We start from the raw sequence: 228383 nt of genomic DNA, 5'->3' as shown, positions 1-228383 counted from the left end.
TGTGCTCCAGGCCGGTTCCTCGAGCAAGACGGACCCGGCCTCGGGCGAGTTCGGTTATTTCGGCAAGATCGGAACTTCCATGGCCACGCCGCACGTCTCCGCAGTGGCGGCCCTGGTCCAGGGCGCGCGCGCGCAGGCGGGTCGGGTTCCGTTGACACCCTCGGAAATGGAGAGCCTGCTGCTCAGGACCGCGCGCCCGTTTCCCGCGCGGATACCGGCGACAACGCCCATCGGGATCGGTCTGCTGGATGCGCGTGCCGCGCTGGATGAGGCGCTGAAGCCTGCGTGCGTGGACTGCGGACCGCAGGCCAGCCCGGTGCGGAACCGGGTGCCGGTGACCGGCATGAATGGCGGTGCCGGCAGTCAGTGGCTGTACCGCTTCGAGGCGGCGCCCGGGCGGTTGATCAGCATCATGAGTTACGGTGGGCAGGGCGATGTTTCGGTATACGCGGGCTTCGACCGGGTGCCGACCGCTAGCGCGCACCAGTACGGTTCGCGGCGTCCCGGCACGGTCGAAACCATCCGTATCGCGCCCGCCGAAGCCCGCGCGGGGACCTACTACGTCCTCGTGGTGGGTGAAACCCCTTTCAGCGGAGTCAACCTGCAGGTCCGCCAGTAACCCGCCCCGAAGGATTGCCGTCGTCGGTTCCCGGTCACGCGGGCGACTCCGGTCGATGGTAGACATTGGTAAAGTGGACGCCTGCAACGGGAGTGCGACGTGAACGCCCTGATTGAATCCCAGACCACCGAAGTCGGCGCCGAGGAGCGGATGGTCGAAGCGCTGCTGTCGCGTGGAAAGCTCAAGGAGCCCGATCTGGCGCGGGCGCGGCGGGTGCAGGAGGAAACCGGCGGCAGCCTGTTGTCGCTGCTGTCGCGGCTGGGGCTGGTGTCCGAGCGCGATCATGCCGAGACGGCCGCCGACGTACTGGGCCTGTCGCTGGTCAGCGCCAAGGAACTGCCCGAACTGCCGCCCGAGGCAACGCCGTTGTCGGTGCGCTTCCTCAAGCAGTTCCATGTCTGCCCGGTGGGCGAGGACGAGGCCGGCGTGGATCTGCTGGTGGCCGATCCGCAGGACGGTTACCCGGTCGAAGCCGTGCAACTGGCGACCGGCAAGGCGGTGCGCCAGCGGGTGGCGTTGCGTTCGGAGATCGATGATCTGATCGAGCGTTACTTCGGCCAGGGACGCAGCGCGATGGGCGCCATCGTGGAGAACGCCGACGGCGAGACCGCCGGCGACCTGGACGACGTCGAACACCTGCGCGACCTGGCGTCCGAGGCGCCGGTGATCCGCCTGGTCAACCTGATCATCCAGCGTGCGGTGGAACTGCGCGCTTCGGACGTGCACATCGAGCCGTTCGAGAACCGGCTGAAGGTCCGCTATCGCGTGGACGGCGTGCTGGAGGAGGCCGAGAGTCCGCCCGCCAACCTCACTGCCGCCGTGATCAGCCGCATCAAGATCATGGCCAAGCTCAACATCGCCGAACGCCGGCTGCCGCAGGACGGCCGCATCATGCTGCGCGTGCAGGGCAAGGAACTGGATCTGCGCGTCAGCACCGTGCCCACGGCGCACGGCGAGAGCGTGGTCATGCGTTTGCTGGATCGCGAGACCGTGGTGTTCGATTTCAAGCGCCTGGGCTTCACCGACGCGTTCCTGCCGCAGTTCCAGAAGGTGCTGGAGCAGCCGCATGGCATCCTGCTGGTGACCGGGCCGACGGGTTCGGGCAAGACCACCACGCTGTACACCGCGCTGAGCAAACTCAACACCAGCGACGTCAAGATCATCACCGTCGAGGATCCGGTCGAATACCAGATCGAGGGCATCAACCAGATCCAGGCCAAGCCGCAGATCGGGCTGGATTTCTCGCATGCGCTGCGCAGCATCGTCCGCCAGGATCCGGACATCATCATGATCGGCGAAATGCGCGATCTGGAAACCGCGCGCATCGCCATCCAGTCCGCGCTGACCGGCCACCTGGTGCTGTCCACGCTGCACACCAACAACGCCGCCGGCGGCATCACCCGCATGCTCGACATGGGGGTGGAGGATTATCTGCTCACCTCCACGATCAACGGCATCCTCGCCCAGCGCCTGGTGCGCCGGCTGGAGCCGACCCACGCCGAGCCGTACCGCGCCTCGCCCGAGGAGATCGAGAAGTTCGGCCTGCGCCGCTTCCAGCCGGAAGGCGACATCGTCCTGTACCGCCCGCGTCCGTCGGCCGTCGCGCCGACCGGCTACCTGGGCCGGACCACGATCATCGAATTCCTGGTGATGAACGACGAACTGCGGCGTGCGGTGATGCGCCACGCCGGCATGGGCGAGATCGAGGAGATCGCGCGGGCGGGCGGCATGCAGACCATGTACGAGGACGGCATCGCCAAGGCGCTGGCCGGGCAGACCACGATCGAGGAAGTCCTGCGGGTCACCGAGGAAGCCTGAGGGCCGACGACGGGCAGGGTGTCCGCGGCGCCCGGCGATGGAATGGCCGGATGGGGCAGGGTCGCCATGCCGCGCGTTCCTGGACGAATCCGGGTCGCCTGACATCCCTAGCTTCGAGCGAACGACGTTTCGCTGCACTGCGGCTTTCCCGCAGGCGGACGGGAGGCAATACTCCGGGGACTGAAAACGTTTTCAGTGGACCGTTCCTGGAGGAGTCGTGGCGCGCACCGTTTTCCGCCGGCTGGCCGGCGCCCTGCTGTTTTCACTGGCCGCGGCGGCCCAGGCGACCGGGTCGTCCCCGGCACCCGAGGGGAGGAAGACCTATGCCAATCCGATCGACATCGATTACCGCTACAACTTCGAACAGTTGAACCAGGAGATCTCCTATCGCACCGGCGCCGATCCGGTGGTGGTCCGGCATGGCGATGCCTACTACCTGTTCCAGACCCTGGCCGACGGCTACTGGCGCTCGACCGATCTGGTGGATTGGCGTTTCATCGAACCCAGTCGTTGGCCCTTCGACAGCATGGTCGCGCCGGCGGCGATTTCCGATGGCGACCGCCTGCTGCTGATGCGCTCGATGTTCGGCCCCGGCGCGGTGCTGGTCAGCCGTGACCCGGAACATGGCGTTTTCGACTTCTTCACCCGCCGGACGCCGGAGCTTCCCAACGCGGTGCGTCCCGGCATGGATCAGTTCATGCAACCCTGGCGCGTCGGTGACCCGCAACCCACCGAGGTTCCGCCTGGACCGTGGGATCCGTCGTTCTTCAAGGACGACGATGGCCGCTGGTACCTGTACTGGGGATCTTCCGATACGTTTCCGCTCTATGGCATCGAGCTCGACATGGATCGCGGCATGCGCTACATCGGCAAGCCACGCGCGCTGATCCTGCTGGATCCGAAGCGGCATGGCTGGGAGCGTTTCGGCCAGGACCATCGCGAGGAGAACAGCCCCACCTACATCGAGGGCGCGTGGATGAACAAGGTCGGCGGCCGCTACTACCTGCAATACGGCGCGCCCGGCACCGAATACAACGCCTACGCGACCGGCGTCTACGTCGGCGACGGTCCGCTGGGACCGTTCGAGTACGCGCCCTACAACCCGGTGGGCTACAAGCCCGGCGGGTTCGTGCATGGCGCCGGACACGGCTCCACCTTCCAGGATGCGCATGGCAACTGGTGGAACACCGGGACGCCCTGGATTGGCTACAACTGGACCTTCGAGCGGCGGATCGCGATGTTCCCCGCAGCGTTCGGCGCAGACGGGCAGATGTCCGTGTCCACGCGCTTCGGCGACTTCCCCCACTATGTGCCGGATGCCGCCAACGCCGATCCGGAAAGCCTGTTCACCGGCTGGATGCTGTTGTCCTACCGCAAGCGCGCCAGCGCGTCGTCGGTGCACAAGGATTTCGCCGCGGCCAACGCCACCGACGAGAATCCGCGTACGTTCTGGGTTGCCGCGGACAATGCGGCCGGACAGACGCTGAGCGTGGATCTGGGCGGCGAGCGCAGCGTGCGCGCGGTGCAGGTCAACTTCGCCGACTACCAGTCCGGACTCTATGGCGATTCGGATGACATCTATACCGAGTTCCGCCTGGAGTACTCGCTCGACGGCCGCCACTGGCAGCCACTGGCCGCCACCGACGGACCGCGCCGGGATCGGCCCAACGCCTACCTGCCCCTGGCCGCGCCGGTGCGCGCGCGGCACGTGCGCTACGTGCATGGCCACGTCGGCGCCGCGCACCTGGCGATCAGCGATTTGCGGGTGTTCGGCAATGCAGACGGAAAATCCCCCGCGACCCCGCAACGCGTGCAGGCCAGGCGCGACGCCGATCCGCGCCAGGTGACCGTGCAATGGCATCCGGTGACCGGTGCGGTGGGCTACAACGTGCGCTGGGGAGTCGCGCCGGATCGCCTGCATTCCACCTACCAGGTGTTCGCGGATCAGCCGACACGGCTGGAGGTCCGGGCACTGAACGCGGGCGTTTCCTATCACGTCGCGGTCGAGGCATTCGATGAGAACGGGGTCTCTTCCCTGAGCGAAACGGTTCCGATCCCGTAGCGCGGAAATCCTGCGCGCGTATGCTTAGGGGCTCGGACGCCAAGGAAGCCCCTGCCGATGCCCCTGTACCGCTACAAGGCCCTGAACCCGCGCGGCGAATTGCTGGAAGGCCAGATGGAGGCCACCAGCGACGCCGAAGTGGCGACGCGCCTGCAGGAGCAGGGGCATCTGCCGGTCGAGGCGCGCCTGGCGGCCGACGTCCGCGGGGGCACCTCGCTGCGCGGACTGCTGCGCCAGCAGCCGCTGGCCGGGGATCGCCTGGTCCAGTTCACCCAACAGCTGGCGACCCTGCTGGGCGCCGGGCAGCCGCTGGATCGGGCATTGTCGATCCTGCTGGACATGCCGGAAGAAGGGCGCGCGCGCGACATCATCGCCGACGTGCGCGACGCGGTCCGCGGCGGCGCGCCGTTGTCGGTGGCGCTGGAACGCCAGCATGGCGTGTTCAGCCGGCTCTACATCAACATGGTCCGCGCCGGCGAAGCCGGTGGCAGCCTGCAGGACACCCTGGCCCGGCTGGCCGACTACCTGGAACGCAGCCGCAACCTGCGCGGTCGCGTGATCAACGCGTTGATCTATCCGGCCATCCTGGTGGTGGTGGTCGGGTTCGCGCTGCTGTTCCTGCTGGGCTACGTGGTGCCGCAGTTCTCGCAGATGTACGAGAGTCTGGACGTCGAGCTGTCCTGGTTCACCCGCGGGGTGATGGCGACGGGTGCGTTCGTGCAGCAGGCCTGGTTCGTGCTGATTGCCGTGCCCGCCGTGCTGCTGCTCTGGTTCGACCGCAAGCGCCGGGATCCGGCGTTCCGTGATCGTTTCGATCGCTGGATCCTCGAACGGAGACTGGTCGGCCCGCTGGTGGCACGGCTGGAGACCGCCCGCCTGGCGCGCACCCTCGGTACCCTGCTGCGCAACGGCGTGCCGCTGCTGGCCGCGCTGGGCATCTCCCGCAACGTGCTGTTCAACCGGGCGCTGTGGGCGGACGTGGACGCCGCCGCCGACCAGGTCAAGAACGGCCACGGGCTCGCCGCCTCACTGGGCAAGGGCAAGCGGTTCCCGCGCCTGGCGCTGCAGATGATCCAGGTGGGCGAGGAATCCGGCGCGCTGGACAGCATGCTGCTCAAGACCGCCGATACCTTCGAGCAGGAAACCGGGCAGGCCATGGAACGACTGCTGGCGCTGCTGGTCCCAGTCATCACCCTGGTGCTGGCGCTGGTCGTGGGCCTGGTCATATTGGCGGTGCTGTTGCCGTTGTATGGTCTGACCAACGCCATCGGCTGAGCCCGGTTGGCCGAACAACCGGTTCAGGCACCATCCACCAGACTTTTTCCCCTCACTTCATCAACGCATACAACAGGAATACACCGATGCGCCAGCCCTTCCGAACCCGTTCCGGCCCCCGCTTCCGTTCGCCGGCCTCACAGTCCGGCTTCAGCCTGCTGGAAATCATCATCGTGCTGATCCTGATCGGCGGGATCATGGCGCTGGTCGGCAGCCGCCTGCTGGGCGGCGCCGATCGCGGCAAGGCCAATCTCGCCAAGACCCAGATCCAGACCCTGGCCGGCAAGGTCGAGAACTACCAGCTCGACACCGGCAGCCTGCCGTCGCGGCTGGACGATCTGGTAACGGCGCCGACCAATGCGGCGGGCTGGCTGGGGCCCTACGCCAAGCCGGCGGAACTGAAGGACCCGTGGGGCCATGTGATCGAATATCGGGCGCCGGGCGAATCCCAGCCGTTCGATCTGATGAGTTACGGCAAGGACGGCAAACCCGGCGGCGAGAGCTACGACGCCGACATCCGGTTCCAGTAAGCCGGATACGGCGCGATGCGCGGCCTTCGCACTTCCTTCCGAGCGCCGCGTGATGCCCGCGGCGTTTCGCTGTTGGAAATGCTGCTGGTGGTGATGCTGATCGCCATCGCCGGCACGCTGGCGGCGATGGTGCTGACCGGTGGACTGGACGGCATGCGCCTGCGTTCGGAGGCGCGCGAAATCGCCGCGCAGTTGCGCTACACGCGTGCGCAGGCGATGGCGACCGGCAAACCGCAGCGTTTCGTCATCGATCCGGAAAATCGCCGCTGGCAGGCCCCCAACCGGCATCGCGGCACGGTGCCGGCGTCGCTGGGCATCGCCTTTGTCGGCGCGCGCCAGGTCCAGCCCAAGCCGGGCGTGGGCGCGATCATGTTCTTCCATGACGGCGGTTCCAGCGGTGGCCAGATCCGGCTGAGCAGCGGCCAGGCCGTTTGGCGCATCGACGTGGCCTGGCTGACCGGCGAAGTGCAGGTGGTCCGCGGGGGCGGCGGCACATGAGGCGTCCGCATGGTTTCACCCTGCTGGAGGTGATCGTGGCGTTCGCGCTGATGGCGCTCGCGCTGACGCTGCTGCTGGGTTCCCTGTCCGGCGCCACCCGTCAGATCCGCGCGGCCGACGACGCGACCCGCGCCTCGCTGCACACCCAGTCGCTGCTGGCGCAGATCGGCGTGGGCGAGTTCCTGCAGCCGGGCCGCCGCGAGGGCGAGTTCGAGAACGGCCGCTATCGCTGGGAACTGGAGATCGCGCCGTATGACGATCCGATCAAGGCACTGACGCCGATTCGGGATCCTTCGGCGCCGGAACTGCTGCGCCTGCGCCTGATCACCCGCTGGGGCGACGAGCCACGGCAACGGATCGTATGGGACACGCTGCGGCTGGTGCCGCCGGATCCCAATCGCAGCCGGAGCGTGCCGTGAGCCGCCGCGCGCATGGATTCACCCTGCTGGAGATGCTGCTGGCGCTGGTGCTGCTGGCGGCGGGACTCGCGCTGGCCTTCGCCACGGTGCGCGCATCGACCACGATGGTCGAGCGCGGCGAGATTCGCGCGCAGCAGAACGAACGCGCGCGTGCGGTGGAAGGTTTCCTGCGCCAGCGCATCGGCACCGCGTTGCCGGTGGTGTTCGCCACCGATCCGGCCACGTTCCGGCAGTCGCGTTTCCTTGGCGAGCCGAGGCGCATCCGCTTCGTCGCGGATCTGCCCAACTATCTCGGTCGGGGCGGACCGCACCTGTACGACCTGACCTTCGACGAACGGGGACGCCTGATGGCACGGTTCGCGGTCGTGCAGGCCGGCCAGGCGGTGGAGACGCCGGACCCCATCGCCCCCGAGCTGATGGCCGACGGCCTGCGCAACGCGCGTTTCCGCTATCGCGGCCTGGACGAGAAGGGGCAGCCCGGCCCGTGGCAGGAAGCCTGGCGCACCGCGGAAATCCTGCCCTTGCAGGTGGCGGTGGAGGTGGAAACCGAGGCCGGCGCGCGCTGGCCGGAACTGATCGTCACCCTGGTGCACAGCGAGGGCGGCGCAGGGGGCGGCGCGCAGCCGCCGGGAGGCCTGTGATGCGCGAACGCGGCGCGGCGCTGTTGCTGGTGCTGTGGCTGACCGCCTTGCTGGCGGCGCTGATCGGCGCGTTCGCGGTGACCGCGCGGATGGAATCGCTGCAGGGCCAGGTTGCGCGGGACGGCACCGTCGCCCGCGAACTGGCCCGTGCCGGCATCGACTACGCGTTGGTGCGGATTGCCGATCAGCAGCCGCAGACCCGCTGGATGCCGGATGGACGTGGCTACGACTGGATGTTTTCCGGCAGCCGCCTGCGGATCAATGCGATCGACGAAAGCGGCAAGGTCGATCTGAACCAGGCCGACATCCGCCTGCTGGAACAACTGCTGCGGGTGCGCGGCGTGCCGGAGGAAACCGCACCGCAGCTGGCCGCCGCGATCCTCGACTGGCGCGATGCCGATTCGCTCGGACAGCCGCGCGGTGGCGCCGAGGATCCGGATTACGCCGCGGCCGGCCTGGAATACGGCGCCAAGGACGCGCCGTTCGAGAGCGTGGCCGAACTGCAGCAGGTCCTGGGCATGACGTCCGAGTACTACGAGCGGCTGGCGCCCTACCTGACCCTGTACTCCGGCCGCACCTTGCCGGATGCCAATTACGCGCCCGGACCGGTGCTGGTCGCGATGGGCCTGGACGCCGAACGGATCCTCACCCAGCGTGCATTGCCCTCCGACCAGGCCGGGGCCCAACTCGCCGGCGGCGGAAGCGGCACGTATAGTATCGAGAGCCACGCGACGCTTCGCGATGGACGGGAAGCGACGCTGCGCGCGGTGATACGGGCCGGCGGTGGTCCCGTGCCGGGGATGGCATACACCGTTTTGCGCTGGGAAGAAGGAACTGCACCGCCATGAGCACGATCCGCGACAGCATGGACAGCCTGCGCGCGCGCCTGTTGCCGGGAGCCGGTGGGCTGCTCGGATGGTGGGGCAGGGCGCTGGCCAGTTGGTTGCCGCACCGCTGGCGCTCGCTGCTGGGGCTTACCCAGGATCGCCTGCTGCTCGGCCAGCAGGACGATCAAGTGGTGCTGGCGTGGCAGAGCACGGAAGGCGTGCGTGAGCTGGCCAGCCTGCCGTTGCCGCTGGAAGCCGGCGATCTCGATGGCTTGCTCGGCAAGCGCATGGCCGGACTGCCACGCTGGCTGCTGCTGCCGGCCGACGCGGTGCTGCGGCGGACGCTGGTGTTGCCCGCGGCGGCGGCGGACAGGCTGCGCGACGTGGTGCGATTCGAGATCGATCGGCAGACCCCTTTCGGCGCGGACGATGTCTGCTATGACGCCAGTCTGCGTCAGCGGCGTGAAGATGGGCAGCTCGATGTCGATCTGGTAGTGATTCCGCGGCAGCGCTTCGGTGCTGTCCTGGCACCGCTCGGAGGGCTGGCTGACGAACTCGGTGGCGTTGATGTATCCGGTACCGACGGGCGGCCGCTCGGGGTGAACCTGCTGGCACCCGTTGACCGCCGGGTGCGGCAGGCGCCAATGCGTGGCTGGCATCTGGCCCTGGGCTCGCTCTCAATAGCGGCGGTGTTGTTTTCCGCCTGGACCGTATTGCAGAACCGACGCGAAGCGGCGGACCGGTTCGAGGCCTCATTGCGCACGCGCACCGAGCAGGCGCGAAAAGTGGCGGGCCAGCGACAGCAGTTGATTGACTTGGTCGAAGGCATGAACGCCCTGGAGAGGGCACGCGCACAGCGGCCGACCGCGGTCGAGGTGCTGGACGAGGTCAGCCGGCGCCTGCCGGACAGCACGTACCTAGAAAAGATGTCGATCGAAGGTGATCGGTTGATTCTCATCGGCTTGAGTTCAGAAGCTTCCTCGCTGGTTGCCAAGCTACAGGGCTCCGCACTGTGGCGTTCTCCCGCCTTGAGCGGCGCGCTGCAGCCGGACCAGACGCGGCGCCGTGATCGGTTCACATTGACTGCTCAACTCGTGAGCGCGACGGCGCCCCCCGCACCCACCACGGGAGGGTCGAATGGCGACCGTGCCGACTAGTCGCGACCGATGGCTCGCGCTGGGCCTGTTAGCGGCAGTCCTCCTATTGGGATACATGGTCCTGGTCCATCCCTGGTGGACGCAGCCGATGCTCGAGGTGGATCAACGCATCCAGGCGTTGCGTGAGCGCGAACTTCGTGTGCGCACGCAGTTGCAACAGGCACCGGAGGTGGAGAAGCAATTGGCGGCCGCACTGGCCCAGCAGGCACAACGGCCAGGTTTCCTCGAAGAGGCCAGCATGGAACTGGCCACCGCCGGTCTGGTTCAGCGACTGGAGGGCGTGGTCAAGGAGGCCAGCCCGGGCAACCGCAGCTGCGGAATCGCCAACCAGTCACCGCTGCCTCAGGCTACCGGCGAGCGCTTCACTCGGGTGGTGGTGCAGGTCCGCCTGCGTTGCGGTACTCCGGAACTGCTGGTGGTGCTGCATGCGCTGGAGTCTGGCAGCCCGCGCTTGTTCGTCGACAATTTGGGCATTCTTTCGAGCAGTTACGCCTATATGGCCCCAGAAGGTGGAACGGGAGGCCTCGATGTTACTTTCGAACTGTACGGCTACCTGAAGCCGGGCGTGGTAGCAGCTGCTTCGCCAGCCGTGCCCGCCGCGGTAGCGCTGCCGCAGGCGCCGGAGAATGGCGATGTCCATTGAATCGACGGGACCGCGCACGTTGCTGCTGGCCGCAGTGACCGGCTGGACGGTGCTGGTTGCCATCTTGGCTCAGGCAGGGTTGGGTAGCCGCATTACTCCGCTGGCGGACGACCCGGCCGGTGCGGCGCGGTTGCCGGCACTGCCGAAGACTTCGCCACAGGGGATGGGAGTGCTTGGGCAGTACACTGAGTTCACTCAGCGCCCCCCCTTTTATGAAAGCCGACGCCCACAGCCGTTCTACCTGACGGGGGACGCGGACGCGCAGCCCTCTGGTTTCGATTACGTGTTGACCAGCGTGTTGATGACGCCAGGACTGCACATGGCCATTCTCCAACCCAGTCAGGGCGGTGAGGGAATCCGGATCAAGCAGGGTGAGGCGGCGAATGCTGCTCCCCAATGGAAGCTGGTGGATCTGCAGCCGCGTGCGGCGGTGTTCGAAGGACCTGAAGGACGTCGTACGCTGGAATTGAGGGTGTTTGACGGCACTGGCGGCCAGCCGCCGAGCGTATCGGGCACACCGCCACCGGTTCCCGTGCCGGTGCCTGTGGGACCGCCCACGGGAGGCAATGCCCCCGCGCAACCCATCGCCGGCGGTGTGCCTGCGGTTCCGCCAGCCAAGCCGGCACAGCCGCAAGAACCGGCCGAGCAACCGGCGATGACAACCGAACAGCAAATGGAAGCGATTCGTAAACGCATCGAGGCGCGACGCGCGCAGATGCGCCAGCAGCAAAAGGGCGATGAAGCGTACCCGCCCGCATATACCCCAAATCCGAATCAGTAGAGTGCCGGCATGAAGTCACGCCTATTCCTGTTCTCCGTTTGCCTGGGCCTGCTGGCGGGTTGCGCCACCGCGCCCACGCCGGACGTCCGGCGCGCCGGAGAGACCCCGGCCACCCCGGGTACCGCCCAGACCTCGCCACTGGCTGAAACCGAGGAACCCGAAAGCGGTCCCCGCCCGGTCATCCGCCGCGGCAGCGGCCAGATGATCAACCGCGGCGCGGCGGCGGCGCCGATGCCGTCGCTGGGCGGCGCCAGTTCGGGTTCGGCCAGTTTCAACTTCGAAGGCGAATCCGTGCACGCGGTGGTCAAGGCCATCCTTGGCGACATGCTCGGCCAGAACTACGTGATCGCGCCCGGCGTGCAGGGCACGGTCACCCTGGGCACGCCCAAGCCGGTGTCGCCAGCGCAGGCGATGACCCTGCTGGAACAGGTGCTGGCGCAGAACAACGCGCGCATGGTCTACAGCGACGGCCGCTACAACATCATGCCGGCCGAGCAGGCGATGGTCGGCACGGTCGCCCCGCGCACCGGCGGCGCCGCCAACGCGCGCGGCTACGAGGTGCGGGTGGTGCCGCTGCGCTTCATCGGCGCCACCGAGATGAAGAAGGTGCTGGAGCCCTATGCGCGCCCCAACGCCATCGTCAACATCGACACCACCCGCAACCTGATCACCCTGGCCGGTACGCGTACGGAGCTGGAGAACTACCTGCGCACGGTCGAGGTGTTCGATGTCGACTGGCTCTCGGGCATGTCGGTGGGCGTGTTCCCGCTGGAAACCGGGCAAGCCACCAAGGTGGTCGCGGATCTGGAAAAGGTGTTCGGCGAAACCAGCAAGACCCCGAGCGCCGGCATGTTCCGCTTCATGCCCCTGGAAGGCGCCAACGCCGTGCTGGTGATCACCCCGCAGCCAGCCTACCTGGATCAGATCCAGCAGTGGCTGGAACGCATCGACAGCGCGGGCGAGGGCGCGCGGCTGTATTCGTACGAACTGAAGTACATCAAGGCCAAGGACCTGGCGCAGCGGCTGGCGGAGGTGTTCGGTTCCGGCAGCGGAAACCGCGGCGATACCACCGGCGGCAACGGCAATGCCTCGCTGATGCCGGGAACGGATCCGGTCCAGATCAACGATGGTGGCCTGGACGACCGCAATAGCAGCGTTGATTTCGGCGGTACCGGAGGGACGGGTGGCAGTACCGGCGGCACCCTGGGCGGAGGCAACCTGAGTCTGGGGCCGCGGTCCGATGGCAACGCCAGCCTGACCCTGCAAATCGACGGTGACCGCGTAGGTGTCGCGGCGGTGGAGGAAACCAATACGTTGCTGGTGCGTTCCAGTGCGAGCGCATGGAAATCGATCAGGGAAGTCGTCGAACGACTCGACGTCATGCCCATGCAGGTCCACATCGAAGCGCAGGTTGCGGAAGTCAAGTTGACAGGCAAGCTGAGCTATGGCGTTTCCTGGTTCTTCGAGAACGCAGTGACCCAGGAGACCGACCCGGCTCTTCCCAGTGCCCTGGGACGTCGCATCTGGGGTTCCATCAGTGGCAGCATTCGTCCGGATACCGGTATCGGCTGGACGTTCCTCGGTAACAACGCGGCCGCCATCATCAGCGCGCTTGATCAGGCCACGGATGTGCAATTGCTCCAGACGCCATCCCTGTTGATCCGCAATAACGCGGAAGCCACCCTGAATGTCGGTACCCGGATTCCGATCGATTCCGTCACGATCGATAACGGCCAGAACACGAATACCTATTCGCAGGTGCAGTACCTGGATACCGGTACGCTGCTGAAGGTTCGTCCGCGCATTGCGCGGGACGGCATGGTGTTCCTCGACATCGTCCAGGAACTGAGCGTGCCCGGCTCCCGCCCGGCCACCTGCGGTGGTACCACCGGCCGCTCATGCAACGTCGACATCGACACGCGCAGGATGAAGACCGAAGCCGCAGTCCGTAGCGGGGATACCATCATGCTGGCCGGCCTGATCAGCGACAGCCTCGACAAGGGCTCTTCGGGCATACCGGGCCTGAGCAAGATTCCGGTGCTTGGCGCCTTGTTTGGCTCGCAGCGTCAGAACCGCAACCGTCAGGAAGTCATCATTCTGTTGACCCCGACCATCATCCGCGATCCGCAGGAAGCGAGAGATCTGACCGACGAGTACGGCCAGCGCTTCCGGGCGATGAAGCCGTTGAACCAGCCCGACAATAAGTGAGCGCAGCCGCAGCCGCCCTGCCCATCATCCTGCTGCCGATAGGCGCGGACGACGACGCGCTGGACGCCTGCCTGGGTTCGCTGGACGCGGGCACGCCCGACGGCACGCGGATCTGGCTCGCCGACGACGGCCAAGCCGGTCCGCGCGGACTGGCCATCGTCGAGCGCTGGCTGCAGCGCACCCGTTTGCAGGCGGACTACACGCGGCGCCCGCGCCCGGTCGGCGAGGTCGCGCATCTGGACGAAATGCTGCGGGCCTGTGGTGATGCGGACGTGGTGGTCCTCGCGCCGGATGCGCAGCCACTGCCGGGTTGGCTGCAGCAGCTGGCCGCCTGCCTGGCGCGCGATGCTTCCATCGCCACCGCCACGCCCTGGTGCAATGCGGGCGAGGCCGCCGCGTGGCCGCGTCTCGGTGAGATCTCGGCCCCACCCGCTGATTTCGAGCGTACCGCGCATGCCTGCGCGGCGATGCCTCCGATGCATCCGGAACTTCCCGCGGGCGTCGCCCACGCCGTCGCCATCCGCGGCAGCGCCCGCAAGCGGGCCGGGGGACTGGATGCCAGCAGTTATGCGTCCTGGTACGCCGCGCTGATCGATCTTTCATTGCGTCTTTCCGGCCTCGGCTGGCGCAACGCGCTGTGCGAAACCGCCTTCGTGGCGCGGGGGGGCGAAGGCTTGCCCGCCGACGGTGACATGGACACGATCAACGCGCGCTGGCCGGCCTGGCATGCGCGGCTCGCGAATTTCCTGATGGAAGACCCCGTGCGCACGCTGCGCGAGCAACTGACATCGCTTTACCTGGAGGCCGGCGCGCCGGAACCGCAACGTGAACTCTTCGATTGATTCGCGCGCCATCGCCGCGATCGTCGTCACCCACGAAAGCGCCAGCACCATCGACGACTGCCTGCAGCGCCTTCGCGATGCGGTGGACGTGGCGGAAATCCGGGTGGTGGACAATGCATCCAGCGACGACACCGTGAGCGTGGTCCAGCGCCACGCGCTGGCGGATCCGCGCGTACGCTTCGTCGCCAACCCGGACAATCCGGGCTTCTCGGTCGGCTGCAACCAGGGCGCGGACGATTCGGCATCGCCCTGGCTGGCGTTCGTGAATCCGGATCTGCAGGTGTTGCCGGATACCCTGGCCCGATTGCGCGATCTGGCGGCCGCCACCGGTGGGGAAGCGTTGCTGGGTGCGGATCTGGTGGACGAAGCAGGGATTCGAGACACCGCCGCGCGTCGCCGCGATCCGGATTTCGCCGCGATGCTGACCGCGCCGGGCGCCGCCTCGCGATTGGGTGTGGAGGTGGACGATGCGCAGGCGCTGCAACCGCTGGAAGCACTCTCCGGCGCGCTGATGGTGATGCCGCGTTCGCTGTTCCGCCGGCTTGGCGGGTTCGACGAGGGCTATCGGTTGCACGCGGAGGATCTCGATCTGTGCCGGCGCGCGCGTATGGCCGGCGCGTTGGTGGCCGTGGCCAACCGCGTGCGCGTGGTGCATATCCGCGGTGTCTCCAGTCGCGCGCGGCCGTTCTTCGTGGAGTGGCACAAGCATCGGGGCCTGTGGCGGTATTTCAGCAAGTTCGAGGCCAGCCAGCGTGGCCTGGGAGTGCGCATCGGAGTATTCGGTGCGATCTGGGCGCATTTCGCGACGGTGGCGCTGCGGTTGCTGTTCCGTCGTCGCTGACCCCGCCGGGGCCTGTCGTCGCGGCGGCGGACACGGCGCATGCGCCTGGAGCGCGTGGAGTATGCTGACAGCGCTCCCGCACGGCCCGGCCCGATGATCATCACCTCGCTGCTCGATACCGATCTCTACAAGTTCACGATGATGCAGGCGGTCCTGCATCACTATCCGGCCGCGCAGGTGCAGTACCGCTTCAAGTGCCGCACGCCGGGCGTCCCGCTGGCGGACCATCTCGATGAGATTTCCGCGGAAATCGATGCGTTGTGCACGCTGCGCTTCCGGACCGATGAACTCGATTATCTGCGCGGGCTGCGTTTCATCAAGTCGGATTTCGCCGATTTCCTCGGCCTGTTCCACCTGGATCGCAAATACATCCGGTTGCGGGTCTCACCGACGATTCCCGGGGAAATCGAACTCGACATCGTCGGTCCCTGGCTTCACACCATCCTGTTCGAGGTGCCGCTGCTGGCGATCATCAACGAGGTCTGGTTCCGCCATGCGGGCGTCGCCGACGTCGCGGAAGGCGAACGCCGGCTGGATGCCAAGATCGCGCGTCTGCGCGAAGGCGGCGAGGATTGCGTCATTGCCGACTACGGCACCCGGCGCCGTTACTCGCGGGATTGGCATGCGCGCGTGCTGCCGATTCTCAAGGCTGGGCTGGGGGCGCAATTCGTCGGCACCAGCAATGTGTACTTCGCGCGCGAATACGGCATGACCCCGCTGGGCACGATGGCGCACGAATGGCTGCAGGCATTCCAGGCACTGGGTCCGCGCCTGCGCGATTCGCAGGCGGTGGCTTTCGATATCTGGGCCAAGGAATATCGCGGCGATCTGGGGATCGCGTTGTCGGACGTGGTGGGCCTGAAGGCGTTCCTGCGCGATTTCGATCTGTACTTCTGCAAACTGTTCGACGGCATGCGCCACGATTCGGGCGAGCCGCTCCAGTGGGGCGAGGAAATCCTCGCGCACCTTGAAAGGATGCGCATAGATCCGCGCACCAAGACGCTGGTTTTCAGCGATGGCCTGGACGTCGAGAAAGTGCTGCGGCTTTACGAGCGCTTCCGTGGCCGCTGCCGGCTGGCGTTCGGCATCGGTACCAACCTGACCAACGATCTGGGGCCGACACCCTTGCAGATTGTCATCAAGATGATCCGCTGCAACGGCCAGCCGGTCGCCAAGCTGAGCGATTCGCCCGGCAAGAGCATGTGCGAGGACGAAGGCTACGTGCGTTATCTGCGGCAGGTGTTTGAACTGCCGGACGTGGAGGAAACGACATGATTCATCCCATCCTGAAAATGGGTGACCCGCGGCTGTTGAAGATTGCCAACCCGGTGGAACGGTTCGATACCCCGGAACTGCACGCACTGATCGCCGACATGTTCCAGACCATGGCTGCGGCCAGCGGCGTCGGCCTGGCCGCGCCGCAGATCGGCGTGGACCTGCAACTGGTCATCTTCGGCTTTGACAACAGCGATCGCTATCCGGATGCGCCGCCGGTGCCGCGCACCATCCTGCTCAATCCCGTCATAGAACCGCTGTCCGACGAAATGGAGGATGGCTGGGAAGGTTGCCTGTCGGTGCCGGGCCTGCGCGGCGTGGTGCCGCGCCATCGCGCGATTCGCTATCGCGGTTTTGATCCACAGGGCCATCCCATTGATCGCGAGGCCGAAGGCTTCCACGCGCGGGTGGTGCAGCACGAGTGCGACCACCTGATTGGCCGGCTGTATCCCTCGCGCATCCGCGACTTCAGCCAGTTCGGCTATACCGAGATCCTGTTCCCCGGTTTGCAAGGCGACGACTGAAGCAAGGGGGCCGGGATATCCGCCAAAGGCTCGCGCCGGGATGGCGCTCCTACACCGCGAAGGTAAAACCCAGGGTAGGAGCGGCCTCCGGCCGCGAGCTCTTCCGCCGGTTTCCGCAAAACAACATCGTCACCCTACGCCAACGCGTAGCGCAGGATGAACAACCCGGCCACCAGCCACACCGCCGGATGCACTTCGCGCCAGCGGCCGGTGCCGAGCTTGAGCGCTGCGTAGGCGATGAAGCCGAACGCCAGGCCGTTGGCGATGGAGTAGGTGAACGGCATCGCCAGCGCGCACAGCGCGGCCGGCACCGATTCGGTCAGATCGCTCCAGTCCACGTCGACCAGTTCGCGCAGCATCAGGCCGGCCACGTAGAGCAGCGCGGGCGCGGTTGCGTAGCCTGGGACCATCGCCGCCAGCGGCGAGAACAGCAGGGCTACCAGGAACAGCAGCGCCACCACCAACGCGGTCAGGCCGGTGCGTCCGCCGACCTGCACGCCGGATGCGCTTTCGGCATAGGCGGTGGTGCTGCTGGTGCCCAGCAGCGAACCGGCGATGATGGCGCCGCTGTCGGCGAGCAGGGCGCGGCCGAAACGCTTCTGCCCATCCGGCAGTTTCAGCAGGCCGGCGCGTCCGGCCACGCCGTAGAGCGTGCCGGTCGCGTCGAACACTTCCACCAGCACGAACACCAGCACCACCTGCAACAGCACGGCGATCGGCGTGCCGTCGTCGCGATGCAGCAGGCCGGGCAGATCCAGTTGCAGCCAGGTCGGCGCCAGGCTGGGCGGCGCCGCGACGATGCCCTGGTAATCGACATGGCCGAGCAGTCCGGCGAACGCCGTCACCACCAGGATGCCGATCAGGATCGCGCCGCGCACGCCACGTGCTTCCAGCACCGCGATCAGCAGGAAGCCGCCCAGCGCCAGCAGCGGTTCGTGCGAATGCAGCGTTCCCAATGCGACCAGCGTGTCCGGATTGCCAACGATGACCTGCGATTTCTGCAGCGCGATGATCGCCAGGAACAGGCCGATGCCGGCGACGATCGCCGCGCGCAGCGACGGCGGGATGCCGGCGACCAGCCAGGCGCGTACGCCGGTGAGGCTGAGCAGCAGGAACACCAGGCCGGAGATGAACACCGCCGCCAGCGCCTGCTCCCAAGGCAGGCCGGCCGTACCGACCACCGTGAAGGCGAAGAACGCGTTCAGGCCCATGCCCGGCGCCATGCCGACCGGGAAGTTCGCGGCGAACGCCATGATCAGCGATCCGAGCGCGGCCGCCAGGCAGGTGGCGACGAACACCGCGCCCGCATCCATGCCGGTGGTCGAGAGGATCTCCGGATTGACGAAGACGATGTAGGACATCGTCAGGAAGGTGGTGGCGCCGGCCAGCAGTTCGGTGCGGACGCTGGTGCCGTGCTCGCTCAGGCGGAACAGGCGATCGATGGACATGGGGCTACCTCTTCATCCGGGGGCAGGGTACCGCAGCGCGTGCCGCGACGGATGCCCGGCGAGTTGGGATAAAAAAGAATGGGCCGGATTCGGGGGAATCCGGCCCTTCGGGATTTATTGCCGGTGGACGATGGATCCCCGCTTTCGCGGGGATGGCGGTTCGGCAAAGCCGTGGCCGTTGCCGGCCACGGGCCGAATCGTCACTTCAGTGCCTTGAAGCGCAGGCGATGCGGCTGCGCGCCTTCGGCGCCGAGGCGGCGCTTCTTGTCTTCCTCGTACTCGCGGTAGTTGCCCTGGAAGAATTCCACGTGCGAGTCGCCCTCGAAGGCGAGGATGTGAGTGGCGATGCGATCCAGGAACCAGCGATCGTGCGAGATCACGAAGGTGTTGCCGGGGAATTCCAGCAACGCGTCTTCCAGCGCGCGCAGGGTTTCGATGTCCAGATCGTTGGACGGTTCGTCGAGCAGCAGCACGTTGCCGCCCTGCAGCAGGGTCTTGGCCATGTGCAGGCGGCCGCGCTCACCACCGGACAGCGAACCGACCAGCTTCTGCTGGTCCTGGCCCTTGAAGTTGAAGCGGCCGATGTAGGCGCGCGACTGGATTTCCACGCCGTTGATGTTGAGGATGTCCAGGCCGCCGGAGACTTCCTGGAACACGTTGTGGTTGCCTTCCAGCTTGTCGCGGCTCTGGTCGACGTAGGCCAGCTTGACGGTCGGGCCGATGTTGATGGTGCCGGAGTCGGGCTTCTCCTGTCCGGTGATCATCTTGAACAGGGTCGACTTGCCGGCGCCGTTCGGGCCGATGATGCCGACGATGGCGCCGGCCGGGACCAGGAAGCTCAGGTCGTCGATCAGCAGGCGGTCGCCGAACTTCTTGGAGACGTTCTTGAACTCGATGACGCTGTTGCCCAGGCGCTCGCCCGGCGGGATGAAGATTTCGTTGGTCTCGTTGCGCTTCTGGTAGTCGACCGACTGCAGTTCATCCAGGCGGGCCAGGCGCGCCTTGCCCTTGGAGCGGCCGCCCTTGGCGTTCTGGCGCGACCATTCCAGTTCCTTGGCGATCGCCTTCTGGCGCGCCTTTTCCTGGTTCTCTTCTTGCTTCAGGCGCTCTTCCTTTTGCACCAGCCAGTCGGTGTAGTTGCCCTTCCACGGAATGCCGCGGCCACGATCGAGTTCCAGGATCCACTCGGCCGCGTTGTCGAGGAAGTAGCGATCATGGGTGACCGCCACCACGGTGCCGGTGTAGCGGGCCAGGAACTGTTCCAGCCATTCCACCGACTCGGCGTCCAGGTGGTTGGTCGGTTCGTCGAGCAGCAGCATGTCCGGCTTCTGCAGCAACAGACGGCACAGCGCGACGCGGCGCTTCTCGCCGCCGGACAGCTTGCCGACGATGGCGTCCCACGGCGGCAGGCGCAGCGCGTCGGCGGCCACTTCCAGCTGCTGCTCCAGCATGTGCGCGTCACCGGCGGCGAGAATCGCTTCCAGGCGCTGCTGCTCGGCGGCCAGCTTGTCGAAGTCGGCGCCTTCCTCGGCGTAGGCGGCATACACCGCGTCCAGCGCGGCCTGCGCCTGCAGCACTTCGCCGACGCCTTCCTCGACCGCTTCGCGCACGGTCTTGTTCGGATCCAGTTCCGGTTCCTGCGCCAGGTAGCCGACCTTGATGCCCGGTTGCGGACGCGCTTCGCCCTGGAAGTCGGTGTCCACGCCGGCCATGATCTTCAGCACGGTGGACTTGCCGGCACCGTTGAGGCCCAGCAGGCCGATCTTGGCGCCTGGGAAGAACGACAGCGAGATGTCCTTGATGATCTGGCGCTTGGGAGGAACGATCTTGCTTACACCGTTCATGGTGTAGATGTATTGCGACATGGGGCTCTCCGGAACCGGGACGCGCCGAGCCCGGCCGGATGGCCTGGGACAGGGCGGGAAGACGGGGATTATCCCGCAGGGTGGGGGCGCGTTGCCAGCGCGGAAGGGGCCGGCCGGGCTTTCCCCGCCGGCCGTTCAGGCCGGGAACGGCTGGAGCCGGCGGCGCGGAAACGGCCGGGGCCGGCTCAGATCCAGATGATCAGGGCCACCACCAGCGCCACGCCCAGGTACTTGAGCGTGTAGTACAGGCCCTTGCTGCGCTCGCGCAGGGCCTTGCTCTTCAGGCGCAGGGCGTAGAAGTACTTGAAGGCCCGGTTGAAGCCGCCGGTCTTGTCGCCTTCCTGGTTGGGCGAGGCGCCCGCGGCAATCAGGTTGCGGGCGACGAAGCGGTTCAGCGCCGCCGCCCAGCGGTACTTCATCGGCCGCTCGATGTCGCAGAACAGGATGATCCGGTTGCCGGCGCTGTCGTTGCGGGCGCTGTGGATGTAGGTCTCGTCGAACATGGTCCATTCGCCGTCGCGCCAGCTGTAGCGCTGGCCATCCACGTCGATGAAGCAGGCATCGTCGTTGGGGGTTTCCAGGCCCAGGTGCAGGCGCAGCGAGCCGGCGTAGGGGTCGCGATGCGGCCGCAGCTCGCTGCCCGGCGGCAGCTCGGTGAACATGGCGGCCTTCACCCCCGGCAGCTCGCGCAGCAGGGCGGTGGTGGCCGGGCACAGCTCGGCGGCGGACGGATGGGCGTCGTCGTACCACTTCAGGTAGAAGCGCTTCCAGCCGCGCCGGAAGAACGAGTTGAAGCCGACGTCGGTATAGCCGTCGGCGGCCTTGATCTGCTGCATTTCACGCAGGTGCCGGGCCTCGGCGCGGATTTCCTGCCAGCGGGCGCGCAGCGGCGCCAACTCGGGAAAATGCTTGTCCGGGTCCAGGAACGGGGTGGTCGGCACCCGCGAGCAGGCGTACATCAGCACGTTGATGGGCGCCATGAAGGTCGAGTGGTCCAGCAGCTGCCGGCCCAGGCGATGACGCACGCGTCCGCGGAAGTGCACGTAGACGGCGCAAGCGACGAACAGGAAGACGAGAACCCATTTCACGGTCGGGGGCATCCAGTGGGGAGGGGACCGGCTGGCGGAGGGGCTGGCGGGTCGGGCGGCGGGGTCGCGGTCGGGCGAATCCGCCCATTGTCGGGCAGAACGGGCCTGGTGGCACCTGTCCGAGTTGGCCGCCATACGCCCGTGGGCTAATATTTCAAGTCTTATCCCGACCGCCTGAACGCCGGTCCGCCGGTTCGGCCTGGTCTCATCTTTCCTTCAGCTTCCCCTTGCGAGGCCCCGCGAATGTTCCCCAGCACCACCCGTATTGCCGGATTCGATGACGAACTCGCCCAGGCCATCGCCGCCGAGGCCCGTCGCCAGGAGGACCACGTCGAGCTGATCGCCAGCGAGAACTACGCCAGCCCGCGGGTGATGGAAGCCCAGGGCAGCGTGCTGACCAACAAGTACGCCGAAGGCTATCCGGGCAAGCGCTACTACGGCGGCTGCGAGTACGTCGACATCGCCGAACAGCTGGCGATCGACCGGGTCAAGCAGTTGTTCGGCGCCGACTACGCCAACGTGCAGCCGCATTCCGGCTCGCAGGCCAACCAGGCGGTCTATTTCGCGCTGCTGCAGCCGGGCGACACCATCCTGGGCATGTCGCTGGCGCATGGCGGCCACCTGACCCACGGCGCCAAGGTCAATGCCTCGGGCAAGCTGTTCAACGCCGTGCAGTACGGCGTCAACGACCAGGGCCTGATCGACTACGACGAAGTCGAGAAGCTGGCGCTGGAGCACAAGCCGAAGATGGTGGTGGCCGGTTTCTCCGCCTATTCGCAGGTGATCGACTGGGCGCGCTTCCGCGCCATCGCCGACAAGATCGGCGCCTACCTGTTCGTGGACATGGCGCACGTGGCTGGCCTGGTCGCCGCCGGCGTGTATCCGAACCCGCTGCCGCACGCCCACGTGGTCACCTCGACCACCCACAAGACCCTGCGCGGTCCGCGTGGCGGCATCATCCTGGCCAAGGGCGCCGGCGAGGACATCGAGAAGAAACTGCAGAGCATCGTGTTCCCGGGCATCCAGGGCGGTCCGCTGATGCACGTCATCGCCGCCAAGGCGGTGGCGTTCAAGGAAGCGCTGGAGCCGGAATTCACCACCTACCAGCAGCAGGTGGTGAAGAACGCGCAGGCGATGGCCGCGACCATCATCCAGCGCGGCTACAAGATCGTCTCCGGCGGCACCCAGAACCACCTGATGCTGGTCGACATGATCGGCAAGGGCATCACCGGCAAGGCCGCCGAGGAAGCGCTGGGCAAGGCGCACATCACCGTCAACAAGAACGCCGTGCCCAACGACCCGCAGAAACCCTTCGTCACCTCGGGCCTGCGCATCGGCACCCCGGCGGTGACCACCCGCGGCTACAAGGAAGCCGACTGCGTGGCCCTGGCCAACTGGATCTGCGACGTGCTGGACGCGCCCGGCGACGACAAGGTCATCGCCGGCGTGCGCGAGAACGTCACCCTGCAGTGCCGGCAGTTCCCGGTCTACGGCTGATCGGCTGACCACCGCCGCCATCGCCACGATGGCGGCGCTGCTGGTCCGGCGGCGCCGTGGCGGCGCGGGTTTTTCCGCCGTCCCGTCGGGCTCGCCGCCCGCGGGCCCGGGCGGATCGTGACCGGGAGCGGCAGCGGCAGTACACTCAGGCGTTCGGGTGGAGTTCCCGCCCATTGCCGCCGCTCCCCGCGGCGGAAAGCCTCAGAGCCGATGCACTGCCCCTTCTGCCAGCACACCGACACCCGCGTCATCGATTCGCGCGTCTCCGAAGACGGCGCGACGATTCGCCGTCGGCGCGAATGCGAGGCTTGCGGCGAGCGCTTCAGCACGCTGGAGAACATCGAAATCAAACTGCCCGCGGTCATCAAGAGCGATGGCCGCCGGGATGCGTTCGACGCGCGCAAGCTGCGCGCCGGCTTCGATCGCGCGCTGCAGAAGCGCCCGGTCTCGGAAGAACAGATCGAGGCGGCGGTGCGCGCGGTGGTGCACAGCATCCGCATGAGCGGCGAGCGTGAGATTCCCTCGCGGCGGATCGGCGAGTTCGTGATGAACGAACTGCGCAAGCTGGACCACGTGGGTTATGTCCGCTTCGCCTCGGTCTACCGCAGCTTCGAGGACGTGGCCGACTTCCGCGAGGAAATCGAGAAGCTCGAGCGCGATCTGCCGGCCGGTGCCGGCCAGCTTTCGCTGCTGGGCGGTGAAGTCGTGCCCTTCGACAAGAACCTCGACAAGCACAAGAAGCGCTGAGCCATGCGCATCGAATGGATTGGGTGCCACCCGCAGCACGTGGCCGTGCTGGCGCGCTGGCATCACGCCGAGTGGGGGGCGCTGTACGACGATTGGACCCTGCCGGCGGCGACCGCCGAACTGGAAGACCACACCCGTCGCGCATCCCTGCCGACCACGCTGGTGCTGCTGGATGGCGACACCCTGCTGGGTTCGGTCAGCCTGCTGATGGAAGACGCGCCGGAACTGCAGGATCGCGGCAGCCCCTGGCTGGCCAGCCTGTTCGTGTCGCCGGAAGCGCGCGGACGCGGGGGCGGCAGGCACCTGGTGGAGGCGGCCGTGGCGCATGCGGCGGCGCAGGGGGTGGAACGGTTGCGCCTGTTCACGCTCTGGCACGAGGACTTCTATTCCGGGCTCGGCTGGGAACTGGAGGAACGTGCGCAACTGCACGGCGTGCCGATCAGCATCATGGGCATCGTCCCGGCGCGCCACGTGGCGGAGTCGCCGCCGCCTTCCCTGCCGTATCCACTCCAAACCACGGGAACCCGGGCATGACCGATACCGCCGCCTTCACCGCCACCGATCACGCGCTGATGGCGCAGGCCCTGCGCCTGGCCGAGCGCGGCGCCTACACCACGCGACCCAATCCGATGGTGGGCTGCGTGCTCGCGAAGGACGGCGAAGTGGTGGGCGAGGGCTGGCACCAGCGCGCCGGCGAGCCGCATGCCGAAGTGCTCGCCCTGCAGGTGGCCGGCGAGCGCGCCAGGGACGCGACCGCCTACGTGACCCTGGAACCGTGCGCACACACCGGTCGCACCGGTCCCTGCGCGGATGCGCTGATCGCGGCGGGCGTCACCCGCGTCGTCGCGGCGATGCGGGATCCGTTCCCGCAGGTCGACGGAGCGGGCTTCGACAAGCTGCGCGCCGCCGGCATCACCGTGCAGTCCGGTTTGCTGGAGGCGCAGGCGCGCCAGCTCAATCGCGGCTTCCTGTCGCGCGTCGAGCGCGGCCGGCCGTTCGTGCGGGTCAAGCTGGCGACCAGCCTGGACGGACGCACCGCGATGGCCAACGGCGATTCCAAATGGATCAGCGGTGATGCCTCGCGCCTGGACGTGCAGCGTTGGCGCGCGCGCGCCGGCGCCATCCTGACCGGCGCCGGCACCGTGCTGGCCGACGATCCCTCGCTGACCGTGCGGCTGGAGGACGACACCCCGTTCGTGCCGCCGCTGCGGGTGGTGCTGGATCCGGGACTGGCGACCATCGCGCGCGGGCGGGTGCGCGAAGGCGACGCGCCCACCCTGTACATCCATACCGCCGACGCCAAGCCGCCGCGCGAAATCGCCGCGCAGCGCGCGGTGGCGCCGGCCGATGGCAGCAACTTCGATCTGCGCGCGGTGCTGGAGCTGCTGGCCGCGCGTGGCGTCAATGAGGTCCAGGTCGAAGCGGGCGCGACCCTGGCCGGGGCGTTCATCGCCGCCGGCCTGGCCGACGAAGTCCTGCTCTACGTCGCGCCAGTGCTGCTGGGCGACCAGGCCCGGCCGCTGTTCGCCGGCCTGGGCATCCAGAGCATGGCCGAGCGCGCGCGACTTAAGATTGTCGACGCGCGCGCGATTGGCGAGGATCAGCGCCTCCTCCTGCAACCCGTGCCCGCCACCTGAGCCAGCCCCCGACCATGGCCGCCTTCAAGGATCATTTCTCGGCGCTCGCCGACACCTACGCCAGTTCGCGGCCGACCTACCCCGACACGCTGTACGACGCGATCGGCGCGGTGGTGCCGGCCAGCGCGCGGGTATGGGAGCCGGGCTGCGGCAGCGGCCAGGCGACCCGAGGCCTGGCCGCGCACTTCGCCCACGTCCACGCCACCGATCCCAGCGCGGCCCAGATCGCGCGCCACTGGGCGCAGCGCGAGCCGATCGGCAACGTGACCGTCGCGGTCGAACTGGCCGAAACGCCCTCGCTCGCCGATGCCAGCGTCGAGCTGATCGCGGTGGCGCAGGCGCTGCACTGGTTCGACCGGCGGGCGTTCTTCGCCAGTTGCGAGCGGGTGCTGGCGCCGGGCGGCGTGCTGGCCGCCTGGACGTACCAGGACATCGTGTTCTCCGACGATCTCGCCGACGTGGCCGAGGCGGTGCGCGACGACATCGATCCGTACTGGCCGCCGGAGCGCAACGACGTGGACGTCGGCTACACCGGCTACGACTGGCCGTTCGAGGCGATGCCGGCACCGGCCGACCTCTGGCTGACCGCGGACTGGACCCTGCCGCAACTGCTGGGCTACTTCGCCAGCCTGTCCGCGACGGCGTGCTTTCAGGCCGCCACCGGCCGCGACGCCATCGAAATCCACGGCCCCGAACTGGCCGCCGCCTGGGGCGATCCGCAGCGCGTGCGGCGGATGCGCTGGCCGCTGGTCCTGCACCTGCGACGCAAGCCCGCCTGAATCCGGCCTCGCGTCGTTGCGGCCGGCGCGACACAGCGTCCGGCCGGGCGCGGCGGACGGCGGTGCTACAATGCGCGGGCCGGTTCGCCGGCAACCAAGACGTCTTCAGGGCGGGGCGAAACTCCCCACCGGCGGTAGGTGCGCAAGCACGAGCCCGCGAGCGCCTCCGGCCACGCCGGAGGGTCAGCAGACCCGGTCCAATGCCGGGGCCGACGGTCACAGTCCGGATGAAAGAAGACGGCAACGCGGGCACCGCGAGGTGTGCGATGGCCTGCGCCTGCCTCAATGCCTTGGGGCGTTTTTCGCTTTTTTCATTCCCGCGAGAAACGTTCATGCTCCCAGTATTCCCTGTTGTTGTTCCCGTCCCGGCCGCGCGCGCGGAGGTGCCCTGATGTTCACTGGCATCATCGAGGGCGTGGGCGCGCTGGCCGCGTCCGAAATCCGTGGCGGTGACGTCCGCCTGACCATCCAGGCCGGAACCCTGCCGTTCGACCACGTGCAGCCCGGCGAAAGCATCGCGGTCAACGGCGTCTGCCTGACCGTGATCGATTTCGACGCCGGCTCGTTCCAGGCCGATGCCTCCAACGAGACCCTGGCGTTGACCACCCTGGGCCGGCTCAAGCCCGGCGCGCCGGTCAACCTTGAGCGGGCGATGCGTCCGACCGATCGCCTCGGCGGCCATCTGGTCAGCGGGCACGTCGACGGCATGGGCCAGGTGCTGGACATCCGCGAGGACGCGCGCGCGCAGCGCTGGCGCTTCGCCGCGCCGTCCGCGCTGCTGCGCTACATCGCCAAGAAGGGATCGATCTGCGTCGACGGCGTCAGCCTGACCGTCAACGAGGTCGACGACGCCGGCTTCGAGGTCGCGCTGATCCCGCATACGGTTTCGCACACCGCCTTCGCGCAGACGCGGGTGGGCGATGCGGTGAACCTGGAAATCGATCTGGTCGCGCGTTACGTCGAGCGCCTGCTCGGCGCGCGCGACATGGAGGCGCAGGCATGAGCTTCGCCACCGTCCCCGAACTGCTGGAAGAAATCCGCAACGGCCGCATGGTGGTCATCGTCGATGACGAGGACCGCGAGAACGAGGGCGACCTGATCATGGCGGCCGAGCTGGTCAAGCCGTCGGACATCAATTTCATGGTCACCCATGCGCGCGGCCTGGTCTGCCTGTCGCTGACCCGCGAGCGCTGCCGGCAGCTGGGGCTGCCGCCGATGGTCCAGGACAACACCTCGCCGCACCACACCAACTTCACCGTCAGCATCGAGGCGGCCGAAGGCGTCACCACCGGCATCTCAGCCTACGACCGCGCGCATACCGTGCGCACCGCCGTGCGTCCGGATGCCAAGCCGCAGGATCTGGCCCAGCCGGGCCACATCTTTCCGCTGGCATCGCAACCCGGCGGCGTGCTCAATCGCGCCGGCCATACCGAAGCGGCCAGCGATCTCGCGCTGATGGCCGGGCTGGAACCGGCAGGCGTGCTGGTGGAGGTCCTCAATCCCGACGGCAGCATGGCCCGTCGCCCGGAACTGGAAGCCTTCGCGCGCGAGCACGGCCTGAAGATGGGTTCGATCGAGGAGCTGATCCGCTACCGGCTCAGCACCGAACACACGGTCGAGCGCGTGGACGAGCGCGATATCCAGACCGAGCACGGTCCTTTCCGCCTGTTCACCTATCGGGATCGGTTGAGCCACGGCCTGCACTTCGCGCTGCTGCGCGGCACTGCCGTGGCTGACGTGCCCACGCTGGTGCGCGTGCACATGCAGAACCCGCTCGCCGACGCCCTGCATTGGCGCCGCGCCGATTTCGGCCCGGCCATCGGCGACGTGCTGCGCCGGATCGCCGCCGAGGAGCGCGGCGCGCTGGTGCTGCTGGGCGACGCGGCGACCCCGGACGCGCTGCTGGATCGCATACGGGAGTGTCCGGAGGCTCCGGCCAGCCGGGCCGGCGCGTTGGCCGAATGGCGCCGCAACGGCGCCGGCAGCCAGATCCTGGCCGATCTGGGGCTGGGTCGCCTGCGCGTGCTCGGCACGCCGCGCCGCCAGGTCGGCCTGGCGGGTTTCGGCCTGGACGTGGTCGAGTACGTCGAACCCTGACGCCCGCGACCCGGCCGGCCCCGGCGTGCGGGGCCGGCCCTGCTAAACTTCCCAACCCCCAAGGAAATCCGCCCATGGCCCACTACGAAGGCGATCTGCGCGCCCCCGAAGGCGCCCGCTTCGCGATCATCGCCAGCCGCTGGAACGCACGCATCACCGACGTGCTGGTGGCCGGCGCGCGCGAAAGCCTGGCCGGCAACGGCGTGGGCGAGGAAGCCATCGACGTCATCCGCGTGCCCGGCGCCTGGGAAATCCCGGTGGCCGCCGCGCGCGTAGCCGCGGGCAGCGGGCATGCCGCGATCATCGCGCTGGGCTGCGTGATCCGCGGCGACACCCGCCATTACGAGCATGTCGCCGACAGCTGCGCCGAGGGCCTGATGCGGGTGCAACTGGATTTCGGCGTGCCGGTGCTCAACGGCGTGCTGGCGGTCGAGCGCATCGAGGATGCCGAGGCGCGCGCCGGCGGCAGCCATGGCAACAAGGGCGAGGAGGTCGCGCTCGCGGCCGTCGAGATGGCGCAACTGCTGGAACAGTTGCCGTAACCACATTCAGGCTGGAGAACCCGTGAGCCGACAGTACCGAAAAGATGGCGTCGATCCCGTGACCCGCGCGCGTGCGCGCCGTCGCGCCCTGCAGGCGCTGTACGCGTGGCAGCTGTCCGGTGGCGAGGTCGGGCAGGTGATCGCCCAGTTCGCGCACGAGCAGGCGCACGAGATCGCCGATCTCGAATATTTCGAGGATCTGGTGCGCGGCGTGGTGAAGCATCGCGCGCAGCTGGACGAGGCGCTGGCGCCGTACCTGGACCGCACGGTGGAGGAGGTCGACCCGATCGAGCGCGCGGTGCTGCGCATCGCCGCCTACGAACTGCTGCACCGCCTCGACGTGCCGTACCGGGTGGTCCTGAACGAGGCCATCGAAACGGCCAAGCGTTTCGGCGCCGAGCACGGCCATACCTACGTCAACGGCGTGCTGGATCACGCCGCGGTCGCATGGCGTCCGGCCGAGACTTCGGCGAAGGCGCGCTGAGTCCGACGCGATGCGGAGCGGATCCGCATCCCGAAATCCCCGCCCCATGGACACCGGCGAATTCGATCTGATTGCCCACATCCGCGCGCGCGCCGGCCAGCGCGCGGACGTGGTGCTGGGCATCGGCGACGACGCCGCGTTGCTGCAAGCGCCCGCCGGCCGGCAACTGGTCGTCACCGCCGACACGCTCAACGCGGGCGTGCACTTTCCCGAAGCCACCGCGCCGCGGGACATCGGCTGGAAATCGCTGGCGGTGAACCTGTCGGATCTGGCCGCGATGGGCGCGGAACCGGCCTGGTGCACGCTGTCGCTGTCGCTGCCGGCAAGCGATCCGGCATGGCTGGACGCGTTTCTCGATGGCTTCCTGGCGCTGGCACGGCGGCATGGCGTTGCGCTGATCGGCGGCGATACCACCCGCGGTCCGCTGGCGATCGCGGTGACCGCGATCGGCACGGTCGAACCCGGTCGCGCGCTGCGGCGCGATGGCGCCAGGGTCGGCGATGACGTCTGGGTCAGCGGCACGCTCGGCGACGCGGCGGCCGCGCTGCATCTGTTGCCCACGCCGCCCGCCGACCTGCGCGAGCGCCTGGATCGTCCAGTGCCGCGAGTGGAACTGGGCCGCCGCCTCGCCGGTCTCGCGCATGCCGCGCTGGATGTTTCCGATGGCCTGCTCGCCGATCTGGGCCATATCTGTCGCGCCAGCGGCGTGGGTGCGGAGGTGGAACTGGGTCGCCTGCCGGCTTCCGCCACGCTGCGTGCGTATCCGCCATCGGAGCGCTTCGCGTGGCAGGCAACCGGCGGCGACGACTACGAACTCTGCTTCACCGCCCCGGCCTCCGCCCGGAACGCATTGGCCGAACTCGGCGTGTCGCTCGCCCTGCCGTTGACGCGCATCGGCCGCGTCGTGGACGGCGCGGGCGTGCTGGCCCTCGACGCCGAAGGGCGTCCCTGGCAACCGCCACGAGCCGGCTACACCCACTTCTGAACCAACACGCGTAGAGCGGAGCTCGCTCCGCTGCTTTTCCGACACCACACACCGCCGAGCAAGCTCGGCGCTACAGATCCGGTTCCGCAGCCTCCAGCAAGGCAGGCAATTCGGCGGCGCCGAGGGTCACCGGACGCACCTGCGCGTTGAGCGCTTCATTGCGCTCAAGCGGCAGGTTGTCGTCCATGCGACTGCCGGGCGGCAGCAGTGGGAAATCCAGGCGCAGGTCCGCCGCGCGTGCGCCGTGGCCGGCCATCTCGCGATACAGCGCCGCCGTCACGATCAACGATGCGCGCAACGAAGGATGCAGACTGTCGTCGGTGAACAGGACGACGTCGCGATGTTCCTGCTGGTAGGCGCGCAGGCGATGGCCGGCGAACACCGGCACGGCCTGCGTCACGCGCGCGGCCTGGCGCAATCCGCGATCCAGATTGTCCTGCCAGGTCGCATCCGGTCCCCAGGTTCCCAGCAGCAGCACCCGCGCGCCGGCCTTTTCCGCCAGATCGGCGAACTGCCGGTGCGCACGCAGGCTGTTGCGGCAGACATCCTCCTCCTTCTGCGCGGGACTGGCGGCGCAGGCCAGCACACCGCCGCGTTCCTGCAGCACGACCACGTCCCAATGGCTCCCTTGCAACGCTTTCGCCACGGCGCCGCGCTTCCAGTGCTGCGCCAGCTCGGCCCCGGGCATCACGTAGGTTTCGGTTTCGATCAGCGGGCCATCAGCCTGCGCACGCGCCAGGCTGCGCAATAGGCCGGGCAGGTTGTTGACGTAGATCAGGCTGTTGCCGACCAGAAGGACCCGCAGGGTGGGGCGCTCTGTCGGCGCGTTGGCGGGAGACTGCGCGGCGGCGTGGGCGATGCTCGCGCCCGCCAGCACAAGCAGCAGCCCCAGGCGCTTCACGGCGGCAGCACCTTGCCCGGGTTGAGGATGCCGTCCGGATCCAGCGCGCGCTTGACCGCGTGCATCGCCGCCAGCGTCGCGGGCGTGAAGGCCTGCGGCATGAAATCTCGCTTGGCCACGCCGATGCCGTGTTCGCCGGACAGGGTGCCGCCGAGCGACAGGGTCAGTTCGAACAGGCGCGGAAGCGCCAAGCGCGCGCGCGCGGTCTGGGCCGGGTCCTGCGGGTCATAGAGGATGTTGACGTGCAGGTTGCCATTGCCGGCATGGCCGAACGCGACGATGGGCAGGTCGAATTCCGCCGCCATCCTCTCGACTCCACCGACCAGATCCGGGATGCGGGAAACAGGCACGACGACGTCTTCGTTGATCTTGCCGTCGGCGATCGTGCGCAATGCCGGCGAGAGCGATTTGCGCGCCGCCCACAGGCGTTCGCGCGCGATTTCATCCGGCGCTTCGTCAAGCGCGATCAGTCCGTCGCCCGCGGCCGCGGTGGCAACGGCCTCGAGTGCGTGCGGGAGGGTTTCGCGTTCGCCATCGACCTCGATCATCAGCAGTGCGCCAGCGTCGGGAATGTCGGCGCCGCCGACCTCGCGCGCCAGCCGGATACAGGCCCGATCCATGAACTCCAGCATCGCCGGCGCGACCGGCTGCGCCATCACCCGCGATACCGCCGCCGCGGCCTGGGTGACGTCGTGATAGAGCGCGCGCAGGCTGGCGCGGCGCGGTGGCCTGGGCAACAGGCGCAGGGTGGCCTCCACGATCAGCCCCAGCGTGCCCTCGCTGCCGACCAGCAGATGGGTGAGGTCGTACCCGGTCGCGTCCTTGGTGGTGACGCTGCCGCAGGCGATCAGATCGCCGGTGCCGGTCACCGCCTGCAGGCCCAGCACGTTGTCGCGGCTGGTGCCGTACTTCACCGCGTGCGGGCCACCGGCGTTGCAGGCGAGGTTGCCGCCGATGGTGGAAACGTCGGCGCTGGCCGGATCCGGGGCCCAGAACAAGCCATGCGGCGCCAGCGCGGCTTGCAGTTCGCCGTTCAGCACGCCGGGCTCCACCACCGCATAGCGATCACCGGCCTCGATGCGCAGGATCCGGTTCATCCGTTCGAACGACACCGCCACGCCACCGGCATATGGAATCGCCGCACCGGTACTACTGGTGCCACTGCCGCGGGCCACGATCGGTACGCCGTATTCGCGGCACGCCCGCACGATCGCCTGGACCTGTTCACGGGTGCGCGGCAGGGCGACCGCGTCGGCGAGGGCGAAACGGCGCGAATTGTCTTCGCCGTAGCGGCGGCGGGCGTCGGCGTCGGTCAGCCAGCCATCGCCGAGCAATTCGCCTAGCGCGGTATCCAGTGAGGCGGGAAGGGAGGGATTCACCCGCCCATTCTAAGGGAGCGGGCCGGCGTGGGATTCAGGCATCGTCGGCGCGGAAGGCGTCCGCGATCCAGTCCAGCCGCGGGGAATCCGGATCGCCGCGGGCATCGACCACGTCGAAACGGCAGGGCAGGTCGGCATAGCGGGGATGGGCGGCGAGAAACCGCGAGGCGGCATGGATCAACCGGCGACGCTTGCCGGCATCGATCGAGCCGGCGCCGCCGCCGAATGCATCCGAACGGCGATGGCGCACCTCGACGAACACCAGCACCGCCTCGCCGCGGCGTTCATCGCACATCACCAGATCCAGTTCACCGCCGCGGTAGTTCACGTTCGCGGCCAGCGGACGCAGGCCGGCGCGGATCAGGAACCCGCGTGCGGCCAGCTCGATCCGCGCACCCTGTGCGCGGCGATCAACCGCCATCGGCGATGGGAACCACCGCGCCGCTGCGGAAGGTCGACCAGGCCGGCGAGCGCAGCACGTTGCCGAAGCCGTCCAGGCGCAGGACGCCGGTGGCGCCACGCAGGCCCTCGTTGGTGTCGTTGGTCAGCTTCTCCAGATACGCGGTCAGCAGCCAGGCGTCGTAGCCGAACGCGAACAGGCGCGCGGCCGGACCGCGCGCGGTCGCCAGGCGTTCGCCGGTCACGCTGGCCGGCGGCAGGCCGGGCACGCCGCGGGTGGTCCAGGCTTCGGCCGGGAACACGATGCCGTCCAGCGCCACGTCATCCAGTACCTTGCCGGTGCCGGACAGCAGCTGCGAGGTGGCCACCCGGCTCTTGCCGCCGAGGCCGGCAAGCGCCAGTTGCGGCGCCAGCACGCGCGCGGTCGCGCCCTTCACCGCCAGGAACACCGCATCCACATTGGCCTGCGCGGCCGAGGCCAGCGCCGCCGACAGATCGCCGGGCGTGTCGCCGACACTGAGGTTGGCCGCGACCTTGCCGCCGCGCTCGCTGAAGCGTTCGGCGAACGCCTGCGCCGCGCGCCGGCCGTTGTCGTCGGCGCCACCGATCACCAGCACGTTGCGGCGCTCGCGCTCGAGCAGGTACTCGGCGGCCATGATGCCGTCGTCTTCCGGGGTCAGCGAGAAGCCGGCCATGCCATTCGGCGGCGGCACGTTGCCGCGGTTGAGCACCAGCGTGGGCACCTTGAGCGCGGGCTCGCGGAACAGCGCGCTGACCTCGTCGCGGCCGAGCGGGCCGATCACGAAATCGGCGCCGGCGGCGACCGCGCGGCCGTAGGCGGCAATCGCGCCACCGGCGGTGCCGCTGGTGTCGAAGAACTCCACTTCCGGCCGGCGCCGGCTCTCGCCGTAATAGCCGGCCATCAGGCCGTCGCGGACCGGCTGCGCGGCGGTGGCCAGATCGCCGGACAGCGGCAGCAGCACGGCCAGCTTCACCGGCGGACGGTAGCCGTCGCGCTCGGCCGGCGGACGGTTGCCGAATTGCCATTGGTCGCGATCGAACGGACGGGGCAGCGGCAGGCCGCGCCGCAGCAGGGCGCGACCGGCGAACTTGTACAGCGGATCGCCGGCCGGCAGGGCGGCGGCGTCGCGCGCCAGGGTGGTGTCGTCCAGGCCGGACAGCAGCCGATCGATCTCGCGCGCGTTGTCGGCGCGGGCCTGGCCGGTGAGGACCGCATCCTGCCGCGCCAGCTCCGCGGCACGGGCGATGGCGGCGGAGGCCTGTCCCTTCGGCGTGGTCGGGCCGCTGACCTGGGTGGTGGCGCAACCGGCGAACAGCACGGCCAGCAGCAGCGGGGCGAGAATCCTTGCGAAGCGCATTTCCATAGGCATCGGCGGCGACAGGACGGAGGAACCGGCTACGATTCTACCCCTGCCGAAGGATCCCCACTGAATGCCCGCCGGAACCCTGTTCATCGTCGCCACGCCCATCGGCAACCTGGCCGATCTGTCGCCCCGGGCGCTGGAGACCCTCCGCCAGGTCGCCGCCATCTGCGCCGAGGACACCCGCCGCAGCGGCCAGCTGCTGGCGCATTTCGGCATCGAGCGGCCGCTGGTTGCCCTGCACGAACACAACGAGGACGCACTGGCCCAGCGCATCGTGGCGCGCCTGCAGGCAGGTGAATCGCTGGCGCTGGTCAGCGACGCCGGCACGCCGCTGGTCAGTGATCCCGGCTATCGCGTGGTGCGCGCGGCGCGCGCGGCCGGAATCCCGGTCAGTCCAGTGCCCGGCGCCTGCGCGGCGATCGCCGCGCTGAGCGTGGCCGGATTGCCGAGCGATCGCTTCGTGTTCGAGGGATTCCTGCCCGCCAAGGCGTCGGCGCGCCGGGATCATCTCGCGCAACTGGCCGGCGAAACCCGCACGCTGGTGTTCTACGAGTCCTCCCATCGCATCGCCGAGTCGTTGGCGGACATGCGCGCGGCGTTCGGCGACGATCGCCCGGCGGTATTGGCCCGCGAGCTGACCAAACTGTTCGAGACCGTGCTGGACGGCAACCTGGCCGATCTGCAGCGGAAGGTCGACACCGACGACAACCAGCGCAAGGGCGAGTTCGTGGTCATCGTGCAGGGCGCCGGCGAGGACGCCGATGCGCAGATCGCCGAGGGACGCCGCGTCTATGCGCTGCTCAACGCGCACCTGCCGCCGTCGGCGGCCGCCAAGCTGGCGGCGGAAATCACCGGCGCGCCGCGCAAGGCGCTGTACGGACAGAAGGACTGAGGAGACTCCGGCGGGGAGCGTCGTCCTGTGGTCGCCGGGAAACTGCTAACGTGCGTGCGACTTCCGGGGAAGCCGCCATGATCAGGATCCGATCCGCGTTCGCGACGCTGGTGTTCTGCCTTGCCCCATGGACGGCGCACGCGGCCGAGCCGGCTCCCCCGAAGCAACACTTCGTCGACATGGAACAGGGCCAGCGCCTGCGGCTGGATATGTTCGAACCGCAGACCGGATCCGCGCCACGCCCGGCCATCGTGCTGTTCCATGGCGGGGGCTGGTCCGTGGGCGAGGCGTCCTGGATCCATCCCACCGCGCGCCTGCTGGCGGAGCAGGGCATGGTCGCCATCTCGGTGGAGTACCGGCTCTCGGATCAGAAGACGGTCACGCCATTCGACGCGGTGGCGGATGCGCGCGCGGCCATCCGCTGGGTCCGCGCCAACGCCGCGGAGCTGGGGGTGGATCCGGCACGGGTGGCGGCGGGCGGCATTTCAGCGGGCGGCCATCTGGCGGCATCGACGGCCGTGTTCGACGAGCCGGGAGGCGCATCGATGTCCGCGCGCCCGGATCTGCTGGTGCTGTGGTCACCCGCCGTGGCGGTGGCAAACGATGGTTGGTTCACCCGGCTCAGCGGCGGCCCCGCGCAGGCGGCGGCGCTGTCGCCGGATCGGCATGTCCGCGCCGGGCTGCCACCGGCGATCCTGCTGCAGGGGGCGGAGGACAGCGTAACGCCGGCTGCGGGCGCGACCCGCTTCTGCGATCGCATGCGGCAGGCGGGAAACGTCTGCGAGCTGGTGATCTACCCGGCTGTGGGGCACTTGTTCACCCGCAACCTGCAGCAGCAGGAGGAGCCCGACTACAAGGCGATCGACATGGCGATCGACGCCGACGCCGACCGCAAGGCGATCGCGTTCCTGCAACAGCACGGGTTCATCACCAAACCGCGCGCGCCATGAGACAATGCGCGCGGCGGAGCCGGCCAGACAGTCGCGTCATGCGCAAGCATGCCGAGGAAAGTCCGGGCTCCACAGGGCACGGTGCCAGGTAACGCCTGGGCGGCGCGAGCTGACGGAAAGTGCAACAGAAAGATACCGCCGAACGGCTCTCCGGAGTGCGTGGCAAGGGTGAAATGGTGCGGTAAGAGCGCACCGCGAGTCCGGCAACGGACCGGCACGGCAAACCCCACCGGGAGCAAGACCAAATAGGGAGGCTATGCCGCGGCCCGCGGTGCCTCCGGGTAGGTTGCTTGAGCGTAGCGGTGACGCTGCGCCTAGAGGAATGACTGTCCAAGACAGAACCCGGCTTATCGGCCGGCTCCGCCTCATGTTTACTGGGCTTGTGCCCAGTAAACCCCAAAGTTCGCTGCGCGAACTTCGGGCCCCGATGCGCACTTCCATACCCCCGTCGTTCGCGCCGCTGGCGCGAACTCGCCCCCTGACTCAGGGGGCTTGTGCTTTCGGACAGGTCGAGCCGCGTGACGCGTTTGTCGTGCCAGTAAACCCCAAAGTTCGCTGCGCGAACTTCGGGCCCCGATGCGCACTTCCATACCCCCGTCGTTCGCGCCGCTGGCGCGAACTCGCCCACTGACTCAGGGGGCTTTTGCTTTCGGACAGGTCGAGCCGCGTGACGGGTTTGTCGTGCCAGTAAACCCCAAAGTTCGCTGCGCGAACTTCGGGCCCCGATGCGCACTTCCATACCCCCGTCGTTCGCGCTGCTGGCGCGAACTCGCCCCCTGACTCAGGGGGCTTGTCTTTCGGATGGATCAGGCTTGCGTGCTCGTGAGCGGGTTTGGCGCCATTGCGTAGAGCGGAGCTTGCTCCGCTGCTCCTTGGGCGGCCGGATGCGGCATCCCCCTTACGGCGGCATCCGGTTGGAGAGGGTGGTTTCGCCCAGCAGGTGGCCGTCGGGGCCGAAGCGGCGCTCGCTGATCCAGCCGTGGCCCTGGTGGTCGATGGCGATGAGGGTGCTGGCCCGGGTGCCATAGATCGGGTTGCGGATGAAGGCGGCCGACAGCAGACGTTCGCGTTCCAGGCCGACGCCGGTGTCGGGCAGTTCCGGGTCGGGGGCGAGGTGTTCGTCGGCCAGGCCGCGCCAGAGCAGGTCCACGTCCTCCGTCTCGCGTGACACCCAGTCGGACATCACCTGCATCAGCCGCAGGGTCTTGGGCCAGGGCTCGTCGAGGTCGCCGTTGGATAGTCCGTGCACGCCGTCGGCCAGGAGCATTCGACGTGGATGCGGGTAGTTGCTGACGTATTCGCAGACGTTGGCATCGGCAACCAGCAGATTGAAAGGGGCATAGGCGTCTGCCGCCGACCCGGTCGCGCCCGCGTATGCGGACGCGGACAGGCCGCTGCCGAGGAAATCCGCAGCCAGCGCGCCCCGCGACGGGGCCTGCGGGACGACGATGCGGGGATCCCGGACGTTGGTCACCACCGTCATCCGCCCCGAGAGGTCCAACCCCGCCCAGGTGCCGCCGGAGCGCAGATCGCGTCCGGCCAGCACCTCCGGCCGGTCGGACCAGCGCGCCAGGGCGGCGGTCGGACGCTCGTGCGCCTCGTCGCGGTTGCCGGCCATGACCAGGCGCCAGCGGGGATGGATGTTCCAGGCGATGGCGAGCAGGCACATGCCCGCATTCTGGCCCCTTGCGCGCCTCGCCGTCAGCAGTCGCAATCCACGGCGAGACTGAGATCACGTCGTGCTCACGTCGGTGAATCTGACCCGAATCTCAAAATCTGAGACGAAACAGCAACTTGTGGATAAGGCTTGAACAAGTCTCTGAAGTTTGCTGCAAGCCCTTGATACATCAAGCGATTTTTTGTCGATCTGCCTGTTGACAACCCTGTGCGCGGTGCTAATGTGGGCATCCGAGGGAAAACCGGGTTTTTAGTGGGTTTTCGTGGTTCAATTACCGCCTTCGTGCGGACGGGCAAGGGCAGGATTCGTGTTTCAGGGTGAGACCGCCATCACGGTTGACGACAAGGGACGGCTAGCGGTGCCCACCGCTTACCGCGACCTCGTCGCGCGCGAGTGCGGCAACCGGCTGGTCATCACCTACAACCCGTTCGAGGCCGGCAGCCTGTACCTGTACCCCGAACACGAATGGCAGCGGGTCAGGGACGAGGTCAGCAAGCTGCCGAGCACCCAGCGCGCCCACCGCAGCCTGCAGCTGAAGCTGATCGGCGCCGCCTCGGTGGTGGAACTCGATGGCAATGGCCGCATCAGCATCCCGGCGAGCCACCGCAGCGCGGTCGGCATCGAGAAGAAAGCGGTGCTGCTGGGCATGGGCGACAAGTTCGAATTGTGGAGCGAGCAGGCACACCACGCGCAGATCCGCCAGACCATCGGCGACGAGGATCTCAGCGCGCACATGCTCGAGTTGCGCTTGTGAGGACCGGTGACGGCACGCGGCAGTCCGCGCAGGCCGGTCACCTTTCAGCGCTGCACTTGCCGGTGTTGTACACGCAGGTCATGGAAGGGCTGCAGGTGAAACGGGACGGGACGTATCTGGACGGCACGTTCGGGCGTGGAGGACACGCGCGCGGAGTGCTGGAACGACTGGGGCCGGGAGGTCGGCTGCTGCTGATGGACAAGGATCCCGAAGCGATCGCGCACGCCGAACATACGTTCGCGGACGATGCGCGCGTCGCGATCCGCCGCGGCAGCTTCGCCGGCATGGCGGAGTGGGACGCCACCGCCGCCGGCCTGGACGGCGTGCTGCTGGATCTCGGGGTCTCGTCGCCGCAGTTGGACGTGGCCGAGCGCGGTTTCAGTTTCGGCAAGGATGGCCCGCTGGACATGCGCATGGATCCCGAATCCGGCGAGAGTGCCGCGGCGTGGCTGGCTCGCGCCGACGAACGCGAGATCGCGGATGTGCTGTGGACCTACGGCGAGGAACGCATGAGCCGCCGGATCGCCCGCGCGATCGTAGCGCGCCGCGCGTCGCAGCCGTTCGTCCGCACCGCGGACCTGGCCGAGGTCATCGCCTCGGCGATGCCGCGCGGCAAGCAGGACATCCATCCGGCCACCCGCAGCTTCCAGGCCATCCGCATCCATATCAATCGCGAGCTGGCCGACCTGGAAGCCGGCCTCGACGCCGCGCTGGCGCGCCTGAAAACCGGCGGACGGCTGGCCGTGATCAGCTTCCATTCGCTGGAAGACCGCATCGTCAAGCGGTTCATCGCCGCGCACGCCAAGGCGCCGCCGGCCAACCGCCGGTTGCCGGTGCAGGAAGAATTCGTGCCGACCCTGCGGATGATCGGCGATGCCCAGAAGGGCACGGCCGAGGAAATCGCCGGTAATCCGCGCGCCCGCAGCGCGGTGCTGCGCGTGGCCGAGAAACTGGAGGCCGCCGCATGATGCGCTTCCTGATCGCGGTGCTGCTGGTGGCGAACGTGGCTTCGGCCATCGGCGTGATCTACGCGCGCCACCGCCATCGCCAGCTGTTCGTCGAACTTTCGCGGCTGGAACGCTCGCGCGACGAACTGAACGTCGAATTCGGCCGGCTCCAGCTGGAGCAGGCCACGGTGGCCGAGAGCACCCGCATCGACCAGATCGCGCGCGTGCGGCTGGGCATGAAGTTCCCCGAGACCAACGATGTCGTGGTGGTGCGCCCGTGAACTCGCGCAGCACGCCGCCGCTGAAGAACCGCAACCGCGCCCGCTTCAACCTGCGCGGACGGCTGGCGCTGGTCATCGGTGCGCTGGGCCTGTGCTCGGTGAGCCTGATCGGACGCGCTGCCTACGTGCAGCTGATCAACAACGACTTCTACCAGCGCCAGGGCGACTCGCGCTTCCTGCGCGAGATTCCGATCCCGACCTCGCGCGGCATGATCACCGATCGCAACGGCGAACCGGTGGCGGTGTCCTCGCCGGTGGAATCGGTGTGGGCCAATCCGCGCGAACTGTTGAAGACGCCGGATCGCCTGCCGGAGCTGGCGCAGGCGCTGGGCGTGCCGCTGGAGCACCTGACCAACCGCCTGTCGCAGCGTGCCGACAAGGAGTTCGTCTACCTCAAGCGCCGGATCAATCCGGACGAGGCGCACCGCATCCTGGCGCACAAGATTCCCGGCGTGTTCTCGCAGCGCGAGTTCCGTCGTTTCTACCCGCAGGGTGAGGCGATGGCGCACGTGCTGGGCTTCACCAACATCGACGATCGCGGCCAGGAAGGACTGGAGCTGGCGTTCGACGAATGGCTGCGCGGCAAGCCCGGCGCCAAGAAGGTGATCCGCGACAACCGCGGCCGCATCGTCGAGAACGTCGATCTGGTGCGTTCGGCGGAGCCGGGCAAGGACCTGACCCTCAGCATCGATCGCCGCATCCAGTTCCTGGCGTTCCGCGAACTGCGCAACGCGCTGATCGAACACCAGGCCAGCAGCGGCTCGATGGTGATCATGGACGTGACCACCGGTGAAGTGGTGGCGATGGTGAGCCTGCCGACCTACAACCCCAACGCGGTCGGCCAGGCCGGCGCCGAGACGCGCCGCAACCGCGCGGTGACCGACATCGTCGAACCCGGTTCGACGATGAAGCCGATCACCGTCTCGGCCGCGCTGAAGGCGGGTGCGGTGACGCCGTCCACCCTGATCAACACCTCGCCGGGCTACATGTCGCTGGGCCGCTACACCATCCGCGACGTGCCCCGCAACAACGGCGTACTGACGGTCACCGGCATCATCACCAAGAGTTCCAACATCGGCTCGGTGAAGCTGGCCGAGAAGCTGCCCAACGACTATTTCTATTCGGTGGTGCGCAGCTTCGGCTACGGCAGCGCGCCCGGCAGCGGTTTCCCCGGCGAAGGCGTCGGCATCCTCGCGCCACCGGCGCGCTGGAACGGCCTGCAGAAAGCCACCATGTCCTATGGCTACGGCCTGTCGGTGACGCCGCTGCAGATCGCGCGCGCCTACGCGGCGCTGGGCAACGGCGGCCGGCTGGTGACCCCGACCTTCGTCAAGGGCGAACACCACGAAGCGCCGCAGGTGCTGGATCCGGCCATCGCCCGCGAGGTCGTGGGCATGATGGAAACCGTGGTCACCCAGGGCGGCGCCAAGCGCGCCGGCGTGCTGGGCTATCGCGTCGCCGGCAAGACCGGCACCGCGCGCCTGGCCTCGGGCGGCGGCTACGCGCGTGGCCGCTATGCCTCGCTGTTCGCCGGCCTGGTGCCGGCGAGCAATCCGCGTTTCGCCGCGGTGGTGGTGATCAGCGACTCGCAGGAAGGCGGTTACTACGGCGGCCTGGTCGCCGCGCCGGTCTTCCACAACGTCATGGATGGCGCGCTGCGCCTGATGGACGTGCCGCCGGACGACATCGAGACCTGGCTGGCCGTGCAGGCCAAGGCCGAGGCGAAGCTGGGCGGCAACAAGCCGGCGGCGCCCGCGGCGATGCCCGCCAGCCTGGACGATGCCACCGACATGACCGATTCGCCCACCTTCGACGCTCCCGCGCCGGTGGCCGTGCAGGGCACGGGAGGCGTGCGATGAGGCGCATGATGGCACTGGCCGAACTGCTGCCCGACGTGGACGTGCCGCGCGACATCGTGGTGCGCGGACTGGTCCAGGACAGCCGCACGATCGAGCCGGGCGACGCCTTCGTGGCGATCGCCGGTTTCGGCGCTCACGGGCTCAACTTCGTCGAGCAGGCCCGGCAGAAGGGCGCCAGCGCGATCCTGTACGAACCCCCGGCACCGCCCGGCATGGACGTACCGCGCGACGCCATCGCCGTGCCCGGCCTGCGCGCGCGCATGGGCGCGATGGCCGATCGCTTCCACGCCTTCCCCTCGCGCGACATGAAGCTGGTCGGCGTCACCGGCACCAATGGCAAGACCTCCACGGTGCAGTTGCTGGCGCAGGCCTGGCATATCCGTGGCACCCGCTGCGGCAGCATCGGTACGCTGGGCGCGGGCATGTACGGCGAAGTCGTGCCGACCGGCTTCACCACTCCGCTGGTGCTGCAGATGCATGCGCTGCTGGCGCAGCTGCGCGATGCCGGCGCCAAGGCGGTGGCGATGGAAGTCAGCTCGCACGCGCTGGATCAGGGACGCGTGGACGGCGTGCACTTCGATGTCGGCGTGTTCACCAACCTCACCCGCGATCACCTCGATTACCACGGCGACATGGCGACCTACGGCGCGGCCAAGGCGCGCCTGTTCGCCTGGCCCGAGCTCAAGGCGGCGGTGATCAACCTCGACGACGAGTACGGCCGCGTGCTGTATCCGCATCTGCCCGGCGCGGTGCAGGGCGTGGGCGTCAGCTCGCGCGGACAGGAGTCGGCCACCCTGCGCGCGGACGCATTGCGTCTGGACGCCAGCGGCATCGCGTTCGATCTGGCCACGGGCGGCGAATCCCATCCGGTGCAGTCGCGCCTGCTCGGCCGTTTCAACGTGGACAACCTGCTGGCGGTGGCCGGCGTGCTGTACGCGCTGGGCGAGGCGCCGCAGGAAATCGCCCGCACCCTGTCGCGACTGCAGCCGATTCATGGGCGCATGAACCGCCTCGGCGGCAACGTCGACGAACAGGGCCGCCGGCTGCCGTTGATCGTGATCGACTATGCGCATACGCCCGACGCGCTGGAACAGGCCCTGTCCAGCCTGCGCGACCACGCCGGGGGCCGGCTGATCTGCGTATTCGGCTGCGGTGGCGAGCGCGATGCGGGCAAGCGTCCGCAGATGGCCGCGGCCGCCGAACGGTTGGCGGACCGCGTGTTCGTCACCGACGACAACCCCCGGGGCGAGGACGGCGACCGCATCGTCGCCGACATCGTGGCCGGGTTCACCCGGCCGGACGCCGTCACCGTGCTGCGTGATCGCCGCCTGGCGATCGAACGCGCGGTCGGCGAGGCCGGCGAGAACGACATCGTGCTGATCGCCGGCAAGGGCCATGAGCCGTACCAGGAAATCAATGGCGTGAAGCATCCGTTCGACGACACCGCGGTGGCCCGCCAGGCATTGGAGGCGCGCGCATGAAGCGGCTGCCGCTCTCGCTGCTCGCGCACTGGGCCGGTGGCGAACTCCACGGCGACGATGCCGTGGTGGACGCGATGACCCAGGACACCCGCGCCCTGCAGCCGGGCAGCCTGTACGTGGCCCTGCGCGGCGAGCGCTTCGACGGACACGACTTCGCCTACGACGCGGCCATGCGTGGCGCCGCCGCGGTGCTGGTGGAGCACACCGTCAACGTCGATCTGCCGCAGATCGTGGTGCCCGACAGCCAGCTCGCATTGGCCCGGATTGCCGCGGGCATCCACCAGGATCAGTCCGGGCGCGTGGTCGCCATCACCGGCAGCAACGGCAAGACCTCCGTCAAGACGCTGGTGGTCGCGATCCTGCAGCGCGCCGGCGTGACCTATTTCAACCCGGGCAACCGCAACAACGAGATCGGCTTGCCGCTGGCGGTCATCGACGCACCGGACGACGCCGACTTCGCGGTCTACGAAATGGGCGCCGGCCAGCCGGGCGACATCGCCTACCTGACCGACATCGTCGCGCCCGACGTGGCGCTGGTGAACAACGTCGCCGCCGCCCACCTGGAGCGGATGGGATCACTGCTGGGCGTGGCCGAGACCAAGGGCGCGATCTACGACGCCCTGCCGGCGTCCGGCACCGCGGTGATCAACGCCGATGACGCGTTCGCCGAATACTTCGCCGAGCGGGTCGCCGATCGCCGGATCCTGCGCTTCGGCCTGGAGGCCAGCGCCGACGTGACGGCGCGCGATATCCGCGCCGGTGCGACCGGTTCGGGTTTCACGCTGGTCGCGCCGCAGGGCGAAGTGGCGGTTGAGCTGCACCTGCCCGGACGCCACAACGTGCTCAATGCGCTGGCCGCCGCCTCGCTGGCGCTGGCCTGCGACGTGTCGCTGGCGACGATTGCCGAGGGCCTGGGCGCGGCGCAGCCGGTCGCGGGCCGCCAGGTCGCGCGCACGCTGGGCAACGGCGCGGTGCTGATCGACGACAGCTACAACGCCAACCCGGGTTCGCTGGCCGCCGCCATCGATGCGCTGGCCGCCGGCGATGGCGAAGCCTGGCTGGTGCTGGGCGACATGCGCGAACTCGGCGCCGACGCCGAGGCGCTGCACGCCGATGCCGGCCGCCGCGCGCGCACCGCCGGCATCCGCCGTCTCTACACATTGGGTCCGCTCAGCCAGCACGCCGCGCAGGCGTTCGGCGAGGGCGCCCTGCATTTTGAAACACACAAGACCCTGGCCGAAGCGCTGCGCGCCGATCTGCATGCCGGTGTGCGCTGCCTGGTGAAGGGTTCGCGCGGCAGCGCCATGGACAAGATCGTCACGGCGCTGCTGGCCGAAGGGGAGGGGAAATCGCATGTTGCTTGAGCTCGCACGCTGGCTGCAGAGCCTGGAGAATTTCTTCGGGCTGTTCGGCTACCTGACCTTCCGCGGCATCCTTGCCGCGTTGACGGCGTTGTTCCTGTCGCTGTGGTGGGGACCGGCGGTGATCCGCCGCCTGGCGCAGTTCAAGGGCGGCCAGCCGATCCGCCAGGATGGTCCGCAGACGCATTTCTCCAAGGCCGGCACGCCGACCATGGGTGGCGGCCTGATCCTGATGACCGTGCTGGCGGCGGTGCTGCTGTGGGGCGACCTGCGCAACAAGTACGTGTGGACGGTGGTGCTGGTGATGCTGGCGTTTGGCGCCATCGGCTGGTACGACGACTGGATCAAGATCGTCAAGCGCGATCCCAACGGCCTGAAGTCGCGCTGGAAATACCTGCTGCAGTCGATTTTCGGCCTGGCCGCGGGTCTTTACCTGTACCTGTACGCCGACGTGCCGGCGGCCACGACCTTCTACGTGCCGTTCTTCAAGTCGATCGCGCTGCCGCTGGCCGGCATCGGCTTCGTCGCCATCGCCTATTTCTGGATCGTCGGCTTCTCCAACGCGGTCAACCTGACCGACGGCCTGGACGGGCTGGCGATCATGCCGACCGTGCTGGTCGCCTGCGCGCTGGGCATCTTCGCCTACGCCTCGGGCAACGCGGTGTTCTCCAACTACCTGCAGATTCCGCAGGTGCCGGGCGCCGGTGAACTGGTGATCATCTGCGCCGCCATCGCCGGCGCGGGCCTGGGCTTCCTGTGGTTCAACACCTACCCGGCGATGGTGTTCATGGGCGACATCGGCGCGCTGGCGCTGGGCGCCGTGCTGGGCACCATCGCGGTGATCGTGCGCCAGGAACTGGTGCTGGTGATCATGGGCGGCATCTTCGTCATCGAAACGCTCTCGGTGATGATCCAGGTCGCCTCGTTCAAGCTGACCGGCAAGCGTGTGTTCCGGATGGCGCCGATCCACCACCACTTCGAACTGAAGGGATGGCCGGAGCCGCGCGTGATCGTGCGCTTCTGGATCATCTCGGTGGTGCTGGTCCTGGTCGGACTGGCCACGTTGAAGGTGCGCTGATGAACGACCGCGCCCGCCAGGCGACACGACTGGAGGCCATCGGTGGCCGCTATGACCCGTGGCTGCTGGGCGCGGCGCTGGCGCTCGCCTCGCTGGGCGTGGTGATGGTCGCGTCGAGCTCGATCTCGCAGACCGCCACGCCGTTCTACTACCTGGTGCGCCACCTGATGTTCCTGGCCGGCGGCCTGGGCCTGGCGATCTGGGCGATGCGCACCGAACTGAAGACCGTCGAGCACTACAACCAGCTGCTGCTGCTGGGCTGCGTCGGCCTGCTGCTGCTGGTGTTCGTGCCCGGACTGGGCGTGAGCGTGAAGGGTGCGCACCGCTGGATCAACCTGGGCGTGTCCAACTTCCAGGTGGTCGAGGCGGTCAAGGTGTTCTTCATCGTCTGGCTGGCCAGCTACCTGGTGCGGTTCCGCGACGAGGTCAACGCGACCTGGATCGCGATGCTCAAGCCGCTGGGCGTGGTGGTGGTGCTGGTCGCGCTGCTGCTGATGCAGCCGGACTTCGGTTCGTCCTCGCTGCTGCTGGCGATCACCGCCGGCATGCTGGTGCTGGGCGGCGTCAACATGCCGCGCATGTTCGGCCCGGTGCTGGTCGGCTTGCCGGTGCTGGCCGTGATCGCCATCGCCGAACCCTATCGCATGCGCCGCCTGACCTCGTTCGCCGATCCGTGGGCGGATCCGTTCGGCTCCGGCTACCAGCTGACCAATGCGCTGATGGCGATCGGCCGAGGCGAATGGTCCGGCATCGGCCTGGGTGGTTCGGTGCTGAAGCTGAACTACCTGCCGGAAGTGCACACCGACTTCATCTTCTCCGTCATCGGCGAGGAACTCGGCTTCGCCGGCATCTGCCTGGTCATCGGCCTGTACGCGCTGCTGGTGGGCCGCGCGTTCTGGGTGGGCCTGCGCTGCGTCGAGATGCGCCGCCACTTCGCCGGCTACTGCGCGTTCGGCATCGCCCTGTGGATCGGCCTGCAGAGCTTCGTTTCGATGGGCGTGAACCTGGGCCTGCTGCCGACCAAGGGACTGACCCTGCCGCTGATCTCCTCCGGCGGCTCCAGCGTGCTGATGACCTGCGCCGCGATGGGCCTGCTGCTGCGGGTGTCCTACGAACTGGATCGCGCCCAGCGGCAGGTCGCGCTGCGCGGCGAATTGCAGGCGGGCGCGGAACCGGCACCGGCCGCGTCCGACACTCCGGCGACCGCGCCGTCCGCGACTGCGCCCGCGACGACGCCCGCGCCCGCGGCCGTGCGCGGCACCAGCCGCCTGCGCCAGCGCATCGAACCCATTTTCGGGAGGACCGCATGACCGCGTCGGTCCAGCCCGTGATGATCCTCGCCGGCGGTACCGGCGGGCATATCTTCCCCGCGCTGGCGGTGGCGAAGGTATTGCGCGCGCGTGGCGTGCCGGTGACCTGGCTGGGCGCCGACGGCGCGATGGAAACCCGGCTGGTGCCGCCGCACGGCATTCCGCTGGATACGCTTCCGATCTCCGCCCTGCGCGGCAAGGGCAAGCTGGCGCTGCTGGGCGCCCCGCTGCGCGTGGGTCGTGCGATTGCCGGCGCAATGGGCCTGCTGCGCGCGCGCCGTCCGCGCGCGGTGGTCAGCTTCGGCGGTTTCGCCGCCGGTCCCGGCGGCATGGCCGCGCGGCTGTCCGGCAAGCCCCTGCTGGTGCACGAACAGAATCGCGCGCCCGGTTTCACCAATCGCGTGCTGGCGCGCTTCTCGCGCCGCGTGCTGACCGGTTTCCCGGGCAGCTTCGCCCACGGCGAGGAATACGTCGGCAATCCGGTGCGCGAAGAGATCGCCGCGATCGCGCCGCCCGCGCAGCGCATGGGCGGGCGCGAAGGCCCGCTGCGCGTGCTGGTGCTCGGCGGCAGCCAGGGCGCGCGTGCGCTCAACCAGTCGGTGCCGCGCGCGGTGGCGATGCTGGGCGCGGAAATGCCGGTCGAGATTCGCCACCAGTGCGGCGAGAAGCTGCGCGAGGAAGCGGTCAAGGCCTATGCCGATGCCGGCGTGCCGGCCAGCGTGGAGGCTTTCATCACCGACATGGCCGCCGCGTACGGCTGGGCCGATCTGGTGGTATGTCGCGCCGGCGCATCCACCCTGGCCGAGGTCTGCGCGGTGGGCGTGGGCAGCGTGCTGGTGCCGTTCCCGCAGGCGGTGGACGACCACCAGACCCGCAACGCCGAATTCCTGGTCGAGCGCGACGCCGCGATCCTGCTGAAGCAGGACGCCTACCTGGCCGAGCGCCTGCATGGCGTGCTGAGCGATCTCGCCCAGCACCCGGACAAACGAAAAGCCATGGCCGAGGCCGCGCGCGGCCTGGCCAAGACCGATGCGGCCGACCGCATCGCCGACATCATTCTGGAGGAAAGCCGTGATTCGTGATTGGGCAATGGAGATTCGCAACAGCAACGCCACCGGCACAGGCCGGCGGCGCGAGCAAGCGTGCACGAATCCCCAATCCCGAATCGCCAATCCCGGCCCGGGAGGCGCCGCATGATGGCCGCCGCACGCGAACGCCGCCTGCAGCACACCGGCAACCTGGCGCGCGAATTCCGTCGCGTCCACTTCGTGGGCATCGGCGGTTCCGGCATGAGCGGCATCGCCGAGGTGCTGTGCACGCTGGGCTATGAAGTCTCCGGTTCGGACAACGCCGACAATGCGGCGACCCGCCGGCTGGCCTCGCTGGGCGCGCGGGTGATGCGCGGCCACAACGCCTCCAACGTGCTCGGCACCGACTGCGTGGTCGTGTCCAGCGCGATCAAGCACGACAATCCGGAACTGATGGAAGCGCGTTCGCAGCGCATCCCGATCGTGCCGCGCGCGGCGATGTTGGCGGAACTGATGCGTTTTCGCCGTGGCATCGCGGTGGCCGGCACCCACGGCAAGACCACCACCACCAGCCTGACCGCGGCGGTGCTGAGTGAAGGCGGGCTGGATCCGACCTTCGTCATCGGCGGCCAATTGCTGGCCGCCGGCGCCAACGCCAAGCTGGGCGATGGCCAGTGGTTGGTGGCCGAGGCCGACGAGAGCGATGGCAGCTTCCTGCGCCTGAACCCGCTCATCTCGATCGTCACCAACATCGACGCCGATCACCTGGAGAACTACGGCAACGATTTCGAACGGGTCAAGGCCGCGTTCGCGGAATTCCTCCAGCGCCTGCCGTTCTACGGCCTGGCGGTGCTGTGCATCGACGACGCCGAAGTGGCCGCGCTGGCCGCGGAGACGCCGCGCCACGTGATGACCTACGGCTTCGCCGACAACGCCGACGTGCGCGCCGAGGACGTGGAGCAGGAAGCCGGGCGCATGCGTTTCACCCTGCGCCTGCCCGAGGACGTCAGCATCCCGGTGACGCTGGCCCTGCCGGGTCGCCACAACGTGCAGAACGCGCTGGCCGCCGCCGCCGTTGGCTGGCAGCTCGGCGTGTCGCCGGAGAACATCGCCGCCGCGCTGGAGAAGTTCGCCGGCATCGGGCGCCGCTTCAACGACCTGGGCGAAGTCGCCACCGCCGCCGGCGCGCGCGTGCGCCTGGTGGACGACTACGGCCATCACCCGAAGGAACTGGCCGCGGTGTTCGCCGCGGCACGCGGCGGCTGGCCGGACAAGCGCCTGGTGGTCGCGTTCCAGCCGCACCGCTACAGCCGTACCCGGGACCAGTTCGATGCATTCGCCGCGGTGCTGTCGGAAGCCGACGCGCTGGTGCTGAGCGAGGTGTATCCGGCCGGCGAGGCGCCGATTGCCGGTGCCGACGCCAAGTCGCTGGCGCGCGCCATCCGCGCGCGCGGCCGCAACGAGCCGGTGGTGGTCAGCCAGGTCGCCGATCTGATTGACGTGCTGCCGGACGTGCTGCGTGACGGCGATCTGCTGTTGTTGATGGGCGCCGGCGACATCGGCCACATCTCCCAGCAGATCGCGGCGCACGGTTTCGTGGACCCCAACGGCGCGAAGGCGCAACAACACTCATGAGCAAGTTTTCGTTCCCGCCACCGCGCGTCACCGACCCGGCCCGTTTCGGCCGCGTCGCCGTGCTGCTGGGTGGTACTTCCAGCGAAGCCGAGGTTTCGCGCGACTCCGGCCGCAACGTGCTGGACGCGCTGCGCGCGCGCGGCATCGACGCCACCGCCGTGGATGGCATTCCCGCCCTGGCCGAGGCGCTGGTGCAGCGCCGCTTCGATCGCGTCTTCAACATCCTGCACGGCCACAAGGGTGGCGGCGAGGACGGCGTGGTGCAGGGGCTGATGGAAGCCTTCGGCATGCCGTACACCGGTTCGCCGGTGCTCGGCTCGGCCCTGAGCATGGACAAGGTGCGCACCAAGCAGGTCTGGCTGTCGCTGGGCCTGCCGACGCCGCGCTACGTGCGCCTGCTGAAGGGCGACGACGTGCACGCCGCGGCCCGCGAGCTGGGCCTGCCGGTGATCGTCAAGCCGGCCAACGAGGGTTCCAGCGTGGGTGTGACCCGGGTGTTCCAGGACAGCGATCTGGATGCCGCCGTGGAGCTGGCCATCCGCTACGACGGCGAACTGCTGATGGAGCAGCTGATCGAAGGTGACGAACTGACCGTGGGCATCCTTGGCGGGGTCGCGCTGCCGTCGATCCGGATCGTGCCCAAGGGGCAGTGGTACGACTACCACGCCAAGTACGTGGCCGAGGACACCCAATACCTGTGCCCCGGCCTGGAGGGCGACGACGAGAGCGAGATCCGGCGCATCGCGCTGGCCGCGTTCCAGGCGGCCGGTTGCCGCGGCTGGGGCCGCGTCGACGTGATGCGCGATCGCGCCAGCGGCCGCTTCTACCTGCTGGAAGTGAACACCGCGCCGGGCATGACCAGTCATTCGCTGGTGCCCAAGGCGGCGGGGCAGGCTGGCCTTGATTTCCAGGAACTGTGCTGGCGCATCCTGGAACAGACGCTGCCGGAGGTGGTCGGCTGATGAACGCCGTGCTGCGCATCCTCGCCTGGCTGCTGGCCGTCGCGCTCGTCGCGTTGCCGGTGGTCGCGGTGGTCAACGGCTGGATCGGCGCCGATCGCTGGCCGCTGACCCGGCTGCGCGTGCACGGCGAGTTCGAGCGCGTGGATCCGGCGCAGCTGCGCGCGGTGGTGCTGCCGTATGCCCAGCGCGGGTTCTTCGCGGTGCGGTTGCAGGAAGCGCAGGACGCGGTGGAACAGCTGCCCTGGGTCGAGCGCGCGGAAGTGCGCAAGCGCTGGCCCGACGTGATGGAGATCAGCATCGTCGAGCACCGGCCGTTCGCGCGCTGGGGCAAGGATCGCCTGCTGTCCGAGCACGGTCGCCTGTTCCCGACGCCGAAGGCCCTGCAGGACCTGAAACTGCCGCAGCTTGGCGGGCCGGATTCGCAGGTCAGGGAAGTGGTGTCGCTGTACAACGAAGCCCGCCAGTTGTTCGCGCCGCTCGGCCTGAACGTGGAAACGCTGACCATGGATCGGCGTGGCAGCTGGACCCTCACCCTGGGCAACGGCACCGAAGTGGTGATTGGACGCGCCGACGCCCGTCCGCGCCTGAGCCGCTTCGTGCGCATGCTCCCGCAGATCCTCGCCCGCCAGGGCCAACCGCTGCTGCGCGCCGACCTGCGTTACACCAATGGTTTCGCGCTCAGCTGGGGCGCCGTGAAGCCGGGATTGGAGATTGGTGATTCGGGATCACGCGTAGCCAATCCGCCCTTGGCGGTGCGCCGACGCGCCGGGTCGCTTTTCGCTTTCTCCAATCCCCAATCCCCAATATCAAATCTCGGTTTTCCAACATGAATCGCAAGGGCGACAAATCGCTGATCGTCGGTCTCGACATCGGCACCTCCAAGGTCACCGCACTGGTGGGCGAGTACGCCCCCGGCAATCCGATCGAGGTGATCGGCATCGGCTCGCACGAATCGCGCGGGCTGAAGCGGGGCGTGGTGGTCGACATCGAATCGACCGTGCAGTCGATCCAGCGCGCGGTCGAGGAAGCCGAGCTGATGGCCGGCTGCGAGATCCGCTCGGTCTACGCCTCGATCTCCGGCAACCACGTGCAGTGCCGCAACTCGCCCGGCATCGTGCCGATCCGCGACGGCGAGGTGACCTGGGGTGATCTGGACCGCGTGCTGGAAGCGGCCAAGGCCGTCGCCATCCCGGCCGACCAGAAAATCCTCCACGCCATCCCGCGCGAGTACAAGCTGGACAACTCGCAGGAAGGCATCCGCAATCCTGTGGGCATGACCGGCGTGCGCCTGGAAGTGGACGCGCACCTGGTGTTCTGCGCACAGTCGGCCGCCGCCAACATCAGCAAGTGCGTGCAGCGCTGCGGCCTGCAAATCGACGACCTGATCTTCTCGTCGCTGGCGTCCAGCGTCGCCGTGCTGACCAGCGACGAGCGCGAACTCGGCGTGGTGCTGGTCGACCTGGGTGCGGGCACCACCGACCTGGCGGTGTTCATGCAGGGCGCGATCTGCCACACCGCCTCGCTGCCGATCGCCGGCGACCAGGTCACCAACGACATCGCGCACATGCTGCGCACGCCGACCCCGGAAGCCGAGCAGATCAAGGTGCGCTATGCCTGCGCGCTGGCCCAACTGGCCACCGCCGAGGAAAGCATCCAGGTGCCCAGCGTGGGCGATCGCCCGCCGCGCCGCCTGCCGCGCCATTCGCTGGCGCAGGCGGTGCAGCAGCGCTACGAGGAAATCTTCGAGATGGTCCAGGCCGAACTGCGCCGCTCCGGCTTCGAGGAGCGCGTGCGCGCGGGCATGGTCCTGACCGGCGGTGCTTCCAAGATGGAAGGCGTGGTCGAACTGGCCGAGGAAATGCTGCAGATGCCGGTGCGCGTGGGCATCCCCCAGCACGTCACCGGCCTGGGCGAAGTCGTCGGCAACCCGGTCCACGCCACCGGCGTCGGCCTGCTGCTGATGGGCAGCCAGATCGAACACCCGCGGCGGCCGTCACTGCCCACGGGCAAGGCCGGCAGCTGGTTCAAGAAGATCCAGAACTGGTATCGCGGTGAGTTCTGAAGACCGGGATTCGGGAATCGGGTTTCGGGATTCGCAAAAGCGACTAAGAGCAAAGAGCGGAAAGGCGGAAAGAAAGCGGCAGGTGAGGACGGTTTGCAGTAGCGATACGAACAAGCGCAAGGGCGCAAGTGTTCGCGGGTCTGGGCAGGGCGAAGGGAAACGGAAGGCACGCTTTTCCGAATCCCCAATCCCGGCAACAAGCGGCAGGTAGAGACGAATTGCGGTAGCGCGGTACGCAACAACCACTAAAACACAACAACTCGCTGGTAGAGGACGACGGTCAAAGGGACGCGGAAGGCAGCTTCTCCGAATCCCCAATCCCGAATCCCCAATCCCAGCTCAAAGAGGACAACGGACATGGCACATTTTGAACTGGTTGAAAAGATGGCTCCGAATGCGGTGATCAAGGTCATTGGCGTGGGCGGCGGCGGCGGCAACGCGGTGGCGCACATGGTCAACGGCAGCGTGGACGGCGTGGAATTCATCACCGCCAACACCGATTCGCAGGCGATCAAGAACTGCGGCGCCAAGCTGCAGCTGCAACTCGGCGGCAACGTCACCAAGGGCCTGGGCGCGGGCGCGAATCCGGAAGTCGGCCGCCAGGCCGCGCTCGAAGATCGCGAGCGCATCATCGAGGCGCTGGACGGCGCCGACATGGTGTTCATCACCGCCGGCATGGGCGGCGGCACCGGCACCGGCGCCGCGCCGGTGGTGGCGCAGCTGGCCAAGGAGATGGGCATCCTGACCGTGGCCGTGGTCACCAAGCCGTTCCCGTTCGAAGGCCGTCGCCGCATGCAGGTGGCGCTGAAGGGCATCGAGGAACTGAGCCACCACTGCGACTCGCTGATCACCATCCCGAACGAAAAGCTGATCACCGTGCTGGGCCGCAACGCGACCATGATCCAGGCGTTCCGCGCCGCCAACGACGTGCTGCTCGGCGCCGTGCAGGGCATCGCCGACCTGATCGTGCGTCCGGGCCTGATCAACGTCGACTTCGCCGACGTGCGCACCGTGATGAGCGAAATGGGTCTGGCGATGATGGGCACCGGCCACGCCCGCGGCGATGACCGCGCGCAGGCTGCCGCCGAGAGCGCCATCCAGAACCCGCTGCTGGACGACGTCAACCTGTCCGGCGCCAACGGCATCCTGGTCAACATCACCGCCGGTCCGGACTTCACCATGGCCGAGTTCGACGAAGTCGGCCGCACCATCGAAGGCTTCGCCTCCGAGGACGCGACCGTGGTGGTCGGCACCGTGCTGGATCCGGACATGCAGGACGAGGTCCGGGTGACCGTGGTCGCCACCGGCCTGAACCGCGCCGTCGCCCGCCAGCCGGTCGGCCGTGGCCTGGACCGCGAGCCGGTGCGCGCGCCGATCAAGCTGGTCCGCGACGCGACCACCGGTCTGCCGGCGTTCGACGCGATGGCCAATGTCGATCCGGTGGCCGATGCCGTCGGCGGCCTGGGCCTGCGCCGTGGTTCGGCGGCTCCGGCGAGCGCGCCGGCCGCGTCGTCCGCCCCGGCGGCGGCCGACCTGCCCGCGGACTACCTGGACATCCCGGCGTTCCTGCGCCGGCAGGCGGACTGACCTCCGCCTCCTGAAACACCCTCCCGCCGGTCCGGGGGAGGGCGCGGTACCGCCATGTCCCTTCGCTGCCGGGCCTGCCCGGCCCGGCAGCCCTTTCCGTCCCCGTCGGGAAATCGGACAGGTTCGCGCGGTATTGTTTCAGCCGTGGGACAAAGCAATTCTTCCGTTAAGATTCAGCTAATTGCGTGCTATTCTCGCCGCTCTTGGTCAGCACCTTCACCTCGGTCCCCCTCCGATGGCCCAGCAACGCACCCTCAAGAACGTGATCCGCGCCACCGGCGTGGGCCTGCACAGCGGCGAAAAGGTCTACATGACGCTGCGTCCGGCCCCGGTGAACACCGGCGTCGTGTTCCGGCGCGTGGATCTGGAGCCGGTGGTGGAAATGCCGGCCAGCGCCGAACTGGTCACCGAGACCACGCTGTGCACGGGCCTGAGCTGCGACGGCGCCAAGGTGCAGACGGTCGAACACCTGATGTCCGCGCTGGCGGGTCTGGGCGTGGACAACGTCTACGTCGAGCTGTCCTCGGCCGAACTGCCGATCATGGACGGTTCCGCCGGTCCCTTCGTGTTCCTGCTGCAGTCCGCCGGCATCGCCGAGCAGAATGCGCCCAAGCGCTTCATCCGCATCAAGTCGCCGGTGGAAGTCACCGAGGGCGACAAGGTGGCGCGCTTCGATCCCTACGAGGGCTTCCGGGTGGGCTTCACGGTCAAGTTCGATCACCCGATGATTCCGGCCTCGCAGTCGCGCGCCGAAGTCGAGTTCTCCACCGGCGCCTACATCAAGGAAGTCGCGCGCGCGCGCACCTTCGGCTTCATGCGCGACCTGGAGTACATGCGCGAGCGCAACCTGGGCCTGGGCGGTTCGATGGACAACGCCATCGTGCTGGACGAGTTCCGGGTCCTCAACGACGACGGCCTGCGCTACGCCGACGAATTCGTCCGCCACAAGATCCTCGACGCCATCGGCGATCTCTATCTCGCCGGCCGCCCGATCCTGGGCGCCTACGAGGGCTACAAGTCCGGGCACGCCCTGAACAACAAGCTGGTGCGGGCCCTGCTGGCCCAGCCGGAGGCGTGGGAAGAGGTCACTTTCGAGGATGCCCGCCATCCTTCGCCGGTGCTGTACGGCACCCCCGCCACCGCGGCGGCCTGAGTCCCACCCAACCCCTCCGACCGCTTTCCGGTGAAACCGTATTCGAAAGGATGCGGCGTCGCCGCATTGTCGTTTGTGTGATTCAGGTCAAATTTCGGGCCTGAATTTAACTAATTATTAACTTTCAACTAACGACCCGGGTCGCCATGCCCGGTACCATGCCTTGCCTTCGCGTCGCGGGCTAGCGCTTCCGCCCGCCGCGCCGGTTGTCAGGAGCAGTACCTCCTCCGGCGGAGTCCGGAGATTCCAAGGATGCCAGGACAGCCGCCAGCGCCTTGCGTGAGGCTTCCGGAACAGGTGGTGCCGTTGTTTCTGCCCGAAGATTCGGGTGGAGCGGGGCGGTTGTTGTTTTGACGGTCACCTCGGTCACCGTCAGTCCGACGGATCGGGCGGCATCAAGCAGTTCGACGGAGGCGAGCCGGAGTTTGGCGCGCCACACGGGGGAGTCGACGATAAAAACGAGCCGTTCGCCGGCCACATTCGCCAAACGGCAATGGGGAGCCAGGGCGGGCGGGAGACAGGGGCGAAGTTGCTGTTCAAGGGCGTCGAGCCAGAGGGCACGACGCACCGGGTCGGCGGCAGCATCCGTCAGCGCGGCCTGGAGGGCCGGTTGCGGAGTGCTTGCGCCACGCGGCTTGGACTTCGAATCAGACATCGGTATCTATGGCTTTTCAAAACATCGTAAACAATTCGCGCGCCTGGTTGGCCAATCATCTCGCCGGCCCCGCCTACAAGGCGCGCAGTCTGGTCCACGCAAGACCGCTCACCACCGCCGCCTGTCTGCTCGCCGTTGGCCTGGTCGCCGGCCTGGCCGGACGCAGCGCGATGGGCATGGCCCAGGTCTCGCTCCTGCAGGCCAAGACCGAGCGCCAGGACGCCGAACTCGAGCAGGTCCGCCGCGGCGCCCAGCAGGAAATCAACGCCATGGCCGCGCGCCTGGGCGAACTGCAGGCGCAGGCCAACCGCCTCAACGCGCTGGGCGACCGCCTGACCCGCATGGGGCAGTTGCAGGACGGCGAGTTCGATTTCGAGGAGCCGGTGGGCGTCGGCGGCAACGATGCCGTCTACGACATGTCGCCGTCCGAACTGGACAAGGGCGTCAGCCAGCTCGAACGCCAGTTCGCCGCCTCCGGCCAGCAGCTGTCGGTGCTCGAAGCGCTGCTGTTCAACCGTGAGCTGGACAAGAACGCGACCCCGTCGCGCATGCCCATCGCCAACAGCTACATCACCTCCGGTTTCGGTGGCCGCGCCGATCCGTTCGGCGGCGGTGGCCAGTACCACAAGGGCATCGACTTCAAGGCCAGCGTGGGCGACCCGGTGCTGGCCGTGGCCGACGGCGTGGTCAGCTTCGCCGGCATCAAGGGCGGCTACGGCAACGTGGTCGACGTTGATCACGGCAACGGCTACGTCACCCGTTACGCGCACAACTCCCGCCTGGTGGTGAAGTCCGGCGACCTGGTGCGGGTCGGCCAGGAAGTGGCCAAGGCCGGTTCCACCGGCCGCTCGACCGGCGCCCATGTGCACTTCGAAGTCTGGGAAAACGGCCGTGTGGTCAACCCGCGCAAGTTCCTCGGCGACGGTCCCACCCCGGTCGGCAAGATCAAGCGGGGCTGAGCTTCGGGAGGGGCTTCCGGCAGGGTTGATTCCCCCGGGGGCGCCCCAAGCTACAATACGGTGTTGCCAGACAGGGCGCAGTGCGCCCTGTTTCGTTTTGGGGTCCCGCTCGCCGGCCTGTTCGCGACGGCCCCGACGCTCATTTCCAACCGGTTCCTTACATGATCAACAACTTGCTTACCCGTGTCTTTGGCAGCCGCAACGAACGCCTGCTGAAGCAGCTCCAGCGCAGCGTCGGCAAAATCAATGCCCTGGAACCGGAGATGGAGAAGCTCTCCGACGACGAGCTCAAGGCCAAGACCCCTGAATTCCAGAAGCGCGTCGCCGACGGCGAGTCGCTGGACAAGATCCTGCCCGAAGCGTTCGCCGTCTGCCGTGAAGCCAGCCGCCGCGTGCTGGGCATGCGCCACTACGACGTGCAGCTGATCGGCGGCATGGTGCTGCACCTGGGCAAGATCGCGGAAATGCGCACCGGTGAAGGCAAGACCCTGGTCGCGACCCTGCCGGTCTACCTCAACGCGCTGGAAGGCAAGGGCGTGCACGTGGTGACCGTCAACGACTACCTGGCCCGCCGCGACTCGGCCTGGATGGGCCGCCTGTACAACTGGCTGGGCCTGTCGGTCGGCGTGGTCTACCCGGGCATGCCGCACAGCGACAAGCATTCGGCGTATGCCGCCGACATCACCTACGGCACCAACAACGAATTCGGTTTTGACTACCTGCGCGACAACATGGCGATGGCCAAGGAGGACCGCTTCCAGCGCGGCCTGCACTACGCCATCGTCGACGAAGTCGACTCCATCCTGATCGACGAGGCGCGCACCCCGCTGATCATCTCCGGTCCGGCCGACGAATCCCCCGAGCTGTACCTGCGCGTCAACCAGATCGTGCCGAAGCTGGTCAAGCAGGAAAGCGAGGAAGGCGAGGGCGATTTCTGGGTCGACGAGAAGGGCAAGCAGGTCCACCTGTCCGAGGCAGGCATGGAGCACGCCGAGGCGCTGCTGCTGCAGGCCGGCATCCTGAAGGACGAGGAAGACAGCCTGTACGGCGCCAACAACCTCACCGTGGTGCACCACCTCAACGCCGCGCTGCGCGCGCACGCGATCTACCAGCGTGACGTGGACTACATCGTGCGCGACGGTGAAGTGGTGATCGTCGACGAGTTCACCGGCCGCACCCTGCCGGGTCGCCGCTGGTCCGACGGCCTGCACCAGGCGGTGGAAGCGAAGGAAGGCGTGCCGGTCCAGCGCGAGAACCAGACGCTGGCCAGCATCACCTTCCAGAACCTGTTCCGCATGTACAAGAAGCTGTCCGGCATGACCGGTACGGCGGACACCGAAGCCTACGAATTCCAGAGCATCTACGGCCTGGAAGTGATCGTGATCCCGACCCACCGCCCGACCGTGCGCAAGGATTCGCCCGACCAGGTGTTCCTCAACCGCAAGGGCAAGTTCAACGCGGTGCTGGCCGACATCCAGGACTGCTACCAGCGCGGCCAGCCGGTGCTGGTCGGCACGACCTCGATCGAAACCTCCGAGATGCTGTCGGAGTTCCTGACCAAGTCCGGCGTCCCGCACGAAGTGCTCAACGCCAAGCAGCACGAGCGCGAAGCGCACATCGTCGCGCAGGCGGGTCGTTCCGGCGCGGTCACCATCGCCACCAACATGGCCGGCCGCGGTACCGACATCGTGCTGGGCGGTTCGCTGGAAGTGGAACTGGAGCAACTGCCGGAAGACGCCACCGACGCCGATCGCCAGCGGGTCAAGGCCGAATGGCAGCAGCGCCACGAAGCGGTCAAGGCCGCCGGCGGCCTGCACATCATCGGCACCGAGCGCCACGAATCCCGCCGCATCGACAACCAGCTGCGTGGCCGTTCCGGCCGCCAGGGCGATCCGGGTTCGTCCCGCTTCTACCTGTCGCTGGAAGACAACCTGATGCGCATCTTCGCCTCGGACTGGGTCCAGAAGGCGATGAAGCTGATCGGCATGAAGGAAGACGACGTGATCGAGGATCGCCTCGTCAGCCGCCAGATCGAAAAGGCCCAGCGCAAGGTCGAGGCGCACAACTTCGACATCCGCAAGAACCTGCTGGATTTCGACGACGTCAACAACGACCAGCGCAAGGTCATCTATTCCCAGCGCGACGAACTGCTGGAAGCCGATTCGGTGAAGGACAACATCGACGGTATCCGCGGCGACGTTGTCGCCGAGACGGTGGGCCGCTTCGTGCCGCCGAACTCGGTGGACGATCAGTGGGATCTGGCCGGCCTGCAGCGCGAGCTGGAAGAGGAAATGGCGCTGGCCCTGCCGGTCACCGCCTGGCCGAAGGAAGCCGAGGAACTGGACGCCGAAGCGATCGAGCAGCGCGTGCAGGACGCGATGAACCGCCACTTCGACGAGAAGGAAACGGTCATCGGCGGCGAGACCATGCGCGCGCTGGAAAAGCACATCATGCTGACCGTGCTGGACAAGAACTGGAAGGAACACCTGGCGCGCATGGATTACCTGCGGCAGGGCATCCACCTGCGCGGCTACGCGCAGAAGCAGCCGAAGCAGGAGTACAAGAAGGAAGCCTTCGAGCTGTTCTCGGACATGCTGGAGCGGGTCAAGCGCGAAGTCGTGACCCTGCTGGCGCGCGTGCGCATCCGCACCGAGGAGGAAGTGGCGGCGCTGGAAGCGCAGGAGCGCGCGATGGCCGAAGCGCAGGCCCGGCAGATGCAGTTCCAGCACGCCGATGCCGGCGGCTACAGCGCCGACGAGGAAGCCGAGCAGGCCCAGGCCGCGCAGGCCGGCCGCCCGGTGGCGATGCCGGCCGACGCCGGTCCCAAGGTCGGCCGCAACGATCCCTGCCCCTGCGGCAGCGGCAAGAAGTTCAAGCACTGCCACGGCCAGTTGGCCTGATACGACGGCAGTCGGTGAAGAAAAGCAGGCGCCTCGAGGCGCCTGTTTTTTTGGGGGGTGTCGGGGTTGCCCCCATCCGCCTTCGGCACCTTCCCCCGCGTGCGGGGGAAGGGGGCAGGGGCAGATCGCGAGTGGGGAGTCGGGGAGAGGCGGGTCGGCAGGTATCGTTGGCTTCCGGCTTCCGGCTTCCGGCTTCCGGCTTCCTCCCGACTCCCGACTCCCGCGACCGCTGGCCGCTGGCGCTCCCGAGTGAAGTCTCCCCGCCCCCGAAGTCGTCCCAACCCCTCCTTCCCCCGCCTGCGGGGGAAGGTGCCGAAGGCGGATGGGGGCAAGCCCTGAATCCGTGACCCACCGCATTTGCATTTGCGCGGAAATACCCGGCAAGCTTCGGCCATGTCCTCCGAACCTCTGCGATCCATCCACGTCGTGGCCGGCGTCATCAGCGACGCCCGCGGCCGCATCCTGCTGGCCCGCCGCACCGAGGGCCGTGATCTGGCCGGCCGCTGGGAGTTTCCCGGCGGCAAGCGCGAGGCCGGCGAAACCGAGGCCGAGGCGCTGATTCGCGAACTGCAGGAAGAACTCGGCATCACCGCCGAAATCGGCGAACCCATCATCAACGTGCCCCAGCAGTACCCCGACAAACGCCTGCGCCTGGACGTGCGCCGGGTACTGTCCTGGAAGGGCAATCCGCGCGGACACGAGGGACAGGCGCTGGCCTGGGTGGCGCCGGAGAAACTCCCGCGCTACGTGATGCCGCCGGCCGACCGCCCGGTGGTGGCGGCGCTGCTGCACCCGGATCGCTACCTGGTCACCCCGTCGCCGGCGGACGTCGACGACGAGACCTGGCTCGGCGCGTTGCAACGGGCGCTGGAGTCGGGCGTCCGCCGCCTGCAACTGAGGATGCCCGGGGTTGATGCGGAACGCCGTCGCCGACTGGCGCGCGCGGCGGTGGAGGCCAGTCAGCGGGCCGGCGTCGAGGTGCTGATCAATTCCGACATCGGCCTGGCACGCGAGCTGGGCGCGGGCGTGCACCTGCGCGCGGCGCAACTGCCGGAACTGTCGGTGCGGCCGCTGCCCGATGCGCAGCCGGTCGCCGCGTCCTGCCATACCGGCGAGGAACTGCGCCGTGCCGAGGACCTGGGCTGCGATTTCGCGGCGCTGGGCAGCGTGCGGGAAACGGCCAGCCATCCGGGCGGCAGCGTGCTGGGCTGGGAGGGATTCGCGCGCCTTCGCGAAGCGGTGTCGCTGCCGATCTACGCCATCGGCGGCCTGCAGCCGGACCATATCCTGGAAGCCCGCCAGCATGGCGCGCAGGGAATCGCCGCCATCCGCGGACTCTGGGCCGACTGAAGAAGTATCGGGGCGCGCTCGGCGCCGGCTCTAGGCAGATTCGCCGACGGCGGCGGCCAGGCGGCGGTAGCGGGCATCCAGTTCCGCCACCGCGGCCTCCAGGCGGTCGATATGACCGTCGTTGACCACGATGTCGTCGGCCAGCGCCAGACGCTGGTCGCGATGCGCCTGTGCGTCCAGCATGCGTTCGGCCAGCGCGGCATCGATGCCGTCGCGCTGCATCAGGCGCGCCTTCTGTACCGTGCGCGGCACGTCGACCACCAGGATGCGGGAAAGCCAGGGATAGGCGGCGCGGCCGCCGCCTTCAGTCAATAGCGGAATGGTGGCGATGGCGTAGGGACTCTCCGCCGCCTGGCAGAGCGCCTGCAGGCGTTGGCGGATGCGTGGGTGGAGGATGCCTTCGAGCACCCGGCGCTCGCTTTCGTTGCCGAACACGCGTGCGCGCAGGACCGCGCGATCCAGCCGGCCATCGGCCTGCAACACTTCCGTACCGAACCGGGCCGCGACTTCGGCCAGCGCGGGCTGGCCCGGCTCGACGATTTCCCGCGCCACCCGGTCGGCATCGGCGATGCCCACGCCGCGCGCGGCGAAGGCCCGCTCCAGCGCGCTTTTCCCGGACGCCACACCGCCGGTCAGTCCGATCACGTATTCGCTCATGCGCCCATTATTGGCCGGAACCGCCACGTTGTAGAGCGGAGCATGCTCCGCTGTCGTCGCCCCCAGCCGAGCAAGCTCGGCTCTACACGCTGCGCCCTTCCCCCGCCTGCGGGGGAAGGTGCCCGAAGGGCGGATGGGGGCAAGCGGGAAGGTCAGACTCAATCGCCCAGCCGAGCAAGCTCGGCTCTACACGCTGCGCCCTTCCCCCGCTTGCGGGGGAAGGTGCCCGAAGGGCGGATGGGGGCAAGCGGGAAAGTCAGACTCGAACACCCAGCCGAGCAAGCTCGGCTCTACACGCTGCGTCCTTCCCCCGCCTGCGGGGGAAGGTGCCCGAAGGGCGGATGGGGGCCAGCAGGAAGATCAGACTCGAACGCCCAGCCGAGCAAGCTCGGCTCTACATGAGCGTCCTTCCCCCGCGCGCGGGGGAAGGTGCCCGAAGGGCGGATGGGGGCCAAGCGCGAAATCAGGCCGAACCGATCCAGCCGAGCAAGCTCGGCTCTACCGGAAGCCGGCGAAACGCAGATAGGCGTCGATCAGATCCTGGCCCCAGAAAAACACCACCCAGCCGGCGATGGCCAGATAGGGACCAAACGGAATGGGCGTGGCGCGGTCGCGGCCCTTCGCCGCCAGCCAGACCGAACCGATGATGGCGCCCACCAGCGAGGACAGCAGGATGGTGGGCAGGACGCCCTTCAGGCCAACCCAGGCGCCGATGGCCGCCAGCAGCTTGAAATCACCATGGCCCATGCCTTCCTTGCCGGTCAGCTGCTTGAACAGCCACCACACCGACCACAGCGACACGTAGCCGGCAATCGCGCCCAGCACCGCCGCCTTGGGCACCATGTAGAGGTTTTCCAGGCTGGCGATCAGGCCCAGCCACATCAGCGGCAGGGTCAGTTGATCGGGCAGCAAGCGGGTACGCAGGTCGATGCCCGACAGCGCCACCAGGAAGCAGCTCAGCAACGAGGCCCCGAATCCCTGCCAGCCAAAGCCGAAGCGCCACACCGACGCGACCACCAGCAGGGCGGTGAGCAGTTCCACCAGCGGATACTGCACGGAAATCGGCGCCTTGCAGTGGCGGCACTTGCCGCGCAGGGCGAGCCAGCTGATCAGCGGGATGTTCTCGAACCAGGCCAGCTTGTGCTTGCAGTGCGGGCAGTGCGAACTCTCGACCACGATGCCGGGTGGCGGCGGGTCGTAGATTTCCGGTTCCTCGAGGATCTCGCGCGCATCGCGCCGCCATTGCCAGTCCAGCTTGCGCGGCAGGCGCAGGATGACCACGTTGAGGAAGCTGCCCACCAGCAGGCCCAGGCCGGCCGCGACCGGAAAGCCGAGGCCGGGATGTTGATCGAGGAATGCCACGAATTATCCGACCGTCATCGCCAGCTTGAAGATGGGCAGGTACATGCCGATCACCATGCCGCCGACCAGGACGCCGATGACCACCATGATGAAGGGCTCGATGAGGCTGGAGAGGGCATCGACGGCATTGTTCACTTCCTGCTCGTAATACTCGGCCACCTTGAACAGCATGGTGTCCAGCGCGCCGGCCTCCTCGCCGATGGCGGTCATCTGCACCACCATGTGCGGGAACAGCGCGGTCTGCTTCATCGCCATGTTCAACGGGTAGCCCACGGCCACGTCGTCGCGCATGCGGTGCACGGCCTTCTCGTAGACCGTATTGCCGGTGGCGCCGGCCACGGTGTCCAGCGCCTCGACCAGCGGCACGCCGGCCTTGAAGGTGACCGCGGTGGTGCGGGCGAAACGCGCCACCGAGGAATTGTGCATGATCTGGCCGACCACCGGCACCTTCAGGATCATGCGGTCGACGAAGTGCTGGAAGGCCGGGGACCGCTTGAAGCTGAAGACCGTCACCACGATGCCGATAACCGCGATCAGCAGCAACGCCCACCACCAGGCCACCATGAAGCGGGACGCGGCGACGATCAGCTTGGTGAAGGCGGGCAGATCCGCGCCGAAGCTCTTGAAGGTCTCCTCGAACTGCGGCACCACGAACACCAGCAGGATGGCGCTGACCAGGATCGCCACCGCGATCACCATGGCCGGGTAGAACAGCGCCTTCTTGATCTTGCCCTTCAGCGCTTCCAGGTTTTCCTTGTAGCTGGCGATGGTGTCCAGCACCGTCTCCAGCACGCCGGCGCCTTCGCCGGCCCGGACCAGGTTGCGGTAGAGCTCGTCGAACTGGACCGGGTGCCTGGAGATCGCCTCGGTCATCGAGGAGCCGCCCTCGATGTCCGCTCGCACCTGATCCACCATCTTCTTCATGCGCGGGTTCTTCTGCCCGCCCGCGATGATGTCCAGCGAGGTCACGATCGGCACGCCGGACTTCATCATGGTCGCCATCTGGCGGCTGAAGAAGGCGATTTCCTTCGGGCTGATGGCCCGTCCCGCGGCGCCGAACAGCGGCTTGGGCTTGACCTTGACCACGTTGGGGGTGATGCCCTGCTTGCGCAGTTCGGCGCGCAGCATGTTGGCGTTCTTGGACGCCTGCTCGCCCTTCATCTTGACGCCGCGCTTGTCCACGCCTTCCCAGACGAACAGGCTGAGCGGGTTTTCGCGCGGGCCCGCGGACGTGATGGCGGTCTTCTTGGCAGCGGATCGGCTGATGGACATCGGCATTTCCCCGTCCGGTTTCCCCGACCGGACTTCATTCCGCATGGTAGCGGTTTACGGCCGGAAGGGAACTCCCCCGGCCTGTGACGCGGGGCAGGGTTTGGGATCCTGCCCCGCCGGGCGCGTGGAAAGCGGCGGAGGTCGGGCCACCCGCGCGGGTCAGTCCTTGGTGACGCGGTTGATCTCGGCCAGGCTGGTCACGCCGTTGCGGACCTTCATCAGCGCCGACTGGCGCAGGTCCCGCACCCCCGCCTGCTGGGCGGCTTCGGCGATCTGCAGGGCGTTGCCGCCTTCCAGCACGATGGTGGCGATTTCTTCGCTCATCGGCATCACCTGGTAGATGCCGGTGCGGCCCTTGTAGCCGCCGGTGCATTCGTCGCAGCCGACCGCGTCGTAGAGGGTGAAACCGGCGCCGATCTCCTCCTCGCTGAAGCCTTCGGCCACCAGGGCATGGTGCGGCAGTTCCACCGGCACCTTGCACCGCGAGCACAGCCGGCGGGCCAGGCGCTGAGCGATGACCAGGGTCACCGAGCTGGTGATGTTGTAGGGCGCGATGCCCATGTTCATCAGGCGGGCGATGGTCTGCGGCGCGTCGTTGGTGTGCAGGGTGGACAGCACCATGTGGCCGGTCTGGGCCGCCTTGATGGCGATCTCGGCGGTTTCCAGATCGCGGATTTCGCCGACCATGATGATGTCCGGATCCTGGCGCAGGAAGCTGCGCAGGGCGGCGGCGAAGGTCATGCCGCGCTTGGTGTTCTGCTGCACCTGGTTGACGCCCGGCAGGCGGATTTCCACCGGGTCCTCGACCGTGGAGATGTTGCGGATCTCGTCGTTCAGGATGCCCAGCGCGGTGTACAGCGACACCGTCTTGCCCGAGCCGGTCGGGCCGGTGACCAGCACCATGCCGTAGGGCTTGTGGATGGCGTCTTCGAACAGCTTCTGCTGATCCTTCTCGTAGCCCAGCTTGTCGATGCCCAGCTTGGCCGCGCTGCCGTCCAGGATACGCAGTACCACCTTCTCGCCGAACAGGGTGGGCAGGGTACTGACGCGGAAGTCGATCTGCTTGGTCTTGCTGAGGTTGAGCTTGATGCGGCCGTCCTGCGGCACGCGCTTTTCGGCGATGTCCAGTTGCGCCATCACCTTCAGGCGGGCGGCGATGCGCTGGCTCAGCTTGACCGGCGCCTTGGCCACCTGCTTGAGGATGCCGTCGATGCGCAGGCGTACCCGGTAGTCGGTTTCGTAGGGCTCGAAGTGGATGTCGGAGGCGCCGCGCTTGATGGCGTCAACCAGCACCTTGTTGACGAACTTGACCACCGGGGTGTCGTCGCCCTTGGCATCGACGCCGCTGTCGGCACCGGCCAGTTCGTCGTCGTTGCCGACCTCCAGGTTGTCCAGGCCCTCGTCGTCGTCGCCGCCGAAGGCGCCGGAGAGATTGCTGTTGGCGTTGATCCACTGGTCCAGCGCCCGCCGCAGCGAATCGTCGTCGACCAGGATCGGCTCCACCACCAGGTTGGTGTGGAACTTGATCTCGTCCAGCGCATGCATCTTGTTGGTGGGGTCGGAGACCCCCACGAACAGCTTGCTGCCGCGCTTGAACAGCGGCAGCACCTGGTGCTTCTGCAGCAGTTCCTCGCTGACCAGCTTGACCGCGTTGTGGACCGGGTCGAAGCTGGCCACGTCCAGCAGCGGCATGCCGAACTCGATGGCGTTGGCCGCCGCCATCTGCGAGGCGGTGACCAGTTTCTTCTCGATGATCCACTGGGCCAGCGGCAGCCGGGCCTCGGTGGCGCTGGCCATCGCGGCGCGGGCCGCGCCTTCCTCCAGCGCGCCATCCTGGACGAGGCGGCGGGCGATACCGGTGATGCCTACCAGGTTTGCGGTGTTGACGACGGCGCTCATGTGCAGGGTTCCCGTGGTGACAAGGGGGCGCCGCAAGAAGCGGGCCAGCACGAACTTTACCGCAAGCGCCTCCGCATACGCGTGGCCGGACCTCCGGCCCGGAACGACCTGCGTCACAAGCTGACGCGATACGGCAATGGCGTGAGGGCGAGACCTGCCAGTCCCGAATGTGATTGAAGTAAGCTGGGCAGGGGAAAACAGACTGGGGCGGTAATGAGGATCAGCGTCGTATTGCCGGCCAAGAACGAGGCGGGGGGACTTCCGCGGACGCTCGAACGGTTGCGCGAGACGCTGCCGGAAGCCGAAGTCATCGTGGTGGACGACGGATCCACGGACCAGACCGCCAGCCTGGCAGCCGCCCTAGGGGCCCGCGTGCTGACCTCGCCCTATTCGATGGGCAATGGCGCGGCCATCAAGCGCGGCGCGCGGGTGGCCACCGGCGACGTCATCGTGTTCATGGATGCCGATGGCCAGCACGATCCCGCCGATGCCCGTCGCCTGCTGGAGAAACTGGGCGAGGGTTACGACATGGTGGTCGGAGCCAGGAACTGGGAGGGCCAGGCGGGGGTCAGCCGTGGCTTGGCCAATACCTTCTACAACTGGTTGGCCAGCCGGATGACCGGTTTCCAGGTCAAAGACCTGACCTCCGGGTTCCGGGCCGTACGCGCGGACAGGTTCCGGGAATTCCTGCACCTGCTGCCCAACGGATTTTCCTATCCGACCACCAGCACGATGGCTTTTTTCCGCAGTGCCTACGCCGTGGCCTATGTGCCCATCCCGGTGGCGCGTCGCATCGGGACCAGCCACATCCGTCCCATAAAGGACGGCATCCGGTTCCTGCTGATCATCTTCAAGATCGCGACCCTGTATTCGCCGCTCAAGCTTTTCGTACCGACGGCGGCGCTGTTCTTCCTCACAGGGCTGTTCTATTACCTTTTCACCTACCTGACGGTCGGCCGGTTCACCAACATGAGCATGCTGCTGTTCAGCGCATCGGTCATCATTTTCCTGATCGGATTGATCTCCGAGCAGATCACGGCACTCACTTTCCGTCGCGAGTCATAACGCGAAAGGCAGCATGCGGATGTCAGATGAACTCCCTTTCATTGTCTTCGGAGCGCCTTCCATAGGGGAGGACGAAATCGAGGAGGTTGTTGCTTGCATGCGTTCGGGCTGGCTGGGAACAGGGCCGCGCGTCGCCAGGCTGGAGAGAGAATTCGCCGACTACAAGGGCGTCGGCGCCCGCGCGGTTGCGGCAGTGAACTCCTGCACGGCGGCACTGCATGTCAGCATGGTGGCCTCCGGGCTGGAGAAGGGCGCGGAGGTCATCACCACGCCCATGACCTTCTGCGCCAGCGTCAACGCGATCATCCATGCGGGCATGAAGCCGGTATTGGCGGATGTGGATCCTGCGACCCAGTGCATATCCCCGGAAGCCATCGACGCCGCCATCACTCCGCGCACCCAGGCGATCCTTCCGGTGCATTTCGCAGGCCGCCCCTGTGAAATGGATCGCATCATGCAGATCGCCAGGAAACATGGCCTGCTGGTCATCGAGGATTGCGCGCACGCCATCGAGACGGAATTCCATGGGCAAAAGGCCGGGACGTTCGGTGATTTCGGGTGTTTCAGCTTTTATGTCACCAAGAACGTCACGACCGGCGAAGGCGGCATGATCGTGGGCAGGGACGAAGAGTTGGTGGCCCGTGCCCGGGTGCTCGCGCTGCATGGAATGAGCAAGGATGCATGGCATCGCTTCGGCGACAAGGGATATCGGCATTACCAAGTGGTCGATACCGGCTTCAAGTACAACATGATGGACATACAGGCTGCCATCGGTATTCACCAGCTCGCCCGTGTCGAGGCCAACTGGAAAAGAAGAGAGCAGATCTGGGACGCTTACATGTCCGCGTTCAAGGATCTTCCCGTTATCCTGCCGTCCGCAATCGCACCCGATACCCGGCATGGCTATCACCTTTTCACGATGATGATCGAAGAGGCCCGTTGCGGCCTGTCGAGGGATGAGTTTCTGGACAGGATGAATGCGGCGAGGATTGGTACCGGCGTGCATTACCTGTCCATCGCGGAACATCCCGTGTACCAGGAATTGTTCGGCTGGCGGCCGGAAGCGTGGCCCAACGCCCACGCGATCGGTCAGACGACCGTCAGTCTCCCGCTGTCGGCGGCACTCACCGAAGGCGACCTGGATCGAATCGTGACCACGACCTCGGGAATGCTCGCGAACTAGCGCCCGTTCGGCAGGACCTTGCGGAGGTTCCGGGCGATCCAGCGGCTCTTCACTTTGGGAAGCCGGCTGCCATAGATGGGAATGACCATTTTGCCGCGCACGCCACGCGCCAGCGCCCGGAGGGTCTCCATCCGGGGACTGTCACCGGTGGCCAGGCTGAGGAACATGCGCTCGGGTTGAATCCAGTGGCATTCGGTGAAGGCCGGTTCCAGGATCGAGAGTGCCTGCCCATGGACGGCTTTCAACGTGTCCAGGATCAGGGGACAGCCGCTGGCCTCCACCAGTTCGAACTGCAACCAAGGGCGACAGTTGAGCTCCAGCAGCTTCGGGTTGCCCTGTTCGTCCTCCAGGAACGACATTTCGCAGACGCCACGCAGATCGATGGCTTCGGCAATGGCGAACGCCGCAGGGAGCAAGTCCGTATCACGTGAACTGCTTACCCAGGCCGCGCTTCCTCCCATGCGGGGATACTTGAGTCGCTCGACAATCTGATACCCCCGCATCTCCTTGCCGGAGCGGATGACACAGGCGCTGCGCTCAGCCTGCCGGATGGGGCGGAGGCGGGGTTGGGCGATCCAGCCGTCGCAGTTGTTCCAGGCATTTTCCAACGCGCGTTTGACATCGGCCAAAGCGGGAAGGCGGCCTCCGACCGTGATGACCTTGTTTCCCGATTCGTCGAGCGTGCGTCCCCACGGCTTGTGGATGGGCTTGATGACGAGGTCATGTCCGAGTCGGGCGGCAAGCCGGAGACTGTCTTCCGGCGAGTCCAGACGAAAAGTGGGAGCGAGTACAGACGTCATGCCGGCCTGTTCCAGATGCTCGAACAGTTCCGCCTTGTCCAGACCGCCCATGCGCAGGCTTTCTCCCCGCGAGAAACACAGGACGAGGTCATTCCGGAGGTGCAGGCGGGAAAGCAGCAGCAGGCTGTCGTCCTCGGTCGCGAAGACGGTCGTGGAACCTTCCCCACCGCCGATGCTGGCTATTGCCACGGCGAGAAGATCGCAGGCTTCCTCCAGGCCCGCACCCGCCAGGTTCAGCTCATGGAAGCTGTGGCAATGGGGCGCGTCCCTCAGCAGGCTGTCAGGGACCAAAGAAATGACCGAATAATCGATGCCCGCATCGATGAGCCGCTCGGCGACGGCCACGGATACCGTTTCCGCGCCGCCGGAGAGGATGATGACCGCGGCTGTCATCACGCGCGCTCGAAGACGAAGACGACGTTGTGATAGGACCAGCGGGGCGCGCGCTTCCGGCGAGCCATTCTGCGCAGTTCCCAGTTCGCGATACGGTCAAACCATTTTCTTGGCACCAGGCCATACCGGATGAGGTAGATGACGGGCCAGCGGCTGGAACGGATCGCGATGCGTTCGCGCAAGCGAAGTCCCTGCCGCTGGAAAAATTCCACGAACCAATCCTCGGCAACATAATCGGCGTGGTCGCGCCGGATGTTGTCGAGCACGATCAGCCTTCCTCCCTTCGAAACGACGCGCGCCGCATCGGAGCAGCAGTCGAGCAGGCCAAGCAGGTGCAGGGGCCTGGCGACATTGAGAAGAAACACCAACGGAAACGACTGGTTGCCAAAGGGCAGCTCGGGAAGCTTTCCCACGCACCAGTTGGCATCGGCTTCGGACTGATTGAGCGATGCGTACCTCAGAACGCGCAAGGAGGGATCCATGCCCGTCATTCGATAGCCCAACGTGGCGAGGCGCGAGGTCATTCTTCCATACCCGCATCCGAGGTCGAGCGCAGGGCCGCTTCCGCGACCGACGATTCGTTCCAGGGCGAGTTCCTGCAATCTCGAGATGTAATCGGTCTTCAGGCCCCGCCGGTCATGCGGGTCGGCGAGATTGATGCCAGCATCATCGAAAACAGGAAGTTCAACCTGGTTCATTCGCGGTGCCATGGAAGGGAAGGAACAATAGGCTCAAGAACAAATCGATCAACAGCAGCGAGACGCGTCCGACGAGCACTCCATAAGCCAGTTCCGAGGGACTGAAAGCGCCTCCCATGGCCATGAAAGCTCCCTCCCGCACGCCTATGCCGGAAGGGGTCACCAGGGTGATGTAGCCGACGATCCAGGCAAGGTTGTAGTGGGCGCACATCAATATTCCGTCGCCCGCCCCCATGCTGGCAACCGCGAGTCCATAGAAGGCCCATGCCAGGAAGTACACAAGCCAGCTGAGCATCATCCAGCCCATGATGCGCAGGTGGTCGCGGGCTTCCAGCCGGGCCACGGAAGATGCCAGGCTCCGGGCCAGGCCAACAAATCGACCCTCGAGCCTGGATGATTTGCCTGCCAACCTGTGCAGAAGCGGACTACGCAAGACGGCGAACCAGCCAAGCACGCCGAGGACAACGACCAGCGAGGCGGTTACCGGATATCGGGACCAGAGGAGCACGCCGGCGGATACGATGCACGCCGTATAGAGAGTCAACAGGATGTGCAGTGCATTGGCCGAAATCCAGGCACTGGATGACGCTTCATTGCCCGCGCCGATCTGGTAGGCGATGCCGAATACCCGACCGGGGAGATGTTTGAGCATCTGTCCGGTGAAATGGAGATGGCCCAGCCGGCCGAACGACATGGGAGTGTCGAGCATCGGCGATAGTATTCTTGAAAAGGACAGGAACCCCGACAGGGTGGCCAGGGCCCCCAGGCCGAGGCCCGCGAACATGAATCCCATATCGATACGGGAAAGCTGCAGCAGGATCTCCTTGCCGGATCTACCCAGCAGATAGACCACGATGGCCATGCTGCCGATCGATATCAGTACCGTGGCCCAACGCGGAAACCAGCGCCGTCGTCCGCCTTGACCGGCTGTGGATGAGGTGGTCACGGTGCCTGCACCAGCAACATGAGGGCGGGAACGACGGCATGTTCGTTCGAAAAGCGGCGGGCCATCTCCTGCAGGCCCGCTTCGTAGCGCCCAGGCCCGTTTGAAAGCGCGCTAGTCATCGCCTGGGCGAAGGCTTGCGGAGTGACGTCGGCGGCGCACACGCCGGTTCTTTCCGCCACCAGTACGGGAAGGTCGCCAACCGGCATGCTGATCACCGGGCAACCGAACTTCATGGCATCGGAGAACACGACGGGTATGCTTTCGATGCGTGATGGAATCAATACGAAGTCCGCGTCCGCCAACGCCCGCTCGGACTGATCCTTGGCAAGGTATCCGTGCGCGCGGACGGGATGCAGGACAGCAAGCTCTCCCGCGCGCCGGCGGACGTCAGCTTCGAGCGGACCGCCGCCATATATGTCGACCGATTCAATCCGCGACCAGGTTTGCTCATCGAGCAAGGACAAGGCATCCAGCAGCAGATCAACACCCTTGTTCTCGTGCCAGCGTCCGATGAACACCAGCCGATATGGACCGGTATGGCGGATAGGTTCGGCTCTGCTGGTGGTGATGTTCCGCGTGCTGGGCAGGAATGTCACCGGCGCCTTGCAGATTTCCCGGGTGTCCTCCAGCAGCTTGAGGCCATCGGAAAAGCGTTGTCCGGCGTCGGCCAGGACTCTGGCCAGGACGCCGCGGACGACGGGGATTCTTCCCAGTGACCAGATATCGCTGCCAAGCGTCCAGACAGAATAGGAAACTCCCGCTTGCCTGGCGGCGCCGCGCGCCCAGTAGCCGGAGGGCAATGCCCAGAGGGCCAGCACATGCGCCGCGCCGTTCCGGACCGCATGGCGCGTGACCCTTGAGCCGGCGCGCAGCACCTTGAGAATCCGCCAGACATCCCGCGGATGCCACGGCCGCAAGGTCGATAGCGCCTGGGCAGGAGCCGGATAGCGATGAACCGATAGACTCCCGCTCCATTCCTCCACCCGTTCATCGGTGCCCGGGGCCACAACGACGACGGGCACCCGCAGGCTGAGGCTCATCGCCAGATCCGCCACGAATCCGCCTGCCGCTTCGCTGCCGTCCCGGCTGATGGGGAACGATGTGGTGACCAGGATGAAGGGACGCCCTTGTGGCTTCATTTGCGATGGCGAGCGGATGGCAGGCTCTAGGATAAGGAAAATCGCCCAAGGCATCCGGCTCAGGGCGATCGGGGTCTCGAGCCTTCGGCTTCATAGGCGGCGCGCGCGGATTCAATTTGCTCCCGCAGCCACACCAGGCCGGACTGATCGGCGGTGTTGCCGGGCTCCGCGCGTTCCGCCGCTTCCCGCCAGGTCCGCTCGGCGCCGTCGACATCACGCGTGCCCAACTGTGCCAGGACCAGCGGCATCGCGATGCCGGCTTCCGCGCCGTCTTGCCAGGCGAGTCGCGCCGGTCGCAGTGCGTGGTCCCAAGACCTTGCGCGGACGTGGAACTGCGCCGCGAAATACCGCATGACGATTTTCGGCCGGGTGTTGTCCGGCTGGCCCGAGGCCCGATCCGCCACGGCACTCAGCGCCGCGCCAATCTGATCGTCGGTGACCGAACCGCAACGCTTGCGCTCCGATGCGGCATAAAGAAACCGGAGCGGTACCGTTTCCGCCAGTGTCAGCGGCGTTGGAGTCTCCTGGCTGAAAGCCTGCAGGTCGTCGAGGCTCGCCTCCCCGCGCATCAGGCAGGACGCATAGAAGCGATAGAGATGGCCCAGCGAACGATGCCGTGGCTGTGGCGAAGCGAGCAGGTTGTCGACTACCTGGTCGACCCGCGTCCGGTCGTTGCGGGCGATGGCCGCGGAAAGCACGGCGGCATTCGCACGAAGGGAGTGGGGATGCGCGATGAGGCTCGACTCGGCGATGAGCAATTCGCTCTGCCAGACGCGCGCGCGCCCGTGTGTTCCCGCTGCCAGGACGATCAGGATGCCCGCGAACATGGGTACACCGATGAGCGCCGGGCGCAGCTCCATCCGGGACAACCAACGGCCCGCCGCGACGGCCAACGCGACGCCCGCGACGATGATGCCCACCGAAGGAAGATAGTTCCGGTGCTCGAAATAGAGCTCAAGCGGAATCGGGCTAGCTTCCAGCGCATGCGCGGCCAGGAAGAAGAACCAGCCGAAGAAGACGGAAGGAAGTTGCGCCCGCCAGCGCCACGCCGCGATGCTCAGGGCCAACAGGAACAGGATGGCCAGGGCGGTGACCGGAGGGGTGAGCAGGCCCGTCGAGGCGATGAAATCGTCCGTGTACACGCCCATCGTGGGCGGATTGGGAACCAGAAGCTTCCACAGATAGTCGCAAAGCGCCCTGCCTTGGCTGAGCATCCGTTCCGCCATGGTGAAGTCGCGGCTGCTGTACCAGCTGACGATGGTCTGGTACTTGACGGCGAACAGGGCGAGACCCGCCACAAACGGGACGATCACATAGGCGATCAGAAAGAACCGCGCCGGCCAGGGACGCCGGCCCGTGCGGAAATAGGCCAGTTCGACGACGGTGCAGAGCAGCGGGAGCAGGATTCCATTCTCCTTGGCCAGGAAGGCCAGGAACGTCATGCAGGGAATTCCCAGCAGCAACACCCACGCCGCGCCAACCGGCTTTCCCTGCTCCAGGCGCTCGCGCTGGGACACGTAGAGCCACAATCCCAGCAGGATGACCAGCATGGAGAGCTGTGCCATGCGCTGGACCACGTAGAGCACGGTGCTCGCATGCAGCGGATGCAACAGCCAGATCGACGCCACCAGCGCCGCCCACAAAGGGGCCTCGGACGCGAGGTTGGGATCGCGTCGCAGCAGCCGCTGGACTAGGACAAAGATGATCAAGCCACACAGCAGGTGGATGATCAAATTACCGATCTTTAAGGACGTCGGTGTATAGCCGCTCAACCAAGCATTGAAGGCGAAAGAGGCCATCGACACCGGCCTGCCGAAAGTGCCAGCGCCACGTTCGAAAAGCAAAGTACTCAGTGCAAGTCGATTCTCGAGCCATGGGCCAATTGCCGCTAGATTGGCCGCGTCATCAAGCATATAGGGGCCGTTGAGACCAGCCCAATATGCGATGAGGGTGATGAAAAAAGTAGCGAAGAGCAGGATGGCAACGCCGCGCGCAATCGGAGAAATCATGGAATCGTTGTGCAGAGATAGCCAAAATAGAAAAAACCCCGGCATAGCCGGGGTTTTAGAACGTAGGCCGAGGACAGAATGTCCCGGTACGTCTGCACTTACTGGCAGGCTTCCGGAGTCTGCGAAGCGGTCGGCGCAGCGCCGTCGTAGGTTGGCGCGCAATCCCACTCAATCCGGCCGTTGGCCGTGTTCGGAGCCAAAGTGACCGAGGCGCCATCGTAGGTGCCGGTCAAAGTGCCAGTGGTGCAGGCACCCGTCTTCGTGATGCCATCACACAGTGCGGCGCCGGTCTTACCCGCACCCAAGTTCTCGCCGACCTTGATCTTCTCGCCGGCGACGGAGCCGATGGCGTTGGTGATCTTGGCCTTGACGGTGTAGTCACGGTACAGCGGCAGTGCGATGGCGGCCAGGATGGCGATGATGGCGACCACGATCATCAGTTCGATGAGGGTGAAACCCTGCATGTTCTTCTTCATGAACTTTCCCCTTTCAGGATTGGCTTGGATGGTTAAGGACACTCCAGCCCCCGCGTCCTTAAGCGTTGGACCGTGGGCGCCGTGCAAGACGACGCACGTGCTTTAAGTCACGTGCAGGATGTGTGCCAACTGTAAGCGCCCCTCTCCCCGTCCCCGATGGTTCGCGGGAAAGACCCCAGACACCTAAGTCGAGATAACTATGACATCAATCTCGTTGGACCGGTATCGGGAAAAAGGGGATCAACCGCGGGAATGATCACAATCTGACAATTTGGCCCCGCGCGGGTCGCTCTCCAGGCAAGGGGAATGAAGGTGAAAATATTGGGCATAAAGTGACAATTTGCGTCACTTTTCGAGTCGAAAGATTGACGTTGAGCGGGCGGCGTAACGGCAGATGGACAGTCCTGCCGACGGGACCAAGACGGCACCCGCCTGTGTGTCTGTCAAAGGACCGCCTTAGCAGGGGGGCTTTGTGCTCTGAGGTCACGGCGAATTGCCGTCTGAGGTCTACGGGGCGACGTTCCGCTCTGGTCGAGGCAGTACAAGGTGTTCGCCCAGCTGAAATGCCCACGCCAAGTGCCCGCTGGAAGCGCTTATTTAGATCGCTTTGCGAAGGGACGCACCTTCAACGCAGGACAGGCACTTCGATTGATAGGCTGCCCATACCATTCGGGACTGGATGGCCAGAAGCACCGTATCCGGGAAGCCGAACGGAGCCCGCGATTGTCAAATGGCCGCGACAGTCTATTCCGACAAACCCCGCTGAAGCGGGGTTTGTCGGTTCGATGCAGCTGCCGCACAAACTACAGTCCGAAGCGGCCTTGCGGGAGCGTTGTTCACTATCTGCCTGAACTACGGCGACGGACTAGGACCACCACCACCACCAGTCGGGGGTTGTTGACCACAGCCAGCAGGCGCGTACTTTTCAGCGATGTTGGTTTCGCATGTCCATTTTCCACTGTCGGAGCGGATGAGGTTGAGGTTTTTACCTGCGAACTCGGATGCACCGTTCTTGGTGACGCACTTGATGCCTCCTCCCAGCGTGACCGCGCAGTAGCGCCCTTCCTGGATATTGATGTAGCCCGCTAACTTGTCATCCATTGAAGGCGTGTGGCCATTGGTTAGAGCGAGCTCGTAGCCGGTCTTGCCAGGGGCTATCTCGGCCAACGCGGCAGTCGCCTGGGAGCGAATGGTGTAGTCCTGATAGATGGGCACGCCGATGGCGGCCAGGATGGCGATGATCGCCACGACGATCATCAGTTCGATCAGAGTGAAACCTTGCATGTTCTTTTTCATGTGACACGTCCCCGTGTTGCTTTGCTTGGTGGGCGGAGGCGCACCCGTCCGGCTCCCGCGTCAGCGGAAGGTGCTCGTCAGGGGACACTTGCCCATCGGAAACATCGAACGGATGCCGCTTTCAGCGCCGACGCCGTATCCGTGGAAAGTGAAAGGTTCGGGATACGAACGTTCGGCGCGGGGCGCACGATATCGACGGCATGCCGGCGCGATGGGCGGGCATGGTCACACTCTTTTCCAGAGTGATGGGGGTCATGCGGTTGACGACAAATTGCGTCAATCGGGGGGCGTATGTTTCGTGTGTGGGGAGGGGGGCGTGACCTTTGGGCGGCGGGAATGTGGTTCTCCCGGGCATCGCGCGCGAATCCCCCGTCACCCGCTTGCGCGGGTGCCCGCCCCCTTTTTCGCTTTCAACGGCCGAATGGCCGGTCAAGGGGGCTATTGAAGGATTGGAGATTCGGCCTTTCTTGCGAGCGTTGTTGCTTGTTTCACGCGTGGCGCAGAACGCCGACCGCGCTACTCCATGCCCAGCTTTTTCAGCTTGTAGCGCAGGGCGCGGAAGGTGATGCCGAGCTGGGCGGCGGCGCGGGTCTTGTTCCAGCGGTTTTCTTCCAGCGCCTTCTGGATGGCCGCGCGCTCGAGTTGCTCGATGTAGTTGGGCAACGGGCCGCCGGCCGGATCGATGTCGATTGGGGGCGCGCCGGCGGCGGGGGCGGCGCCGGGAACGGCGTCTGTCATCGCGCGCGGCGTGGCGGAGCCCTGGGGCAGGTAGAGATCGCCGATCTCGATGCTGTGGCCGTCGGCCATCGCCAGCGCGCGTTCGAGGATGTTCTCCAACTCGCGGACGTTGCCCGGGAACGGATACCGGCGCAGTTCGGCCATGGCGTCCGGCGACACCGAAGGAGCGTTGCGGCCGTGCTGGTCGGCCAGTCGGTCGAGGATGGCGCTGGTCAGCTGCGGCAGGTCGCTGGCGCGCTCGCGCAGCGGCGGTACCCGCAGCTCGATGACGTTGATGCGGTAATACAGGTCGTGGCGGAAGCGGCCGTCGCTGGCCAGTTCGCCGATGTCCTTGTGGGTGGCCGAGAGGATGCGAACGTCCACCTGCACTTCCTGCGAGGCGCCGACCGGGCGCACGGCTTTTTCCTGGATGGCGCGCAGCAGCTTGACCTGCATGGGCAGGGGCAGCTCGGCGACCTCGTCCAGGAACAGGGTGCCGCCATTGGCGGCCTGGAACAGGCCGGCCTTGTCGGCATGGGCGCCGGTGAAGCTGCCCTTCTTGTGGCCGAAGAATTCGCTTTCCATCAGCTCGGCGGGAATCGCGCCGCAGTTGACCGGCACGAACGGACCGCTGGCGCGGGCACCCTGTTCGTGGATGGTGCGGGCGACCAGTTCCTTGCCCACGCCGGACTCGCCGCGGATGTAGACCGGGGCCTGGCTGCGGGCGACCTTGCCGATGGTGTCGCGCAGGGTGGCCATGGCCGGGGAACTGCCCAGCAGCCGGCTGGCCTGCTCGGGCGGTGGCGGCGGGGCCGGCGCGCGCTCGGTGTTGTTGAGCTCCAGCGCGTGCTTGACCAGCCCGCGCAGCACCGTGAGGTCCACCGGCTTGCTGACGAAATCGAAGGCGCCGGCCTTCAGCGCCTCGACCGCCAGTTCGATATTGCCGAACGCGGTGATCATGGCGACCGGGGTGCGGGGGTAATTGCGGGAGATCTCGCCGACCAGTTCAATGCCGTTGCCGTCGGGCAAGCGCATGTCGGTGAAGCACAGGTCGTAGCTGTTGCGTGACAGGAGTTCACGCGCCTCGCCGAGGTTGGCCGCGGTATCGATGCGCAGGCCCATTCGGCCCAGGGTCAGTACCAGCAGTTCGCGGATGTCGCGTTCGTCGTCGACGATAAGGGCGCTACGGTTTTCGCTCATGGATCCCCCTTCAGCCCCTGTCCGTTCAGTGTACCGGCTGAACAGGAGTGGTCGCTAGTGTGAGGTCTCAAACATGAAGACTGCGGCACGGAATGGCCCGGGTCCGGTCGGATGGCTCAGGCGGGCAGCAGCGCATGCGGGCCGGGCAGGGTGATGCGGAAGCAACTGCCGCCACCGGGAACCGGGACGTACTCCAGGGTCGCCTGGTTGGCCCGGCACAGCTCGCGGGCGATGTACAGGCCCAGGCCGGTGCCGTGCTCGGACGTGGTGAAGAAGGGCCGGAACAACTGCGCGGCCACCGCTTCGGGAATGCCGGGACCCCGGTCCATGACGTCGATCATCGGGCGGTGGTCGGCCTGGAACACCCGCACCCGCACCCGCGCCGGTTCGCCCGGCAGGCGCCCGTAGTTCATCGCGTTCTGCACCAGCACGGTCACGATCTGCTGGAGATGGCGCTGATCGACCAGGGCCGGGACCGGGCGTGGACCGATCACCGCCTCCAGGGTATCGGTCTCGATCGACAGCGATTGCTGGTACTCGTCGATGAAACGACGGACGAAGGTATTGAGGTCCAGGTGCTCCGGGCTGGCGCGCTCGCGCCGGGCCAGGCCCAGCACGCTCTCGACGATGCCGTTGGTGCGCTGGCACTGCTGGTGGATGATCTGCAGCAGGCGGCGGTCGCCGTCGACGATCTGGCGGGATTCTTCCAGCAACTGCACCGCGTAGTTGATGGCCGCCAGCGGGTTGCGGATCTCGTGGGCCAGGCTGGCGGAAAAACGGCCCAGCGCGGCCAGGGTCAGCGATTCGGCGCGGCGCGAGACCACGGTGGCGTCATCGAGGAAGATCAGCGAGGTCTCGCTGTCGGCCAGCAGGCGGGCGAAGCGCGGCTGCACTTCGGGCTGGTCGGGCGACAGCTGCATCGGGGTGTCGTCGGCCTGCCAGCCGTTGCGCCAGCGCTGCAGGCGGCGGGCCAGCTCCGGCGCGGTGTGGGTCAGCAGGACGCCGAGCCCGTCGCTGGCGCCCTCGCCACCCTCGCCGTCGCCGAGCAGCAGGCTGGCGGCCTCGTTGGCCAGCTTGATGTGGTTGTCCGCGTCCACCACCAGCACGCCGGTGCGCATGCGGCGGATGATCAGTTCGTTGATTTCCACCAGGTTGGCGACTTCGGCGCCGCGCTGATCCGCCAGCGCCTCGCTGCGGCGGGCGCGCTGGCCGGCCTGGTGGGCCAGGTAGCCGACGGCCAGGTAGCTGATGGCGAACATCACCACCTCGGCGATCGAACGGTCGGTGCCGCCGTCGTGGAAGAAGGTCCAGCCGTACTCGGCAAACAGCATGGCCACGGTCAGGCCGATCATCGCCAGCGCCCAGTTGCGCGAGGGCAGCAGCAGCACCCCGGCGGCGACGTTGAACAGCAGCATCATCGCCACCCCGGCGGTGGTCGCCGGCAGGGCATGGGTGATGACCGCGGCCGCGACGATGTCCACGGCCAGGCCGACGACCACGGTGAGGGTCATCCAGCGGGGACTGCGCACCAGCAGCAACAGGACCGAGGCAACCAGGTAGGCGATGGTGACCGCCAGGCCCAGTTCCGGGTGCCGCTGGGAACCCAGCATGCCCGAAAGCGGGCTGAACACCAGCCCGGCCAGGATCGCCGCTTCCAGCGTCCGGTACAGGGCGAAGAAATACAGTTCGCGCCGCGGAGCGGATTCGATGCGTCCCAGGATCGAATGGCTTTGCGGCAAGCGCGGACTCCCCCCGTCGGCGATGGCACCAGTATAGGCAGGCCGGGCCCGGGCGGCTGATTTTGCGCCGTCCGGCCCGCTGGGCGACAATAGGGGGCTGGCTGGCGCCCGCCGGGCGGCCTTCGCACGTCCAAACGCGCTTTTCCCGGACGTCCGGCCTCGCTTACCTGTTCCCTACCCACGGTGACGCATGAATTTCCACGAATACCAGGCAAAACAACTGTTTGCCGAATATGGCATTGCAGTTCCGGCCGGGCGCGTCGCGCGCACGCCGGAAGAAGCGGTTGAAGCCGCGAAGTCCATTCCGGGCGACCTCTGGGTCGTGAAGGCCCAGATCCACGCCGGTGGCCGCGGCAAGGCCGGCGGCGTCAAGCTGGCCAAGACCCTGGATGAAGTGAAGCAGTACGCCGCCGCGATGCTGGGCACCCGCATGGCGACCTACCAGTCGGCCGGCGTGGCCCTGCCGATCGATGCGGTGCTGATCTCCGAAGGCACCGACATCGCCAAGGAACTGTACCTGTCGGTGCTGGTGGATCGCGCCACCAAGGCCGTCACCTTCATCACCTCCAGCGAAGGCGGCGTGGAGATCGAGAAGGTCGCCGCGGAAACTCCCGAGCTGATCCACCAGCTGGACGTGAACTTCGTCCAGGGCCTGCAGCCGTACCAGTGCCGTGACATCGGCTTCAAGCTGGGCCTGAACGCCAAGCAGGTCAACCAGCTGACCAAGATCATGATGGGCCTGTACAAGCTGTTCAACGAGAAGGATCTGGCGCTGGTCGAACTGAACCCGCTGGCGATCCTCACCAACGGCGATCTGGCCGTGCTGGACGGCAAGGTCAACTCCGACGACAACGCCTCGTTCCGCCATCCGGACCTGGTCGCCATGCGCGACAAGGCGCAGGAAGACGAGACCGAAGTGCTGGCCTCCGAGCATGACCTGAACTACGTGACCATGGACGGCAACATCGGCTGCATGGTCAATGGCGCAGGCCTGGCGATGGCCACCATGGACGTCATCAAGCTCAACGGCGGCGAGCCGGCGAACTTCCTGGACGTCGGCGGCGGCGCCACCAAGGAGCGCGTGACCACCGCGTTCAAGCTGATCCTGTCCAGCGACAAGGTCAAGGCGATCTTCGTGAACATCTTCGGCGGCATCGTCCGCTGCGACATGATCGCCGAAGGCATCATCGCCGCGGTCAAGGACGTGGGCGTCAAGGTGCCGGTGATCGTGCGCCTGGAAGGCACCAACGTGGAAGCCGGCAAGGCGCTGCTGCGCGATTCCGGTCTGGCCATCATCCCGGCCGACGACATCAACGACGGCGCCAAGAAGGCCGTCGCTGCGGTCAAGGCCGCCTGACCCCACGACGAGACTAGGAATAATTCATGAGCGTTTTGGTCAACAAGAACACCAAGGTCCTCGTCCAGGGCTTCACCGGCCAGCAGGGCACCTTCCACGCGACCCAGATGGTCGAGTACGGCACCCAGGTGGTGGGCGGCGTGACCCCCGGCAAGGGCGGCACGACCCACATCGATCTGCCGGTCTACAACACGATGCGTGACGCGGTGCAGGACACCGGCGCCGATGCTTCGGTCATCTACGTGCCGCCGCCGTTCGCGGCCGACGCGATCCTGGAAGCGGCCGACGCCGGCATCAAGGTGATCGTGGCGATCACCGAGGGCATCCCGGTGCTGGACATGCTGCGGGTCAAGAACACCCTGAAGGGCTATCCGGGCGTCACCCTGATCGGCCCGAACTGCCCCGGCATCATCACCCCGGGCGAGTGCAAGATCGGCATCATGCCGGGCCACATCCACCAGCCGGGCAAGATCGGCATCGTCTCGCGTTCGGGCACGCTGACCTATGAAGCGGTCAAGCAGACCACCGACGTGGGCCTGGGCCAGAGCACCTGCATCGGCATCGGCGGCGATCCGATCAACGGCCTGAACTTCGTCGAGGCGCTGACCCTGTTCAACAACGATCCGCAGACCGAAGGCATCATCATGGTCGGCGAAATCGGTGGTTCGGCCGAGGAAGAAGGCGCCGAGTACATCGCCAAGCACGTCAAGAAGCCGGTCGTCGGCTTCATCGCCGGCGCCTCGGCCCCGGCCGGCAAGCGCATGGGCCATGCCGGCGCCATCGCCTCCGGCGGCAAGGGCACGGCGGAAGGCAAGTTCGCGGCGATGGAAGCCGCGGGCGTGACCACGGTCCGCTCGCCGGGCGACCTGGGCGCGGCGATTGCCGCTCGCCTGAAGTAAGTCGTTTCCGCGTTTGCGGAATGGACGAAAGGCCGCCTTTGGGCGGCCTTTTGTTTTGGGTGGGTTGACTGGCTTCGGTTTGCCCCCACCCCGGCCCTCCCCCGCGGGCGGGGGAGGGGATTCGTGCGGCGATTGACGCAGGTTTCACGAAATGGTTTTTGCGTTTGTGGTGTGAACGGAAGCCGCCTTCGGGTAGTTTTTTGTTTTGGGTGGGTTGGATGGCTTTGGTTTGCCCCCACCCCGGCCCTCCCCCGCGAGCGGGGGAGGGAGATTCGTGCGGCGATTGACGCAGGTTTCACGAAATGGTTTTTGCGTTTGTGGTGTGAACGGAAGCCGCCTTCGGGTGGTTTTTTGTTTTGGGTGGGTTGGATGGCTTTGGTTTGCCCCCACCCCAGCCCTCCCCCGCGAGCGGGGGAGGGGGCTTGAGAGCGAGGGGAAGGTATCTCAACGAATTGTCCTGATTTGTCGGTTTGCCGTCGGGTGCGGCTTCTGGCCCCTTCCCCCGCTTGCGGGGGAAGGTTGGGATGGGGGCAAGATGCCAACCCACCCAAGCACAGGACGTGCGCATGCGACAGGGACAGAAGCGGAACAGGGCGCGCGAACTTCGCAAGGACATGACACCGGCCGAACGCCGCCTGTGGACGATCCTGCAGCGACGCCAGCTCGAAGGCTTCCATTTCCGCCGGCAATGCCCCATCGGCCCCTACATCGCCGACTTCGCCTGCCTGGAGGCGCGATTGCTGATCGAAGTGGACGGCGGCCAGCACATGGACGACGCGATGGATGCGCGGCGGGGCGCCTTCCTGCGGCGAAAGGGCTTCCAGGTCCTGCGCTTCTGGAATAATGAGGTGATGACGAACCTCGAGGGTGTTCGCGCGCTGGTCGTTTCGCGGCTGCCGGGCACCGCCCACGTCCCGCTTTCCCGCGCAGCGGTGAAGGCTCGAACCTGAAGACCGACATGTCCCAGACCCTCCGCATCGCCCTGGCCCAGTTCGATTTCCCCGTGGGCGACGTCGCCCGGAACGCCGAGCGCATCGCCGCGCAGATCGCGGAGGCGCGCGACGAGTACGGCGCGGATATCGTGCTGTTCCCGGAACTGGCCATCAGCGGCTATCCGCCGGAAGACCTGCTGCTGCGCCCGCGCTTCCTGGCCGATTGCGAGACTGCGTTGCGCCAGCTGGCCGCCACCACCCACGGCATCGTCGCGGTGGTCGGCTGGCCCGAATCGGCCGGCAGCGTGGTCTACAACTCGGCCAGCGTGCTGCGCGACGGGCGCCTGGAGGCGACCTACCGCAAGCGCGAGCTGCCGAACTACGCGGTGTTCGACGAGCGCCGCTACTTCGACGTGGATCCGAACGGCGAGACCTGCGTGTTCGAGGTCAAGGGCGTGCCGGTCGGGCTGATCATCTGCGAAGACCTGTGGTTTCCCGAGCCGCTGGCCGCGACCGCGCGCGCCGGTGCGCGGATGGCGCTGGTGCCGAACGCCTCGCCGTTCGACCGCGACAAGCATGCCCAGCGCGACGCGCTGCTGGCCGAGCGCACCCGCGATACCGGTCTGGCGCTGGCCTATCTGAACGTGGTCGGCGGGCAGGATGCGCTGGTGTTCGATGGGGCTTCCGTGGTGGCCGACGGCGACGGCACCGTGCATCCGGCCGCGGCGGCATTCACCGATCAATGGCTGGTGGTGGACTACGACCCGGAGGGACGCCGCTTCAGCCCGGTGCAGTGGATGGACGATGGCGACGAGAGCCGCGACGCGCTGGCTTGGCGCGCGATCGTGCGCGGACTGCGCGACTACTGCGGCAAGAACGGCTTCCAGAAGGTCTGGCTGGGCCTGTCCGGCGGCATCGACTCGGCACTGGTGCTGGCGCTGGCGGTGGACGCGCTGGGCGCGGAGAACGTCACCGCCGTGCGTTTGCCGTCGCGCTACACCGCCGGGCTGTCCAACGATCTGGCGGCCGAGCAGTGCCAGGCGCTGGGCGTGCGGCTGGAGACGATTCCGATCGAGGCGCCGTTCAAGGGTTTCCTGGAGACGCTGGGACCGCTGTTCGCCGGATTGCCGGCCGACACCACCGAGGAAAACCTGCAGTCGCGCAGCCGCGGCGTGATCATGATGGCGCTGAGCAACAAGTTTGGCGGCCTGCTGCTGACCACCGGCAACAAGAGCGAATATGCGGTCGGCTACGCGACCATCTATGGCGACATGTGCGGCGGCTATGCACCGATCAAGGATCTGTACAAGACCGAGGTGTTCTCGCTGGCGCGCTGGCGCAACACCGTTGGCGGCGCGCCGGTGATCCCGCCGGCCGTCATCAGCCGCCCGCCGTCGGCGGAACTGCGCGAGAACCAGACCGACCAGGATTCGCTGCCGCCGTACGACGTGCTGGACGCCATCCTGTTTCGCTACGTGGATCTGGAACAGTCGCGCGACGAGATCGTCGCCGCCGGCTTCGACGCCACCACGGTGGACCGGATGCTGCGGCTGGTCCGGATCAACGAGTGGAAGCGCCACCAGGCCGCGCCGGGCCCGAAGATCTCGCGCCGTGCGTTCGGCCGTGAACGGCGCTATCCGATCACGAACAAGTACGGTAGTTGAGCGATACGGGGAGCGTTGGTCCGGTCGGGGCGCTCCGGTTTTGTTTCTTCCCGGTTGGATGGGGTTGGTTGGCTTCGGTTTGCCCCCACCCCGGCCCTCCCCCGCAGGCGGGGGAGGGAGCCATGTGGTCTCCTGACGATCCGTGCTTCCGCCCCTTCCCCCGCTTGCGGGGGAAGGTTGGGATGGGGGCGGGAAGTCGGTTTCGCGAGATAAATGAAATGCCGTCTTTGGTGGCGGCGCTTTGATTGGGGCTGGTTGGCTTCGGTTTGCCCCCACCCCAGCCCTCCCCCGCAAGCGGGGGAGGGAGCCAAGCATTCATCAGGCGGGAGAGGGAGCCCGGTGGTCGCTGATGATCTGTGCTTCCGCCCCTTCCCCCGCGTGCGGGGGAAGGCTGGGATGGGGGGCGCCTTTCAAAACGCCCAACAAAAAAGGGCCTTGCGGCCCTTTTTTCATGCGCGATGCGCGCGGCTCAGTCCTTCTTGCGGACCGCGGCACCGCTGGCCGGCGATTTCTCGCCCGCGAACGGGTTGAGCTTGCGGATCGCCCAGGGATACTTGGGCCACTCGCCGGTCAGCCAGGGGTGCTGCGGCTCGTTCAACTGCAGTACGCGGCGGGCATCGTCGGCCAGGGACTTGTTGCCCAGCTGCGTGTAGGCCTCGCCGAGCACGGCCACGGCGTCGTACTGGTACTCGCTCTGCGGATAGGTTTCCAGCAGGTAGCGGGCGCGGGTGGCGGCGGAAACCCAGGCGTCGCGGCGCAGGTAGTACAGCGCGGTGTCCATTTCGTGGCGGGCGAACTGGTTGCGCAGGTAGACCATGCGCTGGCGCGCGTCGGCCGCGTAGCGGCTGTTCGGGTAGCGCTCGGCGACGATGCTGAAATCGTTGTAGCCCTGCATCGGCGTGGACAGGTCGCGGCGGCTGGCATCCAGCTTCCACACCCGCTGCAGGAACACCGCGTCGCGGGTCGAGTTGGACAGGCCGCGCAGGTAATACATGTACGGCACGTTGCGGTGGGTCGGATAGGTGCGCAGGAACTTGTCGATCGAGGAGACCGCGTCGTCCAGCTTGCCGGCCTTGTACTGGGCGTAGGCCGATTCCATCAGCGCCTGCTCGGTGTACGGGCCGTACGGATACTGCGCCACCAGCGCGCGGAAGTTGGTCTGGGCGCGTTCCCAGTTCTCGTTCATCATCGCCTGGTGGGCGGTCTCGTACATCTGCTCGACCGGCTGGACTTCCACTTCCTTCTTGCGCTTGAACATGCCGCAGCCGGTACCGGTGGCGACGATGACGAGCAACAGCAGGCCGGTGCGGGCGACGGCGGTGAAACGGGTGGAAGCACGCTGGGTCATGGGCTGGCGGCAATGCCGCGGCAGGGAAACAGGCTGTCGATGATAGCCTAGGCGGTGCCCAAGCCATGAACAATCGGCGAACATCCCCGGTTTCCGCCGCCTCACCCCGATGACCGATACCCTGCCTACCGAGGCGCCGCGCACCGCGCGGGTGCCTGAATCCGCTGCCGGACGCCGTTTCGACGCCGTGCTGGCCGAGCTTTTCCCCGAATTCTCCCGTTCCCGCCTGGCCGAGTGGATCAAGTCCGGCGACGCCCGCCTGGACGGCCAGGCGGTCAAGCCGCGCGACCCGGTGCGCGGCGGCGAACTGGCCAGCCTGGCCGTGGTGCTGGAGACCCAGACCCACGCCGAGCCCGAAGACATCCCGCTGGACATCCTTTACGAGGACGAGCATGTCTTCGTGCTGGACAAGCCGGCCGGGCTGGTGGTCCACCCCGGTGCCGGCAACCCGACCGGCACCCTGGTCAACGCGCTGTTGCACCGGGATGCATCGCTGCACACCCTGCCGCGCGCCGGCATCGTCCATCGCCTGGACAAGGACACCTCCGGGGTCATGGTGGTGGCGCGCACCCTGCCGGCGCAGACCGCGCTGGTCGAGCAGCTCTCCTCGCGCGAGGTACATCGCCAGTACCTGGCGGTGGTGGTCGGCGCGATGGTGTCCGGTGGCACCGCCAATGCGCCGATCGACCGCCACCCGCGCGACCGCCTGAAGATGGCCGTGCGCGACGATGGCCGCGACGCGGTCACCCATTACCGCCTGCGCGAGCGCTTCCGCGCCCACACCGCGCTGGAGTGCCGCCTGGAAACAGGCCGCACCCACCAGATCCGCGTGCACATGGCGCACATCCGCTATCCGATCGTCGGCGACCCGCTGTACGGCGGGCCGCTGAAGCTGCCCAAGGGCGCCAGCGAGGAACTGGTGGCGGCGCTGCGCGGCTTCCGCCGCCAGGCGCTGCACGCCGAGACGCTGGAGTTCCGCCATCCGGTCGGCGGCGAGCCGATCCGGGTTTCCGCGCCGGTGCCGGCGGACATGCGGGAGCTGATGGCCGCGCTGCGCGCCGATACCGAGGCGCAGCGCGGATGAGCGCGATCCTTCCGGCCGACTGGCCGGCACCGCCCGACGTGCGCGCGTTCACCACGCTGCGCCATGGCGCGGGTCGCTCGCGGGCGCCGTTCGACAGCTTCAATCTCGGTACCCGCTACGGCCAGTACCGCGATGACCCCGCCGTGGTCGAGGCCAACCGGGCCGAACTGATCGAACGCTTCGGACTGCCGTCGCCGCCGCGCTGGCTGCACCAGGTCCACGGGACCGGCGTGGTGCGGTTCGGGCAGGAAGCGGCGGGGGACGAGCCGGATGGCGACGCCGCCGTCACCGCCGAGCCCGGCGTGGTCCTGGCCATCCTCACCGCCGATTGCCTGCCGGTGGTGTTCGCCAGCGATGATGGCCGGGTGATCGGCGCGGCCCACGCCGGCTGGCGCGGGCTGGCCGGCGGCGTGCTGGAGCGGACGGTGGAAAGCATGCGGGTGGCGCCGGAACGGCTGCTTGCCTGGCTGGGCCCCGCCGCCGGGCCACAGGCCTACGAGATCGGCGAGGAAGTGCATGAGGCCTTCGTCGGCACCGACCCGCGCGCCGCGTCCGCATTCGAGCCGACCCGTCCCGGCCACTGGCGCGTGGATCTGTACGCGCTCGCGCGGTTGCGGCTGGAGGATGCCGGGGTGACCCGGATCCACGGCGGCGGCCTGTGCACGATCACCGACGCGCAGCGGTTCTATTCGCATCGCCGCGACGCGCAGACCGGGCGGATGGCGACCCTGATATGGATGCAGCCGTAACGGCTGGCGCGGAGACGGCCTGGCCCCTGTTCGCCCGGTTGCTGGGAGAGGATTTCGCGGCGCTGCCCGACGTGGTGCGCCGGTTGCACCTGCGCGCCGGCCCGGCGCGATACCTGGGCGAGGTGGACGTGCGCCGCGGCCATGGCCTGCTGTCGCGCCTGTGCGCGGCGGCGACGCGACTGCCGCCGGCGGGAAATGGCGCCATCGCGGTCGACATCGACATCCAGCCGAATGCCGAGCGCTGGATCCGCCACGTGCGGGGACACGCGATGGCTTCGCGGTTGTGGCGCGAGGACGGCCTGCTGTGCGAGCAACTGGGACTGGTGCGATTCGGATTCCGTCTGCGCGTGCGCGATGGCGGCATCGAATGGACGGTGGAGCGCGTGCGCGCGCTGGGCGTTCCGTTGCCGGCGCGCTGGTTCAGCGGGGTCCGCGCGCGCGAGTCGGCGCAGGGGGAACGCTATGCGTTCGACGTGCAGGCCGCGTTGCCGGTGATCGGCCCGCTGGTGCATTACCGGGGCTGGCTGGATGTCGCCTGAGGTGGACGTGGACACGGGCGCCGATGCCGGCGAGGCCGTCATCGTCTTCGACGGCACCTGCGTGCTCTGCAATGGCTGGGTGGATTTCCTGCTTCGCCATGATCGACGCCGCCGCTATCGATTCGCCGCGATGCAGGGAACCGCGGGACGCGCGCTGCTGGCGCGGCATGGCCTGGATCCGGACGACCCGGCGTCGTTCCTGTTGCTGGAAGGCGCGCATGCGTGGACGGACACGGATGGCATCCGCCGCGTCCTGGCCGGACTGGGAGGGGGCTGGACGCTAGCGCACCTGATGGTGCTGGTGCCGCGCCGCCTGCGCGATGCGATCTATCGGAGGCTCGCGCTCAACCGATATCGCTGGTTCGGCACCACCGCATGCCGGATTCCCGATGAAACCGAGCGCATGCGATTCCTGGATTGAGGATTCCCACTTGTCGTCATTCCAGTGAAAGCCGGAATCCATGGGATGCCCGATGCGGGAACGTCGGGCACGAGCACGACGGGTCCCGGCGTTCGCCGGGACGACGCAAGGCCGTGAGGCACAAGGGCTGATCGGGCGGACGCCCCGTCCGCGACTCCGGCCAGCCAGCTTTCGTCGCGGACGTGCGGTTGCCGCGCGGTCCCGTACCGCGGCGCCCGCCCGGTCAGTGCGGTGAAGCCTCCCGCGCCCGGCGCGGGAGGCCCGTACTTCAGAAGCTGTAACGCACGCGCGTGTAGTAGTACGCGCCGTTGCTGCCGATCGGGGACAGCACGTCGTAGGGCAGGTTGCCGAAGTAGTAGATGTCCTGGTTCGACAGGTCCGGATACTCGTCGGTCAGGTTGAGGCCGCCCAGCGCCACGCTCCACTTCGGGCTGAAGCGGTACTCGACTTCCGCGTCCAGCTGCCACTTGGCCGAATAGGTCTGCTCCGGCTCGAAGCCGCCGCCGAAGTTGAAGATGCGCTTGGCGCTGCCGTGCCGGGTCGCCCGGCCCAGCAGCGACCACCTGTCGTTGTTCCAGTTGGCGCTGAGCACGCTGCGCGTACGCGGCGCGGCGTCGGTCAGGGTGTTGCTCTCCTCGATGCCGAACAGCACGTAGGAGGGATCGATCGCCAGCAACTGCTCGGGGGTGGCGGTGATGCGCTTGATTTCGGTCTTGGCGTAGCTCCAGGTGCCGGTCAACTGCAGTTGTCCGCCGCCCAGGCCCTGGCGCCAGTTGGCGACCAGTTCGCCGCCCTCGGTGCGGGTGTCGGCGGCGTTGATGAAGAAATTGACGCTCTGCACGCCGGGCACGCCGAAGTTGTCCTGGACGAATTCGGTCAACGCGTCGCCGCTGATGCGCTCGGTCAGCGCCACGCGGTCGTCGATGTCGATGCGGAACACATCGAAGGACAGATCGAAATGATCGCCGATGCGGCTGGTGAAGCCCAGGCTCAGGTTGACCGACTTCTCCGGCTGCAGATCCTGCGCGCCGAGCGCGCGCGCGATCGGGTTGTTGACCGACAGCAGGCGGCCCTGCAGCAACTGGCCGGAGGCGTCGTAGCCGGTGGAGGTGGATTCGAAGCCGATCTGGCTCAGCGACGGGGCACGGAAGTTGTTCGACACCGAGCCGCGCAGCGCGAAGGCAGGCACGAACTCGTAGCGCGCGGCCAGCTTGCCGGTCAGTTCGCCGCCGAAGTCGTCGTAGTGCTCGTAGCGAGCCGACACGTCGGTGAAGAACTTCTCGCCGAACTGGCTGCTCAGGCTGGCGTACACGCTGGCCACGTCGCGGCTCAGGTCCGCGGTGTCCTGCGGGGTCAGGCCGCCGCCGGCCTGCGAGCCGGTCGGGCGATCGGTGTACGGGCCGGCCGCGTAGGAGGCCGGATCACCTGCGCCGGTTTCGTAGTCTTCGCGGCGGAACTCCACGCCGGTGGCGAAGGTGTGCGCGCCGAACACGCGGCTGACGTCGAAATTGAACAGCGCCTGCCGGAACTCGTAGTCGCCGGTGCGGAAACGGGTCGGGCTGGTCGGGCCCAGCGAGGCGTTGAGCGAATTGCGCAGCCGATAGGTGAAAGCGTTGCGGCCGTAGTTCAGGCTGGCGTCGTAGTCCCATTCGCCCCATTGGCCGCGCAGGCCGGCGACCACGGCGGTGTCGCGGTTCTCGCCCAGCGACAGCGGGCGATAGCCGTTCGGGTAGACCTCCTTCCAGTTGGCAACGCCGTCCGGGTAGCGGAAGTAGTTGGCGCCTTCGGTATCGCTCTGGTGGAAGGTCCCAAACGCATAGAGTTCGGCGGTGTCGCCGATCGGCAGTTCCGCGTTGAACCAGCCGTTGATGTCCTTGGATTCACCGTCGCCCAGCCAGTAGTTGCGCTTGCCGGCCAGGGCCAGGTTGTCCGGGGTCTGCTCCTCGAAGAACGGGATCTGATCGAAACCGGCGCGGTTGGTGCCGTTGCGCTGCTTGTACTCCAGGCCCACGCGCAGGAAGCCGCCTTCGCTGCCCAGCGCGGTGCCGACCTGGCCGCTGAAGAAACCGGCCTGGCCGTCGGTGACGGTGCGGCGGATCGGTTCGACGTCGGTGTGGTGCGCGCCGTAGCTCAGCTCCAGCGCGCCGCCTTCCGGAGCGTCATTGAGGATCACGTTGATCACGCCGGCCACGGCATCGGAACCGTACTGCGCACCGGCGCCGTCGCGCAGCACCTCGATGCGCTTGATCGCGCTGACCGGGATGGCGTTGAAATCGACCGGCGTATTGCCCTTGCCGATCTTGCTGTCGGTATTGACCAGCGCGCTGGTGTGGCGGCGCTTGCCGTTGATCAGCACCAGCACCTGGTTCGGGCTGAGGCCGCGCAGCTGCGCGGCGCGCACATGGTCGGCGCCGCCTGAGTTGGACTGGCGCGGGAAGTTGAACGACGGCAGCAGTGCCTGCAGGGCGCTGCCGAGCTCGCCATTGAGCACGCCGGCCTTGCGGATGTCCTCGGCGGTCAACACGTCGACCGGCGCGGTGGATTCCAGCACCGTGCGGTCCCGCGCGCGGGTGCCGGTGACGATGACGGTGTCCAGATCGGTGGTGCCGGCGTCACTGGCGGTACCGGCCTCCTGGCCGAAGGCGGGAGTGGAGAGGACGAGGGCGATGGCGACGCCGAGCGGCGCCACGAGGGGGCGGGACATGGAAACTCCTGGAGCGATACGGGAAATCGGGGGGAGGGTGCGGCGGGTCTGGGGCCGGCGACACGGGTCAACGGCGATTGCGGACAGCCATCAACAGGAACAGCGGATCTGGCGGGAATGCATGCGTGGGGCCCTGGGAAGCGGCGGGACAGTCTAGATCTAACTATCCATCCGGATAAAGCGATATATTAACGCCCCGGCCGGGGAACCGGCCGCGTCGCGGTCATGGCCGCTGCCCATCTGCTCATGCCAATGGGTTATTTCGACGCGGAACGCCCCGGGCCGACAGTACCGTTCCCCCACGGAGTCGTTCCATGCGCCTGCGCCACACCCTGTTCCTGTCCCTGATCCTGGCGCTCGGCGCCTGCGCCACCACGCCGCCCGGCGGCACCGCGGGTTCCGCCCCGGGCACGGCGATCACCGCCACGATGCAGGGCGATGCGGCCCGGCCGGCACAGGCGCAGCACTGGGTCCGCAGCGAACTGTATTTCGGCGTGGGCACGGAAGGCGACGCGGCCAGCAACATCAGCGAGGCGCAGTGGCGCGCGTTCCTGGACAAGGAAGTGACCCCGCGCTTTCCCGACGGCCTGACCGTGTTCGACGCCTACGGCCAATGGCTGTTCCGCGGCAAGGACGGCCCGGAGCGCCTGAATTCGAAAGTACTGGTGATCCTGCACGAGGACAGCCCGCAGCGGCGCGCCGACATCGAAGCCATCCGCCTGGCCTGGAAGCAGGCGACCCACCACCAGTCGGTGCTGTGGTCGCGCCAGCCGGCGGAAGTTTCGTTCTGAGGGCGTCCTCGCCATTCCTTTCCATGTGGGAGCGACGTAAGTCGCGATTGTGGAATTGGGCCCGTCGCGGAATTCGACGCGGCAGGATTCCCGCCGCAACGGCGCTTTTCATGCGTGCGTAGTCGCAATCCGTGCCTCCAGCGTCTGCGCATCGGGCTGGCAATCGCGACTTACGTCGCTCCCACAAGTCCGAACCGACGCCGACACTCCGGCAATCCGTTCTGACACTATGACTTCCTCTCCCGCCCCCGAATCCCCATGACCGCTCAAACCCGCCCCCGCTGGTTCGTTCCCGGCGACCTCAACGGCTTCTTCGGCCTGGTCGTGGACAACCTGTCCATCCTCGGCTTCATCTCGGCCGCGCTGATCGGCATCTTCCAGTTTCCCGCCGAGGTGGTGTTCACCCGGATGTTCCCGGGCACCGCGCTGGGCGTGCTGGTGGGCAACCTCATCTACACCTGGATGGCGCACCGGCTGGCCGCGCGCACCGGCCGCGACGACGTCACCGCGATGCCGCTGGGCCTGGACGCGCCGACCAGCATCGGCATGGCGCTGCTGGTGCTGGGTCCATCCTTCGTCGCCTTCAAGCAGCAGGGCATGGATCCGCAGGCCGCCGCGATCGCCACCTGGCAGCTGGGCATGGCGTCGCTGGTGGTGATGGGCGTGCTGAAGCTGGTGCTGTCGTTCTGCGGCGACGCGATCACCCGCGCGGTGCCGCGCGCGGCGCTGCTGGGCTCGATTGGCGGCGCGGCGCTGACCCTGCTGGGCTTCCTGCCGCTGATCGAAACCCTGCGCTCGCCGGTGGTGGGATTCGTCACCTTCGGCCTGCTGCTGTACGTGCTGATCGCCAAGGGCAAGCTGCCGGTGAAGATTCCGGGTGTGCTGCTGGCCTTCATCGTCGGCACCATCCTGTACTACGGACTCGGCCTGGCCGGCCTGGGAACGCCCGGCTTCAAGCTGCCGGACGCGGTGCCGCTGACGTTCACCCTGCCGCTGCCGACGCTGGGTTTCCTCGACGGCCTGCCGCACACCGTGCCGTACCTGCCGCTGCTGCTGCCGTTCGGTCTGCTGATGGTGGTGGGCGGCATCAACGTCAGCGAAAGCGCGCGCGCGGCCGGCGACGATTACCGCACCCGCGACGTGCTGCTGGCCGAAGCGATCTCGACGCTTGTGGCCGGTTTCTGTGGCGGCGTGGCGCAGACCACGCCCTACATCGGCCAGCCCGCCTACAAGCACATGGGCGCGCGGCTGGGGTACACGCTGCTGACCGGATTGTTCATCGGCCTGGGCGGCATCCTCGGCTACGTGTCGGGGCTGGTGCAGTGGCTGCCGATCGCGGTGCTGGCGCCGATCATCGTCTACGTCGGCCTGGACATCACCGTGCAGGCCTTCCACGAAAGCCCGCGCCCGCACGCGCCGGCGGTGGCGCTGGCGTTCCTGCCGTCGATCGCCTACCTGCTGGTGATCAAGGTCGGCAATCCGGCGTGGATCGCGCCGGACAACTTCGCCGCGCTCTACAACGGAGTGGACGGGCACGGCCTGCCGGACCTGGCCGCGATCGTCACGCTCGGCAACGGCTTCATCATCACCGCGATGATCTGGTCGACCGCGCTGGTGGGGATGATCGACCAGCGCTTCCGCCGCGCGGCGGTGGTGTTGCTGATTGGCGCGGTGCTGACCCTGTTCGGTTTCATCCACTCGGTGGATCCGCGCGGCAGCATCTACCTGCCGTGGGACGTGCAGGGCCTGCCGAAGGCGATCCTGTGGCAGTTCTTCGGCGCATATGTCGCGCTGGCGACGCTGCTGGGGCTGCTGTCGCTGCAGAAACGATAGGACGGGCCGAGACCCGTCCTACGACCGCAGCCAGGCCAGCTTGCGGGCCTTGGGCAGGCGCTTGATCTCCCATTCCGCGCGCGAGGCGCTGGCGCGGTCGGGGTAGGCACGGCTGGCGAGGATCCGTTCGGGCGGGTGCGCGCGGGTGTAGCGGGCGCCCTTGCCGGCCACGTGGGCCTGAAAACGGGCGTCCAGATCGTTGGTGATGCCGGCGTAGTAGCTGCCGTCCCGGCACAGCAGCAGGTAGAGATGCCAGACAGGGGACGGGGCGGCCATGGACGGGATTATGGCGGCTGAACTTCCGTCTCAACAGACCTTGAAACAGCTCCCGCGAACCGCATCTGGGTACCATTGCCGGCGCTGCCCGGCCTCTTCTTCCCGAGGTATTCCCGATGCGGATGGACAAGCTCACCTCGCGCTTCCAGCAGGCGCTGGCGGACGCGCAGTCGCTGGCCGTGGGCCGCGACAACACCATGATCGAACCGGTCCACGTGCTGACCGCGTTGCTCGACCAGAACGGCGGCAGCACCCGTCCGCTGCTGGCCCAGGCCGGCGCCAACATTCCCCTGCTGCGCGAGCGGTTGGGCGAGGCGCTGGACAAGCTGCCCAAGGTCAGCGGCCAGCCCGGCAACCTGTCGATCGGCAACGATCTGGGGCGCCTGCTCAACGTCACCGACAAGCTGGCGCAGGAAAACGGTGATCAGTACATCGCCAGCGAGTGGTTCCTGCTCGCGGTGATGGACGATACCGGTGCGGCCGGCCAGGAGCTGAAGTCCGCCGGCGCCAACAAGCAGAAGCTGCGCGCGGCCATCGACAAGCTGCGCGGCGGCGAGAAGGTGCAGGCGGAGAACGCCGAGGACCAGCGCCAGGCGCTGGAGAAGTACACCATCGATCTGACCGAGCGCGCCGAGAGCGGCAAGCTGGATCCGGTGATCGGACGCGACGAGGAAATCCGCCGCACCATCCAGGTCCTGCAACGCCGCACCAAGAACAATCCGGTGCTGATCGGCGAGCCCGGCGTGGGCAAGACCGCGATCGTGGAGGGCCTGGCCCAGCGCATCGTCAACGGCGAAGTCCCCGAGGGACTGCGCGGCAAGCGCGTGCTGTCACTGGACATGGGCGCGCTGATCGCCGGCGCCAAGTTCCGCGGCGAGTTCGAGGAGCGCCTGAAGGCGGTGCTCAACGACCTGTCGAAGAACGAAGGCCAGATCATCCTGTTCATCGACGAGCTGCACACCATGGTCGGTGCCGGCAAGGCCGAGGGCGCGATGGATGCCGGCAACATGCTCAAGCCGGCGCTGGCGCGTGGCGAACTGCACTGCATCGGCGCGACAACCCTGGACGAATACCGCAAGTACGTGGAAAAGGACGCCGCGCTGGAGCGCCGCTTCCAGAAGGTGTTCGTCGGCGAGCCCAGCGTCGAGGACACCATCGCCATCCTGCGCGGGCTGAAGGAAAAGTACGCCGTGCACCATGGCGTGGAGATCACCGATCCAGCGATCGTCGCCGCGGCCACGCTGTCGCACCGCTACATCGCCGACCGCCAGTTGCCGGACAAGGCCATCGATCTGATGGACGAGGCGGCCAGCCGCATCCGCATGGAAATCGACTCCAAGCCGGAGGAAATGGACCGGATGGAGCGCCGCCTGATCCAGCTGAAGATCCAGCGCGAGGCGCTGAAGAAGGAGAAGGACGCGCAGTCGAAGCAGCGCCTGGCCGATCTGGAAAGCGAGATCGAAACCCTGCAGAAGCAGTTCAGCGATCTGGAGGAAATCTGGAAGGCCGAGAAGGCCACGCTGACCGGCGCCACCAAGATCAAGGAGCAGATCGAGCGCGCCAAGCTGGACCTGGAAGCCGCGCAGCGCCGGCAGGACTACGCGCGCATGAGCGAAATCCAGTACGGCCAGCTGCCGGCGCTGGAGAAGCAGCTCACCGCCGCGCAGGAAGCCGAGCAGAAGGGTTTCAGGCTGTTGCAGGACAAGGTCACCGACGAGGAGATCGCCGAAGTGGTCTCGCGCTGGACCGGCATTCCGGTCAGCAAGATGCTGGAAGGCGAGCGCGAGAAGCTGCTGAAGATGGAGGACGTCCTGCGCCATCGCGTGATCGGCCAGGAGGAGGCGATCAAGGTGGTGTCCGACGCGGTGCGCCGTTCGCGCGCCGGCCTGTCCGATCCCAACCGGCCTTCGGGCAGCTTCCTGTTCCTCGGCCCGACCGGCGTCGGCAAGACCGAGCTGTGCAAGGCGCTGGCCGAGTTCCTGTTCGATTCGGCCGACGCGATGGTCCGCATCGACATGAGCGAGTTCATGGAGAAGCACGCGGTCAGCCGCCTGATCGGCGCGCCCCCGGGCTACGTGGGCTATGAAGAGGGCGGCTATCTGACCGAGGCCGTACGTCGTCGCCCGTACAGCGTGATCCTGCTGGACGAGGTGGAGAAGGCGCATCCGGACGTGTTCAACATCCTGCTGCAGGTGCTGGACGACGGTCGCCTGACCGACGGCCAGGGCCGCACGGTGGACTTCCGCAACACCGTCATCGTGATGACCTCGAACCTGGGATCGAACCTGATCCAGGACATGTCCGACGGCGGCGACAGCCCGGAGAGCTATACCCAGATGAAGGCGGCGGTGATGGGCGTGGTGCAGGCGCACTTCCGGCCCGAATTCATCAACCGGCTGGACGACATCGTGGTGTTCCATCCGCTGGACAAGGCGCAGATCCGCGAGATCGCCCGCATCCAGACCCGCTACCTGGCCAAGCGCCTGGCCGAGCGCCAGATCGGGCTGGAGATCGACGATTCGGCGCTGATGCTACTGGGCAACGTCGGTTTCGATCCGGTCTATGGCGCGCGACCGCTGAAGCGGGCCATCCAGACCCAGCTGGAGAATCCGCTGGCGCAGAAGATCCTGTCCGGCGAGTTCGGCGCGGGGGACACGGTGCGGATCGCCGCCGAGGGCGGCCACCTGGTCTTCCACAAGCGCGGCTGAGACACCGGCCCGGAAAGGACAACGCGGCCATGGGCATGCGTCCCATGGCCGCGCGCAGCGGTCGTGGCCGCTTCCCGGGCCCGATTGCGTTCCGGAGGTAGTGGACGTGCCCGATGCGCGTCCCCTCGACCAGGGAAGCAAGTGAGCCCACAGCCAACGACAGGATGGTGGCGAAGCCGGACCGGCAAGATCCTCCTGTGGGGCCTGCTGTGCGTGCTCGCTCAGCAGATCGCCATCGGTTACCGGATCGACTTCTTCGGCCAGACCGCCGACGCCTCCCTGATCCACCTGCACTTCGGCCTGCTGCTGGCGCTGGCGCTGCTGGAACCCGACCGTCGGGTGGTGATCGCGACCCTCGCCATCACCGCCGCGGGCTGGGCGGCCCGGCAATGGTCGATGGAACCGGGGCAGATCGCGCCGCTGGCGTGGGGCGCGTCGATGTGGGTGCTGGTGGGCGTGTGGACCCTGGCCTGCGCGCGCTGGGCGGGCGCACAGGGTCGGCTGGACCGGCATGGCCTGGGCCGGCTGGCCTTGTACGGCCTGCTCGTCTATCCCGCCGGTTGCGCCTTGCTGGGCGGCACCATGGCGGTGATCGCGCCGCCGACCGAAGCGCTCAGCGCGGCATTCCAGATGTTCTTCGCCAAGCAGTTCGGGGTGGCCGTGATCACCCTGCCGCTGGTGGTGGCGTGGCGCGAGGGCAGGCAGTCCCCGCGTCGTTCCGGAACCGCCGGATGGACCTGGCCGCTGCTGCTGATTGCCGGCCTGGGCCTGAGCCTGTGGGCTTCGCGGATGGTCCATGGCGGCCTGGCCGATCGCACCGCGGTGGTGTTGATGGACTATCGCTTCGCCCTGTTCGTGGTGCTGGCCTGGTTCGTGCTGTGGTTGCCGCCGCGTCGTTCCATGCTGGCGCTGTCGGCGGCGCTGTTCTGCCTGGTGGTGGCGATGTCCGCGAGCGCCGAATACGGCAGCACGGTGCTGGGCCTGTTCAATCTGCTGCACCTGGCGGCCGAAGTGAACATCCTGCTGCTGGCCATGCTTTATCTGTGGGTGATCAGCCGGGATCGCCGCGAACTGTCGCGCCGTCTGGCCGAGGAGATCCAGCGCGATACCCTGACCGGGCTGCCCAACCTGCGGGCGCTGCGCCGGCGCATGGCGGTGGCGCCGCCACGGCGGCGCGAACTGGGTTTCCTGCTGCTGGACAAGACCGACTCGCTGGTGACCGGCTACGGCCTGGACATGCAGGCGGCGGTGGTCAGTGGCATGGCCGCGCGGCTCTCGGACCTGGCCGAGGTGTACGTGCTGGGCACCGGCCAGTTCGCGCTGGTGCCGGTGGCCGACGCCGACGACGATATCTGGGAACGGCTGGTCGCGCGGGTCGAACATGCCGAGTTCGTCGCCGATGGCCAGCCGGTACGGTTGCTGCCGTACCTGGGCGTGGCCTCGCTGCCGGCGGCGGGGACGGATCCGGTGGCCGATGTCGTGGATACCGCGCTGCTCAACGCTTCGCACCTGGCCTTCGACGCGCGCCAGCATGGCGAGCTGCGGCCGCGCTACAGCGATTTCGATGATGGACGCCTGCGCCGCGCCCACCGGCAGCAACTGCAGGATGCCGCGATTGCGCTGGCCTGCCTGCGCAACGAACGGCTGGTGCTGCACTTCCAGCCGATACGCAGGCTCGAACTGGCGGCGGAGCCGGGACCCACCATCTCCGGCGAGGTGCTGTGTCGCCTGCGCGACGATGATGGCAGGCTGATACCGCCATCGCGCTTCATGCGCCCGATCGAGGCGGCGGGACGCGGCGCGGAACTGGACCTGGCGGTCATCAAGTCGCTGTTCCGGCTGCTGCGGAAATACCCGGAATCCCTGCCGTATTGCGAACGCATCGCGATCAACCTGACCGGGCAGAGCCTGGCATCGATGAGTTTCCAGGTGGAACTGCGGACCCTGCTGGCCGACTCGCCGCTGCCGCTGACGGCGCTGTGCTTCGAGGTCACCGAATCCGCCGCCATTTCGAGTACCCCGGTGGCGGCGCGGCTGCTGCGGGATCTGCGCGCGCATGGCTGCCAGATCGCCATCGACGATTTCGGCACCGGCATGCAGAGCTTCGCGCGGTTGAAGGAGCTGCCCGCCGACGTCATCAAGATCGACGGATCCTTCATCCGCAACGTCGCCCAGCGCGGCAGCGATCACGCGATGGTCAAGGCCACCGTCGCGGTGGCGGGCGTGTTCGGCGCGGAAACCGTGGCCGAGTTCGTCGAGGACCTCGACACCGCCGACTGCCTGCGGGAGCTGCGCGTGGACTGGGTGCAGGGCGACCTGTACGCGCCCCCGCGGCCGCTGTCGGAAATCCTCTCCGAGGCGCTGCCGCGCGAGTTGCAGTACGCGCCCTGAGCCGGCTCAGCCGCCCGTGCGCAGCGCGCGGTAGGGCGGCGTCGCCATCACCATTTCCGCCAGCGAGAACGCCAGTTCGCGTTCGGCCAGCACGGCGCCGTCGGCGCCGTGCTCCAGCAGGTGGCGCACCTCGGCGTCGCTGTGCGCGCGCGCCAGCAGGGTCAGGCCCGGATTGATCGCGCGCAGCTTGGCGATGGCCTCGCCGGCCTCCAGCGGCTGCGGGATCGCCAGCACCGCGATCTTGGCCTTTTCCGGATGGGCTTCGGCCAGCACCTTGTCGGCCGCCGCGCTGCCGCGGATGGCGGGAATGCCGGCGGCGTGCGCACGCTCGACGTGCTCGCCGTTGTCGTCGATGACGATCAACGGCACGCCACGCTCGTGCAGCACGTGCGCCAGCGAACTGCCCACCCGGCCATAGCCGATGATGATGGCGTGATCCTGCACGTCCAGCGAGGGGCCGGGCGGCGGTTCGGGTTCGACTTCTTTCGGTGCCGCCGCCTCCTGGCGCGCCTGCCAGCGATCCAGCAGACCGAAGATCAGCGGATTGAGCATGATCGAGATCAGCGCGCCGGCCAGCACCAGGTCATGGCCTTCCTTGGGCAGGATTTTCAGGTCCATGCCCAGGCCGGCGATGATGAAGGCGAATTCGCCGATCTGCGCCAGGCTGGCGGAAATGGTCAGCGCGGTCGAATTGGGGTGGCCGAAGGCACGCACGATCAGGTAGGCGGCGGCCGACTTGCCGAACAGGATGATGAAGGCCGTACCCAGCACTTCGAACGGATGCTCGACCAGGATGTTCGGATCGAACAGCATGCCGACCGAGACGAAGAACAGCACCGCGAAGGCATCGCGCAGCGGCAGCGAGTCGTTGGCGGCCTTGTGGCTGAGTTCGGACTCGTTGAGCAGCATGCCGGCGAAGAACGCGCCCAGCGCGTAGGACACGCCGAACAGGGTCGCCGAGCCGAACGCCACGCCCAGCGCGATGGCCAGCACCGACAGGGTGAACAGTTCGCGCGAGCCGGTGCTGGCGGTGCGTTCGAGGATCCAGGGAATCACCCGCCGTCCGACCACCAGCATCACAGTGACGAACAGCGCCAGCTTGAGCAGGGTCCAGCCCAGGCTGGCGATGATGGCGCCGGCGCTGAGTCCGCCGGTCTCGCCCTGCTGGCCGGCCAGTCCGCCGATCACCGGCATCATCACCAGCGCCAGCACGCAGGCCAGGTCCTCCACGATCAGCCAGCCCACCGCGATGCGTCCGCGCGAGGTGTCCAGCAGGCGGCGTTCCTCCATCGCCCGCAGCAGCACCACGGTACTGGCGGTGGACAGCGAGAAGCCGAAGATGATCCCGTACAGCGTGGGCCAGCCCATCAGCGCCGCCAGGCCCCAGCCGAGCAGCGTGGCCGCGCTGATCTGCACCAGCGCGCCGGGGATGGCGATCCACTTGACCTCCATGAGGTCCTTGAGCGAGAAGTGCAGGCCGACGCCGAACATCAGCAGCATCACGCCGATCTCGGCGAGCTGCTTGGCCAGCTCCTGATCGCCAACGAAGCCGGGGCTGAAGGGCCCCACGCAGATGCCCGCCACCAGATACCCGACCAACGGAGACAGCCGCAAGCGATTGGCCACCGCGCCCAGGACGAAGGCGAGGGCAAGGCCAATGGCGACGATGTTGATCAGGTCGGTGTCATGGTGCATCGAGGCTCGCGTTTTCCAGGGGAAAGGAGGTCGAGTTTCGCCGATGCGGCGCCGCTGCGGCAAACGGAAAACTGAGCGGCGTGTTCATCCTACACCGTGCGTGGACCGGGCGAGCCGGCGCCGACGGACGGCGACGGACGGCGACGGAAGGCAAATCCCCCGTCGCCTCCGGCGCCCGCCCCCTTTTCCGCTTTCAACAGCCGCATGGCTGGTCAAGGGGGCTATCGAGATACTCCGACGCTCGCAAACCCGCTTCGCCTCCCCCTTTTTTTAAAAGGGGGACCGAGGGGGATTTGCTTTTCAGCAGCAAGAGCAAATCCCCCGTCGCCTTCGGCGCTCGCCCCTTTTCCGCTTTCAACAGCCGCATGGCTGGTCAAGGGGGCTATCGAGGTACTCCGACGCTCGCAAACCCGCTTTGCCTCCCCCTTTTTTTAAAAGGGGGACTGAGGGGGATTTGCTTTTCAGCAGCAAGAGCAAATCCCCCGTCGCCTCCGGCGCCCGCCCCCTTTTTCGCTTTCAACAGCCGCATGGCTGGTCAAGGGGGCTAGGAGAGAGTCCGCTGCCGCGCACTCACCACTTGTAGCCGATGCGTCCATACACGTAGGCGCCGTTGAAGCCGGCCGGCGACTGGCTGCTGTAGGGGAACTGGCCGCTGTTGGAGTTCGGGAAGATGGTGCGATCCGGGTACTCGTCCAGCAGGTTGTCCGCGCCCAGGGTGAAGGTCCAGCCGTCGAGCCGGTAGCTGGCCGAGGCGTCGACGGTCCAGATGGCGCCGTATTTCTGATCGTTGGCCGGATTGCCGGTTTCGCTGACCCGGGTGGTGAACTCGCCGTAGCGGGTGGTGCCCAGCGCGAAGTCCCACGCCGCCAGGTTCCAGACCGCGTTGAGGCTGAACTTGTCGCGTGGATAGCCTTCCTCGATGCGACCCTGTTCGTCGCGGCCCACGCGCCAGAGATTGGCGCCCAGCGCGGTCAGTTCCGGCGGGTTCGGCGCGATGCGGGTGATCTCGGTCTTGTTGCGGTTGTAGCCGGCGGTGAGGTTCAGCGTGCTGGCGGCCAGCGGGATCGAATAGGTGCCGACCACGTCTACACCGCGGGTGCGGGTGTCGATGGCGTTGTTGAAGTAGCGCGCGCTGGTCACCCCGTTGATGCCCAGGCTGGCGAGCAGCGCCTGCGCGGCGGCGTTGTTGGCCAGCAGCAGGTTGGACGAGAGCACGATGCGATCGTCGATGTCGATCTGGTAGGCGTCGATGGTGATGTACAGGCGATCCACCGGCTGCAGCACCAGGCCCAGGCTGTAGGACAGCGAGGTCTCCGCCTTCAGCGCCTCCGCGCCCAGCGCCTGCGCGACCGCGCTGGTGGCCGGGAACGTGCCGGATTCGAAGAAGCGATCCACGCTCGCGTTGTACTGCGAGGTCACCACCTGGTAATACTGCTGGGCCAGCGCCGGCGCGCGGAAGCCGCTGGCGACGGTGGCGCGCAACGCGACCTTGTCGGTGAACGCGTAGCGGGCCGAGAGCTTGCCGGACGTCTCGCTGCCGAAGTCCGAATAGTCCTCGTAGCGCGCGGCGATACCGGCGGAGAACTTGTCGGTGAAATCCGCTTCCAGGCCGACGTAGGCGGCATAGCTGTGGCGGTCCTCGTGCACCGCGTTGGCGGGCGTGAAGCCGCCGAAGCCCTGCGCGCCGCCGCCGGTGTAGGAATTCGGGTTGCCGGGCGACTGGTTCCACTTCTCGCGGCGATACTCGGCGCCGAAGGACAGCGTGGCCGGATAGGCCAGGCCCCAGTCCAGGGTCTTGGTGAAGTCGGCGTTGAACAAGTTCTGGGTGTACTCCAGCGCGCCGTCGTAGAAACGGCGCGGGCTGCTCGCGCCCAGGCTGTAGTTGATGCTGTTCCGGGTGTAGAAGAACAGCTTGTTGTAGCCGTAGTTGTAGCTGACGTCCCAGGTCCAGCCGCTGTCGGTGCCGCCCTTGAGGCCGGCGACCAGCGAGCGATCCTTGGACACCTGGTTGATCTCGGGCACGTAGCCGTTCGGATAGACCTGTGGCACCAGCGGGTTGTGGCCGGGTGAGCGGTAGAACGCGAACGAGGTGATGTCGCGGTTGCTCAGGATGGTCGTCGCGTAGGCGCTGAGGTTGTCGCTGAACTCGAAGCCGGCATTGGCCGATACCGCTTCGGCTTCGACTTCCGGATCACCGTAGACGTAGGCGACCTCGCCGATGTCGGGATTGTTGCCGGTGTTGGGCGAGGTGCCACCGTAGGGGCCCGCGCGATCGGTTTCGTCCTGGCGGGTCACCTGGCCGGCCACGTGCACGAAGCCGCGTCCGTCGCCGAAACCGACGCCGGCATCGCCGGCCAACTGGTACTGGCGGCCGTCGCCGGCCGAGTACTGGCCGGCGTCAAGCACCAGGCTGCCGCCTTTCTCCGCGCCCTTGAGCACGATGTTGACCACGCCGGCGATGGCGTCGGAGCCGTACTGCGCCGAGGCGCCGTCGCGCAGCACTTCGACGCGGGCGATCGAGGACACCGGGATGGCGTTGAGATCCACCGCCGAGGAACCGCGGCCGATGGTGCCGTTGACGTTGACCAGTGCGGACAGGTGGCGGCGCTTGCCGTTGACCAGGATCAGCACCTGGTCCGGCGACAGGCCGCGCAGTTGCGCCGGGCGCACGCCGCTGGTGCCGTCGGTGATGGCCGGGCGCGGGAAGTTCAGCGAGGGCAGGGCGCGTGCCAGCGCGGTCGCCAGTTCGGTGGTGCCGGTGGCCTGCAGCGCTTCCGGGGTGAGGATGTCGATCGGCGACTGCGATTCGGCCGCGGTGCGGTCGGCGACCCGGGTACCGGTGACAATGAGGGTGTCCAGGGTCTGCGGTTTCTGTTCGTCCTGGGCGAAGACGGGGGTGGAGGCGAGGGCCAGGACGATGGCGGCGGACAGCGGAGAAAGCGTGCGGATCATGGGTACTCCAATGCTCGGAACGGGATGCGACGGCCGCGATGCGGCGGTCGTTGGCGTGGCAGAGGCGGCATTCCCGGAGGTATGCTGCACCACAACATAACGTCAATTATTCGTTAACGAGTAGAATCGCGTCGCAGAACTTCTGCTTATGTGCTTATGCCGGTTGGTGCGATTCGTAGGTCGTGATAGCCGCCGGCGCACGTGCATGTCAACGATTTATTAACAAATGTGAGACCGGCGTGGCGTCGTGCGGATGCCGGAGCCGGTTTCCAGGAATGGACTTTTCATCGTGATTTCCCTGCGTAATTTCGCTCTCCGGCGCGGCGAGCGCCTGCTCCTGTCCAATGTCGATCTGGCCCTGCACGCGGGTTACCGGGTGGGCGTGGTCGGCCGCAACGGCACCGGCAAATCCAGCCTGTTCGCCGCCATCCGCGGCGAACTGGAAGCGGACAAGGGCGATGTCGACCTGCCCGGCAAGGTGCGCATCGCCAGCGTCGCCCAGGAAACCCCGTCGCTGCCGGATCCGGCCATCGACTTCGTGCTGGGCGGCGACACCGAGGTGGCGGCCGCGCTGAAGGCCGAGGCCGACGCGCTGGCCGCCGAAGACTGGGAAGCGGTCGCCGCCGCGCACATCCGGCTGGAGGAAGTCGGCGGCTACGACGCCACCGCCCGCGCCGGCAAGCTGCTGCACGGCCTCGGCTTCCCGGCCGAGACCCACCAGCGCGCGGTGTCCGCGTTTTCCGGCGGCTGGCGGGTGCGCCTGAACCTGGCGCGCGCGCTGATGATGCCCAGCGACCTGCTGCTGCTCGACGAACCGACCAACCACCTCGATCTCGATGCCGTGCTGTGGCTGGAGCAGTGGCTGCTGAAATATCCCGGCACGCTGCTGTTGATCTCGCACGATCGCGAATTCCTCGACAACGTCGCCACCCACACCCTGCATCTGCACGGCGGCGGGGCGAAGCTGTACACCGGCGGCTACACCGACTTCGAGCGCCAGCGCGCCGAGCAATTGCGCCAACAGCAGATCGCGTTCGAGAAGGAACAGGCCGAACGCGCGCATCTGCAATCCTTCATCGATCGCTTCAAGGCCAAGGCGAGCAAGGCGCGCCAGGCGCAGAGCCGGATGAAGCGGCTGGCCAAGCTGGCCGGCACCGAGGCGGTGCGGATGGAACGCGAGTTCCGCATCGAGTTCGCCCAACCCAACCGCCTGCCGCACTCGCTGATCCGCATCAACCACGGCGAAGCCGGCTATGTCCTTTCCCCGCAAGCGGGGGAAGGTGCCCGAAGGGCGGATGGGGGCAAGGCTCCGGAGAGCGGCCCCCACCCCAACCCTCCCCCGCGGGCGGGGAAGGGAGCGACGATCATCCTGCACGAGGTCGGCTTCGGCCTGGAGGCTGGCGATCGCATCGGCCTGCTGGGTCCCAACGGCGCCGGCAAATCGACCTTGGTCAAGACGCTGGTCGGCGAACTGCCGCTGCTCGACGGCGAGCGCAGCGCGCATCCGGATCTGCGCATCGGCTACTTCGCCCAGCACACGGTGGAATCGCTGCATGAGGGCCAGTCGCCGATCGATCATTTCCGCGAACTTTCGCCGGATGCCTCGACCCAGTCGTTCCGCGACTTCCTCGGCAAGTGGAATTTTCCCGGCGATCGCGCGTTCGAATCGGTGGACGGTTTCTCCGGCGGCGAGCGCGCGCGCCTGGCGCTGGCGCTGATCGCCTGGCAGCAGCCGAACGTGCTGCTGCTCGACGAACCGACCAACCACCTGGACCTGGAAATGCGCGAGGCGCTGGCCGAGGCGCTCAGCGACTTCGACGGCGCCATCGTCATGGTCTCGCACGATCGCCATCTGATTGGCCTGGTCTGCGACACCTTCTGGCGGGTGGCCGACGGCAAGGTGGAACCGTTCGCCGGCGACCTGGACGAATACGCCGCCTGGCTGCGCACGCGTCCGGCCGCGCAGGGCACCAAGATCCGCATGGCGGAAGCCGCGCCCACGCCGCCACCCAAGCCGGCACCGGCGCGCAAGCCGCCCAATCCGCACAAGCTGGCGCAGGCCGAGGCGCGGATGACCGAGCTCGAGGAACAACTTGCGGCGGTCGACGCGGAACTGGCCGACCCTCGCAGTTATGCTGACGCCGCGCGCGCGGCGGATCTGGGGCAGCAGCGAACCCGCCTGCAGCAGGAACTGGAACAGGCCGAGCAGGCCTGGTCCGCACTGTACGAGGCAGGTTGACCGCGACGGGCGGGATCCCGGAGGGCGAATGAACCAGGAACTGATCTATCTGGCCTTGATCTTCGGCCTGCTGGTGGTGCCGCGCGCATTGCAGCGCTTCAAGCTGCCGGCGCCGCTGACCTGCCTGGTGCTGGGCATCGCGGCGATGCTGTGGCTGGGCGAGCGCTCGCATGACGGGGTGATCGCGCTGCTGGCGACGCTGGGCATTTCCTCGCTGTTCCTGTTCGCCGGCCTGGAAGTCGAACTGCAGGCGCTGCGCCGCGGTTTCTGGCCATTGCTCACGCACCTGCTGATCCGCAGCGCGACCCTGTGCGGCGTCGGTTGGCTGGCGTGGCGCTACGCCGGCCTGTCATGGCAGGCGGCGGGCCTGCTGGCGCTGGCGCTGTTGACCCCTTCCACCGGTTTCATCATCGACACCCTGGGACGGCTGGGGCTGGACGAGCAGGAGCGCTTCTGGGTCACCAACAAGGCCATCGCCGGCGAACTGCTGGCGCTGGCGGCGCTGTTCCTGGTGCTGCAGGCGGATCAGCCGATGAAGATGGCGATCTCCTCTGGCATCCTGATCGCGCTGCTGGTCGGACTGCCGCTGCTGTTCATCGCGCTGGGGCGCTGGGTGGCGCCGCATGCGCCGGGCTCGGAATTCTCGTTGCTGGTGATGGTGGGACTGATCGCCGCCTTCACCACCTACAAGCTGGGCGTGTACTACCTGGTCGGGGCGTTCGTCGCCGGCCTGATCGCGCGCCTGCTGCGGCAGAAGATGCCGCGCCTGGCTTCCGACGAGAACCTGCACGCGGTGCGCCTGTTCGCGACGTTCTTCGTGCCGTTCTACTTTTTCAACGCCGGCACCAAGGTGCCGGCGGGTGCGCTTAGCTGGGAAGCGCTGGGCCTGGGCCTGCTGCTCACCCTGGCGGTGCTGCCGCTGCGCATCGGCGTGATCTGGGTGCAGCGCCGGCTGATGTTCGGCGAGGACATGCGCAGCAGCCTGCGGGTGTCGCTGGCGCTGGCGCCGACGCTGATCTTCACCCTGGTGCTGGCGGGCATCCTGCGCGAGCGTTTCCACATTCCCGATGCGTTGTTCGGCGCACTGCTGCTGTACGCGGCGCTGACCACGCTGCTGCCGTCGCTGGTGTTCCGCACGCCGTTCGACGTGGATCCGATGGCCGCGCCCGAAGCGGACGCGGCAAGCATGGCGGGCGACGCCCCCGCGTCGTCGCCGGAGCAGCCGGCGGGTGCCGTGGCCGCCGCGGCGGACACCGTGCCGGCGCCGGATTCCGGAACGCGTCCGGCCTAGCGTTCGCCGCCCTCGTCTTCCAGCCATTGGCGCAACCGCGCGGCGGCGACGGATTCCGGGCGCGAGCGCAGGCGAGTGAGCCAGTAGCGCCCGAGTTCCAGCGTCTGCGCGAACGGTTGCAGCAGACGCCCGGAGGCGAGCTCCTGTTCGAACATCGCCAGCGGCAGCAGCGCCACCCCGGCGCCGCGCGTCGCCGCGCTGGCCAGGGTCAGCGAGGAATCGAACTGCGGTCCACGCGCCTGCAGGCCGGAGAGGCCGGCGGCGGCGAGCCAGCGTGGCCATTCGTCGGCGCGGAACGAGCGCAGCAGCGTCACATGGGCGAGATCGCGCGGCTGCCGCAGCGCCTGCGCCAGCACGGGCGCGCAGACCGGCGCGAAGGGCGTGGACCACAGCGGCGTGCAGACCTCGCCGGGCCAGTCGCCGTCGCCGAAACGGATCGCCGCGTCCAGGCCCTCGCCGGGCAGATCGACGCGATTGTTGTGGGTGGAGATGCGCAGCTCGATGTCCGGATGCGCGGCGGCGAACGCGGGCAGGCGCGGCAGCAGCCAGCCGGTGGCGAAGGTGCCGACCACGCCCAGGTTCAGCACTTCGCGCGCTTCGCCGCCGGCCAGCCGATCCAGGCTCAGGCCGATGCGATCGAAGGCCTCGCTGAGCACCGGCAGCAAGGCCGCGCCTTCGTCGGTGAGCGCCACGCCACGCGGCAGGCGCTGGAACAGCACGGTCCCCAGACGTTCCTCCAGCGCCTTGATCTGGTGGCTCAGCGCGGCCTGGCTGACGCACAGTTCGTCGGCGGCGCGGGTCAGGTTCTGGTGGCGCGCGGCGGCCTCGAAGGCGCGCAGGGCGTTGAGCGGCAGTTGGGGCCTGAGCATGACCTGTCATGAGCCTGGCTAATGGATGGCATTGAATAACCTCGCTGGTGGCGTCCGGTCAACGCGGGAACAATCAGCTTTCCTCACATGGAGCCCCCCGCATGTTCGCCCGTCGCCAGTTTTTGCAGATGTCCGCCGCCGCGCTGGTTTCGCTGCCCGTCGTTCGCGTGCTGGCCGGGGAGGACACCACCGGTTCACCGGAGGCCGGCTTCGAGGACGCGCTGGACGGACTGGAGCGCGGCAGTGGCGGACGGCTCGGGGTCTGCCTGTTCGATACCGCCAGCGGGCGGCAGTGGGGACGGCGCGTGGATGAGCGCTTCCCGATGTGCAGCACCTTCAAGTTCCCGTTGGCCGCGGCGGTGCTGCGGCGGGTCGAGCGCGGCGAACTGGCGCTCGACCGGCGCGTGTCGATCCGCCGCGAGGACATGATCCCGCATGCGCCGGTGACGGAAAAACACGTGGGCGGCCAGCTCAGCGTGGGCGAACTCTGCCAGGCCACGATGATCTGGAGCGACAACCCGGCGGCCAACCTGCTGTTGCCGCTGGTGGGAGGTCCCGCCGGGGTGACCGCGTTCCTGCGCGCCAGCGGCGATGCCGTCACCCGCAACGACCGCGACGAGCCGGAGGTCAACCGGTTCAGCCCGGACGACCCGCGCGACACGACCTCGCCGGCGGCGATGACCGGCAGCCTGCGCCGGCTGGTGCTGGGCGAGGGGCTCGGGGCGGAATCCCGCCGCCGGCTGGCGGACTGGCTGATCGACAACCGTACCGGCGACCGCCGCCTGCGCGCCGGCCTGCCGGCCGGCTGGAAGGTCGGTGACAAGACCGGCAGCAACGGCGAGGACACCACCAACGACATCGCCATCGTGTGGCCGGACCGGGGCCGCGCGCCGTGGCTGCTGACCGCCTATCTGCAGGGGGCGAAGGTCGATGCGGACGCGCGTGATGGCGTGCTGCGGCAGGTCGGGGTGGCCGCGGCGCGGTTCATCGGATGAGGCCGCGGCGGGCAGGCCACCGTTGAATCCGGGCCGCCAGGCCCCAGAATAGGGGCCTGCGTTTCCTCATCAATGCGTTTCCGCCATGCCGATTTATGCCTTCGAGTGCGCCGAATGCGGCCACGCCTTCGACCGACTGCAGAAACTGTCCGACCCGGATCCCGATGCCTGCCCGTCCTGTGGCCGGCCGGCGGTCAAGCGCCAGCTGACCGCGCCCGCCTTCCGCCTGGCCGGCGGCGGCTGGTACGAGACCGATTTCAAGAAGGATGGCGACAAGAAGCGCAATCTGGCCGAAGGCGGCGGCACCTCCGCCGCTTCGTCTTCCGCCGCTTCGTCCTCCGGCGACACGGCGGCCCCGGCCAAGACCGAATCCAAGCCGGCCTCGACGCCGTCCGCGGGTTGAGCCTGCGCGGGGACGGCCCGTGCGGCCCGTCCCCGGATCGGACCCGCGGGGCTAGCGCGCGCTGAAGCGCGCGTTGCAGCCGCCGCGGACCCAGATTTCCTGGCGGTTGGCGTCATACCCCCAGCCGCGGGTCTCCACGCAGATGCCCTGCGAGAATTCCTGCTGCACGCGCGGCCGGCCCTGGCGGGCGTCCCAACGGCAGCGGTTGAGCCGCGGATCGCCCGGACGGCTGGCGCACTGGACGCTGTAGCCCGGATTGCCGCCACCCCAGCCGCCACCGGCCACGCCGAAACGGGCGCGGCAGCCGTGGTTGACCCAGATGAGATTGCGCTGGTGGCCCCAGTTGTTCCCTTCCCGGCATTGGGCCTTGGACAGGTTCTGCACCACCACCGGGCGGCCGCGGCGGTCGTCCCAGGCGCAGGTGCGGTAGCGCGCGTCCTCGCTGGCGCAGGTCACGGTGTAGCCGCTGTTGCCGCCGCCGTTGCCCCACCCCTGCGAGGTTTCCACGAACTCCCCCCGGCAGCCGTTGCGGACCCGGATCACCCCGGGCTGCTGCTGCCAGGACCGGCCCTCGACGCAGGCCCCGCTGGACAGTTGGCGGGACAGCCGGGCGCGGTTGGCGAAGCCGGTCTGGCAACTGCGTTCACGCTGGTCGACGCTTTCGCAGCGGACGGTGCGGCCGGGCGCCGGGCCGGGATTCCAGCCGCCGTTTCCGCCCCCCAGCGAGGTGGCGATGTCCTGCTTGATCCGGCTGAAAGGCCAACCGGACAGGCGCACCTGGTCGAGGTAGAAGCGCAACTGGTCGTCGGGAATGCGGCGCCCGCGCGACTGTTCGCTGTACTCCAGGCTGATCACCCGGGTCTGCTCCGCCACGGTCAGGGTCCGCAGGTTTTCCGGCGCGTAGGCCCGGGTCTGGACCTGGGCCGGGGCATGGCTGGCCAGCAAGGCCAGGAAGAGTGCGCACAGCGACTTCATCACAGCCTTGTTCATGGTGGTCTCCCGTCGGGAGCGGCAAGCTTAATCCCGTTGCGGGCCGGGTAGGCTAGGCCCGCGCGGCGGGGGGCGGGCGACCCGGGCCGGGTTAGACTATGCGGCTTTCCGGCCCTCGCCGGATGCAACTCGCGGAGCCCCCATGCGTACCCATTACTGCGGCCTCATCAACGAGGCCATGATCGGCCAGACCGTCACCCTGTGCGGCTGGACCGACGTTGCCCGCAACCTCGGCGGCGTGTGCTTCATCGACCTGCGCGACCACGAAGGCATCGTGCAGGTGACGGTGGAGCCGGCGGCTGGCGATCGGAATGCCGCGGACGTGTTCGCGGTGGCCGCGGACCTGGGCTATGAGGACGTGTTGCAGGTCGAAGGCGTGGTGCGCGCGCGCCACAGCGTCAACGAGAAGATTCCCACCGGCAAGGTGGAAATCGTCGCCACCCGCATCAGTGTGCTCAACAAGGCGCAGCCGCTGCCGTTCCACGCGCACGAGAACGCCGGCGAGGATATCCGCCTGAAGTATCGCTACCTGGACCTGCGCCGTCCGGAGATGCAGCGCATGCAGCGCACCCGCATCCGCCTGGTGCAGGCGCTGCGCCGCTGGCTGGACGCCCGTGGCTTCCAGGACATCGAAACGCCGATCCTGACCAAGGCCACGCCGGAAGGCGCGCGCGACTTCCTGGTGCCGGCGCGCCTGCATCCGGGCGAGTTCTACGCGCTGCCGCAGTCGCCGCAGCTGTTCAAGCAGATCCTGATGGTCGCCGGCTTCGATCGCTATTACCAGATCGCGCGCTGTTTCCGCGACGAGGCGCTGCGCGCCGATCGCCAGCTGGAATTCACCCAGCTGGACATGGAATTCGCCTTCGTGCGCGAGCGCGACGTGCAGGACACCGTGGAAGGCATGATCCGCGACATCTTCAAGGAAGTGATGTCCGTCGATCTGGCCGAGCCCTTCCCGCGCATGACCTGGGCCGAGGCGATGCGCCGCTACGGTTCGGACAAGCCCGACCTGCGCATCGACCTGGAACTGGTCGATGTCGCCGAACTGGTCAAGGACAGCGAATTCGCCGTGTTCTCGGCCGCCGCCGCGGATCCGGACGGCCGCGTCGCCGCGCTGCGCGTCCCGGGCGGCGCCAGCCTGTCGCGCAAGCAGATCGACGAGTATGCCGCGCATGCCGCCAAATACGGCGCCAAGGGCCTGGCCTACATCAAGATCGCCGACAACGGCGAAGTCAGCTCGCCGATCCAGAAATTCTTCGGCGAGGAAGCGTTCTCGGCGTTGGTCGCGCACGTGGGCGCCGGCAACGGCGACATCGTGTTCTTCGGCGCGGGCGGCTACAACAAGGTTTCCGACTTCATGGGTGCGCTGCGCCTGAAGGCCGGCAAGGAATTCGGTCGCGTCGCCGAAGGCTGGCGTCCGCTGTGGGTCACCGATTTCCCGATGTTCGAGTGGGACGAGGAAGCGCAACGCTACGTGGCCCTGCATCATCCCTTCACCGCGCCGGCGGTGGACGACATCGCCGACCTGCGCGCGAACGCGAAGACCGCGGTGTCGCGTGGCTACGACATGGTGCTCAACGGCAACGAGATCGGCGGCGGTTCGATCCGCATCCATCGCCCCGACATGCAGAGCGCGGTGTTCGAGCTGCTGGGCATCGGCGCGGAAGAGGCGGAGGCCAAGTTCGGCTTCCTGCTGGACGCGCTGAAATTCGGTGCGCCGCCGCACGGCGGCATCGCCTTCGGCATCGACCGCATCGCCGCGCTGATGGCGGGCACCGAATCGATCCGCGACGTGATCCCGTTCCCCAAGACCACCACCGCGCAGTGCCTGATGACCGGCGCACCCTCGCCGATTCCCGACGAGCAATTGGCGGAACTGCACATCCAGGTGCGGCCGGTCGCGCCGAAGGCACAGTAATCCGTCGCCTGGCCCCGCATTCGCGGGGCCGGGTTCCGCGAATCGTTCTTCCATTCGTCTGGCGGCAATCGCCGCCTGATTCCCCGCCAGGGGATTTTCTTTCTTCCGGAGTATTGGCATGACCGAGTTTGCATTCGCATTGCAGTGGGAAAAGCTGGGCAACGAGGGCACCGAGCCGGGGCTGGTGACCGAACGCGCCCGCGTGTTCGGCGGCTGGGTGGTGCGCATCGGTACCTCGCCGGCGGCGATGGCGCTGACCTTCGTGCCGGACGGCGAGGGCCGCTGGGATGGCGAGGACTTCGGCGAGGACGACTACGAGTACGAGGACGAGGACGAGGAAGAAGGCGAGGACGACGAGGACGCCGAAGAGGAAGACGAGTCGGACGAGGACGACGAGGAAGAGTGAGCGTGGAGATCCGCCGCGCCACCCCGGATGACGCCGGAACCCTGTCGGCGCTGGCAACACGCACCTTCGTCGAGACCTTCGGCCACCTGTATCCGCCGGAGGACCTGCAGGCGTTCCTCGCGGACGCCTACGCGGTGGACAAGCAGCGGATCATCCTGAGCCACCCCGACTACGCGGTGTGGCTGCTGGAAGCCGATGGCGTGGCGGTGGGCCACGCCGCGGCCGGCCCGTGTGGCCTGCCGCATCCGGACGTCGCCGCCGGTGACGGCGAACTCAAGCGCCTGTACGTGCTGAAGGCGCACCAGAACGGCGGCTGGGGCGCGCGCCTGTGCGACACCGCGCTGGCGTGGCTGGAACGTGACGGCCCGCGCACGCTGTGGATCGGCGTGTGGTCGCAGAACTTCGGTGCCCAGCGCTTCTATGCCCGCTATGGTTTCGAAAGGGTGGGCGACTACGAGTTTCCGGTCGGCCGCGTGCGCGACCACGAGTTCATCCTGCGACGGACCGCGCACACGCGGCCCTGAGCCGCGCGGCCAGCCTTCCCCCGCGAGATCCGGTTGGGGGCTGCGCCTGCGGAGCATCCCTCCACGCGCCCGGTTGGCGGGCGGAGCGGGAATCGTAGAGACTGCGGGCATGGTCAAATCCGCGTCCGCTCTCCCCCGCGTCCTCATTCTTCATGGCATCTGGAATGCGCGCTCGTGGGTGGCGCCGCTGGCGTGGCGGCTGCGCGCGGAAGGATTCGATGCCGAGGTGTTCGGCTATGACAGCGTGTTCGGCGGTCCCGAAGCCGCGATTCCGCGCCTGATCGACCATTTGCAGTCCACTGGCGGCCCCATTGGCCTGGTTGGCCACAGCCTGGGCGGCGTGATCGCCCTGGAAACCCTGCGCCAGGCGCCGGATCTGCCGGTGCCGCGGGTGGTCTGCCTGGGCTCGCCGCTGCGCGGCAGCCTGACCGCGCGGAATCTCGCCAGCCATCCCTGGAGCGTGCATGCGCTCGGCCGCAGTGGACCGTTGCTGCTGTCCGGCTGCGCGGCCTGGCAGGGCCCGGCGCAGGTGGGCGTGGTGGCCGGCAACGTCGCGCGTGGTTTCGGCCGCCTGCTGGCCCGGTTCGAAGGGGAATCCGACGGCACCGTGTCGGTGGAGGAAACCCGCCTGGCGGGCCTGGCCGACCACTGCATCGTCGCCGCCAGCCACACCGGCCTGGTGTTTTCCGCCGATGCCGCGCGCCAGGCCGCGAATTTCCTGCGCCACGGACGTTTCGCCCATCCGGAAACGCGTGGAACCGGAGCCGGAACACTGCCCGGAGCGGCGGCCGGAACACGAGCCGATAACGGCCGCGCCGGCGCGATGGAGTAGAATCGCCGCCCCGTCAGCAGCCTTGTTCCGGAAGACCCATGGGTAGAGGACCCTCGATCGAAGCCCGCAAGAATGCCAGCGACGCCAAACGCGGCAAGATCTTCACCAAGATCATCCGCGAGATCGGCGTGGCCGCGAGGGCGGGCGGGGGCGATCCCAACAACAATCCGCGCCTGCGGGTGGCGGTGGACAAGGGCCTGGTGGCCAACATGTCCAAGGACGTGATCGAGCGCGCCATCAAGAAAGCCACCGGCGAGCTGGAAGGCGTGGTCTACGAGGAAGTGCGCTACGAAGGCTATGCGCCCGGCGGGGTGGCGGTGATCGTCGACTGCCTGACCGACAACCGCGTGCGCACCGTGGCCGACGTCCGCCACGCCTTCAGCAAGTGCGGCGGCAACATGGGCACCGAAGGCTCGGTCGCGTTCATGTTCAAGCGACTGGGTGTTCTGAGTTATGCGCCGGGTGCAGACGAGGAAAAAATCACCGAGGCCGCCATCGAGGCCGGCGCGGACGACGTGGTGGTGTATCCCGACGACGGCTCCATCGACGTCATCACCGCGCCCGACGCCTTCCAGGCCGTGAAGGACGCCATGGACGCCACCGGCCTGTCGGCCGACCAGGCCGAAGTCACCTTCCGCGCCGACAACGACATCGCCGTGCAGGGCGACACCGCCAAGCAGGTGGTGAAGCTGCTGGACATGCTCGAAGACCTGGATGACGTGCAGAACGTCTATTCCAACGCCGAACTCGGCGCGGATGCGTATGCGTAAGGACGGGATTGGGGATTCGGGATTGGGGATGATGACGTCCCCGAAACCGGCCCCGTGCCGTGCGCCATGCATTCCATCCCGTATCCCGAATCCCCAATCCCGGCCCCAATGACCCGCATCCTAGGCATCGATCCGGGTTCGCAGCGCACGGGCGTCGGCATCATCGACGTGGATGGCGCGGGGCGGACGACGCATGTGCACCATGCGCCGCTGGTGTTGCTGGGTGCGGAGGATTTTCCGCAGCGGCTCAAGTGCCTGCTGACCGGGCTGGCCGAGATCATCGAGACCTGGCGGCCGGACGAGGTGGCGATCGAGAAGGTGTTCATGGCGCGCAATCCGGATTCGGCGCTGAAACTGGGCCAGGCGCGCGGCGCGGCGATCTGCGCGGTGGTGCTGCGCGATCTGCCGGTGCACGAATACGCGGCCAAGGAAGTGAAACTGGCCGTGGTCGGCAAGGGCAGCGCCGAGAAGCACCAGATCCAGCACATGGTCGGCATCATGCTGGGCCTGCACGGCAAGCTGCAGGCCGACGCTGCCGACGCCCTGGCCGTGGCGATCACCCACGCGCACGTGCGCGCCACCGCCAACCGCCTGGGCGTCAATGCCCGCCAGGCCTGGAGCCGCAAGTGATGTCCGGGATTCGGGATTGGGGATTGGGGATTCGCAACGGCGTGGCGCGGCGGAAGGCCGTGCTTCGCCAATCCCCAATCCCGAATCTCCAATCCCGTGCCCGGAGGGCCAAATGATCGGACGACTGCGCGGCATTCTTTCGCACAAGCAGCCCCCGTGGCTGATCATCGACGTGGGCGGGGTGGGGTATGAGCTGGAGGCGCCGATGAGCACCTTCTACGATCTGCCCGACGTCGGCCGCGAGGTCACCCTGTTCACCCACTACGCGCAGAAGGAAGACAGCGTGTCGCTGTACGGCTTCCTGCGCGAGGGCGAGCGGCGCCTGTTCCGCGACGTGCAGAAAGTCAGCGGCATCGGCGCCAAGATCGCGCTGGCGGTGCTGTCCGGCGTCAGCGTCGACGAGTTCGCGCGATTAGTCCAGTCCAGCGACGTGACCGCGCTGACCCGCATCCCCGGCATCGGCAAGAAGACCGCCGAGCGCATGGTGGTGGAACTGCGCGATCGCGCCGCGGATCTGGGCGGCGGCGGTGGCGGGACCAGCGCCAGCCCGCCGGTGGATCCGCAATCCGAAGCCACCATCGCCCTGCAGCAATTGGGCTACAAGCCGGCCGAGGCCGCCCGCATGGCCCGCGATGCCACCGGCAGCGGCGACGATGCGGCGACGATCATCCGCAAGGCCCTGCAGTCGGCCCTGCGCTGAACTGTTTAGAGCCTTTCCTCACTTACCGCGCGCTAGCCTTTACCCCGCCATGTCCGCATCCGCTTCCTCCCATTCGGCCGCTTCGTCCTCCGGCGGCCACGGCCACGGCCACGGCCATTCGCACGGCACGCCGCAGGGCCTGCCCGGCCTGGTCATCGCCGCGGCCGGCGTGGTGTTCGGCGACATCGGCACCAGCCCGCTGTACACGCTGAAGGAAGCGTTCTCCGAACACTTCCACCTGCAGGCCAACCACGACACGGTGCTGGGCATCCTGTCGCTGGTGTTCTGGGCGATGATGATCGTGGTGACGGTGAAGTACGTCTCCATCATCATGCGCGCCGACAACGAGGGCGAGGGCGGCATCATGGCGCTGATGGCGCTGACCCAGCGCACCCTCAAGAAGGGATCGCGCACCGCCTACGTGGTCGGCATCCTCGGCATCTTCGGCGCCTCGCTGTTCTTCGGCGACGGCGTGATTACCCCCGCCATCTCCGTGCTGGGCGCGGTCGAGGGCCTGGAGGTCGCCGCGCCGGCGCTGGATCGCTTCATCGTGCCGATCACCATCGTGATCCTGCTGGCGGTGTTCCTGGTCCAGCGGTTCGGCACGCAGAAGGTGGGCCGGGTGTTCGGGCCGATCATGGTGATCTGGTTCCTGTCGCTGGCCGCGATCGGCATCGGCAACATCATCGACGCGCCGGAAGTACTCAAGGCGCTCAACCCGCTGTGGGGTGCCCGTTTCTTCATCGACCACGGCTGGCAATCGGTCCTCATCCTCGGCGTGGTGGTGCTGGCTGTCACCGGCGGCGAGGCGCTGTATGCCGACATGGGCCATTTCGGCATCAAGCCGATCCGCTACGCCTGGTACATCCTGGTGCTGCCGTGCCTGTTCCTGAACTATCTGGGGCAGGGCGCGTTCGTGCTGGAGCATCCGGCGGCGGTGGTGAATCCGTTCTATGAAGCGGTCCCGCGCTGGGCGCTGTACCCGATGATCGTGATGGCCACGCTGGCGGCGGTGATCGCCTCGCAGGCGGTCATCACCGGCGCGTTCTCGGTGGCACGCCAGGCGATGCAGCTGGGCTACATCCCGCGCATGCAGATCAAGCACACCTCGCACGACACCATCGGCCAGATCTACATCCCCGGGATCAACTGGATCCTGATGGTCGCGGTGCTGACCGTGGTGCTGATGTTCCAGGATTCGACCCGCCTGGCCGCGGCCTACGGCATCTCGGTATCCGCGACCATGCTGATCGACACCCTGCTGCTGGCGCTGGTGACGCGGGCGCTGTGGCCGAAGGGCAGCGGCGTGGTCATCGCGCTGTGCGTGGTGTTCTTCGTGGTCGACGTCGGCTTCGTGTTCGCCAATGGCGCCAAGTTCTTCCAGGGCGCCTGGTTCCCGGTGGTGCTGGGCATCGTCGTGTTCACCCTGCTGCGCACCTGGCGCCGCGGCCGCGAGCTGCTCAGCGCCGAGATCCGCAAGGAAGGCATCCAGCTGGATACCTTCCTGCCCGGCCTGATGCTGGCGCCGCCGGTGCGGGTGCCGGGCACGGCGGTGTTCCTGACCGCCCAGACCGGCATGGTTCCGCACGCGCTGCTGCACAACCTCAAGCACAACAAGGTGCTGCACGAGCGCAACGTATTCCTGACCGTGGAAACCCTGCCGGTGCCGTTCGCGCCGATGGAAAAGCGCCTGAAGATCGACTCCATCGGCGACGAGTTCTACCGGGTCATCGTCAAGTTCGGCTTCATGGAGACCCCGGACGTGCCGCAGGCGCTGATGCGTTCCTGCGACCGTGGCGGCATCTACTTCGATCCGATGGAGACGACCTATTTCGCCAGCCGCGAGAGCATCGTCGCCACCGCCCATCGCGGCATGCCGGTCTGGCGCGACAAGCTGTTCGCGGTCATGCACCGCAACGCGGCGCCGGCGACCGGATTCTTCCGCATTCCGGGCAACCGGCTGGTCGAGCTGGGCGCGCAGGTCGAGATCTGAGCGCGGCATCGCGGAGCGCATGACCTGAAGGGCCGGACCCGCGCGGGCGCCGGCCTTTTTCCATGGCGGTTTGCCCCATAATGGCGGCATGACCGAAGACCGCATCATCGCCTCCGGCGCCACCCGCGAAGACGAAGCCATCGAGGCCAGCATCCGGCCCAAGCGGCTGGACGAGTATCTCGGCCAGAAACCGGTGCGCGAGCAACTGGACATCTACATCCAGGCGGCCAAGGGACGCGGTGAGGCGCTGGATCACGTGCTCATCTTCGGGCCGCCGGGGCTGGGCAAGACCACCCTGAGCCACGTCATCGCCAACGAGCTGGGCGTCAACATGCGGGTCACTTCCGGCCCGGTGATCGAGAAGGCCGGTGATCTGGCCGCGCTGTTGACCAACCTGCAGCCGCACGACGTGCTGTTCGTGGACGAGATCCATCGCCTGTCGCCGGTGGTCGAGGAAGTGCTGTACCCGGCCATGGAGGATTTCCAGATCGACATCATGATCGGCGAGGGGCCGGCCGCCCGTTCGATCAAGCTGGACCTGCCGCCGTTCACCCTGGTCGGCGCGACCACCCGCGCCGGCCTGCTGACCGCGCCGCTGCGCGACCGCTTCGGCATCGTCCAGCGGCTGGAGTTCTACAGTGCCGAGGAGCTGACCAGCATCGTGCGCCGTTCGGCCCGTATCCTCGGCATCGACTGCGAGCCACAGGGGGCCGCCGAAATCGCGCGGCGTTCACGCGGCACGCCGCGTATCGCCAACCGACTGCTGCGACGGGTCCGCGACTACGCCCAGGTGCGTGCCACCGGCCACATCGACCACGCTGTCGCCGATGCGGCCATGCAGATGCTGAAAGTGGACCCGGAGGGCTTCGACGAACTGGATCGGCGCATGCTGCGGACCATCATCGACAGCTTCGACGGTGGCCCGGTGGGCGTGGAATCGCTGGCGGCGGCCCTGTCCGAGGAACGCGGCACGCTGGAGGACGTCATCGAGCCCTACCTGATCCAGCAGGGTTTCCTGATCCGCACCGCGCGTGGCCGCATGGCCACCTCCAAGGCCTACCGGCACCTGGGCCTGAAACCCCGCCGGGAACTGGAACTGGGCGGCGGCGGCAATGACGAACTGTTCTGAGCCGATGGCCCGGTACCCCGTTTTGTCCGGAGAAGCCTGCCTTTGAGCGCCCAATCGCAGACCAATGACCCCGTTTCCCGGCTATTCAGTTGGCCGACACGCGTCTATTGGGAAGATACCGACGCTGGCGGCGTGGTCTATCACGCGCAGTACGTGGCGTTCCTGGAACGTGCGCGGACGGAATGGCTGCGCGCTCGCGGCCACAGCCAGGAGTGGCTGCGCGGGGACCATGACCTGGTCTTCGCGGTCCGCGCGATGACGCTGGATTTCCTGAAACCGGCGCGCCTGGACGACCTGCTGCAGGTGGAACTCGTGTTACGCCAGTGCAAGCGCGCCAGTGTCGTCTTCGCCCAGCGCATCCTGCGCGGCGAGGACGTCCTGCTGACGGCAGAGGTGAAGGTCGCGGCGCTTTCCGCCGCGGGATTCAGACCCAAACCGCTGCCCGAAGCGTTGTATGAAGAATTCAAGTTGTTCGAAACGCCGAACTGACCAATCCGAAACATCGAGGAATACCGGATGATCGCACCGCTCCTGGCCGCCGTGGTCGAAGCCCTGCCCGAGGACACCGCCGCCGCCGCCGTCCAGGCGACCGCCGCCGCCACCCACAGCGGCATCAACTACCTGGAGCTGATGCTCAAGGCCAGCCTGCCGGTCAAGCTGATCGTCGTGCTGCTGCTGCTGGGCTCCCTGATCAGCTGGATCATCATTTTCCGCAAGGCGCGGGTATTCAAGGCCGCCAACCGCGACGCCGATGACTTCGAGAGCCGGTTCTGGTCCGGCGCCGAACTGAGCAAGCTGTACGCCAGCGCGGCCGACCGCAACCGGGTGGTCAGCGGACTGGAGGCGATCTTCGAAGCCGGCTTCCGCGAATTCGCCCGCCTGCGCGACAAGCGCAAGCTGGACCCGCGCGCCCAGTTGGAAGGCGCCCAGCGCGCCATGCGCGCGACCTACGCGCGCGAGGTCGATCAGCTGGAACGCAACCTGGAGCTGCTGGCCAACATCGGCTCCACCGCGCCGTACGTGGGTCTGGTCGGCACCGTGTTCGGCATCATGGTCACCATGCACGACATGCTCAACAGCGGCGAGCAGGCGGGCATCGCCTCGGTCGCGCCGGGCATTTCCGAAGCGCTGTTCGCCACCGCCATCGGCCTGTTCGTGGCGATTCCGGCGGTGTGGGCCTACAACCGCTTCACCACCCGGGTCGAGCGCATCTCGGTGCGTTATGAAACCTTCGCCGAGGAGTTCAGCTCGATCCTGCAGCGCCAGTCCTCGGGCGACGAATAAGCGGAGTCCGCCATGACCGCCGCCATCTCCCGCATGCGCAAGCGCCGCAAGCTCAAGTCCGAAATCAACGTCGTGCCGTACATCGACGTGATGCTGGTGCTGCTGATCATCTTCATGGTGACCGCGCCATTGCTGACCCTCAGCGTGGACGTGGACCTGCCCAGGTCGAACGCCCGTTCGGTCGAGAGCAAGAAGGATCCGATCATCGTCAGCGTCAACGCCGACGGCGCCTATACGCTGACCCTGGAAAGCGGCAAGCCGGAGCGCCTGGACGGCGTGACCCTGGCCGCCAAGCTCAAGGCCTTCGTCAGCCAGAATCCCGATGCGCCGGTGTTCGTCGCCGCGCCGGGCCATTCTGATTACCAGAAGGTCATGGACACGATGGTGATGTTGCAGCAGGCCGGGGTGAAGAAGGTCGGCCTGATGAGCCAGCCCGGTGGCAATGCACGCTGACGCGCTCCCCCCCCGGCATCGTCCCGAAGAAGACGATCTCGCCGTTCCGGTCGCACTCGCGATCGGCGTGCATGCGCTGATCGCGCTGCTGTTCCTCGCCGCCTACCTGTGGTCGCCCTCGCATGACTTCGACGCGGCCGCCGGTTCGCCGGTGATCGAGGCTTCGCTGGAGATCTCCAGCGCCGATATCCGCTCGGCCCAGCAGGCGATGGAAAACGCGCCCAAGCCGGAGCCGATGCCGACCCCGATCGAGGAAACCGCCGAGGAGGAGACGGTGCCGCCGCCTCAGCCGCTGCCCGAGCCGCGCCCGCAGGACTCGCCGGTGGCGCCGCAGCAGCAGGCGCAGGAACGCATCCCCGTCCCGGACACCGAGGACCAGGACGCCGCCAGTCGCCTGGCCATTTCCCAGGAAAAGGCGCTGAAGGAGCAGGAAGAGAAGCGTCGCCAGGAACAGATCGACCTGACCGAGCGCGAGCGCCAGCAGGAGGCCGAGCGCAAGCAGCGGCTGGCCAAGCAGCAGGAAGAGGCCGAGCGCGACAAGAAGCTGGCCGACCTGCGCCGCCGCCGCGAGCAGGCCGCCCGCGAGGCGCAGATGGCGGAGCAGAAGCTGCGCCAGTTGCAGAACGTGCAGGCCCAGCGCGCCAGCACCACGGCCAGCGCGGCGACTCCCGCCGCCAGCCGCAGCGGCGGCCAGCCGGGGCAGGGCGGCACCAGCAACGATCTGACCGCGCAGTACGCCGCCGCCATCCAGCGGGCGGTGCTCAACCAGTGGATCCGCCCGGACAGCGTGCCGGTCGGCCAGCGGTGCCGCATCACCATCCGCCAGTTGCCCGGCGGCGAAGTCATCGACGCCAAGGTCGACCCGAGCTGCCCCTACGACGAGGCCGGCCGGCGCTCGGTGGAGGCCGCGGTGCTGCGCGCCCAGCCCCTGCCGTACCGTGGATTCGAGAATGTTTTCCAGCGCACCCTGAATTTCACGTTCGAAGCGCAGGATCGCTGAGAGAATCGCGTTCCTGAACAGGCGCCGTTCACGATTGCGAAAACGTTCACGCGCAAGCTGGTATCCCTTTCCGTTCAGACAGACCGAGAACCCCCGACCTGCCATGAAAAAACTGCCGCGCTGGCTTTCCGCCCTGACCCTCCTGCTGCTGTCGTTCGCCGCTGCCGCCCAGGAGCGTGGGCTGGACATCGACATCATCGGCGGCAATGCCTCGGCGCTGCCCATCACCATCGTGCCGATGCCGTACCAGGGCTCGGCGGGCGCCCCGCAGACCGACGTGGCCGGCGTGGTGCGCGCGGACCTGGAGCGTTCCGGCTCCTTCCGCACCCTGCCGGAGGCCAGCATCGTCGAACGCCCGACCCGTGGCAGCGAGGTCCAGTATCCGACCTGGCGCGCGCTCAAGCAGGACTATCTGGTGGTGGGCCGCGTGGTCGACGCCGGTGACGGCGGCTACCGGGTCGAGTACGAACTGTTCGACGTGGCCAAGCAGGAGCGCCTGCTGGGATTGGCGATGACCGCGCGCGCCAACGCCATGCGCGATGTCGCCCACCAGATGGCCGACGCCATCTACGAGAAGATCCTCGGCATCCCGGGTGCGTTCTGGACCCGCATCGCCTACGTCACCGCCAGCGGCGCCGGCAAGGGCGCGCGCTATGCGCTGATGATCGCCGACTCCGACGGTTTCAACCCGCAGACCGTGGTGCGCTCCTCCGAGCCGCTGCTGTCGCCGTCGTGGGCTCCCGATGGCCGTCGACTGGCCTATGTGAGCTACGAGGGCGGCAACTCGGCCGTCTTCGTCCAGGACATCACCACCGGCGCACGCCAGAAGGTCTCGGGCTTCCGCGGCATCAATGGTTCGCCGTCGTTCTCGCCGGATGGCAACCGGCTGGCGCTGACCCTGTCGCGCAGCGGCAATCCGGAAATCTACGTGATGGACATCGCCAGCCGGCAGCTGCGCCAGCTGACCAACCAGTCCAGCATCGACACCGAGCCGGTCTGGAGCCCGGATGGCGGCAGCATCTACTTCACCTCCGATCGCGGCGGCCGTCCGCAGATCTACCAGGTGCCGGCCAGCGGCGGTTCCGCGAGCCGGGTAACGTTCGAAGGCAGCTACAACGCCTCGGCGAAGATTTCCTACGACGGCAAGAAGATCGCCGTGGCGCAGGGCAGCGGCAACACCTACCGCATCGCCCTGATGGATCGCAGCCTGGGCTCGCCGCGCTGGTCCACCCTGTCGCCGGGCTCGCTGGACGAGTCCCCCAGCTTCGCGCCCAACGCCAGCATGGTCCTGTATGCCGCCCGCGAAGGTGGAAGAGGCGTACTGTATGCGGTCTCCGCCGACGGCCGGGTCCGCCAGCGCCTGGTGCTGGCCGATGGCGATGTGCGCGAGCCGGCATGGTCGCCGTACCGCGCAAAGCGTTAAGATAACGTCTACGGTTTTACCCCCATCCCTGCGAGAAGCCGAAGGAATGACGATGAACAATACTGCCCGCGTTTTGATGCTGTCCCTGATGTCCGTGGCCGTGCTGGCCGGTTGCAAGAAGGCTGTGAAGGAAACCCAGCCGACCGACACCACCACCACCGTCCCGACCACCCCGACCGAGCCCACCACTTCCGGCGTCTACGGCCCGAACGACCTGGACACCGACGCCTGCCTGCGCCAGCGCGTGGTGTACTTCGATCTGGACCAGGATTCGCTGAAGCCGGAATTCCAGGCCATCATGGGCTGCCACGCCAAGTACCTGCGTGACCGTCCGTCCTCGCGCATCACCCTGGAAGGCCATGCCGACGAGCGCGGCAGCCGCGCCTACAACCAGGGTCTGGGCGAGCGCCGCGGCAACGCCGTGTCGTCCGCGCTGCAGGCCAACGGCGGCTCCGGCAGCCAGCTGAGCGTGGTGAGCTACGGTGAAGAGCGTCCGATCTGCACCGAATCCAACGAGTCGTGCTGGGCGCAGAACCGTCGCGTCGAGATCGTCTACACCGCCAAGTAAGCGATGAGCGCGATGTCGATCGGCAAGCGTTTCCTGCTGGTCACGGCGGCGGCCCTGGTGGCCGCCGCTCCCGCCTGGGCGCAACGCCAGAGTCTGGCGGACCGCGTCGCGGCGCTGGAGGCCAAGGCCAACAATTCCCAGGCCAACATGGAATTGTTGAACCGCCTGAGTCAGCAGGAAGGCGAAATCCGCGAACTGCGTGCGCAGATCGAGAAGCTCCAGCACGATCTGCAGGAGTTCCAGCAGCGCAATCGTGATCAGTACCTGGATCTGGATGGCCGGCTGAACCGCATGGAAGGCGGTGCCGCGCCGCCCGTGGCGGTGCCCGCGACCAGCAGTGGCGGCGGCACCCCGCCCACGACCCCGCCGGTGGCCGCCAATGTCGAACCGGCGCCCTCCGTGCATGGCGATCCCGGATCCCTGGCCCAGGCCGGGGATGAACGTACCGCCTACAACCAGGCGTTCGACAAGCTGAAGTCCGGCGACTATGTCGGCTCCGCCCAGCTGTTCACGGCCTTCCTGCAGGCGTATCCCAGCGGGGTCTACGCGCCCAACGCGCTGTACTGGCTGGGCGAGAGCTACTACGTCACCCAGAATTACGCGTTGGCCGCGGAGCAGTTCCGCGCGCTGATGGAGCGCTATCCCACCCACGACAAGGCGCCGGGTTCGCTGCTCAAGCTGGGCCTGTGCGAATACGGCCTGGGCAAGGTCGACGCCGCCGAGCGCACCCTGGCCGACGTGGTCAGCCGCTATCCCGGCAGCGATGTCGCCCGTACCGCCGACGATCGACTGAAGGCCATCCAGCTCGGCCGACTGCGCTGAGTCCGTGCCAGGGAAAGGCCGGCCGCGGTCCGCGGTCGGAACGGCACGCGCCCCTGGCCGCGGCCGTCGCTGAACGCAATCCACCCCCACCGCCCGACGGCCGCCGCGCCGACAGGCGATAATGTGCCGTCATGAACGCCGTCCCCACGTCCGAGCCCGTTGCCCAGGAACGCCTGAAGCTGACGGAAATCTTCCTGTCCCTGCAGGGCGAGGCCAACACCGCCGGCTGGCCCACGGTGTTCGTGCGCCTGACCGGCTGCCCGCTGCGTTGCCAGTACTGCGATACCGAGTACGCGTTCTATGGCGGCCAGTGGTGGGACATCGATGCGATCCTGGCCGAAGTCGCCCGCCACGGTGTCCGCCATGTCTGTGTGACCGGCGGCGAACCGCTGTCCCAGAAGCGCTGCCTGATCCTGCTGCGCCGGCTCTGCGACGCGGGCTACGACGTCTCGCTTGAGACTTCCGGCGCGCTCGACATTGCGGAGGTCGATTCGCGGGTTTCGCGGGTGGTTGACCTGAAGACCCCCGGCTCGCGTGAAATGGCCCGCAACCGGCTGGAGAACCTGCCGCTGCTGACCCCGCGCGATCAGGTGAAGTTCGTCCTGTGCGGACGCACCGACTACGACTGGGCGCGCGGGATGGTGGCCGAGCACCGGCTCGCCGAGCGCTGTGACGTGCTGTTTTCGCCTTCCAAGTCCGAACTGGAGCCGCGCCAGCTGGCCGACTGGATCGTCGAGGATCGGCTGCCGGTACGTTTCCAGATGCAATTGCACAAGCTGCTCTGGAACGACGAGCCGGGCCGGTAGCGATGGGCGTACGTGCGCGGCCCACGTGGCGCTTCGCGCGTGAATCCCCCATAGCCCCCTTTGACCAGCCATTGGGCTGTTGAGGAGCATTGCAAAAGGGGGCGAAAGCAGGATGCTTTTCCCGATTCCCGATTCCCGATTCCCGATTCCCGATTCCCGATTCCCGATTCCCGATTCCCGATTCCCGATTCCCCATGAAAAAAGCCGTCGTTCTTCTCTCAGGTGGCATGGATTCCGCCGTCGTCGTCGCCATCGCCCGCGAGCAGGGCTATGCCGTGCATGCGCTGAGCGTGCGCTATGGCCAGCGCCACACCTCGGAGCTGGAAGCCGCGGACCGGGTCGCGCGTTCGCTGGGCGCGGTCGCGCACAAGACCGTGCATGTCGACCTGCGCAGCATCGGCGGATCCGCGCTCACCGACGACATCGACGTGCCTGAAGCCGGCGGCGGCGGGATTCCGGTGACCTACGTGCCGGCCCGCAACACCATCATGCTGTCGGTGGCGCTGGGCTGGGCCGAGGTGCTGGGCGCGGCGGACATCTTCTGTGGCGTCAACGCGGTCGATTACTCCGGCTATCCCGATTGCCGGCCGGAATTCATCGAGGCCTTCGAGAAACTCGCCAACCTGGCCACCAAGGCCGGCGTGGAAGGCGCGGGCCTGCGCGTGCACGCGCCGCTGATGAGGATGGGCAAGGACGACATCGTGCGCGAGGGCCTGCGCCTGGGCGTGGACTTCTCGGAGACGGTCTCGTGCTACCAGGCCGACGAACAGGGCCGCGCCTGCGGCCACTGCGACGCCTGCCGCCTGCGCGCAGCGGGTTTTGCCGATGCCGGCGTGGCCGACCCGACCCGGTACGCCTGAACCCCGGATTTTTCAGCCGCCCCCAAGCTGGGTTAGAATTCGCACCCCGGCGCAACGCCGGGTGCATGGGCCGTTAGCTCAGTCGGTAGAGCAGAAGACTTTTAATCTTTTGGTCGAAGGTTCGAATCCTTCACGGCCCACCAATCGCATCAATAACTTACGTCGTGACGCGGCGCGCAAAAACGCCCTTCCGGAAAAATGACCGGAAAAATGGAAGCCCGGCGCGACGTTCCACGCATACCTGCATGCATGAAAAAACCCGCCGATGGTGGGCGGGTTTTTCGTGGTCGACCAGGGCATGGCCAACTCAGGGTTTCGCTGGCTTCGCCGGCTTTGGCGGCGTGACAACTGGAAGCGCGTGATAGTAGCGGACCGTCGTGCTCGGCGACTTGTGGCCAGCGCCGTCCTGCGCATTGCCGATGTTTCCTACGGTGTCAGTGGATGAGTTTACCGGGATCAAGGGCGTCACCCGCGATGACGTGTTGGCGTCGCTGCGTATCCCGCCCCAACTGCTCGGAATCGTGCCACAGAACGCGGGTGGCTTCGGTAACATCGGCGATGCGTCCTCGGTATGGGAAGCTAACGAACTGGTGGCGATTCAGCGGCGTCTGCTGCGGGTCAATGAGTGGCTGGGTTCGGAGGTGATCCGATTCAATGAGGCGGAGCCGAAGGCGTCCCGATGAACCGTTCGTTGCTTTCAAATCTCCGTTGTGGTGATTGCGCGCGCCTGCTGGCGAAAGCGGGCGCGTTCGATGAGCTGCAGATCAAGTGCCCACGCTGCGGCGTGGTCAATCATTTGAAGGCCCAGAGCCTCCCGACAGATCGCCAAGAGCGGCTGACAGAAGGCTCTAGCCATGAAAAACCAGCTGCACCAGGGCGACGCCCTGAAGTTCCTGCCGACGCTTGAATCGGCTTCGTTTGATGCGGTGATTACAGATCCGCCATACGCCAGTGGTGGGTTGACCGCTGCGGCGCGCACGCGCGCCGTCGCAGAAGTATCAGCAATCCGGATCGCGTGGCCTGCACCTCGACTTCGCGGGGGACGAACGCGATCAGCGATCGCACCTGCGCTGGATGGCGTTGTGGTTGTCGGAATGCGTGCGCATTCTCAAGCCCGGCGGGGCGGTGTGTGTGTTCACCGACTGGCGTCAGTTGCCGTTGACCACCGACGCGCTGCAATGCGCCGGCTTGATCTGGCGCGGAGTCACCGTGTGGGACAAGACCGAGGGCACGCGACCGGCCCTTGGCCGCTTCCGCAACCAGGCCGAATACATCGTCTGGTGCAGCAAGGGCGCGATGCCGTTGGAGCGTGATGCGCCGGTGCTGCCGAGCGTGGTCCGCGTGCCTGTCCGACGAACCGACAAGTACCACATGACAGGCAAGCCCACCGAGCTGATGCGGCAGGTGGTCCGCATCTGCGAGCGGGGTGGGCGCATCCTTGACCCCTTCGCAGGTTCCGGGACCACGCTGCTGGCCGCCCAGGAAGAGGGCTACGGCTGGACGGGCTGCGAACTCACCGACCACCTACGCCGCCGTCGCCCGCGAGCGACTGGGCGCGCCCTAGCGCCACGCCCACCGCCATCGCGCCGCAACTGAGCCGCCCTCCGGGGCGGCTTTTTCGTGCGCGCTCGGTGCCGCGGCCGAAATATTAAAAAAACGTGAAGACGGCCGAACCTGAACGGAATTTTGCCCCGGCGCGCGCAGTCGTCGCCCCGCCACGCCTGCGGTCTAAACCCCTGGGTTTTCCGCACGCCTGCAGATCGCAATTCGGGCCGCCGTAGCGGGCTCAGGAGCGCTGAGAGGGGCGCTCCTGAGCCTGCGGAACCCTGCGAAGGCGAGGCGCCCTCAGTGCCGTTCCGCAGCCTTCCAGCGAACTCGGCGGGCAGGGTGAAAAATTTGGATGCCCATCGGAACGGGTAATAGGTAATCGCCCCCCCCCCCCTGAAATCCGGTCTAACCCATTGATTTTGCGGTTGTTTTAGATGTTACCTCAGGAGGTAATCCGAGGTAACACGGGAGCTAACATCGAGCCAAGTCATTGATTTAAAAGGGTTCCATTTTTGCCTGATATTACCTTCTAAAAAGGTAACAAGATTACCCCGCCGTTACCCTTTTATTACCTTTGAGATTGACTCTTAACTATCTGATATGAAAGAGAAATAGTGCTGCTTTTTCGCCGTATTACCTTTATTACCCGTTTCCGGCGGCCACCTCAAAATTTGACCTTATGTAAGACGGATACACGACCACCACAGGTTTGCTATTGGCGGTGCGAGCGAGCCTTGGGAATTTTCCCAAGTTGTTGCCGTTCCATTGACAAGCAACGAGCGAGCATGCAATGAGTAAGGGCACCAAGGACGGTCGCCTGAGATGCCGTCTCATTCGCCAAGAGGACGGCCATGGGGATATGGAATAGAACCGCGAGTATTGCCCTGCAAGCGGTCATGGCTGCGGGTTTGTACGGGCTCGTTTGCGGTCAGGCATCGGCAATGCGGCCAGTCTGTGACTATCGTTCGGAAGGTTATGCGTGCGGCGATGGCCGTGTGTGTGTAAGAGCGGTGGCGGAGAATTGCCGTTGGGAATATGACGCCTCAGACTTTGAAAGATTGAGTGGAGTCCGAGACCGGGATTCGCTGATCAACCGTGAGCCCATCGTCGATAGCCGTGAACCGCTCACGGACCTTGCCGTGGGGAACGATGTCATCCTCGCGTCGCTCATCGACTGCGGCGAGAGCGCATCTGTCGCTCAGAGCACGGGCCGACCGGTGGGCATTGCCACGGGCAAAAAGTACCTGCCGGAACTCGATTTCGGCGTCATGCCCGAAGCAGGCGTCCAACTGGTCATCAGCCGTACCTACGACAAGTTTCTGGATCGCACAGGCATTTTTGGGCGCCGCTGGGCCTCAAGCCTCGAATATACCTTGAGTTTCGACTACAGCGGCACGCAATGCCATGGCCGGCTGGATGCCATTGCGTCTTGCACGCCGGGGACCAATCCACTGACGAAAATCTACGCCAACCGCACCAATGGCTATGCCTGGGTATTCAGCAAGGATGCTTCCGGTGTTTGGCGTACCGACAAGGGCGATACGCTGGTCGCCAACGGGACGGGCTGGAAGTTGCAAACCCGCGATGGCGAGCAAGTCGAAACCTATGACGCGCATGGCCGTCCTCTGACCGTGCGCAATGAACGCAACATTGGACTGTCCTACAGCTATAACGCCAGCAACCAGTTGGCCACCATCACGCATTCCTCCGGCCGCGCGATTCAATTGACGTGGGCCTCCGGCAAAGTGAAAACCATTACCGCGCCGGATGGGAAGGCGTATACCTACAACTACAACACGGCAGGTTATCTGAGCAGCGTTGTCTACCCGGATACGCTAGGTACGCGTTCCTACCACTACGAAGACTCGGCCCAGCCGGGTGGTTTGACGGGTATTTCCGTTAACGGGGTGCGTTACAGCCGGTATGCTTATCAGGCCGATGGCCGCGCAGCATGGTCGGGGTTGGAGGGGGGCGTAGAGCGCAGCACCTTCGCGTATGGGGCGACCTATACCGATGTCACCAATGCCTTGGGACAAACTACGCGCTATCAGATTGCGGATTTGAACGGCAGCAAACAAGTCATTGGCGCGGAACGGCCAGCCAGCACGGTCTGCCCCGCCGGGGCGCGATACACCGCCTATGATGCCAGCGGTAATGCCGACTATGAGCTGGACGCCTTCGGAGTCAAGACGGACTATACCTATGATACTGATGGCCGTCTGACCCAGGAGATAACAGGCATCGGTCCCAACGGCGAAACCGACCAGCAGCAGATAACCCAGTACCTGTGGGATTCAGCGCGCAAAGGACGGCTGCTTGCCCTCAAGGTTTACGGGGTTTCCACAAGCCAGCCTGTCTCCGAAACGCTTTACGACTACTACCCTGACGGCGACCCGGCCGCGCGACTGCTGCGTTCTGTCAAGACCATCAACCGGAGTGCCACCGGCATCATCAATCAGGAGCGCATTGTCGCCTACGGCTATGCGGTCTATGCCAACGGCATGGTGAAAACCATGGTCGTGGATGGTCCGGTGACCGGTACGGGGGACCAGGTGACCTACCAGTACGATACGTCAGGTAACTTGACCTCCGTCGGCAATACGCTCGGACACGTCATGACCTACAGCAATTACACCGCGATGGGACTGCCGGGTCGCATTACGGGCCCGAACGGCAGCATTACCGACTTCACCTACAATGCAGGGAACGATGTACTGACCCGAAGCAATGTCATCGGCGGCGCGGCACAGACCACCACCTACACCTATGACAGCCGAGGGCGCGTGACCGGCGTCACCACGCCAGATGGCGTGACGACCACCTATGGCTATGACGCATTGGACCGGCGTACCTATCAGTCCCGCACTTCGGCGTACGAAGATGGCATACCGGAAACGACGGACGAAACGCTCACCGAACGGGTCAACTACACCTACAACCTCAACAGTGACGTAACCGCTACGGAGGTGAAGTCCATCTACCGGGGCAAGGAATTCGACCCCGACCTGGGCAAGGTGCTTCATCTGAACAGCACGGTGACGCAGTACCAAACCTTCACCGATTACGACGAAGGCGGGTTCGTCAAGGCGCGCCGAGGCAACAACGGCCAGCAGGTCAGCTATACCTACACGGCCAACGGCGACGTGGCCACGGAGACCTCGGCCGGGCGGGTCACGCGCTACTTCTACGACCGGCAACGCCGCCAGAACCGCGTGCAGGATGCCTTGAACGGCAATACTTACCTGTATTACGACGCAGTGGGCAACCTCATCAAGGTCACCGACCCGCGCGGCAAGCACACCACCTATGCCTACGACGGATTCGGCCAGGTGTGGGCACAGACCAGTCCGGACACGGGCACCACCACGTTCGAGTACAACGCGGCAGGTCTTCGCACCAAGTTCACGCGGAGCAATGGGGTCGCGACCACCTTGGGGTACGACGGCCTGGGGCGTCAGACGAGCGCGGTGGCGGGTGGGCAGACGCTTGCCTACGGCTACGACTGGTGCACGAACGGCAAGATGTTGCTGTGCAATGCGGACGGACCGAACAGCAGCGTTCATTTCGCCTATACGACCGAAGGACAGGTGTCCATCCGGCGGGAGCGCACCACGGCCAACAGCGTCCAGAGCGATTACTGGACCCGCTTCTATTACGACGGCCTGGGGCGGACGAGCGCCATCACCTACCCGAACGGCATGGCGGTGGGTTATGGATACGCTGATGGTCAGTTGAAGGCGATGACGGTCAACACCGGCGGCATGGTGAGCAATGTAATCACCGGAGTGGAAAGCCAGGCCTTCGGTCCGCCGATTTCCTGGCTGTACGGGAACGGACTGCGCCGCGGATATACCTATGACGTGGACCGCCGGTTGACCACGCTGGGTACCTACAACGGTTCCACCAGCGTCCAGAAGTTGAGCTACACGTATAACGCCGTCAATGAAATCACCCAGGTCGCCAATGCGGTCAACAGCAACCTGACCCAGAACTTGGGCTATGACAGCTTGAGTCGTCTGACGAACTTCACTTCGATGTCTGGGAACCAGAGCTTCTACTACGACGCCAACGGCAACAAGACGCGTCATGTGTGGACGTGGGACGAGGCGCTGACGGTGGATGCTAACAGCAACCGCATCAGTGCGATGACCTCGCACGGTTATACCCACGACAGCCTGGGCAACCGGACCACCCAGTCCTGGGGGGGCTCGACCGCGACCTACAGCTACGACCCGTTCAACCGGATGAGCAGCGCGTCGCGGAACACCGCCATCACTCAGGCGGAGCCCAACTACACGACCGTCAGTCTGCCGGCGGGCACCGCGACCTACGCCTACAATGCCTTCAATGAACGCGCATGGAAAGCCGCGCCCAGCCACGGCAACTACCGTTACGTGCATGCCCCGGGCAGCGCTCTGCTGGCGGAGTACAAGGACAACACCAGCGCATGGACCAACTACCTGTGGTTCGGTGGGCAGTTGGTGGGTATGGTGCGGGGCAATCAGGTGTACTACCTGCATCCCGACCATCTGGGCCGGCCGGAAGTGGCGACCAACAGCGCCAAGGCGGTGGTGTGGCGGGCCAGCAATTTTGCCTTCGACCGCAAGGTGACGCTGGACAGCCTCGGGGGCCTGAATGTGGGGCTGCCGGGCCAGTACTACGACCAGGAGACGAACCTCTGGCACAACGTCAACCGGTACTACGATGCGCGGTTGGGCCGTTATACACAGTCCGACCCGATTGGGTTGGGGGGCGGATTGAATACCTATGCCTATGTCGGCGGGAATCCGGTGATGTGGGTTGACCCAGAAGGGCTGCAGTTCTTCCCGTACTCTCGAAACCTCAACACACGCTCCACTTCTGGCCAGCGTCTGCCAGATGGCGTTGCAATGAGACTCAACGTGTATTGGGGTGGAGCTACAGCCGGTGCTGCCGTGGGTATAGCCGGGCCGTATGTGATCGCAGGCGGTGTTTCATTGACGCCGGAAGCATTGGCCGCAGCCGTTAGCGCAGCCAAGAAGAGCGCGGATGTCTGCAAGACCAAGGAGTTCCAGGAAGGGGTGTTGCGCGCCTGCCTTGCGCTTGGCGTGTGCAGCAAGGACAAGCCGGACCAATGGGTAAATGATCTGGAGCGACTTCAGAGAATGGTTGAGGGCTCTGTTCGCGAAGCGCAGCAGCGCGGAACGATCATTTTCCCAAGACCGCCAAGTCCATGAAGCACTCCGATACCTATAACGATGCGCGTAATGCAATTCGCAGCAATAGCGCAAAAGAGTTGTTGGCGCTATCAGAAACCCTCATTAACTCGGATCACACCCCGTCGCATGCGTCGGGGTACCTGATGAGGGGGATCGCTTATGAGCTCGGTGGTGATGACGTTGAAAGCGATCTGGAGCGTGCTGCTGCCAACTATCGAAAGGCTGCCAGCATGGTCCCCGATGCAATCACCTTTTTGTATTTGGCTCGAGCCCTGATGAAGCAAGGCGGTGAGCGACATCGTGAAGCACTGCGGTACATCGATGAAGCAAAGTCGCTCCGAATGGTTCCGGAGGTTAACTTGGCCTATGCGAAGTATTACGAAAGCAGCGACAAGCCGAATTATGCCAAGGCGCGGCACTATTACCTGCATGCAGCGCTGGCTGGCCGGTTTGCTGGGTTCTTCGGCTACGCGTCGATGTCGAGAAAGATGGACCAGAAAGCCAGGGCAATTCTCGTTGATGGTCTTCGGCTTGCACTGGGCCCCTTCTTGTTCCTGCTATTGGGCAAGCAGGCCAGCAAGACCCTGTGAATTAAATTTTGATGAGCCGTTCGAAGTCCCACCATCCCTAGGCGGGGCCTCTTCTTCTTTACGCACGGCGCAGGCAGGGGAAAAGCAGCAACCATTTCAGTTCCCAGGATTTGAGAAACCATGGAACATGGTCAAACCAGCTACCTGAGAACAGGGATTGGGACCGAGACAGTATTGGGGACATTGATGCTGGGGCTGATATGGCCAGGAAGGAACTCGATAGCGGTAGGTTGAATACATGCGGGTGCACCAAATGACGATGGTCACCCTAATTACTGCCGTATTCTGTGCAATTGCATTCGTCTTTGCCGTGAGGGGCGGGAGCGTGCTTTTTCGGAGCGTCTATTGCGCCTCCATATCAGCCTGGACTTTTCTTATCCTGTACTTCTACATGCACGGGATGGCTAGAAAAGTTGCGGCAAATCCATCTTCTCCGCCGCTTTCGACGGACACCTATATCAGCGGAGTTGTTGCTTACGAGGTGAGCCTGCTTGAAACAAAGATTGCATTGCTCTTGATTGTTCTATCTTTGGCGCTATTGGTTATATTCCCTGCGTCAAAAAGCAATCGGCCCTAATACAAGGCTTGCCCGTAATTCTGAAGCCCCGCATTGCGGGGCTTCTTCTTAGTCGCTGTGGTCCAGAGTGGATGACTTGAGCCTGTTGAATGACCTTGGTGAGGTGCACAAGTTGACCTTGAGCGCACCCCGCATCTCGGGAGCTTGGTAAGCGCATGATCACGCTCAGCAGTGAGCGAGGGCTCGGGTTAAGCCGGACGCCCGCTCCTGGCCGATAGCGGACGTTGCTTGTTGGCCAGCACTCGCGTATCAAGTTAAGCAAACCAATGGGCCCGGGGGGGGGGGATGAAACGCTTGTCTATGAAAGCTGCTGGCGCTTCAAACAGGTTCTGGAGCTGGCTAGCGATAGCAATCGGCTTAGCCACAGTACTTCTAGCACTGAACCAGGCTATTCTTTCGCTGGTCGTTGGCTCGTTGCAGTTCTCGTCCAGCAAGTACGGATTCATTGCATACGGCATAGAGGCGGCGATGATCTATGCAGTACTTCTCATTGGCTCAATTCTTATCATCGGTATCGGTTGGCGAGGGCTGCGGCTTGGTCGACAGGACGCCTAACAATTCATTCAAGCCGACGCCGCTTCGCGGCACGGCTAAATTCAGGCGTTAGGCCGCATGAGTATCACTCCGCAAGAATGCGAGACGCTCCTTTCAAGGATGGAAGACGCCGATATGGCTCGGTTCCTGCCGCTCTTTGGGCATGAGCTCACAGTGATTGCCAGGACGGCTTACGAGTTTCAGGGCCCCGGCGTCACAGACCCGCGCTTCCTTCGCGACATCAATGAGATCCAACACCGAGTATTTGGCCAACTGATGGCAATTGGTCGCAGCAACCGATCCAGCTATCTGCCAGTAGATGTTCTGGCTTCCTGGCTGCTTGCGGAAAACAAAGCACCTCGACTAAAGCTCGAGGTGACACATGCTTTTATGCGGGCCGTCCAGCGCTTCCGTGCTGCGGCCTAACAGTTCATTCAAGCCGAACCCGCGTCGCGGGTCAGCTTAATTCCGATGTCCGCTCCTGGTCGATAGCGGACATCGTGGGATCGCCGGAAAAATGGCGTCCAGCCTTACGACAAGTCAATGGTTTCACGGCTGCGGTCTGGAAAAATGGATCTTTCTAACCCATTGAAAGTAAGGCTTAATCGAACAGACTTTTAATCTTTTGGTCGAAGGTTCGAATCCTTCACGGCCCACCATTTCGATGCAGGCGGTTGAAGGCGCGCGAGCGCCTTTTTTCGTGGCCGCGGAACACTGGCAGGCGGGCCGGAAGGACCTTGGGGAACCCCATGAAGGGCTCCCCTCCCGTGCCGCGGCTCCACCTGCTGCATGCGGGCGGGCTGGACCGTTGCGGCTACAGCACCACCCGGTACAGGGTGCCGCCGAAGTACACGTACCAGCTGCCCTGCAGCCAGGCACCGCCGGTGCCTTCGGCAAAGGGTGAAACCAGCACGGGCGCCGCGCCGGGCCGTCCCAGGTAGAGATAGCCATTGCTGACGAACATCACCTGGCCCCCCGCGATGGCATGGATCGATGCGTCCGCATCCGCCCGCGAGACCGCCGTCAGCTGGCCTTGCGGAGAGCGCAGCCAGACCTGCCTGACGGTGTTGCCGTTCACGGTGTTCAAACGAGTGAAACCGACCCATCCACTGCTGGGGAAATAGTCCGCACGGGGCGTGAAGTAGTCGCTGCTGGCATCGCGCAGGACCACTTCGCCGAGATTGTCGTTGTACAAGACGATCTGCGAGGCCGTGGTCGACACCTGCTTGCGATAGACCACGTTGATGCCGTCGGTCAACGGATTGAAGTGCGAATAGGTCGGATCGTGGGTCAGTTGCACGGCCTGCCCGGCCCGGTAGCGGAACACGTTGTAGGGCGCCGGCCCTTCGGTGTAGACGACTTCGCCACCGTCGCCGACATCGGCCAGATCGGCGACGCGGCCGTTGCCGACCAGGGTGTCCTTGTAGAGCATCACGTCGCGCAGGTTCAGGTAGCGTCCCGGGCGCCAGGTCGGCCAGATGACATAGCGCTTGTTGTTCGGACTGACGCGCATGCCACGTGGCGTTCCATCATTTCCCAACGGCGCGGCGGCGCCGTTCCATTCGTACACCGACGTTTCGTCGTCCTCGGTGATCCCGTACACCACGCCACGCGCGGTCAGCTTTTCGTAACCCGGCGTATGGCCTGTCGGATCCGGGACCGTGCGCAGGCTCCCCGTCGCGCGGTTGTAGACCTTCAGCAGTGGCCGGCCATCCTCGATGACGAAGAACAGGATGCGTTGCGGGGTGACGTCGGTGATGGTGCCGTCGACTGCGGTCACGTACTCGAGGCGGGCGGCCTGGCTGGAGAGCGGGATTGCGACGGCAAGCAGTGCGAGTGCCGTGCGAACCAGAAACAACGTAGGGAACTGCCGCATGATGATGCGCATGTCCATGGCGGGCTCAGCAGTATCGTCGTCTTGACGGGAGCCGAGCGTGCGAGCGTGTCCGTGAAACGGATGTCAAGCAGATTCAGGAATGGCGCCGATGCCATCCACGTTTCGAGGAGTCGTCATTGGATGAAAAAAGCCCGGCACGTGGCCGGGCCTTGTTTCATCCAGGCATCGAACGCTCAGGTGTCGTATCCGACCTGCCCCAAGGTGAAGCCGCGGGTCTTGCGTATCGCCAACTGGTTGGTCACGCCGAGCAGTTCGTAGTGTCCCGCCAACGTGGCGAGCATGCCGTCGACACCCAGCTTGGGCGTTTCCGTGGGAACGCTGGCGATCTGGCGTTCCAGTGCGTCGCGGCGCCAGTCGCGCCCCCGCAGCTTGGCCCAGTTGCGCACCAGTGCGTTCGGCTTGCGGGGCGCCTGCTTCGGCGGAACCCACAGATAGTCGTCGAAGATCATCACGCCGCCGACCTTCAGCAGTGGCCAGGTCATCACGCCATCGGCAAGCGCGCCGAAAGCCGAATGCCAGCCGTCGATGTAGATGAAATCGAACTCGCCTTCGATCCGGCGCAATGAATCGAAGCTGTAACCCGGATGCTCGGTGATCCGATCGGCGAAGGCGGCCGTGTTCTGACGGAATCGCGCGCGGTAGTCGCTATAGACGGGATCGGGGGCGAACAGATCCACGCAATCGACGCGTGCGCCCACGCCGGTGAGGATGTGCTGGCACAGCCACAGCGTGGAGCGACCTTCGAAACTGCCAATTTCCAGCGCACGGATGCCTGGCCGATCGCGGAAACCGCCCAGCCATTGCTGCCAGTGCGGGATGTTGTGATCGAACCAGTTCTCGCTGTATGGGTTCTGCGTCTGTTCCGGCATTGCTTCCTTCAACACAATGTGAGTTTCCCCCGCCCGTTTGCCACGGGCTGGGCGGATTTAAGCTGCTCCGCCTTGGCACGCGATGGCCTGCGCCGCCGGGTGCGGCAGCAGGCTCCGGGGCGCTAAGGTAGCGTGCCCGCGCCCGGCGGGCGTACGGATACGAATCATGTTGAAAATCCTGGGAAAGTCGACCTCCATCAACGTCCGCAAAGTGCTCTGGCTGTGCGAGGAACTCGGCTTGCCCTTCGAGCTGGAGGAGTGGGGCAGCGGCCACCGCTCCACTTCGGAACCCGAATTCCTGGCGTTGAATCCCAACGCGCTGGTGCCGGTGATCCGCGATGGAGGGCAGGTGCTATGGGAGTCGAACACGATCTGCCGCTACCTGGCCGGCCGCGAGCAACGCGACGATCTGCTGCCACGGGCGCCGGCCGAGAGGGCCAGGGTCGAGCAATGGATGGACTGGCAGGCCACGGAACTCAACAACGCCTGGCGCTACGCCTTCATGGCACGGGTGCGACAGAGTCCCGAGCACGCCGATCCCGCGCAAATCGAAGCCAGCGTGCGGGAGTGGAACCGGCGGATGGGTATCCTCGATGCGCAACTGGCCAGGACCGGCGCGCATGTTGCCGGCGATGCCTTCACCGTGGCGGACATCGTGGTGGGGCTGTCGGTCAACCGCTGGAAGGTGACCCCGATGGAGCGTCCGGAACTGCCGGCGGTGACCGCCTACCTGCGTCGGCTGGAAGCGCGGCCGGGTTTCCGCCGACATGGCGGCAATGGCATTCCCTGACCGGCAGGCCTCCTGACCCGGATGCGCGCGCGCGGGAAAGCGGTTGGTCACTCGCCGCGATGCGTTCGTCACAGCCGCATGGCGGCCGGAGCCGGCCGCGCGGACAGTGCAAAACACCATCCGCACGAGGGACTTCCATGAAGCACGTCGCTCCGTTGTCCGCCGCCGTTGCACTGGTCCTGGCGCTACCGGCCTGGGCGGCCAAGCCGCCGCCGCCGGTTTGCCTGGGACCGGCCCAGGTGTTCGCCCCGGGAGTCATCAGTACGCCTGGACTCAATGAAGGCCGACTGGCATTCACTCCGGATCGGCAGACGATCTACTGGCACGTCAACGAGATCCCGGGTCCGCCCGGATCCGACGCACTGTTCACCATCATGACCGCCCAGCGCACCGCGACCGGCTGGTCGACCCCGGACGTGGCCTCGTTCTCCGGCCTTGGCCAGTTCGCCGATTCGGACCCGGTCGTCTCGCTGGATGGCCAGCGACTGGTGTTCTCGTCCAACCGGCCCGGGAACCAGGGGCCCTATCCACTCAACGACCTTTGGGTGGTCGAGCGCACCGGGTCGGGCTGGAGCGAACCGGTCAATCTGGGACCGAACGTCAACAGCCCCTACAACGAGCTGTATGCCAGCCTGGATCGCGCCGGCAACCTGTACTTCGCCAGCGATCGCGACCGCGGGCAGTGGGACATCTACCGGAGCCTGCGCCAGCCGGATGGCCGCTATGGCCCGGCGATGTCGATCGGCCCGGGCGTGGACCATTCCCACCTGTGGGAATTCAATCCGCAGATCTCGCCGGACGGCCGCAGCCTGTTGTATTCCACGGTGGGCCGGCAGGACGGGCTGGGCGATGTCGACATCTACCTCAGCCGTATCGAGCGCAACGGCCGGCTCGGCAATCCGGTCAACGTGGGAAGCTGCGTCAACAGCGCGGGAACCGAGTTCCATCCGACCATGCTGTGGGATTCCAACGAGCTGTACTTCGCGCGCGTCCATGAAACGATCGATTTGATGGTGGCGCCGATCGAGATGCCGTGAGCGAGTTGTGGGAGGCGAACGAAAGAGGCGCCGGAAGGCGCCTCTTTTTCTTTAGGGGGCGATGGGGTGCGGATCAGGGCCGCATCGGCGTACCGCCGAAGCCGCGCGGCGGCGGCGGTCCCACGTCGCCGGGCAGCCGGCGATAGCCATGGAAGCCCGGACCGTCGTACCGGCTCACGCCGATGTTGAGGTTGAACGCGCGGGATTCGCCCTCGTCGTTGTTGTAGGACTTGCAAAGGTTGATGTTGGCGGCGTTCCAATGGCTGCTGCCATAGCCCTTGGTATAGCCGATGCCGGTAGCGACGCTGCCGGAGACATCGACCTTGCCGTCATCCTCGTCGACCGGCTTGCCGCAGGCATTGCGGGCCACTGGCGCCGGACGCAGTGCGCGGGCCGGGCGTCCGCTGGTGTCGCCGTAGTAGGTGCCGGGCGGGTCGGCCGAATAGAGCGCGGGCCGGGGCAGGGTGAGATCAAGGGACTCCGCCGATTGGGCCAGGGCGCTTCCGGAAGCCAACAGACTCAGCAGCAGCGGGGCAATTGCCTTCATGGGGGCCTCGGTCGAATGCGGATCAGTACGCGATCCATGCGCCAGTTGCCAGACGCTAGCAGCCACTGCTTGAACCCAGGCTGGCTTCCGCATGAACTTTCCGGCTAGGACGAAGGTCACGGTGACTTGATGGCGTCGCCCTGCCTTCCCGCAGCGGGAATCATGGCCATGCCGGACCGCTCCAGCGGATTCCCGTCGTGTCCGCCGGGCGGTTCCCCGCATAACAACCACAATATAGCTGTGCTCTCTCATCGCGGTCGCAGGGGTCCTGCGGCCGCATTTTTATTCGTGGAGGTCCGCCCTCAACCGGCCGCGCGGATCGCTTCCAGCACCTGTTCGCCGTAGCGGGCCAGCTTGGTCCCGCCGATGCCGCCGACCTGGGCCAGTTCGTCCAGGGTGCCGGGCCGGTGCTCGGCGATGTTGCGCAGGGTGCTGTCGTGGAAGATGACGTAGGCCGGGACGTTCTGTTGCTTCGCCAGCTGTGCGCGCAGGTCGCGCAAGGCGCCGAACAGGGGCTGGTCGGTAGGCGCGACGACCACGCCGCTGCGCGGGGAGCGCTCGCGTTCCCGGGCCGGGGCATCCTTGCGCAGCAGCAGGCGGCGTTCGCCCCGCAGCACCGCCCGGCTGGCCTCGGTCAGGCGCAGGCTGCCATAGCCCTCCGCGTCGACCTCCAGCAGGCCGGAGGACACCAGTTGCCGGAACACGCTGCGCCAGGTGCCGGCGTCCAGATCCCGGCCGATGCCATAGGTGGTGAGCTGGTCATGCCCGCACTGGCGGATCTTCTCGCTCTCGCTGCCGCGCAGCACGTCGATGATGTGGTTCACGCCGAAGCGCTGGCCGCTGCGATAGACGCAACTCAACGCCTTCCGCGCGGCCTCGGTGGCATCCCAGGTGGCGGCCGGATGCAGGCAGTTGTCGCAGTTGCCGCATTCCTGGGGATAGGTTTCGCCGAAGCTGGCCAGCAGCACCTGCCGGCGGCATTGCATGGATTCGCAGTAGCCCAGCAGCTGATCCAGCTTGCGCCGCTCCAGCCGCTTGCGTTCCTCGCCGGCCTCGGACTGCTCGATCATCTGCTTCAGCAGCACCACGTCGCCCAGCCCGTAGCACAGCCAGGCGTCGGCGGCCTCGCCATCACGGCCGGCGCGTCCGGTTTCCTGGTAGTAGCCCTCCAGCGACTTGGGCAGGTCCACATGCGCCACGAACCGCACGTCCGGCTTGTCGATGCCCATGCCGAAGGCAATCGTCGCGACCATGACGATGCCTTCCTCGCGCAGGAAACGGCGCTGGTGGTGCGCGCGCACCTCGGCGTCCAGGCCGGCGTGGTAGGGCAGGGCATTGAATCCCTGCTCCAGCAGGTAATCGGCGAACTGCTCCACCCGCTTGCGCGACAGGCAATAGACGATGCCGGCCTCGCCCTTGTGGGCCTGTAGGAAATCGCGCAGCTGGCGCTTGGCGTTGTCCTTCTGGGTGACCGTGTAGCGGATATTGGGGCGATCGAAGGAACTGACGAAGCGCTGCGCCTCGGTCAGGCCCAGGCGCTCGGCGATCTCGCGCTGGGTGGGCGGGTCGGCGGTGGCGGTCAGGGCGATCCGCGGCACGTCGGGCCAGCGCTCATGGAGGATCGTCAGTTCCAGGTACTCGCGGCGGAAATCGTGGCCCCAGGCCGAGACGCAGTGCGCCTCGTCGATGGCGAACAGCGCGATCCGGCTGCGATCCAGCAGGGACAGGAAGCGCGGCGTCAGCAGCCGTTCCGGGGCCACGTACAGCAGGTCCAGTTCGCCCTTCAGCAGGGCGCGTTCGACGTCCGCCGCGGTGGCGGCGTCCAGCGTCGAGTTGAGGAAGGCGGCGCGCACGCCGAGCTGGCGCAGTGCTTCCACCTGGTCCTGCATCAGCGCGATCAGCGGGGACACCACGATGCCCACGCCTTCGCGCAGGAGCGAGGGAATCTGGTAGCACAGCGACTTGCCGCCGCCGGTCGGCATCAGGACCAGGGCATCCTGGCCGGAGACGAGCTGTTCGACGATGGCCTGCTGGTGGCCGCGGAAACGGGAGTAGCCGAAGACCCGCTGCAGCAGGTCCGTGGGACGTTCTGACATGGGCGATAGGGTAGCAGGCGGGCGGCCGCGCAGCGCTCGGAAAACCGCCCGGAGCGCCGTCCGTGGATGCGCGAGTGGCCTGTCGGGATTTTCCCGGCCGGCGAGCCAAGGGCGGATTCGGGGGCCAGGGTGCCCCATAAGCACGCGCCCGGCGGGGAAGCCGGGCGCGCGGGTCGTCTTCAACAGGCCGTATTCAAACGGCCGGTTGCAGTCTCATTCGAGCAGCGAACGCAGCATCCAGGCATACTTCTCGTGCGTCTGCAGGCGCTGGGTCAGCAGGTCCACGGACGGGTCGTCACCGGCGTCGTCGGCGGTCTTCAGCACCTTGCGGGCGGTCCGGCACACCGCTTCGTTGCCGGCCACCAGCTGCTTCACCATGCCCTGCCAACCCGGCACGCCATCGGCGCCGGATTCCTCCTGGATGGAGGACAGGCGGACGAATTCGCCATAGGAGCCGGGCGCGTTGTAGCCCAGCGCGCGGATGCGCTCGGCGATCTCGTCCAGCGCGGTCCACTGTTCGGTGTACTGGGTCTCGAACATGGTGTGCAGCGAGTTGAACATCGGGCCGGTGACGTTCCAGTGGAAGTTGTGGGTCTTCAGGTACAGCGTGTAGCTGTCGGCGAGGAACCGCGACAGGCCCTCGGCGATCTTCTTGCGGTCACCGGTGGTGATCCCGATGTCGATGTTCGGGGAGGTGGCCGCGGGCGCGGCGGCCGTCTTGGTCTTCGCCTTGGTCTTGGACATCTGCATTCTCCTTGAGGGGGATCAATGGCCCACAATAGCTACCCTAAACGAGTTTGGGTAATAAAACGTTTCACACCGTTGGATTGATGAACGCTATCGAACCTTCCCCCGACCACGACCTCCAGGCCGCCCGTCGCGCCATCGACGGCGCGCTCAGCCGGGACCGCGGACGCCTGCACGGACTCTGGTCGCGCTGGCAGTCGCGGCCGCGCGATGCCGCCGCGCGCGAGGCCTTCGCCCAGGCGCTGGCCGGCTCGGTGTCGCTGCGCGAAGCGCGCGCGGCGTCGGTGCCGGAGGTGAGTCTTGACGAAGCCCTGCCGATTGCCCGTGAAGGCGAACGCATCGTCGAACTGATCCGCCGCCATCCGGTGGTGGTGATCGCCGGCGAGACCGGCTCCGGCAAGACCACCCAGCTGCCCAAGCTGTGCCTGGCCGCCGGACGCGGAGTGGCCGGCATGATCGGCTGCACCCAGCCGCGCCGGATCGCCGCGCGCGCGGTCGCGCGCCGGGTCGCGGAGGAACTGAAGACCGGCGTCGGCGACGCGGTCGGCTACCAGGTGCGTTTCACCGACCAGGTCGGCGACAACACCCGGGTCAAGTTCATGACCGACGGCATCCTGCTGGCCGAAATCGCCAGCGATCGCTGGCTGTCGGCCTACGACACCATCATCGTCGACGAGGCCCACGAGCGCAGCCTCAACATCGATTTCCTGCTTGGCTACCTCAAGCAGTTGCTGCGCAAGCGCCGCGACCTGAAGGTGATCGTCACCTCGGCCACCATCGACACCGAACGCTTCTCCCGCCATTTCGACGACGCGCCGGTGATCAGCGTGGAAGGGCGGACCTATCCGGTCGAAGTCCGCTACCGGCCGCTGGAAGGCGAGGGCGAGCAGCAGGGCGAGCGCACGGTCAACGACGCCATCGTGGCGGCGGTGGACGAGATCACCCGCCAGGATCCGCGCGGCGACGTGCTGATGTTCCTGCCCGGCGAGCGCGAGATCCGCGACGCCCACCAGGCGCTGGAACGGCGCAAGTACCGCGAGACCGAAGTGCTGCCGCTGTACGCGCGACTGTCGGCGAAGGATCAGGACCGGGTGTTCAACCCCGGCCCGAAGCGCCGGCTGGTGCTGGCGACCAACGTGGCCGAGACCTCGCTGACCGTGCCGCGGATCCGCTACGTGGTCGATCCGGGCTACGCGCGGGTCAAGCGCTACAGCCCGCGACAGAAGCTGGATCGCCTGCATATCGAGCCGGTCTCGCAGGCCAGCGCCAACCAGCGCAAGGGCCGCTGCGGGCGCATCGCCGAAGGCATCTGCTATCGCCTGTATGCCGAGGCCGATTTCCAGGCCCGCGCCGAATTCACCGATCCGGAAATCCGGCGTTCGAGCCTGGCCGGGGTGATCCTGCGGATGCTGCAACTGGGGCTGGGTCGGATCGAGGATTTCCCGTTCCTGGAACCGCCGGACGAGCGCGCCATCGCCGATGGCTGGCAGCAACTGGCCGAACTGGGCGCGGTGGACAAGGATCGCAAGCTCACCACCATCGGCCGGCAGATGGCGCGCCTGCCGGTGGACGTGAAGCTGGCGCGCATGCTGGTGGCCGCGCAGCAGCATCGCTGCCTGCGCGAGATGATCATCATCACGGCGTTCCTGGGCATCCAGGATCCGCGCGAACGCCCGCCGGAAGCGCGCGAGGCCGCGGACAACGCGCATGCGACCTTCGCCGATGCCCGCTCGGAGTTCCTCGGCATCGTCAAACTCTGGGACGCCTACCGACAGGCCCACGAGGATCTGACCCAGTCCAAGCTGCGCGACTGGTGCGAACGCCACTTCCTCGGGTTCCTGCGCATGCGCGAATGGCGCGAGCTGCATCGGCAGTTGCTGCTGCTGTGCGAGGAGCTGGGGTGGACGCTGGAAGCAATGCCTGCGGCCAACAGCGACGTCCCGCGCAAGACACCGGAGCGTGCACGCAAGCGTGGCGATTCGGATGCGGCCGCCGCGCCCGCCACGGCCGACGGCCCCACCGAAAAGCAGCGCCAGGCCGCGTATGTCGCGCTGCACCGCGCGTTGATCGCCGGCCTGCCCACCCAGGTGGGCCATCGCGGCGAGAAGGGCGACTTCCAGGCGCCGCGCCAGCGCCGCTTCCAGGTTTTCCCGGGCTCGGCGCTGGCGAAGAAGCCGCCGCCGTGGATGCTCAGCGCCACCCTGCTGGATACCCAGCGCGTGTGGGGCCTGACCAACGCCGCCATCGAACCGGACTGGGTCATCGCCGAGGTCCCGCACCTGCTGATGCGCAAGCATTTCGACCCGCACTGGTCGCGCGCGCAGGGGCATGTGCTGGCGTCGGAGCAGATCAGCCTGTTCGGGCTGGTGCTGGCGCCGAAGAAGCCGGTCCACTACGGCCGCATCGCGCCGGTGGAAGCGCACGACATCTTCGTCCGCCAGGCGCTGGTGACCGGCGAAATCAACACTCGCGCCAGCTTTGTCGCCGACAACCTGAAGACGCTGGAACAGGCGCGCGAGGAGGAAGCCAAGCTGCGCCGCGCCGGCCTGGTGGCCGACGAGGACTGGCAGGCGCGCTGGTATCTGGACCGGATTCCGCCGGACATCCATTCCGCCGCCGGCCTGGATGCGTGGTGGAAGGGCCAGCCGCCGGAAGCGCGTCGGCGCCTGCTGTGGACACTGGCCGATCTGCTGCCGGGCGAGGGCAGCGAGGAGGATCGCTTTCCGAAATACTTCGCGCTCGGCGACGCGCGCCTGCCCCTGCATTACCGCTTCGAGCCCGGCGCGGCGGACGACGGCGTCACCCTGGAAGTACCGCTGCACCTGCTTAACGCGCTGGATCCGGCCCGCCTGTCCTGGCTGGCGCCGGGTTTCATCGGCGACAAGGCGTCCGGCCTGATCCGCAGCCTGCCCAAGGCGATGCGGCGCAACTACGTGCCGGCGCCGGATTTCGGGCGTGCATTCTTCGAGGCGTATCCGCAGGCCACCGCCGACGACATCCGCGGCGAACTGGCGCGGTTCCTGTCGCGCACGACCGGCGTCACGGTGGCCGCCACCGACTTCGACGAGTCGGCGCTGGAACCGCACCTGCGCATGAACCTGCGCCTGCGCGAGGACCCGCGCAAGGGCGGGGAGGCGCGGATCCTGGCCGAGTCGCGGGATCTCGATGAACTGCGCGCGCGTTTCGGCGAACGCGCCGGGCAGGCGTTCGCCGCGCGCGCCGGCCGCGCGATGGCGGCGAGCGGGTTGCGCGAGTTCCCGGCCCAGCCGATCCCGTTGCAGGTACCGGGCGAAGCCGGCGTGCCGGCGTTCCCCGCATTGCGCGACGACGGTGACAGCGTGGCGTTGCAGGTGTTCGCCGACCGCGTGGAAGCCGAGGCCGCCCATCCCGCTGGTGTGCGCCGCCTGCTCGAAATCGCCCTGGCCGATCGCGTGCGCCAGGCGCGCAAGCAGTTGCCGGTGGCGCCGAAGGTGGGGCTGCTCTACGCCGCCATCGAGCGCTTCGCCGAGGGCGACAAGGCGGGCGAAAAGGAGCGTCTGCGCGCGGACATCGCCGACGCCGCGCTCAATGCCGTGCTGGCCGACGGACTGGAAGGGATCCGGGATCGCGTCGCGTTCGAGCAGCGCCGAGACGACGCCGGCCGCCGGCTGTTCGGCGAGGCGATGGAGCGGCTGAAGCTGGCCGAGGCGATCCTGTCGGCGGTCGCGGAACTCAAGCCGCAACTGGAATCGCCGTTGATGGGCTGGGCGCGCGGCAACCTGGACGATCTGCGCGCGCAGCTGGACGGCCTGGTGCATCCGGGCTTCCTGCGCGACACGCCCGCGCAAGCGCTGGCGGAACTGCCGCGTTACCTCAAGGGCATGCGCCTGCGCGCCGAACGCGCCCTGCGCGATCCGGTGCGGGATCAGGCCCGCATGCTGGAGATCAAACCGTTCGCCGACGCGCTGGCCGATGCGACGCGACTGGGCGTGGCGCGCCAGCCGGGATGGCAGGCGTTGCGCTGGGAACTGGAGGAATTGCGGGTTTCGATGTTCGCCCAGGAACTGGGCGCGCGCGGCGGCGTTTCCCCGAAGAAGTTGGCCCAGCGGCTGCAGGCGTTGCGTGGTTAGCAGCAGACAACCGGCCGGCATGAAGGGAAACCGCCGCAAGGCTGTTCGTTCGCGCCGTGTACGGGTAACGTAACCGGACGCCCCCTCAGGATCCGATCGTGTTCTCCGTCCCGCGCGAAGCTCTGCTGGAAGTGCTGCAACGGCCCTCGGCCGCGATGCTTCCGGCGGATTCGCGCCAGGCCATCCGGACACGCATCGAAACCTCGCCCGGGCCGGAGCTGCCATTGCAGGATCCGCTGCCGGTGCTGGTCGACACGCTGGAGACGCTGGCCGCATTGTCCGCCGACGGTGAAGTGATCGCCGCGGCCTGGCTGTTCGCGCTCCCGCCGATCCCGGAGGCATCCGGACCACGCAAGGCCGCGCCCACGGGCATCGTCGACCTGCTGGAAGGACAGCAGGCGGCCGCGCAGGTCTGGGCGCTGCACGCGGAACAGCATCGTGGCGCCAACAACGAAGGCCTGCGCCGGTTGCTGTTGGCAATCGTGCGCGACCTGCGGGTGGTGCCGATACTGCTGGCGCGGCAACTGGCGCGGATGCGCAACGCGGGCCTGCTGGACGACACGCAGCGGCGCGCGCTGGCGCGGCTGACCCGCGACATCCATGCACCGTTGGCCAACCGGCTGGGCATCTGGCAGCTGAAGTGGGAACTTGAGGATCTGGCCTTCCGCTACCTGGAGCCGGATACCTACCGGCAGATCGCCGCGCAGCTGGATGACAAGCGCGCCGGCCGCGAGCGCTACATCGAATCGGTCAAGTCGACCTTGCGCCAGGCGCTGGCCGAGCACGGCATCGTCGCCGAGATCAGCGGACGGCCCAAGCACATCTACAGCATCTGGCGGAAGATGCAGCGCAAGCAGGTCTCCTTTGACGAGCTTTATGACCTGCGCGCGGTGCGGGTGACCGTGGAGGACGTCGGCGCCTGCTACGCCGCGCTGGGCATCGTGCACGCGCTGTGGACGCCGGTGCCAAGCGAGTTCGACGACTACATCGCCCGGCCCAAGGCCAACGACTACCGCTCCCTGCATACCGCCGTGGTCGGCCCGGAAGGCCGCACACTGGAAGTGCAGATCCGCACGCACGAGATGCACGCGCAGGCCGAACTCGGCGTGGCCGCGCACTGGCGCTACAAGGAAGGCGGCGGCGACCGCGCCTTCGATCGCAAGATCGCCTGGATGCGCCGGCTGCTGGATCAGTCGCAGGAAGGCGGTGAAGGCGGCGGACTGGCCGGCGACCTGGACTCGGAACTGGTCGAGGATCGGGTCTACGTGCTGACTCCCAAGGGCGAGGTCATCGACCTGCCGCACGGCGGCACCGTGCTGGACTTCGCCTACCACGTGCACACGATGGTCGGCCACCGCACCCGCGGCGCCAAGGTCAACGGCCGCATCGTGCCGCTGAACCATGCCCTGCGCAGCGGTGACCGGGTCGAGATCATGACCTCCAAGACCGGTGAGCCGCGCCGCGATTGGTTGCTGCCGGCCAACGGCTTCCTCGCCTCGGGTCGATCCCGCGACAAGGTGCGCGCCTGGTTCCACAAGCTCGATCGCGCGCGCAACCTGCAGGCCGGGCGTGAATTGCTGGAGAAGGAACTCAAGCGGCTGGGCCTGCACCACGCCGACCTGTCCGGTGTGGCGAAGAAGTTCCATGCCGAGAACGTCGAGGAACTGCACATCCAGATCGCCCTGGGCGACGTCGGCCCCAACCAGGTGGTACGCGCGCTGCACGAGGAACAGCGCGCGGCCGCGCAATCGGCCGCTCCGCAGGGCCTGCCGCTGCGGAAGCCGGGCGGACGCAAGCCGTCGCCGCCGTCCAGATCGCAGTTCACGGTGGAAGGCGTCGGCAACCTGCTGGTGCAACTGGCGCGCTGCTGCCAGCCGGTGCCGGGAGAGGCGATCAGCGGTTACCTGACCCGCGGCCGCGGCGTCAGCGTGCACCGGACCGACTGTGCCGCGTTCCAGCGCCTGGCCGCCTCCAACCCGCAGCGGGTGCTGCCGGTGGAGTGGGGCCAGACCGGTGGCGGTTACGAAGTGGACGTGCAGGTGCGGGCCATCGACCGCAAATGGCTGCTCAAGGACATCACCACGCTGATCGCGCAGGAGGACGCCCACGTGCTGGGCATCAACAGCGACCAGGCCGGCGCCGGTGGCCGGGTGCAGTTGCGCCTGCGCTTGAAGGTCGCCGATTTCGGTCAGCTGTCCACCCTGCTCGGGAAACTCGATGCGCTGCCGGGGGTGGAGGAAGCGCGACGTTCAGCCTGAATGGTTATGCTGGGCCGGTGATGCCCGAGCACAGCCCCGAGCAACCCCGCCAGGACGGCCGGATCGAACCGATCGCCGACTGGGAACATTTGCGTTTCCGCGGCGACGACGCGCCTCCGCGCAGCGCGCCGCCCTTGTGGCGGGCACGACGGACCTGGCGATGGGGCGCGCTGGCGGTGGTGCTGCTGCTGACCCTGCTGGCGGTGTTCCGGCAACCGCTGGCGAACCTGTTCTGGCCCGACACCCGAATCCAGCAATTGCTGGACAACGGCCAGGCCGCGCTCGCTTCGGGCCGGCTGACCGCGCCCGACGGCACCGGCGCCCGCCAGTACTACGAGGCCGCGCAGGCATTGGACAGCGACCGCAGCGAGGCCCGCGACGGCCTGGCTCGTGTGGCGCGGACTGCGCTGGAACAGGCCCGCCAGGCGACCGCGCGCGGGGACTTCGCCGCCGCGCACACCGCGCTCGCGCTGGCCAACGAATTGCAGGTGCCCCGCGCGGAAGCCGCCGGGGTGGCCGAACAACTGCGCAAGCGCGAGGCCGCCGACGCCGGCATCGAGTCGCTGCTCAAACAGGCGCTGGAGGCGCAGGCGGCCGGCCATCTCGACGGCGACCCCGCGGCGGCGCTGCCGTTGTTGCAGCGCGTACTGGCGCTGCAACCCAACCGCATCGAAGCACTCGAGGCCCGCGAAGACATCCTCAGCGACCTGCTGCAACAGGCCGGCACGGTGATGGCGCGCGGCGATCTGGAAGCGGCCGGCCGGCTGATCACCCAGGTGCGCGGCTACGACGGCGGCCACGTGGATCTGCCGGCGGCGCAGGCTTCGCTGGCGCGCGCGATCGACGAGCGTCTGCGCCGTGCCGATACGGATCTGCGCCGTGGGCGACTGGCAAAGGCGACAGAGGGTTACCGGGCGGTGCAGTCCGCCGCGGGCGACGACGCGCGCGCGCGACAGGGCATCGAACGGCTCGCCGCCGCCTATGCCGAATCGGCACGGCGCCAGGCGGGCGATTACCGCTTCAGCGAGGCCGAGTCGGCGCTGGCGCAGGCGCGCGAGCTGTCGCCGCAATCGCCGGCGGTAGGCGAGGCCGTGCAGTACCTGGCGCGCGCCCGCGCCTCCCGGGCCAGCCTGCCGCCATCGCTGCCGCCGCGCGAACGGCAGCGCCGGGTGGAAAGCCTGCTGGCGGGCATGGCCCAGGCCGAGGCTCGCGGGGACTGGATGACGCCACCGGGCGAAAGCGCCTACGACAGGTTGCGCGCGGCGCAGGCGCTGGCTCCCGACGACGTGCGCGTCCGCCGTGCCGCCTCCCGCGTGCTGGCGGCGGCGCAGCAGTGCTTCGAACAGGAGTGGCGCGGCAACCGGGTGCGACGTGCGCAGTCCTGCCTGTCCGCGTGGCAGACGATCCGTCCAGGCGATCCCGCCCTGGCGGAGGCGCGCCGGCGGATGGCGCAGAAATGGATTGCGGTCGGCGACGAGCGCCTGGGCGCGGGCGATGTCGCCTTCGCGGCGCAGGCGCTGGAGGAGGCGCGCGGGATCGAGCCACGCGCACCCGGCTTGTCCGATTTCGCCGAGCGGGTCAGGCTGGCGCGGCAGGCACAGCGCTAGCGCTGCGGCGCCTGCAGCACCTGATTCGCGATCGCTTCCAGCCTGCGGGTGAGCGCGGGCCAGCTGTATTGGGCGACGGATTCCAGATCGAGTTCCAAACCCTCGTCCAGGCTGGCCGTCTCCTTCAGCAGGCTGGCCCGGTCGAGCCAGCCCTGCAATGAAGCCAGGGAACCGTCGCTCACCCAGCCGCGTCTCGACGTGGCGATCAACTCCGAACTGATGTCGTGCTGGCGCGTCACGTGCAGGATTGGACGACCCGACCCCAGATACTCGTAGAGCTTGCCCGGAACCTGGGAGGGATCGTCGTTGGCGATGTTGATCAGCACGTCGGCCGAGCGCTGCAACTGCAGGATATGCCGATGGGGAAGGAATCCCAGCAGGCGAATCTGGTCCGGCATGGATTCGGCGGCGCGAAGCAGCGACTCGGGTACGGTGACGGAAGCGATGTTGAGCCTGGCCGCCGGATGGGCGGCGATGGCGGCCACCAGATCGTCCGGCTTGCGGAAATGGTAGAAGCTGCCGGTGTACAGCAATTCCAGCCGCACCGGATCGAACAGGACATTCGCGGAAGCGGCCGGAGGCTCCGGCGCGAAGCCCTGGGAGATGATGCTGATGTCGTTCCTGTGTCCATGGCGCTCCGCCAACAGTGCTGCGGCTCCGGCGTTCGTGACGATCAGGTGATCGGCTTTCCTGCAGGTCTCACCTTCCACACGAAGTGCGCGGTCACGCCAGCGCGCGGGTGTGTAGGGCGCCAGCACGGGATCTCCAAGATCAGCGATCCAGGGGAAGCCCTTCGCCTTGGCCAGCAATCCCAGTTCCAGCGACGTCGCCGGCTCATGCGAACTGATCACGATGTCGGGCTTGAACTCGTCCAGGCATCGGGTGAGGGCGCGCCTGGCCCAGGGAAACCATTCACCGCGCACATCCGGGAACACGAAGCGCGCCGCGAGCCCCTGCGCGGTCTCCGACAGCGATTGCTTCCAACTGCGGGGCGGGCGCAGGGGAGAGGAAGATGGCGTGGGAGAACCGGCATCCGGCGTCACTGAAGAGGCCTGCGCCTGCCGGCGGTCCCGCAAATAGGCAAGCAGGCCTCGTACAGGCCCGGCGAAAGTCCGATGCGTTTCCAGCGTGGAAGGAAGATGCGGCAGACCCGGGGTTTCTCCGCCCAGGTGGATGGTCAGGACCTTGACCTGATGCCCGAGCGCGATCAGTTCGCGCACCAGGTAAGCCCAGCGCAGCGATTGTGGCGAAGGACTCGGCGGGAATTCGTAGGCGATCAGCAGAAATCGCATGTGGTCGGTTCTTTCATTGCGCGGCGAGTTTGATCGGCGTCAGCGGATGGAGGTCGATGCCGGCGGGAAGGTGCGCAGGATGGCAGGCAGCATCGCTTCCTCGGAAAAATGGCGCCGAATGTTGGCCAGGCCGTGCCCGGACAGTCGCTGCCACAGATCCCCTTCCGCATGGAGCCGTTCAATCGCGGCGGCGAAACCGGATTCGTCATCCGCCAGCAGTACATCCTGGCCATCGGTCAGGTGCATCGCTTCGGCTGCGAGGGACGTTGCCACCGTGGGGAGTCCGTGGGACATGTACTGGTTGATTTTTCCCTTGACCCCGGCCCCGAAGCGCAACGGCGCCACACCCACGCGACAGCGCTCCAGCAAGGGGGACAGATCGGGGACGTGGCCATGCACCTGCACGTTCGCGGGAAGGCTGAGGCCGCCCAATGCTTCCTGCAGCCCAGCTCCCACCAGGTGGACATCGATCGCCTGCCTTTTCCCTTCGCCCAGTCGCGGCAGGATCCCGGAGACCAGCCAGCGCACTGCATCGGCGTTCGGCGGATGCCTGCCGCCGCCCACGAACAACACGCCGTGGCGCTGCGCGAAATGCGGGATTGTCGCGCGCGGTGCGTGAATGTTGGACACGATTTCGATCGTCGCGCCGGGCACGAGTTCGGCCAGCAGGTCGCGTTCCACTTCGCTGACCACCCAGGTCGTGTCCGCCCGGGCGATCTGCTCGAGTTCCTGTCGACGGGTCGCGCGCGCCGCACGCGCGAGCGCGGCCTTGTTCATCAGCTCGGCTTCGCGTCCTTCGCGCAGGAAATGCAGATCCACGGTATCCAGGATGCGTCGGGTCGTGGATGCGTGTTGCCGCAGGAGCGGGAACCAGTAGCGGGCCAGGTGATAGCGGCATGCCAGCACACCGGCATGGGGTGCGGAACGCAGCAACCGGCTCGCCGGCATGGAGGACCAGCTTCGGCCGAGGACCCGCACGCCCAATGCCCGCAACGCATCGGCATCCGTGCCTTCTTCCCGCCCGTCCTCCGGCAGGAAGTCGACGTCCAGGCCGGCCTCCCTCATCAGGCGCAGAATCGCCAACATGCGGACGGAACCCGAATCGCGATCCGGTCGCGGCAGACTTCCGTCGATGACCAGCAAACGATTTCGCGGGTCGTGGTCGGGGATCGCCAGACGGCGCGGCGCGACGGGGGAAGGGGGCGTCGGCGGATCCGATACCTGGCCGGCCCGCAGCCTGTCCAACAAATGGCCCATGCCCCTGGACGCCAGGGCAACGCGCACGCGGTGCAGCCTGGAAAGCAGCCGGTGCCAATGGAAACCTATCAGTGGGAGCACGGTTAGCTGGGCGGATACTGAATTGCGGGCGATCCGGATCCTGGCCGTTGCCAGGACTGGGGTAGACTGCCCGGAATTCCCATTGTCGCATCCCCGTGGCCCATACCGACTACGACGACGAAGACGATTACGAGTACGACGAGGACGACACCGAGGGCCGCCCGGCCTGGCGCCAGCGACTGATCACCTGGGGCCTGGCAGCCCTGGGCCTGGGGCTGGGATTCCTGATTCCGTATACGTTGTACCTGAACCACCAGGTCACCCAGCGGTTCGGGGAGCTGCGCTGGCAGGTCCCCACGCGCGTCTACGCGCGCCCGCTCGCGCTGGCGCCCGGGGTGGCGATGGATGCCCAGACGCTGAACACCGAACTGGCCGCCGCCTCCTACCGCGATGACGGCACCGGCAAGCTGCCCGGCACCTACGCCCGTGAAGGCGGGCGCTTCACCATTTCCAGCCGCGGCTTCATCGACGTGGACGGACAGGTGGCGCCACGCCGGGTCCAGGTGAGCCTGTCCGGCGGCCGGGTCGCCGGGGTGCGCGATCCCGATCGCCGGCAGAACCTGAAGGTGGCGCGACTGGATCCCGCCCGCATCGCGACCCTGTACGGCCAGAAGCAGGAAGAGCGCCGGCTGGTCCGGCTGAAGGAGGTTCCGCTGCTGCTGGTGACCGGCCTGCAGGCGGTCGAGGACCGCGACTTCAAGGATCACCACGGCATCGATCTCAGCGGCATCGTGCGCGCCATCTGGGTGACCCTGCGTTCCGGAGGCGAGACCCGCCAGGGTGCCAGCACCCTGACCCAGCAGCTCGCGCGCAGCGGCCTGCTCGGCATCGGCAAGGAAGTCACGCCCTCGCGCAAGTTCAACGAAATCCTGTTCGCGCTGATCCTGGAAGCGCGCTACGACAAGAGCACGATCCTGGAGGCGTACTTCAACCAGGTCTATCTCGGCCAGCGCGGCAGCCAGGCGATCCACGGCGTTGCCGCAGGCTCGGAATTCTGGTTCGGCCGCGACCTCAATTCGCTGACCACCGAGCAGGTCGCGCTGCTGATCGGCATGGTGAAGGGGCCTTCCCATTACGATCCGCGTCGCAATCCGGAGCGGGCGAAGGGACGTCGCGACTTCGTGCTGGGCAAGCTGCTGGAAACGAAGCTCATCGACGAAAAGGAATACAAGCGCGCGCTGGCCGCGCCGCTGGGCGTCACCCAGACCCCGGGCATGGCCGCCGCCAACCGTTTCCCGGCCTACGTGGATCTGGTCCGCCGGCAACTGGCGCGTGATTATCCGGAAAGCGCGCTGCAGGGCGCCGGCCTGACCGTGCTGACCGGCATGTCGCCGTCCGCGCAGGCCTATGCCGAAGGCGCGGTCACCCGCACCATCAAGGCACTGGAGAACAAGCGCCGGCCGCCGTTGCAGGCGGGCGTGGTGGTGACCGACGTGCACGACGGCGATGTGGTGGCGGTGGTCGGCAGCCGCGACGTGTCGCAGCCGGGCTTCAACCGCGCGGTGGAAGCGCAGCGTCCGGTCGGCTCGCTGCTCAAGCCGTTCGTATACCTGCTGGCGCTGGCGCAGCCGGACAGCTATTCGCTGGCCAGCTGGGTCGACGATTCGCCGGTGACGGTGCAACTGGGCAAGAATCGGCGCTGGACGCCGGGCAACGCGGACAATCGCAGCCATGGCACCGTGCGCCTGATCGACGCGCTCGCGCGCTCGTACAACCAGGCCACCGTGCGCATCGGCATGAAGGTCGATCCGGAACGGCTGGCCGAGCTGCTGCGCGTGCTGGCCGGGATCAAGGCCGACGCCAATCCCGCGTTGATCCTGGGTTCGACCGACCAGAGTCCGTATGCGATCGCGCAGCTGTACCAGTTCCTCGCGTCCGGTGGCGAAATCCAGCCGTTGCACGCGGTGCGCGGCGTGCTGGATCCCAACGGCAAGCTGCTCAAGCGCTACGACAAGACGCCCGCGCCCGCGCAGGAGGGCGATTCCATCGCCGCCAACCTGATCAGCGTGGCGCTGCAGGAAGTGGTCAGCAACGGTACTGGCCGGCGACTGCTTGGCGACGGTCTGGGTCGCTTGCAGTCGGCCGGCAAGACCGGCACCAGCAACGATGGCCGCGACAGCTGGTATGCCGGTTACACCGGCGATCACCTCGCGGTGGTCTGGATGGGCAACGACAAGAACGAACAGACCGGCCTGCAGGGCGCCACCGGCGGCATGCGGGTGTGGTCCAACCTGTTCGCGCGACTGCCCAGCGCACCGCTGAACGTGTCCGGAAAGGGTCTGGACTGGCAGTGGGTGATGGGTTCCAACACCACCGATCCCGGCTGTCCCGGTGCCCGCCAGTTGCCGTTCGTGGCCGGCTTCGCGCCCGCCTACAGCGCCTGTGTCATCGAGGCGCCGGTGGCGCCGGAAGAAGAGAGCGGCGGCTGGCGCAGCTGGTTCGGCCTGGATCGCAAGCCTGAAGAAGCCCCGCCCGCCGAAGACACTCCCCCGCCCGCATCACCGCCATGAAGATGAAGTCGTTTCCGCGCACCGCCATCCTTGCCATTGCCACGGTATCGCTGGCCGCCTGCGTCACCACGCCGCCCGAGCCCGAGGCGCCCGCCGTCGCGCTGCGCACGCCCGCGCAGATGCTGGGTGCGGTCCACAAGGCCGCGCAGGGCGGCGACGAGCGCGAACTGAACGTGCAACCGCTGCGCGATCCGGAGGTCGAGGATCTGCGCGATACCGCCGGCAAGGCACTGGCCGCGGGCGATGCCGCCGCCGCCGCCGCCGCGCTGGACAAGGCGCTGGGCATCGTCGCCGACGACCCGGCGGTGTTGCAGGAGCGCGCCGAGGTCGCGCTGGCGCAGGGCGAATTCGATCGCGCCGAGCAGTTCGCCGCGCGCGCCACCGCGCTCGGTTCGGCGGTCGGCCCGCTGTGCCGCCGGCACTGGGAAACCGTCCGCCAGGTCCGCGAACGCCGTCGCGAGCAGGTGGCCGCGCCGCTGAAGCGTCCCAACCAGGCGCAACTGGACGAACAGGCGGCGAAGCTCGCGGCGCTGGATCGCGCCATCGGCGAGGCCGGCCAGCAATTCGATGCCTGCACGGTGCCCGGCATCAATAGAATGTAAGGATGTCCCAGCTTGCCCAAGCCAGTTGCGAAGCCCTCAGCGAGGGCGGCGCCATGGCCAGCCGTCTCGATGCTTTCGTTCCCCGCGAGGCGCAATTGCGCCTCACCCGGGCCATTGCCGATGCCTTCGATCAGCGCGATGTGCTGATCGCCGAGGCCGGCACCGGCACCGGCAAGACCTTCGCCTATCTGGTGCCGGCGCTGCTGTCCGGGCTGAAGACGATCGTGTCCACCGGCACCCGCGCACTGCAGGACCAGCTCTATCACCGCGATTTGCCGCGCGTGCGCGACGCGCTGGGCATCGGGTTGAAGAGCGCGCTGCTGAAGGGCCGCGCCAACTACCTGTGCCGCTACCGGCTGGAACAGGCCAAGGGCGAGCCGCGCTTCACCTCGCGCGAACAGGTCGACCAGTTCCAACGCATCGTCGCCTGGGGCGGACGCACCCACTTCGGCGACATGGCCGAACTGGCGACGCTGCCCGACGACTCGCCGCTGCTGCCGATGGTCACCTCCACGGTGGACAACTGCCTGGGATCGGATTGCCCGTTCTGGGAGGACTGCTTCGTGGTGCAGGCGCGCCAGCGCGCGCAGGCGGCCGATCTGGTGGTGGTCAACCATCACCTGCTGCTGGCGGACCTGGCACTCAAGCAGGAAGGCTTCGGCGAAATCCTGCCGGGCGCGCAGGCCTTCGTGATCGACGAGGCGCACCAGTTGCCCGAACTGGCGGCCAATTTCTTCGGCGAAGGTTTCGGCATGCGTCCGCTGCAGGAACTGGCGCGCGATTGCCTCAGCGAGTGCAAGGACGTGCCCGGCGCGCTGGCCGCGTTGCAGGCGCCGGTGCAGCGGCTGGAACTGGCGCTGCGCGACTTGCGCCTGGCGATGGAGGGGTTGCCGGTACGCGGTACCCGCGAACGCGCGCTGGGCAAGATCGAGGTGAGCGAGGGTTTCGATCACGTGGTCGAAGCGCTGGCCGAGCTTTTCCAGTGCGTGGTCGGCATGGCCGAGGCGTCCATCGGTCTGGATGCCTGCGCCGCCCGCGCGCGCGAATTGTCCACGCGGCTTTCGCGCTGGCTGGGCGAAGGCGAGAGCGAGGCGATCCCCGGATTCGACGACGACGAACACGCGCATGACGCCGCCGGCGACGTGTTCTGGTACGAACTCACCCAGCGTGGTTTCCGCTGCCAACGCACGCCGCTGGACGTGTCCGCGCCGCTGCGCCAGCACCGCGAACAGTCGCGTGCGGCGTGGGTGTTCACCTCGGCCACGCTGGCGGTGGGCGGTCGCTTCGACCACTACGCCGAACGCCTGGGCCTGGAAGATCCGCCCACCCTGCTGCAACCCAGTCCGTTCGACTGGCCGCGGCAGGCGCTGTGCTACCTGCCCGGCAGCCTGCCGGATCCTGGCTCGCGTGATTTCGGCCGGGCGGTGATCGAAGCGGTCAAGCCGGTGCTGCATGCCTCGCAGGGGCGCGCGTTCCTGCTGTTCGCCTCGCATCGCGCGCTGCGCGAGGCGGCGGAACTGCTGCGCGGCGGTCCGTGGCCGCTGTTCGTGCAGGGCGAAGCGCCGCGCGCGCTGCTGCTGCAACGGTTCCGCGAATCCGGCAACGGCGTGCTGCTGGGCGCGGCCAGCTTCCGCGAAGGCGTCGACGTGGCCGGCGATGCGCTGTCGGTGGTGGTGGTCGACAAGCTTCCGTTCGCGGCACCGGATGATCCGGTATTCGAAGCGCGCCTGGACGCCATCCGCCGGCATGGCGGCAATCCGTTCCGCGACGAACAGCTGCCGCAGGCGGTGATCGCGCTCAAGCAGGGCGTGGGCCGGCTGATCCGCAGCGAGACCGATCGCGGCGTGCTGGTGCTGTGCGATCCGCGCCTGCTCGGCAAGTCCTATGGCCGGGTGTTCCTGGATTCGCTGCCGCCGTTCGCGCGCACCCGACGGGTGGAAGACGTGCAGGCGTTCTTTGCGCCAGAATCGGCGGGCCAGAGGGAAATGGATCTGTCATGAAGCTGCTTGCATTCGAGACCGCCACCGAAGCCTGTTCGGTGGCCCTGTATCTGGACGGCGAAGTGCGCGAGCGCTTCGAGATCGCGCCCCGCAGGCATGCCGAACTGGCGTTGCCCTGGGCCGATGCACTGCTGGCGGACGCCGGGGTGGCGCGGACCGAACTGGATGCCATCGCGATCAGCCGCGGGCCCGGCGCGTTCACCGGCGTGCGCCTGGCGATCGCTTTGGCGCAGGGCATCGCGATGGCGCTGGACCGGCCGATCGTTCCGATCTCCACCCTCAAGGTGGTGGCGGCGTCGCTGGTGCTGCCGTATGCCACCGAGCCGGTCGGGGCGAAGCAACGCATTCTAGCCGCCATCGACGCGCGCATGGGCGAGGTGTATGCCGGTGCCTTCATGCGCGATGGCGCGGATCTGGTGGCGCTGTCGGAAGAGACCGTGTCCGCGCCGGACGCGGTCGTGCTGCCCGACGAGGACGGCCGCTGGCATGGCGCCGGCACCGGCTTCGCCGCGCTCGAAGGCGCGCTGCAGGCACGCCTCCAGCCCTGGCTGGCCAGCGTGGATCCGCAGGTGCTGCCGCATGCGTCCGATCTGGCGCAGTTGGCATCGCTGGCTTATGCGCGTGGCGAAACCGTCGCGCCGGAGCGGGTGGAGCCCGCCTACCTGCGCGACAACGTCGCGCTGACGCTGGCCGAGCAGGAAGCCTTGCGGGCATCCAAGTAGGCAGGCGCGGCCGTCCCACATCCCGCCCGCGCGATGGCGCGGACGGGATGTCCCGCTTCATGCGCGGCGCTTGCGCGCATGGACCTCGACGACGTCCAGGATCAGCGGACGCTGCTGCTTCGGTGCCTCGCGGAACAACTGCAGCAGGGAGCGTTCGTCACTGTCACGGGCGAATTCTTCCGGGGCGGCGACCAGATGCGGAGATTCCTGATCGTCGTTCCCCGCGCCGCGCCCCGTCGCCAGCCATTCGAAGCTCACGCCGGTGAGTATCGCCAACCGGATCATGTGTTCGACCGTGGGCGTGACCTCGGAGTCGGACTCCCAGTTGGCGACCGCGCCGCGGGTAACGCCGATTCGCTCGGACAATTCCTGTTGCGACAGCCCGGCATTCTGGCGGGCGATACGGATGCGTGATGTGAGTTTCATGTCGTCATTCCAGCAGTGAAGGAGCAACGAGCGTAGTGCGCGCATTCGCATCGCTGCAACTAACATTGACTCTCACATTGCAAGTTGCGTTTGCGAGAATTGTTCGCCAACGGCTGTCCGCTGTTCCAGGTGAATGATCTTGCGAACGAATCGGGACGAATGCATCTGTTCGAGTGTTGCGCATTGATGGATTCAAGACTCACACGGTGAACTAGTGCAAGGAATCGCCCAATGTTAATTGACCGGGCTGAAGGTCGCGTATGAGAAAGGGGGCGCAGGAAATGCCCGGTGGAAAGATATCTGGATTTTCCTGTCCCGGACGCAGGGGGGGCGTCGTCTTTAGGAGTAAGGAAATGCGCGAACTTTCAGAGAGCGAAACGGCGGCGGTTGGAGGCGGATTCGCCCCGGTACTGGTGGCGATCGGAATTGCATTGCTTTCCGGATGCGCCACGACCGGCGGATTGCGGAAGGGGGAGGAACCTCCCGAATAAGTGGATCCGACTTCATGTCGATGACTGCCCCAGCCATGCATTCTGCATGGCTGGGGATACTTCCGTTCAGGTGATGAATGAATGTGTATCGGATGTTTTACCGAGGAGCTGGTTTCACTGCGCTGATCCTGGCCCTATGTCTGTTCGACGTTCTGCCGGGGTTACGGCTTCCAATGGTTGCTGGCTGCCTGATCGGACTGGGAATCTGTGCTGTCCTGGCGTTTGGATTCCGCCGGGCATGGAAAAGAGGCCGCGTGACCATTCCCCTGCTGGCTGGTGCGGCCTTCATCCTCGGTGGAGCGGCATTCGACATCTACGCGACGTTGCACCACTCACCGGATCTGGAACACGAAGCGAATCCGCTGCCAGGACGCTCCTGGATGAAGGATTGGCGCCGGCAACGGTGTTGATGCTGGGAGGAATTGGCCAAACCTGCCTTGTTTTCACTTCGCTCATGATCTGGATGAACCTGGTAATCCGGTTCAAATGGTATGAAGAAAAGATCGGGACATCGGAGAGATCCGGGCTGGCCGGCAGGATGCTTCTGGCGAACAGGATGTTTGGCGCCCCGGACAACGGACTGGCGTCCTTGCTGGGGATGCGCACGGATCCCGAAGTCCTGATCTGCGGGGTCGGATTCCTGATGCTGCCCCTGTATGCCTATCGCTGGTATCTGGGGCTGGAATGGTTCGGACTCGTTCCCATTTCCAGAATCGTCGTGCCCGTGTCGCTGGTGGTGCTTGCGCTCGCGGTGCAATTCATCTGGGCCACACGCGTGTCGCGCGCCTTCCCGGGTTGATCCATTGTTGGCTGGATGCAGCGGGTTGCCGCAGATCAGCGCTTCCGGACGCACGCTGAGGCGGCGGCGGGCATCGGCGGCTGGCGACTACTCGTCCCGTACTTCACCGCCGGGCAGGAAATTCCAGGTGCGGGTGACGTGCAGGATGTCGATGTGCTCGTCGGTTTCCGGCAGCGGCGGGAAGGGTTCGGCGAGGCGGACGATGCGCAGCGCGGTGGAGTCGAGCAGCGGGATGCCGCTGGACTGGATGATGCGGGTTTGCTCGATCGAGCCGTCGCGACGTACCGCCACGCTGATCACCAGCTGCCCGGCCAGCCGCTTGCGGCGCGCCTCGTCCGGATAGTTGAGATTGCCCACGCGTTCGGCGCGATCGACCCAGGCACGCAGGTAGTTGGCATAGGCGTACTCGCGGGTGCTGGCGGAGACGAACTTGCGCTTGGGCCGCTTGGCGTACAGCTCCGAGCGCAGGTGGATTTCGGCGGCCAGCCGCGCCATCTCGGCGTCGTGCTGGATCTTGCGCTCGCCCCGCGGCAGGTCGGGGCGTTCGATCGGTGGCGTCGATTCGGCCGGCGGCACCCGCTGCGCGCTGTCGCGGGTGGTGATGACGCGCGCCTCCGGCGGCGGTGCGGGCGCCGGCGATTGCGCGCGCAACGGCTGCGGCGCCAGCCCGGTCTCCTGCTGCGGCACCCAGCCGGCCTGGCTGTCGCGCGGACGCCTGGCCTTGTCGTGGTCGCCGCCGCCCTGCTGGTTGGCGGCGGCCAGGAAGTCGGCTTCCTTCGGGGTCAGCGGGGTCTGGGTCTGGCTGAGCACCACGTCCAGGGTGGGCACCACCGGCGCCGCCTCGTCCAGGCTGAAGCCCACGCCCAGCACCAGCATGCCGTGCAGGATCAGCGACAGCGCCAGGGTCGCGCCCAGGCGTTCGTTCTCGCCGACGCGGGGCGGGGCAACGGCAACCGCGTTCATGTCAGCCGGCCAGCTTGCGCTCGATGACGTCGAACAACTGCCCGGCGATGTTCAGCCCGAACTGGGCATCGAGCTCGCGCACGCACGTCGGGCTGGTGACGTTGACCTCGGTCAGGTAGTCGCCGATCACGTCCAGGCCGACGAACAGCATGCCGCGGCGCTTCATTTCAGGGCCGACCTGACCGGCGATCCAGCGGTCGCGCTCGCTCAGCGGGCGGCCTTCGCCGCGGCCGCCGGCAGCGAGGTTGCCGCGGAATTCGTCGCCTTGCGGGATTCGCGCCAGTGCGTAGTCCACCGGCTCGCCATCGACCAGCAGGACCCGCTTGTCGCCGTCCTTGATGCCGGGAATGAAGCGCTGGGCCAGGGCCAGGTGGCCGGGGCCGACCAGGGTTTCCAGGATCACGTTGGTGTTGGGATCGCCGGCGCGGACCCGGAAGATCGAGCGCCCGCCCATCCCGTCCAGCGGCTTGAGCACGGCTTCGCCATGCTCGTGGACGAAGGCCTTGAGTGCGGCCGGGTCGCGACTGACCAGGGTGGGCGGGCAGCACTGCGGGAACAGCAGCGCGGCCAGCTTCTCGTTGAAATCGCGTAGGCCCTGAGGATCATTGACCAGCAGGGCACCGGCGGCCTGGGCCACCGACAGGATGTGGGTGTCGTACAGGTACTCGCCGTCCACCGGGGGGTCCTTGCGCATCAGCACCACCTGGCCGGGGCCGAAGCGCTGGTCGACCGGTTCGCCGAGGGTGAACCAGCCGGCCTTGTCGTCCTTCACCGCCAGCGGGGCGGTGCGCGCCCAGGCCTCGCCGCCGCGCAGCGACAGCCCGCCCGGGACCACGTAGTGGAGCCGATGGCCGCGGCGCTGGGCTTCCAGCAGCATGGCGAAGGTGGTGTCCTTGGCAATCTTGATGGACCCGATGGGGTCCATGACGACGATGACATCGAACGGCATGGCGGGGAGGTGGCGGACCGGTGCGGAAAGTGCCGCGATGGTAGCAGGCCGCGCCCGTCGGGCCCGCCGGGAAGCCTGCGAGGCCAAGTGAGACGGAGTTCGCATCGCCGTGTTCAGCTGGGGCCTTTCCCGAGGCTCAACTTGACAGTCCGCCCCGGGGCTGGAATATAGGGGCATCGCAGCGACGCCGGTTGGTCAATGAAGCGTCGCGCGCACGGGGATTCCAGTAATGACGCAGAACGCTGACCGGGCCGGGGAACTCAATGGCCTCCGGGTCATGGTTATCGATGACTCGAAAACCATCCGCCGCACCGCGGAGACCCTATTAAAACGAGAAGGTTGCGAGGTGGTGACCGCGACGGACGGCTTCGAGGCCCTGGCCAAGATCGCCGACCAGCAGCCGCAGATCATCTTCGTCGACATCATGATGCCGCGGCTGGACGGTTATCAGACCTGTGCGCTCATCAAGAACAACCAGGTGTTCAAGAGCACCCCGGTGATCATGCTGTCCTCCAAGGATGGCCTGTTCGACAAGGCCCGCGGCCGGATCGTCGGATCCGAGCAGTACCTGACCAAGCCGTTCACGCGCGAGGAACTCCTCGGCGCGATCCGCGCGCACGTCAGCACTTGAGTGCCGTGACGCCGACTGCCACACCGCGCACTGGGAGCGGGACATGAGTCGTACGCCGTTCGATATCCTCGCAGAATACGAGCGCCGCAGCCTGGCGCATGCGGTCGTGCTGCCTGCCGTCGAGCAGGCGCCCGACCAATGGCGCGGGGTCGGCTACCGGGTCGGCCAGCGCCGGCTGGTGTCCAACTTCGCCGAAGTGGTGGAAATCGTGCCGCTGCCGCCGATGACGCAGGTGCCGGGCGCGCAACCCTGGCTGCTGGGCATCGGCAACCTGCGCGGCAACCTGTTTCCCGTTGTCGATCTCAAGCAGTTCCTGGAAGGCGAGCGCACCGTGCTGCACGAGGGGCAGCGGGTGCTGGTGATGCGCCAGCCGGGCGGGGATGTCGCCCTGACCATCGACGAGCTGTACGGACAACGCAGTTTCAATGAAACCCAGCGGACCGAGCCGGGGAGCCTGGCCGAGGGGCGTTACGGATATTTCGTCGACCGTGCGTATCACGGCGACGAGCACGATTGGGGGGTGTTCGCGCTGTCGTTGCTGGCGCGCACACCGGAGTTCCGACAAGCCGCGCTCTGACGCGGACGACAACTAGAAACAGCCAGGGGTTTGGAAATGAGCACTGCGGCGGATTCCCCCAACACCAGCAAGCTGGGCGGCCTGGGCAGCACGTCCTGGCTGGTCCTGCTGGTGATTGCGGTATTGCTGTTCGGCGCCAACACGGGCGTCGCCACCTGGCAGGGCAGCCGGTTGTCCGGCGCCAGCACCGGCGCATCGGACATGCGCGTACTGTCGCAACAGCTGGCCAACTACGGCCGCGAGGCAGTGGCCGGCAACGCCGATGCGTTCAAGGCATTCCGGACCACCAAGGAACGCATCGACACCACGGTCACCGAACTGGAAGGCCGGTTCGGCAAGGAAGGCGCCATCGTCGGACCGCTGACCCAGCTGAAGACGACCTGGGCGCCGCTGGACAAGAGCGCCGACCAGATCATCGCCAGCGAGGCAGCGGTGCTGGCCCTGTCCGGCAACGCCGATCGCTTCGCCGGCCAGGTGCCGCAGTTGCAGGCGCAGTTGAACGAGGTGGTGCGCGCGATGTCGGCCGGCGGGGCGCCGTCCTCGCAGATCTACAGCGCGCTGCAACAGGTCGTGCTGGCCGGCACGATGGCCCGTCGCGTGACCGAAATCCGCGCCGGCGGCGCCGGCGCCTCGATGGCCGGCGACGCGCTCGGCCGCGACGCGGTGCTGTTCGGCCAGGTGCTGGAAGGCCTGCGCAACGGCAACGCCGACCTGGGCATCGCCGCGGTCCGCAACGCAGGCGCGTTGTCCGCGCTGGACCAGTCGCAGGCGCTGTGGAACAACATGAAGAAGGATCTGGACGCGATCCTCGGCAGTTCGCGCAACCTGTTCGGCGCGCAGTCCTCGGCCGCGGCGCTGACCAATGGCGCCGGCAAGATGCTGGAGGACAGCACCCGGTTGTTCGAGGCGTTCACCGCGTTCGGTTCCGTGCGCGATACCCGCCTGTTCCCGAACTTCTGGATTTCGGTGGGTGCCGGCTTCCTGCTGCTGGTCTCGATCGGCGGCTTCCTTTTCAGCCTGTACCGCAATCGCCAGCGCGAACAGGAAACGCGCTACCAGACCCAGGTCGAATTCAACAGCCGCAACCAGCAGGCGATCATGCGGTTGCTGGACGAAATCAGCTCGCTGGGTGAAGGCGATCTGACGGTCAAGGCCTCGGTGACCGAGGACATGACCGGCGCCATCGCGGACGCCATCAACTACGCGGTGGACGAACTGCGCAACCTGGTGACCACCATCAACGACACTTCGGTGCAGGTGGCCGCCTCGACCCAGGAAACCCAGGCCACCGCGCTGCAACTGGCCGAAGCGGCCGGCCACCAGGCCGACCAGATCACCAACGCCTCCGAGCGCATCAACGAAATCGCGGTCAGCATCGACCAGGTGTCGCGCAACTCCACCGAATCGGCGGACGTGGCGCAGCGCTCGGTGCAGATCGCGACCGAGGGCGCCGGCGTGGTCCGCGAGACCATCCGCGGCATGGACCAGATTCGCGACCAGATCCAGGAAACCTCCAAGCGCATCAAGCGCCTGGGCGAGTCCTCGCAGGAAATCGGATCGGTGGTGGAACTGATCAACGACATTTCCGAACAGACCAACATCCTGGCCTTGAACGCCGCGGTGCAGGCCGCTTCGGCGGGCGAGGCGGGCCGCGGTTTCGCGGTCGTGGCCGACGAAGTGCAACGGCTGGCCGAACGCACCTCCGGCGCGACCCGCCGCATCGAGTCGCTGGTGCAGGCGATTCAGGCCGACACCAACGAGGCGGTCAGTTCGATGGAACAGACCACCGCCGAAGTGGTGTCCGGCGCGCGCCTGGCCGAGGACGCGGGCACCGCGCTGGGCGAGATCGAGCGCGTGTCCAGCGATCTCAACGACCTCATCAAGAACATCTCCGGTGCGGCCCAGCAGCAGTCGGCCGCGGCCTCGGACATCACCGAGACGATGGGCGTGATCCGCCAGATCACCTCGCAGACTTCGCTCGGCGCCAAGCAGACCGCCGATTCGATCGGCCACCTGGCGCAACTGGCGGCGGACCTGCGTCGTTCGGTCGCCGACTTCAAACTGCCGGGCTGAGGACGGAACGCACGGATGAAAGCCCGAATTTCCACCGCATGGCACCCGTCCCGGACGGGCTGCCGCTCGCTTGCTGACGGAGCGTGCCGATGAGCGCGTTGCGCGAGGCCATGAGCCATGCCGTCCTGGGTTGGGTCAAACCCGAGCTGGACGAGACGCTGCGCCTGGCGCGCGGCGAGATCGAGGCGTTCGTCGAGACCCCGACCGACGGCAGCCGGATGCGGTTCTGCGCCGGTTACCTTCACCAGGTCCAGGGCACGCTGCGGATGGTGGAACTGTATGCCCCGGCGATGGTCGCCGAGGAGCTGGAACAGCTGGCGCAGGCATTGCAGGAAGGGAACGTCACCGACCGCGAGGAGGCCTGCGCCACCCTGATGCGCGGCGCGGTATTGCTGCCGGACTACCTGGAGCGCCTGCAGGACGGCCATCGCGACATCCCGATCGTGCTGCTGCCGCTGCTCAACGAAATCCGCAACGCCCGCGGCGCGTCCGGATTGAACGAAAGCATGTTGTTCCCGCCGGGAACCCAGGCAGCCGAGGCGCCGCAGCCGAGCGCCGAGGAAATCGATCACGCGCGCAGCAGCATCAGCGGACGCAACCGCGAACTGCTCGACACGGTGGGCGGCGCGGTCAAGGAAGAACTGCTGCGGGTGAAGGACGCGCTGGATCTGCACCTGCGCACGCGCGGCGATGCCGCATCGCTGCAACAGCAGGTTGCCGAACTGGGCAACGTCGCCGACACCCTGGGCATGATGGGCCTGGGCGTGGCGCGCGATGTCGTGCAGCAGCAGCGCGACGCATTGCGCGACGTGGCCGAAGGCCGCCGCCAGGCCGACGAGGGCACGCTGCTCGACATTGCCGGCGCGCTGCTCTACGTGGACGCGTCGCTGGACGACCAGGTCGCGCGCCTGGGCGGCCCGGCCGACGAAGGCCAGCAGGATCCGAGCGCGGTCGAATCGCAGCGCACCGTCGAGGTGCTGGCGCAGGAGGCGATCATCAATTTCGCTTCGGCGCGCGAGAAGTTCGTCGCCTTCATCGAGACCAACTGGGATCACGCCGAACTGGCCGAAGTTCCGCGCCTGCTGGACGAGGTCGCCGGCGCGATGCGCATGCTGGAACTGGATCAGGCCGGCGACTACCTGCTGGGCGTGCGCCGTTACGTCAGCAACGAGCTGATCGGCAAGCGCCGCGTGCCCGGCGGACAGCAGCTCGACACGCTCGCCGACGCGCTGGCCAGCCTGGAGTATTACCTGGAGGCGCTGCGCGAGCGGCGCCCCAATCGCGACGACATCCTGGAAATCACCCGCAGCAGCCTGGAAAACCTGCGGTACTGGCCGTTGCCGGAGGAAGCTCCGGCCGGCGCGCCCATGGAGGAGCCGCAGGCGCCGGCGCAGCCGGAAACCGTGGCGCCGACGGCAGCCCTCACCGCGTCCATCGACGGCACCGATGAGCCGGCACATCCCTTCGACCCGGTGGGTTTCGAGTTCACCGAGGAAGCTCCGCCGGCGCCGAGCACGGTTCCCGTCAGCTGGGAACCGGTCGAACTGGAAATCGAATCCGATACCGCCGACGACGACGAACTCGCCGCGGTGATGGCCGACATCGACGCCGCGGCCAGCGCGCTGGCTCCGTCCGGTGACGGTCACGCCGTGCCGCAGGGCGCTCCGCAGGTACCGCACGCGCCGCCACCGGTCGCGGCGGTGACCGCGCTGGCCGGCGGGTTCGAAGTCGAGGGTGGCGACATCGACGACGAGATCCGGGAAGTGTTCCTGGAGGAGTTCGACGAGGAAATCGTCAATCTGCGCCAGCTGTTGCCGGCCTGGCGGATGGTGCCCGAGGATCTGGAACGGTTGCGTCCGATCCGCCGCGTGTTCCATACCCTGAAGGGCAGCGGCCGCCTGGTCGGCGCCAAGGCGCTGGGCGAGTTCAGCTGGAAGGTCGAGAACATGCTCAACCGCGTGCTGGACCGCACGCGCGCACCGAGCACCGCGGTGGCGGTGCTGCTGGAACAGGCTTGCGACGTGCTGCCGCAATTGAACGCGGCGCTGCGCGGACAGGCGCCGGTCAGCGCGGACCTGGAAGGCATCAAGGCCGTGGCCGATCGGATCGCGGCGGGCGAGGAAGCGTTCTACTCGAAGCAGGACGCGGCGGACGCCGAAGCCATCGAGGCGATCGAGGATGGCGAACCCGCGGCCCTCGGGCCGATGGTGGCCGCGGCCGCGGACAGCCGCAGCGCCGAACCGGAACCGGACTTCTCGGGTACGCCGGCTTCGGTGGACTCGGTCCTGCGGGAGATCCTGGAAGCGGAAGTCGCCACTCATCTGGAGACCGTCCACGGCTGGCTGTCGGCGGCGCGGATCGCGCCACAACCGGCGACCGAACCGCTGCTGCGCGCGATGCACACGATGAATGGCGCGTTCGCGATGGCGGACGTGCCCGAAATCATCGAGGTCACCGCACCGGCCGAGCAGTACATCAAGCGGTTGCTCGCCGTCGCCGGCACACCCGCGCCGGAAGGCGTGGACGCGCTTTCCGACGCCGCCGCGGCGATTGCCCGCAGCATCGACGCACTCAACAGGCCTTCGCCGCGCATCCCGGTGTTCGCGGCGCTGTCCGCGCGCCTGGCCGCCCTGCGCGACACCCTGCCCGACGTGCGCGCAGGCGCCCAACTGGTCAACGACAGTGCCCAGGGCACCTATGTCGAAACCGTGTCCGGCACCGCGGGCCCGGCACCGCTGGAAGACGTGCAGTTGGCGCCGCACGATCTGTCGCGCTTCATCGAGCCTGCGCAGGCCGACGCGCTCGGCGTCACCGGCTGGCGTGACGCGACCGGAACAGCGGCAACGACGGACGCAGGCGACGTGCAGGAGACCGGGGCGTTGCCACCGGTGGAAGCGGGCGAGCCGCTTGCGCCTGCAGCGCTCGATTCCGCAATGGTCGATTCGACCTCCTCCGAAGTCGCCCCGTCCGAAGGCGCGCCGGAGGCGTCGGTCGCGGATGCCACCGCGGCGGCGCAGGCCGCCAGCACCATCAACTTCTACGATGTGCACGACGTGCGCACCTCGTATGTCTATACGCCCTGGTCCGATGCCGGATCCGTCCCCGCGATCGATGCGGCGTCCGGTTCCGCCGATGATGCGACGCCGGCTGCCGAGCCTGCACCGGAAACGACGGTCGAGACAACGGCCGGGCTTTCCGGCGATGCGCTGGTGGTCGAGGAGATTGGCCTCGACGCGACGGATGGAGAGGTCGGCGAGGAAATCGCGCTCGACGATGCCACGACCGTTGGCGATACCGCGAGCCTGGACGACGCGCTGGTATGGGAAAGCGTCACGCTGGTCGAGGAAGCCAGCGTCGAGCCCGCGTCCCCTGTGTCCGCCGCGCGCGACGACGCCGACGAGCCGGATGGTCGGGAAGAAGACACCGTTGCTTCCCTGGATTCGGAAATCACGCCCGTGGAAGTGGAAGCTTCCGCCGCCGACGCATTCGTCACGGAAAGCGCCGGCCAGCCAGGGCCGGAAGCGGATGGAGAACCGGTTTCCGCTGCCGTCGACGTTGAAGTCGCCGACATTGAATCGGAGGCATCTTTCGCCACGCCGGAGATCGGCGCGGGCGACGAACCGACGTCCGACCTCGAAGCCGGCGACGCCGGTTTGATCGCCGCCGGATTGGCCGAAGCGGAACCCGAACCGGAACAAGAACCGGAACCGGATCTGGCGGAAGCCGGATTTGCGGAAACCGAAGCCACCGAAGCCACCACCGCGACCGAAACCACCTTCGATGCGGCCGTGATCGAGGCGGAATCCGAAGCCCTGCCCGCGGCCGGGCCGGCCCCGGAACACGTGGAAGCGGAGACCGCAGGTGCGGACGCGGATACGTCGCCGGCGCCGGCGGCGTTCGAGACCGCCGCTGCGGCGGAAGACGCGGTACAGGCATCCGCCGAGGCTGCAGCCATGGAAGAACAGCCCGAAGACGCGCTCGATCTGACCGGTCTGGATCTGGATCTGGTCGAGATTTTCGTCGAGGAAGGCAACGACCTGCTCGACCATTCCGACGACCTGCTGGCCAGGCTGCGCGAAACGCCGGAAGACCGCAGTCTGGTGACCGGCCTGCAGCGCGATCTGCACACCCTCAAGGGTGGCGCGCGCATGGCCGGCATCCACGCGGTCGGCGATCTGGGCCACGCGATCGAATCGATGCTGGAATCGATCGTGGCCCAGCGCACCGAACTGGATCGGCGCGGCGTGCAACTGCTCGAACGTGGTTTCGATGCGTTGCACGAACAACTCAAGCGGGTGTCCGCGCGTCGCGCGGTCCGCCTGCCGGAGGGGCTGATTGGCGAATTCGTCGCGCATGCGCGCGGGCTGGAGCCGCCCGCCGGACCCGAACGCGTGGTCGAGCCGGCGCCCGCGCCGGTCACGCTGGCGCCGCTGTCGGCACCGGTCGAGACCGAATTCGCGCAGGACGAGGAGTTCTTCCCCCATAGCCAGCAGGAGCAGGTACGCGTACGCGCGGATCTGCTGGACCGTTTGGTCAACCACGCCGGCGAAGTGGCGATCTACCGCGCCCGTCTGGAGCAGCAGCTCGGCGCGTTCCGCGGCGCGATGGCCGAACTGGAGCGCACCAACATCCGCCTGCACGACCAGTTGCGTCGCCTGGACCTGGAGACGGAGGCTCAGATCGTCGCGCGCTACCAGCGCGAGCAGGATCACCAGGACGCCACCTTCGACCCGCTGGAGCTGGACCGCTTCTCCACCCTCCAGCAGCTCAGTCGCGCGCTGGCCGAGTCGGCCGCCGACATCAGCGGCCTGCAGGGCGTGCTGGACGATCTGGCGCGCAACTACGACAGCCTGCTGCACCAGCAGTCGCGCGTGAGTTCGGAACTGCAGGACGGCCTGATGCGCGCGCGCATGGTGCCGTTCGAAGGCATCGTGCCGCGCCTGCGGCGCGTGCTGCGCCAGGCGGCGGCCGATACCGGCAAGCAGGTCCGCCTGTTGCTGGAAGGCACCCACGGCGAAATGGACCGCAACGTGCTGGAGCGCATGACCGCGCCGCTGGAACACCTGCTGCGCAACTCGGTGGCGCATGGCCTGGAGTCGCCCGACAGGCGCACCAAGGCGGGCAAGCCGGAGGAAGGCACGGTGCAGGTCCACCTGCGCCGGGAAGGTTCGGAAATGGTGCTGAGCGTCCGCGACGACGGCGCGGGCCTGAACCGTACGGCGATCCGCGAGCGCGCCGAACAGCGCGGCCTGCTGCAGCCGGGCGCGGCCATCGACGACATCGATCTGGATCGGTTGATCCTGGAGTCGGGTTTCTCCACCTACGACAGCGTCAGCCAGTTGGCTGGACGCGGCGTCGGCATGGACGTGGTCTACAACGAAGTGCGACAGCTGGGCGGATCGCTGGACATCGCTTCGCGCCAGGGCGAAGGGGCGGAGTTCACTCTGCGCCTGCCGCAGACGCTGGCGGTGACCCAGGCCGCGTTCGTGCAGATCGGCGAAACCCAGTTCGCCGTGCCGGTCGCCTCGGTCAGCGGCATCGGTCGCATCAGCCATGCGCGCTTCGAAGCCGGCGAAGGCGGTTACGTCTACGGCGGCGAGGAGTACACCCTGTACAACCTGGGTCACCTGGTCGGCCATGCGCCGGCGCGCGCCGAAGGCGAGGCGCAGGTGCCGCTGCTGCTGATCCGCGCCGGCGACATGCGCGCGGCGGTGGCGGTGGATCAGGTGCTGGGCAACCGTGAAATCGTGGTCAAGGCGGTCGGTCCGCAGCTGGCCTCCATCCCCGGCATCTACGGCGCCACGATCACCGGCGACGGCAGCGTGGTGGTCATCCTGGACATCGCACCGCTGGTGCGTCGCCACCTGGCCCAGCCGCAGCAGCCGGCGTCGGCGGCACCGGTGCAGGAGCAGCGCCGCGTGCCGCTGGTGATGGTGGTCGACGACTCGTTGACCATGCGCAAGGTGACCGGTCGCGTGCTGGAGCGCCACAACTTCGAGGTCACCGCCGCGCGCGACGGCGTCGAAGCGCTGGAGAAGCTGGAAGACCGGGTGCCGGACCTGATGCTGCTGGACATCGAGATGCCGCGCATGGACGGCTATGAACTGGCGACCGCGATGAAGGCCGACCCGCGCTTCAAGGACGTGCCCATCGTCATGATCACCTCGCGTACCGGCGACAAGCATCGCCAGCGCGCGTTCGACATCGGCGTGCAGCGCTACATGGGCAAGCCGTACCAGGAACTTGATTTGATGCGCAACGTCTACGATCTGCTGGGAATCGCCCGTGTCCGCGAATGAGGTCAAGCGCGTCGCCTTGCTGGCCCGCTCCGGGCCGGCGCGGGAACGCCTGCGCAGCGCGCTCAACGAGGTGGGCGCGGACATCGTGCTGGAAGACGATCCGGCGGCGATCGATGCGCAGACGGTGACCGACGCGGCCCCCGAAGTGGTGCTGGTGGCGCTGGAGCCGGCCATCGAGGACAGCCTCGCCCGTTTCGATGCCGTGCTCGACGATCCGGCGATCGCCGTACTGTTCGAGGAGGCCGAACTGGCGGCCCGCCGCGATGGCTGGGAAGCACGGCGCTGGGCACGCCACCTGGCGGCCAAGATCAACGGCCACGACGATGTGCTGCCACCCGGCCGCGAAGAGGATGCATCGCTTGCGCTGGAACCGGGCCTGCCGCCCACGCCCGCGCAGATGCACGCCGATGCCGCGATCGAACCGCACGTGCACGAGGCGGTGGATCGCGCCTGGGAACTTCCCGACGACGACTTCGCCTACCGGCCGCCATCGGCGGCGGCCCAGTCCGCGGTGGTCGACGCGGACGAGTGGCTGCGCGGCGCGGCGCCGAAGGAAGAACTTCCCGCGGAGACTCCATTGCCTCCGCCGCGTCCGCCGGCCATCGAGCCGGTCTGGGATCTGGCGCTGGAGCCGGTCACCACCGAACCCGCGCCTTCCTCCCCGGCATCGCCGTCCGTCCCGCCGTCGTCGCTGGACGGGAACCCGGCCCCGTCGAAGTGGGAACTGTCACTGGAACCGCTGGAGCCGACCGCGGCGGGCGGCGGTCCGCGCACGCCCGGCGCGGTGCTGGTGTTCGCCGGCATCGGCGGCCCGGATGCGATACGCAAGCTGCTGGCCGAGCTGCCGCCCGATTTCGGCCGTCCGCTGGTCATCCACCTGAAGCTGGATGGCGGACGCTATGACAACCTGGTGCGGCAGATGGCGCGCGTCTCGACGATGCCGGTGATGCTGGCCGAGGCCGGGCACGCCGCCGAGGCCGCGCACGTCTATGTGCTGCCCGGCGATGTCGGCATCGGCGTGGAGCAGGACGCGATCGATTTCCGTGCCCATGGCGAACTCGAAACCGCGATCGCGCAGTTGCCGCCACGCGATAGCGCGGTGCTGCTGCTGAGCGGCAGCGACAGCCAATGGGTCAACGCGGCCTGGGCGTTGAACGCGCAGGGCGCCTGGGTCGCCGCGCAGGCGCCGGAAGGCTGCTACGACCCGACCGCGTCGCACGCATTGGCGGCACGCGGCGGAACGCTGGCGACGCCGGTCGAGATGGCCAGGCAACTGGCCGAACGCTGGATCTGAGGAGAATTCCCGCATGGCACATTCGAACGACGAGATCCGTGGCGTATTGGTACAGAGCGGCGATGATCGCCTGCTGTTGCCCAACGCGACGATCGCCGAAGTGCTTTCGCGCGCACCGATCATGCCGATCGAGGGTGCGCCCGCCTGGCTGGCAGGCGCCATCGACTGGCACGGCTGGCGGGTGCCGCTGGTCGCCTTCGCCCGGCTGACCGGACTGGGCGGCGAAACGGCGCAGGCCAACAACAAGATCGTGGTGCTGAAAGCGTTGGGCGGTCGTGCCGAGCTGCCTTACTACGCGCTGCTGACGCCATCGTTCCCGCGTCTGGTCTCGGTGCCGCGCGACGGGCTGCTGGCCGACGCGACCGAGGAAGAGCTGCCGGCGGGCGTGCAGGTACGCGTGCTGCTCGGCGACGAGGTCGCGATCCTGCCGGACCTGCAACTGGTCGAGGATCGCATCCACGAGGCGCTGCAGGCGGCCTGAGCGCACACCCGTTCACGCCGTTTCCACCGCGCTGAACTTGCGCTGGCGCGGCGACACGCATTCACGCCCGGTTTGCGGCGGCGGTGACAGCGTGATCGCGCTGCCAAGCGCAGCTTGTCCACCGCGAAACGGGAGGCCGTCATGAAAGCCTGGATCCTTCTTCCCCTTTGGCTGCTGGCCGCGCAGGCCGTTGCCCAGCAGGCATCCCCGCAGCCGGTGCGCACCGAATCGCTGACCGCCTATCACGGCGGCGGCCAGAGCCGTCAGCTGCAGGAGCAGAGCGGCCCGGTCACCGTGCGCTGGGGACAGCCGGAAGCGCTGCCCAACGCCGCCGATTACCGGGTCACCGTGACCGATCTCGATCGCAACGGCGATGGCGTGGTAAGCCGCGACGAAGTGCCGGAGGGCCACGCGCTGGCGAGCGAATTCAAGCTGGTCGATCGCAACCACGACGGCCGCATCAGCGCCGAGGAACTGGCCGCCTGGCGATGAGACGCGTGACTCGCGCCTAGGCGAGATCGCCGAAACGCGCCTGCAAGGCCGCGATCGCGGCCAGGCCGGCGGTTTCCGTGCGCAGGATGCGTGGCCCCAGCCGCATGCCCTGGAATCCGGACGCCAGCAGGATCTCGCGATCACGCGGCGACCAGCCGCCCTCCGGCCCGATGGCGACGACAACGCCGGCGTCGGGCGGCAAGGTCATCGCGGCGAGGGACAGCTCGCCGACCGGATCCAGCAACAGCCGCAGGTCGGACGCCGCGCACGCCTGCGCCGCCTGCATCAGCCCGGCCGGCGGCGCCAGTTCCGGTACCCGGCCGCGGCCGCTCTGCTCGCAGGCCGACACGATCACGCTGCGCCAGTGCGCCACCCGCTTGTCCAGGCGTTCGGCATCCAGCTTCACTTCGGTGCGCTCGGCGTTCACCGGCTGGAACCGGGCGACGCCGAGTTCGGTCGCCTTCTGCAGGATCAGATCCATCTTCTCGCCGCGGGCGATGCCCTGGATCAGGGTCAACCGCAGTGGCGATTCGCGATCGACCGGCAGCGCGGACAGGATTTCGGCGCGCACCTCGCGCTTGCTCACCTCGACCAGGCGGGCTGCGTAGTCATGGCCGTCGCCGTTGAACAGCACGCACTCGTCGCCTTCGCGCAGGCGCAGGACCCGGCCGAGATGGTTGGCTGCGGACTCCGGCAGCGCGAAGGTCCGCGCCGGCGCCAGCGGCAGGTCGACGTGGCAACGGGTCAGGCGCATGCGATGGCTTCCTCGATGGCGGCGCGGGTGGTGGCAGCCAGCAGTTCGAGCTGCGCCTCGTCCACGCAATAGGGCGGCATCCAGTACAGCACGTCGCCGAGCGGCCGCAGCACCACGCCGCGGGCCAGCGCCGCGCGGTAGGCGTGCAGGCCGATGCGCCGACCGGATTCGAACGGATGGCGGCGATCGCCGTCGCGGGTCAGCTCGATCGCCAGGATCATGCCGGCCTGGCGCACGTCGGCGACCCAGGGCAATTCCTTCAGCGGCGCGGCCAGCGCCGCCATGCGGCCGGCGGTGGTCCGATTGCGGGCCAGCACGTCATCCTGGGCGAAGATGTCCAGGCTCGCCAGCGCGGCTGCGCAGGCCAGCGGGTTGCCGGTGTAGCTGTGCGAGTGCAGGAAGGCGCGTTCGCGGGAATCATCGAGGAACGCGTCGTAGATCGCCTGCGTGGCCAGCACCGCGGCCAGCGGCAGGAAGCCGCCGGTCAGGCCCTTGGACAGGCACAGCAGATCCGGCATGACGCCACTCTGTTCGCTGGCGAACAGGGTGCCGGTGCGACCGAAGCCGACCGCGATCTCGTCGGCGATCAGGAACACGCCGTGCGCATCGCAGAGTTCGCGTGCGCGTCGCAGATAATCCGGATGATGCATGCGCATGCCGCCGGCGCACTGCACCCGCGGCTCCAGGATCAACGCGCAGATTTCACCGGGGTGGCGGTCGAGCAGGTCCGCCAAGGCATCGGCCGCGCGCGCGGCGACATCGGCGTCGCTCTCGCCCGGTTCGGCCTGCCAGGCGTCGGGCGAGGGCGTGAACAGCGCTTCGGCGAGCAGCGGCGCATAGATGCGCCGGTACAGCGGAATGTCGCCGACCGCCAGCGCCCCCAGGGTTTCGCCGTGGTAGCCGTTCTCCAGCGCGATGAACTTCGTCCGCCGCGCCTCGCCGCGATTGTGGAAGTAGTGGAAGGCCATCTTCAGGGCGACTTCCACCCCGGCCGAACCGTTGTCGGCATAGAACACTTTCGCCAATGGCGCACGTCCGGGTTGCCGCGGCGCCAGCGCCAGCAGGCGCTCGGCCAGTTCCACCGCGGGCGGGTGGCTGAAGCCGGCCAGGATCACCTGTTCCAGTTGCCCGGCCTGGCGTGCGATGGCAGCCGCGATGCGCGGTTCGGCATGGCCGAACAGGTTGGTCCACCAACTGCTGACCGCGTCCAGATAGCGCCGTCCGTCTTGGCCGATCAACCAGGCGCCTTCGCCCCGGGCGATGGGAACCAACGGCAAGGTATGGGGATGCTCGCGCATCTGGGTGCACGGATGCCACAGGACCGCGAGATCGCGCGAACGCCAGGCGTCGGCCTCTGCTAGCATTCGGGTTTCATGATTCGTTTCCGCCATCCCGCCATGATATCGGCGTGCCTGCCCTTCCGTCGCCCGGTTCCTGTCCGCGGAGCGCAGCCATGAGCCGGCGCCTGCCGATCATCCACGGCGTGACCGAGCGATCCGGCGGCCCGCTGGAACGCAACGTCGAGGAACTCGATCTGGAGTTCAGCAACGGCGAGCGCCGGCGCTTCCATCGCGTTCGCGCGGAAGGGCATGGCGCGGTGGTGGTGGTGCCGCTGATCGACGACGACACCGTGCTGCTGGTGCGCGAGTACGCCGCCGGCGTGCATCGTTACGAGCTGGGCCTGGTCAAGGGTCGCATCGACGCCGGCGAAACGCCGGAACAGGCCGCCGATCGCGAACTCAAGGAAGAAGCTGGCTACGGCGCGCGTCGCGTCGACGTGCTGCGCAGCCTGACCCAGGCGCCCCTGTACATGAGCCACCAGTCCTGGCTGGTGGTCGCACGAGATCTGTATCCGGAGCGCTTGCCCGGAGACGAACCCGAGGAGTTGGAAGTAGTGCCGTGGAAGCTTGATGCCCTCGACCAGCTGATGCTGCGCGAGGATTTTTCGGAAGGTCGTTCGCTGGCGGCGTTGTTCATCGCCCGCGAATGGCTGCGTACCTCGGCATGAGCCGGATGACCTCGGACCTGCACGAAGCCGTACTCGTCATCGCCCGCGAAGCCGGCGAGGCGATCATGGCGGTGTACGAACAGGGCTTCGACGTCACCCGCAAGGCCGACGACAGCCCGCTGACCGCGGCCGACCTGGCCGCGCACCGGGTGATCTCGGAGGGCCTGCGCCGGCTGACGCCGGAATGGCCGGTGCTGTCGGAGGAAGCGGCCGACATCCCCTGGCAGACCCGCTGCGCCTGGCCGACCTACTGGCTGGTGGATCCGCTGGACGGCACCCGCGAGTTCATCAAGCGCAATGGCGAGTTCACCGTCAACATCGCGCTGATCGAACAGCACATCCCGATCTTCGGTGTGGTGCAGGCGCCGGTCACCGGCGAGATCTGGCATGCCGAACGCGGCCGCCACGCATATCGGCGGCGCGGCCAGGTGGACGAACAGTTGCGCAGCCGCGCGCCGGCCAAGGCGCCGCTGCGGGTGGCCGCCAGCCGCTCGCACCGCGACGCGCGCACCGAGTCGGTGCTGGCGCGGATGGGCGACATCGAACTGGTGGGGCTGGGTTCGTCGCTGAAGTTCTGCCGCATCGCCGAAGGCACGCTGGACGTGTATCCGCGCTTCGGGCCGACCTCGGAATGGGATACCGCCGCCGCGCAGTGCGTGCTGGAAGCCGCCGGCGGCGCGTTGCTGGCGCCGGATGGACGCGCATTCCGCTACAACCGCCGCGAGACCCTGCTCAATGGCGATTTCATCGCCCTGGGCGATCCCGCGCTGCCGTGGCGCGAATGGCTGGAGGACGGCGCCGTTGAACAGACCGCCTGATCCGCGCGACATCCGCGAACTGCTCGACATCATGGCGCGCCTGCGCAATCCCGACGGCGGTTGCCCGTGGGATCTGGAGCAGGACTTCTCCACCATCGCGCCGTACACGATCGAGGAAGCCTACGAAGTCGCCGACGCGATCGACCGTGGCGATCTGGAGGATCTGAAGGACGAACTGGGCGACTTGCTGCTGCAGGTCGTGTTCCATGCGCAAATGGCGAAGGAGCAGGGTGCGTTCGCGTTCCCGGACGTGGTCGCGGCGATCTGCGACAAGATGATCCGGCGCCATCCTCACGTGTTCGGCGAAGCCAGTTTCGAGGATGCCGAAGCGCAGACCCGCAACTGGGAAGCGATCAAGCAGGCCGAGCGCGCCACCGCCGGCAACGCCGACACGTCCGCGCTGGCCGGCATTTCGCGCGGATTGCCGGAGTGGCAGCGCGCGGTGAAATTGCAGTCGCGCGCGGCGCGGGTCGGTTTCGACTGGCCCGGCCCGGCGCCGGTGATTGACAAGCTTCACGAGGAAATCGGCGAAGTGCAGGCCGAGCTGGCGCAGGGCGATGTCGTGTCCAACCATGATCGGCTGGAGGACGAGATCGGCGACCTGCTGTTCGTCGCCGCCAACCTCGCGCGCCATGCGAAGGTCGACCCGGGCGCGGCGCTGCGTCGCGCCAACCTCAAGTTCGAACGCCGCTTCCGGGCGATGGAAACCATCGCGGCCGAACGTGGGGAAGCAATGAAGGATCTCCCGCTGGAGCGGCAGGAAGCGCTCTGGCAGCAGGCCAAGCAGCGCGAGCGGGGCACGCCGGAGTGAGTTTTCGTATCGGTGCCGGCGAAGGAGGGGACACATGAAGACCCTGCTGCTGTTCGTCATCACCGCGCTGGCGGAAATCCTCGGCTGCTATCTGCCGTACCTGTGGCTGCGCAAGGGCGGCAGCGCCTGGCTGCTGGTGCCCGCGGCCGCCAGCCTGGCCCTGTTCGCCTGGTTGCTGACCCTGCACCCCACTGCCTCCGGTCGCGTCTACGCGGCCTACGGCGGCGTCTACGTCACCATCGCGATTGGCTGGCTGTGGGCGGTCGACGCGGTCAAGCCGACGCGCTGGGATCTGCTGGGCGCGGGGCTGTGCCTGCTCGGCATGGCGGTGATCATGTTCGCGCCGCGGACGGGCTGAATTCCAGCGCGGCGTTGCGCCGGCCACCGCGCGGCGCCATCATCTCCGGCGATCGCCGCGCATCGGGGCGCACCAGGGTCGGGAGAGCGAACCATGGGCCGTTTCGCCAGTTTCCGCGAGTTCTATCCGTTCTACCTGAGCGAGCACAGCAACCGCACTTCGCGGCGGCTGCACTTCGTCGGCAGTTGCGGCGTGCTGCTGCTGGTCGCCTGGGCGTTCGCCTCGGGCAACCTCTGGTGGCTGCTGGCCGTGCTGTTCTGTGGCTACGGCTTCGCCTGGGTGGGGCACTTCTTTTTCGAGAAGAACCGCCCGGCTACCTTCCGCCATCCGTTCTATTCCTTCGCCGGCGACTGGGTGATGTTCAAGGACATCCTGACCGGCAGGATCCGCTTCTGAGCCTGCGCGCTCAGGCTACCTCGGCCAGGTCCTGCTTCCTGTCGGCGGCGAACAGGCGGCGGCCGATGTCGAAGGCGGTCGCCAGATGCCGCGCGGGCGCTTCGTCTCCCAGCGGCGCCAGCAATTCGGACGTGGACACCCGCGCGCCGCAGTACTCGAAGATGCCGTGATCGATCTGGGTGCGCATGGCGCCAAAGTAGCCGTGGCGCGCATAGGTCCGCATGTCGGCGCCGCCGATCGCCAACAGGTGCACGCTCAGCCGGCCCAGCCTGCGCTCGTCGCGCCCCTCCCTTTCCTGGTAGGCCCAGCCCTGCGAAAACACCCGATCGATCCAGCCCTTGAGCAGGCCGGGCATCGACCACCAGTAGACCGGGTACACCAGGGCCAGCGCATCGGCGCGATCGATGCGCGCCTGCTCTGCCAGCACGTCGGCGTCGGCCGGTCCCTGCTGGAGGAAACGGGCGATATCCGTCGCGGTGAAGCGGGGATCGAAGCCTTCCCTGGCCAGGTCGGCGATCTCGGCGGTGTGCCCGGCATCCTCCACGCCATCGGCCAGCCGGCCGGCCACGGCATGGGTGAACGATTGGGACAACGGATGGGCGGTGACGATCAGGGCATGCACGGCGAACTCCGGGAGTGGACGGGGTATATACTTCGAGTAACTTACGAAACGTAACTTACTTTTGGTATATAACGATGTCAAGCCGCCGGAAAGCCACCCGGGAGATTCCCGCCGCCGACACGCCCGCCCCGCGCCGGCGGCTCGCGCGCGAAGATCGCTACCGGCAACTGCTCGATGCCTCCTGGCGCCTGATCGGCGAAGAGGGCACCGAGGCCCTGTCGCTGGGACGCCTGGCGGAAGCGGCCGGCGTAACCAAGCCGGTCGTGTACGACCACTTCGGCACCCGTGCCGGCCTGCTGGCCGCGCTCTACCAGGATTTTGATTCGCGCCAATCAGCGCTGATGGACGAGGCGCTCCGCCACGGGGCCGAAGACCTGCCCGCGCGCGCGCACATCATCGCGTCCTGTTTCGTGGACTGCGTGCTGTCGCAGGGGCGCGAGATTCCGGGCGTGGTCGCCGCGTTGACGGGTTCGCCGGAAATGGAGCGGATCAAGCGCGAGTACCAGGGCGCCTTCATGGCCAAATGCCATGGTCTGCTGGCGCCGTTCGCGCCACGTCGCGCGCTGCCGGCGGCCAGTCTTTGGGCCTTGCTGGGCGCGGCGGAATCGCTGTCCTACGCGGCGGCGGCGGGCGCCATCGACGCGGCGCAGGCGCGGCATGCGCTGGCCGACCTGGTCATCGCGATCGTGCAGCGCGGCGAAGGCGTGCCGGCCTAGCGTCCCGGCTTACTCGTAGAACATCAGGAACGCGGCGCCGACGATCAGCGCGAACGCGGCGTAGTGGTTCCACTTCAGCGGCTGGCCCAGGTACCAGGTGGAGAAGCCGGCGAACACCACCAGGGTCAGGATTTCCTGGATGGTCTTCAGCTGCACCACCGAGTAGACGGTGCTGCCCAGGCGGTTGGCCGGCACCATCAGGGTGTACTCGAAAAAGGCGATGCCCCAGCTGGCGAAGATGGCCAGCAGCAGCGGTGCGCTGCGGTACTTGAGATGCCCGTACCAGGCGAAGGTCATGAAGACGTTGGAGCCGAGCAGCAGCAGCAGGGGCAGGATGCGGGCGAGCATGGGAGGGAGTCGGCGGGAGGACGCGCAAGCCTAGCTTCACTGGCGGCTGAATGGCAGGGTTTCCCTTCACGTGACCTCAACCTGGGGCCGGGTAGCTTCACAAACCTGAAGCACAGGAGCCTCATATGCGCCATTCACAGGAAACCGCGGGACTGGTCCTGGTTGTCGAAGACAACCGCAACATTTCGGAAATGGTCGGCGAGTATCTGGAAGGTCGGGGATTCGAGGTCGATTACGCCTCGGACGGACTGGACGGCTACCGGCTGGCCACCGAGAACAGCTACGACGTGGTCGTGCTGGATCTGATGCTGCCGCGCATGGACGGCATGGAGGTCTGCAAGAAGTTGCGCAATGAAGCGCGCAAGTCCACGCCGGTGTTGATGCTGACCGCCCGAGACACCCTGGACGACAAGCTGACCGGGCTCAGTTCCGGCGCCGACGACTACCTGACCAAGCCTTTTGCCATCCAGGAACTGGAAGCGCGCCTGCGCGCGCTGATCCGGCGCGAGCGCAGGCAGGTCGGCGCCGAAGTACTGAAGGTCGCCGATCTGGTGCTCGACCCGGTGAGCATGCGCGCGACCCGCGGTGGCAACGAGCTGATGCTGTCGCCGATCGGCCTGCGCTTGCTGACCATCCTGATGCGCGAATCGCCGCGGGTGGTCACCCGGCAGGAAATCGAGCGCGAAATCTGGGGCAACGGGTTGCCGGACTCGGACACCCTGCGCAGCCACCTCTACAACCTGCGCAAGGTGATCGACAAGCCGTTCGACAAGCCGCTGCTGCATACCGTCCAGAGCGCCGGCTATCGGATCGCGGACATCGGCTGAGGGCCACGGCATAATCCGGCCGGGGAGGGGAGCCGTCATGCCGCAGGGGTTGCCGCGAAAGCTACGCATTGCCTTCATCCTGCAGGCGGTGATGGTGAGCCTGGCGATCGTGCTGGGCGTCTACCTGATCTCGGCGGTCATCAAGCACAGCCTGATGAACACCGCCCTGCAGGAGGAGGCGACCCACTTCTGGGAGCTGTACGACGCCTCCACCGCGCAGCCGCCGCCGAACACCCACAACCTGCGTGGCTACCTGGTGGTCAAGGGCCACTCCAACCTGGTGCTGCCGGACAACCTGCGCGGCCTCAAGCCCGGTTTCCACGAGCTCAAGGACGACGACATGCTGGTGCTGGTGGACGAGCAGCCCGCCGGTCGGCTGTACCTGGTGTTCCTGCGTTCGCAGGCCGAACGGCTGGCGTTCTACTTCGGCACCCTGCCGATCATCCTGACCCTGATCGCCATCTACGTGGTGTCGTGGCTGACCTACCGGGCGTCCAAGCGGCTGGTGTCACCGGTCAGCTGGCTGGCGCGGCAGGTGGCCGAATGGGATCCGCGCCGGCCCGACGTCAGCGGGCTGGCGCCGGATCGCCTGCCGGCCGAGGTGCAGGGCGAGGCCCGACAACTCGCGTCGGCGCTGCACGGCCTGGCCCAGCGCGTGGCCTCGCACGTGGCGCGCGAGCGCGACTTCACCCGCGACGCCAGCCATGAGCTGCGCACCCCGCTGACCGTGATCCGGGTCGCCAGCGATATGGCCATGGCCGAGGAGGCCTCGCCGCGGGTGGTGCGTTCACTGCAACGCATCCAGCGCGCCGGCCGCGACATGGAAGCGGTGATCGATGCCTTCCTGATCCTCGCCCGCGAGGCCGAGGTCGAGCCGCAACGCGAGGATTTCGATGTCGCCGACATCGTGCTGGACGAAGCCGAGAATGCGCGCGCGCTGTTGATCGGCAAGCCGGTCGACCTGGAGGTCACCTGCGTGGCCAAGCCCCGCCTGCACGCACCGCCGCGGGTATTCCAGGTGGTGGTCAGCAACCTGCTGCGCAACGCGTGCAGCTACACGGACACCGGCCGTATCGACGTGCTGGTCGAGGCCGACCGGGTGATCGTCAAGGACACCGGTATCGGCATGTCCGCCGAATCGATGGAGCGGGTGTTCGAGCCGTTCTATCGCGCCGATCCATCCCGTCCGCGCGGGAGCGGGCTGGGCCTGTCGATCGTCAGCCGGCTGTGCGACCGGTTTGGCTGGAAGATCGAGTTCGAGAGTGAACTGGGCAAGGGCACGGCCGCGACCATCCGCTTCACCTGAGCATCTCCACCTGAGCATCCACGGGAAGGGAAAAATGAGCGGCAGCCCAACGGGCGCGGCCGCCGTCCATGCGCTGTCAACCGCCGTGCCCGGCGTGCGTTAATGGGCCCATACCTCTCCACCGACATTGCCGACTTGCCCGCATGAGCCAGCCGTCCCGCCGTCGTTCCACGCTGATTTCCCGCATCGTCCTCGGCATCGCCGTCCTCGCCATCCTCGGCGCGGGCGTCTGGTACTGGAAGGGACGCCAGGCCAAGGCTGAGGAGGGCGCCTACCGCACCGCCCAGGTCGAGCGGGGCAACATCCGGGTGGCGATCTCGGCCACCGGTACCCTGAGCGCCATCTCCACCGTCACCGTCGGCAGCCAGATTTCGGGCCAGGTGACCGACGTGCTGGTGGACTACAACAGCCCGGTGAAGAAGGGTGACGTGCTCGCCCGCATCGACCCCAAGACCTACGAGGCCCAGATCGAACAGGGCACCGCGCAGATCGCCGCCGCGCGCGCTTCGCTGGCGCAGGCCCAGGCGACCCTGCGCAACGCCGAGCTGGACTACCGCCGCAAGGCCGATCTCGGCCAGCAGAAGCTGGTGGCGCAGAGCGACGTGGATCTGGCGCGCGCCGCGCTCGACCAGGCCAGCGCGCAACTCAACTCCGCCCAGGCGCAGATCCGCCAGCAGACCGCCTCCACCCAGACCACCCGGGTCAACCTGGAACGCACGGTAATTCGCTCGCCCGTCGATGGCGTGGTGCTGACCCGCAGCATCGAGCCGGGCCAGACCGTGGCCGCCAGCCTGCAGGCGCCGGAGCTGTTCACCATCGCCGAGGATCTGCGCAAGATGAAGATCGAACTGGCGGTGGACGAGGCCGACATCGGCCAGGTCAAGGTCGGGCAGACCGTGTCCTTCAGCGTCGACGCCTTTCCGGATCGCCAGTTCAAGGGCCTGGTCGAACAGGTGCGCCTGGCCGCCACCACCACCAACAACGTGGTGACCTATCCGGTGGTCGTGACCGTGGACAACGCCGACGAGATCCTGCTGCCGGGCCTGACCGTCAACGCCGAGATCGAGGTCAGCAAGCGCGACAACGTGCTCAAGGTGTCCAACGCGGCGCTGCGCTACAAGCCCACCACCGAGGATGAGCAGGCGCAGGGCGCCCCGCAGATGGCGCAGGTTCGTGGCGGCGGCGTCACCGAGGATATGGAGCGTATCGCCGGCAGCCTGCAACTGAAGCCCGAACAGCGCGCCGCGTTCGACGCGGCGGTGAAGGCGGTACGCGATCGGCAGGCCGCGCGGATGGCCCAGGCCCAGCAGGATGGCGGCAACCGGCTGTTCGCCGGCGGGCCCGGTGGCGGCCCGCGCATGGTGACCAGCGGCGGCAACGGCGGCGCGATGCAGGCGCAGCAGCGCCAGCGCATGGCCGAACGCTTCCAGCAGGACTTCGCCGCGTTCCGCGCCAGCCTGGAGCCCGCACAGCAGCAGCGCTGGGACAACGAACTCAAGGCGCTGCTGTCGGCCAAGCGCGCGCCGCTGTACAAGCTGGTGGCCGGCAAGCCGGAACGGATCATGGTGCGGCTGGGCGCCAGCGACGGCAGCGCGACCGAGGTCGCGGGCAACCTGAAGGCCGGTGATCAGGTCATCGTCGGCGAGCGCGCCAAGGAATGAGTGCCATGAATACGTCCGCCGGCGAGGTGCCGGTGATCCAGACGCGGGCGTTGAGCAAGGTCTACTCGCCCGGCACCGAGGCCGAGGTGGTCGCGCTCAAGGGCGTGGACGTGCGCATCGGCCGGGGCGATTTCGTCGCCATCATGGGACCGTCTGGCTCCGGCAAGTCGACCCTGATGAACCTGATCGGTTGCCTGGACACACCTTCTTCCGGCACCTACCACTGCGACGGCGTCGACGTGGCGACGCTGGACGCGGAGGAACTGGCGGTGCTGCGCCGGGACAAGATCGGTTTCGTGTTCCAGGGCTTCAACCTGCTGCCGCGGATGAACGCGCTGGAGAACGTCGCGATGCCGCTGGGCTATGCGCAGGTGCCTCCGCACGAGCGCACCGAACGCGCGCGCAAGGCGCTGGCGGCCGTGGGCCTGGCCGAGCGCGGCGGCCATCGGCCCAGCGAACTGTCGGGCGGCCAGCAGCAGCGCGTGGCGATCGCCCGCGCGCTGATCAACGAACCACCGATCATCCTGGCCGACGAACCCACCGGCGCACTCGACAGCCGCACCGGCGAGGAAATCCTGGCGCTGTTCAAGCGCCTGCGCGACGAAGGCCACACGGTCATCCTGATCACCCACGACGCCGATGTGGCCGCCCACGCCGATCGCATCCTGGTCATGCGCGACGGCGAGTTGCATGAGGAACCGAGATTCGGGAAACGGGATTCGGGATTGGGGGAAAGCAGCCCATGAACTTCACCGATATTCTGCGCACCGCGATCTTCGCCTTGCGTGGCAACTGGATGCGCAGCGCGCTGACCTCGCTGGGCGTGATCATCGGCATCGCCGCGGTCATCGTGATGGTTTCGGTCGGCCAGGGCACCCAGGCGGAAATCGACAAGCTGGTGTCCGGCCTGGGCTCGCAGCGACTGGACATCAACCCCGGTGCCGGCCGCAGTGGTGGCGGCGTGCGCATGAGCGGGAGCAGCTTCTTCACCCTGCGCGAGGGAGACGTCGACGCCATCCGCAACGAAATCCCGGAGGTGCAGTACGTCGCCGGCGCGCTGCGCGGCAGCAGCCAGGTCGTGTATGCCGAGAACAACTGGTCGAGCAGTTGGCAGGGTGTGCAGCCGGACTACTTCGACATCAACAGCTGGACAATCGCCAACGGTGACGGTTTCGATGCGCAGGACTACAGCGGCGCCGGCAAGGTGGTGATCCTGGGCGAGACCGTGCGTCGCGAACTGTTCGGCGAGGAAACCGGTATCGGCCAGACCGTGCGCATCGGCCGGGTGCCATTCACCGTGGTCGGCACGCTGGCGCCGAAGGGGCAGGGTGGTTTCGGCCAGGACCAGGACGACGTGATGATGGTGCCGCTGGAAACCGCGCGCCGCCGGCTGATGGGTTCGATGGGCCTGCCGCCCAGCGCGGTGATGCAGATTGCGCTCACCGTGGCCGACGCCAAGGACCTGGGCTACGTGCAGGGCGAGGTCGAGGCTTTGCTGCGCCAGCGGCACAAGATCGCGCCGGGCGAGGATGACGACTTCAACGTCCGCAACATTTCCGAAATCGTCGCCACGCGCACCGCCACCACCCGCCTGATGTCGCTGCTGCTGGGTGCGGTCGCGACCATCTCGCTGATCGTCGGCGGCATCGGCATCATGAACATCATGCTGGTGTCGGTGACCGAGCGCATCCGCGAGATCGGCCTGCGCATGGCGGTCGGCGCCGGACCGAGCGATGTGCGCAGGCAGTTCCTGGCCGAGGCCATGCTGATCTCGCTGTTCGGTGGCGTGCTCGGCATCGCCATCGGCATCGTCGGCGCGCTGCTGGTGGGCAAGTTCAGCGAGCTGCCGGTGGCGTTGAACGGGCAGGTCATCGGCCTGGCCGCGGGCTTCTCGGTGGCCACCGGCCTGTTCTTCGGCTACTACCCGGCACGCAAGGCGTCCCAGCTGGATCCGATCGAGGCACTGCGCTCGCAGTAGGCCGGCTCCGCCGGCCACGCTTCTGCGGCATCATCGGCGGATGGATCTGGAGACCTATCGCGAATTGCGTTCGCAGGCGCGCCGGCTGGCGCGCTCCGCCGCCGACGCCGAGGATCTGGTGCAGGACACCCTGGCCGCGGCCCTGGCCGCCGGCCGCGCCGATGCACCCTGGCTGGCCGGGACGATGCGCAACCTGGCCGCGATGCAGGCGCGCACCGCGGTGCGCCGCCGTCGCCGCGAGGCGCTGGTCGCGGACGACGACCCGTCCGGGGAAGCGACGGCCGGGATGGAATCCCCGGCGGTTCCCGGATGGCTGCACGCCTGGCCCGCCCGCCTGCGGCGGGTGGCCGTGCTGGCGTTGCATGGCCTGTCGGCCGATGAAATCCGCTGGATCCTGGCGCTGTCGCCCGAGGCGTTCCGCCAGCGGCTCAGCCGCATCCGCAAGGCGCTCGGCGAACTGCCGCCCGCCGCGCGCGCGGAGAGCCTGGCCATGGCCTACGTGCGCGATCCGGCGCGCAGTGTGGATCTCCAGTTCGGTCTGATCCGCCGCCGGCTCCGGGCCGCGCTCGGCGGCGGCGCCGGACTGGCCACCCATGATGTCGACGGCCACCTGCTGGTGATCCGCCGTCCCGGTCACACCTGGCGTCCCGGCGGCAACGGATAGACGGGACCACAAACAACCACAAGGAGGACTCCCATGCTTTCCCAATGCAAGGTCGGCGCCATCGTCTTTTTCGTCAGTGATCTGGCCCGCTCGGTCGCTTTCTACCGCGACACCCTCGGCCTGCCGGTCAACGCGATCGACGGCCATGACGGCCCGTTCGCGCTGGCCGAGGTCGGCGAGCTGACCCTGGTGTTCATCGTCCAGGCGGTCCGCCCCGGCGAATCGCCGGTGGTGGTGTTCAGCCTGGACGGCGGCATCGACGACTACGCCGAGGCGCTGGCCGGGCGCGGCGTGGAGATCGTCGTGCCGGTCAGCGAGTCGCCGGACGGCGGACTGTCGCTGGACTTCGTCGATCCGGATCGTAATGTGCTGAGCCTGCACCAAGATGCAGGCCTGGCGCGCCGGAAATAATCCGGGGCACGAGCCTGTCGATGCGACGCCGCCCGCGGATCCTGCATCCGCGGGCGCGTCGTGCATGCATCAGGTGGATGCCTGCTGTTGCGACCAGGCTTCCATCCGCCGCTGCATTTCTTCCGGCGCGACGTCCTCGACATGGGTCGACAGCGACCACTTGTGTCCGAACGGGTCCACGACCGAACCGATGCGGTCGCCCCAGAATTCCTGCTTGACCGGACGGTCGGCGCGGGCGCCGGCCTTGACCGCGCGCGCATAGGCGGCGTCGGCGTCCTCGACGTAGATCATGAAACTCGAGGTCGCGCCGCCGCGGGTGTTCGGCGACAAGGCGTTCATGTCCGGCCATTCGTCGGACAGCATCAGCACGGTGTCGCCGATGCGGGTTTCGGCATGGCCGATGCGGTCGCCCATCGGCAGCCGGTACATTTCCTCGGCGCCGAAGGCGTCGCGGTAGAAATCCAGCGCCTTGGCGGCGTCGTCGACGATCAGGTAGGAAGTGACGCTGTGGTAGCCCTGCGGCCGGTACGAGGTGGTAGCCATGGAGGGGTCTCCTCTGCGGGAGGCCGACGCTACGCCTGCCGGAGTTATGTCCCCGTCTAGAAAAAGCCGCTGTCCGGAAAACGGGAAGGGCCCGTGCGCCCGAGGCTCAGTTCACGTAGGGAGCCAGCAACCCGCGCCAGATCGCGTAACCGGCTGGATTCATGTGCAGCCGGTCGGCCAGGAACAGGTCCTCGCGCGGCTTGCCGCCCGCGTCCAGCATCGGCGTGAACACGTCGATGTAAACGAAGTCGTGACGCGTGGATTCGGCCTTGATCAGCGCGTTGGCCTCGCGTTGCGCGTCGAGCAGGTGCGCGCGGGACGGGCTCGGCTTGGTGGAGATGTAGACCAGGCGCGTCTTCGGCAGCTTGCGATGGATGAGTTCGGCGAAAGCGACGAAGTCGTCGTGCAATTGCAGTGGCGTGCGCCCGCTGGCGAGGTCGTTGTCGCCCGCGTACAGCACCACCGTTCCCGGCTTGTAGGGCAGCACGATGCGCGGTGCGTACCAGGTGCTGTCGCGGATTTCCGAGCCGCCAAAACCGCGATTGATGACCGTGGCGTCGGGGAAATCCCGGGCCAGCGATTCCCACATCCGGATCGAGGAACTGCCGACGAACAGCACCGCGTTCTGCGGCGGGGGATGGCTGGCGTCCTCGGCGGCGAACCGCTGCATGTCCTTCTCCCACTCCGCGTTGGAGACCTCGGCAGGGATGGCCGGCGCCCGCTTCGGGCCGGAACCGTCGGACCAGGTGGCGCAAGCGGAGAGCGCCAGCAGGGCCGGCAACAGCAGGCAGGCCAGGCGGTGCGCGGGCAGCGGGAAACGGGACATCGGCGCGGGTCTCCGGGACGGGAAGAAGGGCCAGTGAACCAGCCGGGACCGCCAAAGGCAAACCGATACGCGCCGGGAAGGTCTCCCGATATGGCAAGATCGGGGTTCTCACGGACCCTCCGCACTCCATGCCCGCTGCCGCGACGCCCCGCCTTCCGCATTGCCCGCCCGCCCGTATCGCGGGCTGACCGGAGATCCAGGAATGGCGGACGAAATCGGACACATGCCCCGGGGTCCCGGGCGCATCCTCAAGGCGGCGATCTGGTCGATGCAGGGATTGCGCGCGGCCTGGCTGCACGAATCCTCGTTCCGGCTGGAGGTCTACCTGCTGATCGTGCTGGCGCCGCTGGCCTTGTGGCTGGGCGACACCGCGGTGGAGCGGGTGCTGTTGATCGGCAGTTGCCTGCTGGTGCTGGCGGCCGAACTGCTGAACTCGGCGATCGAGGCGGTCATCGAGCGCTACGGGCCCGAGCACCACGAACTGGCCGGACGCGCCAAGGACATGGGTTCGGCGGCGGTGTTCGTGCTGATGATGAACGTATTGCTGTGCTGGGGCCTGATTCTCTGGCCCCGCCTGTCCGAACTTTTCTCCTGATATAGCAAGGTTGCAAATCGAATGAGTCTCGAGTTCCTGGCCGACCCCAACGTCTGGCTGACCCTGGTGACGCTGAGCGCGCTGGAAATCGTGCTGGGCATCGACAATCTGGTGTTCATCTCGATCGCGGTGAGCAAGCTTCCGGCCCACCAGCGCCCGACCGCCCGCCGCTTCGGCATCGCGGTGGCCTGCATCACCCGGATCGCGCTGCTGGTGTCGCTGGCGTTCCTGGCGCGCATGCAGAACGACCTGTTCAGCGTCGCCGGCATGGGCATCTCCATCCGCGATCTGGTGCTGATCCTGGGCGGCATCTTCCTGCTGGTGAAGGGCGGCATGGAGATCAAGGAACTGATCACCGGCGGCGAGGACGAGGACCCGTCCACCACCAAGGCTTCGGCGGTGTTTGGCCTGGTCATCGCCCAGATCGCGATCATCGACATCGTGTTCTCGCTGGACTCGGTCATCACCGCGGTCGGCATGGCCCAGCACATTCCGATCATGGTCGCGGCGATCCTGCTGGCGGTGGCGGTGATGCTGCTGGCGGCCAATCCGCTGGGCCGCTTCATCGACGCCAACCCGACCATCAAGATGCTGGCGCTGGCGTTCATCGTGCTGATCGGCGTGGTGCTGATCCTGGATGGCCTGGAAATCCACGTGCCCAAGCCGTACGTGTACTTCGCGATGGGCTTCTCGGTGATGGTCGAGTGGCTGAACCTGATGATGCGCCGCCGCGCCGCGCAGAAGCACATCCCGGGCGCCGGCAACTGGTAAGCCGCCGCTGGCGTTTCCGTCTCCCCGACGCCCGGCTTCCGCCGGGCGTCGGCGTTTGGGGGTAGCTGACGGGGCGGCAACGGTGGTGCCGCCGCCGCGCCGGCGCGGTTGCATCCTTCACCGGCGGATGCTGCAATGCCGCCGTCCCTGCCGAAGGAGTGGTGTCATGCGCCTGTTCGTCCGTTCGCTCGCACTGGTCGCCCTGGCGGCCCTGCTGTCCGGTTGTGGCTACAACTCGATCCAGCAGAAGGATGAAGCGGTCAAGGCCGGCTGGTCGGAAGTGCTCAACCAGTACAAGCGCCGCGCCGATCTGATTCCCAACCTGGTCAAGACCGTGCAGGGCTACGCCCAGCAGGAACGGCAGGTGCTGACCGACGTCACCAACGCGCGCGCGCGGGTCGGCCAGATCCAGGTCAACGCCGACGATGCCGCCTCGCTGCAGCAGTTCCAGCAGGCGCAGGGCGAACTGTCCAGCGCGCTGTCGCGCCTGCTGGTGGTCACCGAGAACTACCCGAACCTGAAGTCGGATCAGTCCTTCCGCGATCTGCAGGCGCAACTGGAAGGCACCGAGAACCGCATCACCGTCGCGCGCGGCCGTTACATCCAGACCGTGCAGGACTACAACACCTTCATCCGCTCGTTCCCGCAGGTGATTACCGCCAAGATCTTCGGCTACAAGGAAAAGCCGAACTTCACGGTGGAGAACGAGGCGCAGATCCAGCAGGCGCCGCAGGTCGACTTCGGCACGCCGGCGCCGGCGCCGCAGGCGCCGCAGCCGGCCCAGCCGCCGGGTCCGGAGCCCGCGCCCGCGCCGGCCAACTGACCGACCGCGAACGCGCCGATGCTGCGCCGCGCGCTGTCCGGGCTGCTGTTGTGGTGCTGCCTGCTGCTGCCGGCGGCGGCCCAGCAGTTGGCGGCCATTCCCGCCCTGGACTCGCCGGTGGTGGATACCACCGGCACCCTGGATGCCGCGCAGAAGCAGCAGCTGGAGCAGCAGGCACTGGCCCTGCAGCAGCGCAAGGGCAGCCAGCTGCAGGTACTGATCGTGCCGAGCACCGAGCCGGAGAGCATCGAGCAGTACACCCTGCGCGTGTTCGAGCAATGGAAGCTGGGACGAAAGGGCGTGGACGACGGCGTGCTGCTGCTGGTCGCCAAGAACGACCGGCGCGTGCGCATCGAACCCGGCTATGGCCTGGAAGGCGCGATTCCCGACGCCATCGCCAACCGGGTCATCCAGGAATACCTGGTGCCGAAATTCCGTGGCGGCGACTACGGCGGCGGCATCACCGACGCGACCGCGGTGCTGGTCAAGCTCATCGACGGCGAGGCACTGCCGGCGCCGGTCAGCGACCACCGGCCGGAGCGTTCGCGTGGCGGCGACTGGCTGTTCGCGCTGTTCGCCGCCTTCATCATCGCCAGCATCGTGCGTGGCGTGTTCGGGCGTGCACCCGCCGGCATCCGCGGGTTGTTCACCGCCGGTGCCGCCGGCGGCACCGCATTCCTGCTGTCCTCGCTGATTCCCGTGGCCGGCATCGCCGGCGTGTTCGGCCTGATCTACGGCCTGCTGTCGGTTTCCACCGGTGGTCGTTATGCCCGCCATCGCGATTGGGGTGGGTGGGGCGGTGGCGGCGGCTGGGGGGGCGGAGGAGGTTTCGGCGGCGGCGGTGGCTTCGGAGGAGGCGGCTGGGGCGGTGGCGGCGGCATGTCCGGAGGCGGTGGCGCCTCGGGGAGCTGGTGATGCGACTGCTGCGCCATCTATTCCCGCCTTCCGCGCGCCGCTTGTTCCCGGCCGACAGCCTGCAGCGCATCGCCGACGCCATCCACCAGGGCGAACAGCGCCATCGCGGCGAAGTGATGTTCGCGGTGGAGGCGGATCTGCCCCTGCTTGCGGTGGTGCGTGGCATGCAGGCCCGCGCGCGCGCGCTGGAAGCGTTCGCGCGACTGCGCACCTGGGACACGGAAGCCAACAACGGCGTGCTGATCTACCTGCTGCTGGCCGATCACCGCATCGAGATCGTCGCCGACCGCGGGCTGCGCGGCCGGGTCAGCGACGAGCAATGGCGCGGCGTCTGCCAGCTGATGGAAGAGCGTCTGCGCGCCGGTGAAGCCGAAGCCGCGGTGATCCGCGGCATCACCGCGGTGTCGGACCTGCTGGCGGCGTTCTTTCCGCAGGACGGCAGCCAGCGGGATGAGGACGAACTGCCCAACCAGCCGCACGTCTTCTGAGCCGGCACCGGAACGCGAGTCCGGCCGCAAGCCTTGCCGCCGGCTGTCCCCGGGGCGGGACGGACGGCGCAAGCCAACCCGGCTGGGGCAAAATAGGGCATTCCCTGCCGGTCCCCGAGGCGCATGATCTACCTTCACCAGATTGACCCGATTGCCCTGTCGCTGGGGCCGCTGAAGCTGCATTGGTACGGCCTGATGTACCTGCTGGGTTTCATCGCGGCGTGGTGGCTGGGCCAGCGGCGGGTGCGGGCAGGCCGGTTGCCGGGCGTGGACGCCAACGGATTCTCGGATCTACTGTTCTACGCGATGATCGGCGTGGTGCTGGGCGGGCGCCTGGGTTACATCCTGTTCTATGGCCTGGAAGGGTTCCTCGCCAATCCGCTGTCCATCTTCAAGGTCTGGGAAGGCGGCATGAGTTTCCACGGTGGCCTGCTCGGCGTGATGACCGCCGCGCTGTGGTGGTCGCGCCGCCAGCGCATGCACTTCTTCGACACCATGGACTTCGTTGCTCCGCTGGTGCCGCTGGGGCTGGGGTTCGGCCGGATCGGCAATTTCATCGGCGCCGAGTTGTGGGGCAAGTACACGAAGGCGGATTGGGGCGTGATCTTCCCGACCGATCCGGCATTGAAGGACTTCAGCGCCGCGCAGTTGCAGGCGCAGTACGCGGCCGGCGCGCTGGATCAGTTCGCGCGCCACCCTTCGCAGCTGTACCAGGCGTTCCTCGAAGGACTGGTGATGTTCGCCGCGCTGTGGTGGTTCTCCCGCCAGCCGCGGCCGCGCTACGCGGTCTCCGGCCTGTTCGCGCTGCTGTATGGTGTGTTCCGTTTCCTGGTCGAATTCGTGCGGGTGCCGGACGAGCAGCTCCAGTACCTGGCCTTCGGCTGGCTGACCATGGGCCAGCTGCTGAGCGTGCCGTTGATCCTGCTGGGTTTGTACCTGCTGTGGCTGTCGCGCCGCTCGCCCGTCCTGCAACCCGTCGTTCCAGCCAAGGAATCCGCATGAAGCCCTATCTCGATCTGTTGCGCCATGTGCTGGAGCAGGGCGCCGAGAAATCCGATCGCACCGGCACCGGCACGCGCAGCGTGTTCGGCTGGCAGATGCGCTTCGATCTCGCCGAGGGTTTCCCGCTGGTCACCACCAAGAAGCTGCACCTGCGTTCGATCATCCATGAGCTGCTGTGGTTCCTGAAAGGCGAGACCAACATCGCCTACCTGAAGGACAACAAGGTCAGCATCTGGGACGAATGGGCCAACGCCGACGGTGAGCTCGGCCCGGTCTACGGCAAGCAATGGCGCCGCTGGGCGACCGCCGATGGCGGCGAGATCGACCAGATCAAATGGGTCGTCGAGGAGATCAAGCGCAACCCGGATTCGCGCCGGCTGATCGTCAGCGCCTGGAACGTCGCCGATCTGCCGAAGATGGCGCTGATGCCGTGCCACACGATGTTCCAGTTCTACGTGGTCGACGGCAAGCTGAGCTGCCAGCTGTACCAGCGCAGCGGCGACATCTTCCTGGGCGTGCCCTTCAACATCGCCAGCTACGCGCTGCTGACCCACATGGTCGCGCAAGCCACCGGGCTGGGCGTGGGCGACTTCGTGCACACGCTGGGCGATGCGCACCTGTATTCCAATCACTACGAGCAGGCGCGCGAACAGCTGGCACGCGAGCCGCGCAAATTGCCGACGCTGCGGCTGAATCCGGACGTGACCGATCTGTTTGCCTTCAGCTACGAGGACATCGAAATCCTCGGCTACGACCCGCATCCAGCCATCAAGGCGCCGGTCGCGGTATGAGCGGTGTTGACGAGGCGGCGGAGATCGGTTTCCGCCGCGACGATGCCTACCTGCGCGAGCAGTACCTCAAGTGGTGGTGGTTCCGCAGTGGCTGGCGCCGCTGGATCTGGGGGGCGTCGCTGCTGCTGGGACTCATCGCGCTGGCGATCATTTTCCTCGCGGATTCTCCCGGCCTGCGCCTGCCCGCCGTGGTGATCGCCGCCGCCGGCCTGGCGCAGGGCGTGATGCCGTGGCTGGAATTCCGCCGCTGGAAGCGGACCGCGCTCGGCGGCCTGGACACCATGCCGGACCTGCGCCTGTCGGTGGAGGCGGGCGTGCTGCGGTTCGGTGCCGGACCGAACGTGCGCTACGAGGCTCGCGGCGACGTGGTGCGCGTGGCGGGCGGACGCTTCATCTACGAGCAAGGGCAATCCGGCCGGCACGCCTACGTGCCGGACCGCTGCTGGAACGAGCCGCGCACGCAGGCGCTGCTGGCGACCTGGCAAGCCGACGCCGCGCCGCGCTAACGCGGCGTGGTGTCGCGGCAACCGGCAATGCAGCGGAAGTATGCGGCGGCGCCGGGATAATCCACGGTCATGATGAAGTGGCGGAACGCATTGCCGCCCAGCGCACCGTCCACCCGCGCGTCCATGAAGCTGGACATGAAGTCGTGGAAGTTGCGGTTCTCGCGGTGGGTGAACCACACCGGCCCCACCTTGTAACCGGCGATGATCACTTCCGGCACCTCGATCATCGCCGAGCCCATGCCTGCCTGCGCGTTATCGATCACCCGCCAGTCCGGATGCGCCTTGCGCCAGGCCTGGAACACGCTGTCGGCGATCATGCTGGTGGCGCGCTCGGAGGGACCGCCATCGGCGAGTTCGGCCTGCGCGTTCGGCGTCAGCACCGTCATCGCGCCGGTATCCAGCAGCAGCGAATGCGTCTTTCCGTCGATGACGACCTGCAGGCGCGGGAAGTCGGTTACCCGGTTGCCGTGCCCGTCGGTCTTGAAGCCCAGCGCCAGCCGGCGCAGTTCCGGCGAAGGCTTCCAGTCGCCGGCTTCGCGGCGGAAGCGGCGCGCGGGATAGTCCCAGGTCCAGATGCGGCCGGAGAACCACGCCTGCCCCAGGATGCCATCGTCCTGGCTGGTGCCCGGCAACTGCGGGCCGGCGAGCGCGCTCGGCAACACCATCATGCGGCCATCGTCGGCCAGCGGCGGCGGGATGCCGGCCTCCACCGCGAAGGCGGGCAGGCGGGTGACCTTGGCGCGATCGCCGAGTTCGCGGCGCGCTTCCGGGTCCTCCAGTGGCGACAGCGGCAGCTTCAACCGCTCGACCGCTTCCTGCTTGAGGAAGAGGCCGCCACCGGTGTCTGTGTACAGGCGCAGGCGTTCACCGGTGGCTCCCTGCGCTTCCAGGTAGACGCGGTCGGATTCGAAGCGCGCCGGCAGGGACTGGCCGGCGTCGGCGGCCGCGGCCAGCAGCAATCCGCCGGCCAACAGCATCGTTCTGGCTTGCGAGGGCATCCGGCCTTCCCCGAAGATGGTGTGTGGCGAAAGTACGCCGCGTTCCCCCCGCCTGCAATACGCCGGAAGTCAGCCCGCATGAATCCATCCGTTTCCCTGTCGCTGATCGCCGCGCTCGATCGCCGGTACGCCATCGGCCGCGACAATGATCTGCCCTGGCGGTTGCCCGACGATCTCAAGCGCTTCAAGGCGCTGACCCTGGGCAAGCCGGTGCTCATGGGCAGGCGCACCGCCGAGTCGCTCGGTCGCGCGCTGCCGGGCCGGCGCAACCTGGTGCTGACCAGCCGTGGACAGGTGCCGTTCGCCGGCATGGAGGCGGTGGCGTCGCTCGAGCAGGCGCTGGCCTGGGCGGCCAGCGAGGACAATCCGGAAATCTGCGTGATCGGTGGCGGCGAGATCTACGCGCAGACCCTTTCGCTTGCCGACGCGCTGTACCTGACCCATGTCGATACGTTGGTCGAGGACGCGCACGCGCACTTTCCCCGCTTCGACCCCACCGAGTGGGACGTGGTGCGGCGCGAACCGCATCCGGCCGACGCGCGCCATGCGCATGCGTTCGAATTCATCGACTACCTGCGGGTGCGGACGGCCTGAGCCGGAGTCGCCGCGCGCTTACGGAAGCAGCGGCCGGTAGTGGCCGATGATGGGGGGCCGGAACAGCAGATCCTCTTCGCGGGTTCCCGCGCCGATGTTGTGCAGGATCAGCGGCACGCCGTCGGCACCCCGGCGGTCGGAGACGATGCCGATGTGCAGCAGGCCGCTGCCTTGCAGCTTCCAGGCGACGATGTCGCCCGGCGCGTAGTCCGTCGCCCGTGCGCCGATGGCGCGTTGCCAGCCCTGTTGCTTGAACCAGTGCATCTGGTTGGGCACCCGGCGGTGGTCGATGTTCCGATCCGGGCCGGACATGCCCCAGTCCTGCGGATAGGCGTGGAAGCGGGCCCGCATGTCCTCGTGGATGGCCTGCTGGAGATCCAGTCCCTGCGTGCGCAGGGCGCGGATCACCACGTCCGTGCAGACACCACGATCCTGCGGGACATCGCCGCCTGGATACGCCAGCCGGACATACGCGGGATCGTAATTGCGGGTGACGCCGACCTGCGACCGGGCGGCCGCGACCAGGGGAGGGGAGGCGGCGGAAACAGCGCTTGCGGGCGCGCCCATCGCGGCGGAGACCGCGGTGGGCACGGGAACTCGCGGGGACGTTGCAGTGGCCGGAGCACGTCCACATGCCGCCAGCAGCTGGGCGGACAGCAGGGCCATGGCCAAGGTGCGCGGAGGGACCGTCGGAATACGCATGGCCCGATTGTAGAGGAGCAACCTCCTACCGGTACGCCGAGATCGGTGAACTGAAAACAGCCGCAAGCCCGATGTTCGGGAGGCGTCAGTCCCGGCCCGCGAAGGAAGCGGGATCCACGTCGCGTCCGGGTACCTGCACGATCCGCAGTTCGTCGGTATCCAACTGCAGCGCGGTGAGCTTGCCGCCCCACACCGCGCCGGTATCGATCGCGTGCACGCCGTGGCCGATCATCAGGCCCAGGGTCGACCAATGGCCACAGACGATCTTCAGATCGCGCGGGGCGCGGCCGGGCACCTCGTACCAGGGATACAGGCCCTGCGCCTGGGTGCCGGGTGCGCCTTTCTCCTCGATCGCCATGCGCCCGCGCGGCGTGCAATAGCGCATGCGGGTGAGCACGTTGATGATGGCGCGCGCGCGGTCGTAGCCGGACAGGCCGGAGGACCAGTTGGGCTTGTCGCCGTACATGTTGCGGAACAGCTTGCGATAGCCGCTGCCGTGCAACTGCTGCTCGACCTCGCGCGCGTAGCGCTCGGCGAGGCTGGTGGTCCATTTGGGCGCGAGCCCCGCGTGAATCATCATCCAGCCCAGTTCGCGGTCGGCGTGGACCAGTTTCTGTCCGCGCAGCCAGTCCAGCAGCACGCGTGCATCGTCGGCCAGCACCACCCGCTGCAGGTCCGGATTGACCTTGCGCTGCTCGTCCGGCGAACGTTCGCCGATCGCCAGCAGGGACAGGTCGTGATTGCCCAGCACCACCACGCTCTGCTCGCGCAGCGAATGCACCAGCCGCAGGGTTTCCAGTGATTGTCCGCCGCGGTTGACCAGATCGCCGCAGAACCAGAGCCGATCCCGTGCGGGATCGAAACGCAGCCGCTCCAGCAGCCGCTGGGTCGCGTCGTAGCATCCCTGCAGATCGCCTATCGCCCAGACCGCCATCAGTGCAGCGTCCGCGGAACCGAGAGGGTGAACTGGGGAATGGGGGCGTCGAAGCGGGTGCCGTCGTCGGCAATCATGTCGTAGCTTCCTTTCATGGTCCCGATGTCGGTTTCCAGCACCGCCCCGGAGGTGTATTCGAAGTCCTCGCCCGGCTGCAGCCATGGCTGCTCGCCGACCACGCCGGCACCTTCCACTTCCCGGACCTTGCCGTTGGCGTCGGTGATGACCCAGTGGCGGCCCAGCAGGCGCGCGGGCACGTCGCTCCGGTTGCGGATGCGGATGGTGTAGGCGAACACATAGCGCCCGTCCTCGGGCGCGGATTGATCGTCGAGGAAGCGGGTGGCTACGTCGATGTCGATGGCGTAGTCGTGTTTCATGCCGGACAGTGTATGCATTGCGGCGTGAAACGGGAAACGCCGCGCGGGCGCCGGAACGGTCAGGCCGCTGGCGCCACCGGTGCCTGGTTGGCCAGGCGGATGAAGGCGGCCACTTCCACCTGTTCGGCGCGCGCGTCGGGACTGATTCCTGCGGCTTCGATCGCGGCCCCGTCGCAGACCCCGCCCAGGGCGTTGCGCAGGGTCTTGCGGCGCTGGCCGAATGCGGCGCGCACGATTTCGGTGAAGCGCTGCGGATCCGCGACGCCAATCTCGGCGGGCGGGCGGGGCACCATCCGCACGACCGCCGAATCCACCTTCGGCGGCGGCCGGAACGCCCCGGGGGGAACCACGAACAACGGCGTCACCGTGCAGTACGCCTGCAGCATCACGCTCAGGCGGCCATAGACCTTGCTGCCGGGACCGGCGGCCATGCGATCCACCACTTCCTTCTGCAGCATGAAGACCATGTCGCGGATCGACGCGGCGTGTTCGAGCGCATGGAACAGGATCGGCGAGGACAGGTTGTAGGGCAGGTTGCCGACCAGGCGCAGGCGATCGTCACCGGCCAACTTGCCGAAGTCCACCGCCAGCACGTCCTTGTGGATGATGGTGAGGCGGCCGACGCCTTCGGATGCTTCCATCAGCGGGGTGATCAGATCGCGATCGAACTCGATCGCGGTCAGTTCGCCGTGCCGGCGCAGCAGCGGCAGGGTGATGGCGCCCTGGCCGGGGCCGATTTCGACCAGCCTGTCGCCCGGCTTGGGATCGACAGCCAGCACGATCCGCTCGATGTAGCTGCGGTCGGTGAGGAAGTGCTGGCCCAGCGATTTCTTGGGTGGCGCCTTGAAGGGGGGCATGGCGAGGTAGGGATTGGAGATTGGGGATTGGGGATTCGAGCGGGCAGGAAGCAGGGTATGCGTTTGCTAGCTTGCGGATTTCAGGGTGGCGATGCGGGCGCAGGTCTGTACCGCGGCGAACAGGCTGGACGGATCGGCAATGCCCTTGCCGGCCAGGTCCAGCGCGGTGCCGTGATCGACCGCGACGCGCGGATACGGCAGGCCCAGGGTGAGGTTCACCGCCTGCTCGAAGCCGCTGTATTTGAGCACCGGCAGGCCCTGGTCGTGATACATCGCCAGCACCGCATCGAAGCCGGCGAGCTTCTGCGGCAGGAACGCGGTATCCGCCGGCAGCGGTCCGATCAGGCGCATGCCTTCCCCGCGCAGCGCGGCCATCACCGGCTCGATGACTTCGATTTCCTCGTGGCCGAGATGGCCGGCTTCGCCCGCATGCGGATTGAGGCCAAGCACCGCGATCACCGGATCGCCGATGCCGAAATCGTCGCGCATCGCAGCGTGGGTGATACGCAGCACGGAGGTCAGCGCGTCGGTGGTGATGGCGTCGGGCACCTGTCGCAGGGGCAGGTGGGTGGTCGCCAGGGCGACCCGGACGATGTCGTTGGCCAGCATCATCACCACCTCGCGGCCAGCGCGCGCGGCCAGCAGTTCGGTAGTACCGGTGTAGGCGATGCCGCCGGCGTTGATCGCGGCCTTGTGTACCGGGCCGGTGACCACTCCATCGAATTCACCGCTCAGGCAGGCGTCGGAAGCCTGGGCCAGGGCGGCGATGACGGTGGCGGCGTTGCGGGGATCGGGTTGGCCGAACCGGGTCGGGGCGGGATTGGCCAGCGGCCGCAGGCACAGCTCACCCGATGCGCGGGCTTCCTGCTGTTCGTCGAGCAGCCGCAGTGGCAGATCCAGCGCGGCCGCGGCCGCCTGCATCACGCCCGGGTCGGCAAACGCCACCAGCCGGCAATCCCGGCGTGGCTGCTGGGCAAGCCTGACGCAGAGTTCGGGCCCGATGCCGGCCGGCTCACCCGGGACCAGCGCCAGGCGGGGCAGCATGCTCAGCCGCCGGGAGCGGGCGCGGGCGTTTCAGCCGGTGCCGCCGCCGGCGCATTGGCCGGCGTGCCGTCGGTCTGGGCCTGAGCGCCGGTACGGATGTTCACGTAGGCTTCGCCGCGCATTTCCTGCAGGAATCGGTTGTATTCGTCTTCCAGCTTGCGGCGGCCGATGGTCTCGCGGACCTGGGCACGCTGGTTTGCATCGGTGACGTCGCTCTGGCGCGCTTCCACGCGCTGCACGATGTGCCAGCCCGCATCGGTGCGGAACGGCTCGGTGATCTGTCCGTCGCCGACACCGGCCACCTGCTCGCCGAACGCGGGACCGAAGGCATCGCCGGGGAACCAGCCCAGATCGCCACCTTCACCACGGCTGTTGGGATCCTCGGAGGATTCCTTGGCGACGGTGGCGAAATCCGCGCCACCGGCGATGCGGGCACGCAGGGTGTCGATCTTGGCCTTGGCCGCGGCGGCGTCCTGGGCCTCTGTGATGCGCACGAGGATGTGGCGGGCGTGGTATTCGGTGACGGTGCGCTTTTCCGCCTGCGAGGCGTCGCGGGTCTCCACCAGCTTGAGCAACTGGAAGCCGCTGGCGCCGCGCAGCGGGCCGACGACCTGGCCGGCCGTCATCGTCTTGAGCATTTCCACGAATGCGGTCGGGATTTCGTCCATGCTGCGCCAGCCCAGATCGCCGCCATCCAGCGCGTTGGGGCTGTCGGAATAGCGCACGGCCGCGGCGTTGAAGTCCATCTCGCCCTTGTCCAGCAATGCCTTGATGCCATCGATCTTCTGCTGGCCCGTGGTGATCTGCTCGGCGGTGGCGCCATCCGGCAGCGCGACCAGGATGTGCGCCAGGTGGTATTGCTGGCCGGAGCTGGCCTGCATCGCCAGGGCGGCGTCCACTTCACCCTCGCTGACCTGGATCTTGCTCTGGGCGAAGCTCTGGCGCAGACGCTGGACGGTGATTTCGTCACGCAGCGAGTTGCGGAAGTCGTTGAAGGACATGCCGTCCTGGGCCAGGCGCGCGCGCAGGGCGTCGACGGTCATGCCGTTCTGCTGGGCGACTGCGGCGACCGCGCCATTGATTTCCTGATCGCCGACCTGGATGCCGCTGCCATTGGCGCGTGCCACCTGCAGCTTCATCAGGATCAGGCGTTCCATGACCTGGCGCTCCAGCACTTCCCGCGGCGGCAACTGGCCGGGCTGGTTGGCGTACTGGTTGACCACGTTGGCGACCGCGCGGTCCAGCTCGCTCTGCAGGATGACGTCCTCGTCGACGATCGCGGCGATCCGGTCCAGCGGCTGGAGCGTCTGGGCCGACAGCGGGAGCACGCAGGCGGCGGCCAGCAGGACGGCGGCGAGGGGGCGGTACAACTTGATGGTCATGGCAGCATATCCGGAGCGTAGCGGTTGTCGTCGTCCGGATCCGGCGCGGTATTGCTCGGCGGGACGAGATAGAGGTCGTCTCGGTAATAGCCGAGGATACCACGGCGCAGGGTGCGCTCCGTGTCCTGGCCGGCTGAGCCGAGGCCCTTGAGGACGAATTCGACCTGGATGGAATTGTTCATTTCCCCCTCGCGGTTGCGCACGTAACGGCGCACCACCGCGCGGACCGCCAGGCAGCAGCTATCCCACTGGACGCCGGCGATGCCTTCCAGCAGCTTGTTTTCCATGAACGAGTGGTAATAGCGGCCGACGATGCTCCAGGACGGGCTGATCGGGTACAGGAACGAGAAGTCGCCCTGTTCCAGCAGGTCCCGGCGATGGCGGTAGGTCAGGTTGACCACGCCGTCGTCGCCGATCAGGTAGCGCGCGCGCAGGCTGGCCAGATCTTCCCGACGGAACTTCGGATCCCACTGGTAGGAGGCGCCGATGGTCCAGCGATCGGTGGGGGCGTAGTTGGCATCGGCAATCCAGGCCGATTTGCCCTTCAGCAACGGGGCCTCGGAGGGGGATAGGGTAACTTGGCTGTCCTCGAAATACCGGATCTGGCCGAGGCTCATGGACGCCCGTTCGAACCCATCGGACTGACGAAGGAAACGGGTGGTCAATGCCATCGTCAATTGGTTGGCGTCCGACTGGCGATCCGGACCCGAATAACGGTTGTCACGGAACATCTGGCCCCAGCTGAAGGTGAAGGGGCGGGTGTCGAACAGCGGGATGCCATCCTGCTCGCGATACGGCACGTTGAGGTAGAACAGCCGCGGTTCCAGCGTCTGCAGGAAGCGGCTTCCCTTGATCTCGGTTTCGCGGTCGAAGAACAGGCCCATGTCCACCGAGCCGATGGGCAGGCTGCGGTTGGGTGATTCATCGTAGTACGGCCGCATCATTGCGTCGGTGACGCTGCCGGCAGGCACGCCCAGCGCGCGCGCCGCGCGGGTGACCGCAATGCTGCGGGCCAGGCCGGGATCCAGGCGATAGTCGGTATAGCGCCAGGCCAGGGTGGGACGGATGTACCAGGACGGTCCCTCGAAGTTCAAGCCGACGGTCGGCTTCAAATCCAGTCGGGTTCCGCCGTCATGCAAATCGTGCTGGAAGCGCACGGCCTCGCTGCGCAGGCCGATATTGAGCCACTGGCCCAGTGGACGCTCGAAGTTGAAATAGGCGCGCGGCAAACGGTTGTACGGCAGCGAAGCCTTGGTCAGGTTGAAATCCGACAACTGCCAGGCATCGGCCATGATGCCACCGTTCCAGAACTGACCCACGCCGTACAGGCCGGCGGTACTGGTGAGTGTGCTGGCGGTCAGGCCGCCGAGGTTGTTGGCGAAGTCCTCGACGTAGCGGGAATCGCTGATCCAGACCAGGTTGGCGCGCGCCTGCCAGTGCTTGCCGAGATTGTGGTAGCCGTTGAAGCGGAACAAGCCGCGGCTGTCGTCCGGATCCGGGTTGCGCTCGGGCACGAATTCCGGCTCGTGGGAGCGCGTCTCCAGCAGATCGTCGCGATGCATGTAATTGCCCTCCAGCTTGCCGGCACCGCCCCTGTACAGGTAGCGGAACTCGGCGCCGAGGGCGAAACCGCGCTCGCTCATGTAGCGCGGATTCAAGGTGGCGTCGTAATTCGGTGCCAGGTTCAGGTAGATCGGCTGGCGGTAGTCGAAGCCGTTGCGCCCGGAATGGCTCAGCGCCGGGTACAGCAGGCCGGTGTGGCGCTGGTCGTCGATCGGGAACTTGAACCACGGCATGTACAGCACCGGCACATGGCCAAGCCGCACGGTCGCGCCGTGGGCCACGCCCCAACCGGTTTCGGTGTTCACGTCGATGCGCCGCGAACGCAGTTCCCAGCGTCGATCGGAGGGATCGCAGGTCGAGTAGGTGGAATGCAGCAGGCTGCCTTCCGGCCCCTTCATGTCGATGCGATCGGCGCCGCCGTTGCCGCGTCGCGACACCAGCTGGTACTGCAGGTTGTCGATCTGGTGGCGGTCGGCGTTCTGATCGCCGCGCGCGCTTTCGGCGACCAGGCGGATGCCGGCGTCCTGGTAGCGCACGTGGCCATCGGCGGAATAGGTGTCGCTTTCCTGATCGTAGGTCAGGTTGTCCGCGCCCAGGAACTGGTCGCCGCGGACCAGGGCGACGTCGCCCTTGTACTCCAGGTTCTGTTCGGTGCCACCGAGCTGGTTGCCCTCGATGTGGGTGTCCTGGTTCGCGCGCGCGGCCCGGGCCTGCTCGGTGTTGGCGCCCGCGGCGGGCTGGGGTACGCCGGCGAAGGCCGGGACGGGATCCTGGATCGGACACAGCGCCCAGCTCTCGGGCTTCTCGTCCGCCAGCGCCGGCAGGCACAGGGCGATACTGAACGGCAGGGGCAGCAGGCGAAGGACTGGACGCACGCGGTACCGGGCTCCGGGATGGTTCGGTTCAGAAACGGCGGTTAGCTTGCCGGATCGCCGGCATGGCGGCAATGAATACCCCCGGCCGGTTTCGGGTCTGGTTCATGCAGCCCGAAGGCGTCGCCAGCGGGTACGCTCAGCGCAGTTCGTCGACATGGGCGGCGGCGCACTCCTTCAGTGCCTCCAGGTCGTAGCCACCCTCCAGCATCGAAACCATCCGCCCGTCGGCGTGGCGGCGGGCGATCCGGCGCAGTTCCCGGGTCAGCCAGCCAAAATCCTCGGTTTCCAGCATCAGGTCGGCCAGCGGGTCGCGCATGTGGGCGTCGAAGCCGGCGGAGATCAACAGCAATTGCGGGCGGAATTCCTCCAGCGCCGGCAGCAACTGGTCAGCCCAGGTGTTCTGGAAGCGGAAGCCGCCGCTGCCCGGCGGGAGCAGGGCGTTGAACACATTGCCCGCGCCGCGCTCGTAGGGCGCGCCGCTGTAGGGGAACAGGCCCGATTCGTGGGTACTGAAGTAGGCCACCCGGGGATCGTCGTAGAAGATCGCCTGGGTGCCATTGCCATGGTGCACGTCGAAATCGACGATCGCGACCCGCTCCAGGCCGTGTTTCTCCAGCGCGTGGGCGGCGGCCACGGCGATGTTGTTGAACAGGCAGAAACCCATCGCCGTGCCGGAAGTGGCGTGATGGCCAGGGGGGCGCACCGCGCAGAAGGCGGTGCCGGCTTCCCCGTGCATGACCGCGTCGACCGCGGCGATGCCGGCGCCGGCGGCACGCAGCGCGGCCGCGCGCGAGGCCGGGACCATCACCGTGTCCGGGTCCAGCATGCGGTGGCCTTCGAAATCGGTGTCGAGCACGTCCTTCAGCAACGTCTCGTCGTGCACGCGGCGCAGATCGCCCAGTTTGGCCAGCGGCGCTTCGCGCCACTCGAGGTCGCCATGCGCGCGGCGCAGCACCTCCAGCACCACCTCCAACCGTGCCGGCCGCTCCGGATGTTCGGGACCGGGGTCGTGCGACAGGCAGGCGGGATGGGTATAGATGATCACGGCGTCAGGTGGGACGCCGCCGCTCGTGGTTCCAGAGCACTTCGCCGTGGCCGTCCGCGCGGGCCAGCACCCGCGCCAGCACGAACAGCAGATCCGACAGCCGGTTGAGGTAGCGGATGGCTTCCGGTCGCACCGCATCGTGGCGGGCCAGGGTGACGGTCTCGCGTTCGGCCCGGCGCACGATGGTGCGGGCCAGGTGGCAGCGCGCGGCGGCCTCGCCACCCGCCGGCAGGATGAAATCCTTCAACGGTGGCAGCGCTTCGTTGTAGTGATCCAGGCGCGCTTCCAGCGCGTCCACGTCCTCGCCGGTGATGGCGGCATGGCCGGGAATGCACAGTTCGCCGCCCAGGTCGAACATCTGGTGCTGCACTACCGTCAACAGCGCGGCGACGTCCTCGGGGACATTGGGCGCGGCGAGAATCACGCCGATGGCCGAGTTGGCCTCGTCGACCGTGCCGTAGGCGTTGACCCGCGCCGAATCCTTGCCGACCCGGCTGCCGTCACCGAGTCCGGTGGTGCCATCGTCGCCGGTGCGCGTGTAGATCTTGGAAAGACGGTTGCCCATCGCGGTATCCCTCCGCTCAGCGCGATGCCTTCTGGTGACCCAGGCGCGCCAACTGGTCCACGCCGACGTGGGCGATCACGGCCAGGCCGACGTAGATGGCCGCCACGCGCAGGTAGGGGAGGAACCAGTCGCTGTAGTTCTTCCACCAGCCGGCGACGGTGGGATTGGGCACGACGTCGCTGGACAGCCAGTAGAAGCTGCCCTGGCTCAGCAGGTGGCAGACCACCACCGAGGCGAACAGGCTGACCACGGTCACCGCCAGCACGCGGCCATGCTGGCCGCCATGGCTGGCATGGAAACGACGGACCAGCAGGCCGCCCGCCCACAGGGCGAAATAGGCCGGGACCAGGAACCAGTACGCCGCCGAGGTGCAGTAGTGCGCCCAGAAGTTCATGCCCTGGCCGCTGATCACCACGTAGTCCACGGCGACGGCCAGCACCATCAGCAGCGGGAACGCCCAGCGGGTCCAGCCGCGCAGGTAGAAGCCGCCAAGGAAGAACACCGCCCAGGAAGCATCCGGCACCGGGCCGAAGTGGGTCAGCGTGGCCGGCAGGTGCAGGCGGGTGGCCGTCATCAGCAGGGCCAGCAGGACGAGGACGGCGGCGCGTTGGGAGTTCGTGTTCATGCAGACGGATTCCGGAGGCTCAGCGGACCATTCTAGCGGACCGCGGCGCGCACCGGGCCGGCGGGCGCGTGGTCACCGGTCCGTGCCGGCCAAGCCGGTATCATGTCGGCATGACGCAACGGCATGACGTGGTAATCGTGGGAGGTGGCCTGGTCGGCGCCAGCCTGGCCATCGCCCTGGACCGCCTGGGCATCGACGTGGGCCTGGTGGAGGCGACGCCGGGCACGACGATGCCGGCGGTGTTCGACCAGCGCAACCTGAGTTTCGCCGCCGCCACGGTCAACGCGCTCACCGCGCTGGGCGTGATGCGGAAACTGCAGGCCGCGCCCGGACCGATCCGCCGCATCCACATCAGCCGCCAGGGCGATTTCGGGCGGGTGCGCCTGGAGGCCGCGGATTACGGCCGCGACAGCTTCGGCCAGGTGGTGGTGGCGCGCGATTTCGGCGAAGCGCTGGAAGCGCGGCTGCGCGAGCTGAACCATGTCACCCGCTACCGCCCCGCGCGCTTCGTGGCCCTGGAGGAAGGCGGCGAAGGGGGCCGTCGGCTGCGGCTGGCGGGTGAAACCGACGAGCAGATACTGGACGCGCGCCTGCTGGTGGCCGCCGATGGCACCCGTAGCCAATTGCGCGATGCGCTGGGCATCGGCGCGCAGGAACACGATTACGCGCAGACCCTGTTCGTCGCCCGCGTGCGCGCCGAACACGCACCGGACGGCACCGCCTACGAACGCTTCACCGCGACCGGCCCGACCGCGTTGTTGCCGCGCGGTGATCGCCACTTCGGCGCGATCCACGGCGTGCCTTCGGAACAGGCGGCCAACGTCGCGGGATTGGACGAAGCCGCCTGGCTGGGGCGCCTGCAGCAGGCGTTCGGCTGGCGGATCGGACGCTTTCTGGCCAGCGGCGAACGCAGCGCGTATCCGATTGCCCGCGTGGTGGCCGAACGCCTCACCGCGCCGCGCGCGGTGCTGGTGGGCAATGCCGCGCAGACCCTCCATCCGATTGGCGCGCAGGGATTCAATCTGGGCCTGCGCGATGCGCTGACCCTGGCCGAGCTGATCGGGCAGGGCGGAGATCCGGGTGCCGACAGCTTGCTGCGGACCTACGCCGACCGACGCGCCGAGGATCGCCAGCGCACCCTGGCATTCTCCGACGGGCTGGCCCGGCTGACCGCCAATCCGGCCCCGCTGCTGCGGCCGCTGCGCAGCCTGGGCCTGGCGGCCGTGGACGTGTCGCCAACGCTGCAGGCCTATCTGGTCGGCGGCGCAATGGGCTTCCGTGGTGATGTACCGGCGCTGTGCCGCGAGGTGGCGGCGTGAGCAGGCGCGGACAGATGGACGCGGTCATCGTCGGCGGCGGCGTGGTCGGCGCGGCCTGTGCGCTGGCACTGGCCGAAGCGGGTCTGGAAGTGGCGCTGATCGAAGGGCGCGAACCGACGCGCTGGTCGCCGGACGCACCGGACCTGCGCGTCTATGCCTTCGCGCCGGACAACGCCGCGCTGCTGGAGACGCTGGGCGTGTGGCGCGCGATCCGCGAGGCGCGCGTGCAACCCTATCGGCGCATGTGCGTCTGGGACGCGGCCGGCGGTGGCGACATGGTGTTCGACGCCGACACGCTCGGCCATGCGCAACTGGGCTGGATCCTGGAGAACGCCCTGCTGGTCGATCGCCTGTGGGCGGCGCTGCCGGCGGCCGGCGTGCGCCTGCATTGCCCGGCGCGCGTGCAGGAGGTCGAACAGGACGATGCGGGCGTGCGCTTGAAGCTGGAGGACGGCACCCGCCTGGATGCGCGCCTGGCGATCGCCGCCGACGGCGCCGATTCCAGCCTGCGCGAGGCGGCCGGCGTGGCGGTGTCGCAGCACGACTATGCCCAGCGCGGCGTGGTCGCCTACATCCAGACCGAACGACCGCACGAAGACACGGCATGGCAGCGTTTCCTGACCACCGGTCCGCTGGCGTTGCTGCCGTTCACCGAAGGCCGCAGTTCGATCGTTTGGACACTTCCGGAAGCCGAAGCCTTGCGCGTGCTCGCGCTGGACGACCAGGCGTTCGCGCGCGAACTCACCCAGGCATCGGCGGCCCGCCTCGGCGAGGCACGGCCGGTCTCCGCGCGGGCGGCGTTCCCGCTGCGCCGGCAACTGGCGCAGCATTACGTGTCGGGACGGATCCTGCTGGTGGGCGATGCCGCGCACGTGGTGCATCCGTTGGCGGGGCAGGGCGTCAACCTCGGCCTGCGCGACGTGGCCGGGCTGCATGCGCTGGTCCGCGATGCCCAGTCACGCAGGGTCGACTGGAGCGCCCCGCACCGTCTTGCGCGCTGGGCACGCCAACGCCGCAGCGAAAGCACGACCGCCGCCTACGCCTTCGACGGCATCAACCGCCTGTTCTCCAACGACGAGATGCACCTGACCCTGCTGCGCGGACCGCTGCTGGGCCTGGCCGGCCGCCTGCCACCGCTGGCCAATCTGTTCTGGCGCCGCGCCTCCGGCCTGTAATCGTAGAGCGGAGCTCGCTCCGCTGCTCTTCTTGGAGGCGCCCCAACGCAAGTGCGGCGTGTCGTTTCCGCGCGATGACAGGATTGCCCCCATCCCAACCTTCCCCCGCAGGCGGGGGAAGGGGCGACACCCGCGAGGAAACGAGCGCAACACGCAAACGGCTCCCTCCCCCGCGTGCGGCGGAGGGGGGCGCTCCAACGCAAGCTCGGCGCTGCGGGCAGAGTCGTGCTCACTCCGCTGCTCTCGCGGTTGAGCGCCGCGGCCGCCGAGCAAGCTCGGCGCTACAAGTGGACTTGCCCGGCGCCCGGCTCTGCCAATCACCCCGGCAGGAACGGGAAAACAAGCTTGAGCAGCGCCTTCAGGCCGCCTTCGGCGGTGCTGGCGATGGCTTCCGCACCCAGGCTGTTGAGGGCATTGCGGGCATCCTGCCAACGCAGCTTGCCGACATCCTTCTTCAGCAGTTCGGCGACTTCCTCCGACGCGGGCGCCAGCTTCTTCAACTCGCTGCGAATGTGCGCCGGATCGGTCTGCAGGAAACCCCAGCGCTCGGCGATCGCCAGCAGGGTGTCGAAACGCACCGCCACCACTTCGCGGTTGCGTTCGTAGACCGGCAACGCGCCGACATCCAGGATCGCCTGCTCGAACTGCTGCTGGTCATCCGGATGCTCGATGCGCACGGCCAGGAAACCGTCCTTGCGACTGCGCTCGCTGACGTGCTTCGCGCCGGCGCGCAGGTTGGCCTCGGTCAGCACGGTGGCGACGATGCGTTGCAGCGCCGCCTCGCGCTCCTCCGGCACCAGCGCCCGCCAGCGCGCATAGCCATCGCGACGCAGCGCCTTCACCTTGGCCGGGGTGACCCGCAGCTTGCCGGCGACGATGAAATTGGACTCCGCGCGATCGATGGCGCCGTCGCGTTCCAGCAGCACGAAGATCAGCAGTTCCAGGTCCCGCTTGGTCAGCGACTGGAACCCCTGCAGCAGGGTCAGGCGCAGGAATTCGTTGCCGAACGCGGCGGGATCCTTCAGTTCGATGGGCAGCATGGGAGGGGCTCCGGGTCAGGGAAGCATCTTGCCATGCGGGCATGTCACCGCCTGAGACCCCATGCGGCGGCGCTCACAGAACCCGAATCCGGCTCCCGCTTCGGCAGGTCAGCGCCCGTGTTCACGCCCCGGCCGCGCGCTCCGGAACACCTCGACCGCGCCGCGGTCCTGCAGGGTCACGTAGACGGTGCGGCCGTCCTCGCCGCCGAAAGCGACGTTGGTGGGCTTCTCGCCCTTCAGTCGCACTTCGCGCAGCAGACGGCCCTCCGGCGAGACCACGGCCACCGTGCCAGCACCGTAGCGGGCGATATGGAGATTGCCGTCCACGTCGGTGCGCATGCCGTCCAGGCCATGATCCGGGAAGCTCATCAGCAGGCGCTTGTTGGAGACGTTGCCGCTGCCGTCCAGGTCGTACGCCCACAGGTTCCGCTGCACGCTTTCGTTGACGTACAGGTGTTTGCCATCCGGGCTTACCTCCACGCCGTTGGTGGTACCCATGCCGGTTTCCAGCAGGTGGACGCTGCCGTCGCGATCGATGCGCCACAACTGGCCGCCGCCGTTCTTCCAGTCCGGGTCGCTGGCGTACAGGCGTCCGTCCGGGGCCAGCGCGATGTCGTTGGGCTGGTGCATGCGCGGATCGTGCGCGAACACTTCCACGCTGCCGTCGGCGTCGATGCGCAAAACGTTGTGGCCGCTGTAGTCGGCCACGTACATCGCGCCGTCCGGCGCGAAGCGGATGCCGTTGCCGGTGCTGCCGGCCGGCAGTTCGACGAACAGTTCGGCCTTGCCGCTGCCATCGGCCTGCGCGCGTACGCGGCCGATGGTGCCGTCGCGTCCGAAACTGACCAGGTAGAGATGACCATCGGGACCGACGGCCGGGCCTTCGATGCCCCGCGAGAAGACGCCGTCGCCGACGTAATCGCGGGCGACGTATTCGGGTTCGGCGGCGTCGCTGGCGGAAGCGGTCGAGGCGAGGATGGCGGCGAAAAGGCAGTGGCGCAGATTCATCAATGGGTTCCTCAGCGGCCCAGGGCGTACAGCGCGGTGGCGAAGGCCAGCGCCGCCACCGTGGTGGCGATCGCGGCCAGGCGGTTGGCGCGATGCAATTGGCGTTCCATGCGATCGGCACCGACCTGCAACACCTCGATGGTCTTCTGCATGTCGGTGGCGAGCCGGCTGATCGAATCGGCATTGCGGGTCGCGGCGGCCTGAAGCTCGGCAATCTGCTCGTCGATGATCGCCAGTCGCTGCACCTGGGTGGTATCGATAGGGGGCGTGCGGGTGAACAAGGGCCTGGCAAGCCGGATGATTTCCGGCAGCGAGGACGCGGCGATGGTGATCCAGGTGGCGGCCATGTGACTCCTGCGCACGCCAAGAGGACGTGCCTGATGAACTGGCACCGATACTAACCCGCGCGTGGCGGACGTGCGGTCGATCAGGAATGCCGCGTAGCGAACACCGTGATCTCTTCGCGGTCGTGATAGAGCTGGCGCGCACGTACCGTCAGTGGCCGCGATGCCTGCTCGGCGAACAGATCCAGGCACAGCCGGGTTTCGTCCCAGCGCTTCTTCATCGGCAGCTTGAGGTTGAAGATGGCATGCCGGCACCAGCCTTCGCGGAACCATGTCGCCATCCGTTCGGCGACCCGGCGCGGCTGCTCGACCATGTCGCAGACCATCCAGTCCAGCGATTGCGCGGGCTTCCAGTGGAAGCCGTCCGCGCGCAGGTGCTCTACCAGGCCAGTGTCCAGCACATGCTGGCGCAACGGGCCGTTGTCGACGCTGGTGACACGCAGGTGCTGGCGGGTCAGCACCCAGGTCCAGCCACCCGGCGCCGCACCCAGATCGGCGGCGGTCATGCCCGGTTTCAGCAGGCGAGCGCGCTCGTCCGCGTCCAGCAGGACCAGCAGCGCTTCCTCCAGCTTCAGCGCCGAGCGCGAGGGCGCGTCCGGCAGCAATTTCAGGCGCGGGATGCCTAGCGGCCAGGGCGAGGCATCACGCGGCTGGCTGCGGGCGAGAAAGGCGTGATCGCCCTGCACGAACACCACGTGCAGCCGTGGCAGGCGCGTGTCGTCCTGGGCGCTCAGCACGCCGGCCTTGCGCAACGCCGGCCGCAGCGCGTTGCCGAAGCTGCGCGCCAGTCCGGCCAGCGGCTTGGCACTATCGGAATCGGGATGTTCGACCCACAGATCGCCGAAGCGCTGGCCCTCCAGCGCGGCCAGCATCGGGCTGATGCGGTCGCGTGGATCCAGCCCGCGCAGTTCGGCGAGCACGCGCAGTTTCTGCCGCGCGAATACCAGATCCCGCGACGGCAGGGCGCGGTCCAGCGCGTCGGCCTCGTCGCTGGCGAACAGCACGTAGCCGTCATTGCGCTGCGCGCGCGCGTAACCGGCGATGCCGGCCATCGCCGCGCGTTCGGTCAGTTCGGCGGCCAGCTCCGGCTCGAAGCCCTGGCGGCAGAAACCGAGCAGGCCGCTCATCGCCGCGCTCCGCGAGCAACGCCGGCGTCAGTACTTGTCGCCACCGGATTCGCCGTAATGCTTCAACACCGCACGCGCATCGTCGCGGCACAGGTCGCGCGCCACTTCGATGCCGCGCTTGTTCAACTCACCGACCCAGTCGGCCGGCAGCGGGCCTTCGTCGAACTCGGTCAGTTCCATCACGTCCTCGGCGCGCGCGCCGATCAGCAGGCGATCGATGCCGGCCCAGACGGTGGCGCCATAGCACTGGCAGCAGGGCTGCGAGGAGGTGGCCAGGGTGATCGGGCCGACCCGCTCGTTCAGGCGCGGCGTCTGCAGGCGCTGCTGCGCCAGCATGTAGGCCATGTTCTCGGCATGCGCCAGCGAGCAGGTATGCGGCATCACCCGGTTCACGCCGACCGCGATGACGCGGTGATCCGGGCCGAACACCACCGCGCCGAACGGGCCGCCGCTGTTGGCTTCCACGTTCCGGCGCGACAGCGCGATCGCCAGGCCGACCTTGTCCTCGTCGCCCGGGTACACCGCGGCGCTGTCGATAGCGTCGTGCACCCATGCCGGCAGGGTCAGGTGGACCTGGGCGTACAGCATGCTCATGCCTTGGCCCAGGTGTCGCGCAGGGTCACGCTGCGGTTGAACACCGGATTGCCGGCGGTGTGGTCATAGCGGTCGGCAACGAAGTAGCCGATCCGTTCGAACTGGAACGCCTGTTCCGGCGCGGCAGATGCGGCGGCCGGCTCCACGTAGCCCTGCACGGTCCGGCGCGAGTCCGGATTCAGGTGGTCGCGGTAGGTCTTGCCTTCGGATTCGTCATCCGGGTCGGCCACGGTGAACAGGCGGTCGTACAGGCGGATTTCCGCCGGCACCGCGTGGCGCGCGCTGACCCAGTGGATGGTGCCCTTGATCTTGCGGTCCGCGCCGGCCATGCCGGGACGCGATTCCGGATCCAGCTCACCGCGGATTTCGATGACCCGGCCGTCGGCGTCCTTGATCACTTCGTCGCAGCGGAAGATACCGGCGCCGCGCAGGCGCACTTCACCGCCGGGGATCAGCCGCTTGAAGCCCTTCGGGGGCACTTCGGCGAAGTCCTCGCGCTCGATCCACAGTTGATTGGAGAACGGCACTTCGCGCGAACCGAAGCCCTCATCCTTGGGATGGTTCGGGAACACCAGCGATTCGCCGTGGCTGTCCGGCAGGTTGGTGATGACCAGCTTCAGCGGATCGATGACCGCCATCCGGCGCGGCGCCGCCGCGTCCAGGTCGTCGCGCAGCGCGCCTTCCAGCACGCTGTAGTCGATCAGCGAGTTCTGCTTGCTGATGCCCACGCGATCCACCATCAGGCGCAGCGCGGCCGGGGTATAGCCACGGCGGCGGATGCCCTGCAGGGTCGGCATGCGCGGATCGTCCCAGCCATCCACCAGGCCGTCGTTGACCAGCGCGAGCAGCTTGCGCTTGCTCATCACCAGGTAGTTGAAGTTCAGCCGCGAGAATTCGATCTGGCGCGGCTTGCCGGCTTCGCGCGGCAGGCCCTTGTCCAGCAACGGCGCCAGCAGTTCCGGATGGTTGGCCAGATCGACCTTGTCCACGCACCAGTCGTACAGCGGGCGGTGATCCTCGAACTCCAGCGTGCACAGCGAGTGGGTGATGCCTTCCACCGCGTCGCCGAGCGAGTGCGCGTAGTCGTACATCGGATAGATCGGCCAGGCGTTGCCGGTGTTCTGGTGCTCGACGTGCTTGATCCGGTACAGCGCCGGGTCGCGCAGGTTGATGTTGCCGCTGGCCATGTCGATCCTGGCGCGCAGGGTGCGCGCACCGTCGGCGAATTCGCCCGCGCGCATACGCCGGAACAGGTCCAGGTTCTCTTCCACGGAACGGTCGCGCCAGGGCGAATTGCGGCCGGGCTCGGTCAGGCTGCCGCGGTATTCGCGGACCTGTTCGGCGGTCAGGTCGCAGACGAAGGCGTCGCCCTGCCGAATCAGTTTCTCGGCGGCCAGGTAATACACCTCGAAGTAGTCCGAGGCGTGGCGCAGGTCGTGCCAGTCGAAGCCCAGCCAGCGCACGTCGTCCTGGATCGCGGCGACGTACTCGGGGTCTTCCTTGGCGGGATTGGTGTCGTCCAGGCGCAGGTTGCAGACGCCGCCGAACTCGGCGGCGATGCCGAAGTCCAGGCAGATCGCCTTGGCGTGGCCGATGTGCAGGTAGCCGTTGGGTTCCGGCGGGAACCGGGTCTTGATGGCGTGGTGGCGGCCGCTGGACAGGTCCTCGCGCACGATCTGGCGGATGAAGTCCCGCTTCTCGGGGGCGGTGTTCTCCGGCGTGGCGGCGGCGGGGGCGGGGGTCTCGGACATGCGGGGCAGGGTGGTTCGGGGCAAACGGGGAGTTTAGCCGGTCCGGTCCCCGCCCGCGTCGCGCCGGGCCTATCCTGTAGGCCCTTTTCCGCACCGGAACCCGTGCATGAGCCGCCCCATCCTGATCATCGGCAACAAGAACTACTCGTCCTGGTCGCTCCGGCCGTGGCTGCTGCTGCGGCAGTTCGGGGTCGAGTTCGACGAGATCCGGCTGCCGCTGGACACGCCGGAGTTCTTCGCCGAGGTCAAGCGTTACTCACCGACCGGCAAGGTGCCCGCCCTGTGGGATGGGGATTTGCACCTGTGGGATTCGCTGGGCATCTGCGAGTACGTCAACGAACGCTGGCTGGACGGCGCCGGCTGGCCGCGCGAGCGAACCGCGCGGGCGCTGGCGCGGGTGGCCGCCGCCGAGATGCATTCGGGGTTCGCCGGCCTGCGCACCCAGTTGCCGATGAACAGCCGCCGCCAGCCTGACGCCTACCGCTGGGACGGGGCGGCCCAGCGCGACATCGACAGGGTGCTGGCGCTGTGGTCGGAGCTGCGCGCCCGTTTCGGCCAGGGCGGCGACTTCCTGTGCGGCGGCTTCGGCATCGTCGACGCGATGTTCGCGCCGGTGGCGATTCGCTTCGACGGCTACGGCGTGCCGGTGGACGGCGTGGCGAAGGACTACATGCAGGCGCTGTTCGCGTTGCCGGCGATGCGGGAGTGGCGCGAGGCGGGGGCGCAGGAGACCGAATCCGTGCCCGGCACCGAGGCGTTCCGCAAGGCGCCGTAAAGCCCGGACGGTGTAGCCTGCGGGCGATTGCTGGAGATGTGCCGATGCGAGTGGTCTACCTGGCCGACAACCTCTTCGATGCCCACATGGTCAAGCACGCGCTGGAGGACGCCGGCTTGCCGGCGTTCGTGTTCGGCGAATCGCTGATGGGCGGCATGGGCGAACTGCCGCTGTTCGGCGTGTTGCGGGTCTGCGTGCCGGACCCGGCCTGGCCAGAGGCGCAGGACGTGGTGGCGAGGCTGCCGTTGGCGAAGCCACCGGAAGGGGACGAGCCCGCGACGGATTCGCCGGAAGGAAGCCCGCTGCCGGCCTGACGGGCCGCGAGGCCGTGGCGGGGGCGTGCCGTGTGGTTGCTCCTGCTTTCTTTGACCTGTGCTGGTACTGCGAGGTCAACGCCCCGACAAACCGAGGATCAGCCCCGTTGACCAGCCGAATGGCTGGTCAACGGGGAGGCAAAGGCAGGCATCCGGAGGCATGCTGCTGGAGCGTCAGCGCACGCAGGTGGTGTCGTCTTCGGTGAAGTAACCGTTGACCGTCGCGATACGGCGCGCCTGGCAGGCGCCCGCGCTGTCGGTCATGCGGAAATCCTGGCGGGAATGGCCGGTCGCGCGGCGTTGTTCGCGCGGCACTTTCTGGGTATAGGCGGCCTCGCCCTCGAAGCGGTTTTCCACCTTGGTCCAACTGGCGGCCGCATCACCCTGCCGGCGCTGGTTCGTTTCGTCCGCCTGAATAACCAGATCGGTGGTCAAACGCGGATTGCCGGCTTCTGCCACGGTGCGGATACCGCCGTCCAGGCTGAAGGCCAGCGCTTTTTCCTCGATGACGGCGGATTGGCCCGCAGCCTGCGTCGAGATGCGCTGCGAATCGGTCCATTCCGCCTTGAGGCGGTCGTCATTCTCGTCCTTGTCCCAGTCGTGCCGGCTCTGCATGCCGACACGATAGGCCACCTCGATGTCGCGCCGGCCCTCTGAGGTCTCGATCCAGCCGGTCAGTTTCAGCTCGCCGGCGCCGGAAGCGCGCAGCACCGTGCGGCCGTTCTCTTCGCTGAAGGCATCGTTCCGCGCGGGCTTGCCCAGCACGTGCGAGGTCAGTTCGCCGCGCGTCCGCACGCCCTTCGGATCCCGCCAGATCTGCAGGTGGGGCAGCAGCGTCCAGCCGGTCGCGTCGTGGGCCAGCCCGACCACGCGCACCCGCAGTTCGTGCGGCTTGCCGTCGTTGAGCAGGCCGATGAAGGGCGTGAGTTCGAAGCGCTGCGGATGCAGGTCGAAGGTATGCGGCGCCGGGATCGCGTACCACAGGAATGGATTGGACCAGCCGCCGGTGTAGATGTGCGGGTACGGCGCCGCCAGGCCAGCGACCTTGCCGTCGATCAGCACCTGCAGTTCGCGATAGGGACCATGCTCGCTCGCGCAGGAATACTCCTTGCGCGCCACGCTCAGGTACCAGAACTCCTCGCAACCGCCGCCGGAACCATTGGCATAGACCTCGGCCACCAGCCGGCGGGTGTCGGCGGGCAGGGTGAAGCCGCCGACCAGATCCGCGCCGGCGCGGTGGGCCTCATCCAGCGGGACGATCCGTTCGGCGGTGGCGGCCGGCGCGTGCGCCGCGTCGGCGGGGTAGAAAGTGAGCGTGGCGCGGATGTCGAACACGCCGGTGTAGGTTTCGTTGACCAGATTGCCCAGCTCCATCACCACCGGCTGCTCGCGGGTGAACAACGGCGCATAGGCGCTCACGTCCTTCTCGACCTGCCAGCGGATGCCTTCGCGGGACGGTTCGGGCGTGCTGGTGCGCAGGAGGGTCACGCCGCCGACGCTGATCTGGCCCATGCGGTCGTACTGGCGGCCCTTCACGCTGCCCTCCATGTCCAGCACCACCTTGTGCCACGGGCCGGGACAGTCGGCCGGCGGGGTGAATGCCTGACGGTAGGGCTCGAAGTCGGCGAAGCCGTGGCGGACGATTTCCACCGTGCAGTGGCGGATGTCCGGGCGGACCACCTTCGGCTCGGCGGTGCGCGGGTCGTCCCAGTCGGCGCCGAATTCGGCGGGCGGACGGGTGTCGGCGGCGAACGCCGGGGTAGCCGCCGTGGCGGCGCACAGGAGCAGGGCGTAGCGGGAAATCATCGGTTTGTATCGATCCAATTCGTGGCGCGGAAAATGCCGGGTAGGGCGCGGGCAGTGGGGGATGGCGCAGCCTACACCGGCGCTCCCCGGCGCGACAGTCCGTTGCGCTTGAAAGCGGACCGGGCGCGCCCAGATCCGGAGACATCCATCATCTGCGGGGTGTCCCATGCTCGGAATCGGTGCCCACAAACAGCGCATGCCGCGCCCGGAGGAAATCCTGCCCGGCCGCGCCCACCCGCTGCCGCTCAACAACACCCACTTCGTCCACGGCCGGCCGCTGCGCGCGGAGGCCACCGGCCTGCTGCAGGCGGAATTCGGCATGGGCTGTTTCTGGGGGGCGGAGCGCAAGTTCTGGAGCCTGCCGGGGGTGTACAGCACGTCGGTCGGCTACGCCGGCGGCGGAACGCCCAACCCGACCTACGAGGAAGTGTGTTCCGGGCTGACCGGGCACAACGAAGTCGTGCGGGTGATCTACGACCCCAAGCGGATTGGATTCGAGGAATTGCTGCGGGTGTTCTGGGAAAACCACGACCCGACCCAGGGCATGCGCCAGGGCAATGATCTTGGTACCCAGTACCGCTCGGCGATCCTGTGCCATTCGCAGGCGCAGTACGACGCCGCGCTCGCCAGTCGCGAGGCCTACCAGCAGCGCCTGCGCGCGGCCGGCCATGGCGACATCACCACCGAGATCCTGTATCCGCCACCGGAGTTCTACTACGCCGAGGACTACCACCAGCAGTACCTGGCCAAGAACCCGAATGGCTACTGCGGACTGGGCGGTACCGGCGTGAGCTGCGCGATCGGCCTGGATGCCTAGTACGCGTCACCTGTAGGAGCGACATCAGCCGCGACCGTGCCAAGAGGTCGTCCGTCAACCCGCACCAGGCGACAAGGATCGTCCGCGAACGTACCCGTGTTTCCGTGGCGTTGACAGGTCGCGACTCACGTCGCCGTGCAGGCGAGGCGTTCGCGATCGGTTGCGAGCCTCGAATTTGCCGGTCGCCCTTTTTTTGTCATGCGAGAGCGACGTGAGTCGCGATGGGCCGCGCGACTTTCTTCCTGAGAGAGAGACGTGGCTCGTCTCCCTCCCAGTCGTCCGGGTTCAGTGCGGCTGCGGGGATTCGCGACTCACGTCGCTCCCACAAGGGGAGGTGCGCGGATGCCGGACAACCTGGAACCACCGGCCGGCGAGGCCGGCCAGCAGTCCCGGAATCAGCAAGTGCGCAGGCTCAGGCGGTGGCTTCGGCCAGGCGCTGGGCGATGGTGTCGCGCAGGGCGACCAGATCCTTGGCGAAGATCTCGATGCCGGTGGCGAGCTTTTCCTTGGCCATCGGATCGGCTTCGATCGCGGCGGCGAAACTCTGCGCGTTGATCGGCGCGGCGGTCACCGGCCCGGCCGCGACGGGTTCGAGCTTGCGCGGCAGCGCGCCGTGATCCTGATCCAGCTTTTCCAGCAGATCCGGCGAGATGGTCAGGCGATCGCAACCGGCCAGCGCCTCGATCTGCGCAGTGGAGCGGAACGAAGCGCCCATCACCACGGTCGGCGAACCGCGCCGCTTGAACTCGGCGTAGACGCCGCGTACGAACACCACGCCCGGATCCTCGTCAATGCTGGCAGGCGCCTGGCCCTGGGCGACATACCAGTCGAGGATGCGGCCGACGAAGGGCGAGATCAGGAACGCGCCGGCTTCGGCACAGGCAATCGCCTGGGCCTGGTTGAAAATCAGGGTCAGGTTGCAGTCGATGCCTTCGGCCTGCAGTTGGCGCGCGGCCTCGACGCCTTCCCAGGTGGATGCCACCTTGATCAGGATGCGGTCGCGGCCGATGCCGCGCTCGGCGTACATGGCGACGAACTTGCGTGCCTTGGTCACGGTGGCGGCGGTGTCGTAGGCCAGATCCGCGTCCACCTCGGTGGAGACGCGACCGGGAATCAGTGCGCTCAGCATCGCGCCGACGCCGACCGTCAGGCGGTCGGCCACTTCGTTGACGATCGCCGCGCGATCGCCGTCCTGGCCACGCGCCCAGCCGAGTTCGCGCTCGATGAGGTCGGCGTAGACCGGCAGGTCGAGCGCCTTCTTCACCAGCGTCGGGTTGGTCGTGCAATCCACCGGCTTCAGGCGCTTGATCGCCTCGTAGTCGCCGGTGTCGGCGACCACGACCGAAAGTTCACGCAACTGGGCCAGCTTGGACGGGGAAGCGGGGGAATTCATCGCAACACTCATGATGGCGAGAGGGGAGGCACAGTATGCCTCGCGCCGCCCGCCAGTTCAGCGATCAACGATGGAATTCGCCGTTTGCCTCGGGCTGGTAGCGGATGCCGGTGACCTGCAGGCGCAGGTGGCGGCCGCCGGGCGCCTGCCAGTCGATGGTCTGGCCGAGCGACAGGCCCAGCAGGGCGCTGCCGACCGGGGCCAGCACCGAGACGTAGCCCTTGTCGACGTTGGCTTCGTTCGGATAGACCAGGGTCAGGTTGTGGTGCTCGCCGGTCAGCTCATCGATGCAGTCGATGGTGGAGTGCATGGTCACGACGCCTTCCGGAATCTGTTCCGGCGGCAGCACTTCGGCGCGATTGAGTTCATTCATCAGGGCCACCGCGGCCGGCAGGCGGCGCAGGGCGGGGGAATCGAGCAGGGCTTCCAGCCGGTTGAAGTCGCGGCTGGAAATGATCAGCGAAGGCGGCAGGCCGCTGGTATGCGCGGTACTCATCGTGTCCTCTTTTTTCGGGCGTTGAACAAGGAAAATGGGCGCCGCGTTTCCGCGTCGCCCATTCGTGGTTGGTTTGTGCGGCTTACCGTAGCCGTTTGCCGGCCACGGTTCAAGCCGGCGGCGTTCAGCCCGCGCGGAGTGCGCGCGGACCGCCGCCGCGCGTTGCGGCGGGATTCATGTCCTGTGCCGGATCGAACAGCGATTCGGGCAATTCCCGGAACACCCGGGCCAGTTCCTGCAGGAACGCGGCCATGGCCGAACTGCGGCGCCATACCATCGCGATCCGCCGGCTGGGGTGCGAGTCGGTGAAGCCCAGCAGGTGGATGCTGTCCGAACGTGCCACCGGTGGCTTCACCGCCAGGGTGGGCAGCAGGGTGATGCCGACATTGGCGGCGACCATCTGGCGCAGGGTTTCCAGGCTGGTGGCGCGGAACTCGGATTTCTCGTTGGCCCCCGAAATCCGGCACACATCCAGTGCCTGTTCGCGCAGGCAGTGGCCATCCTCCAGCAGCAGCAACTGCTGATCGGACAATTCGCGCAGCGACAGCGAATCGCGCGCCGCCAGCGGATGCGCTTCCGGTACGGCCAGCAGGAACGGTTCCTCGAACAGGAATTCGGTATGCAGCTGATCATCCTGCAGCGGCAGCGCCAGGATGCCCGCGTCCAGCTTGCCCTCGCGCAGGCGCGAAAGCAGGACGTCGCTCTTTTCCTCGATCAGCAGCAGTTCCAGTTGCGGGAAGCGCGTGCGGATGCGCGGTACCACGTGCGGCAGCAGGTAGGGGCCGAGGGTGGGGAAGATGCCCAAGCGCACCGTGCCGGCTTCCGGATCCTGGCTGCGGCGGGCGGCTTCCTTCATCTGCTCGACCTCGGCCACGATGCGGCGCGCGCGATCCGCGGCATCGCGTCCGGCCGGCGTCAGCATGACCTTGCGCGGGGCGCGTTCGACCAGCGGTACGCCCAATTCGTCCTCCAGCTTCTTGATCTGGGTGGACAGGGTGGGCTGGCTGACGAAACAGGCCGCGGCGGCATGGCCGAAGTGCTTGTGATCGGCCAGGGCCACCAGGTATTTCAGATCACGAAGATTCATCCGGGTGAGTCCGTTGGGAAGCCGGTGGCGGGGCCCATCCGAACCGGCGCTCGCGGCGCGGCGGGCTCGACCACCCCAGAGAGTACGCCGATTCCGGGAACGCGACGCGTCCCCGGCGCGGCCGGGCCGGCGGCCCGGTTCAGGCGGTGGCGGTTTCTTCCGGCGCCTCGACCGGGGCCGAGGTCCGGATCAGGTGGTCGAACGCGCTCAGCGCGGCCTTCGAACCTTCGCCCATGGCGATGACGATCTGCTTGTACGGGACGGTGGTCGCGTCGCCCGCGGCGAACACGCCCGGCACCGAGGTGCGGCCATGCGCGTCGACCTCGATCTCGCCACGCGGAGACAGCGCGAGCGTGCCCTTCAGCCATTCGGTGTTGGGCAACAGGCCGATCTGGACGAACACGCCTTCCAGTTCGATGCGGTGGCTGTCGCCACCGGCGCGGTCCTTGTACACCAGGCCGGTGACCTTGCTGCCGTCGCCCTGCACCTCGGTGGTTTGCGCGCTGGTGATGATGCGTACGTTCGGCAGGCTGCGCAGCTTGCGCTGCAGGACCTCGTCGGCGCGCAGCTTGTCGTCGAACTCGATCAGGGTCACGTGGTTGACGATGCCGGCGAGATCGATCGCCGCCTCGACGCCCGAGTTGCCGCCACCGATCACCGCCACCCGCTTGCCCTTGAACAGCGGACCGTCGCAATGCGGGCAGTACGCCACGCCCTTGTTGCGGTACTGGTCCTCGCCCGGGACATTCATCTGCCGCCAGCGGGCACCGGTGGAGAGAATCACGGTCTTCGCCTTCAGCGAGGCGCCGTTGGCCAACTGGATCTCGACCAAGTCCTTGCCGGGCACCAGCTTCTCGGCGCGCTGCAGGTTCATCACGTCGACGCTGTAGTCCTTGACGTGCTGTTCCAGCGCGGCCGCCAGCTTGGGGCCCTCGGTGTAGGGCACCGAAATGAAGTTCTCGATCGCCATGGTGTCCAGCACCTGGCCGCCGAAGCGTTCGGCCGCCACGCCGGTGCGGATGCCCTTGCGCGCGGCGTAGATGGCCGCCGCCGCGCCGGCCGGGCCGCCACCGATCACCAGGACCTCATACGGTGCCTTGGCCTTGAGCTTCTCGGCCTCGCGCGAGGCGGCGCCGGTGTCGAGCTTGGCGACGATCTCTTCCACGCCCATCCGGCCGGCGCCGAACACCTGCCCGTTGAGGAAGATGGTCGGGACCGACATCACTTCGCGCGCCTCGACTTCCTGCTGGAACAGCGCGCCGTCGATGGCGACGTGGCGGATGTTCGGATTCAGCACGCTCATCAGGTTCAGCGCCTGCACCACGTCCGGGCAGTTCTGGCACGACAGCGAGAAATAGGTCTCGAAAACGTACTCGCCATCCAGATCGCGGATCTGTTCGATCAGATCCTGGCCCAGCTTGGAGGGATGCCCGCCGACCTGCAGCAGCGCCAGCACCAGCGAGGTGAATTCGTGGCCCAGCGGCAGGCCGGCGAAGCGCAGGTGGATGTCCTGGCCCGGCGTGCCCAGCGCGAACGAGGGCTTGCGCTCGTTGTCATCGCGGGATTCGGTCACGCTGATCCGATCCGAGAGCGAAACCAGATCGGCCAGCAGCGCCTGCAGTTCCTTCGACGAATCGCTGTCGTCCAGCGACGCGGTGATCACGATCGGCCGGGTGACTTTTTCCAGGTAGGCCTTGAGCTGGGTCTTGAGGTTCGCGTCCAACATGCGGGGGCTCCTTGATGAAGGCGGAAGGAAGAACACGGGTGCGGTCGGGGAGACCGCAAGGGCGTTTGCAGTAGCGGCCTGGGCCGGAGGGAGGGAGCCAGGGGAGAGAGGACTGGCGCGGCGCAGGCCGCTGATGCAAACGTCCGTCTCGGGGGAAAGCGCCCGGGCGTGCCGCCCGGGCGCCGTTACAACGGGTATTGCGTGGAAATCAGATCTTGCCGACCAGGTCCAGCGACGGGGCGATGGTCTTGGCGCCTTCCTTCCACTTGGCCGGGCAGACCTGGCCGGGGTTGTTGGCGACGAACTGCGCGGCCTTCAGCTTGCGCAGGGTCTCGGTGACGTCGCGGGCGATCGCGTTGTCGTGGATTTCCAGGGTCTTGATCACGCCTTCCGGGTTGATGATGAAGGTGCCGCGCAGGGCCAAGCCTTCTTCCTCGATGTGCACGCCGAACGCGCGGGTCAGCTGGTGGGTCGGATCGCCGACCAGCGGGAACTGGGCCTTGCCCACCGCCGGGGAGGTCTCGTGCCACACCTTGTGCGAGAAATGGGTATCCGTGGTGACGATGTACACCTCGGCGCCAGCCTTCTGGAATTCGGCGTAGTTGTCGGCGGCGTCTTCCACTTCGGTCGGGCAATTGAAGGTGAAGGCGGCCGGCATGAAGATGAGCACGGACCACTTGCCCTTCAGGGTGGCGTCGGTGACTTCGACGAACTCGCCGGCGTGGAACGCGGTGGCCTTGAACGGCTGGACTTGGGTGTTGATCAGGGACATCAGGTTTCCTCTTGGTTCGGAGGGGACAGGGGTGAAGCAACGGAAGCTAGGTTAATAGGCGTAGCCTAATCAATCCAATGGATTGATAAGATTGTATCAATAGATTTTATCTATCGATTGCCGTGGTCAGCCTCCCGATCGATATGGGGACTCGATGATTCCCGGCCAAGGTCACGGGCGATCGGTACTTTCGGCAGGGGGGCGCCGGTATCGGCCGGTCGTAACTTCGAAGGCTTTCCACTGTGGGGTTCCGAGATGACCGTATTGCGTCGCAGCGCGTTGGCGTGTGCCTTGTTGCTGGCGGCCTCGCTGCCCGGGCAGGCGGCCGAGTCCGCCGCGGTTCCGAAGGGACCGCTGCCCCGCACCGTGGTGCCGTCGCTGGTCAATCTCGAACTGAGGCTGGATCCGCGCCAGGAACGCTTCAGCGGCACCACCCGCATCGATGCCGAGGTCAAGGAAGCCACTTCCGTCCTGTGGATGCATGGGCGCGATCTCGACATCCGCCAGGCCACCGCCCTCCTGGCCGACGGGCGCCGGGTCAAGCTGGCCGCCGAATCGGCCGACGTGTCCGGCGTGCTCAAGCTGACCGCTGCCGAATCGATTCCGGCCGGCAAGGCGGTGCTGGAAATCGTCTTCGAAGCGCCGTACGGGCAACTGCAGGGCGCGTATCGGGTCAAGCCGGACGGCCGCGACTACGTGGTCACCCAGATGGAGCCGCTCGGGGCGCGCAACACGTTCCCCGGTTTCGACGAGCCCAGTTTCAAGCAGCCCTGGGACATCACCCTGATCGTGCCGGAGCAGGACGTGGCGGTCGCCAACAGCCGCGAACTGAAAACCGAGTCGCTGGGAAATGGCTGGAAGAAGGTCACCTTCGCCCGCACCGAGGCGTTGCCCAGCTACCTGATCGCGTTCGCGGTCGGACCCTGGGACGTGCCGAAGGGGCCGGACATTCCGGCCACCGCCATCCGCAGCACCCCGATCGCGCTGCGCGGCGTCGCCGCGCACGGGCAGGGCGAGCGCATGCGTTACACGCTGGACAACACGCCGGTGATCGTCACCAAGCTGGAGGAATATTTCGGCACGCCGTATCCGTTCGACAAGCTCGACAACGTCGCCGCACCCGATTTCTGGGCTGGTGCGATGGAGAACGCGGGCTTGATCGTCTATCGCGACACCCTGATGTTCCCGGACGAGAAGTCCACTCCACGCGAACGCCAGGCGTACTGGGGCGTCAGCGCGCACGAACTGGCGCACCAGTGGTTCGGTGACCTGGTGACGATGAAGTGGTGGGACGATCTCTGGCTCAACGAGGCCTTCGCCACCTGGATGGGCACCAAGATCACCGGCCAGTTGCAGCCGGGCTTCCATGCCGATCGCGGCCTGCTGGAGGGCGCGCTGGAGGCGATGGGCGAGGACAGCCTGGTCAGCACCCGCCGGGTGCACGAGCCGATCAACGATTTCACCGAGATCCAGTCCGCCTTCGACGGCATCACCTACCAGAAGGGCGGCGCGGTACTGTCGATGTTCGAGACCTATATCGGCGAGACGGCGTTCCGCGATGGCATCCGCAGCTACCTGAAGGCGCATGCGCGCGGCAACGCCACCAGCGGCGACCTGATTGCCGCGGTGGCGGCACAGAGCAAGGACCCGGCCGGTGTCGATCGCGCGTTCAAGAGCTTCATCGACCAGCCGGGCGTGCCTTACGTGAAGGTGGAAGTCGATTGCGACGGCAAGACGCCTTCGCTCAAGCTGCAGCAGCAGCGTTACCTGCCGCTGGGATCCGCCGCCAGCGCCAGCCAGACCTGGGGCATGCCGTTCTGCGTGCGCTACCTGGACGGCGATCAGGTGCGTTCCGAATGCAGCCTGGTCGAACAGGCCACCACGACCATGCCGCTGACCCAGGCCAAGAGCTGCCCGGCCTGGGTGATGCCGAACGCGCACGGCCACGGCTACTACCGGTTCGCGCTCGACGACAAGGCGGCCAAACAATTGGCGGGCGCATTCGCGCAACTGGACGAACGCGAGCAGCGCGTCTACGCGGATTCGCTGGAAGCGGCGTTCAAGGCCGGCAGCATCGACGCCGCCGGCTACCTGGCCGGCGTGCCGCAACTGGCCGCGGCCGAGGTGCGCCAGACCGCGACCGCGCCGATGGGACAACTGGCCTGGATGAAGGAGTACCTGGCCGCGGACGATGCGCAGAAGGCCGCCGTGGCCGCCTATGCGCGCAAGATCTACGGGCCGCGCCTGCAGGCGCTCGGCCTGGAGCCCAAGCCGGGTGAAAGCGACGACACCCGCATCCTGCGCCGCACGCTGATCGGCTTCCTGTACCGCACCGGCGAAAGCCCGGAACTGGGCGAGGAACTGGTGCGCCGCGGCCGCGCGGTCATCGGCCAGGAAGCGGACGGCAGCGCCGGCACGGGCAAGCTGGATCCGGAAGCGGTTCCGCGCGACCTGCGGGCGGTTTCGCTGGCCGCGGTCGCACGGGCCGGGGATGCGGCGACCTTCGATTTGCTGGAGAAGCACCTGCGGGCGACCCAGGATGCGGCGATCCGCACGGAACTGCTGGAGGCGCTGGGCAACATGAACGACGCGCCGCAGGCCGAGCGCGCCCGCGGCTTCATCCTGGAAAAGGGGCTGCTGCGCCGGAACGAGCTGGCGCCGCTGCTGATGCCACAGATGGAAGCGGAAGCAGCGCGTCCGGCCCTGCGCCAATGGGTCGATACCCACTTCAAGACCTTGGAGGCGTCGCTGGCGCCGGCGGGCGCGCGGCTGGTTTCGGTCTATGGCGCGGGCATGTGCAGCAAGCAGGAAGCCGCGGATCTG

The 228383-nt window shown here is 67.4% G+C and carries 200 protein-coding genes, 1 tRNA gene, 1 other RNA gene, 4 pseudogenes and 1 riboswitch (2 of these 207 only partly in view); of the genes and pseudogenes, 138 read left to right on the top strand and 68 right to left on the bottom strand.

Annotated elements, in window-relative coordinates:
* The 17 genes from FHW78_RS06810 to def form a co-directional block, all read left to right on the top strand.
* Window positions 1–619: the 3' end of a S8 family peptidase gene (locus tag FHW78_RS06810; RefSeq protein ID WP_255443155.1), read on the top strand. Its footprint begins 1280 nt before the window's first position; the window shows 619 of its 1899 coding nt (coding positions 1281–1899); its start codon lies beyond the left edge, outside the window; its stop codon occupies window positions 617–619.
* Between the two features lie 150 nt (window positions 620–769).
* A complete protein-coding gene (gene gspE / locus FHW78_RS06805; RefSeq protein ID WP_183641204.1) occupies window positions 770–2437 on the top strand; it encodes a type II secretion system ATPase GspE in 1668 nt (555 codons plus the stop codon).
* A 217-nt stretch (window positions 2438–2654) separates the two neighbouring features.
* On the top strand, window positions 2655–4499 hold the full coding sequence (locus FHW78_RS06800) for a family 43 glycosylhydrolase (protein ID WP_183639089.1): 1845 nt from the start codon (window positions 2655–2657) through the stop codon (window positions 4497–4499).
* A 57-nt stretch (window positions 4500–4556) separates the two neighbouring features.
* Window positions 4557–5774, top strand: coding sequence for a type II secretion system F family protein (locus FHW78_RS06795; protein ID WP_183639088.1), 1218 nt, complete (start codon window positions 4557–4559; stop codon window positions 5772–5774).
* 86 nt (window positions 5775–5860) lie between these two features.
* On the top strand, window positions 5861–6304 hold the full coding sequence (gene gspG / locus FHW78_RS06790) for a type II secretion system major pseudopilin GspG (RefSeq protein WP_183639087.1): 444 nt from the start codon (window positions 5861–5863) through the stop codon (window positions 6302–6304).
* Window positions 6305–6319: 15 nt separating this feature from the next.
* On the top strand, window positions 6320–6802 hold the full coding sequence (locus tag FHW78_RS06785) for a GspH/FimT family pseudopilin (protein ID WP_225562311.1): 483 nt from the start codon (window positions 6320–6322) through the stop codon (window positions 6800–6802).
* Window positions 6799–7221, top strand: coding sequence for a prepilin-type N-terminal cleavage/methylation domain-containing protein (locus tag FHW78_RS06780; RefSeq protein WP_183639086.1), 423 nt, complete (start codon window positions 6799–6801; stop codon window positions 7219–7221). The genes FHW78_RS06785 and FHW78_RS06780 overlap by 4 nt, the downstream gene beginning before the upstream one ends.
* Window positions 7218–7862 carry a prepilin-type N-terminal cleavage/methylation domain-containing protein gene (locus FHW78_RS06775; protein WP_318287722.1) on the top strand — a complete coding sequence of 215 codons (645 nt, stop codon included), beginning with the start codon at window positions 7218–7220 and terminating at the stop codon, window positions 7860–7862. Before FHW78_RS06780 ends, FHW78_RS06775 begins: the two co-directional genes overlap by 4 nt.
* The gene (locus tag FHW78_RS06770; protein WP_183639083.1) at window positions 7859–8710 is read left to right on the top strand and encodes a type II secretion system protein GspK; all 852 of its coding nucleotides are present in this window, start codon (window positions 7859–7861) and stop codon (window positions 8708–8710) included. The genes FHW78_RS06775 and FHW78_RS06770 overlap by 4 nt, the downstream gene beginning before the upstream one ends.
* Window positions 8707–9846, top strand: a complete 1140-nt coding sequence (locus tag FHW78_RS06765; RefSeq protein ID WP_225562310.1) for a PilN domain-containing protein — start codon at window positions 8707–8709, stop codon at window positions 9844–9846. Before FHW78_RS06770 ends, FHW78_RS06765 begins: the two co-directional genes overlap by 4 nt.
* On the top strand, window positions 9836–10489 hold the full coding sequence (gene gspM, locus FHW78_RS06760) for a type II secretion system protein GspM (RefSeq protein ID WP_183641197.1): 654 nt from the start codon (window positions 9836–9838) through the stop codon (window positions 10487–10489). Before FHW78_RS06765 ends, gspM begins: the two co-directional genes overlap by 11 nt.
* Window positions 10479–11270 carry a general secretion pathway protein GspN gene (locus FHW78_RS06755; protein WP_183639081.1) on the top strand — a complete coding sequence of 264 codons (792 nt, stop codon included), beginning with the start codon at window positions 10479–10481 and terminating at the stop codon, window positions 11268–11270. The genes gspM and FHW78_RS06755 overlap by 11 nt, the downstream gene beginning before the upstream one ends.
* Before the next feature lie 9 nt (window positions 11271–11279).
* Window positions 11280–13478: a type II secretion system secretin GspD gene (gene gspD, locus FHW78_RS06750; RefSeq protein WP_183639079.1), complete on the top strand. Its 2199-nt coding sequence runs from the start codon at window positions 11280–11282 to the stop codon at window positions 13476–13478.
* Complete coding sequence (locus FHW78_RS06745) at window positions 13475–14320, top strand: glycosyltransferase (RefSeq protein WP_183639077.1); 846 nt, start codon at window positions 13475–13477, stop codon at window positions 14318–14320. Before gspD ends, FHW78_RS06745 begins: the two co-directional genes overlap by 4 nt.
* Window positions 14316–15161, top strand: coding sequence for a glycosyltransferase family 2 protein (locus FHW78_RS06740; protein ID WP_183641195.1), 846 nt, complete (start codon window positions 14316–14318; stop codon window positions 15159–15161). The genes FHW78_RS06745 and FHW78_RS06740 overlap by 5 nt, the downstream gene beginning before the upstream one ends.
* 93 nt (window positions 15162–15254) lie before the next feature.
* Complete coding sequence (gene pncB / locus FHW78_RS06735) at window positions 15255–16436, top strand: nicotinate phosphoribosyltransferase (protein WP_183641193.1); 1182 nt, start codon at window positions 15255–15257, stop codon at window positions 16434–16436.
* Window positions 16433–16960 (top strand): peptide deformylase, encoded by a 528-nt coding sequence (gene def / locus FHW78_RS06730; RefSeq protein WP_183639075.1) that lies wholly within the window; start codon window positions 16433–16435, stop codon window positions 16958–16960. Before pncB ends, def begins: the two co-directional genes overlap by 4 nt.
* Before the next feature lie 134 nt (window positions 16961–17094).
* Here the strand turns inward: def and FHW78_RS06725 are convergent, their stop codons facing one another.
* From FHW78_RS06725 to lpxO, 3 genes are all read right to left on the bottom strand, one after another.
* On the bottom strand, window positions 17095–18408 hold the full coding sequence (locus FHW78_RS06725; RefSeq protein ID WP_183639073.1) for an NCS2 family permease: 1314 nt from the start codon (window positions 18406–18408) through the stop codon (window positions 17095–17097).
* 200 nt (window positions 18409–18608) lie between these two features.
* Window positions 18609–20273: an energy-dependent translational throttle protein EttA gene (ettA, locus tag FHW78_RS06720; protein WP_183639071.1), complete on the bottom strand. Its 1665-nt coding sequence runs from the start codon at window positions 20271–20273 to the stop codon at window positions 18609–18611.
* A gap of 185 nt (window positions 20274–20458) precedes the next feature.
* A complete protein-coding gene (gene lpxO / locus FHW78_RS06715) occupies window positions 20459–21373 on the bottom strand; it encodes a lipid A hydroxylase LpxO (RefSeq protein ID WP_183639069.1) in 915 nt (304 codons plus the stop codon).
* A gap of 231 nt (window positions 21374–21604) precedes the next feature.
* On the opposite strand from lpxO, the gene glyA reads away from it, so the two are divergent.
* From glyA to thiL, 10 genes are all read left to right on the top strand, one after another.
* Window positions 21605–22858, top strand: a complete 1254-nt coding sequence (gene glyA / locus FHW78_RS06710) for a serine hydroxymethyltransferase (protein ID WP_183639067.1) — start codon at window positions 21605–21607, stop codon at window positions 22856–22858.
* A gap of 210 nt (window positions 22859–23068) precedes the next feature.
* The gene (gene nrdR, locus FHW78_RS06705; RefSeq protein ID WP_183639066.1) at window positions 23069–23605 is read left to right on the top strand and encodes a transcriptional regulator NrdR; all 537 of its coding nucleotides are present in this window, start codon (window positions 23069–23071) and stop codon (window positions 23603–23605) included.
* A 3-nt stretch (window positions 23606–23608) separates the two neighbouring features.
* Window positions 23609–24139: a GNAT family N-acetyltransferase gene (locus FHW78_RS06700; protein WP_183639063.1), complete on the top strand. Its 531-nt coding sequence runs from the start codon at window positions 23609–23611 to the stop codon at window positions 24137–24139.
* A complete protein-coding gene (ribD, locus tag FHW78_RS06695) occupies window positions 24136–25242 on the top strand; it encodes a bifunctional diaminohydroxyphosphoribosylaminopyrimidine deaminase/5-amino-6-(5-phosphoribosylamino)uracil reductase RibD (protein WP_183639061.1) in 1107 nt (368 codons plus the stop codon). The genes FHW78_RS06700 and ribD overlap by 4 nt, the downstream gene beginning before the upstream one ends.
* A gap of 14 nt (window positions 25243–25256) precedes the next feature.
* Window positions 25257–26021, top strand: a complete 765-nt coding sequence (locus FHW78_RS06690) for a class I SAM-dependent methyltransferase (protein ID WP_183639059.1) — start codon at window positions 25257–25259, stop codon at window positions 26019–26021.
* Between the two features lie 97 nt (window positions 26022–26118).
* A riboswitch (FMN riboswitch) is annotated at window positions 26119–26264 on the top strand.
* A 148-nt stretch (window positions 26265–26412) separates the two neighbouring features.
* Window positions 26413–27024, top strand: a complete 612-nt coding sequence (locus FHW78_RS06685) for a riboflavin synthase (RefSeq protein ID WP_183639057.1) — start codon at window positions 26413–26415, stop codon at window positions 27022–27024.
* Window positions 27021–28118: a 3,4-dihydroxy-2-butanone-4-phosphate synthase gene (gene ribB, locus FHW78_RS06680; protein WP_183639055.1), complete on the top strand. Its 1098-nt coding sequence runs from the start codon at window positions 27021–27023 to the stop codon at window positions 28116–28118. Before FHW78_RS06685 ends, ribB begins: the two co-directional genes overlap by 4 nt.
* Window positions 28119–28192: 74 nt before the next feature.
* Window positions 28193–28660 (top strand): 6,7-dimethyl-8-ribityllumazine synthase, encoded by a 468-nt coding sequence (gene ribH / locus FHW78_RS06675; RefSeq protein WP_183639053.1) that lies wholly within the window; start codon window positions 28193–28195, stop codon window positions 28658–28660.
* Window positions 28661–28664: 4 nt separating this feature from the next.
* Complete coding sequence (gene nusB, locus FHW78_RS06670; protein WP_318289383.1) at window positions 28665–29144, top strand: transcription antitermination factor NusB; 480 nt, start codon at window positions 28665–28667, stop codon at window positions 29142–29144.
* A gap of 46 nt (window positions 29145–29190) precedes the next feature.
* Window positions 29191–30129 carry a thiamine-phosphate kinase gene (gene thiL / locus FHW78_RS06665; RefSeq protein WP_183639049.1) on the top strand — a complete coding sequence of 313 codons (939 nt, stop codon included), beginning with the start codon at window positions 29191–29193 and terminating at the stop codon, window positions 30127–30129.
* A gap of 70 nt (window positions 30130–30199) precedes the next feature.
* On the opposite strand, the gene FHW78_RS06660 is transcribed toward thiL, so the two are convergent.
* The 4 genes and pseudogenes from FHW78_RS06660 to FHW78_RS06645 form a co-directional block, all read right to left on the bottom strand.
* Window positions 30200–31030: an SGNH/GDSL hydrolase family protein gene (locus FHW78_RS06660; protein WP_183639047.1), complete on the bottom strand. Its 831-nt coding sequence runs from the start codon at window positions 31028–31030 to the stop codon at window positions 30200–30202.
* Window positions 31027–32409, bottom strand: a complete 1383-nt coding sequence (locus FHW78_RS06655; RefSeq protein WP_183639045.1) for an FAD-linked oxidase C-terminal domain-containing protein — start codon at window positions 32407–32409, stop codon at window positions 31027–31029. Before FHW78_RS06655 ends, FHW78_RS06660 begins: the two co-directional genes overlap by 4 nt.
* Before the next feature lie 34 nt (window positions 32410–32443).
* Window positions 32444–32830, bottom strand: coding sequence for a YraN family protein (locus tag FHW78_RS06650; protein ID WP_183639044.1), 387 nt, complete (start codon window positions 32828–32830; stop codon window positions 32444–32446).
* Window positions 32820–34094, bottom strand: a pseudogene (locus tag FHW78_RS06645) (penicillin-binding protein activator); the annotation flags it as partial. The pseudogene FHW78_RS06645 and the gene FHW78_RS06650, both read right to left, overlap by 11 nt.
* Window positions 34095–34260: 166 nt before the next feature.
* Between FHW78_RS06645 and rsmI the strand changes: the two are divergent.
* The 3 genes from rsmI to rnpB all read left to right on the top strand — a co-directional run bounded on the left by rsmI (window position 34261) and on the right by rnpB (window position 36401).
* Complete coding sequence (gene rsmI / locus FHW78_RS06640; protein ID WP_183639039.1) at window positions 34261–35085, top strand: 16S rRNA (cytidine(1402)-2'-O)-methyltransferase; 825 nt, start codon at window positions 34261–34263, stop codon at window positions 35083–35085.
* A gap of 77 nt (window positions 35086–35162) precedes the next feature.
* Entirely contained in the window at window positions 35163–36035 is an 873-nt protein-coding gene (locus tag FHW78_RS06635; RefSeq protein WP_183639037.1) for an alpha/beta hydrolase, read from the top strand.
* Between the two features lie 15 nt (window positions 36036–36050).
* An RNA gene (gene rnpB / locus FHW78_RS06630) (RNase P RNA component class A) lies at window positions 36051–36401 on the top strand.
* Window positions 36402–36933: 532 nt separating this feature from the next.
* Here rnpB and FHW78_RS06625 read toward each other — a convergent pair.
* The gene (locus FHW78_RS06625) at window positions 36934–37704 is read right to left on the bottom strand and encodes an NRDE family protein (RefSeq protein WP_183639035.1); all 771 of its coding nucleotides are present in this window, start codon (window positions 37702–37704) and stop codon (window positions 36934–36936) included.
* 316 nt (window positions 37705–38020) lie between these two features.
* Between FHW78_RS06625 and mraZ the strand changes: the two genes are divergently transcribed.
* The 15 genes and pseudogenes from mraZ to lpxC all read left to right on the top strand — a co-directional run bounded on the left by mraZ (window position 38021) and on the right by lpxC (window position 55211).
* Window positions 38021–38467: a division/cell wall cluster transcriptional repressor MraZ gene (mraZ, locus tag FHW78_RS06620; protein WP_141455681.1), complete on the top strand. Its 447-nt coding sequence runs from the start codon at window positions 38021–38023 to the stop codon at window positions 38465–38467.
* Window positions 38464–39435 (top strand): 16S rRNA (cytosine(1402)-N(4))-methyltransferase RsmH, encoded by a 972-nt coding sequence (gene rsmH, locus FHW78_RS06615; RefSeq protein ID WP_343205539.1) that lies wholly within the window; start codon window positions 38464–38466, stop codon window positions 39433–39435. Before mraZ ends, rsmH begins: the two co-directional genes overlap by 4 nt.
* Window positions 39432–39695, top strand: a complete 264-nt coding sequence (ftsL, locus tag FHW78_RS06610; RefSeq protein WP_141455682.1) for a cell division protein FtsL — start codon at window positions 39432–39434, stop codon at window positions 39693–39695. Before rsmH ends, ftsL begins: the two co-directional genes overlap by 4 nt.
* Before the next feature lie 20 nt (window positions 39696–39715).
* Window positions 39716–41407, top strand: a pseudogene (locus FHW78_RS06605) (penicillin-binding protein 2); the annotation flags it as partial.
* A 143-nt stretch (window positions 41408–41550) separates the two neighbouring features.
* Window positions 41551–43035, top strand: a complete 1485-nt coding sequence (locus FHW78_RS06600; protein ID WP_183639033.1) for a UDP-N-acetylmuramoyl-L-alanyl-D-glutamate--2,6-diaminopimelate ligase — start codon at window positions 41551–41553, stop codon at window positions 43033–43035.
* On the top strand, window positions 43032–44399 hold the full coding sequence (murF, locus tag FHW78_RS06595) for a UDP-N-acetylmuramoyl-tripeptide--D-alanyl-D-alanine ligase (protein ID WP_183639031.1): 1368 nt from the start codon (window positions 43032–43034) through the stop codon (window positions 44397–44399). The genes FHW78_RS06600 and murF overlap by 4 nt, the downstream gene beginning before the upstream one ends.
* Window positions 44389–45474, top strand: a complete 1086-nt coding sequence (mraY, locus tag FHW78_RS06590; RefSeq protein WP_141455685.1) for a phospho-N-acetylmuramoyl-pentapeptide-transferase — start codon at window positions 44389–44391, stop codon at window positions 45472–45474. Before murF ends, mraY begins: the two co-directional genes overlap by 11 nt.
* Window positions 45474–46784 (top strand): putative lipid II flippase FtsW, encoded by a 1311-nt coding sequence (ftsW, locus tag FHW78_RS19815; protein WP_203323082.1) that lies wholly within the window; start codon window positions 45474–45476, stop codon window positions 46782–46784. Before mraY ends, ftsW begins: the two co-directional genes overlap by 1 nt.
* Window positions 46781–47866 (top strand): undecaprenyldiphospho-muramoylpentapeptide beta-N-acetylglucosaminyltransferase, encoded by a 1086-nt coding sequence (gene murG / locus FHW78_RS06585; protein ID WP_203323083.1) that lies wholly within the window; start codon window positions 46781–46783, stop codon window positions 47864–47866. The genes ftsW and murG overlap by 4 nt, the downstream gene beginning before the upstream one ends.
* Window positions 47867–47977: 111 nt before the next feature.
* A complete protein-coding gene (gene murC, locus FHW78_RS06580) occupies window positions 47978–49447 on the top strand; it encodes a UDP-N-acetylmuramate--L-alanine ligase (RefSeq protein WP_183639027.1) in 1470 nt (489 codons plus the stop codon).
* On the top strand, window positions 49444–50409 hold the full coding sequence (locus FHW78_RS06575; protein ID WP_183639025.1) for a D-alanine--D-alanine ligase: 966 nt from the start codon (window positions 49444–49446) through the stop codon (window positions 50407–50409). Before murC ends, FHW78_RS06575 begins: the two co-directional genes overlap by 4 nt.
* Window positions 50409–51239: a cell division protein FtsQ/DivIB gene (locus tag FHW78_RS06570; RefSeq protein ID WP_183639023.1), complete on the top strand. Its 831-nt coding sequence runs from the start codon at window positions 50409–50411 to the stop codon at window positions 51237–51239. The genes FHW78_RS06575 and FHW78_RS06570 overlap by 1 nt, the downstream gene beginning before the upstream one ends.
* Window positions 51236–52471, top strand: a complete 1236-nt coding sequence (gene ftsA / locus FHW78_RS06565; RefSeq protein WP_141455691.1) for a cell division protein FtsA — start codon at window positions 51236–51238, stop codon at window positions 52469–52471. The genes FHW78_RS06570 and ftsA overlap by 4 nt, the downstream gene beginning before the upstream one ends.
* A gap of 357 nt (window positions 52472–52828) precedes the next feature.
* Complete coding sequence (ftsZ, locus tag FHW78_RS06560; protein ID WP_141455692.1) at window positions 52829–54058, top strand: cell division protein FtsZ; 1230 nt, start codon at window positions 52829–52831, stop codon at window positions 54056–54058.
* A gap of 235 nt (window positions 54059–54293) precedes the next feature.
* Window positions 54294–55211, top strand: coding sequence for a UDP-3-O-acyl-N-acetylglucosamine deacetylase (lpxC, locus tag FHW78_RS06555; RefSeq protein WP_183639022.1), 918 nt, complete (start codon window positions 54294–54296; stop codon window positions 55209–55211).
* A gap of 181 nt (window positions 55212–55392) precedes the next feature.
* On the opposite strand, the gene FHW78_RS06550 is transcribed toward lpxC, so the two are convergent.
* Window positions 55393–55866: a DUF721 domain-containing protein gene (locus tag FHW78_RS06550; RefSeq protein WP_183639020.1), complete on the bottom strand. Its 474-nt coding sequence runs from the start codon at window positions 55864–55866 to the stop codon at window positions 55393–55395.
* A gap of 8 nt (window positions 55867–55874) precedes the next feature.
* Here FHW78_RS06550 and FHW78_RS06545 point away from each other — a divergent pair, with 8 nt between their 5' ends.
* From FHW78_RS06545 to FHW78_RS06535, 3 genes are all read left to right on the top strand, one after another.
* Complete coding sequence (locus tag FHW78_RS06545) at window positions 55875–56825, top strand: M23 family metallopeptidase (protein WP_183639018.1); 951 nt, start codon at window positions 55875–55877, stop codon at window positions 56823–56825.
* A 161-nt stretch (window positions 56826–56986) separates the two neighbouring features.
* Window positions 56987–59725, top strand: coding sequence for a preprotein translocase subunit SecA (secA, locus tag FHW78_RS06540; protein WP_183639016.1), 2739 nt, complete (start codon window positions 56987–56989; stop codon window positions 59723–59725).
* A gap of 393 nt (window positions 59726–60118) precedes the next feature.
* The gene (locus FHW78_RS06535) at window positions 60119–61075 is read left to right on the top strand and encodes a Nudix family hydrolase (protein ID WP_183639014.1); all 957 of its coding nucleotides are present in this window, start codon (window positions 60119–60121) and stop codon (window positions 61073–61075) included.
* Between the two features lie 30 nt (window positions 61076–61105).
* Here the strand turns inward: FHW78_RS06535 and coaE are convergent, their stop codons facing one another.
* From coaE to pilB, 4 genes are all read right to left on the bottom strand, one after another.
* Window positions 61106–61732 carry a dephospho-CoA kinase gene (gene coaE / locus FHW78_RS06530; RefSeq protein WP_183639012.1) on the bottom strand — a complete coding sequence of 209 codons (627 nt, stop codon included), beginning with the start codon at window positions 61730–61732 and terminating at the stop codon, window positions 61106–61108.
* 498 nt (window positions 61733–62230) lie between these two features.
* The gene (locus FHW78_RS06525; RefSeq protein ID WP_183639010.1) at window positions 62231–63094 is read right to left on the bottom strand and encodes an A24 family peptidase; all 864 of its coding nucleotides are present in this window, start codon (window positions 63092–63094) and stop codon (window positions 62231–62233) included.
* Window positions 63095–63097: 3 nt separating this feature from the next.
* Entirely contained in the window at window positions 63098–64366 is a 1269-nt protein-coding gene (locus FHW78_RS06520; RefSeq protein WP_183639009.1) for a type II secretion system F family protein, read from the bottom strand.
* A gap of 159 nt (window positions 64367–64525) precedes the next feature.
* Window positions 64526–66265, bottom strand: coding sequence for a type IV-A pilus assembly ATPase PilB (gene pilB, locus FHW78_RS06515; protein WP_183639007.1), 1740 nt, complete (start codon window positions 66263–66265; stop codon window positions 64526–64528).
* Between the two features lie 213 nt (window positions 66266–66478).
* Between pilB and FHW78_RS06510 the strand changes: the two genes are divergently transcribed.
* Entirely contained in the window at window positions 66479–67330 is an 852-nt protein-coding gene (locus FHW78_RS06510; protein WP_183639005.1) for a glycosyltransferase family 2 protein, read from the top strand.
* Window positions 67331–67343: 13 nt separating this feature from the next.
* Window positions 67344–68513: a DegT/DnrJ/EryC1/StrS family aminotransferase gene (locus tag FHW78_RS06505; RefSeq protein WP_343205538.1), complete on the top strand. Its 1170-nt coding sequence runs from the start codon at window positions 67344–67346 to the stop codon at window positions 68511–68513.
* Here FHW78_RS06505 and FHW78_RS06500 read toward each other — a convergent pair.
* The 9 genes from FHW78_RS06500 to FHW78_RS06460 all read right to left on the bottom strand — a co-directional run bounded on the left by FHW78_RS06500 (window position 68510) and on the right by FHW78_RS06460 (window position 79926).
* Window positions 68510–69706 (bottom strand): hypothetical protein, encoded by a 1197-nt coding sequence (locus FHW78_RS06500; RefSeq protein ID WP_183639003.1) that lies wholly within the window; start codon window positions 69704–69706, stop codon window positions 68510–68512. The genes FHW78_RS06505 and FHW78_RS06500 overlap by 4 nt on opposite strands.
* A complete protein-coding gene (locus FHW78_RS06495; RefSeq protein ID WP_183639001.1) occupies window positions 69706–70404 on the bottom strand; it encodes a class I SAM-dependent methyltransferase in 699 nt (232 codons plus the stop codon). The genes FHW78_RS06500 and FHW78_RS06495 overlap by 1 nt, the downstream gene beginning before the upstream one ends.
* Window positions 70391–71350, bottom strand: a complete 960-nt coding sequence (locus FHW78_RS06490; protein WP_343205537.1) for a lysylphosphatidylglycerol synthase domain-containing protein — start codon at window positions 71348–71350, stop codon at window positions 70391–70393. The genes FHW78_RS06495 and FHW78_RS06490 overlap by 14 nt, the downstream gene beginning before the upstream one ends.
* Window positions 71347–72489 (bottom strand): glycosyltransferase family 4 protein, encoded by a 1143-nt coding sequence (locus FHW78_RS06485; protein WP_183638997.1) that lies wholly within the window; start codon window positions 72487–72489, stop codon window positions 71347–71349. The genes FHW78_RS06490 and FHW78_RS06485 overlap by 4 nt, the downstream gene beginning before the upstream one ends.
* Window positions 72490–72548: 59 nt before the next feature.
* Window positions 72549–74498 (bottom strand): hypothetical protein, encoded by a 1950-nt coding sequence (locus FHW78_RS06480; RefSeq protein ID WP_183638995.1) that lies wholly within the window; start codon window positions 74496–74498, stop codon window positions 72549–72551.
* Between the two features lie 98 nt (window positions 74499–74596).
* On the bottom strand, window positions 74597–74974 hold the full coding sequence (locus tag FHW78_RS20100; protein WP_183638993.1) for a prepilin-type N-terminal cleavage/methylation domain-containing protein: 378 nt from the start codon (window positions 74972–74974) through the stop codon (window positions 74597–74599).
* 852 nt (window positions 74975–75826) lie between these two features.
* The gene (locus FHW78_RS06470) at window positions 75827–76270 is read right to left on the bottom strand and encodes a pilin (protein ID WP_183638991.1); all 444 of its coding nucleotides are present in this window, start codon (window positions 76268–76270) and stop codon (window positions 75827–75829) included.
* A gap of 516 nt (window positions 76271–76786) precedes the next feature.
* The gene (locus FHW78_RS06465; RefSeq protein ID WP_183638989.1) at window positions 76787–78187 is read right to left on the bottom strand and encodes a sigma-54 dependent transcriptional regulator; all 1401 of its coding nucleotides are present in this window, start codon (window positions 78185–78187) and stop codon (window positions 76787–76789) included.
* 116 nt (window positions 78188–78303) lie between these two features.
* The gene (locus tag FHW78_RS06460; RefSeq protein ID WP_183638987.1) at window positions 78304–79926 is read right to left on the bottom strand and encodes an ATP-binding protein; all 1623 of its coding nucleotides are present in this window, start codon (window positions 79924–79926) and stop codon (window positions 78304–78306) included.
* Between the two features lie 190 nt (window positions 79927–80116).
* Between FHW78_RS06460 and sucC the strand changes: the two genes are divergently transcribed.
* The 4 genes from sucC (at window position 80117) to FHW78_RS06440 (ending at window position 84778) form a co-directional block, all read left to right on the top strand.
* On the top strand, window positions 80117–81283 hold the full coding sequence (sucC, locus tag FHW78_RS06455; RefSeq protein ID WP_141455713.1) for an ADP-forming succinate--CoA ligase subunit beta: 1167 nt from the start codon (window positions 80117–80119) through the stop codon (window positions 81281–81283).
* Window positions 81284–81309: 26 nt separating this feature from the next.
* Entirely contained in the window at window positions 81310–82182 is an 873-nt protein-coding gene (sucD, locus tag FHW78_RS06450; protein ID WP_141455714.1) for a succinate--CoA ligase subunit alpha, read from the top strand.
* A gap of 566 nt (window positions 82183–82748) precedes the next feature.
* Window positions 82749–83132: an endonuclease domain-containing protein gene (locus tag FHW78_RS06445; protein WP_183638985.1), complete on the top strand. Its 384-nt coding sequence runs from the start codon at window positions 82749–82751 to the stop codon at window positions 83130–83132.
* An 8-nt stretch (window positions 83133–83140) separates the two neighbouring features.
* Window positions 83141–84778: an NAD+ synthase gene (locus FHW78_RS06440; protein ID WP_183638983.1), complete on the top strand. Its 1638-nt coding sequence runs from the start codon at window positions 83141–83143 to the stop codon at window positions 84776–84778.
* A 469-nt stretch (window positions 84779–85247) separates the two neighbouring features.
* Here the strand turns inward: FHW78_RS06440 and FHW78_RS06435 are convergent, their stop codons facing one another.
* Complete coding sequence (locus tag FHW78_RS06435; protein WP_183638982.1) at window positions 85248–86126, bottom strand: outer membrane protein assembly factor BamD; 879 nt, start codon at window positions 86124–86126, stop codon at window positions 85248–85250.
* Between the two features lie 109 nt (window positions 86127–86235).
* Here FHW78_RS06435 and rluD point away from each other — a divergent pair, with 109 nt between their 5' ends.
* The 4 genes from rluD to FHW78_RS06415 are packed head-to-tail and all read left to right on the top strand — an operon-like array spanning window position 86236 to window position 88919.
* Window positions 86236–87210: a 23S rRNA pseudouridine(1911/1915/1917) synthase RluD gene (gene rluD, locus FHW78_RS06430; RefSeq protein ID WP_183638980.1), complete on the top strand. Its 975-nt coding sequence runs from the start codon at window positions 86236–86238 to the stop codon at window positions 87208–87210.
* Window positions 87207–87959 (top strand): peptidoglycan editing factor PgeF, encoded by a 753-nt coding sequence (pgeF, locus tag FHW78_RS06425; RefSeq protein WP_183638978.1) that lies wholly within the window; start codon window positions 87207–87209, stop codon window positions 87957–87959. The genes rluD and pgeF overlap by 4 nt, the downstream gene beginning before the upstream one ends.
* The gene (locus FHW78_RS06420; RefSeq protein WP_183638976.1) at window positions 87944–88498 is read left to right on the top strand and encodes a DUF4166 domain-containing protein; all 555 of its coding nucleotides are present in this window, start codon (window positions 87944–87946) and stop codon (window positions 88496–88498) included. The genes pgeF and FHW78_RS06420 overlap by 16 nt, the downstream gene beginning before the upstream one ends.
* Complete coding sequence (locus tag FHW78_RS06415; protein WP_183638974.1) at window positions 88488–88919, top strand: thiol-disulfide oxidoreductase DCC family protein; 432 nt, start codon at window positions 88488–88490, stop codon at window positions 88917–88919. Before FHW78_RS06420 ends, FHW78_RS06415 begins: the two co-directional genes overlap by 11 nt.
* Window positions 88920–89187: 268 nt before the next feature.
* Here the strand turns inward: FHW78_RS06415 and FHW78_RS06410 are convergent, their stop codons facing one another.
* Window positions 89188–91623: a TonB-dependent receptor gene (locus FHW78_RS06410; protein WP_183638972.1), complete on the bottom strand. Its 2436-nt coding sequence runs from the start codon at window positions 91621–91623 to the stop codon at window positions 89188–89190.
* 314 nt (window positions 91624–91937) lie between these two features.
* Here FHW78_RS06410 and FHW78_RS06405 point away from each other — a divergent pair, with 314 nt between their 5' ends.
* On the top strand, window positions 91938–92414 hold the full coding sequence (locus FHW78_RS06405) for a DUF3574 domain-containing protein (protein ID WP_183638970.1): 477 nt from the start codon (window positions 91938–91940) through the stop codon (window positions 92412–92414).
* A gap of 258 nt (window positions 92415–92672) precedes the next feature.
* A complete protein-coding gene (locus FHW78_RS06400; protein ID WP_183638968.1) occupies window positions 92673–94247 on the top strand; it encodes a hypothetical protein in 1575 nt (524 codons plus the stop codon).
* Between the two features lie 18 nt (window positions 94248–94265).
* Here FHW78_RS06400 and FHW78_RS06395 read toward each other — a convergent pair whose 3' ends face one another.
* Window positions 94266–94523, bottom strand: coding sequence for a GIY-YIG nuclease family protein (locus FHW78_RS06395; RefSeq protein WP_183638966.1), 258 nt, complete (start codon window positions 94521–94523; stop codon window positions 94266–94268).
* Window positions 94524–94639: 116 nt separating this feature from the next.
* Between FHW78_RS06395 and clpB the strand changes: the two genes are divergently transcribed.
* Window positions 94640–97231 carry an ATP-dependent chaperone ClpB gene (gene clpB, locus FHW78_RS06390; protein ID WP_183638964.1) on the top strand — a complete coding sequence of 864 codons (2592 nt, stop codon included), beginning with the start codon at window positions 94640–94642 and terminating at the stop codon, window positions 97229–97231.
* 141 nt (window positions 97232–97372) lie between these two features.
* Window positions 97373–99622, top strand: a complete 2250-nt coding sequence (locus tag FHW78_RS20155; RefSeq protein WP_183638962.1) for a bifunctional diguanylate cyclase/phosphodiesterase — start codon at window positions 97373–97375, stop codon at window positions 99620–99622.
* Window positions 99623–99628: 6 nt separating this feature from the next.
* Here FHW78_RS20155 and ybaL read toward each other — a convergent pair whose 3' ends face one another.
* Together ybaL and FHW78_RS06375 are read right to left on the bottom strand one after the other, a co-directional pair.
* A complete protein-coding gene (gene ybaL, locus FHW78_RS06380; RefSeq protein ID WP_183638960.1) occupies window positions 99629–101317 on the bottom strand; it encodes a YbaL family putative K(+) efflux transporter in 1689 nt (562 codons plus the stop codon).
* A gap of 570 nt (window positions 101318–101887) precedes the next feature.
* Window positions 101888–104269 carry a TonB-dependent receptor gene (locus tag FHW78_RS06375; protein WP_183638959.1) on the bottom strand — a complete coding sequence of 794 codons (2382 nt, stop codon included), beginning with the start codon at window positions 104267–104269 and terminating at the stop codon, window positions 101888–101890.
* 289 nt (window positions 104270–104558) lie between these two features.
* Between FHW78_RS06375 and abc-f the strand changes: the two genes are divergently transcribed.
* Together abc-f and FHW78_RS06365 are read left to right on the top strand one after the other, a co-directional pair.
* Window positions 104559–106508, top strand: coding sequence for a ribosomal protection-like ABC-F family protein (gene abc-f / locus FHW78_RS06370; protein ID WP_183638958.1), 1950 nt, complete (start codon window positions 104559–104561; stop codon window positions 106506–106508).
* Window positions 106509–106536: 28 nt separating this feature from the next.
* The gene (locus FHW78_RS06365; protein ID WP_183638957.1) at window positions 106537–107799 is read left to right on the top strand and encodes a cation:proton antiporter; all 1263 of its coding nucleotides are present in this window, start codon (window positions 106537–106539) and stop codon (window positions 107797–107799) included.
* Here the strand turns inward: FHW78_RS06365 and FHW78_RS06360 are convergent.
* Window positions 107796–108668 (bottom strand): LysR family transcriptional regulator, encoded by an 873-nt coding sequence (locus FHW78_RS06360; RefSeq protein WP_183638956.1) that lies wholly within the window; start codon window positions 108666–108668, stop codon window positions 107796–107798. The genes FHW78_RS06365 and FHW78_RS06360 overlap by 4 nt on opposite strands.
* A gap of 101 nt (window positions 108669–108769) precedes the next feature.
* Here FHW78_RS06360 and bla point away from each other — a divergent pair, with 101 nt between their 5' ends.
* Complete coding sequence (gene bla, locus FHW78_RS06355; RefSeq protein ID WP_183638955.1) at window positions 108770–109663, top strand: class A beta-lactamase; 894 nt, start codon at window positions 108770–108772, stop codon at window positions 109661–109663.
* An 85-nt stretch (window positions 109664–109748) separates the two neighbouring features.
* Window positions 109749–110066, top strand: a complete 318-nt coding sequence (locus FHW78_RS06350; protein ID WP_183638953.1) for a zinc ribbon domain-containing protein — start codon at window positions 109749–109751, stop codon at window positions 110064–110066.
* A 51-nt stretch (window positions 110067–110117) separates the two neighbouring features.
* Here the strand turns inward: FHW78_RS06350 and FHW78_RS06345 are convergent, their stop codons facing one another.
* Entirely contained in the window at window positions 110118–111056 is a 939-nt protein-coding gene (locus FHW78_RS06345) for a DUF3011 domain-containing protein (RefSeq protein WP_183638951.1), read from the bottom strand.
* Between the two features lie 142 nt (window positions 111057–111198).
* Between FHW78_RS06345 and aspS the strand changes: the two genes are divergently transcribed.
* The 26 genes and pseudogenes from aspS to FHW78_RS06215 all read left to right on the top strand — a co-directional run bounded on the left by aspS (window position 111199) and on the right by FHW78_RS06215 (window position 136047).
* Window positions 111199–112974, top strand: a complete 1776-nt coding sequence (gene aspS, locus FHW78_RS06340; RefSeq protein ID WP_183638949.1) for an aspartate--tRNA ligase — start codon at window positions 111199–111201, stop codon at window positions 112972–112974.
* Between the two features lie 118 nt (window positions 112975–113092).
* A complete protein-coding gene (locus FHW78_RS19915) occupies window positions 113093–113380 on the top strand; it encodes a DNA primase (protein ID WP_183638947.1) in 288 nt (95 codons plus the stop codon).
* Entirely contained in the window at window positions 113377–113904 is a 528-nt protein-coding gene (locus FHW78_RS06330; protein WP_183638945.1) for a GNAT family N-acetyltransferase, read from the top strand. Before FHW78_RS19915 ends, FHW78_RS06330 begins: the two co-directional genes overlap by 4 nt.
* 109 nt (window positions 113905–114013) lie before the next feature.
* The gene (locus tag FHW78_RS06325; RefSeq protein WP_255443150.1) at window positions 114014–114736 is read left to right on the top strand and encodes a lysophospholipase; all 723 of its coding nucleotides are present in this window, start codon (window positions 114014–114016) and stop codon (window positions 114734–114736) included.
* A gap of 38 nt (window positions 114737–114774) precedes the next feature.
* On the top strand, window positions 114775–115506 hold the full coding sequence (locus tag FHW78_RS06320; RefSeq protein WP_183638943.1) for a YebC/PmpR family DNA-binding transcriptional regulator: 732 nt from the start codon (window positions 114775–114777) through the stop codon (window positions 115504–115506).
* Between the two features lie 108 nt (window positions 115507–115614).
* Window positions 115615–116136 (top strand): crossover junction endodeoxyribonuclease RuvC, encoded by a 522-nt coding sequence (gene ruvC, locus FHW78_RS06315; RefSeq protein ID WP_141455742.1) that lies wholly within the window; start codon window positions 115615–115617, stop codon window positions 116134–116136.
* A 112-nt stretch (window positions 116137–116248) separates the two neighbouring features.
* A complete protein-coding gene (gene ruvA / locus FHW78_RS06310) occupies window positions 116249–116836 on the top strand; it encodes a Holliday junction branch migration protein RuvA (protein WP_183638941.1) in 588 nt (195 codons plus the stop codon).
* Between the two features lie 49 nt (window positions 116837–116885).
* Window positions 116886–118829 (top strand): potassium transporter Kup, encoded by a 1944-nt coding sequence (locus FHW78_RS06305; RefSeq protein ID WP_183638939.1) that lies wholly within the window; start codon window positions 116886–116888, stop codon window positions 118827–118829.
* An 88-nt stretch (window positions 118830–118917) separates the two neighbouring features.
* Window positions 118918–119958 carry a Holliday junction branch migration DNA helicase RuvB gene (gene ruvB, locus FHW78_RS06300; RefSeq protein WP_183638937.1) on the top strand — a complete coding sequence of 347 codons (1041 nt, stop codon included), beginning with the start codon at window positions 118918–118920 and terminating at the stop codon, window positions 119956–119958.
* Between the two features lie 42 nt (window positions 119959–120000).
* Complete coding sequence (gene ybgC / locus FHW78_RS06295; protein ID WP_183638935.1) at window positions 120001–120447, top strand: tol-pal system-associated acyl-CoA thioesterase; 447 nt, start codon at window positions 120001–120003, stop codon at window positions 120445–120447.
* Between the two features lie 27 nt (window positions 120448–120474).
* Entirely contained in the window at window positions 120475–121242 is a 768-nt protein-coding gene (gene tolQ, locus FHW78_RS06290) for a protein TolQ (RefSeq protein WP_183638933.1), read from the top strand.
* Window positions 121243–121254: 12 nt separating this feature from the next.
* Window positions 121255–121695 carry a protein TolR gene (gene tolR, locus FHW78_RS06285; RefSeq protein ID WP_183638930.1) on the top strand — a complete coding sequence of 147 codons (441 nt, stop codon included), beginning with the start codon at window positions 121255–121257 and terminating at the stop codon, window positions 121693–121695.
* The gene (tolA, locus tag FHW78_RS06280; RefSeq protein WP_183641185.1) at window positions 121685–122695 is read left to right on the top strand and encodes a cell envelope integrity protein TolA; all 1011 of its coding nucleotides are present in this window, start codon (window positions 121685–121687) and stop codon (window positions 122693–122695) included. The genes tolR and tolA overlap by 11 nt, the downstream gene beginning before the upstream one ends.
* A 103-nt stretch (window positions 122696–122798) precedes the next feature.
* Window positions 122799–124118 (top strand): Tol-Pal system beta propeller repeat protein TolB, encoded by a 1320-nt coding sequence (gene tolB / locus FHW78_RS06275; RefSeq protein WP_183638928.1) that lies wholly within the window; start codon window positions 122799–122801, stop codon window positions 124116–124118.
* A 52-nt stretch (window positions 124119–124170) separates the two neighbouring features.
* Window positions 124171–124686 (top strand): peptidoglycan-associated lipoprotein Pal, encoded by a 516-nt coding sequence (pal, locus tag FHW78_RS06270; RefSeq protein ID WP_141455750.1) that lies wholly within the window; start codon window positions 124171–124173, stop codon window positions 124684–124686.
* Window positions 124687–124698: 12 nt separating this feature from the next.
* Entirely contained in the window at window positions 124699–125508 is an 810-nt protein-coding gene (ybgF, locus tag FHW78_RS06265) for a tol-pal system protein YbgF (protein WP_183641183.1), read from the top strand.
* A gap of 131 nt (window positions 125509–125639) precedes the next feature.
* Window positions 125640–126314: a 7-carboxy-7-deazaguanine synthase QueE gene (gene queE / locus FHW78_RS06260; protein ID WP_183638926.1), complete on the top strand. Its 675-nt coding sequence runs from the start codon at window positions 125640–125642 to the stop codon at window positions 126312–126314.
* Between the two features lie 194 nt (window positions 126315–126508).
* Entirely contained in the window at window positions 126509–127174 is a 666-nt protein-coding gene (gene queC / locus FHW78_RS06255) for a 7-cyano-7-deazaguanine synthase QueC (protein ID WP_183638925.1), read from the top strand.
* Window positions 127175–127241: 67 nt separating this feature from the next.
* Window positions 127242–127317: transfer RNA gene (locus tag FHW78_RS06250), tRNA-Lys, on the top strand.
* 297 nt (window positions 127318–127614) lie between these two features.
* Window positions 127615–127857, top strand: a pseudogene (locus FHW78_RS06245) (Presumed portal vertex protein); the annotation flags it as partial.
* On the top strand, window positions 127854–128081 hold the full coding sequence (locus FHW78_RS06240; RefSeq protein WP_225562307.1) for a Com family DNA-binding transcriptional regulator: 228 nt from the start codon (window positions 127854–127856) through the stop codon (window positions 128079–128081). The pseudogene FHW78_RS06245 and the gene FHW78_RS06240, both read left to right, overlap by 4 nt.
* A pseudogene (locus FHW78_RS06235) lies at window positions 128029–128738 on the top strand (site-specific DNA-methyltransferase). Before FHW78_RS06240 ends, FHW78_RS06235 begins: the two are co-directional and overlap by 53 nt.
* Window positions 128739–129618: 880 nt before the next feature.
* Complete coding sequence (locus FHW78_RS06230) at window positions 129619–133938, top strand: RHS repeat-associated core domain-containing protein (RefSeq protein ID WP_183638922.1); 4320 nt, start codon at window positions 129619–129621, stop codon at window positions 133936–133938.
* Window positions 133935–134510: a hypothetical protein gene (locus FHW78_RS06225; RefSeq protein WP_183638920.1), complete on the top strand. Its 576-nt coding sequence runs from the start codon at window positions 133935–133937 to the stop codon at window positions 134508–134510. The genes FHW78_RS06230 and FHW78_RS06225 overlap by 4 nt, the downstream gene beginning before the upstream one ends.
* 862 nt (window positions 134511–135372) lie before the next feature.
* Window positions 135373–135642 carry a hypothetical protein gene (locus FHW78_RS06220; protein WP_183638918.1) on the top strand — a complete coding sequence of 90 codons (270 nt, stop codon included), beginning with the start codon at window positions 135373–135375 and terminating at the stop codon, window positions 135640–135642.
* Window positions 135643–135699: 57 nt separating this feature from the next.
* Window positions 135700–136047 (top strand): hypothetical protein, encoded by a 348-nt coding sequence (locus tag FHW78_RS06215; protein ID WP_183638916.1) that lies wholly within the window; start codon window positions 135700–135702, stop codon window positions 136045–136047.
* Window positions 136048–136435: 388 nt separating this feature from the next.
* On the opposite strand, the gene FHW78_RS06210 is transcribed toward FHW78_RS06215, so the two are convergent.
* Window positions 136436–137515 carry a hypothetical protein gene (locus FHW78_RS06210; protein ID WP_183638914.1) on the bottom strand — a complete coding sequence of 360 codons (1080 nt, stop codon included), beginning with the start codon at window positions 137513–137515 and terminating at the stop codon, window positions 136436–136438.
* A 176-nt stretch (window positions 137516–137691) separates the two neighbouring features.
* The gene (locus tag FHW78_RS06205; protein ID WP_183638912.1) at window positions 137692–138387 is read right to left on the bottom strand and encodes a class I SAM-dependent methyltransferase; all 696 of its coding nucleotides are present in this window, start codon (window positions 138385–138387) and stop codon (window positions 137692–137694) included.
* Between the two features lie 166 nt (window positions 138388–138553).
* Here FHW78_RS06205 and FHW78_RS06200 point away from each other — a divergent pair, with 166 nt between their 5' ends.
* Complete coding sequence (locus FHW78_RS06200; protein WP_183638910.1) at window positions 138554–139177, top strand: glutathione S-transferase; 624 nt, start codon at window positions 138554–138556, stop codon at window positions 139175–139177.
* 137 nt (window positions 139178–139314) lie between these two features.
* On the top strand, window positions 139315–140214 hold the full coding sequence (locus FHW78_RS06195; RefSeq protein ID WP_183638908.1) for a PD40 domain-containing protein: 900 nt from the start codon (window positions 139315–139317) through the stop codon (window positions 140212–140214).
* A gap of 73 nt (window positions 140215–140287) precedes the next feature.
* Here the strand turns inward: FHW78_RS06195 and FHW78_RS06190 are convergent, their stop codons facing one another.
* The 3 genes from FHW78_RS06190 to FHW78_RS06180 all read right to left on the bottom strand — a co-directional run bounded on the left by FHW78_RS06190 (window position 140288) and on the right by FHW78_RS06180 (window position 143607).
* The gene (locus FHW78_RS06190; RefSeq protein WP_183638906.1) at window positions 140288–140761 is read right to left on the bottom strand and encodes a hypothetical protein; all 474 of its coding nucleotides are present in this window, start codon (window positions 140759–140761) and stop codon (window positions 140288–140290) included.
* A 302-nt stretch (window positions 140762–141063) separates the two neighbouring features.
* Complete coding sequence (gene recQ / locus FHW78_RS06185) at window positions 141064–142857, bottom strand: DNA helicase RecQ (RefSeq protein ID WP_183638904.1); 1794 nt, start codon at window positions 142855–142857, stop codon at window positions 141064–141066.
* 213 nt (window positions 142858–143070) lie between these two features.
* Window positions 143071–143607 carry a Dps family protein gene (locus FHW78_RS06180; protein ID WP_183638902.1) on the bottom strand — a complete coding sequence of 179 codons (537 nt, stop codon included), beginning with the start codon at window positions 143605–143607 and terminating at the stop codon, window positions 143071–143073.
* 80 nt (window positions 143608–143687) lie between these two features.
* Between FHW78_RS06180 and hrpA the strand changes: the two genes are divergently transcribed.
* The 3 genes from hrpA (at window position 143688) to FHW78_RS06165 (ending at window position 151578) form a co-directional block, all read left to right on the top strand.
* Window positions 143688–147713 carry an ATP-dependent RNA helicase HrpA gene (gene hrpA / locus FHW78_RS06175; protein WP_183638900.1) on the top strand — a complete coding sequence of 1342 codons (4026 nt, stop codon included), beginning with the start codon at window positions 143688–143690 and terminating at the stop codon, window positions 147711–147713.
* A 155-nt stretch (window positions 147714–147868) separates the two neighbouring features.
* The gene (locus FHW78_RS06170) at window positions 147869–149971 is read left to right on the top strand and encodes a bifunctional (p)ppGpp synthetase/guanosine-3',5'-bis(diphosphate) 3'-pyrophosphohydrolase (protein ID WP_183641179.1); all 2103 of its coding nucleotides are present in this window, start codon (window positions 147869–147871) and stop codon (window positions 149969–149971) included.
* Between the two features lie 20 nt (window positions 149972–149991).
* Entirely contained in the window at window positions 149992–151578 is a 1587-nt protein-coding gene (locus tag FHW78_RS06165) for a hypothetical protein (protein ID WP_255443148.1), read from the top strand.
* Here the strand turns inward: FHW78_RS06165 and FHW78_RS06160 are convergent.
* Window positions 151575–152798: a glycosyltransferase gene (locus FHW78_RS06160; protein WP_183638898.1), complete on the bottom strand. Its 1224-nt coding sequence runs from the start codon at window positions 152796–152798 to the stop codon at window positions 151575–151577. The two genes, FHW78_RS06165 and FHW78_RS06160, sit on opposite strands and share 4 nt — an antisense overlap.
* Window positions 152799–152909: 111 nt before the next feature.
* Window positions 152910–154154, bottom strand: coding sequence for a glycosyltransferase (locus tag FHW78_RS20150; RefSeq protein ID WP_183638896.1), 1245 nt, complete (start codon window positions 154152–154154; stop codon window positions 152910–152912).
* A 143-nt stretch (window positions 154155–154297) separates the two neighbouring features.
* On the opposite strand from FHW78_RS20150, the gene mrcB reads away from it, so the two are divergent.
* From mrcB to tsaB, 4 genes are read left to right on the top strand one after another with little or no spacing between them, the layout of a single operon-like run.
* Window positions 154298–156718, top strand: coding sequence for a penicillin-binding protein 1B (gene mrcB, locus FHW78_RS06150; RefSeq protein WP_183641175.1), 2421 nt, complete (start codon window positions 154298–154300; stop codon window positions 156716–156718).
* Window positions 156715–157320 carry a tetratricopeptide repeat protein gene (locus FHW78_RS06145; protein WP_183638894.1) on the top strand — a complete coding sequence of 202 codons (606 nt, stop codon included), beginning with the start codon at window positions 156715–156717 and terminating at the stop codon, window positions 157318–157320. Before mrcB ends, FHW78_RS06145 begins: the two co-directional genes overlap by 4 nt.
* A gap of 2 nt (window positions 157321–157322) precedes the next feature.
* Window positions 157323–159320, top strand: coding sequence for an ATP-dependent DNA helicase (locus tag FHW78_RS06140; RefSeq protein WP_183638892.1), 1998 nt, complete (start codon window positions 157323–157325; stop codon window positions 159318–159320).
* Window positions 159317–160042 (top strand): tRNA (adenosine(37)-N6)-threonylcarbamoyltransferase complex dimerization subunit type 1 TsaB, encoded by a 726-nt coding sequence (gene tsaB, locus FHW78_RS06135; RefSeq protein WP_183638890.1) that lies wholly within the window; start codon window positions 159317–159319, stop codon window positions 160040–160042. Before FHW78_RS06140 ends, tsaB begins: the two co-directional genes overlap by 4 nt.
* Window positions 160043–160099: 57 nt before the next feature.
* Here tsaB and FHW78_RS06130 read toward each other — a convergent pair whose 3' ends face one another.
* The gene (locus FHW78_RS06130) at window positions 160100–160468 is read right to left on the bottom strand and encodes a helix-turn-helix transcriptional regulator (protein ID WP_183638888.1); all 369 of its coding nucleotides are present in this window, start codon (window positions 160466–160468) and stop codon (window positions 160100–160102) included.
* 745 nt (window positions 160469–161213) lie between these two features.
* Between FHW78_RS06130 and FHW78_RS06125 the strand changes: the two genes are divergently transcribed.
* Window positions 161214–161369, top strand: coding sequence for a hypothetical protein (locus FHW78_RS06125; RefSeq protein ID WP_183638885.1), 156 nt, complete (start codon window positions 161214–161216; stop codon window positions 161367–161369).
* A gap of 53 nt (window positions 161370–161422) precedes the next feature.
* Window positions 161423–161758 carry a hypothetical protein gene (locus tag FHW78_RS06120; RefSeq protein ID WP_183638883.1) on the top strand — a complete coding sequence of 112 codons (336 nt, stop codon included), beginning with the start codon at window positions 161423–161425 and terminating at the stop codon, window positions 161756–161758.
* Window positions 161759–161845: 87 nt separating this feature from the next.
* Here FHW78_RS06120 and FHW78_RS06115 read toward each other — a convergent pair whose 3' ends face one another.
* Window positions 161846–162721 (bottom strand): TonB family protein, encoded by an 876-nt coding sequence (locus FHW78_RS06115; RefSeq protein WP_183638881.1) that lies wholly within the window; start codon window positions 162719–162721, stop codon window positions 161846–161848.
* 1 nt (window position 162722) lies between these two features.
* Window positions 162723–163670 (bottom strand): glutathione synthase, encoded by a 948-nt coding sequence (gene gshB, locus FHW78_RS06110; RefSeq protein ID WP_183638879.1) that lies wholly within the window; start codon window positions 163668–163670, stop codon window positions 162723–162725.
* A 229-nt stretch (window positions 163671–163899) separates the two neighbouring features.
* Between gshB and pilG the strand changes: the two genes are divergently transcribed.
* The 7 genes from pilG to FHW78_RS06075 all read left to right on the top strand — a co-directional run bounded on the left by pilG (window position 163900) and on the right by FHW78_RS06075 (window position 175517).
* A complete protein-coding gene (gene pilG / locus FHW78_RS06105) occupies window positions 163900–164301 on the top strand; it encodes a twitching motility response regulator PilG (RefSeq protein WP_141455768.1) in 402 nt (133 codons plus the stop codon).
* Window positions 164302–164344: 43 nt separating this feature from the next.
* On the top strand, window positions 164345–164878 hold the full coding sequence (locus FHW78_RS06100; RefSeq protein ID WP_141455769.1) for a chemotaxis protein CheW: 534 nt from the start codon (window positions 164345–164347) through the stop codon (window positions 164876–164878).
* A 36-nt stretch (window positions 164879–164914) separates the two neighbouring features.
* On the top strand, window positions 164915–166951 hold the full coding sequence (locus tag FHW78_RS06095) for a methyl-accepting chemotaxis protein (RefSeq protein ID WP_183638877.1): 2037 nt from the start codon (window positions 164915–164917) through the stop codon (window positions 166949–166951).
* Window positions 166952–167040: 89 nt separating this feature from the next.
* Complete coding sequence (locus FHW78_RS06090; protein WP_183638875.1) at window positions 167041–173250, top strand: Hpt domain-containing protein; 6210 nt, start codon at window positions 167041–167043, stop codon at window positions 173248–173250.
* Window positions 173237–174544 carry a chemotaxis protein CheB gene (locus FHW78_RS06085; RefSeq protein WP_343205536.1) on the top strand — a complete coding sequence of 436 codons (1308 nt, stop codon included), beginning with the start codon at window positions 173237–173239 and terminating at the stop codon, window positions 174542–174544. Before FHW78_RS06090 ends, FHW78_RS06085 begins: the two co-directional genes overlap by 14 nt.
* Before the next feature lie 13 nt (window positions 174545–174557).
* Entirely contained in the window at window positions 174558–175025 is a 468-nt protein-coding gene (locus tag FHW78_RS06080; RefSeq protein WP_141455773.1) for a chemotaxis protein CheW, read from the top strand.
* A 141-nt stretch (window positions 175026–175166) separates the two neighbouring features.
* Window positions 175167–175517: a hypothetical protein gene (locus FHW78_RS06075; protein WP_183638873.1), complete on the top strand. Its 351-nt coding sequence runs from the start codon at window positions 175167–175169 to the stop codon at window positions 175515–175517.
* Between the two features lie 16 nt (window positions 175518–175533).
* On the opposite strand, the gene FHW78_RS06070 is transcribed toward FHW78_RS06075, so the two are convergent.
* Window positions 175534–176271, bottom strand: a complete 738-nt coding sequence (locus FHW78_RS06070) for a 16S rRNA (uracil(1498)-N(3))-methyltransferase (RefSeq protein WP_183638871.1) — start codon at window positions 176269–176271, stop codon at window positions 175534–175536.
* On the bottom strand, window positions 176262–177635 hold the full coding sequence (gene bioA / locus FHW78_RS06065) for an adenosylmethionine--8-amino-7-oxononanoate transaminase (RefSeq protein ID WP_183638869.1): 1374 nt from the start codon (window positions 177633–177635) through the stop codon (window positions 176262–176264). The genes FHW78_RS06070 and bioA overlap by 10 nt, the downstream gene beginning before the upstream one ends.
* A gap of 89 nt (window positions 177636–177724) precedes the next feature.
* Here bioA and nudE point away from each other — a divergent pair, with 89 nt between their 5' ends.
* From nudE to FHW78_RS06040, 5 genes are all read left to right on the top strand, one after another.
* Window positions 177725–178279, top strand: a complete 555-nt coding sequence (nudE, locus tag FHW78_RS06060) for an ADP compounds hydrolase NudE (RefSeq protein WP_141455777.1) — start codon at window positions 177725–177727, stop codon at window positions 178277–178279.
* Window positions 178276–179097, top strand: a complete 822-nt coding sequence (gene cysQ, locus FHW78_RS06055; RefSeq protein ID WP_141456020.1) for a 3'(2'),5'-bisphosphate nucleotidase CysQ — start codon at window positions 178276–178278, stop codon at window positions 179095–179097. The genes nudE and cysQ overlap by 4 nt, the downstream gene beginning before the upstream one ends.
* On the top strand, window positions 179081–179908 hold the full coding sequence (gene mazG, locus FHW78_RS06050; RefSeq protein ID WP_255443146.1) for a nucleoside triphosphate pyrophosphohydrolase: 828 nt from the start codon (window positions 179081–179083) through the stop codon (window positions 179906–179908). Before cysQ ends, mazG begins: the two co-directional genes overlap by 17 nt.
* Before the next feature lie 34 nt (window positions 179909–179942).
* Window positions 179943–180266 (top strand): YnfA family protein, encoded by a 324-nt coding sequence (locus tag FHW78_RS06045; protein WP_183638865.1) that lies wholly within the window; start codon window positions 179943–179945, stop codon window positions 180264–180266.
* A 93-nt stretch (window positions 180267–180359) separates the two neighbouring features.
* Window positions 180360–180662 carry a DUF962 domain-containing protein gene (locus FHW78_RS06040; RefSeq protein ID WP_183638863.1) on the top strand — a complete coding sequence of 101 codons (303 nt, stop codon included), beginning with the start codon at window positions 180360–180362 and terminating at the stop codon, window positions 180660–180662.
* 10 nt (window positions 180663–180672) lie between these two features.
* Here the strand turns inward: FHW78_RS06040 and FHW78_RS06035 are convergent, their stop codons facing one another.
* On the bottom strand, window positions 180673–181284 hold the full coding sequence (locus FHW78_RS06035; RefSeq protein ID WP_183638862.1) for an NAD(P)H-dependent oxidoreductase: 612 nt from the start codon (window positions 181282–181284) through the stop codon (window positions 180673–180675).
* A gap of 104 nt (window positions 181285–181388) precedes the next feature.
* Between FHW78_RS06035 and FHW78_RS06030 the strand changes: the two genes are divergently transcribed.
* Window positions 181389–182000, top strand: coding sequence for a TetR/AcrR family transcriptional regulator (locus FHW78_RS06030; RefSeq protein ID WP_218533550.1), 612 nt, complete (start codon window positions 181389–181391; stop codon window positions 181998–182000).
* Between the two features lie 9 nt (window positions 182001–182009).
* Here FHW78_RS06030 and FHW78_RS06025 read toward each other — a convergent pair whose 3' ends face one another.
* Window positions 182010–182348, bottom strand: a complete 339-nt coding sequence (locus tag FHW78_RS06025; protein WP_183638857.1) for a DMT family protein — start codon at window positions 182346–182348, stop codon at window positions 182010–182012.
* A 125-nt stretch (window positions 182349–182473) separates the two neighbouring features.
* Here FHW78_RS06025 and FHW78_RS06020 point away from each other — a divergent pair, with 125 nt between their 5' ends.
* The 7 genes from FHW78_RS06020 to FHW78_RS05990 all read left to right on the top strand — a co-directional run bounded on the left by FHW78_RS06020 (window position 182474) and on the right by FHW78_RS05990 (window position 189195).
* Entirely contained in the window at window positions 182474–183175 is a 702-nt protein-coding gene (locus tag FHW78_RS06020; protein ID WP_079724910.1) for a response regulator transcription factor, read from the top strand.
* A gap of 37 nt (window positions 183176–183212) precedes the next feature.
* Window positions 183213–184481 carry a HAMP domain-containing sensor histidine kinase gene (locus FHW78_RS06015; RefSeq protein ID WP_183638855.1) on the top strand — a complete coding sequence of 423 codons (1269 nt, stop codon included), beginning with the start codon at window positions 183213–183215 and terminating at the stop codon, window positions 184479–184481.
* Window positions 184482–184624: 143 nt separating this feature from the next.
* Window positions 184625–186142: an efflux RND transporter periplasmic adaptor subunit gene (locus tag FHW78_RS06010; RefSeq protein ID WP_183638853.1), complete on the top strand. Its 1518-nt coding sequence runs from the start codon at window positions 184625–184627 to the stop codon at window positions 186140–186142.
* Window positions 186143–186147: 5 nt separating this feature from the next.
* Window positions 186148–186888, top strand: coding sequence for an ABC transporter ATP-binding protein (locus FHW78_RS06005; RefSeq protein ID WP_183638851.1), 741 nt, complete (start codon window positions 186148–186150; stop codon window positions 186886–186888).
* On the top strand, window positions 186885–188120 hold the full coding sequence (locus FHW78_RS06000; RefSeq protein WP_183638850.1) for an ABC transporter permease: 1236 nt from the start codon (window positions 186885–186887) through the stop codon (window positions 188118–188120). The genes FHW78_RS06005 and FHW78_RS06000 overlap by 4 nt, the downstream gene beginning before the upstream one ends.
* A 40-nt stretch (window positions 188121–188160) precedes the next feature.
* A complete protein-coding gene (locus FHW78_RS05995; RefSeq protein ID WP_183638848.1) occupies window positions 188161–188784 on the top strand; it encodes a sigma-70 family RNA polymerase sigma factor in 624 nt (207 codons plus the stop codon).
* A 33-nt stretch (window positions 188785–188817) separates the two neighbouring features.
* The gene (locus FHW78_RS05990) at window positions 188818–189195 is read left to right on the top strand and encodes a VOC family protein (RefSeq protein WP_183638846.1); all 378 of its coding nucleotides are present in this window, start codon (window positions 188818–188820) and stop codon (window positions 189193–189195) included.
* 69 nt (window positions 189196–189264) lie between these two features.
* Here the strand turns inward: FHW78_RS05990 and FHW78_RS05985 are convergent, their stop codons facing one another.
* Entirely contained in the window at window positions 189265–189738 is a 474-nt protein-coding gene (locus FHW78_RS05985; RefSeq protein WP_183638844.1) for a VOC family protein, read from the bottom strand.
* A gap of 106 nt (window positions 189739–189844) precedes the next feature.
* Entirely contained in the window at window positions 189845–190549 is a 705-nt protein-coding gene (locus tag FHW78_RS05980; RefSeq protein ID WP_255443250.1) for an SGNH/GDSL hydrolase family protein, read from the bottom strand.
* Window positions 190550–190766: 217 nt separating this feature from the next.
* Between FHW78_RS05980 and FHW78_RS05975 the strand changes: the two genes are divergently transcribed.
* The 8 genes from FHW78_RS05975 to FHW78_RS05940 all read left to right on the top strand — a co-directional run bounded on the left by FHW78_RS05975 (window position 190767) and on the right by FHW78_RS05940 (window position 196455).
* Complete coding sequence (locus FHW78_RS05975) at window positions 190767–191159, top strand: diacylglycerol kinase (protein WP_183638840.1); 393 nt, start codon at window positions 190767–190769, stop codon at window positions 191157–191159.
* 21 nt (window positions 191160–191180) lie between these two features.
* Window positions 191181–191930, top strand: coding sequence for a TerC family protein (locus tag FHW78_RS05970; protein WP_183638838.1), 750 nt, complete (start codon window positions 191181–191183; stop codon window positions 191928–191930).
* A gap of 166 nt (window positions 191931–192096) precedes the next feature.
* Window positions 192097–192753: a LemA family protein gene (locus FHW78_RS05965; protein ID WP_183638837.1), complete on the top strand. Its 657-nt coding sequence runs from the start codon at window positions 192097–192099 to the stop codon at window positions 192751–192753.
* An 18-nt stretch (window positions 192754–192771) separates the two neighbouring features.
* Window positions 192772–193668, top strand: a complete 897-nt coding sequence (locus FHW78_RS05960) for a TPM domain-containing protein (RefSeq protein ID WP_183638835.1) — start codon at window positions 192772–192774, stop codon at window positions 193666–193668.
* Window positions 193668–194156 carry a TPM domain-containing protein gene (locus FHW78_RS05955; protein ID WP_183638833.1) on the top strand — a complete coding sequence of 163 codons (489 nt, stop codon included), beginning with the start codon at window positions 193668–193670 and terminating at the stop codon, window positions 194154–194156. The genes FHW78_RS05960 and FHW78_RS05955 overlap by 1 nt, the downstream gene beginning before the upstream one ends.
* Window positions 194157–194279: 123 nt before the next feature.
* Entirely contained in the window at window positions 194280–195158 is an 879-nt protein-coding gene (gene lgt, locus FHW78_RS05950) for a prolipoprotein diacylglyceryl transferase (protein WP_183638831.1), read from the top strand.
* Entirely contained in the window at window positions 195155–195949 is a 795-nt protein-coding gene (locus FHW78_RS05945; protein WP_183638829.1) for a thymidylate synthase, read from the top strand. Before lgt ends, FHW78_RS05945 begins: the two co-directional genes overlap by 4 nt.
* Window positions 195946–196455, top strand: coding sequence for a hypothetical protein (locus FHW78_RS05940; RefSeq protein WP_183638827.1), 510 nt, complete (start codon window positions 195946–195948; stop codon window positions 196453–196455). The genes FHW78_RS05945 and FHW78_RS05940 overlap by 4 nt, the downstream gene beginning before the upstream one ends.
* On the opposite strand, the gene FHW78_RS05935 is transcribed toward FHW78_RS05940, so the two are convergent.
* The gene (locus tag FHW78_RS05935) at window positions 196452–197453 is read right to left on the bottom strand and encodes a hypothetical protein (protein ID WP_183638825.1); all 1002 of its coding nucleotides are present in this window, start codon (window positions 197451–197453) and stop codon (window positions 196452–196454) included. The genes FHW78_RS05940 and FHW78_RS05935 overlap by 4 nt on opposite strands.
* 78 nt (window positions 197454–197531) lie before the next feature.
* Between FHW78_RS05935 and FHW78_RS05930 the strand changes: the two genes are divergently transcribed.
* Window positions 197532–198047, top strand: a complete 516-nt coding sequence (locus FHW78_RS05930; protein WP_183638823.1) for a dihydrofolate reductase — start codon at window positions 197532–197534, stop codon at window positions 198045–198047.
* 18 nt (window positions 198048–198065) lie between these two features.
* Here FHW78_RS05930 and FHW78_RS05925 read toward each other — a convergent pair whose 3' ends face one another.
* The 10 genes from FHW78_RS05925 to FHW78_RS05880 form a co-directional block, all read right to left on the bottom strand.
* Complete coding sequence (locus FHW78_RS05925; RefSeq protein WP_255443249.1) at window positions 198066–198614, bottom strand: DUF1287 domain-containing protein; 549 nt, start codon at window positions 198612–198614, stop codon at window positions 198066–198068.
* A gap of 220 nt (window positions 198615–198834) precedes the next feature.
* Window positions 198835–199683 (bottom strand): symmetrical bis(5'-nucleosyl)-tetraphosphatase, encoded by an 849-nt coding sequence (locus tag FHW78_RS05920; RefSeq protein WP_183638818.1) that lies wholly within the window; start codon window positions 199681–199683, stop codon window positions 198835–198837.
* Window positions 199683–200060 carry a Co2+/Mg2+ efflux protein ApaG gene (apaG, locus tag FHW78_RS05915; protein ID WP_183641171.1) on the bottom strand — a complete coding sequence of 126 codons (378 nt, stop codon included), beginning with the start codon at window positions 200058–200060 and terminating at the stop codon, window positions 199683–199685. The genes FHW78_RS05920 and apaG overlap by 1 nt, the downstream gene beginning before the upstream one ends.
* 59 nt (window positions 200061–200119) lie before the next feature.
* A complete protein-coding gene (rsmA, locus tag FHW78_RS05910) occupies window positions 200120–200917 on the bottom strand; it encodes a 16S rRNA (adenine(1518)-N(6)/adenine(1519)-N(6))-dimethyltransferase RsmA (protein WP_183638816.1) in 798 nt (265 codons plus the stop codon).
* A gap of 66 nt (window positions 200918–200983) precedes the next feature.
* On the bottom strand, window positions 200984–201961 hold the full coding sequence (pdxA, locus tag FHW78_RS05905; protein ID WP_183638814.1) for a 4-hydroxythreonine-4-phosphate dehydrogenase PdxA: 978 nt from the start codon (window positions 201959–201961) through the stop codon (window positions 200984–200986).
* 2 nt (window positions 201962–201963) lie between these two features.
* Window positions 201964–203343, bottom strand: coding sequence for a peptidylprolyl isomerase (locus FHW78_RS05900; protein ID WP_183638811.1), 1380 nt, complete (start codon window positions 203341–203343; stop codon window positions 201964–201966).
* Window positions 203340–205781, bottom strand: coding sequence for an LPS assembly protein LptD (lptD, locus tag FHW78_RS05895; protein ID WP_183638809.1), 2442 nt, complete (start codon window positions 205779–205781; stop codon window positions 203340–203342). Before lptD ends, FHW78_RS05900 begins: the two co-directional genes overlap by 4 nt.
* Window positions 205782–205917: 136 nt before the next feature.
* A complete protein-coding gene (locus tag FHW78_RS05890) occupies window positions 205918–206826 on the bottom strand; it encodes a histone deacetylase family protein (RefSeq protein WP_183638807.1) in 909 nt (302 codons plus the stop codon).
* 4 nt (window positions 206827–206830) lie between these two features.
* Window positions 206831–207391, bottom strand: coding sequence for a cob(I)yrinic acid a,c-diamide adenosyltransferase (locus FHW78_RS05885; RefSeq protein ID WP_141455809.1), 561 nt, complete (start codon window positions 207389–207391; stop codon window positions 206831–206833).
* Between the two features lie 16 nt (window positions 207392–207407).
* A complete protein-coding gene (locus tag FHW78_RS05880; RefSeq protein WP_183638805.1) occupies window positions 207408–208016 on the bottom strand; it encodes a hypothetical protein in 609 nt (202 codons plus the stop codon).
* A 110-nt stretch (window positions 208017–208126) separates the two neighbouring features.
* Here FHW78_RS05880 and ubiH point away from each other — a divergent pair, with 110 nt between their 5' ends.
* Entirely contained in the window at window positions 208127–209335 is a 1209-nt protein-coding gene (gene ubiH / locus FHW78_RS05875; RefSeq protein WP_183638803.1) for a 2-octaprenyl-6-methoxyphenyl hydroxylase, read from the top strand.
* Entirely contained in the window at window positions 209332–210510 is a 1179-nt protein-coding gene (locus FHW78_RS05870) for a UbiH/UbiF family hydroxylase (RefSeq protein WP_343205534.1), read from the top strand. The genes ubiH and FHW78_RS05870 overlap by 4 nt, the downstream gene beginning before the upstream one ends.
* Window positions 210511–210827: 317 nt before the next feature.
* On the opposite strand, the gene FHW78_RS05865 is transcribed toward FHW78_RS05870, so the two are convergent.
* The 6 genes from FHW78_RS05865 to FHW78_RS05840 all read right to left on the bottom strand — a co-directional run bounded on the left by FHW78_RS05865 (window position 210828) and on the right by FHW78_RS05840 (window position 216374).
* Window positions 210828–211550, bottom strand: a complete 723-nt coding sequence (locus tag FHW78_RS05865; RefSeq protein WP_183638801.1) for a hypothetical protein — start codon at window positions 211548–211550, stop codon at window positions 210828–210830.
* A 108-nt stretch (window positions 211551–211658) separates the two neighbouring features.
* Window positions 211659–212558 (bottom strand): SMP-30/gluconolactonase/LRE family protein, encoded by a 900-nt coding sequence (locus tag FHW78_RS05860; RefSeq protein ID WP_183638799.1) that lies wholly within the window; start codon window positions 212556–212558, stop codon window positions 211659–211661.
* A gap of 11 nt (window positions 212559–212569) precedes the next feature.
* On the bottom strand, window positions 212570–212905 hold the full coding sequence (locus tag FHW78_RS05855; RefSeq protein ID WP_183638797.1) for a hypothetical protein: 336 nt from the start codon (window positions 212903–212905) through the stop codon (window positions 212570–212572).
* An 80-nt stretch (window positions 212906–212985) separates the two neighbouring features.
* Window positions 212986–214029 carry a 23S rRNA (cytidine(2498)-2'-O)-methyltransferase RlmM gene (gene rlmM / locus FHW78_RS05850; RefSeq protein ID WP_183638795.1) on the bottom strand — a complete coding sequence of 348 codons (1044 nt, stop codon included), beginning with the start codon at window positions 214027–214029 and terminating at the stop codon, window positions 212986–212988.
* Window positions 214030–214056: 27 nt separating this feature from the next.
* Window positions 214057–214617, bottom strand: coding sequence for a nucleoside deaminase (locus FHW78_RS05845; protein ID WP_183641167.1), 561 nt, complete (start codon window positions 214615–214617; stop codon window positions 214057–214059).
* Window positions 214618–214619: 2 nt separating this feature from the next.
* Complete coding sequence (locus tag FHW78_RS05840) at window positions 214620–216374, bottom strand: glutamine--tRNA ligase/YqeY domain fusion protein (RefSeq protein WP_183638793.1); 1755 nt, start codon at window positions 216372–216374, stop codon at window positions 214620–214622.
* A gap of 106 nt (window positions 216375–216480) precedes the next feature.
* On the opposite strand from FHW78_RS05840, the gene FHW78_RS05835 reads away from it, so the two are divergent.
* Together FHW78_RS05835 and FHW78_RS05830 are read left to right on the top strand one after the other, a co-directional pair.
* Window positions 216481–217149, top strand: a complete 669-nt coding sequence (locus FHW78_RS05835; RefSeq protein WP_183638791.1) for a glutathione S-transferase family protein — start codon at window positions 216481–216483, stop codon at window positions 217147–217149.
* Window positions 217150–217193: 44 nt separating this feature from the next.
* On the top strand, window positions 217194–217463 hold the full coding sequence (locus tag FHW78_RS05830) for a DUF2007 domain-containing protein (protein WP_183638789.1): 270 nt from the start codon (window positions 217194–217196) through the stop codon (window positions 217461–217463).
* A gap of 174 nt (window positions 217464–217637) precedes the next feature.
* On the opposite strand, the gene FHW78_RS05825 is transcribed toward FHW78_RS05830, so the two are convergent.
* On the bottom strand, window positions 217638–219269 hold the full coding sequence (locus FHW78_RS05825; RefSeq protein WP_183638787.1) for a peptide-N4-asparagine amidase: 1632 nt from the start codon (window positions 219267–219269) through the stop codon (window positions 217638–217640).
* A gap of 166 nt (window positions 219270–219435) precedes the next feature.
* Here FHW78_RS05825 and msrA point away from each other — a divergent pair, with 166 nt between their 5' ends.
* Window positions 219436–220086 (top strand): peptide-methionine (S)-S-oxide reductase MsrA, encoded by a 651-nt coding sequence (gene msrA, locus FHW78_RS05820; RefSeq protein WP_183638785.1) that lies wholly within the window; start codon window positions 219436–219438, stop codon window positions 220084–220086.
* Between the two features lie 412 nt (window positions 220087–220498).
* Here msrA and FHW78_RS05815 read toward each other — a convergent pair whose 3' ends face one another.
* The 5 genes from FHW78_RS05815 to ahpC all read right to left on the bottom strand — a co-directional run bounded on the left by FHW78_RS05815 (window position 220499) and on the right by ahpC (window position 225560).
* A complete protein-coding gene (locus tag FHW78_RS05815; protein WP_183638783.1) occupies window positions 220499–221479 on the bottom strand; it encodes a transaldolase in 981 nt (326 codons plus the stop codon).
* A 64-nt stretch (window positions 221480–221543) separates the two neighbouring features.
* Window positions 221544–221975: a nucleoside diphosphate kinase regulator gene (gene rnk / locus FHW78_RS05810; protein ID WP_141455823.1), complete on the bottom strand. Its 432-nt coding sequence runs from the start codon at window positions 221973–221975 to the stop codon at window positions 221544–221546.
* Window positions 221976–222099: 124 nt separating this feature from the next.
* Window positions 222100–223062 carry a DNA-binding transcriptional regulator OxyR gene (gene oxyR, locus FHW78_RS05805; RefSeq protein WP_183638781.1) on the bottom strand — a complete coding sequence of 321 codons (963 nt, stop codon included), beginning with the start codon at window positions 223060–223062 and terminating at the stop codon, window positions 222100–222102.
* A 139-nt stretch (window positions 223063–223201) separates the two neighbouring features.
* Window positions 223202–224788, bottom strand: coding sequence for an alkyl hydroperoxide reductase subunit F (gene ahpF, locus FHW78_RS05800; RefSeq protein ID WP_183638779.1), 1587 nt, complete (start codon window positions 224786–224788; stop codon window positions 223202–223204).
* A 208-nt stretch (window positions 224789–224996) separates the two neighbouring features.
* Complete coding sequence (ahpC, locus tag FHW78_RS05795) at window positions 224997–225560, bottom strand: alkyl hydroperoxide reductase subunit C (RefSeq protein WP_141455826.1); 564 nt, start codon at window positions 225558–225560, stop codon at window positions 224997–224999.
* A 255-nt stretch (window positions 225561–225815) separates the two neighbouring features.
* Between ahpC and FHW78_RS05790 the strand changes: the two genes are divergently transcribed.
* A protein-coding gene (locus FHW78_RS05790) for a M1 family metallopeptidase (RefSeq protein ID WP_183638777.1) crosses the window boundary here: on the top strand, window positions 225816–228383 show its 5' portion. Its footprint extends 138 nt past the window's final position; the window shows 2568 of its 2706 coding nt (coding positions 1–2568); its start codon is at window positions 225816–225818; its stop codon lies beyond the right edge, outside the window.

It is taken from the genome of Pseudoxanthomonas sp. OG2, from assembly GCF_014192765.1.
Lineage (GTDB): Bacteria > Pseudomonadota > Gammaproteobacteria > Xanthomonadales > Xanthomonadaceae > Pseudoxanthomonas_A > Pseudoxanthomonas_A beigongshangi.
The sequence above is the reverse complement of the archived record's forward strand: the minus strand, read 5'-3'. Positions and strand labels throughout refer to the sequence as shown.

What these genes read in the sequence shown, in the direction of transcription:
- ahpC (WP_141455826.1), bottom strand. Translation starts at nt 225,560, where the DNA reads ATGTCCCTGATCAACACCCAAGTCCAGCCGTTCAAGGCCACCGCGTTC.
- murF (WP_183639031.1), top strand. Translation starts at nt 43,032, where the DNA reads ATGAAGCGGCTGCCGCTCTCGCTGCTCGCGCACTGGGCCGGTGGCGAA.
- ribD (WP_183639061.1), top strand. Translation starts at nt 24,136, where the DNA reads ATGACCGATACCGCCGCCTTCACCGCCACCGATCACGCGCTGATGGCG.
- queC (WP_183638925.1), top strand. Translation starts at nt 126,509, where the DNA reads ATGAAAAAAGCCGTCGTTCTTCTCTCAGGTGGCATGGATTCCGCCGTC.
- FHW78_RS06130 (WP_183638888.1), bottom strand. Translation starts at nt 160,468, where the DNA reads ATGAAACTCACATCACGCATCCGTATCGCCCGCCAGAATGCCGGGCTG.
- cysQ (WP_141456020.1), top strand. Translation starts at nt 178,276, where the DNA reads ATGAGCCGGATGACCTCGGACCTGCACGAAGCCGTACTCGTCATCGCC.
- FHW78_RS06020 (WP_079724910.1), top strand. Translation starts at nt 182,474, where the DNA reads ATGCGCCATTCACAGGAAACCGCGGGACTGGTCCTGGTTGTCGAAGAC.
- FHW78_RS06545 (WP_183639018.1), top strand. Translation starts at nt 55,875, where the DNA reads ATGGCTTTTCAAAACATCGTAAACAATTCGCGCGCCTGGTTGGCCAAT.
- FHW78_RS05860 (WP_183638799.1), bottom strand. Translation starts at nt 212,558, where the DNA reads ATGAATCTGCGCCACTGCCTTTTCGCCGCCATCCTCGCCTCGACCGCT.
- FHW78_RS06365 (WP_183638957.1), top strand. Translation starts at nt 106,537, where the DNA reads ATGAACCAGGAACTGATCTATCTGGCCTTGATCTTCGGCCTGCTGGTG.
- FHW78_RS06405 (WP_183638970.1), top strand. Translation starts at nt 91,938, where the DNA reads ATGCGCCTGCGCCACACCCTGTTCCTGTCCCTGATCCTGGCGCTCGGC.
- FHW78_RS06765 (WP_225562310.1), top strand. Translation starts at nt 8,707, where the DNA reads ATGAGCACGATCCGCGACAGCATGGACAGCCTGCGCGCGCGCCTGTTG.
- sucD (WP_141455714.1), top strand. Translation starts at nt 81,310, where the DNA reads ATGAGCGTTTTGGTCAACAAGAACACCAAGGTCCTCGTCCAGGGCTTC.
- FHW78_RS05995 (WP_183638848.1), top strand. Translation starts at nt 188,161, where the DNA reads ATGGATCTGGAGACCTATCGCGAATTGCGTTCGCAGGCGCGCCGGCTG.
- hrpA (WP_183638900.1), top strand. Translation starts at nt 143,688, where the DNA reads ATGAACGCTATCGAACCTTCCCCCGACCACGACCTCCAGGCCGCCCGT.
- pal (WP_141455750.1), top strand. Translation starts at nt 124,171, where the DNA reads ATGAACAATACTGCCCGCGTTTTGATGCTGTCCCTGATGTCCGTGGCC.
- FHW78_RS06795 (WP_183639088.1), top strand. Translation starts at nt 4,557, where the DNA reads ATGCCCCTGTACCGCTACAAGGCCCTGAACCCGCGCGGCGAATTGCTG.
- FHW78_RS06435 (WP_183638982.1), bottom strand. Translation starts at nt 86,126, where the DNA reads ATGACCCAGCGTGCTTCCACCCGTTTCACCGCCGTCGCCCGCACCGGC.
- FHW78_RS06190 (WP_183638906.1), bottom strand. Translation starts at nt 140,761, where the DNA reads ATGAAGGCAATTGCCCCGCTGCTGCTGAGTCTGTTGGCTTCCGGAAGC.
- FHW78_RS06170 (WP_183641179.1), top strand. Translation starts at nt 147,869, where the DNA reads ATGCTTCCGGCGGATTCGCGCCAGGCCATCCGGACACGCATCGAAACC.
- FHW78_RS06095 (WP_183638877.1), top strand. Translation starts at nt 164,915, where the DNA reads ATGAGCACTGCGGCGGATTCCCCCAACACCAGCAAGCTGGGCGGCCTG.
- FHW78_RS06440 (WP_183638983.1), top strand. Translation starts at nt 83,141, where the DNA reads ATGTCCCAGACCCTCCGCATCGCCCTGGCCCAGTTCGATTTCCCCGTG.
- ybgF (WP_183641183.1), top strand. Translation starts at nt 124,699, where the DNA reads ATGTCGATCGGCAAGCGTTTCCTGCTGGTCACGGCGGCGGCCCTGGTG.
- glyA (WP_183639067.1), top strand. Translation starts at nt 21,605, where the DNA reads ATGTTCCCCAGCACCACCCGTATTGCCGGATTCGATGACGAACTCGCC.
- FHW78_RS06215 (WP_183638916.1), top strand. Translation starts at nt 135,700, where the DNA reads ATGAGTATCACTCCGCAAGAATGCGAGACGCTCCTTTCAAGGATGGAA.
- FHW78_RS06400 (WP_183638968.1), top strand. Translation starts at nt 92,673, where the DNA reads ATGACCGCTCAAACCCGCCCCCGCTGGTTCGTTCCCGGCGACCTCAAC.
- FHW78_RS06240 (WP_225562307.1), top strand. Translation starts at nt 127,854, where the DNA reads ATGAACCGTTCGTTGCTTTCAAATCTCCGTTGTGGTGATTGCGCGCGC.
- lpxO (WP_183639069.1), bottom strand. Translation starts at nt 21,373, where the DNA reads ATGCCCCCGACCGTGAAATGGGTTCTCGTCTTCCTGTTCGTCGCTTGC.
- rsmA (WP_183638816.1), bottom strand. Translation starts at nt 200,917, where the DNA reads ATGCCCCCCTTCAAGGCGCCACCCAAGAAATCGCTGGGCCAGCACTTC.
- tolQ (WP_183638933.1), top strand. Translation starts at nt 120,475, where the DNA reads ATGATCGCACCGCTCCTGGCCGCCGTGGTCGAAGCCCTGCCCGAGGAC.
- FHW78_RS06015 (WP_183638855.1), top strand. Translation starts at nt 183,213, where the DNA reads ATGCCGCAGGGGTTGCCGCGAAAGCTACGCATTGCCTTCATCCTGCAG.
- FHW78_RS06520 (WP_183639009.1), bottom strand. Translation starts at nt 64,366, where the DNA reads ATGTCCATCAGCCGATCCGCTGCCAAGAAGACCGCCATCACGTCCGCG.
- FHW78_RS05840 (WP_183638793.1), bottom strand. Translation starts at nt 216,374, where the DNA reads ATGTCCGAGACCCCCGCCCCCGCCGCCGCCACGCCGGAGAACACCGCC.
- FHW78_RS06500 (WP_183639003.1), bottom strand. Translation starts at nt 69,706, where the DNA reads ATGACAGCCGCGGTCATCATCCTCTCCGGCGGCGCGGAAACGGTATCC.
- FHW78_RS19915 (WP_183638947.1), top strand. Translation starts at nt 113,093, where the DNA reads ATGACCGAGTTTGCATTCGCATTGCAGTGGGAAAAGCTGGGCAACGAG.
- FHW78_RS06080 (WP_141455773.1), top strand. Translation starts at nt 174,558, where the DNA reads ATGGCACATTCGAACGACGAGATCCGTGGCGTATTGGTACAGAGCGGC.
- ftsA (WP_141455691.1), top strand. Translation starts at nt 51,236, where the DNA reads ATGAATCGCAAGGGCGACAAATCGCTGATCGTCGGTCTCGACATCGGC.
- ybaL (WP_183638960.1), bottom strand. Translation starts at nt 101,317, where the DNA reads ATGCACCATGACACCGACCTGATCAACATCGTCGCCATTGGCCTTGCC.
- pgeF (WP_183638978.1), top strand. Translation starts at nt 87,207, where the DNA reads ATGAGCGCGATCCTTCCGGCCGACTGGCCGGCACCGCCCGACGTGCGC.
- FHW78_RS06090 (WP_183638875.1), top strand. Translation starts at nt 167,041, where the DNA reads ATGAGCGCGTTGCGCGAGGCCATGAGCCATGCCGTCCTGGGTTGGGTC.
- rlmM (WP_183638795.1), bottom strand. Translation starts at nt 214,029, where the DNA reads ATGAGCGGCCTGCTCGGTTTCTGCCGCCAGGGCTTCGAGCCGGAGCTG.
- FHW78_RS06575 (WP_183639025.1), top strand. Translation starts at nt 49,444, where the DNA reads ATGAGCAAGTTTTCGTTCCCGCCACCGCGCGTCACCGACCCGGCCCGT.
- thiL (WP_183639049.1), top strand. Translation starts at nt 29,191, where the DNA reads ATGGACACCGGCGAATTCGATCTGATTGCCCACATCCGCGCGCGCGCC.
- FHW78_RS06375 (WP_183638959.1), bottom strand. Translation starts at nt 104,269, where the DNA reads ATGATCCGCACGCTTTCTCCGCTGTCCGCCGCCATCGTCCTGGCCCTC.
- tolB (WP_183638928.1), top strand. Translation starts at nt 122,799, where the DNA reads ATGAAAAAACTGCCGCGCTGGCTTTCCGCCCTGACCCTCCTGCTGCTG.
- msrA (WP_183638785.1), top strand. Translation starts at nt 219,436, where the DNA reads ATGCTCGGAATCGGTGCCCACAAACAGCGCATGCCGCGCCCGGAGGAA.
- tolR (WP_183638930.1), top strand. Translation starts at nt 121,255, where the DNA reads ATGACCGCCGCCATCTCCCGCATGCGCAAGCGCCGCAAGCTCAAGTCC.
- gspG (WP_183639087.1), top strand. Translation starts at nt 5,861, where the DNA reads ATGCGCCAGCCCTTCCGAACCCGTTCCGGCCCCCGCTTCCGTTCGCCG.
- gspD (WP_183639079.1), top strand. Translation starts at nt 11,280, where the DNA reads ATGAAGTCACGCCTATTCCTGTTCTCCGTTTGCCTGGGCCTGCTGGCG.
- FHW78_RS06040 (WP_183638863.1), top strand. Translation starts at nt 180,360, where the DNA reads ATGGGCCGTTTCGCCAGTTTCCGCGAGTTCTATCCGTTCTACCTGAGC.
- FHW78_RS06010 (WP_183638853.1), top strand. Translation starts at nt 184,625, where the DNA reads ATGAGCCAGCCGTCCCGCCGTCGTTCCACGCTGATTTCCCGCATCGTC.
- tolA (WP_183641185.1), top strand. Translation starts at nt 121,685, where the DNA reads ATGCACGCTGACGCGCTCCCCCCCCGGCATCGTCCCGAAGAAGACGAT.
- FHW78_RS06465 (WP_183638989.1), bottom strand. Translation starts at nt 78,187, where the DNA reads ATGAGCGAAAACCGTAGCGCCCTTATCGTCGACGACGAACGCGACATC.
- FHW78_RS05945 (WP_183638829.1), top strand. Translation starts at nt 195,155, where the DNA reads ATGAAGCCCTATCTCGATCTGTTGCGCCATGTGCTGGAGCAGGGCGCC.
- queE (WP_183638926.1), top strand. Translation starts at nt 125,640, where the DNA reads ATGAACGCCGTCCCCACGTCCGAGCCCGTTGCCCAGGAACGCCTGAAG.
- FHW78_RS06650 (WP_183639044.1), bottom strand. Translation starts at nt 32,830, where the DNA reads ATGGCGGTTGATCGCCGCGCACAGGGTGCGCGGATCGAGCTGGCCGCA.
- FHW78_RS06045 (WP_183638865.1), top strand. Translation starts at nt 179,943, where the DNA reads ATGAAGACCCTGCTGCTGTTCGTCATCACCGCGCTGGCGGAAATCCTC.
- FHW78_RS05975 (WP_183638840.1), top strand. Translation starts at nt 190,767, where the DNA reads ATGGCGGACGAAATCGGACACATGCCCCGGGGTCCCGGGCGCATCCTC.
- bioA (WP_183638869.1), bottom strand. Translation starts at nt 177,635, where the DNA reads ATGCTAGCAGAGGCCGACGCCTGGCGTTCGCGCGATCTCGCGGTCCTG.
- FHW78_RS05960 (WP_183638835.1), top strand. Translation starts at nt 192,772, where the DNA reads ATGCTGCGCCGCGCGCTGTCCGGGCTGCTGTTGTGGTGCTGCCTGCTG.
- FHW78_RS06320 (WP_183638943.1), top strand. Translation starts at nt 114,775, where the DNA reads ATGGGTAGAGGACCCTCGATCGAAGCCCGCAAGAATGCCAGCGACGCC.
- ruvB (WP_183638937.1), top strand. Translation starts at nt 118,918, where the DNA reads ATGACCGAAGACCGCATCATCGCCTCCGGCGCCACCCGCGAAGACGAA.
- FHW78_RS05815 (WP_183638783.1), bottom strand. Translation starts at nt 221,479, where the DNA reads ATGAATTCCCCCGCTTCCCCGTCCAAGCTGGCCCAGTTGCGTGAACTT.
- FHW78_RS06225 (WP_183638920.1), top strand. Translation starts at nt 133,935, where the DNA reads ATGAAGCACTCCGATACCTATAACGATGCGCGTAATGCAATTCGCAGC.
- aspS (WP_183638949.1), top strand. Translation starts at nt 111,199, where the DNA reads ATGCGTACCCATTACTGCGGCCTCATCAACGAGGCCATGATCGGCCAG.
- bla (WP_183638955.1), top strand. Translation starts at nt 108,770, where the DNA reads ATGTTCGCCCGTCGCCAGTTTTTGCAGATGTCCGCCGCCGCGCTGGTT.
- FHW78_RS06685 (WP_183639057.1), top strand. Translation starts at nt 26,413, where the DNA reads ATGTTCACTGGCATCATCGAGGGCGTGGGCGCGCTGGCCGCGTCCGAA.
- FHW78_RS06120 (WP_183638883.1), top strand. Translation starts at nt 161,423, where the DNA reads ATGAACCTGGTAATCCGGTTCAAATGGTATGAAGAAAAGATCGGGACA.
- FHW78_RS06195 (WP_183638908.1), top strand. Translation starts at nt 139,315, where the DNA reads ATGAAGCACGTCGCTCCGTTGTCCGCCGCCGTTGCACTGGTCCTGGCG.
- coaE (WP_183639012.1), bottom strand. Translation starts at nt 61,732, where the DNA reads ATGAGCGAATACGTGATCGGACTGACCGGCGGTGTGGCGTCCGGGAAA.
- sucC (WP_141455713.1), top strand. Translation starts at nt 80,117, where the DNA reads ATGAATTTCCACGAATACCAGGCAAAACAACTGTTTGCCGAATATGGC.
- FHW78_RS05965 (WP_183638837.1), top strand. Translation starts at nt 192,097, where the DNA reads ATGCGCCTGTTCGTCCGTTCGCTCGCACTGGTCGCCCTGGCGGCCCTG.
- ruvA (WP_183638941.1), top strand. Translation starts at nt 116,249, where the DNA reads ATGATCGGACGACTGCGCGGCATTCTTTCGCACAAGCAGCCCCCGTGG.
- ftsL (WP_141455682.1), top strand. Translation starts at nt 39,432, where the DNA reads ATGATGCGCTTCCTGATCGCGGTGCTGCTGGTGGCGAACGTGGCTTCG.
- FHW78_RS06205 (WP_183638912.1), bottom strand. Translation starts at nt 138,387, where the DNA reads ATGCCGGAACAGACGCAGAACCCATACAGCGAGAACTGGTTCGATCAC.
- FHW78_RS06220 (WP_183638918.1), top strand. Translation starts at nt 135,373, where the DNA reads ATGAAACGCTTGTCTATGAAAGCTGCTGGCGCTTCAAACAGGTTCTGG.
- FHW78_RS06480 (WP_183638995.1), bottom strand. Translation starts at nt 74,498, where the DNA reads ATGATTTCTCCGATTGCGCGCGGCGTTGCCATCCTGCTCTTCGCTACT.
- lgt (WP_183638831.1), top strand. Translation starts at nt 194,280, where the DNA reads ATGATCTACCTTCACCAGATTGACCCGATTGCCCTGTCGCTGGGGCCG.
- gspE (WP_183641204.1), top strand. Translation starts at nt 770, where the DNA reads ATGGTCGAAGCGCTGCTGTCGCGTGGAAAGCTCAAGGAGCCCGATCTG.
- lpxC (WP_183639022.1), top strand. Translation starts at nt 54,294, where the DNA reads ATGGCCCAGCAACGCACCCTCAAGAACGTGATCCGCGCCACCGGCGTG.
- FHW78_RS06600 (WP_183639033.1), top strand. Translation starts at nt 41,551, where the DNA reads ATGAGGCGCATGATGGCACTGGCCGAACTGCTGCCCGACGTGGACGTG.
- FHW78_RS06690 (WP_183639059.1), top strand. Translation starts at nt 25,257, where the DNA reads ATGGCCGCCTTCAAGGATCATTTCTCGGCGCTCGCCGACACCTACGCC.
- FHW78_RS06505 (WP_343205538.1), top strand. Translation starts at nt 67,344, where the DNA reads ATGCGGATGTCAGATGAACTCCCTTTCATTGTCTTCGGAGCGCCTTCC.
- mraY (WP_141455685.1), top strand. Translation starts at nt 44,389, where the DNA reads ATGTTGCTTGAGCTCGCACGCTGGCTGCAGAGCCTGGAGAATTTCTTC.
- FHW78_RS05830 (WP_183638789.1), top strand. Translation starts at nt 217,194, where the DNA reads ATGCGAGTGGTCTACCTGGCCGACAACCTCTTCGATGCCCACATGGTC.
- ahpF (WP_183638779.1), bottom strand. Translation starts at nt 224,788, where the DNA reads ATGTTGGACGCGAACCTCAAGACCCAGCTCAAGGCCTACCTGGAAAAA.
- FHW78_RS06420 (WP_183638976.1), top strand. Translation starts at nt 87,944, where the DNA reads ATGGATGCAGCCGTAACGGCTGGCGCGGAGACGGCCTGGCCCCTGTTC.
- FHW78_RS06305 (WP_183638939.1), top strand. Translation starts at nt 116,886, where the DNA reads ATGTCCGCATCCGCTTCCTCCCATTCGGCCGCTTCGTCCTCCGGCGGC.
- murC (WP_183639027.1), top strand. Translation starts at nt 47,978, where the DNA reads ATGATGGCCGCCGCACGCGAACGCCGCCTGCAGCACACCGGCAACCTG.
- FHW78_RS06410 (WP_183638972.1), bottom strand. Translation starts at nt 91,623, where the DNA reads ATGTCCCGCCCCCTCGTGGCGCCGCTCGGCGTCGCCATCGCCCTCGTC.
- FHW78_RS05955 (WP_183638833.1), top strand. Translation starts at nt 193,668, where the DNA reads ATGCGACTGCTGCGCCATCTATTCCCGCCTTCCGCGCGCCGCTTGTTC.
- FHW78_RS05920 (WP_183638818.1), bottom strand. Translation starts at nt 199,683, where the DNA reads ATGGCGGTCTGGGCGATAGGCGATCTGCAGGGATGCTACGACGCGACC.
- FHW78_RS06180 (WP_183638902.1), bottom strand. Translation starts at nt 143,607, where the DNA reads ATGCAGATGTCCAAGACCAAGGCGAAGACCAAGACGGCCGCCGCGCCC.
- FHW78_RS06495 (WP_183639001.1), bottom strand. Translation starts at nt 70,404, where the DNA reads ATGAACCAGGTTGAACTTCCTGTTTTCGATGATGCTGGCATCAATCTC.
- murG (WP_203323083.1), top strand. Translation starts at nt 46,781, where the DNA reads ATGACCGCGTCGGTCCAGCCCGTGATGATCCTCGCCGGCGGTACCGGC.
- FHW78_RS06145 (WP_183638894.1), top strand. Translation starts at nt 156,715, where the DNA reads ATGAAGATGAAGTCGTTTCCGCGCACCGCCATCCTTGCCATTGCCACG.
- clpB (WP_183638964.1), top strand. Translation starts at nt 94,640, where the DNA reads ATGCGGATGGACAAGCTCACCTCGCGCTTCCAGCAGGCGCTGGCGGAC.
- FHW78_RS06000 (WP_183638850.1), top strand. Translation starts at nt 186,885, where the DNA reads ATGAACTTCACCGATATTCTGCGCACCGCGATCTTCGCCTTGCGTGGC.
- FHW78_RS06345 (WP_183638951.1), bottom strand. Translation starts at nt 111,056, where the DNA reads ATGAACAAGGCTGTGATGAAGTCGCTGTGCGCACTCTTCCTGGCCTTG.
- gshB (WP_183638879.1), bottom strand. Translation starts at nt 163,670, where the DNA reads ATGCCGTTCGATGTCATCGTCGTCATGGACCCCATCGGGTCCATCAAG.
- FHW78_RS06725 (WP_183639073.1), bottom strand. Translation starts at nt 18,408, where the DNA reads ATGTCCATCGATCGCCTGTTCCGCCTGAGCGAGCACGGCACCAGCGTC.
- secA (WP_183639016.1), top strand. Translation starts at nt 56,987, where the DNA reads ATGATCAACAACTTGCTTACCCGTGTCTTTGGCAGCCGCAACGAACGC.
- FHW78_RS05985 (WP_183638844.1), bottom strand. Translation starts at nt 189,738, where the DNA reads ATGGCTACCACCTCGTACCGGCCGCAGGGCTACCACAGCGTCACTTCC.
- tsaB (WP_183638890.1), top strand. Translation starts at nt 159,317, where the DNA reads ATGAAGCTGCTTGCATTCGAGACCGCCACCGAAGCCTGTTCGGTGGCC.
- FHW78_RS05845 (WP_183641167.1), bottom strand. Translation starts at nt 214,617, where the DNA reads ATGCTGTACGCCCAGGTCCACCTGACCCTGCCGGCATGGGTGCACGAC.
- FHW78_RS06535 (WP_183639014.1), top strand. Translation starts at nt 60,119, where the DNA reads ATGTCCTCCGAACCTCTGCGATCCATCCACGTCGTGGCCGGCGTCATC.
- ubiH (WP_183638803.1), top strand. Translation starts at nt 208,127, where the DNA reads ATGACGCAACGGCATGACGTGGTAATCGTGGGAGGTGGCCTGGTCGGC.
- FHW78_RS05865 (WP_183638801.1), bottom strand. Translation starts at nt 211,550, where the DNA reads ATGCTGCCCATCGAACTGAAGGATCCCGCCGCGTTCGGCAACGAATTC.
- FHW78_RS05940 (WP_183638827.1), top strand. Translation starts at nt 195,946, where the DNA reads ATGAGCGGTGTTGACGAGGCGGCGGAGATCGGTTTCCGCCGCGACGAT.
- ribB (WP_183639055.1), top strand. Translation starts at nt 27,021, where the DNA reads ATGAGCTTCGCCACCGTCCCCGAACTGCTGGAAGAAATCCGCAACGGC.
- FHW78_RS06470 (WP_183638991.1), bottom strand. Translation starts at nt 76,270, where the DNA reads ATGAAAAAGAACATGCAAGGTTTCACTCTGATCGAACTGATGATCGTC.
- apaG (WP_183641171.1), bottom strand. Translation starts at nt 200,060, where the DNA reads ATGAAACACGACTACGCCATCGACATCGACGTAGCCACCCGCTTCCTC.
- ftsW (WP_203323082.1), top strand. Translation starts at nt 45,474, where the DNA reads ATGAACGACCGCGCCCGCCAGGCGACACGACTGGAGGCCATCGGTGGC.
- ftsZ (WP_141455692.1), top strand. Translation starts at nt 52,829, where the DNA reads ATGGCACATTTTGAACTGGTTGAAAAGATGGCTCCGAATGCGGTGATC.
- FHW78_RS06445 (WP_183638985.1), top strand. Translation starts at nt 82,749, where the DNA reads ATGCGACAGGGACAGAAGCGGAACAGGGCGCGCGAACTTCGCAAGGAC.
- FHW78_RS05855 (WP_183638797.1), bottom strand. Translation starts at nt 212,905, where the DNA reads ATGGCCGCCACCTGGATCACCATCGCCGCGTCCTCGCTGCCGGAAATC.
- ribH (WP_183639053.1), top strand. Translation starts at nt 28,193, where the DNA reads ATGGCCCACTACGAAGGCGATCTGCGCGCCCCCGAAGGCGCCCGCTTC.
- FHW78_RS06625 (WP_183639035.1), bottom strand. Translation starts at nt 37,704, where the DNA reads ATGTGCCTGCTCGCCATCGCCTGGAACATCCATCCCCGCTGGCGCCTG.
- FHW78_RS05930 (WP_183638823.1), top strand. Translation starts at nt 197,532, where the DNA reads ATGAATCCATCCGTTTCCCTGTCGCTGATCGCCGCGCTCGATCGCCGG.
- nrdR (WP_183639066.1), top strand. Translation starts at nt 23,069, where the DNA reads ATGCACTGCCCCTTCTGCCAGCACACCGACACCCGCGTCATCGATTCG.
- nudE (WP_141455777.1), top strand. Translation starts at nt 177,725, where the DNA reads ATGAGCCGGCGCCTGCCGATCATCCACGGCGTGACCGAGCGATCCGGC.
- FHW78_RS06070 (WP_183638871.1), bottom strand. Translation starts at nt 176,271, where the DNA reads ATGCGCCTGACCCGTTGCCACGTCGACCTGCCGCTGGCGCCGGCGCGG.
- FHW78_RS06025 (WP_183638857.1), bottom strand. Translation starts at nt 182,348, where the DNA reads ATGCTCGCCCGCATCCTGCCCCTGCTGCTGCTGCTCGGCTCCAACGTC.
- FHW78_RS06115 (WP_183638881.1), bottom strand. Translation starts at nt 162,721, where the DNA reads ATGAACGCGGTTGCCGTTGCCCCGCCCCGCGTCGGCGAGAACGAACGC.
- pdxA (WP_183638814.1), bottom strand. Translation starts at nt 201,961, where the DNA reads ATGCTGCCCCGCCTGGCGCTGGTCCCGGGTGAGCCGGCCGGCATCGGG.
- FHW78_RS05935 (WP_183638825.1), bottom strand. Translation starts at nt 197,453, where the DNA reads ATGCCCTCGCAAGCCAGAACGATGCTGTTGGCCGGCGGATTGCTGCTG.
- FHW78_RS06210 (WP_183638914.1), bottom strand. Translation starts at nt 137,515, where the DNA reads ATGGACATGCGCATCATCATGCGGCAGTTCCCTACGTTGTTTCTGGTT.
- pncB (WP_183641193.1), top strand. Translation starts at nt 15,255, where the DNA reads ATGATCATCACCTCGCTGCTCGATACCGATCTCTACAAGTTCACGATG.
- def (WP_183639075.1), top strand. Translation starts at nt 16,433, where the DNA reads ATGATTCATCCCATCCTGAAAATGGGTGACCCGCGGCTGTTGAAGATT.
- rsmI (WP_183639039.1), top strand. Translation starts at nt 34,261, where the DNA reads ATGCCCGCCGGAACCCTGTTCATCGTCGCCACGCCCATCGGCAACCTG.
- FHW78_RS06550 (WP_183639020.1), bottom strand. Translation starts at nt 55,866, where the DNA reads ATGTCTGATTCGAAGTCCAAGCCGCGTGGCGCAAGCACTCCGCAACCG.
- pilG (WP_141455768.1), top strand. Translation starts at nt 163,900, where the DNA reads ATGACGCAGAACGCTGACCGGGCCGGGGAACTCAATGGCCTCCGGGTC.
- FHW78_RS06140 (WP_183638892.1), top strand. Translation starts at nt 157,323, where the DNA reads ATGTCCCAGCTTGCCCAAGCCAGTTGCGAAGCCCTCAGCGAGGGCGGC.
- FHW78_RS06230 (WP_183638922.1), top strand. Translation starts at nt 129,619, where the DNA reads ATGGCTGCGGGTTTGTACGGGCTCGTTTGCGGTCAGGCATCGGCAATG.
- FHW78_RS06075 (WP_183638873.1), top strand. Translation starts at nt 175,167, where the DNA reads ATGAAAGCCTGGATCCTTCTTCCCCTTTGGCTGCTGGCCGCGCAGGCC.
- FHW78_RS20100 (WP_183638993.1), bottom strand. Translation starts at nt 74,974, where the DNA reads ATGAAGAAGAACATGCAGGGTTTCACCCTCATCGAACTGATGATCGTG.
- FHW78_RS06415 (WP_183638974.1), top strand. Translation starts at nt 88,488, where the DNA reads ATGTCGCCTGAGGTGGACGTGGACACGGGCGCCGATGCCGGCGAGGCC.
- FHW78_RS06700 (WP_183639063.1), top strand. Translation starts at nt 23,609, where the DNA reads ATGCGCATCGAATGGATTGGGTGCCACCCGCAGCACGTGGCCGTGCTG.
- FHW78_RS06785 (WP_225562311.1), top strand. Translation starts at nt 6,320, where the DNA reads ATGCGCGGCCTTCGCACTTCCTTCCGAGCGCCGCGTGATGCCCGCGGC.
- FHW78_RS06165 (WP_255443148.1), top strand. Translation starts at nt 149,992, where the DNA reads ATGCCCGAGCACAGCCCCGAGCAACCCCGCCAGGACGGCCGGATCGAA.
- FHW78_RS05900 (WP_183638811.1), bottom strand. Translation starts at nt 203,343, where the DNA reads ATGACCATCAAGTTGTACCGCCCCCTCGCCGCCGTCCTGCTGGCCGCC.
- FHW78_RS06510 (WP_183639005.1), top strand. Translation starts at nt 66,479, where the DNA reads ATGAGGATCAGCGTCGTATTGCCGGCCAAGAACGAGGCGGGGGGACTT.
- FHW78_RS06360 (WP_183638956.1), bottom strand. Translation starts at nt 108,668, where the DNA reads ATGCTCAGGCCCCAACTGCCGCTCAACGCCCTGCGCGCCTTCGAGGCC.
- FHW78_RS05970 (WP_183638838.1), top strand. Translation starts at nt 191,181, where the DNA reads ATGAGTCTCGAGTTCCTGGCCGACCCCAACGTCTGGCTGACCCTGGTG.
- FHW78_RS06325 (WP_255443150.1), top strand. Translation starts at nt 114,014, where the DNA reads ATGGTCAAATCCGCGTCCGCTCTCCCCCGCGTCCTCATTCTTCATGGC.
- FHW78_RS05885 (WP_141455809.1), bottom strand. Translation starts at nt 207,391, where the DNA reads ATGGGCAACCGTCTTTCCAAGATCTACACGCGCACCGGCGACGATGGC.
- FHW78_RS06200 (WP_183638910.1), top strand. Translation starts at nt 138,554, where the DNA reads ATGTTGAAAATCCTGGGAAAGTCGACCTCCATCAACGTCCGCAAAGTG.
- FHW78_RS06005 (WP_183638851.1), top strand. Translation starts at nt 186,148, where the DNA reads ATGAATACGTCCGCCGGCGAGGTGCCGGTGATCCAGACGCGGGCGTTG.
- FHW78_RS05925 (WP_255443249.1), bottom strand. Translation starts at nt 198,614, where the DNA reads ATGGGCGCGCCCGCAAGCGCTGTTTCCGCCGCCTCCCCTCCCCTGGTC.
- ettA (WP_183639071.1), bottom strand. Translation starts at nt 20,273, where the DNA reads ATGTCGCAATACATCTACACCATGAACGGTGTAAGCAAGATCGTTCCT.
- rnk (WP_141455823.1), bottom strand. Translation starts at nt 221,975, where the DNA reads ATGAGTACCGCGCATACCAGCGGCCTGCCGCCTTCGCTGATCATTTCC.
- FHW78_RS06635 (WP_183639037.1), top strand. Translation starts at nt 35,163, where the DNA reads ATGATCAGGATCCGATCCGCGTTCGCGACGCTGGTGTTCTGCCTTGCC.
- FHW78_RS06350 (WP_183638953.1), top strand. Translation starts at nt 109,749, where the DNA reads ATGCCGATTTATGCCTTCGAGTGCGCCGAATGCGGCCACGCCTTCGAC.
- FHW78_RS06780 (WP_183639086.1), top strand. Translation starts at nt 6,799, where the DNA reads ATGAGGCGTCCGCATGGTTTCACCCTGCTGGAGGTGATCGTGGCGTTC.
- pilB (WP_183639007.1), bottom strand. Translation starts at nt 66,265, where the DNA reads ATGAGCGCCGTCGTCAACACCGCAAACCTGGTAGGCATCACCGGTATC.
- oxyR (WP_183638781.1), bottom strand. Translation starts at nt 223,062, where the DNA reads ATGAATCTTCGTGATCTGAAATACCTGGTGGCCCTGGCCGATCACAAG.
- FHW78_RS05880 (WP_183638805.1), bottom strand. Translation starts at nt 208,016, where the DNA reads ATGAACACGAACTCCCAACGCGCCGCCGTCCTCGTCCTGCTGGCCCTG.
- FHW78_RS05990 (WP_183638846.1), top strand. Translation starts at nt 188,818, where the DNA reads ATGCTTTCCCAATGCAAGGTCGGCGCCATCGTCTTTTTCGTCAGTGAT.
- FHW78_RS06570 (WP_183639023.1), top strand. Translation starts at nt 50,409, where the DNA reads ATGAACGCCGTGCTGCGCATCCTCGCCTGGCTGCTGGCCGTCGCGCTC.
- FHW78_RS06100 (WP_141455769.1), top strand. Translation starts at nt 164,345, where the DNA reads ATGAGTCGTACGCCGTTCGATATCCTCGCAGAATACGAGCGCCGCAGC.
- FHW78_RS05825 (WP_183638787.1), bottom strand. Translation starts at nt 219,269, where the DNA reads ATGATTTCCCGCTACGCCCTGCTCCTGTGCGCCGCCACGGCGGCTACC.
- FHW78_RS06755 (WP_183639081.1), top strand. Translation starts at nt 10,479, where the DNA reads ATGTCCATTGAATCGACGGGACCGCGCACGTTGCTGCTGGCCGCAGTG.
- recQ (WP_183638904.1), bottom strand. Translation starts at nt 142,857, where the DNA reads ATGTCAGAACGTCCCACGGACCTGCTGCAGCGGGTCTTCGGCTACTCC.
- FHW78_RS06485 (WP_183638997.1), bottom strand. Translation starts at nt 72,489, where the DNA reads ATGAAGCCACAAGGGCGTCCCTTCATCCTGGTCACCACATCGTTCCCC.
- FHW78_RS06395 (WP_183638966.1), bottom strand. Translation starts at nt 94,523, where the DNA reads ATGGCCGCCCCGTCCCCTGTCTGGCATCTCTACCTGCTGCTGTGCCGG.
- ruvC (WP_141455742.1), top strand. Translation starts at nt 115,615, where the DNA reads ATGACCCGCATCCTAGGCATCGATCCGGGTTCGCAGCGCACGGGCGTC.
- rluD (WP_183638980.1), top strand. Translation starts at nt 86,236, where the DNA reads ATGACCGATACCCTGCCTACCGAGGCGCCGCGCACCGCGCGGGTGCCT.
- FHW78_RS05835 (WP_183638791.1), top strand. Translation starts at nt 216,481, where the DNA reads ATGAGCCGCCCCATCCTGATCATCGGCAACAAGAACTACTCGTCCTGG.